The organism is Flavobacterium hydrophilum, from assembly GCF_003202405.1.
Classification (GTDB): Bacteria; Bacteroidota; Bacteroidia; order Flavobacteriales; family Flavobacteriaceae; genus Flavobacterium; species Flavobacterium hydrophilum.
In genome coordinates, this window is the sequence record NZ_QJHL01000001.1 from 691,914 (window position 1) to 922,599 (window position 230,686).

General features: G+C 34.8%; 157 protein-coding genes, 3 tRNA genes, 1 other RNA gene and 1 pseudogene (2 of these 162 only partly in view). 88 read left to right on the top strand and 74 right to left on the bottom strand.

Annotated features, from left to right (window positions below; genetic code table 11):
- From DMB68_RS02905 to DMB68_RS02935, 7 genes are all read right to left on the bottom strand, one after another.
- A protein-coding gene (locus DMB68_RS02905; protein WP_110345163.1) for an arylsulfatase crosses the window boundary here: on the bottom strand, positions 1-565 show its start. Its footprint begins 1,331 nt before the window's first position; 565 of the gene's 1,896 nt are visible here — the first part of the coding sequence; its start codon is at positions 563-565; its stop codon lies beyond the left edge, outside the window.
- Positions 566-706: 141 nt separating this feature from the next.
- A complete protein-coding gene (locus tag DMB68_RS02910) occupies positions 707-1,300 on the bottom strand; it encodes a DUF1214 domain-containing protein (protein ID WP_110345164.1) in 594 nt (197 codons plus the stop codon).
- A 25-nt stretch (positions 1,301-1,325) separates the two neighbouring features.
- On the bottom strand, positions 1,326-1,877 hold the full coding sequence (locus DMB68_RS02915) for a DUF1254 domain-containing protein (protein WP_110345165.1): 552 nt from the start codon (positions 1,875-1,877) through the stop codon (positions 1,326-1,328).
- Positions 1,878-1,943: 66 nt separating this feature from the next.
- Entirely contained in the window at positions 1,944-3,860 is a 1,917-nt protein-coding gene (locus DMB68_RS02920; protein ID WP_110345166.1) for an arylsulfatase, read from the bottom strand.
- 64 nt (positions 3,861-3,924) lie between these two features.
- Positions 3,925-5,841, bottom strand: a complete 1,917-nt coding sequence (locus tag DMB68_RS02925) for an arylsulfatase (protein WP_110345167.1) — start codon at positions 5,839-5,841, stop codon at positions 3,925-3,927.
- A 27-nt stretch (positions 5,842-5,868) separates the two neighbouring features.
- Positions 5,869-7,341: a RagB/SusD family nutrient uptake outer membrane protein gene (locus DMB68_RS02930; RefSeq protein ID WP_110345168.1), complete on the bottom strand. Its 1,473-nt coding sequence runs from the start codon at positions 7,339-7,341 to the stop codon at positions 5,869-5,871.
- A 19-nt stretch (positions 7,342-7,360) separates the two neighbouring features.
- Entirely contained in the window at positions 7,361-10,513 is a 3,153-nt protein-coding gene (locus DMB68_RS02935) for a SusC/RagA family TonB-linked outer membrane protein (protein WP_110345169.1), read from the bottom strand.
- 926 nt (positions 10,514-11,439) lie between these two features.
- On the opposite strand from DMB68_RS02935, the gene DMB68_RS02945 reads away from it, so the two are divergent.
- The 9 genes from DMB68_RS02945 to moaA all read left to right on the top strand — a co-directional run bounded on the left by DMB68_RS02945 (position 11,440) and on the right by moaA (position 18,845).
- On the top strand, positions 11,440-12,612 hold the full coding sequence (locus DMB68_RS02945) for a molybdopterin molybdotransferase MoeA (RefSeq protein WP_110345171.1): 1,173 nt from the start codon (positions 11,440-11,442) through the stop codon (positions 12,610-12,612).
- Between the two features lie 203 nt (positions 12,613-12,815).
- Positions 12,816-13,562 (top strand): sulfite exporter TauE/SafE family protein, encoded by a 747-nt coding sequence (locus DMB68_RS02955; protein WP_110345173.1) that lies wholly within the window; start codon positions 12,816-12,818, stop codon positions 13,560-13,562.
- A gap of 107 nt (positions 13,563-13,669) precedes the next feature.
- On the top strand, positions 13,670-14,242 hold the full coding sequence (locus DMB68_RS02960; protein ID WP_110345174.1) for a molybdenum cofactor guanylyltransferase: 573 nt from the start codon (positions 13,670-13,672) through the stop codon (positions 14,240-14,242).
- A gap of 6 nt (positions 14,243-14,248) precedes the next feature.
- Positions 14,249-15,037, top strand: a complete 789-nt coding sequence (gene cobA / locus DMB68_RS02965; RefSeq protein ID WP_110345175.1) for a uroporphyrinogen-III C-methyltransferase — start codon at positions 14,249-14,251, stop codon at positions 15,035-15,037.
- Positions 15,038-15,039: 2 nt separating this feature from the next.
- A complete protein-coding gene (locus DMB68_RS02970) occupies positions 15,040-15,276 on the top strand; it encodes a MoaD/ThiS family protein (protein WP_110345176.1) in 237 nt (78 codons plus the stop codon).
- A 10-nt stretch (positions 15,277-15,286) separates the two neighbouring features.
- Complete coding sequence (gene moeB, locus DMB68_RS02975) at positions 15,287-16,369, top strand: HesA/MoeB/ThiF family protein (RefSeq protein WP_110345177.1); 1,083 nt, start codon at positions 15,287-15,289, stop codon at positions 16,367-16,369.
- A 123-nt stretch (positions 16,370-16,492) separates the two neighbouring features.
- The gene (locus DMB68_RS02980) at positions 16,493-16,924 is read left to right on the top strand and encodes a molybdenum cofactor biosynthesis protein MoaE (RefSeq protein WP_110345178.1); all 432 of its coding nucleotides are present in this window, start codon (positions 16,493-16,495) and stop codon (positions 16,922-16,924) included.
- Positions 16,925-16,936: 12 nt separating this feature from the next.
- Positions 16,937-17,851, top strand: a complete 915-nt coding sequence (gene moaCB / locus DMB68_RS02985; RefSeq protein WP_110345179.1) for a bifunctional molybdenum cofactor biosynthesis protein MoaC/MoaB — start codon at positions 16,937-16,939, stop codon at positions 17,849-17,851.
- The gene (moaA, locus tag DMB68_RS02990; protein WP_110345180.1) at positions 17,838-18,845 is read left to right on the top strand and encodes a GTP 3',8-cyclase MoaA; all 1,008 of its coding nucleotides are present in this window, start codon (positions 17,838-17,840) and stop codon (positions 18,843-18,845) included. Before moaCB ends, moaA begins: the two co-directional genes overlap by 14 nt.
- Before the next feature lie 192 nt (positions 18,846-19,037).
- Here the strand turns inward: moaA and DMB68_RS02995 are convergent, their stop codons facing one another.
- The 3 genes from DMB68_RS02995 to DMB68_RS03005 form a co-directional block, all read right to left on the bottom strand.
- Positions 19,038-19,637, bottom strand: a complete 600-nt coding sequence (locus DMB68_RS02995; RefSeq protein ID WP_110345181.1) for a hypothetical protein — start codon at positions 19,635-19,637, stop codon at positions 19,038-19,040.
- 362 nt (positions 19,638-19,999) lie between these two features.
- Positions 20,000-21,277: a DUF2130 domain-containing protein gene (locus DMB68_RS03000; protein ID WP_110345182.1), complete on the bottom strand. Its 1,278-nt coding sequence runs from the start codon at positions 21,275-21,277 to the stop codon at positions 20,000-20,002.
- Between the two features lie 351 nt (positions 21,278-21,628).
- A complete protein-coding gene (locus tag DMB68_RS03005) occupies positions 21,629-22,507 on the bottom strand; it encodes a LysR family transcriptional regulator (RefSeq protein ID WP_110345183.1) in 879 nt (292 codons plus the stop codon).
- Positions 22,508-22,727: 220 nt separating this feature from the next.
- On the opposite strand from DMB68_RS03005, the gene DMB68_RS03010 reads away from it, so the two are divergent.
- Positions 22,728-23,435: a class I SAM-dependent methyltransferase gene (locus DMB68_RS03010; RefSeq protein WP_110345184.1), complete on the top strand. Its 708-nt coding sequence runs from the start codon at positions 22,728-22,730 to the stop codon at positions 23,433-23,435.
- Positions 23,436-23,606: 171 nt separating this feature from the next.
- Here DMB68_RS03010 and DMB68_RS03015 read toward each other — a convergent pair whose 3' ends face one another.
- From DMB68_RS03015 to DMB68_RS03025, 3 genes and pseudogenes are all read right to left on the bottom strand, one after another.
- A complete protein-coding gene (locus DMB68_RS03015; RefSeq protein WP_110345185.1) occupies positions 23,607-23,885 on the bottom strand; it encodes a putative quinol monooxygenase in 279 nt (92 codons plus the stop codon).
- Positions 23,882-24,493 (bottom strand): annotated as a pseudogene (locus tag DMB68_RS03020) (NAD(P)H-dependent oxidoreductase). Before DMB68_RS03020 ends, DMB68_RS03015 begins: the two are co-directional and overlap by 4 nt.
- Positions 24,494-24,639: 146 nt before the next feature.
- On the bottom strand, positions 24,640-25,626 hold the full coding sequence (locus DMB68_RS03025) for an aldo/keto reductase (protein WP_110345186.1): 987 nt from the start codon (positions 25,624-25,626) through the stop codon (positions 24,640-24,642).
- Positions 25,627-25,739: 113 nt separating this feature from the next.
- Between DMB68_RS03025 and DMB68_RS03030 the strand changes: the two genes are divergently transcribed.
- Positions 25,740-26,585 carry an AraC family transcriptional regulator gene (locus DMB68_RS03030; RefSeq protein WP_110345187.1) on the top strand — a complete coding sequence of 282 codons (846 nt, stop codon included), beginning with the start codon at positions 25,740-25,742 and terminating at the stop codon, positions 26,583-26,585.
- Positions 26,586-26,732: 147 nt separating this feature from the next.
- Here DMB68_RS03030 and DMB68_RS03035 read toward each other — a convergent pair whose 3' ends face one another.
- The 3 genes from DMB68_RS03035 to DMB68_RS03045 form a co-directional block, all read right to left on the bottom strand.
- The gene (locus DMB68_RS03035; RefSeq protein WP_110345188.1) at positions 26,733-27,794 is read right to left on the bottom strand and encodes an SMI1/KNR4 family protein; all 1,062 of its coding nucleotides are present in this window, start codon (positions 27,792-27,794) and stop codon (positions 26,733-26,735) included.
- A 39-nt stretch (positions 27,795-27,833) separates the two neighbouring features.
- Positions 27,834-28,595, bottom strand: coding sequence for a C40 family peptidase (locus DMB68_RS03040; protein ID WP_110345189.1), 762 nt, complete (start codon positions 28,593-28,595; stop codon positions 27,834-27,836).
- Positions 28,596-28,661: 66 nt separating this feature from the next.
- Positions 28,662-29,840 carry an acetyl-CoA C-acyltransferase gene (locus tag DMB68_RS03045; RefSeq protein WP_110345190.1) on the bottom strand — a complete coding sequence of 393 codons (1,179 nt, stop codon included), beginning with the start codon at positions 29,838-29,840 and terminating at the stop codon, positions 28,662-28,664.
- Between the two features lie 240 nt (positions 29,841-30,080).
- Between DMB68_RS03045 and DMB68_RS03050 the strand changes: the two genes are divergently transcribed.
- The 5 genes from DMB68_RS03050 (at position 30,081) to nagB (DMB68_RS03070) (ending at position 34,749) form a co-directional block, all read left to right on the top strand.
- Positions 30,081-30,164 (top strand) — tRNA-Ser (locus DMB68_RS03050).
- 14 nt (positions 30,165-30,178) lie between these two features.
- Positions 30,179-30,253: transfer RNA gene (locus DMB68_RS03055), tRNA-Pro, on the top strand.
- A 30-nt stretch (positions 30,254-30,283) separates the two neighbouring features.
- Positions 30,284-30,357, top strand: a tRNA-Arg gene (locus tag DMB68_RS03060).
- Between the two features lie 245 nt (positions 30,358-30,602).
- Positions 30,603-32,693: an alpha-L-fucosidase gene (locus DMB68_RS03065; RefSeq protein ID WP_110345191.1), complete on the top strand. Its 2,091-nt coding sequence runs from the start codon at positions 30,603-30,605 to the stop codon at positions 32,691-32,693.
- Positions 32,694-32,835: 142 nt separating this feature from the next.
- The gene (gene nagB / locus DMB68_RS03070; RefSeq protein ID WP_110345192.1) at positions 32,836-34,749 is read left to right on the top strand and encodes a glucosamine-6-phosphate deaminase; all 1,914 of its coding nucleotides are present in this window, start codon (positions 32,836-32,838) and stop codon (positions 34,747-34,749) included.
- A gap of 153 nt (positions 34,750-34,902) precedes the next feature.
- On the opposite strand, the gene DMB68_RS03075 is transcribed toward nagB (DMB68_RS03070), so the two are convergent.
- On the bottom strand, positions 34,903-35,616 hold the full coding sequence (locus tag DMB68_RS03075) for a LytR/AlgR family response regulator transcription factor (protein WP_110345193.1): 714 nt from the start codon (positions 35,614-35,616) through the stop codon (positions 34,903-34,905).
- A 66-nt stretch (positions 35,617-35,682) separates the two neighbouring features.
- The gene (locus DMB68_RS03080; RefSeq protein ID WP_110345194.1) at positions 35,683-36,741 is read right to left on the bottom strand and encodes a sensor histidine kinase; all 1,059 of its coding nucleotides are present in this window, start codon (positions 36,739-36,741) and stop codon (positions 35,683-35,685) included.
- Positions 36,742-36,864: 123 nt separating this feature from the next.
- On the opposite strand from DMB68_RS03080, the gene DMB68_RS03085 reads away from it, so the two are divergent.
- The 18 genes from DMB68_RS03085 to DMB68_RS03170 all read left to right on the top strand — a co-directional run bounded on the left by DMB68_RS03085 (position 36,865) and on the right by DMB68_RS03170 (position 67,127).
- Entirely contained in the window at positions 36,865-39,108 is a 2,244-nt protein-coding gene (locus tag DMB68_RS03085) for a GH92 family glycosyl hydrolase (protein WP_110345195.1), read from the top strand.
- Positions 39,109-39,142: 34 nt separating this feature from the next.
- The gene (locus tag DMB68_RS03090) at positions 39,143-41,020 is read left to right on the top strand and encodes a sodium:solute symporter family protein (protein ID WP_110345196.1); all 1,878 of its coding nucleotides are present in this window, start codon (positions 39,143-39,145) and stop codon (positions 41,018-41,020) included.
- A gap of 277 nt (positions 41,021-41,297) precedes the next feature.
- A complete protein-coding gene (locus DMB68_RS03095; protein ID WP_110345197.1) occupies positions 41,298-42,263 on the top strand; it encodes a glycoside hydrolase family 130 protein in 966 nt (321 codons plus the stop codon).
- A 9-nt stretch (positions 42,264-42,272) separates the two neighbouring features.
- Entirely contained in the window at positions 42,273-43,340 is a 1,068-nt protein-coding gene (locus DMB68_RS03100; protein ID WP_110345198.1) for a carbohydrate-binding family 9-like protein, read from the top strand.
- A gap of 49 nt (positions 43,341-43,389) precedes the next feature.
- Complete coding sequence (locus DMB68_RS03105; RefSeq protein WP_231131566.1) at positions 43,390-44,535, top strand: glycoside hydrolase family 18 protein; 1,146 nt, start codon at positions 43,390-43,392, stop codon at positions 44,533-44,535.
- A gap of 2 nt (positions 44,536-44,537) precedes the next feature.
- Entirely contained in the window at positions 44,538-45,617 is a 1,080-nt protein-coding gene (locus tag DMB68_RS03110; protein ID WP_110345200.1) for a putative glycoside hydrolase, read from the top strand.
- Positions 45,618-45,649: 32 nt separating this feature from the next.
- A complete protein-coding gene (locus DMB68_RS03115; RefSeq protein ID WP_110345201.1) occupies positions 45,650-46,678 on the top strand; it encodes an isoaspartyl peptidase/L-asparaginase family protein in 1,029 nt (342 codons plus the stop codon).
- 257 nt (positions 46,679-46,935) lie between these two features.
- Positions 46,936-49,248, top strand: a complete 2,313-nt coding sequence (locus tag DMB68_RS03120) for a beta-N-acetylhexosaminidase (protein WP_110345202.1) — start codon at positions 46,936-46,938, stop codon at positions 49,246-49,248.
- A gap of 164 nt (positions 49,249-49,412) precedes the next feature.
- Positions 49,413-51,266, top strand: a complete 1,854-nt coding sequence (locus DMB68_RS03125) for a glycoside hydrolase family 35 protein (RefSeq protein ID WP_110345203.1) — start codon at positions 49,413-49,415, stop codon at positions 51,264-51,266.
- A 29-nt stretch (positions 51,267-51,295) separates the two neighbouring features.
- Positions 51,296-52,774: an alpha-L-fucosidase gene (locus DMB68_RS03130; RefSeq protein WP_110345204.1), complete on the top strand. Its 1,479-nt coding sequence runs from the start codon at positions 51,296-51,298 to the stop codon at positions 52,772-52,774.
- An 11-nt stretch (positions 52,775-52,785) separates the two neighbouring features.
- A complete protein-coding gene (locus DMB68_RS03135; protein ID WP_110345205.1) occupies positions 52,786-55,032 on the top strand; it encodes a GH92 family glycosyl hydrolase in 2,247 nt (748 codons plus the stop codon).
- Between the two features lie 12 nt (positions 55,033-55,044).
- Positions 55,045-57,705: a glycoside hydrolase family 3 N-terminal domain-containing protein gene (locus DMB68_RS03140; RefSeq protein ID WP_110345206.1), complete on the top strand. Its 2,661-nt coding sequence runs from the start codon at positions 55,045-55,047 to the stop codon at positions 57,703-57,705.
- Positions 57,706-57,961: 256 nt separating this feature from the next.
- On the top strand, positions 57,962-61,291 hold the full coding sequence (locus tag DMB68_RS03145) for a SusC/RagA family TonB-linked outer membrane protein (protein ID WP_110345207.1): 3,330 nt from the start codon (positions 57,962-57,964) through the stop codon (positions 61,289-61,291).
- Between the two features lie 30 nt (positions 61,292-61,321).
- Positions 61,322-62,911, top strand: a complete 1,590-nt coding sequence (locus tag DMB68_RS03150; RefSeq protein ID WP_110345208.1) for a SusD/RagB family nutrient-binding outer membrane lipoprotein — start codon at positions 61,322-61,324, stop codon at positions 62,909-62,911.
- 133 nt (positions 62,912-63,044) lie between these two features.
- Positions 63,045-64,733 carry a PNGase F N-terminal domain-containing protein gene (locus DMB68_RS03155; protein WP_110345209.1) on the top strand — a complete coding sequence of 563 codons (1,689 nt, stop codon included), beginning with the start codon at positions 63,045-63,047 and terminating at the stop codon, positions 64,731-64,733.
- Between the two features lie 7 nt (positions 64,734-64,740).
- Positions 64,741-65,796 carry a sialidase family protein gene (locus tag DMB68_RS03160; RefSeq protein WP_231131567.1) on the top strand — a complete coding sequence of 352 codons (1,056 nt, stop codon included), beginning with the start codon at positions 64,741-64,743 and terminating at the stop codon, positions 65,794-65,796.
- A 5-nt stretch (positions 65,797-65,801) separates the two neighbouring features.
- Positions 65,802-66,134 (top strand): L-rhamnose mutarotase, encoded by a 333-nt coding sequence (locus tag DMB68_RS03165; protein WP_110345210.1) that lies wholly within the window; start codon positions 65,802-65,804, stop codon positions 66,132-66,134.
- A 9-nt stretch (positions 66,135-66,143) separates the two neighbouring features.
- The gene (locus DMB68_RS03170) at positions 66,144-67,127 is read left to right on the top strand and encodes a M20/M25/M40 family metallo-hydrolase (protein ID WP_231131568.1); all 984 of its coding nucleotides are present in this window, start codon (positions 66,144-66,146) and stop codon (positions 67,125-67,127) included.
- 392 nt (positions 67,128-67,519) lie between these two features.
- Here the strand turns inward: DMB68_RS03170 and DMB68_RS03175 are convergent, their stop codons facing one another.
- Complete coding sequence (locus DMB68_RS03175) at positions 67,520-67,837, bottom strand: carbonic anhydrase (protein WP_110345211.1); 318 nt, start codon at positions 67,835-67,837, stop codon at positions 67,520-67,522.
- A 146-nt stretch (positions 67,838-67,983) separates the two neighbouring features.
- Positions 67,984-68,880, bottom strand: a complete 897-nt coding sequence (locus DMB68_RS03180; RefSeq protein WP_110345212.1) for an SDR family oxidoreductase — start codon at positions 68,878-68,880, stop codon at positions 67,984-67,986.
- A 118-nt stretch (positions 68,881-68,998) separates the two neighbouring features.
- Between DMB68_RS03180 and DMB68_RS03185 the strand changes: the two genes are divergently transcribed.
- The 3 genes from DMB68_RS03185 to DMB68_RS03195 all read left to right on the top strand — a co-directional run bounded on the left by DMB68_RS03185 (position 68,999) and on the right by DMB68_RS03195 (position 74,547).
- Complete coding sequence (locus tag DMB68_RS03185; RefSeq protein ID WP_110345213.1) at positions 68,999-69,331, top strand: winged helix-turn-helix transcriptional regulator; 333 nt, start codon at positions 68,999-69,001, stop codon at positions 69,329-69,331.
- Between the two features lie 192 nt (positions 69,332-69,523).
- Positions 69,524-72,112, top strand: a complete 2,589-nt coding sequence (locus DMB68_RS03190) for a helix-turn-helix domain-containing protein (protein WP_110346330.1) — start codon at positions 69,524-69,526, stop codon at positions 72,110-72,112.
- A gap of 86 nt (positions 72,113-72,198) precedes the next feature.
- Positions 72,199-74,547 (top strand): glycoside hydrolase family 31 protein, encoded by a 2,349-nt coding sequence (locus DMB68_RS03195; protein ID WP_110345214.1) that lies wholly within the window; start codon positions 72,199-72,201, stop codon positions 74,545-74,547.
- Positions 74,548-74,676: 129 nt separating this feature from the next.
- Here the strand turns inward: DMB68_RS03195 and DMB68_RS03200 are convergent, their stop codons facing one another.
- The 6 genes from DMB68_RS03200 to DMB68_RS03225 form a co-directional block, all read right to left on the bottom strand.
- Positions 74,677-75,162, bottom strand: a complete 486-nt coding sequence (locus DMB68_RS03200) for a porin family protein (protein WP_110345215.1) — start codon at positions 75,160-75,162, stop codon at positions 74,677-74,679.
- 77 nt (positions 75,163-75,239) lie between these two features.
- Positions 75,240-77,051 (bottom strand): T9SS type A sorting domain-containing protein, encoded by a 1,812-nt coding sequence (locus DMB68_RS03205; protein WP_110345216.1) that lies wholly within the window; start codon positions 77,049-77,051, stop codon positions 75,240-75,242.
- A 153-nt stretch (positions 77,052-77,204) separates the two neighbouring features.
- Positions 77,205-77,969 (bottom strand): hypothetical protein, encoded by a 765-nt coding sequence (locus DMB68_RS03210; protein WP_110345217.1) that lies wholly within the window; start codon positions 77,967-77,969, stop codon positions 77,205-77,207.
- A 61-nt stretch (positions 77,970-78,030) separates the two neighbouring features.
- Entirely contained in the window at positions 78,031-79,149 is a 1,119-nt protein-coding gene (locus DMB68_RS03215) for a helix-turn-helix domain-containing protein (RefSeq protein ID WP_110345218.1), read from the bottom strand.
- Between the two features lie 320 nt (positions 79,150-79,469).
- Positions 79,470-80,435, bottom strand: a complete 966-nt coding sequence (locus DMB68_RS03220) for an alpha/beta fold hydrolase (protein WP_110345219.1) — start codon at positions 80,433-80,435, stop codon at positions 79,470-79,472.
- A gap of 81 nt (positions 80,436-80,516) precedes the next feature.
- Positions 80,517-81,206 carry a helix-turn-helix transcriptional regulator gene (locus DMB68_RS03225; RefSeq protein WP_110345220.1) on the bottom strand — a complete coding sequence of 230 codons (690 nt, stop codon included), beginning with the start codon at positions 81,204-81,206 and terminating at the stop codon, positions 80,517-80,519.
- A gap of 667 nt (positions 81,207-81,873) precedes the next feature.
- On the opposite strand from DMB68_RS03225, the gene DMB68_RS23295 reads away from it, so the two are divergent.
- Positions 81,874-82,050 carry a C2 domain-containing protein gene (locus tag DMB68_RS23295; protein WP_165830085.1) on the top strand — a complete coding sequence of 59 codons (177 nt, stop codon included), beginning with the start codon at positions 81,874-81,876 and terminating at the stop codon, positions 82,048-82,050.
- A gap of 315 nt (positions 82,051-82,365) precedes the next feature.
- On the opposite strand, the gene DMB68_RS03230 is transcribed toward DMB68_RS23295, so the two are convergent.
- Positions 82,366-82,827, bottom strand: a complete 462-nt coding sequence (locus DMB68_RS03230; RefSeq protein ID WP_110345221.1) for an Lrp/AsnC family transcriptional regulator — start codon at positions 82,825-82,827, stop codon at positions 82,366-82,368.
- A gap of 188 nt (positions 82,828-83,015) precedes the next feature.
- Here DMB68_RS03230 and DMB68_RS03235 point away from each other — a divergent pair, with 188 nt between their 5' ends.
- Positions 83,016-84,008 carry a bile acid:sodium symporter family protein gene (locus DMB68_RS03235; protein ID WP_110345222.1) on the top strand — a complete coding sequence of 331 codons (993 nt, stop codon included), beginning with the start codon at positions 83,016-83,018 and terminating at the stop codon, positions 84,006-84,008.
- A 244-nt stretch (positions 84,009-84,252) separates the two neighbouring features.
- On the opposite strand, the gene DMB68_RS03240 is transcribed toward DMB68_RS03235, so the two are convergent.
- Positions 84,253-85,281 (bottom strand): methionine synthase, encoded by a 1,029-nt coding sequence (locus tag DMB68_RS03240; RefSeq protein ID WP_110345223.1) that lies wholly within the window; start codon positions 85,279-85,281, stop codon positions 84,253-84,255.
- A 24-nt stretch (positions 85,282-85,305) separates the two neighbouring features.
- On the bottom strand, positions 85,306-86,313 hold the full coding sequence (locus DMB68_RS03245; RefSeq protein ID WP_110345224.1) for a DUF1852 domain-containing protein: 1,008 nt from the start codon (positions 86,311-86,313) through the stop codon (positions 85,306-85,308).
- 839 nt (positions 86,314-87,152) lie between these two features.
- On the opposite strand from DMB68_RS03245, the gene DMB68_RS03250 reads away from it, so the two are divergent.
- Positions 87,153-87,917 carry a phosphatase PAP2 family protein gene (locus DMB68_RS03250; RefSeq protein WP_110345225.1) on the top strand — a complete coding sequence of 255 codons (765 nt, stop codon included), beginning with the start codon at positions 87,153-87,155 and terminating at the stop codon, positions 87,915-87,917.
- A gap of 73 nt (positions 87,918-87,990) precedes the next feature.
- Here the strand turns inward: DMB68_RS03250 and DMB68_RS03255 are convergent, their stop codons facing one another.
- From DMB68_RS03255 to DMB68_RS03300, 10 genes are all read right to left on the bottom strand, one after another.
- The gene (locus DMB68_RS03255; RefSeq protein WP_110345226.1) at positions 87,991-88,872 is read right to left on the bottom strand and encodes a diacylglycerol/lipid kinase family protein; all 882 of its coding nucleotides are present in this window, start codon (positions 88,870-88,872) and stop codon (positions 87,991-87,993) included.
- Between the two features lie 4 nt (positions 88,873-88,876).
- On the bottom strand, positions 88,877-90,835 hold the full coding sequence (locus DMB68_RS03260; protein WP_110345227.1) for an LTA synthase family protein: 1,959 nt from the start codon (positions 90,833-90,835) through the stop codon (positions 88,877-88,879).
- A 213-nt stretch (positions 90,836-91,048) separates the two neighbouring features.
- Entirely contained in the window at positions 91,049-93,460 is a 2,412-nt protein-coding gene (locus tag DMB68_RS03265) for a TonB-dependent receptor domain-containing protein (protein ID WP_110345228.1), read from the bottom strand.
- Positions 93,461-93,523: 63 nt separating this feature from the next.
- Complete coding sequence (locus tag DMB68_RS03270; protein WP_110345229.1) at positions 93,524-94,789, bottom strand: sensor histidine kinase; 1,266 nt, start codon at positions 94,787-94,789, stop codon at positions 93,524-93,526.
- Complete coding sequence (locus DMB68_RS03275; RefSeq protein WP_110345230.1) at positions 94,782-95,459, bottom strand: response regulator transcription factor; 678 nt, start codon at positions 95,457-95,459, stop codon at positions 94,782-94,784. The genes DMB68_RS03270 and DMB68_RS03275 overlap by 8 nt, the downstream gene beginning before the upstream one ends.
- A gap of 69 nt (positions 95,460-95,528) precedes the next feature.
- A complete protein-coding gene (locus DMB68_RS03280) occupies positions 95,529-96,962 on the bottom strand; it encodes an FAD-dependent oxidoreductase (protein ID WP_110345231.1) in 1,434 nt (477 codons plus the stop codon).
- 112 nt (positions 96,963-97,074) lie between these two features.
- Positions 97,075-99,192: a cation:proton antiporter gene (locus DMB68_RS03285; protein ID WP_110345232.1), complete on the bottom strand. Its 2,118-nt coding sequence runs from the start codon at positions 99,190-99,192 to the stop codon at positions 97,075-97,077.
- Positions 99,193-99,194: 2 nt separating this feature from the next.
- Positions 99,195-99,770 carry a hypothetical protein gene (locus tag DMB68_RS03290; protein ID WP_110345233.1) on the bottom strand — a complete coding sequence of 192 codons (576 nt, stop codon included), beginning with the start codon at positions 99,768-99,770 and terminating at the stop codon, positions 99,195-99,197.
- A gap of 305 nt (positions 99,771-100,075) precedes the next feature.
- Complete coding sequence (locus DMB68_RS03295) at positions 100,076-102,121, bottom strand: transketolase family protein (RefSeq protein ID WP_110345234.1); 2,046 nt, start codon at positions 102,119-102,121, stop codon at positions 100,076-100,078.
- Positions 102,122-102,171: 50 nt separating this feature from the next.
- On the bottom strand, positions 102,172-104,799 hold the full coding sequence (locus DMB68_RS03300; RefSeq protein ID WP_110345235.1) for a glycoside hydrolase family 3 protein: 2,628 nt from the start codon (positions 104,797-104,799) through the stop codon (positions 102,172-102,174).
- Positions 104,800-105,042: 243 nt separating this feature from the next.
- On the opposite strand from DMB68_RS03300, the gene DMB68_RS03305 reads away from it, so the two are divergent.
- The 14 genes from DMB68_RS03305 to xyl3A all read left to right on the top strand — a co-directional run bounded on the left by DMB68_RS03305 (position 105,043) and on the right by xyl3A (position 134,407).
- Positions 105,043-106,074 carry a LacI family DNA-binding transcriptional regulator gene (locus tag DMB68_RS03305; RefSeq protein WP_110345236.1) on the top strand — a complete coding sequence of 344 codons (1,032 nt, stop codon included), beginning with the start codon at positions 105,043-105,045 and terminating at the stop codon, positions 106,072-106,074.
- 296 nt (positions 106,075-106,370) lie between these two features.
- The gene (locus DMB68_RS03315) at positions 106,371-108,536 is read left to right on the top strand and encodes an alpha-glucuronidase family glycosyl hydrolase (RefSeq protein ID WP_394335916.1); all 2,166 of its coding nucleotides are present in this window, start codon (positions 106,371-106,373) and stop codon (positions 108,534-108,536) included.
- A 10-nt stretch (positions 108,537-108,546) separates the two neighbouring features.
- Positions 108,547-109,284 (top strand): SDR family NAD(P)-dependent oxidoreductase, encoded by a 738-nt coding sequence (locus DMB68_RS03320; protein ID WP_110345238.1) that lies wholly within the window; start codon positions 108,547-108,549, stop codon positions 109,282-109,284.
- A 194-nt stretch (positions 109,285-109,478) separates the two neighbouring features.
- Positions 109,479-110,639: a mannonate dehydratase gene (gene uxuA, locus DMB68_RS03325; protein WP_110346332.1), complete on the top strand. Its 1,161-nt coding sequence runs from the start codon at positions 109,479-109,481 to the stop codon at positions 110,637-110,639.
- 76 nt (positions 110,640-110,715) lie between these two features.
- The gene (locus tag DMB68_RS03330; protein WP_110345239.1) at positions 110,716-111,831 is read left to right on the top strand and encodes an endo-1,4-beta-xylanase; all 1,116 of its coding nucleotides are present in this window, start codon (positions 110,716-110,718) and stop codon (positions 111,829-111,831) included.
- A 742-nt stretch (positions 111,832-112,573) separates the two neighbouring features.
- Complete coding sequence (locus DMB68_RS03335; protein WP_110345240.1) at positions 112,574-115,663, top strand: SusC/RagA family TonB-linked outer membrane protein; 3,090 nt, start codon at positions 112,574-112,576, stop codon at positions 115,661-115,663.
- A gap of 12 nt (positions 115,664-115,675) precedes the next feature.
- Positions 115,676-117,616: a RagB/SusD family nutrient uptake outer membrane protein gene (locus DMB68_RS03340; protein WP_110345241.1), complete on the top strand. Its 1,941-nt coding sequence runs from the start codon at positions 115,676-115,678 to the stop codon at positions 117,614-117,616.
- 265 nt (positions 117,617-117,881) lie between these two features.
- Positions 117,882-119,624, top strand: coding sequence for a glycoside hydrolase family 43 protein (locus DMB68_RS03345; protein WP_110345242.1), 1,743 nt, complete (start codon positions 117,882-117,884; stop codon positions 119,622-119,624).
- 106 nt (positions 119,625-119,730) lie between these two features.
- On the top strand, positions 119,731-120,966 hold the full coding sequence (locus DMB68_RS03350) for an SGNH/GDSL hydrolase family protein (protein WP_110345243.1): 1,236 nt from the start codon (positions 119,731-119,733) through the stop codon (positions 120,964-120,966).
- A gap of 33 nt (positions 120,967-120,999) precedes the next feature.
- Positions 121,000-123,708, top strand: coding sequence for an alpha/beta hydrolase-fold protein (locus DMB68_RS03355; RefSeq protein WP_110345244.1), 2,709 nt, complete (start codon positions 121,000-121,002; stop codon positions 123,706-123,708).
- 37 nt (positions 123,709-123,745) lie between these two features.
- Positions 123,746-126,283 carry a glycosyl hydrolase 115 family protein gene (locus DMB68_RS03360; RefSeq protein WP_110345245.1) on the top strand — a complete coding sequence of 846 codons (2,538 nt, stop codon included), beginning with the start codon at positions 123,746-123,748 and terminating at the stop codon, positions 126,281-126,283.
- 45 nt (positions 126,284-126,328) lie between these two features.
- Positions 126,329-129,040 carry a T9SS type A sorting domain-containing protein gene (locus DMB68_RS03365; protein ID WP_110345246.1) on the top strand — a complete coding sequence of 904 codons (2,712 nt, stop codon included), beginning with the start codon at positions 126,329-126,331 and terminating at the stop codon, positions 129,038-129,040.
- Between the two features lie 262 nt (positions 129,041-129,302).
- Positions 129,303-131,765, top strand: coding sequence for a glycoside hydrolase family 95 protein (locus DMB68_RS03370; protein ID WP_110345247.1), 2,463 nt, complete (start codon positions 129,303-129,305; stop codon positions 131,763-131,765).
- Between the two features lie 47 nt (positions 131,766-131,812).
- Positions 131,813-134,407, top strand: a complete 2,595-nt coding sequence (xyl3A, locus tag DMB68_RS03375) for a xylan 1,4-beta-xylosidase (protein ID WP_110345248.1) — start codon at positions 131,813-131,815, stop codon at positions 134,405-134,407.
- Between the two features lie 106 nt (positions 134,408-134,513).
- Here the strand turns inward: xyl3A and DMB68_RS03380 are convergent, their stop codons facing one another.
- The 16 genes from DMB68_RS03380 to DMB68_RS03455 form a co-directional block, all read right to left on the bottom strand.
- Positions 134,514-136,679 (bottom strand): beta-glucosidase, encoded by a 2,166-nt coding sequence (locus tag DMB68_RS03380; protein ID WP_110345249.1) that lies wholly within the window; start codon positions 136,677-136,679, stop codon positions 134,514-134,516.
- Between the two features lie 410 nt (positions 136,680-137,089).
- Entirely contained in the window at positions 137,090-138,652 is a 1,563-nt protein-coding gene (locus DMB68_RS03385; protein ID WP_110345250.1) for a phosphatase PAP2 family protein, read from the bottom strand.
- Positions 138,642-139,520, bottom strand: coding sequence for a hypothetical protein (locus tag DMB68_RS03390; RefSeq protein ID WP_231131569.1), 879 nt, complete (start codon positions 139,518-139,520; stop codon positions 138,642-138,644). Before DMB68_RS03390 ends, DMB68_RS03385 begins: the two co-directional genes overlap by 11 nt.
- 89 nt (positions 139,521-139,609) lie before the next feature.
- On the bottom strand, positions 139,610-141,058 hold the full coding sequence (locus DMB68_RS03395) for a RagB/SusD family nutrient uptake outer membrane protein (protein WP_110345252.1): 1,449 nt from the start codon (positions 141,056-141,058) through the stop codon (positions 139,610-139,612).
- Between the two features lie 15 nt (positions 141,059-141,073).
- The gene (locus DMB68_RS03400; RefSeq protein ID WP_110345253.1) at positions 141,074-144,223 is read right to left on the bottom strand and encodes a SusC/RagA family TonB-linked outer membrane protein; all 3,150 of its coding nucleotides are present in this window, start codon (positions 144,221-144,223) and stop codon (positions 141,074-141,076) included.
- 100 nt (positions 144,224-144,323) lie between these two features.
- Entirely contained in the window at positions 144,324-144,842 is a 519-nt protein-coding gene (locus tag DMB68_RS03405; protein WP_110345254.1) for a hypothetical protein, read from the bottom strand.
- A gap of 7 nt (positions 144,843-144,849) precedes the next feature.
- A complete protein-coding gene (locus DMB68_RS03410) occupies positions 144,850-145,482 on the bottom strand; it encodes a hypothetical protein (RefSeq protein WP_124019384.1) in 633 nt (210 codons plus the stop codon).
- A complete protein-coding gene (locus DMB68_RS03415; protein WP_110345256.1) occupies positions 145,466-146,014 on the bottom strand; it encodes a hypothetical protein in 549 nt (182 codons plus the stop codon). The genes DMB68_RS03410 and DMB68_RS03415 overlap by 17 nt, the downstream gene beginning before the upstream one ends.
- A 506-nt stretch (positions 146,015-146,520) precedes the next feature.
- Positions 146,521-149,817 (bottom strand): VCBS repeat-containing protein, encoded by a 3,297-nt coding sequence (locus DMB68_RS03420; protein WP_231131570.1) that lies wholly within the window; start codon positions 149,815-149,817, stop codon positions 146,521-146,523.
- 97 nt (positions 149,818-149,914) lie between these two features.
- Entirely contained in the window at positions 149,915-152,125 is a 2,211-nt protein-coding gene (locus DMB68_RS03425; RefSeq protein ID WP_110345258.1) for an FG-GAP-like repeat-containing protein, read from the bottom strand.
- A gap of 34 nt (positions 152,126-152,159) precedes the next feature.
- The gene (locus tag DMB68_RS03430) at positions 152,160-153,635 is read right to left on the bottom strand and encodes a vanadium-dependent haloperoxidase (protein ID WP_110346333.1); all 1,476 of its coding nucleotides are present in this window, start codon (positions 153,633-153,635) and stop codon (positions 152,160-152,162) included.
- A 175-nt stretch (positions 153,636-153,810) separates the two neighbouring features.
- Entirely contained in the window at positions 153,811-154,353 is a 543-nt protein-coding gene (locus tag DMB68_RS03435; protein WP_110345259.1) for a hypothetical protein, read from the bottom strand.
- A 260-nt stretch (positions 154,354-154,613) separates the two neighbouring features.
- Positions 154,614-156,101 (bottom strand): RagB/SusD family nutrient uptake outer membrane protein, encoded by a 1,488-nt coding sequence (locus tag DMB68_RS03440; RefSeq protein ID WP_231131571.1) that lies wholly within the window; start codon positions 156,099-156,101, stop codon positions 154,614-154,616.
- A gap of 10 nt (positions 156,102-156,111) precedes the next feature.
- Positions 156,112-159,117, bottom strand: a complete 3,006-nt coding sequence (locus DMB68_RS03445) for a SusC/RagA family TonB-linked outer membrane protein (RefSeq protein WP_110345261.1) — start codon at positions 159,115-159,117, stop codon at positions 156,112-156,114.
- A 621-nt stretch (positions 159,118-159,738) separates the two neighbouring features.
- The gene (locus tag DMB68_RS03450) at positions 159,739-163,872 is read right to left on the bottom strand and encodes a hybrid sensor histidine kinase/response regulator transcription factor (RefSeq protein WP_110345262.1); all 4,134 of its coding nucleotides are present in this window, start codon (positions 163,870-163,872) and stop codon (positions 159,739-159,741) included.
- Between the two features lie 182 nt (positions 163,873-164,054).
- Entirely contained in the window at positions 164,055-165,521 is a 1,467-nt protein-coding gene (locus DMB68_RS03455) for an MFS transporter (protein ID WP_110346334.1), read from the bottom strand.
- Between the two features lie 329 nt (positions 165,522-165,850).
- Between DMB68_RS03455 and DMB68_RS03460 the strand changes: the two genes are divergently transcribed.
- From DMB68_RS03460 to DMB68_RS03505, 11 genes are all read left to right on the top strand, one after another.
- A complete protein-coding gene (locus DMB68_RS03460) occupies positions 165,851-167,923 on the top strand; it encodes a thioredoxin domain-containing protein (protein WP_231131572.1) in 2,073 nt (690 codons plus the stop codon).
- Between the two features lie 626 nt (positions 167,924-168,549).
- Entirely contained in the window at positions 168,550-171,147 is a 2,598-nt protein-coding gene (locus DMB68_RS03465; protein WP_110345264.1) for a glycoside hydrolase family 31 protein, read from the top strand.
- 52 nt (positions 171,148-171,199) lie between these two features.
- Entirely contained in the window at positions 171,200-172,159 is a 960-nt protein-coding gene (locus DMB68_RS03470; protein ID WP_110345265.1) for a glycoside hydrolase family 43 protein, read from the top strand.
- Positions 172,160-172,256: 97 nt separating this feature from the next.
- Positions 172,257-173,549 (top strand): glycosyl hydrolase family 8, encoded by a 1,293-nt coding sequence (locus DMB68_RS03475; RefSeq protein ID WP_110345266.1) that lies wholly within the window; start codon positions 172,257-172,259, stop codon positions 173,547-173,549.
- 24 nt (positions 173,550-173,573) lie between these two features.
- Entirely contained in the window at positions 173,574-174,698 is a 1,125-nt protein-coding gene (locus DMB68_RS03480; RefSeq protein ID WP_110345267.1) for an alpha/beta hydrolase-fold protein, read from the top strand.
- Positions 174,699-174,840: 142 nt separating this feature from the next.
- Positions 174,841-177,420 carry a glycoside hydrolase family 9 protein gene (locus tag DMB68_RS03485; protein ID WP_110345268.1) on the top strand — a complete coding sequence of 860 codons (2,580 nt, stop codon included), beginning with the start codon at positions 174,841-174,843 and terminating at the stop codon, positions 177,418-177,420.
- A gap of 16 nt (positions 177,421-177,436) precedes the next feature.
- Positions 177,437-178,600, top strand: a complete 1,164-nt coding sequence (locus DMB68_RS03490) for an alpha/beta hydrolase-fold protein (protein ID WP_110345269.1) — start codon at positions 177,437-177,439, stop codon at positions 178,598-178,600.
- A 71-nt stretch (positions 178,601-178,671) separates the two neighbouring features.
- On the top strand, positions 178,672-180,855 hold the full coding sequence (locus DMB68_RS03495) for a TonB-dependent receptor family protein (protein ID WP_110345270.1): 2,184 nt from the start codon (positions 178,672-178,674) through the stop codon (positions 180,853-180,855).
- A gap of 312 nt (positions 180,856-181,167) precedes the next feature.
- Entirely contained in the window at positions 181,168-181,608 is a 441-nt protein-coding gene (locus DMB68_RS23600) for a fatty acid desaturase (protein ID WP_231131573.1), read from the top strand.
- Positions 181,553-181,930 carry a hypothetical protein gene (locus DMB68_RS23605; RefSeq protein ID WP_231131574.1) on the top strand — a complete coding sequence of 126 codons (378 nt, stop codon included), beginning with the start codon at positions 181,553-181,555 and terminating at the stop codon, positions 181,928-181,930. The genes DMB68_RS23600 and DMB68_RS23605 overlap by 56 nt, the downstream gene beginning before the upstream one ends.
- Positions 181,931-182,078: 148 nt before the next feature.
- Complete coding sequence (locus DMB68_RS03505) at positions 182,079-182,747, top strand: M15 family metallopeptidase (RefSeq protein WP_231131575.1); 669 nt, start codon at positions 182,079-182,081, stop codon at positions 182,745-182,747.
- On the opposite strand, the gene DMB68_RS03510 is transcribed toward DMB68_RS03505, so the two are convergent.
- The 8 genes from DMB68_RS03510 to tsaD form a co-directional block, all read right to left on the bottom strand.
- A complete protein-coding gene (locus DMB68_RS03510; RefSeq protein WP_110345272.1) occupies positions 182,748-183,311 on the bottom strand; it encodes a hypothetical protein in 564 nt (187 codons plus the stop codon).
- A 2-nt stretch (positions 183,312-183,313) separates the two neighbouring features.
- Positions 183,314-184,492 (bottom strand): THUMP-like domain-containing protein, encoded by a 1,179-nt coding sequence (locus tag DMB68_RS03515; protein WP_110345273.1) that lies wholly within the window; start codon positions 184,490-184,492, stop codon positions 183,314-183,316.
- 2 nt (positions 184,493-184,494) lie between these two features.
- Positions 184,495-185,586: an AI-2E family transporter gene (locus tag DMB68_RS03520; RefSeq protein ID WP_110345274.1), complete on the bottom strand. Its 1,092-nt coding sequence runs from the start codon at positions 185,584-185,586 to the stop codon at positions 184,495-184,497.
- A 107-nt stretch (positions 185,587-185,693) separates the two neighbouring features.
- Entirely contained in the window at positions 185,694-186,650 is a 957-nt protein-coding gene (locus DMB68_RS03525; RefSeq protein ID WP_110345275.1) for a zinc metalloprotease, read from the bottom strand.
- Between the two features lie 154 nt (positions 186,651-186,804).
- Positions 186,805-187,302, bottom strand: a complete 498-nt coding sequence (locus DMB68_RS03530) for a TrmH family RNA methyltransferase (protein WP_110345276.1) — start codon at positions 187,300-187,302, stop codon at positions 186,805-186,807.
- Between the two features lie 11 nt (positions 187,303-187,313).
- Complete coding sequence (locus tag DMB68_RS03535) at positions 187,314-187,952, bottom strand: DUF4159 domain-containing protein (protein WP_110345277.1); 639 nt, start codon at positions 187,950-187,952, stop codon at positions 187,314-187,316.
- A gap of 18 nt (positions 187,953-187,970) precedes the next feature.
- A complete protein-coding gene (locus tag DMB68_RS03540; protein ID WP_110345278.1) occupies positions 187,971-188,684 on the bottom strand; it encodes a 16S rRNA (uracil(1498)-N(3))-methyltransferase in 714 nt (237 codons plus the stop codon).
- A gap of 2 nt (positions 188,685-188,686) precedes the next feature.
- The gene (gene tsaD, locus DMB68_RS03545) at positions 188,687-189,709 is read right to left on the bottom strand and encodes a tRNA (adenosine(37)-N6)-threonylcarbamoyltransferase complex transferase subunit TsaD (protein ID WP_110345279.1); all 1,023 of its coding nucleotides are present in this window, start codon (positions 189,707-189,709) and stop codon (positions 188,687-188,689) included.
- Positions 189,710-189,938: 229 nt separating this feature from the next.
- Between tsaD and DMB68_RS03550 the strand changes: the two genes are divergently transcribed.
- From DMB68_RS03550 to DMB68_RS03570, 5 genes are all read left to right on the top strand, one after another.
- A complete protein-coding gene (locus tag DMB68_RS03550) occupies positions 189,939-194,399 on the top strand; it encodes a translocation/assembly module TamB domain-containing protein (protein WP_110345280.1) in 4,461 nt (1,486 codons plus the stop codon).
- Between the two features lie 273 nt (positions 194,400-194,672).
- Positions 194,673-195,659 (top strand): 6-phosphofructokinase, encoded by a 987-nt coding sequence (pfkA, locus tag DMB68_RS03555; protein ID WP_110345281.1) that lies wholly within the window; start codon positions 194,673-194,675, stop codon positions 195,657-195,659.
- Between the two features lie 75 nt (positions 195,660-195,734).
- The gene (gap, locus tag DMB68_RS03560; RefSeq protein ID WP_110345282.1) at positions 195,735-196,739 is read left to right on the top strand and encodes a type I glyceraldehyde-3-phosphate dehydrogenase; all 1,005 of its coding nucleotides are present in this window, start codon (positions 195,735-195,737) and stop codon (positions 196,737-196,739) included.
- A 126-nt stretch (positions 196,740-196,865) separates the two neighbouring features.
- Positions 196,866-197,717 carry an N-acetylglucosamine kinase gene (locus DMB68_RS03565; protein WP_110345283.1) on the top strand — a complete coding sequence of 284 codons (852 nt, stop codon included), beginning with the start codon at positions 196,866-196,868 and terminating at the stop codon, positions 197,715-197,717.
- Positions 197,718-197,726: 9 nt separating this feature from the next.
- Complete coding sequence (locus DMB68_RS03570; RefSeq protein ID WP_110345284.1) at positions 197,727-198,101, top strand: methylglyoxal synthase; 375 nt, start codon at positions 197,727-197,729, stop codon at positions 198,099-198,101.
- Here the strand turns inward: DMB68_RS03570 and DMB68_RS03575 are convergent.
- Positions 198,082-198,462: a RidA family protein gene (locus tag DMB68_RS03575; RefSeq protein WP_110345285.1), complete on the bottom strand. Its 381-nt coding sequence runs from the start codon at positions 198,460-198,462 to the stop codon at positions 198,082-198,084. The two genes, DMB68_RS03570 and DMB68_RS03575, sit on opposite strands and share 20 nt — an antisense overlap.
- A gap of 35 nt (positions 198,463-198,497) precedes the next feature.
- Positions 198,498-201,233: a putative LPS assembly protein LptD gene (locus DMB68_RS03580; RefSeq protein WP_165830087.1), complete on the bottom strand. Its 2,736-nt coding sequence runs from the start codon at positions 201,231-201,233 to the stop codon at positions 198,498-198,500.
- Positions 201,234-201,314: 81 nt separating this feature from the next.
- Here DMB68_RS03580 and DMB68_RS03585 point away from each other — a divergent pair, with 81 nt between their 5' ends.
- The 7 genes from DMB68_RS03585 (at position 201,315) to DMB68_RS03620 (ending at position 208,358) form a co-directional block, all read left to right on the top strand.
- Positions 201,315-202,448 (top strand): N-acetylmuramoyl-L-alanine amidase family protein, encoded by a 1,134-nt coding sequence (locus DMB68_RS03585; protein WP_110345287.1) that lies wholly within the window; start codon positions 201,315-201,317, stop codon positions 202,446-202,448.
- 50 nt (positions 202,449-202,498) lie between these two features.
- The gene (locus DMB68_RS03590; protein WP_110345288.1) at positions 202,499-203,464 is read left to right on the top strand and encodes an MlaD family protein; all 966 of its coding nucleotides are present in this window, start codon (positions 202,499-202,501) and stop codon (positions 203,462-203,464) included.
- Between the two features lie 5 nt (positions 203,465-203,469).
- The gene (locus tag DMB68_RS03595) at positions 203,470-204,801 is read left to right on the top strand and encodes a (Fe-S)-binding protein (protein ID WP_110345289.1); all 1,332 of its coding nucleotides are present in this window, start codon (positions 203,470-203,472) and stop codon (positions 204,799-204,801) included.
- 67 nt (positions 204,802-204,868) lie between these two features.
- Positions 204,869-205,660, top strand: a complete 792-nt coding sequence (locus DMB68_RS03600; protein ID WP_110345290.1) for a (Fe-S)-binding protein — start codon at positions 204,869-204,871, stop codon at positions 205,658-205,660.
- 83 nt (positions 205,661-205,743) lie between these two features.
- Positions 205,744-206,226, top strand: coding sequence for an ABC transporter ATPase (locus DMB68_RS03605; RefSeq protein WP_110345291.1), 483 nt, complete (start codon positions 205,744-205,746; stop codon positions 206,224-206,226).
- 543 nt (positions 206,227-206,769) lie between these two features.
- On the top strand, positions 206,770-207,906 hold the full coding sequence (gene bshA, locus DMB68_RS03615) for an N-acetyl-alpha-D-glucosaminyl L-malate synthase BshA (RefSeq protein WP_110345293.1): 1,137 nt from the start codon (positions 206,770-206,772) through the stop codon (positions 207,904-207,906).
- Between the two features lie 26 nt (positions 207,907-207,932).
- Positions 207,933-208,358 carry a protease complex subunit PrcB family protein gene (locus DMB68_RS03620; RefSeq protein ID WP_110345294.1) on the top strand — a complete coding sequence of 142 codons (426 nt, stop codon included), beginning with the start codon at positions 207,933-207,935 and terminating at the stop codon, positions 208,356-208,358.
- Between the two features lie 66 nt (positions 208,359-208,424).
- Here DMB68_RS03620 and DMB68_RS03625 read toward each other — a convergent pair whose 3' ends face one another.
- Both DMB68_RS03625 and DMB68_RS03630 read right to left on the bottom strand, forming a co-directional pair.
- A complete protein-coding gene (locus DMB68_RS03625) occupies positions 208,425-208,922 on the bottom strand; it encodes a hypothetical protein (RefSeq protein WP_110345295.1) in 498 nt (165 codons plus the stop codon).
- A 153-nt stretch (positions 208,923-209,075) separates the two neighbouring features.
- Positions 209,076-209,903, bottom strand: a complete 828-nt coding sequence (locus DMB68_RS03630) for a UDP-2,3-diacylglucosamine diphosphatase (RefSeq protein WP_110345296.1) — start codon at positions 209,901-209,903, stop codon at positions 209,076-209,078.
- 186 nt (positions 209,904-210,089) lie between these two features.
- Between DMB68_RS03630 and aroC the strand changes: the two genes are divergently transcribed.
- Together aroC and DMB68_RS03640 are read left to right on the top strand one after the other, a co-directional pair.
- Positions 210,090-211,148 (top strand): chorismate synthase, encoded by a 1,059-nt coding sequence (gene aroC / locus DMB68_RS03635; RefSeq protein ID WP_110345297.1) that lies wholly within the window; start codon positions 210,090-210,092, stop codon positions 211,146-211,148.
- Between the two features lie 50 nt (positions 211,149-211,198).
- Positions 211,199-212,479 carry a dicarboxylate/amino acid:cation symporter gene (locus DMB68_RS03640; protein ID WP_110345298.1) on the top strand — a complete coding sequence of 427 codons (1,281 nt, stop codon included), beginning with the start codon at positions 211,199-211,201 and terminating at the stop codon, positions 212,477-212,479.
- Positions 212,480-212,516: 37 nt separating this feature from the next.
- Here DMB68_RS03640 and DMB68_RS03645 read toward each other — a convergent pair whose 3' ends face one another.
- The gene (locus tag DMB68_RS03645) at positions 212,517-213,767 is read right to left on the bottom strand and encodes a DEAD/DEAH box helicase (protein WP_110345299.1); all 1,251 of its coding nucleotides are present in this window, start codon (positions 213,765-213,767) and stop codon (positions 212,517-212,519) included.
- A 124-nt stretch (positions 213,768-213,891) separates the two neighbouring features.
- A complete protein-coding gene (locus DMB68_RS03650) occupies positions 213,892-214,938 on the bottom strand; it encodes a formimidoylglutamase (protein WP_110345300.1) in 1,047 nt (348 codons plus the stop codon).
- A 95-nt stretch (positions 214,939-215,033) separates the two neighbouring features.
- Here DMB68_RS03650 and DMB68_RS03655 point away from each other — a divergent pair, with 95 nt between their 5' ends.
- Positions 215,034-215,912, top strand: coding sequence for a hypothetical protein (locus DMB68_RS03655; protein WP_110345301.1), 879 nt, complete (start codon positions 215,034-215,036; stop codon positions 215,910-215,912).
- A 50-nt stretch (positions 215,913-215,962) separates the two neighbouring features.
- Here the strand turns inward: DMB68_RS03655 and hutI are convergent, their stop codons facing one another.
- A complete protein-coding gene (gene hutI, locus DMB68_RS03660; protein ID WP_110345302.1) occupies positions 215,963-217,201 on the bottom strand; it encodes an imidazolonepropionase in 1,239 nt (412 codons plus the stop codon).
- Positions 217,202-217,301: 100 nt separating this feature from the next.
- Positions 217,302-218,357, bottom strand: coding sequence for a glutaminyl-peptide cyclotransferase (locus DMB68_RS03665; RefSeq protein ID WP_110345303.1), 1,056 nt, complete (start codon positions 218,355-218,357; stop codon positions 217,302-217,304).
- An 88-nt stretch (positions 218,358-218,445) separates the two neighbouring features.
- Here DMB68_RS03665 and ffs point away from each other — a divergent pair.
- The 4 genes from ffs to fsa all read left to right on the top strand — a co-directional run bounded on the left by ffs (position 218,446) and on the right by fsa (position 220,525).
- Positions 218,446-218,543: signal recognition particle sRNA small type (gene ffs / locus DMB68_RS03670), an RNA gene on the top strand.
- Positions 218,544-218,717: 174 nt separating this feature from the next.
- Positions 218,718-219,521, top strand: a complete 804-nt coding sequence (locus DMB68_RS03675) for an SDR family oxidoreductase (RefSeq protein WP_110345304.1) — start codon at positions 218,718-218,720, stop codon at positions 219,519-219,521.
- Positions 219,522-219,524: 3 nt separating this feature from the next.
- Positions 219,525-219,725, top strand: a complete 201-nt coding sequence (locus DMB68_RS03680) for a hypothetical protein (protein ID WP_110345305.1) — start codon at positions 219,525-219,527, stop codon at positions 219,723-219,725.
- 143 nt (positions 219,726-219,868) lie between these two features.
- A complete protein-coding gene (fsa, locus tag DMB68_RS03685; protein WP_110345306.1) occupies positions 219,869-220,525 on the top strand; it encodes a fructose-6-phosphate aldolase in 657 nt (218 codons plus the stop codon).
- A gap of 146 nt (positions 220,526-220,671) precedes the next feature.
- Here fsa and DMB68_RS03690 read toward each other — a convergent pair whose 3' ends face one another.
- From DMB68_RS03690 to DMB68_RS03700, 3 genes are all read right to left on the bottom strand, one after another.
- On the bottom strand, positions 220,672-222,141 hold the full coding sequence (locus DMB68_RS03690) for an MFS transporter (protein ID WP_110346335.1): 1,470 nt from the start codon (positions 222,139-222,141) through the stop codon (positions 220,672-220,674).
- A 169-nt stretch (positions 222,142-222,310) separates the two neighbouring features.
- Entirely contained in the window at positions 222,311-223,012 is a 702-nt protein-coding gene (locus tag DMB68_RS03695) for a LytR/AlgR family response regulator transcription factor (RefSeq protein WP_110345307.1), read from the bottom strand.
- Positions 223,002-224,054, bottom strand: a complete 1,053-nt coding sequence (locus DMB68_RS03700) for a sensor histidine kinase (RefSeq protein ID WP_110345308.1) — start codon at positions 224,052-224,054, stop codon at positions 223,002-223,004. The genes DMB68_RS03695 and DMB68_RS03700 overlap by 11 nt, the downstream gene beginning before the upstream one ends.
- Before the next feature lie 262 nt (positions 224,055-224,316).
- On the opposite strand from DMB68_RS03700, the gene DMB68_RS03705 reads away from it, so the two are divergent.
- The 4 genes from DMB68_RS03705 to nagB (DMB68_RS03720) all read left to right on the top strand — a co-directional run.
- The gene (locus tag DMB68_RS03705) at positions 224,317-227,517 is read left to right on the top strand and encodes a SusC/RagA family TonB-linked outer membrane protein (protein ID WP_110345309.1); all 3,201 of its coding nucleotides are present in this window, start codon (positions 224,317-224,319) and stop codon (positions 227,515-227,517) included.
- A 13-nt stretch (positions 227,518-227,530) separates the two neighbouring features.
- Positions 227,531-229,063 carry a SusD/RagB family nutrient-binding outer membrane lipoprotein gene (locus DMB68_RS03710; protein ID WP_165830088.1) on the top strand — a complete coding sequence of 511 codons (1,533 nt, stop codon included), beginning with the start codon at positions 227,531-227,533 and terminating at the stop codon, positions 229,061-229,063.
- Between the two features lie 79 nt (positions 229,064-229,142).
- Positions 229,143-230,168, top strand: coding sequence for a glycosyl hydrolase family 18 protein (locus tag DMB68_RS03715; protein ID WP_110345311.1), 1,026 nt, complete (start codon positions 229,143-229,145; stop codon positions 230,166-230,168).
- A gap of 254 nt (positions 230,169-230,422) precedes the next feature.
- Positions 230,423-230,686: the start of a glucosamine-6-phosphate deaminase gene (gene nagB, locus DMB68_RS03720; protein ID WP_110345312.1), read on the top strand. 1,674 nt of this gene lie beyond the right edge of the window; 264 of the gene's 1,938 nt are visible here — the first part of the coding sequence; its start codon is at positions 230,423-230,425; the stop codon falls past the right edge of the window.

Below are 230,686 nucleotides of genomic sequence, written 5' to 3' on the forward strand. Positions count from 1 at the left end.
TTCCTAAAGGCCAACGGTCAAATGGTCCTAGATCAGTAGTTTCTTCATCTGGAGTCAAATGCCATTTCCCTATTGCATAAGTACTGTAACCGTTTTCTCTGAGTACTTCGGCAGCTGTTCCTTTTGATGATGGGATTTTAGCATCATAACCAGGGAAACCGGCTCTCATAAATTTATGAGGAAAAAGTCCCATATGTGCGGTATGATGATTACGACCTGTAAGCAAGGCTGCACGGGTAGGAGCACAAACCCCTGTCGTATGAAAGTTGGTAAAACGAAGTCCGTTATTAGCCAAATCATCAAAAGTTGGTGTGTTTACCAAGCCTCCAAAGACGCTGGATGCTCCAAACCCAACATCATCAAGCAAGATCCAGATGATATTTGGAGCACCTTTTGGAGCTTTTACAGGTTCCGGCCAGTATTCTTTAGACTCCGCTAATGTTTTTCCGATTACTCCTTTGTATTTTGGATCTGGCTGAGTTTGTGCTGAAACAGAATTTAATCCTAATTGGAATACCAATAAAAAAGTAACTTTTATGATGGAAGTGTTCTTTAAATTTTTCATTTTATATATTTTTAAATAGTATAACCTGAATTCGTTAATACCTTTCAGGATTAAAGTTCTTGTTTTAATATTTATTTCTTTAGTTATATGGGTTTAGTAGAATTTTGATATCCAAAATTTTAAGGTTTTATTACTAATTGATTATTTTACTTTTTCAATGCCAGGAAGTGTGAGAACAGTTAAATTCTCACGAAGTTTATCAGATGGCAAATACAAACGAATAATTAAACTTGTTTTTTTAACATTGCTGATCGGCAGCCAGTTTTCGGTTTTTTCTGTGCCGGATAAATTGATTTTATACGAAGTGCTGTCAGCCTGATATTTCACATCTTCGAGATTGTAACTGTATTTGTTGATTGGATTTTTAATTAGAAAACCATTTTCATCGTAAGCCGTAATGCTCCAGTACTTTACGTCTAATTTTTTACCGGTAATTACATAGTCAGCTTTAGGATCTAATTCATTTCCTTCGCTGTCTGTACTGGTGCTTAAATAGATTACTTCTTTTTTGGTTAGCGCATAAGGTCCGTAAACGGCAACCTGTGCTATGGTTAACAAATCGGCTGTATTCAGGTCTTTGTCTTTATCCACTGTTTTCCAGTTTCCAATCGTGCGTTGTGAATCGCTTTTTCCTGATGCAATATTGTAAATTCCGATTCCGCTTCCTAAAACGATAGCCAGAAGGATCAATCCCAATCCAATTGCTATTTTCTTTACTTTTTGATTTAAAGCCATGTTGATTTGATTTTAAGTTGAACAATTATTTCACTAATTTTTCTACAGTCACACCATGCTGCAATTCGGATAGTTTTTGAACCGGATACGCTTTTGAAACCAAATAACGAAACAGAATTAATCCTTTTGTAGTTGGACTGTAAATGATTTTTTCCTTTGGAATATTTTTCAGTGCTTCTGATGTACTTCCTTCGGGAGCTAAATAATATTCGAATTTTGCTTTTACTTTTTCTTCGTTTTCAACAAAATAATTCGTCGTGTTTTCCTGATAAGCAGAAATCGACCAGTAAGTAGAATCCGGAACAATACCCGAAATTTTCAAAACATTCTCTTTCAAATCATAATTAATTGTAGAATACAAAAAATCAGGATTCGGTAACGGAATTACCCTGCTGTTTTCGGCGTTGGGCTGATTTCCGAAACGGGGAGTGTTTACATAATCTGCACTTTTTGAGGCAAACTTGTTTTGTACATAATAAGGAGTGACCCAAATCGTCAAATAGTAAAAACTTACTGCAATTACTACAAGAACAAGGGCAAAAATCCCTTTTTTGATAATTGGTTTTGTTGCTGCCATAATTTACTTTTTTAAATCAGAGCTATTAAACACTCTTTTTAGAATGCTCAATAGCTCTGAATAGTTTTAATTTTTTTTATGAATACGTTGTTTCAAAGCGTCTATCCAGTCAATAAATGGATAGACATTGTTTATCTTCGCCTGATTATCAAATTCAGCCTGAAGTTCTTTTAGTTTTTCCGGATTCTTTTTAGCCAGATCTACTCTTTCGTTAAAGTCAGTATTTAGATTGTATAATTCCCAAACATCATTTTCATACGTACTCGGACCTGTACTTTTAGCCAAAGCGCCATTATCAATAACATCAATGAAATCCGGATGATGTGCAGCTCCTGCTTTCCAGCCGTCTTTATAAATGGCTCTTGATCCAAAAATATAGTAGTACTGAACGGTATGTCTTGAAGGCGCTTTTGCATCAGCATAAGAATAAGCCAATGAAGTTCCCTGAATCGGGTCCTGAGCAATTCCTTTGATGGTTTCAGGTGCTTTGATTCCGATAGTTTCCAGTGTCGTAGGCAAAATGTCATTCACATGACCGTATTGATTACGAATTCCCGGAGTTTTAATTCCTTTTGGATAGTACACAATCAGCGGATTACGTGTTCCGCCTTCAGAATGTGCGTCTTGTTTTAAGTTTTTGAAAGGTGTGTTTGAGGCCAAAGCCCATCCGTAAGGGTAGTTTCCTTCAATAGCGTCCGGGGTTCCCAAAATATCAACTTTAGAAAGGTTTTGTTTCAGGTCATCTGACTTGGTACCTCCAAAAAGTTTTGACGTCAAAGGCTGATCGATAGTTCCAAAAGCAGTTCCTTCTTTACTGGCTCCGTTATCTCCCAAAACAATATAGAAAATTGTATTGTCTAACTGATTGATTGATTTTAGATGATTTACTATTCGGCCTACTTCATAATCAGTATACTCGAGATATCCGGCATAAATTTCCATGAATTTGGCATATAATTTCTTTTCTTCCGGAGTTAGTGCATTCCACGCTTTTACATACGAATCGCGCGTAGGCAATTTAGCATCAGAAGGAATCAGTCCTAATTTTTTCTGGTTTGCCAGTACTTTATCACGGTACACATCCCAGCCTTCATCAAATTTTCCTTTGTACTTATCGCTCCATTCTTTGGCTACCTGATGCGGTGAATGCGTTGCTCCCGGTGCGTAATACAGGAAGAAAGGTTTGTTTGGCGCCGCATTTTTCTGACGGTCTATGTATGTAATCGCTTTATCGGTAATCAGTTCGCTTAAATGTTTTCCTTTTAAGTCGGCTGTAAATTCGTTTTTAGATTTATCTTTTCCGGAATTATTCAGTCTTGTATTTCCGTTTAACCAGGTTTGATCTTCTACTAAATCCGGATTATACTGATCCGTTTCAGAACCTAAGAATCCGTAAAAATGGTCGAATCCTTTTCCGGTAGGCCATCTGTCAAAAGGTCCGGCATCTGTTGCATCTTCATCCGGAGTAACGCCATATTTTCCAACCGCAAAAGTATTGTATCCGTTGTCACGTAAAATTTCGGCAATTGTTCCTGCAGATGACGGAATTCTTCCATCCCAACCCGGAAAACCGGCAGACATAGCTGTATGCGAAAATCCCCCAACGTGTACCGCATGTGCATTACGGCCAGTTAATAATGCTGCACGGGTAGGGGCGCAAATAGCTGTCGTATGAAAGTTGGTGTAACGCAAACCGTCATTGGCCAGTTTTTCGAAAGTGGGTGTATTGATCAAACCTCCAAAAGCACTTGTGGCTCCAAATCCAACATCATCTAATAGAATCCAGACCACATTGGGAGCACCTTCAGGCGCTTTTACAGGTTCCGGCCAGTATTCTTTTGATTCTGCTAAGGTTTTGCCCACAACTCCTTTGTAATTAGGATCAGGTTTTGATTGCCCGATGCTGAATTGGGTAACGAGCAGCGTTGTAATCAAAAGTGAATTTTGTGAATTTATAATGCTGTTATATTTAAAATTTTTCATTGTTTATTCATTGATAAATTCAGGTCTTTTAATTGCTTTCAAAGACCTGAATTTTGTGTATTTATTAGTTATTGCTTCCTCCTTTGGTTGCTTCTTTTATCAGTTCCTGAAGATTTTTACCTTTATCCGGACCATTATTATGGATTTTTCTGCCCAATACATCCTGCCAGTCAATCAACGGATAAACATTGTTTTCTTTGGCCTGCTCATCAAACAGTTTTTTAAGTTCGACAAGTTTTTCAGGATATTTTTTAGCCAGATTATTACGTTCGTTAAAATCTTCATTCAGGTTGTATAATTCCCAAACATCATTATCAAAGCTGCTTTCAGTTGGTGTTCCGTTTTTACCCGCAGACTTCAACAAAGTAAAAGGATCCGGATGTGCAGCAGCAGCTTTCCAGCCATCTTTATAAATCGCTCTGTTTCCAAAAATGTAGTAGTATTGTACTTTGTGAAGCGATTCAGCTTTTGCATCATTTAAAGAAGTGTACAAAGAAGACCCCTGAATAACATCCTGTTTGATTCCCTTGATGTATTCCGGAGCTTTGATTCCGGCAATATCTAAAGTGGTAGGAAGAATATCGTTTACATGGCTGTATTGATTTCTGATTCCGCCTTTATCTTTAATTCCTTTTGGATAATGAATAATTAATGGATTACGTGTTCCACCTTCTGACTGGGCATCCTGTTTCCAGTTTTTGAAAGGAGCATTGGACGCCTGAGCCCAGCCTAAAGGATAATTGGTATTAAGTCCCTGAGGGGTTCCGATTTCTCCAATATTAGCTAAATTATCCTGAAGGTTTTTTTCATCAGAAACGCCCTGAGCAAAAAGATTTTGGTTAATTGTACCTACCAGACTACCTTCTTTACTGGCTCCGTTATCACCAATGGCAACAAAAATTACCGTATTGTCAAACTGATTGGTTTCTTTTAAATAATTGACAACCCTTCCGATTTCCGCATCGGTATAAGTCAAGAATCCGGCATATACTTCCATGAATCTTGCATACACTTTCTTTTGGTCCGGAGATAATTTTTTCCATTCTCCAATCAGCGGATTGCGTTCCGGCAATACAGCATTTGCAGGAATTACACCCAGTTTCTTTTGGTTAGCCAATACTTTTTCACGATACACATCCCAGCCTTCATCAAATTTGCCTTTGTATTTATCGCTCCATTCTGTAGTCACCTGATGCGGTGCATGAGCTGCTCCCGGTGCATAATATAAAAAGAATGGTTTTCCGGGTGCTGCTTTTTGTTGTTTTTGAATGTAACTGATGGCTTTATCCGTAATCAGTTCGTTCAAATGGCGTCCGTCAGGTTTTATATGTACCTGATCTTCTACTAAATCAGGATTGTACTGATCGGTTTGCGAACCTAAGAAACCGTAAAAATGGTCAAAGCCTTTTCCGGTTGGCCATCTGTCAAAAGGGCCTGCATCTGTAGCATCTTCATCAGGAGTTACACCGTATTTACCAACTGCAAAAGTGTTGTAGCCGTTCTCGCGTAAAATTTCTGCAATTGTTCCTTTATCAGATGGAATTCTTCCATCCCATCCTGGGAAACCTGCTGATAAAATAGTGTGAGAGAAACCGCTAACGTGAACTCTTCCTGAATTTCTTCCGGTTAATAAAGCGGCACGGGTAGGAGCGCAAATTGCTGTTGTATGAAAATTGGTATATCGCAAACCATTATTTGCCAAAGCATCAAAAGTTGGTGTTTCGATTAGTCCGCCAAAAGCAGTCGAAGCTCCAAATCCTACATCATCCAGCAAAATCCAGATAACATTTGGTGCTCCTGCAGGGGCTTTTACAGGCTCTGGCCAGTATTCTTTTGATTCTGCTAATGTTTTACCGACAGTTCCTTTAAAATCGGCATTTGGCTGATTTTGAGCAGAACCCAATTGAGCAACAAGCAATGCAGTAATCAAAAGCCCTTTCTGTGGGCTTTTGACTGTAAAGTTATTTTTAAAGTTTTTCATGGTTTATAATTTTTTATGGTTGGTTTTTTAATATCCAAGGTTTTGTGGTAATCCGTCCGGATTTTGGTCTCTTTCGCTTTGTGGAATCGGGTATAAATTATTCCTTTCTGAAACGGCTGATTTTCCGGGAACTTTTTTTACTTCAGAAACTAATCTTCCCCAGCGAACCAGATCAAACCATCGCTGTCCTTCCTGAGCAAATTCTTTTGTACGCTGTTCGAAAATGGCTTCTTTAAATTGTTCTTTTGTCAATCCGGCCAAATCTACAGTTGCATCCGGGGTATCAATTGGTTTTCCGTAAGCTCTTCGGATCACTTTATTGATGGCTTCGTAAGCTTCTGCTGTTGGTGCGTTTTCCTGTTCGTTTATAGCTTCTGCTAATGTTACCAAAATATCAGCATAACGAATGATCGGAAAGTTGATAGCCACATTCGCGCCATTAGATAAAGCGGTAACATCCAGGTATTTTCTAAAAATAGGTTTCGGGAAAGTGTATAATAACCCTGTTGCAGGATTTAGCAATTGCTTGGCATAAGTTGCATCCCTGCGTGTGTCGCCCGGAGCGTAGATGTCATAAAACAAACTTACATCTGAGATAATATCTGCTGGTTCTACAGGCGCAAAACCTGCAAAAGAAGTTCTCATAAAAGTACTTCCGCTGCTTCCGTTTCCAGCCTGATTGGGTTCAAACTGAACAGAAAATATATGTTCTTTACCGTTTTTAGTAGTCTTATTAAAAATATCCGAAAAGTTCGTAAAAAGGCCATATCCGAAACCTCCGTTGATTACTTCTTTGGCTTTTAAGATTGCATTTGGCCAGTCTTTTCTTGTCAGATATACTTTTGCTAAAATCGCCTTTGCTGCTCCTGATGTGGCACGCCCCGCATTGTTAGCCGGGTATGTTGCTGGAAGCGCTTCGGCATCTGTCAAATCTTTAATAATTTGAGTATATACTTCATCTACAGTGGCTCTGCTCTGTTTTAAATCTTCAATAGCCAAAGATGTCGGTTCATGTAAAACTAACGGAACGCCTCCCCACAAACGAACAGCCTGAAAATAAAGCAACGCTCTTATAAACTTGGCTTCGTTTATCAATCTTGTTTTCAAAGTTTCTGTTCCCTGTACTTTCGGGATATTGTCAATCGCTACATTGGCTCTGTTGATACCGCTGTAAATTTGTCTCCAGGCTACCTGAACCCTGTCTGTATTGGCATCATAAGATAAAGCACTAATGGCACGTACATTTTGGTTAATGGCTGATGCTCCTGCTGCTGCATAATCAGTTCCCATATCGGTCAGGAAGTAAAGGTTTCTCCCAAAGAGACTTTGCTCTGTTCCGTCATAACTTAAGGAAGCATATACGGCGGTCACACTCGCAATGGCATCATCATCAGTATTGTAAAAATTCTCTTTGGTAACAAATGATGTTGGTGCAACATCTAAATCTGTGCACGAAACCAACAGACTTGCACTAATCATGAGTAGGAATATTTTTTTCATCTTAAATAGTATTTTTTAATTAAAAAGTGACGTTAACACCACTTATAAATGTTCTTGAAGTTGGATAAGCTCCGTAATCGATTCCTGGCAATAAATTGCTTTGGCTGTATGAGCTTATCTCAGGATCAAAACCGCTGTATTTGGTCCAGGTAACTAAATTTTGTGCAGATACATAAAATTTGATGGCTTTGGTTTTGATTTTTGAAGCGATATTTTTTGGTAAAGTATATCCTAGTGTAACTGTTTTTAAACGGATGAATGAACCATCTTCAATGTAACGGTCAGAAACTACGGTTGCAGGAGAGTTCGCTGCCCTTGGAATTTCTTCGCTTGGGTTTGTTGTAGTCCAGTGATCTCTTAAAGCTCCTGCTGCGTTGTTTCCTAAAGTCGGAATCTCTAACTGTTGGTTGATTGCGTTGTAGATTTTACCTCCAAAAGCACCCTGAAAAAAGAAATTTAAATCCCAGTCTCTGTAAACCAGCGTGTTGTTTAAACTCGCAACAAATTTTGGCTGTGCACTTCCTAAGTTTACTTTATCGTAAGCCGCAGTAATTTTTCCGTCAGGCACACCATTTGGACCGCTGATATCTTTGTATCTTCTGTCTCCCAGTTTTGTATTTGCAATACTGTTTAGGGTTGGCTGTGTATTGATTTCATTCTGATTCTGGAAAATCCCATCTGTTTTGTACCCCCAGAATGTTCCTAATGGCTGACCTACTTTTACAATCACAGGCTGTTGTAAATTCAATACACCGCTTGGTGCTGTCGGAAAAAACTGTTGTATGCCATTTCCAATTTTTAATACTTTGTTTTTATTAAGGGAGTAGTTAAAATTGGTGTTCCAGCTAAAACTATCTGTTTTAATGTTTTCGGTAATCAGACCAATTTCAAATCCTTTGTTTTCAACTGCTCCAATATTTTGTAAAACCGATGTTTGACCAGTAATCAAGGGAATAGGCACATTTACCAGTAAGTCGCTTGTTTTTTTGTAATAAGCATCAAGAACAAGATTGATTTTTTTGTTTAAAAAATCAAAGTCAAGACCCACATTGTATTGTGTCGTTTTTTCCCATTTCAAATCTTCGTTTGATAAGCGGGTAGGGGCAAAACCAGTTTGAACAGTTCCCCCAAATGCATAATTTACAGATCCTAAAGCAGCTAATGAAAGATAATCTCCAATTTCCTGATTTCCTGTTGTTCCCGCGCTCAGTCTCAATTTAATGTTATCTATACCCTTTATGTTTTTAGCAAAATTTTCTTCGGTAATATTCCATGAGAATCCAGCCGAAGGGAAGAATCCCCATTTGTATTCAGAACCAAATCTTGAAGATCCGTCTGCACGGGCAGAAACAGAGAAATTATAACGGCTTAACAAAGAATAATTAACTCTTCCTAACCAGGATTCTAAAACACTTTCGTAAGCATCGCTGGTTGGTTTTATAGGTATTCCGTCTTGTAAAGCGTTATGTTCAATCAAATCATTCACAAAATTTGTAGCACCCGATGTTGCTACTTCTCCTTGAGAATATTGAATTGTATATCCGACCAAAGCAGATAATTGATGTTTATCTTCTCCAAAGGAAGTATTGTAATTTAAGGTGTTTTCATTTAAAACAGAACCCACTAATTTATTCCCAACAGAAGCATACCCTTTTGTTTCAACTCCATTTGTCGTGTTTGATGGGGCATAATAGTTTTGTTTGGTACTAATTACATCTGCATTTACAGTTGATTTAAATGCGAGGTTTTTAACTATTTTATATTCACCCCATAAACTACTAAGCGTTCTGTTGATTTTGGTTTCATTGGTAATGTTTTCTAAATCGTTAATCGGATTTGTAATGTAACCATTGATAGAAGCAACATACGGATTGGTTTTAACATTAAATGAGCCGTCTGCATTTCTGATAGGTACAACCGGTGCAATTAAAAGTGCACTTGCCAGTGTATTAGGAGCAGTTAAGGCAACACTTCCGCTGTTCGAACCCATGCCGTTGTATAAAGAATTCGTAAGAGTAGAGGTTACTCCAAATCGAAATAAATCACTTACATCTTTTTCATAATTTATTCTTAGTGATAATCTTCTAAAATCAGATCCAATGATAATCCCTTCTTGTTTAAAATAGTTGGTCGATACCGAATATCTTGAAGTTTCATCTCCGCCTGAAAAACTCAATTGGTGATTCTGGATTGGAGCTGCTTTTCTAAATGCTGCGTCCTGCCAGTCATAGTTACCGGTTGTCTTAAAATCTTCAATTTGCTGAGGGGTGAAAGTAGGAGTTTGTCCAAGACCAGTCTGAATGTCATTACGCAAAGTAGCCCATTCACTTGCATTTAAAATATCCAGCTTTTTCGTGACATCCTGAAATCCAAAATAGCCTTGGTATGTTATATTATTCTGGCCTTTTTTACCTTTTTTGGTTGTAATTAAAATCACACCATTTGCACCACGTGAACCATAAATTGCAGTAGCAGAAGCATCTTTTAAAACTTCAATGGATTCAATGTCAGATGGGTTAAGAGTAGCTAAAACATTGAGACTGGCTCCTGCAAATGATAGGCCGGTAGAGCTGTTATTGTTGTCATTATAAACTAAAATACCGTCAATAACATATAAAGGTTCGTTACCTCCGGTGATAGAGTTTCCTCCACGAATTCTGATACTTGATGAAGCTCCAGGCTGTCCTGAACTTTGCGTTACCACAACTCCGGCAACAGCACCACGAAGTAAATTATCAGCTGATGAGGTTACCTGATTTAAACTTGCTTTTGGAATAGAAGAAACAGATCCGGTTATGTTTTTTTTGTTTTGAGTACCGTATCCTACAACTACTAATTCTTTAAGTTGCTGGACATCTTCTTCTAATTCAATTTTTATTGGGCTGCCATCAGCTACAACTTGTAATCTCTTGTAACCTATAATACTAACTATTAATGTGTACGGAAATTTTTGTCCCGTTTCAAAAAAGAATTTTCCGTCAATATCGGTTGTTACACCGTGCGTAGTCCCTTTAATCTGAACGTTAACTCCCGGTAATGGCTGTTGTGTTATTTTGTCTAAGACAGTTCCGTTGAGCGTGGAATTTATTATAAATTGGGTATTTTGTGCCTGAAATTTCAGAGATATTAATAAAATTGTCACCCATAAAATGAGATTTATATTTTTTTTCATTTCTTTGTATTGGTTTAAGTAATTAACAAGGAGCCCTGAAAGTTGATTTTTCAACTCTCTATTTTCCTTTATTTAGCGATAAATTTTCTTTAAGCCTCGCCATTTCTGTTGCCGCAGAAATGGCTTTTTTGTTTATTTACAGCAGCAGTTGCGCATATTTTTCATTTCGATGTTTTTTAGTTTTTAATTGGACTTGTTTGATTAATAGGTATTGTTTGAATATTCTTTTTGATACAATTGATTGTGCCAAACAGAATTTGCAATGATTAATAAGAATGTTTTTTTGGATTTTGAAAGGCTCCTTTTTTAATTTGGATATTAAAATCAGAATCAAAATTTGGGATTGCTTTTTAGAATTAACAACAGAAGCACATACAACAACAAGACGTGTTATAAGTATTTTTTTTAGAAAGAATGGAATACGATATGCTTTCGGTTGTTTTCAAAATATAGTTTTTTATGGTTTTAAATATTTATTTAAACTCTACTAATCCTATAGACAAAGTTAATTTTAATATAATAAAAACCAAAAATTTGCTGTGTTTTTTTTGAATAAAAAGAAATAAGTAAGTCTTTATATTACTTTTTATATTGATAAGTTGCTTATTATGAGTAATTTAATTATTATGATTTACTTCCGATAAATGTTAAAAATATTTTTTAAACAATGATGAAATGTAGTATTTTATACTTAATTATATAATTTTTGAATCTCAATTAAGAGTCGAAAATTATGTAATTTAATCAGTTTTAACCATAGTCCAGGAAATTTTATAGCAAAACCATATGCGAATTTAAGCAGTGATTTTAAATAAATTAGAGTAATTTTATAGTTTGAAAAATAAATTAAATTTTTTTAACCACACTAGTAATAAATACTTATATTTGTAATAAGTATTTGTACTTAGTTTTATGTTTTAATAAAGATGATACAAGTTAATGAAGCTTTAACATTCGTAGCCGAAAACAGTTCGAAAATGCCATCGCAAAAAATAGCAGTTGGCAAAGCGCTCGGATATATATTGGCAGAAACGGTTTATTCGCCAATTGCAATGCCGCCATTTCGTCAGTCAGCAATGGATGGTTATGCTTTCATTCATAGTGAGAGACACCAATACGATGTTGTCAGCGTTTCTCAGGCGGGAGATCATTCTAATGTAAAACTGAAAGAAAACGAAGCAATCCGAATTTTTACCGGAGCTTTTGTTCCTGATGATGCGGATACTGTTGTGATGCAGGAGCACGTAATGGCAAATGAAAATTCGATTTTGATTGCTAGAATGCCTGAAAAATTGGCAAATGTTCGTGCAAAAGGAGAACAGATTAATAAAAATGAAGTTGTTTTTGAAGTCAATACTTTAATTACACCGGCTGCAATTGGTTTTCTGGCCTGTTTGGGAATTACAGAAATTATGGTCTACAAAAAGCCTAAAGTGGCTATTTTGGTTACCGGAAACGAATTGGTAAAGCCGGGAAAAAAATTACCAAAAGGAAAAATTTACGAAAGTAATTCGGTAATGCTACAGGCAGCGCTTCAAACAATTGGGATAAAGAAAACAAAGGTTTTTAAAGTAAAAGATAATCTTAAAGCGACTAAAAAAGCTTTAAAAGACATACTGGAAAAATATGATATAGTTTTAATTTCCGGTGGAATTTCAGTTGGGGATTATGATTTTGTAAAAGAAGCATTACTTAAAAACGGAGTCAAAGAACTTTTTTATAAAATCAATCAGAAGCCAGGTAAACCGATGTTTTTTGGTTTTAAAAATGAAACTTTAGTTTTTGCTTTACCCGGAAATCCGGCTTCGTCGCTGACTAATTTTTATGTGTATGTGTATCCGGCAATCCGAAACCGAATGGGATTTTCAGATATTCATTTACCGAAAGTAATCCGAAAATTAAATACGGATATTAAAAATACTTCCGGAAAAACATTGTTTTTAAAAGCGTTATATGATGAAACCCATGTAACGGTTTTAGACGGCCAGAGTTCGGCAATGCTCAATACTTTTGCAACAGCAAATAGCTTATTGATTGTTCCGAATGATGTAGAAATAATTGAAAAAGAACAATTTGTGACCTTGTTGCCGATTGATTAGAATAAAGAATAAAGAATAAAGAATAAAGAATAAAGAATAAAGAATAAAGAATAAAGAATAAAGAATAAAGAATAAAGAATAAAGAATAAAGAATAAAGAATAAAGAATAAAGAATAAAGAATTTCAGCTTTAATATGCAGTGTGTAAAATTAAACATACAGCATAACCTGAAACAAAGAAAACCTGAAACCTGAAACAAAATTATGCAGTTACTTACTTCCGAAAATATAATCTTATTCAGCTTCGCATTAATCGTGATTGCGTTTTTGTACTCAAGTGTAGGGCATGGCGGAGCATCAGGTTATTTGGCTTTAATGACGATTTTTGCTTTTCCGGTGGCGATTATGAAACCTTCGGCTTTATTGCTGAATTTGTTTGTTTCAAGTATTTCGTTTTTGTTTTATTACAGAATGAATTATTTCAAACCAAAACTCTTTTATCCGTTTGCGATAGCTTCTGTTCCGGCAGCTTTTATTGGCGGTTTTATTACGCTGGACAATACAATTTATAAAGTTATTTTAGGAATTGTTCTGGTATTTGCGGCTTTAAGACTGTTCGGAATATTCAATTTTAAGGAAAAAGAAGCTGTACAGATAAAATTGCCTTTTGCTTTAGCGATTGGATTCGTAATTGGTCTGTTATCTGGAATGCTGGGCATTGGCGGTGGCATTATCTTAAGTCCGATTTTATTGTTTCTGGGATGGGCTTCAGTAAAAGAATCAGCGGCTATTTCGAGTCTGTTCATATTTGTCAATTCATTTGCCGGAATGTTAGGATTTCTTTTGGGAGGAAAAATTATTCCGATAGAGAGTTTTTATCTGGTTCCGATTGCAGTGATAGGCGGAATGTTAGGCGGATTTTACGGAAGTGGTTATTTTTCGAACAAAACCTTAAAAATTGTATTAGGGACAGTGATTTTGATGGCAAGTATAAAATTGATTTTTCCGTAAATAGAAGAATTAAACACTCAGAAACAATGGTTTTCTATTTTTAGAAAAGGAAAGATTGGCAAAACATGAAACTTTAAACCTGAAACCTCAAACAAAATAAATTAAAGATGAAAACATTAACAGCATTTATTCTTTGCGGAGGAAAAAGCTCCCGAATGAAGTCTGAGAAAGGATTGGTTCTGTTTCAGGGAAAACCATTTATTGAACATATTATTCAGGCTGTTTTGCCTATTACAGGAAACATTGAGTTCATAACGAATACAAAAGAATACGATTATCTCCCGTATCAAAAAACGGCTGATATTGTTAAAGATAAAGGGCCTTTGGGAGGAATTTATACCGCACTGGAGAATTCTGAAACTGAGTTTAACCTGATCCTGAGTTGTGACATTCCGTTGATTTCTTCAGAATTGTTGACTGAATTGATATCAAAACACAATCAGGAAGCCCAGATCACCATATTTGCGACAGAAAGCAGGATACATCCGTTAATCGGAATCTATTCGAAAAAATTGCTTCCGATTATAAAAGAAGCGATTGATGAAAATGAACTGAAAATGATGGATTTTCTATCAAAAGTGCCTCATCAGATTATAAAAATAGAAGAAAGTGAAAACTTTCCTTTAACCAATATTAATTCGGTTGACGAATTAAACGACCTGAATATCAATTTAAGTTAATAGATTATGCAAAACTCAAGAACACCAAAGTTAACAGTAGTAGGCGCAGGCCCGGGAGATGTTGAATTGATTACGCTGAAAGCAATTAAAGCGTTAGAAAATGCCGATGTAGTTTTGTATGATGCTTTGGTTAACGAAGAATTATTGCAATATGCGACTAAGGCAGAGATTGTTTTTGTGGGGAAACGCTTAGGATGCCATGCTTACACACAGGATCAAATTAACGAGTTGATTGTTTCGATGGCCAACCGTTACGGACATGTGGTTCGTTTGAAAGGTGGGGATCCGTTTATTTTTGGACGCGGAAGCGAAGAAATCGAATATTCAGAAAAATTTGGTTTGGAAACGGCTGTTGTTCCCGGAATTTCATCAGCTTTAGGCGTTCCTGCTTCAGTGGGAATAAGCCTTACGCAGCGAAAAGTAGCAGAGAGTTTCTGGGTAATTACAGGTACAACTTCCAGTCATGAATTGTCTAAAGATGTACATTTGGCTTCCAAATCGGCTGCGACGGTTGTTATTTTAATGGGAATGCATAAATTAAACGAAATCGTTGGTATTTATAAAACCAATCGTACCGATGATTTACCGATTGCCATTATACAAAACGGAACTAAAAATTCAGAACAAAAAGTAGTGGGTAACATCAGTTCAATTACTAAATTAGTTGCCGAAAAAAACATTTCATCACCAGCGATTATTGTAATTGGAGAAGTGGTAAAAAATACTTCAAAACTGACCTCGTATTTTCAGGAACATTTTGAAGACGAATTTATATTTCAGAATTTAAATCTATAATAATGATTGAAGTTAAGTATTTCGGAGCTATCGCCGAAAAAACGCAATGCTCATTCGAAAATGTGGTTTCTTCGAATATTTCCCTGCAGAATTTATTGAAGGATTTAGAAGCAAAATACAAATTCGAATCAATTTCTTTCAGCGTTGCCGTCAATCAGAAAATAGTTTCCAAAACAACAGATTATACTTTGAAAACAAGCGATATTGTTGCTTTATTGCCTCCTTTTGCCGGAGGATAATTTACAATTTATGAATGCATCTTCCCGTTATAACCGACAAATAATTCTTCCTGAAATTGGAGAAACAGGCCAGTACAAATTATTAAAATCCAAAGTTTTAATTATTGGTGCAGGAGGCCTGGGTGCTGTGATATTGCCTTACCTGGCAGCTGCCGGAGTTGGTGAAATCGGAATTGTGGATGATGATGTTGTGGAACTTTCAAATTTGCAGCGTCAGGTAATTTACAAAAGTTCATCTGTCGGGAAATATAAAGTTGAGGAAGCTAAAGCCATGATAGCAGCATTAAATCCCGATGTTAAAGTAAACGCTATTGCTAAAAAACTTTCTGGTAAAAATGCCATTAGTTTATTCGAAAAATATGATATTGTTGTGGATGCAACAGATAATCTTCAAATAAAATACCTGATAAATGATGCCTGCCTGATTACGGATAAACCAATGGTTTACGGATCAATTTTCAGGTTTCAGGGACAGGTTTCGGTTTTTAATTATCAAAATGGACCGACTTACAGATGCTTATATCCTGATGAAAACAGTTCGTCTGTAAATTGTACGGATGCGGGAGTTATCGGAATCTCGGTTGGAATCATTGGAATGCTGCAGGCCAATGAAGTCATAAAAATGATTCTGGAAACAGGAGAAATTTTAAGTGGAAAAATATTGGTTTATAATGTTCTGAATAACGAACAGCAGAAATATGATTTTGAAAAAAGTGATTCTTTTGTAATTGACAGAAGCACTTTTGAAGAAAAATATTCTCAAAAAGAAAACCGTGTCGAAGAGATTTCAGCTGAAGCAGTTTTAGATCAAATAGATAATGAAGCAGTCTTGTTTTTAGATGTTCGTAATGAAGATGAGCTTCCAAAAATAACATTCAGGAACAGTCTTCAGATTCCGTTAATAAATCTGGAAAATGAAATTGAAAAACTAGATTCAAATCAAACGATTTATGTTTTCTGCCAATCCGCCATCAGAAGTAAAATAGCTGTTGAATTGCTTCAGAAAATGAATTTTAAAAATCTAAAAAGTGTTGAAGGCGGTGCTTTGGCATTGAAACCATTATTAGAAGAAAAAGTTATAGTTAGAGATTGATTCTTTTATCTCTCGCAGATTTTACAGATTAAGCAGATTCAACTTGGATAAATTTGAAAGAGCACGAATAAAATCTCCTAAATCTGCAAAATCTGCGAGAGAGATGATAAAAAAACAAAGAAAATGAGTAAAAATGTATTTGTAGAAGGACCAATTTCTCCTGAATTTATTGCGGAGTCGATTGCCAAACATCAATCCAAACATACGATTGGGGCACATAATATTTTTCTGGGACAGGTTCGTGCCGATGTGATTCATGATAATACGGTTGTGGCCATTGATTATTCGGCTTATACCGATATGGCAAACGAAGCCTTGCATACAATTCGTGAAAAAGCTTTTGCTAAATTCGACTTGACCTGTATGCATATTTATCACAGTTTAGGAGTTGTAAAAGCTGGTGAAATATGCTTGTTTGTATTTGTATCGGCAACACGCAGAAAGCAAGTTTACGCGGCCACAGAAGCCATCGTCAACTGGATTAAAACCGATGTACCAATTTTTGGCAAAGAAATATTTGAAAACGATACTTTCACATGGAAACAGAATACCTAACAAAAATTATCAATGGTAGATATTACGCATAAAATAAGCACATTAAGAGTCGCAACAGCTACAGCAATTGTCAAAGTCAGCAAACAGGAAACAATTGATGCAGTTGTTAACAATCTGGTTCCAAAAGGGAATGTACTCGAAATGGCAAAAACGGCCGGATTATTTGCGGTAAAAAACACACATTTATCGATTCCGGATTGCCATCCGCTGCCAATTGAATTTACTTCGGTTGAATATAACATTGAAGGTTTAGATATTCAGATTATCTTTAAAGTAAAAACCGTTTATAAAACAGGAGTAGAGGTAGAGGCGATGCACGGAGCTTCAATTGTGGCGCTTACGATGTACGATATGCTGAAACCAATTGATAAAGAAATCGAAATCTCAACCATCAAATTAATCAACAAAGAAGGCGGAAAATCGTCTTTCAAAAATAAATTTCCGTACACTATAAAAGCAGCAGTTTTTGTTTGTTCCGACTCTATTTTTGCAGGTGATAAAGAAGACCGATCCGGAAAAATCATTGTAGAAAAGTTAGAATCTTACGGAGTTGAAACGTCTCATTACGAAGTTATTCCGGATGAGTTAGAAATTATTCAGGAAAAAACGAAGGCTTTCGCCAAAGAGAATCATCTGGTTATTTTTACCGGAGGAACAGGATTGTCTCCAAGGGATGTAACACCCGAAGCTTTATCGCCATTATTGGAAAGCAGAATTCCGGGAATCGAAGAAGCCATTCGCGATTACGGGCAGCAACGTATGCCATATGCGATGTTATCCAGAACAGTTGCAGGAACATTAGGAAAAAGTCTGGTTTTGGCCTTGCCGGGATCAACAAATGGAGCAAGAGAATCTATGGATGCTGTTTTTCCGCATGTGATGCACGTTTTTCATATTTTAAAAGGAAAAAATCATGATACCCTCTAAAACCATTTTAACGGATGATTTTGGGCGAAAACACAATTATTTGCGTATTTCGTTGCTGGAGAAATGCAATTTGCGTTGTACGTATTGCATGCCTGCTGACGGGATTGCGCTGTCTCCAAAAGCAAGCTTAATGACTTCCGAAGAGATTTTTGCAATTGCCCAGACTTTCGTAGAAAATGGTGTGGATAAAATCAGACTGACGGGGGGAGAACCTTTGTTGAGAAAGGATTTTGCTGAGATTGTTTCGAAATTATCAACTTTAGAAGTTTCACTTTCAATCACGACCAACGGTATTTTAATCGACCGTCATATTGACGTTTTGAAACAGGCCGAAATCAAAAAAATCAACCTGAGTTTAGATACGCTGATTGCATCAAAATTTCATTCGATAACACTTCGAAATCAGTTTGAGAAAGTGATTGATAATCTGCATTTATTGCTGAATCATGATTTTCAGGTAAAAGTAAATGTGGTTTTGATGAAAGGTTTTAATGATAATGAAATTATTGATTTCGTCAATTTAACCGAGTCACTGCCAATTGCTGTCCGTTTTATTGAGTTTATGCCTTTCGCGGGAAATGAGTGGGACAGGAGCAAAATGGTTTCGCAAAAGGAAATTTTATCACAAGTAGAGGAAAATTTTTCTCTGGATGAAATTCAAAAACTGGAAGACGAGAAAAACTTCACGGCCAGAACCTACAAAATCAAAGGTTTTCAGGGCGATTTCGGAATCATAAGCTCAATTACAAATCCGTTTTGTGATGGCTGCAACAGAATCCGCCTGACGGCAAACGGAAAAATCAAAAATTGCCTTTTCTCTAATTCCGAAACCGATTTACTGACTGCTTTTAGAAATGGCGAATCGATTACCGAATTGATTTCGGCTTCTGTCAAAAGCAAGAAAAAAGTCAGATCAGGTATGGTTACAATTTCTGAAATGGATGATCCAAATCTGCATTTCGATAATCGGAGTATGATTGCGATTGGGGGGTAAATCAATATTTTTGTTAACCCATTATAAGGAATTTTGTCATTTCGACCGGAGGGAGAAATCACACTCGGGATTCAACAAAGATTGGAACCACACTTTATGGAGTTTCTAGTGTGATTTCTCCCTCCGGTCGAAATGACAAGCATGACAATAAAAAAAAGGTTCAACTTTACTCAAGTCAAACCTTTCTTCATATTATTTTTTCTTTTTAGCTTTTGCCTTCTTTTTAGACTTCGCTTTCTTTTTTGCTATTTTTTTAGCTTTCGCTTTTTCCTTAGCTTTTTTGGCTTTTTCCTTTTTCTTGGCAGCCGCTTTTAGTTTTGCTTTTTTAGCTTTTTCTTTCTTTTTGTCTTTTTTAGCGTCCTCTTTTTTCTTTGCTAATTTCTTTTTTGCTTTGTCTTTTTCTTTGTCTTTCACTTTTTTCTTCTTTTTATCTGATTTATCTTTTGAAGGTTCTGCGGCAGCAGTTTCATTGGTAGTTTGTTCTGTTGATTCAGCAACAGCAGTTTCTGCAACCGTTTCTTCTGGTTTTACAGTAGGTGATACTATATTTTTTGCAGGAGTTTTTTTTATTGCTGCTGGTTTAGCAGGTGCTGTAGGTTTTACAGGAGTTTTTACTGCTGCCGGTTTTGCTGTACCCGCTACAGCAGGTTTAGCAGGAGTTGCTTTAGTCGGAGCTCTGCGGACAGGTTTTTTTATTTCCGGTGTATTTTCGTTTTCTGTTGCAAGCTGAATATTTTCTGTTTTTGGAGAATCAATTTTCTCAGGATTTGTTTCTTCGGTCTTGTTTTCCATAGTTATAAATGCATTTATGTGAGAATTATCTTTTAAATGTAACTAAATTGTTAATTTACAGTTAAGTAAAGATAATTATAAAACAAGCTTTCCAATGTTAAGTTTTTAGTGAAAAAAAAGTGATAAGGCGTTGAAAAAGAATCGCTTGAGTTTTTACCTAAAAATAAAAAGCAAAATTTCTTAACAATTCTACATGAAAAATGAGGTAAATTACTTTATAAAGAATACTTCTGAGATTTTCTGAATACCTTAAAAGTAATGATTGCCGTAGCCCAGATGGGAACGGCATCCTTTTATGGCAGGGTTTGCCATAAAAGATATAGTGTACAGCTGGAATAAGCTCCTGATATTTATACCGAAAACTATTCTAATTCTTTAGGACCTTCATTGTCATCTTCGATAAAATCGAGTTCTAAAGCTCTCACGGTCTGAACCGCATTTCCTGCAATACCGCGAATTGACCCGTACATTCCTAAGGTATTATGCACTACTTTTTCGATTTGTTTTTCGCGCTGTTTCCAGATTCTTTGCATGGCTCTTTTTTCAGCATCCAGATCGCCCTGCATTTGGGTGAAGCCTTCGACAATTCCTTCAATCTGTAAACGAAATTCATTGCTGGTTAAAAAATCATACAACATAGACATTTTATCGCCTTTGTTTTCCTGCGCCTGAACTGCCTGGCTAACCTGAATCAAAGATTGACGAAGCACGGCACTTAAACCTTTAAATTCTTCGTAGGTACAAATCCAGATGCCGTCTCGCATGCCCATTCTTTCCATTCCGGCAGGCATTACTTCTGTAACCAAAACGCCGATGTTGGCTCTTTTTGTTCGGATATCATTTTTGAATTTCTCAATCCATGCCGGCTGAAACGATTTGGTTCGTTTGCTTTCGTAGTAAATCGATCCGCAATTTTGCAGTTCCCGGGTATTTACAATTTGAAGACAATCGGCTCCGTTTGCGCCTTTTTTAACTTCATCGATGCTATCTAAAGGAAAATTATTAGCAAGCCATTCCTCAATTGCTAATTCCATTACTTCGCCCTGTAATTGCATAGAGCCTTGTTCCTGTTTGCGTTTCATTTCTTCAATCAGCTTTTTTTGGTCGTCTGATTGTTTTTGGTATTCTTTTATTTTTAGTTCATTTTTTTCTTCTTCCTGCTTACGGATTTTATCTCTTTCCAGGACCAAAGTGGCGTTAAGCTGTTTTTGAGCTTCGGCTTCGATTGCGTCCTTCATTTCCAGTTTTTCACGCTGTAATTTGGCAATTTCGCCCTGCATTTTATTCAGTTCACGAATTTTATCCGACTTTTCAGAAAGTTCTTTTTCCATTAATAATAAACGGTCTTTGTTTTCTTCTTCCAGTTTGGTTTTTAGCTTTTCACCAATTTCTTTTTCAGCAGCCTTTTTTTCACGTTCCAATCGTTCAGCAAATAATTCGTTTTCCTGCTTTTTCTTGGCTTCAAATTCGGCCTTGGCTTTTTCGAATTGTTCGTTTTTTAGCTCTAATTCACGGTTTTGAATAGTAGCTTTTTGCTGAAATTCTTTACGGATGCTATCTTCTAACTGATGTTTTAAAACATCATTTACATCGATAGGTGTTCCGCAGTTTGGGCACTGAATTGAAGATTGTTCAGCCATTTTGTATTTGATTTTATTGAGTAGAATTATAATTTGCTAAGGTATTTAAAAGTTCTCTTTTTATGATGCGGATTACTGTACTAAATTGTAACGAATTTTTTGTATGGATATGAATTTTTATGCACAGATTAAGATGGGTTTATGGATTTTGTTTCGAAGGAATCTCGCAAAGTCGCGAAGGCGTAAAGTTTTATTAATTAATAGCTCTGTTTGTTCATTTCGAGCGAAGAGAGAAATCACACTAGAAGCTCGACAACAGTACGTTGCTCTCCCTCAGTGATTTGCTTTCGCCTGTTCGCTATCGCTCCGGTCTCCTTCGTCGAAATGACAAAAAATGAGAAAGACTTTGAACTATCTTTTATTCAACAAAAAAGCAACAGCTAATTGCGTGATTTCAGAATGATCTTCTTTCGAAGTAATTAATGAAACATCCGTAAATAAATTAACTTTTTTGAGTTCAACAAAGCCCAGGTCTGAATCTTGATTATTTTTAGCAATGTTAGAAGGTACAATTGAAATTCCTAAACCGTTTTTTACTAATTGTACTATCGAATTAATATTGTTAGACTCGTGAACGACTTTTGGCGTAAAGCCATAAAAAGCGCACAATTCTAATAAAACTTCGTGATAGTGAGGTGCATAATCTTTATTGAAGAAAACAAAAGTTTCATTTTCAAGGTTTGGAATATCTTTTTCTGAACCAATGTTGATGAAATTTTTATTGAAAACAACCGAAAATCCGTCCTTAAACCATAACTGTGATTTTATTTTGGGAGATTTTACAGGTGAACGGATAATGCCTAAATCAATTTTTCCTTTCTCTAAAGCTTCAATTTGCTTGGTTGTGGAGATTTCGAATAATTTGAAATTCACATAGGGAAACTGCTCTTTTAAATGTTGAATCAATTCTGAAATCACAGAGGAATAAATGGAACTGATGTAAGCGATTCTGAATTCTCCCGAAACATTCTCTGCAATCTTTTTTGTTTTTACCGAAATGCGTTCCAAATGCTGAAACAGGTCTTTGACTTCTTTTTCAAAATATTTGCCCGCTTCGGTAAGTTCTACTTTTTTATTATTTCTAATGAAAAGCTTTGCCTGAAGTTCATCCTCCAGTTCCATAATCTGACGGCTCAACGGAGGCTGAGATATGTATAGTTTTTCTGCTGCTTTGGTAAAGTTCAGTTCTTCGGCAACAGCCAGGAAATATTTTAAGTGACGCAATTCCATGATACTTTTAAAGTATTGTTAGTTGATAAAAATAGTATTTTTAAAGTATATGACAATGAAGTAGTTTTGAAAAAGCAAAATATTTCTCTCGCAGATTGTGCAGATATAGCAGATTATTAATTTTAGATAAATCATCTTAATCATAATAATATCCCAATCAATAATAGCAAAAGATTCGCTCAATCTGCCAAGACCTGCGAGAGATTAAAAAACAAAAACTATGAAAAAATCAACTATTGAAGAAATCAAAGAACGATTTGACAATGATGTCGAGCGATTTTCAAATTTAGATACAGGACAAGTGGCAACAATCGACGCCACAATTTCATTAGAATTAATTACGGAAGCAGCAAAGAGAATTGTTCCGAATGCTGCAACTGTTTTGGATATTGGCTCTGGTGCAGGGAATTATACTTTGAAAATGTTGTCGAAATTGCCTAATTTAAATTGCATTTTGGTTGATTTGAGTTTGCCAATGTTGAATAAAGCTTTTGAAAGAGTTTCGGCTGAAACAAATGGTGGAGTAGAAGTAAGACAAGGTGATATTCGGGAAGTCAATTTACCTGAAAACCATTTTGATATTATTTTAGCAGGAGCGGTTTTACATCACTTGAGAGATGATCAGGATTGGGAAACTACTTTTACAAAATTGTTTAAATTATTGAAACCAGGAGGCTGTTTGATGATTTCAGATTTAATTACACAGGATACAGAAATATTAAATGAATACACATGGAAAATCTACGGGGATTATTTAGAAGGAATTGGCGGGGCGGAATACCGACAAAAAGTGTTGGATTATATTGAAATTGAAGATTCTCCGAGATCTATGAATTATCAATTGGATTTGATGAAAAAAGTGGGTTTCAATAAAGTAGAAATTTTACATAAGAATATGTGTTTCGGGGCTTTTGGAGGGATAAAGTGATTTTTTTAGCCACAAATTTCACAAATTTTCACAATTTTTTTGTTAGCGAATTTGAATTGCCGTTGGTTTTAACCAACGGATTAGTTTGAATTTTAAAAGGCTTTAGCCAAATCTAATGTGATTTGGCTAAAGCCTTTTCTTACATTTCTTTGTTCGGCAATTCATTAAAGATTATAGAATCTGTACAGTTTTATAAACCTGAACAGGAGCAGCTAATAAAGTTTCACTTTTTGAAATAAAATCGATTAAATAAGGCTGATTGTTGTGTATATCAAGTCCGATTTGATCTTTCCATTCTTCCCAGATGATGAAAACAGTATCATTTGTGTGAAGGTCGTAACGAATGCATGCAGCTTCTTTTCTGGTTTCGGTAACCAGATGCGTGATCATATTCTGAACTTCAATTAAGTTTTCGTGTTTGCTTTTTATAATCGCAGTAATCGAAATCATGATTGTAAATTTTTAAAAGTTTGCTCTAAATGATTGGTGTAATCTTGTTTAAAGATAACAATATTTTCCGGTGTTGCGCCTTTTTCAACATCATGAAAATGAAATCCGTTTATTTTTTCCATTCAGGTAAATTTGTTCATTTTATGAAAGCCGAACATTACACCATCGTCTACAGAAGTTTCGTCGAAGAATTCGCCAGGAAGTGTAAAAGCGGTTGCAGGCGCGTTCCAGCTTGTGGTAAGCATGTATTTTCGTCCGTGCAAAAGTCCGCCTGTTCCGTAGTTGATGTCGGGATTTACGCGACTTCTTCCGTCACTTTTGTAGATTCCTTTGTTATGACCTTCTGTGAAAACGTCGTCGATGTATTTTTTGAAAAGGTTTGGTAACTGAAACCACCAAACCGGTGTGTGGTAAATGATTAAATCTGCCCAGACGAATTTTTCTACTTCTTCCTGAAGATTGATTTCGTCTTCAATATGAGTTGTTTTGATTTCGTAATTGTTATTTTTGGAAAGGAATTCAACTGTCCAGTCCTGAACGGTTTGATTGAACTTTCCTCCTGAATGGGCAAATTTCTGCCCGCCGTTGATTATAAATATTTTTTTCATTTTATTGCCTGCTTCTTATAAAATGTTTTGTGTGAGGGGCAGGAGCGGCATCCTTTTGCTTTTTTCTTTAAAAAGCAAAAGATACAGCAGATGACCCGACCCGCTTTTTCTGCGGGTCACACCCAAATTATTTTTATGTTTAAATGTTATTTGACTTTTGAAATCGCCAGATTGATGAATTCTAATTCGGAAGAGGAAAGGTCAAAATCCATTGTTTTTGCGTTTGATATTGCCTGCTCTGCATTTCTTGCTCCGGCCAAAACGATGGAGATTCCTTTTTGTAATGTGGTCCAGCGTAAAACCAATTGCGAAATCGAAATGTGTTTAGAATGCGCAAGAGAACTCAATTCTTCGATTAAGGTTTTTACTTGCTGAAGATCGAATTTTCCGAAATAACCGTTTCTGTGATCGTTTTCTTTTAATTTACTGTCTAAGAAATATTTTCCGGTCAGTAAACCTCTTTCCATTGGGCTGTAAGCAATGATTCCGATGTTTTCTGCAAGTGTAAACGGAATTAGTTCTTCTTCAATTTTACGGTTTAGCATACTGTACGCAACCTGATTTGAAGTGATCTGAACTTTTTTTTGAGCTTCCTGAATTTGGGCAACGTTGTAATTACTTACCCCAAATGCTCTGATTTTCCCCTGCTGAATTAGAGTTTCAACAGCTTCCATGGTTTCAGAAATTGGTGTTGTAACGTCTGGCCAGTGAATTTGCAGTAAATCAATATAATCGGTTTGAAGGCGTTTTAGGCTTTCTTCGATTTCTTTAATTACGTTTTGTTTGGATGAATATTTGTAAATCGGCACTTTTTTACCATTGTCATCAGCGTCGAAGAAGTAATCTCCTTTTCCGTTGTTGCTTCCGTCCCAAACCAAACCGAATTTAGTCAATAACTGTACTTTTGAACGATCCTGGCTTTTAATAGCTTCGCCAATCATTTCTTCGCTCAAACCAAATCCGTAAAAAGGAGCGGTGTCGATTGTGGTAACACCATGATCGATTGAAGCGTGAATGGAGTTGATTGAATCTTTCTTATCTGTTCCTGCCCACATGGTTCCGCCAATCGCAAAAGCGCCATAAGTAATGGTTGATAATTCAAGTTCTGAGTTGCCTAATTTTCTATATTCCATGATTGTGATTTTTTGTTTTAAATTGACAAGGCAAAATTATACTGTTTTTAGGATTCTTATTTGGTATAATTTTGTCTTTTTTAGGTATATTTGCACCTTCAAATCATTTAGACATGAAAAAAGAAAACTTATACGAGCCTTTTACGGTTTCCTTTGAGACGTTCAAGGAATATCCTGATGTTGGATACCGTCATAATTTTTTTGAGCTGGTTTATATTTTGGAAGGTACAGGTTCGCAGTGTATCAACAAAAATATATTTAGGTATGATCCGGGACATTTGTTTTTATTGACGCCTGAGGACTGTCATAATTTTACGATTGAAACCGAAACGAAATTTTTCTTTTTGAGATTTAATGATATTTATTTGAAAAATTCGAGTCTGCAGAATGAAAGTATTCAGCGATTGGAATATATTCTTCAAAATGCAAACCATCAGCCGGGCTGTATTTTAAAAAATGATCCTGATAAATGTCTGGTAAAAGTGATGATTGAAGCCATTTGCAGAGAAAAGAAAGATAAGGATATTTACAATCAGGAACTGATACAGCAATTGGTCAATACGCTGATTATTATTGTGGCCAGAAATATTGCAAAATATCTTCCGGAGCAGGTTAATATTGATACTGAGGCGAAAGCGATGGATATTCTGCAATATATTCAGAACAATATTTACTATCCTGAAAAAATCAAAGCAGAATCAATCAGCGATTATTTCGGGATTTCGAATACGTATTTAGGACGTTATTTTAAAAAGCATGCAAGTGAAACGATGCAGCAATACATCAGTAATTATAAAACGAAACTGATTGAACATCGGCTTCAGTTCAGCGATAAACGTATTAATGAAATTGCTTATGAATTTGGTTTTACGGATGAAAGCCATTTTAATAAGTTCTTTAGGAAGCAGAAAGGATATAGTCCTTCTGAGTTTAGAAAGACAATTCGGTTGAGTGCTTAAACACGGATTGCACTAATTATCACTAATTTTTTTGAAAAAGAATTAGAAAGATTTTCTTTTGCTGCTTATTATTTGCTCTCGCAGATTTTACTGATTTAAAGAGATAAAAAAATCTGCCCGATCTGCAAAATCTGCGAGAGAAAAAATTTAACTCTCTTTTCTAATAATAAAATCAAAATGTTCCGTTTTGCCTGCTTTTAAATTATTGATTTCGTTTTCAATCAATTCTTCTAATGAATCGGCGACAATGTTTCGTTCCCAGGATTCATTTTGAAGTTCTATTATTTGTCCAAATTTTCCTTTTGAAGCCGGATCTGTGTCGAAGAGTAAATAATCGCCGTTTCTTCCTGTGGCAAAAGGAATCCATTTTGGATTGGCGTAGTTGTCAGTCTGGATTTTATCGAAATCTATTTCTTCTTGTTCCGGGAGATCGTCTTCATCAAATTGTAACTCTTGTATAGATTCCCATTCTTGTTTAATATCCTGAAATGGAATAAGATCGTAACTGAAATTATTTACGCCAAACTGAAAAGCAGAAGTTACAGGGGCATAATCTACGTTTTGAACTTTATAGAAGTTTAATAGAGCAGGAGGAATGGTTATATCGTCTTCAAGAATTGTATGTTTTTTTATGTCTTCTTCGGTAATTCCGTCTGTAAGATTGTAGTAATCATTGTCTGTTGAAATAATTTTGTTGATTTCTGAAATCCATTCCTTCCATAGAGATTCGAATATTCTGAATTCTTCATCAACGGACAACTGTGTTTTGGGTAGTTTTACTTTTTCTTCGTATGATGAAATATCCAGAGCTGTTATTTTACCATTTTCTTTGTCAAACCAAACACTGATTCCGTTAAGAATGAAAGCGCCGCTTCTGTCACCTTTAAAAAGTTTTACGGGTTTATTTTTACCGGATTTGTATAATTCGAATAACTCCTGACCATCAAAAATAAATTCTCCGGTAAAGATGCTTTTTGCACAATAATCATATTCCCTAAGCTCAAGTTCAACGGCAAGACTTTCTGCTTTATTTCCTTCTTTAGAAAAAGCGATAATTCCCAGATTGTCCCAGGTATAAGTGTGATTGTATTTTTTTTTGTTGTATCGGTAATCTCCTAAAGCTTGTTGTAAAATTGTAATGTCAATTGGAAATTCAAGAGTTATATTATTAATCTGAAAGCCTGTTTTGGATAATTCAATTTTGGTCATTTTGCTCTTTTAGAAGTTGCTATGTGAAAAAACGGAAATCTAGATAATCTTTTTTATTACTCTAAGGTTATGCGTATGTTTTTTTAATTCGGGATTGTAAATTCCTAAGTGGTCTAAGCGGTCAATGCGAACTTTTCCACTTGCGTGAATGATGTAGTTGTTTTCCATTATGATTCCGACGTGAATGATATTTCCTTCTTCATTATCAAAAAAGGCTAAATCGCCCGGTTCACTTTCTTCAATAAAGCTTAAAGGTTCTCCATCACGGGCCTGCTGAGAGGCATCACGATGAATTTTATAACCGTTTAATTTGTAAACCATTTGTGTAAAACCTGAACAATCAATGCCAAAAGGAGTTTTTCCGCCCCAAAGATACGGAGCATTCAAATACATAAAAGCTGTATTTATTATGGCATTTTTAGGTTTTATCCCACTTGTTTTTGTCCCTTCAAAGTCAAAATTTGCAGTGTTGATTTCACTGTTGTTTAAAAATGATAATGAAGCTCCAAGCGGAATTGGGAGCAATAAATTATCAGGTGCCGTGATGTAATCAATTAAATCTGCGTTTAAGATAATAGCTTCTTTGCTTAACTGATCAAATTGCTCTTTTGAAATTACCTGATACTGCTTAGAGTCGACCCAACCTTCGTAATCATCAAACTGAATCCTGATTCTTGCCCATTGATTTTTGCGTTCTAAAATTTCGATATGTTCACCAAACAAAAGTTGTGTAACGATTTCACTTCTGTCGCTGGCTTCAGCTCGAACGGGTACTATAGCTAAATTGCAGATTCCGAACATTTATGGTAATTTATAAGTTTAAAATTAGGAGTTATTTTAATGTAATAACTCCTAATGTGATTTTATTTAAGCTCTTTCGATAACAATAGCTGATGCTCCGCCGCCGCCATTGCAGATTGCAGCAGCTCCGGTTTTAGCATTGTTTTGTTCTAAAACATTTAGCAATGTAACGATGATACGTGCTCCAGAAGCTCCAAGAGGATGTCCTAAAGAAACCGCCCCTCCGTTTACATTTACTTTGTCATTATCGAGATTTAAGATTTTTGCATTGGCTAAGCCAACAACAGAAAATGCTTCGTTGAATTCGAAATAATCTACATCTGAAATTGAAATTCCGGCTTTGTCTAATGCTTTAGGTAATGCTTTTGCAGGACTTGTAGTAAACCATTTCGGTTCCTGCGCCGCATCAGCATATCCTTTTATGTAGGCTAAAGGTTTTAAACCTAATGCATTTGCTTTTTCTTCAGACATTAAAATTAAAGCAGCAGCTCCGTCATTGATTGTGGATGCATTTGCAGCAGTTACCGTTCCGTCTTTGGTGAAAACGGCACTTAGTGAAGGTATTTTATCTAATTTTACATTAGTGTATTCTTCGTCTTTTGAAAATATAATCGGTTCACCGCGTCTTTGCGGTACTTCAACTGGAATTACTTCATTATCAAATTTTCCGGCATCCCATGCTTTTGCACTTCTTTCATAAGACTGAATAGCAAAAGCGTCCTGTTCTTCACGGCTGATGCTGTATTCAGTGGCACATAAATCAGCACAAACTCCCATTGCGTTGTTATCGTAAGCATCTGTCAAACCATCTTTCTGCATTCCGTCGAGCATAGTTGCAGGACCAAATTTATTTCCGGCACGCATTTGTACGTAATGTGGAATCAAACTCATGCTTTCCATTCCGCCCGCTACTACAATTTCAGCATCTCCAAGAGCAATTGCCTGGGCAGCAAACATAACGGCTTTCATTCCGGAGGCACACACTTTGTTTACAGTTGTAGCAGCAACTTCTTCAGATAAACCGGCAAATAATGCTGCCTGACGAGCCGGAGCCTGTCCAACACCGGCCTGAATTACATTACCCATGAAAACTTCATCGACCAATTTTGGGTCAAGATTAATTTTTTGGAGAGCACCTTTTATGGCAGCAGCTCCTAATTTTGGTGCGGGTACGGTAGATAAACCTCCCATGAAACTTCCGATAGGTGTTCTAACGGCAGAAACGATAACAACTCTTTTGTTCATGTTCTGTTTAATATTAGTTAGTAAAGCAAATTTACGGTTTATTTGAATAAATTCAAATTTTGTGTGGAATAGGGCAAATTTTAAATTTAGATGAATTTTTTGTTAATTCTATTTGTTTGATTGTGAAGTGTTTTAAAAAAAAGATTGAAAAAAGATTGAAAAAAGCGTAAAAATAGTTGTGAGATATCGAATGTTGTCTTACATTTGCAACCGCAAAACGGGAAGCAATTCCTTGAGCATGGAGAGGTGCCAGAGCGGTAATGGAGCAGATTGCTAATCTGTCGACGGGTAACCGTCGCCAGGGTTCGAGTCCCTGTCTCTCCGCTTAAATTTTGCCTCGGGGTGTAGCGTAGCCCGGTTATCGCGCCTGCTTTGGGAGCAGGAGGCCGCAGGTTCGAATCCTGCCACCCCGACAGAAACTTTACCATAAGTTTTAAAAAAATGGTTCCATAGCTCAGCTGGATAGAGCAACGCACTTCTAATGCGTAGGTCGAAGGTTCGAATCCTTCTGGGATCACATCAAAAGCCACTCAAATCGAGTGGCTTTTTTGTTTTAGCATTTTTTTTACTACAGAAAAAAAGGATCAACACGAAAACCTGTGGAGAATGAAAATTTACGCATAAATATTAGTTAACCTAAACCGGATCATCCCAATACTCTTTTAAAAACGTTGTTGGTCGAAATAGTATGAAACAGAATATTGATTTATCTTAAATTTATATTTTAATTATCTTACTAACAAAATATTAATTAGAGCACTAATGAAAAATACTTTTTTGTTGATTAGTTTTTTTTTAATAATTGCACCGATTTCTTCTCAGAAATTGGTAAAATCCCCTGAGCCATTTGGTCCATTGCCAACACAAAAACAAATAGATTGGCATGAAATGGAATTTTATGCTTTTGTTCACTTTTCATTAAATACATTTACAAATAAAGAATGGGGTTATGGAGATGAATCACCGGAGTTATTTAATCCAACAGCTTTAGATACACGACAATGGGCCCGCATAGCAAAGGAAGCCGGTATGAAAGGAATTATACTAGTAGCCAAACATCACGACGGCTTTTGTTTATGGCCATCAGCTTATACAAACCGTTCTGTGAAAAACTCTCCATGGAAGAATGGAAATGGAGATGTTGTAAAAGAATTAGCCGCAGCCTGCAAAGAATATGATTTAAAATTAGGACTCTATCTTTCTCCATGGGATAGAAATCATGCTGAATACGGCAAACCGGAATATATTACGTATTTCAGAAATCAGCTGAAAGAATTGCTTACTAATTATGGAGAAGTTTTCGAAATGTGGTTTGATGGTGCCAATGGTGGTGATGGCTATTATGGCGGAGCGAATGAAACCCGAAAAATAAATACCCTTCAATATTACAATTGGGATGAAACCTATAAACTAATTTACCAAACAGCTCCCAAAACTTTAGTATGGGGAGTTGGTCCCTCAGAAGCCAGATGGATTGGAAATGAAGAAGGACGTGCCGGAAAAACCAATTGGAGCCTTTTACGACAGAAAGACGAATTAGCTGGAAAAGTACATTATTCCGAGTTCATGTCCGGACATGAAGACGGCGAAAAATGGGTTCCAGGAGAAGCAGATGTGTCCATTAGACCAGGATGGTTTTACCATGCTGTTGAAGATGATAAAGTGCGCTCACTCGATGAAATGGTCGATATTTATTATGAGTCAATTGGCCGTAATGCTAATTTATTGCTTAATCTTCCTGTAGACAAAAGAGGTCTGGTTCATGAAAATGACGAAACCAGACTAAAAGAACTTGTTGCAACCATAAAAGAAGATTTTAAAACCGAATTATTAGCATCAAGTAAAGTAACAGCAGATAATAACAGAGGTGATGAATTCGCAGCAAAAAATGTAGCTGACGGAAATAAAGAAACTTATTGGGCGACAGGTGATAATGTAAAAACTGCTTCAATTGTATTTGATTTTGAAAAGCCTATAGCTATCAATCGGATTCTGCTTCAGGAATATATAAAATTAGGACAACGCATCAAAGCTTTTACTGTTGAAGCGAAAGTTGACGGACAATGGAAAACTATTGCCAACGAAACTACTATTGGCTATAAAAGAATTTTAAGGATAGACAGAATTACAGCTTCGGCGCTTAAAATAAATATTACCGACTCAAAAGCGAGTATTGTAATTTCGAATATTCAGGCTTATAATGCACCCACTTTTGTGCGGGCTCCGGAAATTCAGCGTGATAAAAATGGAAATGTCACTTTAAAATCGGAAATGGAAAATAGTATATATTATACTATTGATGGTTCTAAGCCGTCTGCAAAAAGTACATTGTATAAAGGTGTTTTTAAATATAATAAAGCAGTTCAGATTAAAGCGATAGCGATCAATAAAAATGAAAATAGCAGCAGTGCAGTTGCAACAGCAAAGTATGGAATTTCAAAAGAAAAATGGAAAGTTATTACCGCTTCAAGTGGTGATATGAATTCGGTAAATAGAATTATAGACGGAAATCAGGATACAGACTGGAGTTTTAAAAGTGACAGCAATAACCTATCGCAAGAAGTAGTAATTGATATGGGAGCCATTTTAAAAATAAATGGTTTTACTTATGTTCCGCAACAAGTGGGTAATAACCTTAATTTAATATCCAGATATGAATTCTATACCAGTTTAGATAATGTCAAATGGAAAATACAATCTCAGGGAGAATTTTCAAACATTAAAAACAATCCCATAGAACAAGTAAAAACATTTGCAGAAACTAAAGCAAGGTATATACGCTTTGTTGCTAAATCAACTGAAGAAAAAGGTCAGACATTTTCTATTGGTGAAATAAATGTAATCGAAAAGTAAATATAAACGAACCTTAAATGAGGATTCTTTTTTAAGTTTCTGATTCTGTCTTTTGCCGAAGTTAACAGGTTATTAGTCGAATTTTTAATTTTACAGATAGACTAATTGTTAATTTTATACTATATAATTAAAGGAAAGGCAAATGATTAAAGAAGGTATAAATTTTAAAGAAGCTGGAAAATTTGAAGAAACACGTTTTGAGAAGATTCATAATGTAATTTTCGAATCCTCTCAGGAAGCTTCTGTATTAGTTGCACAAGAAATAGCAAACATAATTCAGAGGAAAGAAGAATTAAATGAACCTTGCGTTTTAGGATTAGCAACAGGATCTTCTCCGGTAAAAGTTTATGAAGAGCTTGTAAGACTGCATAAAGAAGAAGGTTTAAGTTTTGCCAATGTGGTAACCTTTAATCTGGATGAATATTATCCAATGGACAGAAATAATATTCAGAGTTATTGGTATTTCATGCATGAACATCTTTTTGATCATGTTGATATCCATCCCGAAAATGTTAATATCCCTGACGGAAATATCAGTAATGAAGATCTACAGCAATATTGCATCGATTATGAAATGAAAATCAAATCATACGGTGGTTTGGATTTCCAGCTTTTAGGAATTGGAAGAACAGGTCATATCGGGTTCAATGAGCCGGGATCTCACGTTAATTCAGGAACCAGAAGCATTACGCTGGATCATTTGACACGTATTGATGCAGCATCTTCATTTTTAGGAATTGATAATGTACCCCGAAAAGCCATTACAATGGGAATTGGTACTGTAAAAACTGCCAAAAGAATCGTACTTCTGGGATGGGGAATCAGTAAAGCTGAAATCATCAAAAAAACGATAGAAGGAGAAATTTCTCCACGTGTACCTGCGACCTATCTGCAGCAACATAGTAACACAACATTTGTTTTAGATAGCGAGGCTTCATCAGAGTTAACCAGAGTAAAAACACCCTGGCTGGTAAAATCAGTGGTTTGGGACGAAGAGTTAAAACTGAAAGCTGTAGCCTGGTTAAGTGAACTGACTAAAAAACCTTTTCTTAAACTTACAGACAAAGATTATAATGATAACGGAATGTCAAGTGTATTGAGTGAAGAGGGAACTGCTTATCATTTAAATATTAAGATGTTTAATAAAATGCAGCAGACTATTACGGGCTGGCCCGGAGGAAAACCCAATGCAGATGATACTTACAGACCGGAACGGGCAACTCCGGAAAGAAAGAGAATTATCATTTTTAGTCCGCATCCTGATGATGATGTGATTTCAATGGGAGGAACTTTCGATAGATTGGTAGAGCAGGGACATGATGTTCATATTGCCTACCAGACCTCCGGAAATATTGCTGTTTCTAATGAAGAGGCATTAAAATTTGCAGAAATTTCGATGGCATTAAATAAAAATTCCAACGAATCTGAAAACATAATCAACTTTTTAAAGAATAAAAAAGCGAATGATATCGATTCATTAGAAGTTAGAAAATTAAAAGGATTAATTAGAAGAAGTGAGTCCCTGGCCGCTACCAGATATTTAGGTTTGCAGGATTCAAATGTTAACTTTCTGGATTTGCCTTTTTATGAAACAGGCACAGTTAAGAAAAATAATCTGGGTGAAGCCGATATAGAAATCATGTGCGATATTATTGAAAGAATAAAACCACATCAAATTTATGCAGCAGGAGATTTAGCAGACCCGCATGGAACCCATAAAGTTTGTTTAGATAGTTTGTTTGAAGCTTTAAAAAGGTTAAAGTATAAAGGTTTTATGAACGATTGCTGGGTGTGGTTGTATAGAGGAGCCTGGCATGAATGGGAATCGTATCAAATCGAAATGGCGGTTCCAATGAGTCCTGATCAGGTGCTGAAAAAACGTCATGCTATTTTCTATCACCAGTCTCAAAAAGACGGAGTAATGTTTCAGGGAGATGACAGCCGTGAATTCTGGGTAAGAGTTGAAGACAGAAACAGATTGACAGCAGAAAAATACCATGCTTTAGGATTGGCAGATTATTCGGCTATTGAAGCATTTAAGCGATATCATTTCTAGATTGTAAAATATTTTAAAATATAATAAACTATTTCATGTGGTTTATTTGGTTAGTTACCAAGTTGAAAATGCAGCCCCGGTTAGGCTGCATTTTTTGTTATATACCGCAAGGACAGAAAGATTGGGTTATAATAAATTTTTAAAGAAAACTTTTTATATAGAGGAATTTAAAATTCTTTGTTTTACATGATCGATATAAGATCGTCCAATTACGTATCTAAGACCTTCAATTTCGATACTGTTTCCTTCAACAGCATCAATCTTATCAATAGCGATAGTGTAGGATCGGTGTATTCTTAAAAAATTCCTTTCGGGTAATAAATCCGTAAAGTCGGATAAGGTACTGTGAATTATGTATTTACCTGTTAAGGTGTTTATTTTTAGATAATCTTTAAGGCTTTCAATGACTAAAATTTCATTAAAGAATATTTTTTTCATTCTCTTCTTGTCGATCTTAACAAAAATAAAAGGGCTTTCCGGATTATTTTCCTGCGGAAGATTATTACTATTGTTAAGTCTTTTGCTAATCTTGTTCAGGGTTTTCATTAACCTGGGAAATTCGATTGGCTTTACCAGATAGTCTAAAACATCCAATTCGTAAGTTTCTATCGCAAACTGACTATATGCACTTGTAATAATAAGTATTGGAGGGTTTTCCAGGCTTTTGATAAAATTAATCCCATCAAGAACAGGCATGTTAATATCAAGAAAAATTACATCAACTTTATTGTTTTTTAAAAAATTTAAACCTTCAATAGGATTGCTGAAAGTATTTATTATCTCAAAATTTTCAACAGGTTCCAGGTAATTTTTAATAACATTAATCGCTAATGGCTCATCATCTATGATCAAACAATTTATTTTCATTTACTATATGTTTTTTTGAGAGAAATAAACTTAGTAGGCTTAGTTGTAAAAAAGTGAAAATTTCTTCTAAGCCACTTTAATTACAAGCTTTACAGCAAAAATATTCTTTTTATTTTTAAATGAAAGTTTATAGTCATTTTTATTATAACCCAACTCAAGTCTTTTTTTGACATTTTCTAAACCTATGCCGCTTGATTTATTAAAATTGTCTTTATGCTTTGTAATTTCGGGCATTGGGTTAGTAATTGTGAAATGCAAAAAATCATCTTTAATCTTAAAATTAATATTAATTATAACGGATCCCGTATTTTTGTTTACGCCATGTTTAAAAGCATTTTCAACAAAAGTCAGCAGTATAATAGGACTAATTTCTTTATCATGAATGTCACCAGAAATAGACATATTGACTTCTAAGCGGTCATCATTTCTAATTCTTTCCAGGTCCAGATAATTTTGAATGCAAAGTATTTCGTTCTCTAAAGTTTGTTTTTTAGTTTTTGTATCGTACAGCATATACCGCATCAGTTCAGAAAGTTTGAGAACAATCTTTGGTGTTTTATTTGATTTTTCTACTGATAAGGAATAAATATTGTTCAGCGTATTGAAAAAAAAGTGAGGAGAAATTTGAGATTTCAGGAACAGCAATTCTGTTTCTAATTGAGACTTTTCGAGATCGGTCACTCTTTTTTGCTCTTGCAAAAAATCAAATGTAATCTTGATTGCTGTTACAAAAGTGATTACATAGAGTTCTCCCATCATCATGTCGATCGTATAATTGAGTGTTAATTTATCGATAGTTTCAGGTCCTTCCGGCCAGACGTTATGCGTTATTAATAAGTAGGTAAGATTGAATTTTATAAACACCATTATAAATATGGAGGATAAAATTGCAAGTACATACAGAAGATATCTTTTTCGATAAACCAGATAAGGCATAAAAATTAAAATATTCAGATAACATAATGTCATATGAATAGGAAAACCTAGCAAGTTTGTCTTTAATGAATACAGATAATCATTAAAATAGCTTCCCCAGCGAAATGTGTTAAATAAAAAATAAGTAAGCCAAAAAAAGAAATGATAATGCAGTGGTAAGCGATAAAATTTGCTTGAATTTAAATCCATAATAATGATATGTTTTTATGATTTTTTATGATGTTTATCTTAGTTTATGTGTCGTCCGTCTAAATAACTTTTCATGAAAGTTGAATTTGTTTAAATTTAAAGTAAAATTAATATTGTTTTTATATGAAGAATTTTACCCTGCTGGTTTTGTTTGTTATTTTAGTTGCAAGTTGCAAAATAAATGTAAACAAAAACGATCATCACGAAACACTTTTTGTTGACTATGTTGATCCTTTTATTGGTACTGGCGGTCACGGGCATAGTTATCCGGGAGCAACAGTTCCATTTGGGATGCTCCAGGTAAGTCCGGACAATGGTGTTTCAGGTTGGGATTGGTGCTCGGGGTATCATCATTCAGATTCTATTGTGTCCGGTTTCAGTCATTTACATTTAAGCGGAACGGGAATTGGAGATTTGGCAGATATCTTATTTATGCCAACCAATAGAAAACTGGATTTAACTACAAAAACAACTTCACGAGATCAATTACCTTATAAATCAAAATATACTCATGTTAACGAAAAAGCAGCACCAGGCTCTTACCAGGTTTTTCTTGAAGATCCTAAAATCAATGTAGAATTAACTTCATCACAAAGAACAGCTCATCACAAGTATACTTTTACAAAAAACGACAAACAATCTGTTGTGATTGATTTAGGTTTTGCCATTAATTGGGACAAAGCCCTAAAAACCGGAATCATAATTGAAGACGAATTTACTATAAGCGGTTACCGTTACAGTACAGGCTGGGCAAAAAATCAAAAAGTTTTTTTTGTGGCTAAGTTTTCAAAACCCATTACAGAATCAGTTTTAACGGCTGATAAACAAATTGTTAATTCGAAAAAAGCAGAAGCTGAAAATACATCGGCACAATTATTTTTTGATCCAAAAAACTCAGATGAATTATTTGTAAAGGTCGCGCTGTCATCTGTTAGTGTGGCCAATGCGAAAGATAATTTAGATGGAGAAAAAGTGAATTTTGACCATACAAAATCGCAGGCAGTTTCAATCTGGAATACTGCTTTAAACAAAATCAAGGTTGAAACACCAGTAGATTCATTAAAAACAATGTTTTATACTGCAATGTATCACACACAAGTTGCCCCTGTAACCTATAGTGATAAAAACGGTCAGTTTAGAAAAGAGGATGATCAGATTGTTACAGCAAAAGATTACACCGCCTATTCTACTTTATCACTATGGGATACTTTTAGAGCCGAAAATCCTTTATTGACTTTATTGGCTCCAAAGCAAACATCAGATATCGTGAACTCAATGTTAACGTATTACGATACTAAAAAAATATTACCGGTTTGGACTCTATACGCAAACGAAACCAACACAATGACAGGATATCACTCCATTCCTGTAATTGTAGATGCTTATTTAAAAGGGATAAAAGGTTTTGATGCCGAAAAAGCATTCGAGGCAATGAAAACGACCATGATGCAGGACGAACGCGGTTTAAACTTCTACAAAAAATACGGTTATATTCCGTATAACGTATTAGACGAATCAGTTACCATTACTTTAGAATATGCGTATGATGATTATTGTGTGGCGCAAATGGCGAAAGCTTTAGGTAAAAATGATGATTATCAATTTTTTCTGAACAGATCAAAAGCATATCAGCACTTATTTGATCCGGAGACCGGATTTATGAGAGGCAAATCTGAAGATGGAAAATCATGGAATGAACCTTTCGATCCCAAACATTCCAACCACAGAGAACGCACCGATTATACCGAAGGAAATGCATGGCAGCACAGTTGGTTTGTGCCTCAAAATGTTGATAATTTAATCTCTCTTCACGGAAGTGATGCTATTTTCGCAAAACGTTTAGAGCAATTGTTTACAGAGAGTTCAGAAATAACAGGAAGCAATGTTTCTGCAGATATCTCAGGATTAATTGGGCAATATGCACACGGAAATGAACCAAGTCACCACATTGCCTACATGTTTAATCACGCGAATCAGCCTTGGAGAACACAATATTGGGTACGTCATATTTTAGATACACAATACAATACAACACCAAATGGATTAAGCGGAAACGAGGACTGCGGGCAAATGTCTGCCTGGTATGTTTTCAGCTCCATGGGATTATATCCAATGAATCCGGCTTCCGGAGAATACGAAATTGGAAGTCCTATTTTCGAAAAAGCAACCATCAATCTTGAAGGAGGAAAATCGTTTGTAATTGAAGCAGAAAATGTTTCAGACAAAAATTTCTATATCCAATCAGCAACACTTAATGGTGCTACATTCAATAAAACAGCAATATCACATCAACAAATAGTGCAGGGCGGAATTTTACATTTTGTAATGGGAGCACAGCCAAATAAAAATTGGGGAATAAAAAACTAAACCAGATAAAACTAACCTAACAAACAAAAAATTAATGGATATTATTGACGTATCGATCATCGTGGCCTACATTCTGCTCTCGGTCGGAATAGGAATTTGGATTTCAAGAAAAGCATCAAAGGGATTAGATGATTATTTCCTGGGTGGGAAAACAATCAAATGGTATTTTTTAGGTCTGAGCAACGGATCAGGAATGTTTGATGTTTCAGGAACTTCCTGGATGATTGGCGTTTTGTTTTTATATGGAGTAAAAAGTTTTATGTTCATGTGGCTTTGGCCGATATGGAATCAGATTTTCGTCATGATGTTCCTTGCCGTCTGGATCAGAAGATCAAAAGTCATGACAGGTTCTGAGTGGATTTTAACTCGTTTCGGAAGCGACAGAGCCGGAAAAGCATCTCACATTATTGTAGCCATTTTTGCGATCATTTCGACCATTGGTTTTATCGCGTACTTTTTTGAAGGAATCGGGAAATTTATCACCATTATTCTTCCCTGGGATTTAACGCTTCACTACGGAGATTTAATTGTACTGACTTCAGAGCGTTCTTATGCTTTGATCATTATATTTTTAACTACAATTTACACTGTAAAAGGGGGAATGTTTTCGGTAGTAGCCACAGAGGTTGTGCAATATTTAATCATGATTATTGCCGGTGTCCTAATTGCCGGTTACGCTTTTTTCAATTACACCGAGATCCAGATAAATTCAGTTATTACCGAAGAGTGGAAAAATGTCTTTTTTGGATGGCAGTTTGAAACCCAATGGACTGATAAATTTCAGACCTTTAATAATTTAATTGATTCTGAAGGCTATAAAATGTTTGGCGCTTTCATCGGAATGACATTGTTTAAAGGTTTTTTTGCAAGTGTTGCAGGGCCAACTCCAAGTTACGACTTACAAAGAGTTCTTTCGACCAAATCGGTAAAAGAAGCAGCTTATATGAGTGGTTTTACGAACTTGATTTTATTCATCCCAAGATATTTATTAATTACCGGAATTGTGGTAATTGCGTTAGTAAACTTAGCACCTGAGTTAAATGCCAATACAGGTTTAACCGGAGCTGACCTGGAATTATTGATGCCAAAAGTGGTGAATTTGTATATTCCGGTTGGAATTAAGGGAATTTTACTGGCGGGTTTATTAGCAGCTTTTATGTCAGGATTTTCAGCATTTGTAAATGCAGGACCAGCGTATATCGTAAATGATATTTACAAAAAATACTTCAAACCGGTAGCATCCAATGCACATTATATCAAAGTAAGTCAAATTTCGTCTTTCCTGGTTGTTGGTTTAGGCGTTTTTATGGGATTCTTTGCAGACTCCATCAACTCATTAACGCTTTGGATAACAAGCGCTTTGTATGGTGGTTATGTCGCAGCAAATTTCCTAAAATGGATTTGGTGGCGTTTTAACGGCTGGGGTTATTTCTGGGGAATGTTTGCAGGATTAGTTGTAGCTTCTTTACAATTTGCTTTAGGTCAGGCCAAAGGAAGTTTAACCGAAGGATCGTTTTTATACGATTTAGCGAAAGTACAGGCAATTTATCTGTTTCCTCTAATATTTGGTTTCTCTATTCTAGGTTGTCTTTTAGGAACTTTTTTAAGCAAACCAACAGATATGGAAGTGTTGAGGTCTTTCTACACGAATGTAAGACCTTGGGGTTGGTGGAATCCCGTTTACAAAACACTAAAATTGGAGGATCAAAGTTTCGAAAAAAATAAAGATTTCTGGACAGATATGCTTAATTGCGCCATCGGAATTGTGTGGCAGTCAAGTATGATTTTATTGCCGATATTTTTCATCATCAGAGATTATCCAAAAGCGATTATAGCATTAATTGTGTTTTTAACAACAACAACAATATTGAAATTTACATGGTTGGATAAAGTTCGTAGAATAGAAGATTAGAGAATTAGAGAATTAGAGAATTAGAAAATATAAAACACAGGACAGCTTTGTCAAAGTCTTAAACGTTCATTTTGTCATTTCGACAGAGGAGAAATCACACGCGTAACTCGACAAAGATTGACGTCACAGTTTGTCATTCTGAGGAACTAAGAATCTTCACTAGAAACTCTACAAAGATTGGCGAATTTCTGAGTGGAGTCACTTACGAAGAGCCTTCCTTCGTCAGGATGACAAAACAGAGAGAATAAAAATAAAAAACAATAAAAAAACAAAAAAAATGAGCAGTATTCCATGGCAAGACAGACCCGAAAGCAGTAACGATGTAATGTGGAGATATTCTGAAAATCCAATTATTGACCGATACGCAATACCGTCATCTAACAGTATCTTTAATAGTGCCGTTGTTCCTTTTGGAGATGGTTATGCGGGAGTTTTCAGATGTGATAATAAAGCGGTTCAAATGAATATTTTTGCCGGATTCAGTAAAAACGGAATCGATTGGGATATTAATCATGAACCAATTGTAATGCAGTCCGGTAATACGGAAATGATCGAATCTGCTTATAAATACGATCCGCGTGTGGTTTTTATAGAAGACCGGTACTGGATTACCTGGTGTAATGGCTATAATGGCCCAACAATTGGTATTGGCTACACGTTCGATTTTAAAGAATTTTTTCAGTGCGAAAATGCCTTTCTGCCATTCAACAGAAATGGCGTTTTATTTCCACAAAAAATAAACGGAAAATATGCGATGTTAAGCCGCCCGAGTGATAACGGACATACGCCTTTTGGAGATATCTGGATCAGTTACAGCCCGGATATGAAATACTGGGGAGAACATCGTTTGATAATGAAACCAACTCCTTTTGAAGACAGCGCGTGGCAATGTACGAAAGTTGGAGCAGGACCAATCCCTATTCTTACTAACGAAGGCTGGCTCATGATTTATCATGGCGTTATCAATACTTGCAATGGTTTTCGTTATGCAATGGGATCAGCTCTTTTAGATGTTGATGCACCAGATAAAGTAAAATACAGAACACAGCCTTATTTGTTAGGACCGGCAGAGATTTATGAAATGGTTGGAGATGTTCCAAATGTAGTTTTCCCATGTGCAGCTTTGCATGATACTGAAGAGGATAAATTAACCGTTTATTATGGTGCAGCAGATACGGCAGTAGCAATAGCTTTTGGAAAATTGAGTGAAGTGATTCAGTTTACAAAAGATAATAGTTTATAAAAAATAAGCATGCTTTTAAAAAATCAATGGTTAAAAATTGTTTTAGTTTTTTCTTCGATTGCTGTGTTTTCACAATCAAAGAAAAATACTATTGTGCCTAAAACGTATACAGCGAATAAAATTACAAAACCAATTGTGATTGACGGAGATGAATCAGATCCGGCTTGGAAAAATGCAGACTGGACTGATCTTTTCGAAGATATAGAAAACAATATTAAACCTAAATATGCAACAAAAGTTAAAATGATCTGGGATGAAACCAATTTTTATATTTTAGCAAAAATTGAGGAGCCGCATGTTTGGGCAAATTTAAAACAACGTGATACCATTATTTTTTACAACAACGATTTTGAAGTTTTTATTAATCCCGACGGCGACACTTTTAATTATTATGAATTAGAGATAAATGCATTAAATACAGCCTGGGACCTGTTTTTATCAAAACCTTACAGAGAAAATGATAATGTTGTTTTAAATGACTGGAATATTCCGGGTCTGAAATCAGCTGTAAAAATCAGCGGAACGCTTAATAACCCAAATGATACTGATGAAGGATGGATTTTAGAAATGGCAATTCCCTGGGCATCTTATAAAAAATCTTACAACGAAAATAATGTGCCGGCAGATAAATTCTGGCGTGTTAATTTCTCAAGAGTAAACTGGCAGCATTCACTGGTTGATGGTAAATACGAACGTAAAAAAGATGCTGACGGAAAATTTCTGCCTGAGTATAACTGGGTCTGGTCGCCAATGGGCGTAATTAATATGCATGAACCTGAAAAGTGGGGATATGTTTATTTTTCTTCGAAAGAGGAAAAAGACACTTTTACAATTCCGCAGGACGAAAAAGTAAAATGGGAGCTCTATAATTTATATCGGGCTCAAAAAGAATATTATCAAAAAAATAAAGTCTGGGCAAAAACATTAACGGATTTAACGAAAGAAACGATCAAAGTCGATGGTAAAGTTTTAAAACCTATCTTAGAAAACCATTCTTCGGGATATAATATTTTGGTAAAAAGCCCATTTTCAAATCAAACTTTTATTATCAAAGAAGATGGTGAGTTTTTAAAATAAAAAATAATTAGATAATTTATCAGGAATGGTTCATTTTAAGCAATATACTATGGCAATTAAATCAGTTTTTTCAATCCTGATTATCAGTTTGTTTTTTGCTTGTTCTTCATTAGAAAGAAAACAAAATCAATCAAAAGAGGATTTTAAAATAATTGGATATGTTGCAGGATATGAGAATTTTGACCCTGCAAAAATTGATGCGGGTAAGCTGACTCACCTTAATTATGCCTTTGCTAATATTGTTGACGGAAATGTTCAGTTTGAGCTGGCAACAGATAAAGCTAAAATAGAAAGTGTAATGGCGCTTAAAAAGCAAAATCCCGGTTTAAAAATAGTGTATTCTATTGGAGGATGGGTTTGGTCAGATCAGTTTTCAAATATAGCTGCTTATGCTCAATCAAGAGAAAAATTTGCTAAAAGTGCTGTTAAACTAATAAAAACGTATGGTTTTGACGGAATTGATATCGATTGGGAATTTCCAGGACAACGCGCAGAGGATAATGCTTTCAGACCTTCAGACAAAGAAAATTTTACTTTACTATTAGGCGAATTGCGTAAACAATTAGAAATTGAAACTAAGATAGATAATAAACATTATTTACTCTCTATTGCAGCAGCAACAGATCAGGAATATATCAATCATACTGATTTAAAAAAAGCACATCAATATCTGGATTTTATAAATCTGATGTGCTACGATTTTTGTAATGGTTGGTTTTATCAAACAGGGCATCACGCTAATTTATATCCTTCAAAAGAAGAAAAGTTTGGAGGAAACAGTATTAGTGAGTCGGTAGATAGATTCTTCAAAGAAGGTGTGCCTGCTCACAAGCTTATTTTAGGAATCCCTTTTTATGGAAGAAAGTGGGAAAAAGTAACACCCGAAAATAATGGGTTATACCAGTCGGCCTTAACAGGAAGTGCTATTGTGGCATCCTGGGAAATTGCTGCAGCATTAAAATCAGGAAAATTTCAGGAATTATATGATGATTCGGCAAAAGCATCTTATTTATGGAATGCCCAGGACAATATTTTTATTTCTTATGAAACTCCAAAAGAAATTGCTTTAAAAGTAACGTTTATTAAACAGAAAAAATTAGGCGGTGCTATGTTTTGGGAATATAGTTTAGACAATAATCAGGAATTATTAAACAAATTGTACCAAAGTGCAGGTCAAACAAAACAAAGAAATTAAATATGAAACTAACAAAACTATTATTTTTTTTACTGGCAATTAGTGTTCTTTCATGTGGTAACAAAGAAGAACAAACTACTTTTAAATTCGGAGTCTGGACAACGGCAGATGTTAAAAAATCTGATGCAGACTATACAAAAGAATTTAAAAAATATAAAGATGGAGGAATCGATGAAGTATTAATTAATACAGGAACAGATCCAAAACTTTTAAAAAGAATAGTGCCTTTAGCTACAAAAGAAGGTCTAAAAGTTCACGCCTGGATTATGGCGATGAACAGACCCGGAGATTCAGTTGCATTGCAGCATCCGGAATGGTATCAGGTTAGCAAAGAAGGAAAATCCTGTTTTGATAACCGCCCTTATGTTGATTACTACCAATGGCTTTGTCCTACAAGAAAAGAATCTAGAAACCACGTTTTACATTTAGTCGAAGAACTGGCAAAAGTAGAAGGAATCGAAAGCGTTCACCTGGATTATATTCGTTTTCCGGATATCTTTTTACCAATCAGTTTATTGCCAAAATACAACCTGGTTCAGGATGTAGAACTGCCTCAATTTGATTTTTGTTATTGTGACGAATGTGTAAAAGCATTTGAAAAAATACATCATAAAAATCCAAAAGAGAGCCATAATACTTCCATCGATATGGAGTGGAAAAACTTCAGACTCAATGCGATTAAAGCCGTTGTAGGCGATGCATATAAAATTGCACACCAACACAACAAACAATTAACGGCAGCCGTTTTTCCTTATCCTGAAATGGCAGATCACATGGTGCGCCAGCGTTGGGATAAATGGAATATTGACGAAGTTTACCCAATGATTTACCATAGTTTTTACGATGAAGAAATTGACTGGGTGGGTTATGCTACAAAACAAGGTGTCGAAGATCTAGAAGATAAGAAAACGAAAATCAATACAGGAATTTATATTCCGGGCTTGAAAAACGATGCAGAATTAAAACAAGCTATTTTGTTAGCAAAAGAAAATGGAGCGATTGGTGTTTCATTTTTCGACGGAAACGCATTATCTGAAAGTAATTTAAAGACAATCAAAGAAACAAAAGCAAGTTTAAAATAATATTTTCCAGGATTTCATTAAAAATAAACAGCATGTCGAATAGAAGAGATTTTATCAAAAAAGCCACTTTAGGCGCAGCAGCAATAACTTCAGTTGTAGGGCTTAGTGCATTTGCGGGAGAAAAGGAAGATGAAAAAGAAGAGGCTTTGAAATTTACTTCAAAAAAAGTAAAAAAGCCAATTGTTATTTCGACATGGAATCATGGCTTGCCTGCAAACAAGGAAACATGGAAACAGTTAAAAACGGGAAAATCCGCCTTAGATGCACTTGAAGCCGGTATGAAAATTCCTGAAGCCGATCCAACTGTTCGCAGTGTTGGTTATGGTGGATACCCGGATCGTGAAGGAAAAGTAACGTTGGATGCCTGTATTATGGACCACAACAGCAATTGCGGTTCAGTTAGTTTTTTACAAGGAATAATGCATCCTATCTCTGTAGCAAAAAGAGTATTGCAAAATACGCCACATGTAATGTTATCAGGACAAGGAGCATTGCAATTTGCTTTATCAGAAGGTTTTAAAGAAGAAAATTTGCTTACTGCCGAATCAGAAAAAGACTGGAAAAAGTGGCTGGAAGACTCAAAATATAAGCCCGTAATAAATATAGAAAACCATGATACGATAAGCATGCTAATGTTGGATCAGGACGGCAATCTTGCCGGGGGCTGTACAACAAGTGGTGCCGCCTGGAAAATGCACGGGCGTGTTGGTGACTCACCAATAATCGGTGCGGGTCTTTTCCTAGATAACGAAGTAGGCGCAGCAGCGGCAACTGGCCTGGGCGAAGCCGTGATCAGAACTGCCGGAAGCGCAATGGTGGTCGAATTAATGCGTCAGGGAAAATCGCCTTATGATGCCTGTAAAGAGATTACAGAACGTATTTACAATAAACATAAAAACCACAAAGACATGGAATACCTGCAGGTTGGTTTTATTGCTTTGAATAAAAATGGTGAATACGCAGGTTACAGTTTAAGATCAGGATTTAATTTTGCTGTTTCTGATGATGAAAAAGGTCACAGAATGGAGGATGCAAAATTTAAAATGTCGTGGGATAAATAGTTAGTGCCTGAACTTTGTCAAAATTTTTCTCATGCAGTTTGTCATTCCGAGGAACGAGGAATCTCCGTGAGAAACTCTACAAAGATTGGCGAGCTACTATGAGGAGCTACTTTTGGAGATTTCTCCTTCGTCGAAATGACAAAAAAAGTGGCTGCTATGTGCATTTATACAAGTAAAACGCCTTTTCAATACAACAAAAAAACTATGTCTCTATGTGTTAAAAAAAATAACCACGCAGAGAAACCAAAACACAAAGAATGAAAAAAGTACTATTCCTATTAACCTTAATCACTTCAATTTTCTCGGCTAACGCGCAGAAAGTTTACACGGAAAATGATATTCGTATCATTCCAAAACCGAGTCAGACTCTTATTAAAACAGGTGTTTTTGAATTTACAAAAGATACAAAGTTTGTAGTAAACGGTGATTTCCAAAAAGATGCTGCAAATGCTTTGGCTTCTAAATTTGAAGTTGCTGCAGGATGGAAACCAGAAACGACAACAAAAGCGCCAATAAGTAATTTTGTTCAGTTTAAAGTTGATCCGAACTTAAAAAATGAAGCTTACGTTTTAGATGTAAATCCGACGAGCATTGTTATTGCTGCTAAAGGAAATGTGGGTTTTATGTATGGTTTAGAAAGTATAAGACAATTACTTCCTGAAGCAATTGAAAGTAAATTTGCGATTTCTACTGTAAAATGGGAAATTCCAAGTTTGACCATAACAGACGAACCTCGTTTTAAATGGAGAGGTTTAATGCTGGATTTATCACGTCATTTCTTTGATAAAAATTACATTCTGGCTACAATCGATCGTTTGGCAATGCACAAAATGAATGTTTTGCATTTGCATTTGGTTGATGACCAAGGTTGGAGAATTGAAATTAAAAAATATCCAAAACTAACTGAAGTTGGCGCTTGGAGAGTAGATCAGGAAAACTTATCCTGGAATGCAAGACTTCCGGTAACAGCAGATCAAAAAGGAACTTACGGAGGCTTTTTTACTCAGGAAGAGTTAAAAGAAATTGTAAAATATGCCGCATCAAAAAACATTGAAGTAATCCCGGAAATCGAAATGCCGGCACACGTAAGCAGTGCCATTGCAGCGTATCCTGAACTGGCATGTTTTGATCAGAAAATTGGTGTTCCGTCAGGCGGATTATGGCCAATTACAGATATTTATTGTGCAGGAAAAGAATCGACTTTTGAGTTTTTACAAAATGTAATTGACGAAGTAATAACTATTTTTCCTTTAAAATATATTCATATTGGAGGCGACGAAGCGACGAAAACCAATTGGGCAAAATGTCCCCACTGCCAGAAAAGAATCAAAGACGAGCGTTTAAAAAATGTTGACGAATTACAAAGCTATTTTGTAAAACGAATGGAAAAATACATCAATTCAAAAGGTAAAAGAGTTATCGGTTGGGATGAAATTTTAGAAGGCGGTTTGGCTCCAGATGCAACGGTAATGAGTTGGAGAGGAATGAAAGGCGGCATCGAAGCAGCAGATCAAGGCCACGATGTGATTATGACTCCAGAAACACCTTGTTATTTCAACTTTTACCAAGGACCGCAAAACGAAGAACCTTTAGCTTTTGATGCTTATAATCCGTTAAGCGAAGTGTACAAATTTGATCCTGTAGTTGCAACCATGACGCCTCAGGAAGCAGCACATGTTTTAGGAGGACAAGCGAATTTATGGGCAGAACATTTAGCATTACCAAAAGATTCTGAGTATATGATTTTTCCAAGATTGGCTGCATTATCAGAGACTTTATGGAGTCCGAAAGAAAAACGCAACTGGAATGATTTTACAACAAGATTATTTTCATTATTCAAACGTTACGATTATTTAGGAATCAATTATGCGAAAAGTGCTTATTTGGTTACTGCTTCTTCTACAGCAGATTTGGCTAATAAACAAATCAAAGTAGAATTGAAAAACGAGTTTCCTAATCCAGATATCCGTTACGTTTTAGGAGATAAAAGCATCGATCATCATGCTGTAAAATATACTGCTCCAATTGAAATCAAAGAAACGACTGTTTTAAAAGCTTCTTTATTTCAAGATGACAAACCAGTAGGAAAAACGTATACTGATACTCTTGTTTTTCATAAAGGATTTGCGAAAAAAGTGAAATACTTAACACCTTACAATTCGAATTACAAAGGAGATGCGAACACAATGGTCAACACGATTCGCGGAAGCAAAAATTTCCATGACGGACAATGGCAAGCCTGGTTGGTTAACGATATGGAATTGGTAATTGACCTTGAAAAAGTAGAAAGTATTGAACAAGTCACTGTTGGAGCTTTAGAAAGCCAAGGCGCAGGAGTTAATTTTCCAATTCAAGTCAAAGTGTTGATTTCTACAGACGGAATTAAATATACACAAGTTGGAAAAATAACACGCTCGTATGCGGTAAATGCAGTTCCAGAATTGAAAGATTTCAAAATCAATTTCCAAAAGCAAAATGCACGTTTTGTAAAAGTAATTGGAGGTAACTTGAAGAAAAGTCCGAAAGGAGAAAGCTCTTGGTTGTTTGTGGATGAGATTTTGGTGAATTAAATATTTTTAAACACATAGAAACATAGATTTTTTGACTTTTTGAAAAGAGTTTAGAAAGAAACTAGTTTCTAACACATAGTTTAACGTGAAATGCTTGTGACAGCTTTGTCAAAGTTTCAAACTTTGACAAAGTTTAAAGTCATAAATGTATAATCTGAAAAAAAATGAATAAGATATTATTTAAGCTCGGAGTATTATTGATTTGCTTTATGCCGTTTTTTACTATGGCACAAAGCAAAGGATTTTCTATATCTAATGGAGAATTTCAAAAAGATGGGAAAATTATAAAAATACATTCAGGAGAAATGCACTATGAGCGTATTCCTAAAGAGTATTGGAGACATAGGCTGCAAATGATTAAAGCTATGGGATTGAATACTGTAGCAACCTATGTGTTTTGGAATTATCACGAAATAGAGCCAGGTGTATGGGATTTTAAAACAGGAAATAGAGATTTAGGAGAGTTTTTACGTATTGCTAAAAGTGAAGGATTATATGTGATTCTTAGACCAGGTCCGTATGCATGTGGGGAATGGGAATTTGGAGGCTACCCCTGGTGGCTGCAAAATAATAAAGATTTAGTAATTCGTACCAATAACAAAGCATTTTTAGACGCTTGCAAAACGTATCTAGAACATTTGTATGCAGTGGTAAAAGGAAATTTTGCTAATCAGGGAGGACCAATTATTATGGTTCAGGCCGAAAATGAATTTGGTTCTTATGTTTCTCAAAGAACGGATATTAGTGCCGATGATCATAAAGCATACAAAACTGCAATTTACAATATGCTTAAAGAAACTGGGTTTCCAGAGCCTTTTTTTACTTCTGACGGTACTTGGTTGTTTGAAGGAGGCGCTGTTGAAGGCGTGTTGCCAACTGCAAATGGCGAATCAAATATAGAAAATTTAAAAAAACAGGTTGATAAATACCATAAAGGTCAGGGGCCTTACATGGTCGCAGAGTTTTATTCTGGCTGGTTAGATCATTGGGCAGAACCATTTATTAAAATTGGGTCTGAGGAGATTGCAAGTCAAACTAAAAAGTACCTGGATGCAGGCGTTTCTTTTAATTATTATATGGTGCACGGTGGTACTAATTTTGGATTTACCTCTGGAGCAAATTATAATGAAGAAAGTGATATTCAGCCGGATATTACAAGCTATGATTATGATGCGCCTATTAGCGAAGCAGGTTGGGCAACACCAAAATTCATGGCTATACGTGAAGTCATGCAAAAGTATTCTAAAGCAAAATTAGCATCGATTCCAGAGAAAATACCAGTTGCAAAATATCCTAATCAGCTTATCAAATCGAGTATGGATGTTTTAAGTTGGATCAAAAAAGAAAAAGCTATTGTAAATGACCAGCCGTTAACATTTGAAAAATTAGGTCAGGGACATGGATATGTTTTATATCGTAAACGATTTACGCAGCCAATTTCTTCTGGCAAATTAAAGATTGAGGGATTGAGAGACTTTGCTACAGTTTACGTAAATGGAGTTAAGGTGGGTGAATTGAATAGAGTTTTCAAAAATTACGAGTTGACAGTTTCTATTCCTTTTAACGGTATTTTAGAAATTCTTGTTGAAAATATGGGACGTATTAATTATGGAGCGGAAATAGTACATAATACTAAAGGAATTATTTCTCCAGTATTTATTAATGAATATGAAATTAGTGGTGGATGGGAAATGTATAAAATGCCAATGAATGAAGTTCCAGTTCTTAAAAATGAAATGATAAAACCTGGACGTCCAGTTTTATATGAATCTACATTAAACATAGAGAAACCTGCCGATACTTTTCTTGATATGACCAATTGGGGAAAGGGAATTGTATTTGTCAACGGACACAATCTTGGACGCTACTGGAAAGTAGGACCGCAGCAAACGCTTTATGTGCCAGGCTGTTGGTTGAAAACTGGTGCAAATAATTTTGTTGTATTCGAGCAGCTTAATGAAAATGCCCAAAAAGAATTAATTTTTACAGATCAACCGATACTTGATAAACTAAACTAAAAAACAAAGAATAATAAATTAGATTAAAGATGAAAAAAGGAATATTCATAATCGCCCTTTTATTTTCAGCTCAGATTTTCGCACAGGCGATCTATGAAGATGAAAGATACGTACCGGAAACAGATCCGCTGGTGTTAAAAAACTTAGACGAATGGCAAGGCAAAAAATTTGGTCTGCTAATGCACTGGGGGACTTACAGCCAATGGGGAATTGTAGAATCATGGTCTATCTGCCCGGAAGATTACGGATGGTGTGAGCGTAAAAAAGGCAGTAATCCTGCTAATTACAATCAGTACATTGCAGATTATGAAGGGTTAAGAAAAACGTTTAATCCTGTAAAATTTGATCCTGCTAAATGGGCAAAAGCAGCTAAATATGCGGGAATGAAATACATGGTTTTCACCACAAAACACCATGACGGATTTAATATGTATGATACTAAATATTCTGATTATAAAATTACGAGTAAAGACGTTCCTTTTCATACAAACCCAAAAGCAGATGTTTTAAAAGAGATCTTCAACTCTTTTAGAGGTGAAGGTATTTCAACTGGAGCTTATTTCTCTAAACCTGACTGGCATAATGAAAACTACTGGGATCCCTATTTTCCTCCATTCGACAGAAACGTAAACTACGATCCGTCTTTATACCCTGAAAAATGGCAGAAATATGTTGATTTCACGCACAACCAAATCTTAGAAATCTTAACCAACTATGGAAAAGTAGACATTTTATGGTTAGATGGAGGATGGGTTAGAAAAAGAGATCAGGTGAACATCAAAGAAAACTACGATGAGAAGTTTACAGAAAACGAATCCAAAAATGGTTTCATCAAACACAGAGTAGTAAATCAGGATCCTAAAATGGATGAATTGGTTGTAAAAGCACGTCAAAAACAACCAGGATTAATTGTTGTTGACAGAGCCGTTCATGGTAAAAACCAAAACTACTTAACTCCAGAAGGTCGTGTTCCTGCTAAAACGTTGCCTTATCCTTGGGAATCTTGTATTCCTGCTGGCGGTGGATGGTCTTATTCTCCAGGTGCTGAATATATGACTGGAAGACAAGGTATTCATATGTTAGTCGATATTGTAGCAAAAGGCGGTAACTTATTATTGAATATTGCGCCTGGTCCGGAAGGAGAATGGGACAAAGGGGCTTACGATTTATTACAAGCTTACGGAGACTGGATGAAAGTAAACAGCACAGCGATTTACAACACCAAACCAATCGAACCTTACAAAGAAGATAACATCTGTTTTACACAAAATAAGGCAGGAAATGTATTTGCGTTTTACTTAGCTAAAGATGGAGAAGATAAAATTCCTGCTGCAGTTACTGTAAAATCGATCAGTCCTAAAAAAGGAACAAAAATTACGATGTTAGGTTCTAAAATTTCTTTAAAATGGACAAAAGAAGGAAACGGATTTAAAGTAGTTATTCCGGAAAAATTAAGAAATAATTTACCATGTAAAGAAGCCTGGACTTTAAAAATTGAAGCTATTTAACAGATAAAAGTATGTTTTCAATATCAAAAAAAATAATATCAAAAACAGCATGTATTTTGTATATGCTGTTTTTTAGCATCCCTATTTTTGCACAGAAAGAACCTGCAGATTTTGTAAATCCGTTTATTGGAACTTCCAACTACGGAGCCACTTTTCCAGGGCCAATTGCACCAAGAGGAATGGCGAGTATTAGTCCGTTTAATGTTGCCGGGAAACAAAATAAATTAGAAAAAGACAGTCAGTGGCTTTCGAATCCGTATGTAAATGAAAATACTTTTTTAACCGGATTTAGTCAGGTTAATATAAGCGGTGTGGGATGTCCCGAATTAGGTATTTTATTATTAATGCCAACAACGGGACCTGTAGAAACAGATCATTTAAAATACGGTTCAACTTATAAAAATGAAGTTGCAAAGACAGCATATTACAGTGTCGACATTGACAAATACAATATAAAAGCAGAGTTTACAGCATCTAAAAGAGTGGGCGTAAGTAAATTTACTTTCCCGAAAGGGCAATCGAATGTTTTACTAAATCTTGGTCTTGGTTTAACAAATGAAGAAGGGGCGATGGTAAAAGTGGTGTCTTCGACAGAAATTGAAGGAATGCGAAGCGTTGGATCATTTTGTTACAACAGTCCGGAAGATGCTTATCCGGTTTATTTCGTTGCCAAATTTTCTAAACCAGCAAACAAATTCGGTGTTTGGAAAAAGCCATCAAAATACCAAGGCACAGAGGCACAGTGGATGACCTACAACGGCAAAACCAGAATGATGGATAATACCATTAAAACGGTTGTTGGTGACAGCATTGGGACTTATTTTACCTATAAATTTGATAAGCAGGAAACTGTTGAGGTTAAAATTGGAATTTCGTATGTAAGCATTGCAAATGCCCGTGAAAACTTAGAAAAAGAAACCGGAAGTAAATCGTTCGAAACCGTTTATAATGACACTTATAAGGAGTGGAACGAAGAACTTTCGAAGATTTTAGTTGAAGGAGGATCAAATGACGACAATACGATTTTTTACACGGCATTATACCACACTTTAATTCACCCAAATACTTTAAACGATGTCAATGGAGAATATCCGGTGATAAAAAGAAGTAAGATTGCAAAAACCGAAGGCACTCGTTATACCACGTTTTCATTGTGGGATACCTATCGAAATATGCATCCGTTAACGTCTTTGGTTTATCCTAAGCAACAATCGGATATGATAAAAAGTATGTTGGAAATGTATGATGAAAACGGCTGGCTGCCCAAATGGGAATTAAATTCAACAGAAACCTTTACAATGGTAGGAGATCCCGCAAGTATCGTGATAGTTGACGCCTGCTTAAAAGGAATTCAGGATTTTGATTTTTACAAAGCCTACTATGCCATGTTAAAAGGTGCTGATCAAATTGAAAATAATCCGCTGCGTCCGGGACTTAAAGAATATATCGAAAAAGGATATTTATCAACAAATTATCGCGGTCCCGTTTCTACAACACTGGAATACAATACTTCAGATTATGCGATTTCGCTTTTAGCAAAAGCTTTTGGTGAAAAAGAAGATTATAAGCGTTTTACGAAACGTTCGCTATCCTACCGAAAATTATTTGACAAAGATTTAAAATTACTTCGTCCAAAAACGGCTAACGGAAAATGGTATGAACCTTTTGATCCTGAATCCGGAGCTAATTTTCAGGAAAATGTTGGTTTTATAGAAGGCAATGCGTGGCAATATGCTTTTATGGTGCCGCATGACATCAAAGGATTGATGAAACTGATGGGCGGCGAGAAATCTTTTTCAGATCAGTTGCAAAAGGTTTTTGACAGCAAACAATTTGATATGGCAAACGAGCCGGATATTGCTTATCCTTATTTATTCAATTATATAAAAGGTGAAGAATGGAAAAGTCAGGAAATGGTGAAAAAATTAGTGAAAGAATATTTCCAAAACAAACCAAAAGGGTTACCCGGAAATGATGATACAGGAACAATGTCGGCCTGGCTGGTATATTCGATGATGGGAATTTACCCAATTTCTCCGGCTGACCCAATTTACACCATCACAGCACCAATGTTTCATAGAATAACAATCAAATTAGATCCAAGATATTATAAAAAGGAAAGCATTGTAATTGAAAGACAAATCAATAATGACGGAAAAATCAATTCGATTGAACTAAACGGAAAATCACTTAACAGCTTTTTTATTTCGCATGACGATTTTGTGAATGGAACAATGCTAAAAGTGATTCAAAATTAAAAACACACTACTATGTTACAAGTAAGAATTAAAAAGACAGCCATTATCCTCGTAATGGCTGTAGGTTTTTTTAACCAGAACTATGCACAAAAAAAATACCCGTATCAGGATTCAAAAATGCCGGTAGAAGACAGGGTAAAAGATTTGTTAAGCAGAATGACACTTGAAGAAAAAGTGCGTCAGATGGATATGTACAGAGGTGACTTTTTTAAAAATAAAGAAGATTTTGCAAAATCTAAATCGGCAGAAAAAATCGGCAAATTAGGAATTGGAGCGATTCATGATCTTTATCCGCGTTCGGCAAAAATGATTAATGATTTGCAAACCAATGTAATCAAAGGAAACCGTTGGGGAATTCCGGCTTTGATTATGTGTGAAATGCTTCACGGTTATTTAGACGAAGGAAGTACGGCTTTTCCAATGAACATCGGACTTGGTGCAACCTGGGATGTGAATGTATTAGATAAAGTGGGAAAAGTTATTGGTATGGAAGCCCGAGCTCATGGCGTTCACTTTGGTTTTGGTCCAAACTTAGATTTAGGACGCGAACCAAGATGGGGAAGGGTTGCTGAAACTTTCGGAGAAGATGCTTTCTTAAACAGCGAAATTGGTTTGGCTTTTATTAAAGGATTGCAGGGAGACGATTTAAAATCAGATCGTTCGATTATTGCTGAACCAAAACATTTTGCGGTTCACGGTATTCCACAGGCGGGAGGAAATTCTTCTCCGATTTTAGTAGGAGAACGTTCGGCTCGCGAAGATCACTTACCTTCTTTTAGAAAAGCATTTACAAAAGGCGGTGCATTAGGAACCATGTGTGCGTATTCTGAGTTGGACGGAATTCCTTGTGCTGCAAATCATTGGTTATTGACTGATGTTTTGAGAAAGGAATGGGGTTTTAAAGGACTTGTAGTTTCTGATTTAGGAGCGATTAAATACATTCAGACGACACACAAAGTTTCTGATTCTCCAAAAGAAAGTATTAGAGAAGCAGTTTCTGCAGGAGTTGATATGCAGTTTTATGATTTTACAAATGAATTCTGGCAAAACACCATTATTGAATTAGTAAATGAGAAAAAATTAACTCAAGAAAATATTGATCGTGCAGCAGGAGCAGTTTTACGTTTAAAATTTTTATTAGGATTATTTGAAAATCCGTACACAGATAAAAATCTGATTAAAGAGCGTTTTCATACCAAAGAAAACCAGGCTGTTGCTTTAGAAGCAGCTCAAAAATCGATGGTTTTACTTAAAAATGAGAACAATATTTTGCCATTAAATAAAAATCTTAAAAGCATTGCTGTTATCGGGCCAAACGCAAATGCCTCAAGACTTGGAGGTTATTCTCCCAAAAATAGTGTTGGAGTTACAGTTTTCGAAGGTGTTCAACAGTTAGTTGGTAAAACAGCGAATGTGGTTTACGAAGAAGGTGTACCGCTGATTGTTAAAGGACAGGCTATTCCATCAAAATATTTATTTACTTCAGACGCATCTCAAAATGGATTAAAAGGAGAATATTTCAATAATAGAAATCTTGAAGGAACTCCAGCTTTAACTCGTATTGACAGCCAATTAGAATTTGACTGGCCTTGGGCTCCTGGTGATGGTGTTAATGTGGATGATTTCTCTATTCGCTGGACAGGTTACATTCAATCAGACAAATCATTTGACGGCTGGTTAGGTTTGAGTTCTGATGACGGAATCAGAATGTGGGTTGACGATCAATTGGTCATCGACAATTGGACAAAAGGTGCTACAAGTATCGTAACAACTCCAAAAAATATTGAAGCAGGAAAAAAATACAAAGTCCGAATTGAAATGTGGGAAGGCGGCTGGGGGGCCAGAGCGCACTTGCGTTGGAACTTAGAAAAAGTAAACATGCAGCCAGCAATCGATGCCGCTAAAAAAGCAGATGTTGCGATTGTAGTTTTAGGAGAATCTAACGAATTAGTAGAAGAAAACAGAGACGTTGCTGATTTGAATTTACACGGAATACAACAAGAATTAATAGAAGCTATTCAAAAAACAGGAACTCCGGTTGTTTGTGTATTATTAAACGGACGTCCGTTATCAACAAACTGGATTGCAGATAATATTCCAGCGATTATTGAAGGATGGTTTCCAGGTGAAAATGGAGGTAGAGCAGTTGCAGATGTTTTATTTGGAGATTACAATCCGGCGGGAAGATTACCAATTACGGTTCCGAAATCCGTTGGACAGTTACCTATATATTATAATCAAAAACCTTCTGCTATTCATAGATATGTTGCAGAGAGCGAAAATCCGTTATTCAATTTTGGTTTCGGATTAAGTTATACGAAGTTTGAGTATTCGAATTTGGCCATCAGTTCAACTGAAATAACAAAAGACGGTGAATTGAAAGTTAGTGTTGATGTGAAAAACGTTGGGAATTTTGATGGAGACGAAGTTGTACAGCTTTATATTAATGATGTTTACAGCAGTGTTACAACTCCTGAAAAAACGCTTAAAGGTTTCAAAAGAGTTTTTATTAAAAAAGGCGAAACCAAACGTGTCGAATTTATGCTTACAAAGAATGAGCTATCCCTTTGTAACAGAGAGATGAAGGAGGTTGTAGAGCCTGGAGATTTCGAAGTTATGGTCGGCGGAAATTCTACAGAAGTTAAGAAAGTGAATTTTAAGGTTATAGATTAGTCTTTAGATAGAGGTCAAAGTAAAATATTTAGTGATTTGCTTGTTTTGATTAGAATTGTTTTGCGAATTTAACAAATCACCAAGATTAATTAAATGCAGGACAATAAAACGTAAGGATTTTAATAGTAGAATTGAAGGTTTTTGACGAAATTTTACCCAACACCTTTTCAAAGATGTCATTTGTCGAAATAATCATTTAGTTAACAAAACAGATTCATAAATTTAACATGTTATTAACTCAATAAACAATTAAACTATGGATCAAAAAGTATTAAAATTACTGTTTTTGTTTTTCCTGTTCGGGTTTCAAAATCTTCAGGCTCAAACAACTACAGTAACAGGAACAGTCACAGATGCTCAGGGAATGCCAATTCCGGGAGTTAATGTGAATGTTAAAGGAACTAAAACGAATACATCATCGGATTTTGATGGTAAGTACAGCATTGCTGTTTCCAATCAATCTGCAATTTTGATATTTTCTTATGTAGGCTCAGCTACAAAAGAAGTTTCTGTTGCAGGATTGTCTACTGTTAATGTAGCTTTAAGTGCAGGCAGCGAGCAATTAGGTGAAGTTGTAGTAACAGCACTTGGTCAGTCTAAAGAGAAAAAGGCTTTAGGATATGCTACCAGTGTGATTAAGTCTGAAGCAATCGTTAAGACAGGTTCGCCTACTGTTGCTAATGCTCTGTATGGTAAAGCCCCAGGGGTGCGTATTACTTCCACTCCTGGAGGAGCCGGAAATATCAATATTAATATTCGTGGTGTCAACTCTATTACGGGTAAAAACCAACCGCTTATTATTATGGATGGTGTGCCAATTCGCGATGGAGCGGCTACAAATAATGATTATTGGGGTGATCAGCGTATTAGAAGTAATGGTCTGGCGGATATCAATCCGGAAGATATTGAGAGTATCTCCATTCTTAAAGGAGCTTCTGCAGCTGCATTATATGGTTCTGAAGCTGTAAACGGAGTTGTATTAATTACATCTAAATCAGGTAAAGGAAAAAAAGGGTTTGGTGTAGATTTCAGTACCAGTTACTCACAAAACCAAATTGCATACTTACCAAGATTTCAATATGAAAGAGGTCCGGGGTGGACAAATGCAAATTATTCTACGGGATACTTAGCTCCTGATGGTTTTGCCTACTATGATACAGATGGAGATAATATTAATGAGACTAGAGGGGTTTCAGCAAGTACTAATAACTTTGGTCCGTGGTTCGATGGTAAGCCTATTATGTCATGGGACGGTGTTATTCGTCCATATTCAGCTCAAAAAGACGGCTATAAAAATATGTTCCAAAATTCATGGGATGGAGTAACAAACATTGCACTTTCTAATAATACGGATAATAGCAGTATTCGTTTTTCTTACACACACAATGAATCAAAAGGGTTGAGTATGGGTAACATGAATAAAAAAAATACCCTTAACCTGAATGCATCGTTCAAAACAAGTGAAAAATTAAAAACAGATGTCATCGTGAGTTATATGAACCAGAATGTTCACAACCGTGCTGTTGGTACAGATCGATTGATAAACAACTTTACTGGTATGATAAGCCCGTTTGATAATGGGGATTGGTATAAGGCTAAATATCAAACCAGTTTAGGATACAAATATGTTACTGGTGGAAATAATAGTTTGACTCCGGATGAAAATATTATCCGTAATGGTTTCAAGGCAGATGTAGGTGATTATTTCTGGAATACGAATGCAAATCAGCAGGATGAAATTACAAACCGTTTGATTGCCAGTGTTACTGAAACCTATACTATTTACCCAGATTTGAAGCTGCGTGGTCGTGCTTCTACAGATTTAACTTCGATAAATGTAGAAACTAAAAATCCGGTTGAAAGACCTCTGGTTTACGGATTTGGTACCGGTTCTTTTCAAATAGATTCTAAAGATTATAATATTCTTTATGGGGATTTAATGTTAATTTATAACAAAAAAATTAATGATAAGTTTGACATTGGAGCTACAGTTGGTTATACAGCATCAAAAGAAACTGGTTTGAGTTTGTCACAATTTACAGATGGAGGGTTGAGTGTTGAAGGCTGGTATGATTTAAATTCTTCAGTAAACAATCTAAAAGTTACCAATAAAAGAGAAAAAGTTGTAAAAGACGCAGTATTTGGAACTCTGACTGGAAACTATAAAAACTATTTGTTCCTCGAAGGAACAATAAGAAGGGATCGCACTTCAACTATGCATCCTGATAACAATGCTTTTACGTATCCTTCAGTCAATTCCTCTTTCATAGTATCTGATGCGTTTACATTACCGGAAGTAATCAGTTATGCAAAACTTCGTGCTTCCTGGGGAATTGTGGGTAACTATGCAGAGATGTACAGAGGTAACGTAGCTTTCAACCAAACAACATTAGGAAATCAAGGAACAGCTACTCCTGTATTAATTACAACTTCTATGGATAAGTATGGTAATGAAAGTTTAAAACCTGAGATGAAAAACGAATATGAGCTTGGTTTTGAAACTAAATTCTTTAGCAATAGGTTAGGACTAGATGTTTCGTACTACAATGCAAAGGTCTATGATCAAATTTTAGATTTGACACTGGCACCAACAACAGGGGCATCAGCAATAATAGCGAATGTTGGAGAATTGAGTAACCAGGGTATTGAAATAGCTTTGACTGCGACTCCGGTAAAAACAGCATCATTCTCTTGGGACCTTACTTTGAACTGGTCTAAAAACGCAAACAAAGTGGTAAAATTAGCTAACGGTGCAAAAGAATTACTACACGCAGATTATGATGGCTCAGCAGCTCAATTAAAATCAGTAGTAGGTGATCCGATGGGAGGTATTTATGCACATCCTGTTAAGACAGATGCTAATGGAAATAAAATGGTTGATTCTGATGGATTTTATATGATTGATGGCGATAAATGGGAAAAATACGGTACGGCTATACCTAAAGGTATTGGAGGTTTATTGAATACATTTAATTATAAAAATTTTACTTTAGATGTTAATATTGATTATTCTTATGGAGGGTATTTAATGCCTACAGGTATTAACTGGATGACTTCTAGAGGATTGACAGAAGAAAGTTTGAACTATAGTACTAATGAGCGTGGCGGTTTAACCTATTATATGGATGCTAATGGTAAAGGGGTTCAGGTTCCTAACAGTGCTACTTCCGGACCAACTGGTCAAACATTATATCGCGATGGTATGCTGATGACTGGTGTAACAGCAGATGGTGCACCAAATACAAATGTAATCTCTCAGGCTGGTTATTATAATATGACTTATAACTGGGGAGGACCTCAATATAGCAGCTCACGTTATGAATTGTATATTAAGGAAAACAACTATGTAAAATTGAGAGAAGTCTCATTAACTTATAGTTTACCAACTAACTGGGCTGCTAAAATTGGTGCTTCTAAATTAAATTTTTCAGCTTATGGACGTAATCTATTCTTTATCTACAGGTCAATTAAGGATATGGACCCAGAAGCAACTACTGCAGGCTCTAAATGGTCTCAAAACATTAACAATGCGGGAACCAATCCGGCTACCAGAAGTATTGGATGTATGTTAAGAGCCTCTTTTTAATTTGATATTTCATAATTTAAAAAATATAACATGAGAAAATTATTATATATATCGCTAACAACTGCAACTGTCTTTTTTAGCTCTTGTTCAAAAGATGATTTTGCAGATGCGTATCCAAATCCGTCTACGGTTGAAATAACTACTGTGCCTAAACAGTTTGCCGGATTCATGAAAATTAACTTTGAGGATGTAATTCCTTCTTATTGGAATTACTATACCGTTCTAAAATCTACATCTCTTAGCTATACGCAGGCACATGGATTTATAAACTCATCCGGTCGCTATGTTTCAGGAGCTGCACCAGTTAACAGATGGGATAGATTTTATAAGTTTATGGCTCAATATAGAGAGTTGGAAAAAATGATGGCTTCTTTGCCTGCTGCTATGCAGACTGAAAATAGAATTTATACCATTACTTCAACTATTTATTTATACGATCATACTCAAAAAATGATTGATAACTATGGAGATATTCCTTTTTCTCAGGCAGGTAAAATTAGTTTAACAGGAGGTAATTATGGTGCTGCATTAGCAAAGTATGATAACCAAACAGAACTATATACCCTTATGTTGGATCAATTGAAAGCTTTTTCTACTGAATTGAATTCGATTACTTTGTCTGCTGGTGTGGCAACAGAATTCAAAAATCAGGATTTGATCAACAAAGGAGACCTGGTAAGCTGGAAAAACTATTGTAATTCCTTGCGCTTAAAAATCTTGAATAGAGTTTCTGCCGTTCCTGCTTTTACAACAAGAGCAAATACTGAAATGGCAGCAATCATTGCTGAAGGGCAAATTGTTGATGAAAATTCTGAAAATATTGCTTTTAGGGTTTATACTCAGGATACTGATTTAGATACTTCAGGTTTTATTAATGCTTTAGAAGATGATTTAAATAATCTTGCTCCAAAAGCAATGATTGATCACATGAATGCGAATAACGATCCTCGTAAACCCTGGCTGTTTGAAAAGGGATCACGTGTAGTAAACAACGTAGTGGTAGTGGCTCCTACTTATGAAGGACTGGATCCAACGTTGGCATCCGGGGCTCAGACACAATTAATAACTGATGGTAAGATTGCTGTTTACAATCGTTCGGTTCTCAGTAGAAATAAATGGTTGCCGGGGACATTAATAAATGCTCCTGAAGTAAACCTTATTCTTGCGGAATACTATTCAAGAAATGGAAATGCCGGAACAGCTAGAACACATTTCGAAAAAGCAATCAGACAATCTGTAGAGTATTATGTAAGATTAGGTGATAAAGCAGATGTTTTGACCTGGAAACCAACTACAGAACCAACAACGGCTGAAATTGACGCTTATATTACTGCTATAAACTTTGCCGGAGCTGCAACACCAGCAGCTCAATTGGAATTAATTGCTTTTCAAAAGTACATTCATTACAACATCATGCAGGCAGATGAATCCTGGGCTGAACAAAGAAGATTAAAACTTCCTGCTCTTACATTCCGTGAGGATGAAACAAGCAGTATTAGAAAAACACCGCCAACACGTTGGACCTATCCAACCTCAGAGAGTGTTTATAATCCGGATAATTATAATGCTGTTAAAGCAAATGATAATTTAAGCACCAAAATATTCTGGGATATAAAATAAAATTTTGAATAATTACGTGCGATTAAGCACCTATAAGTTTAAACAGAGGTAAGATGTAATTCTTGCCTCTGTTTTTTAAATCTTTTTCTACTTTAATTTTTTAAAAATCAGATAATAAATTATTGGTAAATACATGATAAATTTTTTCAATACCATATTGTTATTTTTCTCTTTAGGACTCGTTGCTCAAACCAAATCAGAGGTATATAAGATTACGTATGATAAATTTGAAAACGGAAAAAAAACAGACGGAAATACCACAATATATGTATACAATCAAATGGTTTTTTTATCTAAACCCACTGATAAAATACAACAATACATCGATTTAAAAAGCAATTATAATGTTAGTACCATTAAGATTGGAAATACTGTTTTCAAAAAAATAACACCTTTCGACAGCTTACCTGTTCCTAAAAAAGAAAACGACGCCCGTGTCGTACTGGGATATAATTGTCAGCATGTTTCTTTTTCTTATTTTTCAAACAGAATTGATATCTGGTATACTGAAAAAGCTGCCGTAAAAGGAACACCTAATAGTAATTATTTGCCGAATAAAAATGCGCTTGTACTGCAAATGGTTTATAATGGAAATCAGACTTTGACAGCCAATTCGATAACTAAAGTTAAAAATTATGAGCCATTTATTAATTATGATGACAAGACAGTAGCAGTTAATAAGTCAGAATTTGAAGAAATTCTGATTAATTCCAGATACACCAAATTACATATTTTTGAAAATGAAAATATAAACTACGATCCAAAGTCAGTAATTCCAAATGAAAAAGACCTTATTGCAGACAAGGTTTATCATTTTTCTAAAGGGAGTGTAGTTTTGAAAAAGATAAAAATTACTCCAGAACTAAGAAATAGTAGTGCCATTTTTGCAAAATTAACCTGTAAGTCTAATGGAGATGCGTATGACAGGACTGGTTCAGTATTTATTATTCCCACAAAAAGTAACGGAAACACGACTACATTATTAGATGCTTATTTACATGGATTAGAAAGATTACCAATTTATACAGATAAACAAAAAAATAAATATCAGGGAATTATAAAAGAGAAAAGTTATTTACCTCCTATTGAAATACTACGGTTTTTTACACCATTTGGGGTTAGTTATTTTAATGAGAAACGAAAAATAAATAATTATAACTGGGCAAAAGAAGTTGTTTATAAAGAAGACGTCACTTCTCTTATTCCTACCGATGAAGATGAAATCTGGATTGGTGTTTTTATTGGTAATTATGATGCTGGAGGCCATACCATAAGTCTCGAACTTGATGCTTATCCATTAATGAACATTAACGAAGGCAAACCAAATAAGAAAAAATATGTAGTACCCTTATTTTCAACAGTAAATACAATGGAAATGTCAGGTCAAAATTACGGAGGTCTTTTTGCGAATGATACTTTAAAAGTAAATTTCGAAATTAAGGAAGATATACAAAATTTACAGCTTTTGTATACCACAACCGGTCATGGTGGCTGGGAAAATGGAGATGAGTTTGTCCCAAGAATGAATAAAGTATTTGTTGATGGTCAGGAGGTTTTTAAAATTATTCCCTGGCGAACTGATTGTGCAACATACCGATTATCTAATCCTGCTTCAGGGAACTTTCCTGATGGTTTGTCATCCAGTGATTTAAGTCGGTCAAATTGGTGTCCGGGAACATTAACTCCTCCTTATATTATTCCGCTGAAGCTGCCAAAGGGTAATCATGTTATAGAAGTGCTTATAGAGCAAGGCCCAAATGAAGGTCCGAGTACAAACCATTGGAATGTTTCAGGAGTTTTGGTGGGTGAATTAAAAGATTAATTGTGAAATGAAAATGATTTTAAAATTTAAATCTTTAATCCTGCTATTAGTTCTAACTGTTCTTTCCTGCAGTTCATTACAAACTAATCCGGAAGCTGTTAATATCACTCAAAATTACATTGCCGAAAATCCTGTAACTACAGTGAGCCATGCCTCAACATTGGTTGAAATAGAGCATAACGTTCTTTTGGCTGCTTGGTTTGGCGGAAAACATGAAGGTGCAAAAGATGTGAGTATTTATATTTCTTCCTATAAAGAAAAAAAATGGTCAGCGCCTAAAAAAATTATTGAGCCATTAATTAAAGATGGAGATGCCCTGCCTTGTTGGAATCCGGTTTTATTTAAAAGTAAGGCTCAAAATTTATATTTGTTTTATAAAGTCGGCAAAAACCCGAGAGAATGGTTTGGTGCTATGATAGTTTCTAAAGATAACGGAAACACCTGGAGTGAGGCAAAATATCTTCCAAAAGGAATATTAGGGCCAATTCGAAATAAACCAATTGAAACTACCCCCGGAGTTATTTTGTGCGGAAGCAGCACCGAAAGTATCGATGATAATAAATGGAGAGTATTCATAGAAACGTATACCGAAGCAACAGACAGCTGGACAATAACGGATATTAATGACAGGAAAAATTTCGACATCATCCAGCCCACTTTTTTAGTTCATTCGGCTAAAGAGATTCAGATTTTATCACGAAGCAGACATAATAAATTAATTTCAAGCAGGTCGGAAGATAATGGTAAAACCTGGCAGAAAACAGACAGTATAAGCGTTGTTAATTCGAATTCGGGAGTAGATGCAGTGACTCTTTCGGATAAATCATTTCTGTTAGTTAATAATCCTTTAAAGATGGGAAAAGACTGGTTTAACGGAAGAAATATTCTTGATGTAGAATATTCTAATGATGGACTGTCATGGCTCAAATTATTTGATTTAGAAAATCAAAAAGAAGGTGAATTCAGTTACCCGGCCATTATCCGGACCTCAGATAAAAAAGTACATGTTTTATATACTTATAATCGTAAATTTATTAAACACACCACTTTTGATTTAAAATAAATAAGATGCAAAAATTTTGCCTAGCCTTAGACTTAAAAAATGATTCGGATTTAATTGCCGAATATATAGAATTTCATAAAAATGTCTGGCCGGAAATACAGCATAGCATTTTAGATTCAGGAATTATCAATCTTGAAATTTATAATGTTGCCGACCGTTTGTTTATGATTATTGAAGCCAATTCTGATTTCTCTTTCGAAGAAAAAACAAAACGGGATGCAGAAAATCCCAAAGTTCAGGAATGGGAAACTTTGATGTGGCAATTTCAAAAAGTACTTCCTCAGGCAAAAACCGGAGAAAAATGGCTTTTAATGGATAAAATTTTTGAACTTAAGTAATTAATATAAATGATGCTATTTTTAACAAATTTAAAATATCAACTCTTTTTCATTAGTGTATTATTTTTTAATAGCACTATAAATGCCCAGAACGGTATCAATGCCAAAATATTTTACAAACATGATAAATATCTTTCTTCAGATAAGTTGGAAGGTCGTTTTCCGGGAACCAAAGGCAATAATGAAGCGGCTGCTTATATCAAAAAGTATTATAAGAAATACGGTTTAAAAAAATTTGATAACAACTTTTATCAGCCTTTTACACTTTTTGTGAAAGAAGGAATAAACAAAATGAAATCAGATAGTGTTTCGACTCAAAATGTTGTAGGATACCTTGTAGGTTCTGATGAAAAACTTAAAAATGAATATATAGTAATAGGAGCTCATTATGATCATTGGGGATGGGGAGGGCAAAACTCAGGCAGTAAAAAGAAAGAAGCTTTCGCCATTCATAACGGAGCAGATGACAATGCTTCAGGAGTTTCGGCCTTGCTGTGCATATTGCAGGAATTATCAAATGCTAAAGTCAAACCCAAAAGAAGTATCATTTTTATTTCTTTTAGCGGAGAAGAGGAAGGATTGTTAGGCTCTAAATATTTTGTCTCACATTTACCGGTTCAAAAAGACGCTGTAAGAGTAATGTTGAATATGGATATGGTGGGAAGGCTAAATGAAGAGAAGCAAATTTATATGGGAGGCGCAGGAACTTTTCCAAATGGAGTAGAACTGATGAAGAAATTAGATGAAATAAGCACCCTTAATCCTGTTATTCACGCCGGAGAAGTGGGAGGATCGGATCATGTGTCATTTTATAAAGCTGGTATATCTGCTGTGGGATTTCATACAGGAGGCCACCCGCAATATCATACACCAGAAGATGATATTGATTTGATAAATATTCAGGGAGGTGCTTTGGTAGCTCAATATATTTACAATGCTTTAGTGGCAATTGCAAATGATCCGCAACAATTGTATTTTATTAATCAGGATTAGGGAATAATAATAATACTTCTGGCTTTTTTTAAGCCCTTGCCAAAATAAGCCTTTATATTTTGCTGCTTTTTAATCACATTATATTTTTAAAAGAATCGGCTAAAAGTTTCAAATTTTACAATAAAAGGCTGGAATTCACTTCTGCTAAGGTTACCAAAATTGGTTTTATTGGATTGTAAATTAATTAGATGCTGGAATCTAATGTTTTACAGATATACGGTTTTTAAAGATGATTTTATTAAAAAAACGGATGAATACCTGGCAAAAATCAGAAGTAACTGTATATATACTTAATGGTGCACAAAAGGCAGGGAAGTCAAACTTTCCAGCCTTTTTTAATTTAAGTATGCTTATTTAGATTAAAAGATACCTTGAAATAATTTTAAAGTTTCTTATTTTAAAAACTCAAGTGTTCCGTCGGTTAAATTATAAAACACCCCCACAATTTTTATCTCTCCTTTCTCTTCCATTTCTTTCAGAATAGGGCTCTTTTTACGAATTTGATCCATAGTATACAGGACGTTGTTTTCAGAAACATGTTTTACAAATTCTTCATTTTTAGAGGTTTTCTTCCCTGTGAAACCCTGACTCATTTTGACAGCAGGTTCGATTTTTGAAAGCATGGCGGTAATATTTCCAAGTTTTACATTATCAATGGCGCCTTTTATAGCTCCGCAATGCTGGAGTAAGGCTGTATAAATGGATTTCAATAAATACTACGATTGACTCTGGTGTTATTAATATATCTGTCTTACTGTATTTAAGATTCCGATATGTAATAAATAAAGTCTTCTTAGCATCTAAGTATATTTAAAAAACAGCAAAAATAGCCTGCTATTCTTGCTGTTTTTTAAAATTAATTAATAAAAATATCTTTATGGATTTTAACCCATTCTTCCATTGGAGTCATTTTTATCGGCAATTCTTCTAATACCTCCTGCAAATTAGGATTGAATTTTGTTGGGTATACCGGAAGGCTTGCAAGCATTTCATAATACCCTTGCACACCTCTGGCACTTTCTTCTCCAACAAGAATACTTAATTTATCTCCAAATTCTTGTGGAGGCATTGCGTAGAAATCAATTTTTTCTCCCAAACCAATAGAGAACTTTTCAGCAAGGTCATTTCCTTTGAGGTCCTCCAGACCGCTGACCATAAAGGATCGTCCTGAAAGTTCGGGTTTGTATAAAGCTTCTGCCACAAAGGCACTGACATCTCTTGATGTGATAAATCCAATAGGCATATCTTCAGGAGTTGGGTAAGCTACTTTTCTTTCACTTTTCAAATAATCGGTTGTATAAGGAGCCAGCAAATTTTCGGCATAAATGGATGGTTCAATAATTACATAAGGTACTCCGCAATTTTTAAGATATTCCTTTGTATCGATCTTTACATCTTCCATAGGAATACCAGTTTTTTGTGATGCTAAAAAGCCACTGGTATTCCAAACGATCATTTTAACATCATTTGTCTTAGCTGCATCTATTACATTTTTGGCAAATTGAAATCCATCTGCCGGATTAGGTAAAGAAACTGGAATCAGCAAAGCGATAGCATCCATTCCTTTAGTGATTTCTTTCATTTTTTCAGCATCAGACATATCGCCTATTACCGGGATTGCCCCCGCTTTTTCTAATTTTTCTAATTTTTTTTCTGAACTGGTTGCGGCGTAAACAACTGCTCCCTTATTTTTTGCTTCGTTAATCACATGAAATTGTTGCGAACCTGTGGCTCCAAATACTAATACTTTCATTTTATTTTTTTTTTTAATTGCTTTAATTTTTTGGTAAAATTAATTAATAACTTACTTTTGAACAAGTACTTACATTTTAGTTAGGTACTTACTAAATGGTTAGAAATATTGAAAATCAATGGAAAAAAATCTAAAAATAATTAATGCCTGCGATACAAACTGTCCTGTAAAAAAATCATTGGACATTTTGAGCGGTAAATGGACCATGATGATTTTGTATCAGATTAATACGAGAACTATCCGATATGGGGAACTTAAAAGAGCGGTAGTGGGTATTAGTGAAAAAATGCTGATACAGGAATTGAATTCTTTGGTGGAGCGCAAATTGGTCAGTAAAAAAGCATATCCGGAAATTCCGCCCAGAGTCGAATATAAACTGACAGAACTTGGGGTGAAAACTTTACCAATCATAGATCAGATAGCAGCTTTTGGACTTGAAAATTTAGTTTAGTTTCACTTTTTAAAGCTCTTAAAAAAAAAAGAGTTGATCTGGCGCCATTGTCGATTTTAGATGATTAATGATGATGAATATATACGAAACACTTTTTTTTTATACTTTAGTTCATAAAATATTACTTTGAGTAGGCGTCATTATTTGCAAAAGCAGGTCTAAATATAGACAAAAACAAAATAAATGAGTAGAATGAATCATATAGTTAAGGTTATAATAGTCTTCTTCATTTTTTTTTGCACTGCTTCCGGCCAAACCAGTGATTTGGTGTTTTCTCCAATTAATGTTTCAGATGGACTAAGTGACAATCAAATACGTTTTATTCTACAACTTTCTGATGGAAGGATGGTTTTTAAAACCAGCGGTAATATAAACCTTTATGATGGACAACACTTTAAGTATATCCATCATACTGCACGTCACATTTATCCTCTTAAAGGCTATAATGGCTTCTATCGTATTTATCAGGGAAAAGATTCTCTTCTATGGATTAAGGATTCCCACAAATTAATGTGCGTTGATCTTCGTACAGAAAAATATTTACCTGACCTTGATATTTATTTTAATAAAAAAGGATTCAGAAAATCTGTTGAAGATCTTTTTCTGGATTCAGACAAACGGCTATGGTTTCTGTCTTCCGGAAGATTATGGAAATATAATTCTTCTGATTTTATAGATATAAAAGCGAATCATGGTCAACTGCAGGATCTCGATACTCAAAATAACATCTTATATCTGTTTTTTAGCACTGGCGAAGTAGTTTGTTATGATTTAAAAACAGGAAGAAAACGGTACAGTAGTGCCGCTTATCCTGACTCACAGCATGATTTTTTCAATTACACTTCGATGGTGGTAAAAGGGAAAAACGGCTTTTATCAATTGCGAAACGGATCTAAAGGCGGTTTTTTCTATTTTGATATTCAGAAAAAAGTCTGGAAAAAAGTCCTTGAGACTTCCTATACTCTAAATACGCTCGCAGTTACTAAAGATGATATTGCCTATATCAGCTGTACCAACGGAATCTGGATAATTAACTGTCACAGCGGACAAAAACAATATTTTCCAACACTTAAAAAAGTAGATGGAAGTATTTTGAAGACAGAGGTAAGCACGCTTTTTTATGATAAACAGGGTGGGCTGTGGCTGGGTACTTTAAATCAGGGACTTCTCTATTATCATCCTTCCCGATACAAGTTTAAAAATATCGGACGATCCAGTTTCCAGTCAGCGGAAAACGGAGATGTTACAGTGCAGTCATTTGCAGAAGACAAAAACGGAAATATTTATATAAAAGCAGGAGGTGTTATTTATCGTTATTCTCCGTTGCGTCAAAATGATAACACTTTAACTATCATACAACCGTCGTCAGTACCAGTAGAAATAGTAAAAAAGCTCCATAAAGCAAGTACTTTTACCGGGATCAATAACGAGACTGCATTTCTTAAGGATATACGCGGCTGGGAATGGATAGGAACGCAGGACGGATTAAAACTTTTTGACCCAAAAAAGAAGAAAGAAAGGATTTTTTATACAAAAGACGGGTTGTCCAATAATTTTGTACATGCCATATTACAAGATAGGCATCATAATGTTTGGATAACAACAAGTTATGGAATAACAAAACTGCAAATAGATCCTGCAAACAGTAAAATTAGTTTCACCACTTTCGGTCCAGATGAAGGAACATTATCGGGAGAGTATTCTAATGGAGCCGCATTCGAGGCTGTGGGCGGAACATTATATTTTGGAGGCATTGACGGTTTTAATATATTAAAAACAAATCCTGTATCATCGGAAAAACTACCTTTTAAACCGGTTTTTACAAATTTATTCTTAAAAGGAGAAAAAATCGAACCAGGTGCCCGATACGATGGCCGAATTATCATGCCTGTAGCTGCGCCATACACAAAAGAAATAGAACTTTCATATGGTCAGAATTTCCTGACCTTAGAGTTTTCAGCGTTAAATTATCAAAACCCGGCACAAACTTATTACAGGTATCAACTCAAAGGTATAGACAATGAATGGCGGGAAACGTCAACGGGAGGACAAAATGAAAATAGAAATAACGGTGTTCTTAAAACTTCATACACTAATCTTCCTCACGGCAACTATACATTTCAGGTGATGTCATCCGGCAATGACCGAAAATGGAATGGTTTGGTTTCTGAGTTAAGGATTGATATTAAACCGCCCTGGTGGAAAACTACTACGGCATATGTGCTATTTATACTGCTTTTTACAGGATTAATTGGTGCAGGAATTTATTTCTATCTCTATTATAGCCGTAAAAAATTAGAACAAAATCACAGAGAGGATATCTTGTTAGTCCGCATACGGAACCTAATAGAGCAATGCAAATATCTGGAGACAGAAAAGGAGAATTATCTTGCTCAGACAAACTTACAAACTATAGAATCGGGTGAAAGCAGGAATGAAAACAGAGCTGATGAAATGTTTTTAGCGAAAGCTTTAGAACTGGTCGAAAAAAATCTGAATGTACCAGACTATTCTGTTGAAAATCTAAGCCGTGATCTTTGTATGGACCGTACGGGACTTTATCGTAAATTGATAGCATTGCTGGACAAGCCGCCATCTTTGTTTATTCGGAATATTCGACTACAGAAAGCGGCAGTATTAATTTTGGAAGGCGAACTTAGTATTTCAGAAATAGCAGAAAGAGTGGGTTTCAGCAGCTCCAGCTATCTTAGTAAATGCTTCCAGGAAATGTACGGCTGCCGACCTTCTGAATATGCTCAAATGATCAGGAAATCAACATGATTGTTATTTATTTCAACATGATTGCTGTTTAAATTCGGCAGTTCTGGGATACTTTTGGTGTTCTGGAAACCAAAATATAAACAACCATGAAATTTTCTAAAATAACCAGTTGTATGCTGACTCTTGCAGTCTTCATAGCAGTAAATTTAAATGCTCAATCTGTGGAGGGAACAAGACAGGGAGTAAAATTTGCCACACAGAATATGGATATTCAGATCGAATTCTATTCGAACAATATTGTACGTGTGTTCAAAACTCCACAAGGCTTTCCCTACAATAAAAAAAGTCTTTCTGTAGTTAAATCGCCCGAAATGATATCGGTTAAATCCACACAAAAGGGAAATAAAACCGTATTAGAGAGCAGTTCCATACAAGTTGAAGTTAACCCTGAAACAGGCGGTATAAGTTTATATGACTCTAATGGAAAACTACTTCTTAAAGATAAGGATTTCGGCACGCAGTTTTCAGCTACAGACGATGCAGGAACGCCTTCGTACACTGTAAGGGAAGGTTTTTTGCTTGACAGCGATGAAGCCATCTATGGTGTAGGGCAGATCATGGATAATAAATTCAGTCGCCGCAATTCGTCACATCATATGCAGAATGAAAACATGTCGACTTATTCACCTTATTTTATGTCCGTGAAAGGATACGCTGTTTTCTGGGATAATTATTCTATTTCTAAGTTCAACGATAATGCGCAGGAACTTTCTTTCGAAGGGCTGGGCCATTGTGTCGATTACTATTTCATGTATGGTAAAAACGCTGACGGTGTTATAGCGCAAGTTCGTGATCTTACGGGTAAAGCACCAATGCTTCCTTTATGGGCTTATGGTTTTTTTCAAAGTAAGGAACGTTATCACACAGAAGATGAAAGCCTGGAAGTTTTAAAAAAATACCGCAATCTCAAAGTTCCTATAGATGTGGTTATCCAGGACTGGAGATACTGGCCTGAATTCAACAAGAGCGACAGCTTATGGAATTCGCAAAGTTTTGACAGGCAGAGATTTCCAAATCCGAAGAAATGGGTAGACGAAATTCACAAGCTAAATGCAAAATTATTAATTGTCACCTGGCCCGGATTTGGCCCTAAAACAGAACAGCGTAAGGAATTTGACAGTAAAAAAATGATTATCAATTTTGATACCTGGCCTCCAAAAAGTGGTGCAAGACCTTATGATGTATACAATCCTGAAGCATTGAATATTTACTGGCGTTATCTTAACAAAGGAATATTCAGCTATATTGGGAACGATGGCTGGTGGCTGGATTCAACAGAACCGGACCACATCAATCGAAAAGATTCCGATTATGACCTTCCAACCCACCTGGGCAGTTATCGTAGTGTGAAAAACGCATACAGTCTTATGCATAATAAAGGAATTGCGGTCAATCAGCGTAAATCCAACGACAGCAAGAGAGCTGTAATTCTAACGCGTTCCGGATTTATAGGACAACAGCTTTATGGTTCAAATACATGGAGCGGGGACGTAGTTTCGTCCTGGGAAATGCTGGAGAAACAGATTCCTGCAGCACTGAATTATACTTTGATGGGGATTCCGAACTGGAATAGCGATATTGGTGGATTCTTTGCCGGAGGATGGAAAAAAGACGGTGGAAATAAAAACCCGGAATTTCAGGAGTTGTATGTTCGTTGGATGCAGTTTGGTGCTTTTTGTCCAATGATGCGTTCTCATGGGACTGATCTTCCTCGTGAAATTTGGAATTTCGGTGAAAGAGGGACATGGTGTTTTGATGCACAGGAAAAATCAATTAAGCTGCGATACAGTTTGCTGCCCTATATTTACAGTACATCGTGGGATGTCAGCAGCAATAACGGAACATTTATGCGTCCGCTCATAATGGATTTTGTATCTGATAAAAATACACACAACATCGGAAATGAGTATTTATTCGGACGTTCAATTCTAGTGGCTCCGGTAACAAAATATAAAGCAAAAGAATGGTCTGTATACCTGCCTAATGGAATTGACTGGTACGATTTCTGGACTAATGCCTATATCAAAGGAGGACAGACAATTGTAACAGAGTCGGCTGTTGATGAAATTCCACTTTACATAAAAGCAGGTACAATTCTTCCTTTTGGACCTAACGTTCAATATGCCACTGAAAAAAAATGGGACAACCTTGAAATACGTATTTATCCTGGTGCCGATGGTGAATTTACATTATATGAAGATGAAAACGATAATTACAATTATGAGAAAAACATATATTCCATTATCAAATTCAAATGGACTGATAAAACAAAAATGCTTACTATAGAAAACAGGGAAGGTAGTTTTCCAGGAATGTTAAAATCCCGGGTTTTCAAAATTATGGTTGCCGGTCCAAATACGGCAGTAGGTGATAGTTCAGGCCAGCCGGGTAAGAATATTTCTTATAAAGGAAAAAAAATAGTATTGAAACTTTAGAAATCATCCACTCAGTTAGAGAACTATATTTTTTAATCTATTTGAAATAAATGCCATTTACTAAGAGCTTTAAAAATTAAAAAATTCTGTCGTTTTATGCGACAGAATTTTTTTAATATGTTGATTTATTTAGAACTTGAATTTAACACCTATGCCTACATCAAATCCAAAATTGTCATCATCATAGTTTCCTGATCCAATTTCAGGCCTTGCATCAAATGACAATAAGAGTGGAACTTCCTTAAAACCGTACTCTATACCAATATTTCCTGCTGCAAAAACAGAAGTCCCGCTATCATCATCTTCTTTACCGTCATAATCCCAACTTGCAATACCGGCTCCGGCGCCCACATACCAATTAAAGCCTCCATCAAGATTCCAAACCCATTGGTAGAGAGCTAAACCTTTAATAGCATCATAATCTCTGATGTCTCTCCATCCTAAATCGAATTCTAATCTATTGTTATTTGATAATCCTCTTTGATAAGAAGTTTCTCCTCCAAACCCGTTATTGTCTCCGATACGTATTCCCAGAGCATTTTTAGCAATTTCTTGTGATTGGGCCATAGAAACCAATCCGACTAGCATAATGGCAGATAAAATTATTTTTTTCATAAATGGTTATTAGTTTTTTTTATATAAATAATTCATGTGAAAATCAGTGTTTTTATAAATTATATTGTTGCTGTTTTTTATTCTTTAAGAATTTGTTTTGTATATACTTTTCCTGAGTCTGTCCTAACTTTTACAATATATATTCCCTTTGTTAAGTTTTTAATATTCATTTGCTTAATTTCAGACTGAGATAAAACCAACTTACCAGTTATATCAAATAAATACAACTGTTCAATATTCAGAAAACTATTTATGTAAAGAATATCGCTTGTTGGATTAGGGAAAATCTCTATTTCTTCAGCACTTTCAGTTACCGGAGTTACGGTACCTAAAAATCCGTCAAATAGTGCCTCGCCCATGAAAAGAGCTTTTACATCTAAATTACGCAAGCCACTATAGTTCGTGCCTCCAATCACGTAACCTAAAAAATGAATTGTGCCATCTGGAGCTATTTTTACTTTTGAAATAGCAGAAGATTTTTGCTGATCAACTTTTTTTGCCGTTTCCCAGTTTCCATCTGTGTCAATAACAGCAATGAAAGGATTTGTTTCATTTGAATTTAAGGATAAGTTACCCAATGATATGTTTCCCTGAAACTGCCCGCCAATAACAATCTTATCTCCTTTAATAAACATAGTAAGCGCTTCGGAACCATTTCCTCCTTCTATGGTTTTCAGCCACACCAACTTTCCGTTAACAGGTTCATATTTGGCAATGAAAGCAGTTCCTCCGGAGGCAGATGTCTTTGTATCATAGGCAAGGGTATTGTCCAAATCGAAATCGACACCATTTCCCCTAAAACATCCGGTAACATATACATTTTCGTTTTTATCGGTCAGTATTTCAGTAGCTCTGTCATACAACATACTATTAATAGTCTTTGCCCACTGCACTTTGCTCGAGCTATTGTATTTTGCAATAAAAATGTCTTCTTTCTCGCCAGAACAATCCTGTATAGTCATACTTTTTGGGGTTTTGTATGGAATAGCATCATTTATAAACAATTCAAGTCCAAAACCAGAATGATAATTTCCGGTAATGTAAAAGTTCCCTGAAGTTGCTGAATGCACATTCTGTTCTCTGACTACTCCACCCCCAATACCTTTAACATCAATAAATTCTCCATCGTGACTAAATCTGGCAATAAAAGAAGTAGTACAGTCATTAGAAATAATGAGATCATCATTGTTTGGATACGTTTTGGTTTTGTCAAAATCAAGAGTAATATTAAAGTCACCTAAGCTTCCTGTTACAAGAATATTGCTGTTTTGATCAAAACCGAGCCTACATCCCGAGTTAAGAAGTCCTTCTCCATTTATTTCTTTATAAAAAAGTAATGCCCCTTCAGGAGAATATTTGGCTAGTATAATATCGTTGTTAAATCTCCATGCGTGATCCCAGGGATCGAATTTTTCATTTTTAATAATTGAATTGGTGGCTGGGTGTTCCGGATCCAGGTCTATCACATCGCTTACAAACAAATCTACATTCGCTAATATGTAGATGTTATTTTCACTGTCAACCAATACATCTGTCACTTCATCGATATACGAATGTGTGTCTACATGTTTGCTACCACCAATACTTTTTATCCATATTATTTCATTTTTGTTATTATACTTTGCAATAAAGCCATTGGCTTCAACGCCTGTACTCAACACGTTTGAAGCATCAAAGGCTACATTTTTGCCCGAAAAACTGCCCACTACAATTTTGTTCCCTTCTGAGTCAAAGGCGATACCAGATTTAAATCCGTCCCTGGCAATTATATAATTATTATTGAATGGAATGCTGAGCTGATTAGTAAGAGTTAATTCCTGAGCATTGGCATAATGAAATCCAAAGAGAATTCCAGTTAATAATAGCAATTTATACATTTTATTTTTCATTTAAGTTTGTTTAAAACAATAGGTAATTAACTATCTGGTTACTGGTTTCTCTATTTGGTGGGGAAGCAATAGAAAAAGTAAATTAAAATCGTTGCAAAAAGTTCCTTTTATTGTTACTATATGGGTTTGATAAATTGACCGCTTTTAATCGTTTTATTTTACTATATGTGATTTATGTTCACTAATTTTTCCGCTATATGCGTTGCTTGAAAATTTTATGATGCCCACATTTTTTGCAATCCAATAATCACTTGAATAATCCCATGCTGGCCAAACATTAAGAGTTACGTCATCAATACTTTGTGTAAACCTGAATTTTATAACATCCTTAAAAACGGTTCCGTTTACAGTTAAAGAAATTCCTTTTTCTAAAATCTCACCTGTATATGTTCCCTCTGTGAGTTGAATAGGTAAAAAGGAGGCCTTATTACTTTTTATATAATTATAAGTTCCGGTCCAGGTTTGATTAACGTCTAAATAGTCTTTGAAAAAAAGAAATTCATATTCGGTAATTTTAGTAGTAACACCTCCTACGTTAGTATTCTTTTCGCCTACTTTAATATAATAATCGCCTTTATTTTTCTTAATTGAGAAAGGCTGACCATTATGAACTGCATCTCCAGTTGCATTTCCAAATATATCTAATTGATTAAATCCGTAATATTTAGATCCATTAACATCCTCAGTTCCTATTATTTTAATAGAAATTTCGTCGGTATCTTGAGTATAAACCCAGTTATTATCCACGCTTGTAGGCCAATAATCACCTGTTGAATTTTGATTTTCATTATCCGTTGAGTCGTCACTGCATCCTGTAAGAGAAATTACTGTAAGAAGAGATAATAAAAATGAAGCTATATTGTTTTTTGATATCATTGCTACTGTTTTTAAGTTGATTTTTTTTTCTGCTGTTTCCATTGGTAAATATTTTAATATATTCAGCAAAAATCAGTAACAATAAAGGTTTGAATGTTCTAAATTATAAATCGGAACCCCTTTTTCTAAATTCAGAAGGTGTTTTTCCTATCATTTTTTTGAATGTAGTATTGAAAACGGTCTTTGAATTAAAACCAACTTCAAATGCGATTCCTACTAAACTTAGATGATTCATCTGCGGGTTCATCAAGACTATTTTGGCTTCTTCAATGCGATACCGGTTCACGAACTGATAAAAATTTTCATTAAAACCAGTGTTGATTGTATAAGAAAGTTGATGAGATGAGATATTTAATTTTGTAGCGAGCTTTATTAAACTCAATTCGCAATCCAGGAAAGGTTTTTCCACTTGCATCAATAGTAATAATTCTACCTTGATAGATTCCAATTTTTCATCCTCGATGATTTTTTTACTATTTTCATTTGGAATCAAAGATTCGGAAATAATTTCTTTTAATTCTTTTTTGTCTTTTTTGGAATAAGGGTAAATTTCCTTTTGTTTCAAAGAATAATAGGTAATATAAAAGACAAGAAAAATGTTTATGATTTCAAGAAAAGCATAGTAATAGACATTTTCGTTTTGAACTTGAAATATAATACCGCTTGCCCAATATAATGCTAGTAAGATTACAACGAGTGTGATGTTTTTTAGCCATTTTAAATCAACGTTTTCTATTGCAGATGAAAATAAACGGATGCTTTGTTGGTGTCTTTTAATTTTTTTATAACACAAATAACAATAGCCAATCACTTGAATTCCAATAATGCAATTGAAAATTAGAGAAATTAATCCCAAAACGTTTGGGTTACTATTGGTTGGTAGTTTTAGAAATGAGACAAAAAGAGTAAAAACTATAAAAAGAAATGCTAAACCAAAATGTAAAAAATACTTTGGTTTCCATTTTTTTGTTGGATTTATAAAGGAAGAAACACTTAAATAAAATAGAGGAGAAATAAAGAAATTAGAGATTTCAATAATCTTATACAGAGCATTATTCTTCAATTGAAATAAAACACTGTTGCTATTTTGTATAAATAAACAAAGAACAAACAGAGCTAACCATTTATTAGCCTTGACATTCACTTTATGAATATTGACCAATAAGATAAATAACAACATCAAACAAGCACCCGGTATTATTATAGCTAATATGTTGTTCATATTATTTTAGTGTTTAATGAATTACCTTTCGGCTTTGCTTCGGGGTAATTCATTTTACTTTTCTTATTTCGTTTTCCTGCAAATATAGAAACTTGTATTCAGATTATACTTACATTCGATCCTGAAGATACCGTATGCTTTAAGTTGTAGACTGTAAAGGTTTGTCCACTTGCTAAAGTAGTCATTAGTGTCACTAATAAACTCAATGATTTAATGCTTAGTGTTTTTTTCATAAAAGGTTATTAATTTTTACAAAATTAGAAGTATTGAATTGCTAAAAAATCATTATAAATAGTGGTTTTTTATTTCGCATATTTATCTTATAAAGAATTCTTTTGTTCCAGCCACTTTAAAATGGATTGGGTTGTTTCCTCCGGCTTTTCTTGCTGAATCCAATGACCACAATCCAGACTAATAATATCCAAATCAGGAACGATATTTTTTAAGTTTTCAGACTTTGGAATCGTATCCTGTTCACCATATATCATAAGAGTCGGCTGATGAATGATTGGAGTTACATCCGCCATTAAGTGCCAGTTTCTGTCAAGGTTTCTGTACCAGTTTATACTTCCTGTAAACCCTGATGATTCGAAGGCAGAAATGAAGACAGACAGTTCGTTGTCGTCCATTAAAGGATCCCCAAGTGGTTTTTCTGCTCTTGCAAGATTAATCATTAGCATTCCTGGCTCAGGCGGTGTAGGAGGTAAGTTTTTGCGGAATATGTTACGTAAGAAACGAGATGTGTTTTCGTTCATTATAGCATCTGCTACTCCTGATTGTCGATTGAAGTGAACAAAATAGAAATCTCCTCCAAATATGGCTTCCATAAACTCAATCCATGGCTTTTCTCCACGCTCCTGATAAGGCAAAGCCAGGTTTATTATTTTATTAACCCGTTCAGGATGTAATAGTGCCAGATTCCAAATGACATTTGCGCCCCAGTCGTGGCCAACAAAGGTAGCGTCCTTGTAACCAAAATGGTCGAGTAGTGCAATAAGGTCACCAGTCAGGTGTTGAATGTCATAATTTGTTACTTCGTTCGGACGAGATGAGTTACCATAGCCACGTTGATTCGGTACAATAACATGATAGCCAGCATCAGCAAGAGCCTGTATCTGATAACGCCAGGAAAATGCGTGCTCCGGAAAACCGTGGCAGAGAATGATAGGTTTTCCTGAATTTTGCTGACCTGCTTCAAATACTTCCAGCACTACATTATTAACTGAAATCAGGGTAGCCTTTTGAAATGCAATTGGATTTAATTTTGTCTTAATTACGTTTGTCATTTTTATTCTTTATAAAGATTACTTAATGATGCAAACTTAAAACCGGTAAGTGACAGCCTTATGTCAGGGGTGAAAAATAAATTAGTAATAGTGGTTAAAATATTCTTCCAGTGTCATTTCGTGCGGTTCAAATTGGTCGGTAAGTATTTCTAATTTATTTATTCTGTCCAAACGAAAAAAACGAAATTCACTTCTCAACCGACAATAGGCAACCAACAACCAATTTTCTGTGTTTAACAATGCAAATGGTTCAATGTTTCGGCTTGTAGTTTTGTTTTGTTCGTTGGTGTATTCCATTTTTACAAGGCGGTAATTGCTCAAAGCAAATTGTAAGTCAGATAAACTATTACTGTTTCTTTCCCGATTGTTATTTTGGTCAAAACGTACTCTTTCTGAAAGTAAGTTCGCTTTGTCTTGTATGCTGTATTTTAAGACCGCTTTTACTTTTTCAATGGCTTCGGTGTAATCTTTAATGAATGATGTGTCTTTGTTTTGAAGAACCAATTGTTCTGCAGTAATTAACGCATTTGCCTGTGCTTCAGTAAACATTATAGGTGGCACTCTGTAACCTTCCATCAGGGAATAGCCTTTTCCCTCCTCTGTAACGATTGGAACTCCTGCTTGTTCCAAAGCTCTTATGTCCCGATAAATGGTTCTGATACTTACATTGAATTTTTCTGCAAGTGTTGTTGCTGTCAAAAGACGTTTTGTTTGCAATTGCGTTACTATTGCAATAAGTCGTGAAAGTCGCTTAGTGTCATTGTCGTTCATTTTTATCTAACGGTTTATGGTTGCAAGGTGGTTCGTGGAATTGTGGCTAAAGTTCTGTAACTTGCCGAGGAGGAATATTAAGTAGGTCTTTTTTTCAGCTTTACATTCAATACTTCTGAATAGAAATTCATTGTTCTTGAGAAATCTTTTGTTTTGATTTACACCAGTTAATTACGTTTGTCATTTATATCTTTTAAAATATTAATTAATGTATCAAACTTATACCTTACAACTGACAACCCTATGTCAGGGGTTAGTAAAATAATCGTATTGATCAAAATATTCTTACCTGATGTAATTGATAATCATAACATTCTTTATAATACATTAATACTTTTTCAAAAGAGTCAGCTAAAGCTTTAATTCTTCCAGTAAAAGGTTTGTATTCGCTCTTTCTTGGATCACTAAGAGAGATTTTTAAAATCGGTCAAAATGTTGAAACCCTTATCGTTACTGAGATGCGGTTTTTTTATTCTCTTTCATATTTTGAAAAACGCTCAAAAGTGACCTAATTTTTGTGGATTATTTGTGTCATTTTACCCTTTCAAAAACAGCTGCCACCAAAAAACTATTTAACTTGTTGTTAAATCAATATGTAAGGATAGTTAACGACTTGATTTAGAGATATTATAATTCGAGCTTTATTAACTTATTAAATTGTTGAATTATGTTAGAAAGCAGTTTTGGAATTATCTTCTTTTTGAAGAGCTCCAAAAAAAGCACAAGTGAAAGATATATTTATATCAGAATTACTGTCAATGGTGTTCCAGAAGAAACCTCTACTAAGAGAAAATGGAATGTGTACAGATGGGATCAGAAAGCCGGACAATTTACAACCATTTAATACAAGATTTAAAGAATTTGACTTGTTTTCAAGTGAATTTGTAAGATTATTATTGGTGTTTGTTATAAGGCGGTTTGATTGTATCGTAGAGGTTTAATGTTAAAAATAATTTGCTTATTAGAAGGATATGTATGAAATAATGATATTGAAGTTAAAGAAAGAAAATCAAGTACAACAGAAGTAAATTTATTTAATTATTTTAAAAAGAGAATATCAATTATAAAAGTAAAAGTTGTCCACCTTTGTTTTTTTTAATTTTGATGGTTCGAAACCCTGTTTATGCTGATATACGGGGCTTTTTATCGAGGCAGTACATTATAGATTTATATTATGCAGATTTTTTATTTCTGACATTACAAAAGTGCTCTGTGTACTGCCGATACTTTTGACGGATCCTAATTTATTAAAGACGAAATTCTGATAATTTTTCATGTCCTTTGCGAATACTTTTAGGATAAAATCATAATCTCCGGAAATGTTATAACACTCAACTACTTCGTCAATTTTCATGATGTCCTCAACAAAACTGTTTCCGATATTGCGGTCATGCTGTTTGAGTTTTATGTTGCAGAAAACGATAAAACCATGTCCGAACTTTTCATGGTCAATTAGTGCAATATACTTTTTGATGTATCCATTATTTTCAAGTCTTTTTACACGCTGTAAAACAGGAGTAGGAGACAGGTTTACCTGTGCAGCCAGTTCCTTTATGGTATAGCTGGAATTGTTTCCCAGTATCTTTAGCAAAAGCAGATCGGTAGTATCGAGTTCTTCCATAGCAAAAAAATCTTTTTAAGTTTCAAAAATACATTTTTAAAAGTAAATAACACTTGTTTTATGTTGTGAAACAGTTGAATTCTCTTAAGTGAGAACATCGGCCAGCTTTTTTGGTTATATAAGGTAACTTTGCATAGAAAATTAAGCTGAATAAAATTTCAGTAATTAAGTAATATAGTAAGAGCACATTGAAAAAGTTATTAAAAGTATTAAGCAAAGCAGGTTTCGACGGTTTCCTGTTAATGATAGCCACCATGATTCTGCTGGCTTATTTTTTGCCGAAGCCAGGGATGGTCAAAGAACCTGTTTCGCTGGAAGAGATTGCCAATGCAGGCGTGTCGTTGATTTTCTTGTTTTATGGCGTACGGCTGAGTGTTGAGAAACTAAAAGCCGGGCTTGCCAACTGGAAAATGCACATTGTCGTGCAATTGACAACCTTTTTGTTTTTTCCGCTCATCGTTTTGGCATTTCGCCCCTTGTTCGTTAACGCCGGCTTTGAACTGCTTTGGTTAGGGGTGTTTTTTTTGGCAGCTTTACCTTCCACAGTTTCCTCTTCCGTGGTCATGGTTTCCATCGCCAAGGGCAATATTTCCGCAGCCATTTTCAATGCGAGTATTTCCAGTTTGATCGGAGTAGTGGTAACGCCGCTTTGGGTTGGGCTGTTCATCGCTTCTGCAACAGGCGATTTTGATGTTACTGATATTTTCATAAAGTTGATTCTTCAAGTCTTGCTGCCTGTCATCATCGGCATCAGTCTCAACTCCCGTTTTGGCGCCATTGCTGAAAAATATAAGAAACAACTCAAATATTTCGATCAGGCAATTATCCTTACCATCATTTACACGTCATTTTGTAAGTCATTCTCCGAACATCTTTTTGAAGGCTTCACTGTCCTTGAACTTGTCGGACTCGCCACCGGGATGATGGTCTTGTTTTTTGCTGTATTCTTTTGTGTCGGACTACTCAGCCGCTTGTTTGGCTTTTCAGATGAAGATCGTATTACAGTCTTATTTTGCGGATCTAAAAAGTCATTGGTACACGGCACCGTCATGTCGAAAGTGCTCTTTCAGCACAGCACCATCACTGGTATCATATTGCTGCCACTCATGCTTTACCATGCCTTGCAATTGATTGCCGCCAGTATCATAGCTCAGCGTATGGCTCGACGAAAAGAAGTATAATTTTTATTTATGGCCAGTGCCTCTTTATCCTTTTCGGTAAAGAATCCCAATGTGGAGGCTTAACATTTTGGCACTTTTATCTGTCTTGTGATCACAGAATAGAGATTTGTTGACACTTGATGAAGTTTATTGTCTGAATGTGTTGAAGGAGCAATAGTCTCTAAATTATTTGACCGTTTGTAGAGTTGCTTAAACTCTACAAACGGTCAAATAAGTATACTATTTACCAATTACTATATTGGAACTAAATCTCAAATTCTTTACGTATAATTTCTGCTCCTGCGCTTAAAGCACTTAACTTACCTCTTGCAACGTTTCGGGCCAAAGGAGCCATGCCACAGTTTGTACTAGGGTAAAGATTTTCGATATCTACAAACTCAAGTGTTCTACGTAAGGTGTTCGCTACTTCTTCGGGTGTTTCGATAGTCTTGGTTGCCACATCAATTGCCCCAACCATTACTTTTTTGCCGCGAACAAGTTCAATTAAATTAAAAGGTACATGTGAGTTGTGGCATTCTAAAGACACAATATCAATATTAGATTTTTGAATTTTCGGGAAAATTTCTTCGTATTGACGCCACTCTGAGCCCAATGTCTTTTTCCAGTCATTATTGGCTTGTATTCCATAACCGTAGCATATATGTACAGCAGTTTGGCACTTTAAACCTTCAATGGCTTTTTCTAATACTGCCATTCCCCAATCGTTAACTTCATCAAAGAACACATTAAATGCAGGTTCATCAAACTGGATAATATCTACCCCTGCATCTTGCAGTTCTCTTGCTTCTTCATTCAATGCTTTCGCAAATTCCCACGCCAATTTTTCACGGCTTTTATAATGGTTATCGTACAACGTATCTACCATTGTCATTGGTCCCGGTAAAGCCCATTTTATTGGTTTATCAGTCAGTTTACGTAAAAATTTAGCATCATCAACAAAAACTGATTTTTGACGTGCAACCTGATCTACAACAACGGGAACACTTGCATCATAACGGTTACGGATTTTTACGATTTTACGATTTTCAAAATCTACACCGCTTAAATGCTCTATAAAAGTGGTTACGAAATGCTGGCGTGTCTGCTCACCATCACTAATTATATCCACACCTGCCAATTGCTGCTCATGCAAAGAAATGCGCAAAGCATCTTGTTTTCCTTCGACTAAATGATCTCCTTCTAATTTCCAGGGTGACCAAAGTTTTTCGGGTGGTGCAAGCCAGGCAGGTTTGGGTAAACTTCCAACGATTGAAGTTGGTAATAATTTCTTCATATAAAATAATTTTAATGTGTTATATTAATTAAGATCAAAATTGGCTGACCATTGTTCTAAGACACTTTTGTAAGGATTAATGAAATGCTCTTCTGCATATTTACCCTGTTCAACAGACAGTCGGCTGCGCTCTTCGCGGTCATAAACAACGCGAGTCATTGAATAATCTTCGTGTTTAAGACTAGGTTGATAGATTTTTCCAGCCACTGAATTTGCATTGTAAATTTCAGGACGATAAATCTTCTGGAAAGTCTCCATCGTGCTGATTGAGCTGATTAGCCCAAGATCAGTATAATCAGCAAGTAGATCTCCGGAATGATAAAAAGCCATCGGTGCCACACTGTTCGGAGGCATGAAAAAACGAACTTTCAAGCCCATTTTAGAGAAATATTCATCAGTGATGGAATACTGATCCTGCAGATATTCAAAACCCAGAACCGGGTGCTGATACTCAGTGCGAGTATAAGTTTTGTTGCTCGATACACTTAGACAAATGATTGGTGACATCTTAAAGTGTTCTTTATAAGTAGCTGAACTCACAAAGCACTTATAAAGTTTTCCGTGCAAATCACCAAAATTTTCAGGAATGCAAAAATCAGATTTATTTTTATTGTACTCGATCAATAAAATACTGAAATCGTAATCGCGTACGTAAGAAGAAAAATTATTCCCAGCAATACCTTCTATACGCTGGCTGGTTTTGCGGTCAAAAATATTCGTTTTTAAAACTTCAATCAACGGCAGATTGTTAATACCATTCTTGTCATCAATACTCATCGTTACTGTGATGATTTCAAGTTCTACAAGATAACGATCTGCTTTTGGATTATCCAAATGAGCCAATGTATTAAATCGATTGTTAATCATATTTAAGGCATTACGTAAGTTTTGCTGGCGATTAGCTCCTCTAGCCAGGTTTGCAAAATTGGTTGTTAGACGCGTTTCAATTGAGGGATAGTAGTTTTCATCTAAACAAGTGCTATTTAACGTGAACACAAAATCATAATTGATGGTATTCTGGGTGGTTTCCATATTTCTTTCCTTTTATTGTTGAATCTTTTTAATATGATCGCTTTTGTTTAATTGTGTGTAGTTATTTTGTGTTGCAAATTTTAAAATAAAAGATTTATAAATCAAAACTTTGGATTAAATAAGGTAATTTTGCTATTTATATGTTATTTTAAAGTTAATTAAACTTTTTGGAGATATTGTGGTATAAAAAACAGATAATTTATCTTTACAGAACTTAGATAGGATTGATTTGAGGTTGCTTTGAGTACTTCAAAAAGATGAAAATTCAGTAGAGAAATAAATTGAGTTATAGACTCTGTTCAAAAAACAAACAAATAAGTAATAATAAAGAGTACGTTTCTCAAAAAAAAATAATTGAAAAAGAAAAATAAAAGCAAGAGCTTCAGGGAAGTCTGAAGCTCTTGCTTTTGTAAAAAAGATTCGAAGCTAGTAGCTTGAGTCCTTTAATTTAAAGTCCTTTAAAAATTTGCATTTCAAATTTAGTTACTTAAATCTTGTGAATAATATTTCAAATTCGAAACAAAATCATGTTTTTCCTATAAGGGATGGAATCGAAAACTTCTGGGATCACACCAAAAGCCACTCATTTGAGTGGCTTTTTTGTTTTTATGACCAACTTTACTTAATATTTTTATTCTTACTATATAAATACAGAATTTCTTCAAAATTGATATGCAACTTTGTCTTTAAATAATCAGTTTTAGAGGCAGTATTTCTTTTACTTCTTATTTTCTCTGATCTCACATTAAACGAAATTTTGAACTTAATAATCAGTTTCCATGGGGAAAAACTACTTTTTTTATTCACAAGTGTATTATTAATTTCTAAATTTATTTAAAATGCTAAAAACGTTCCTTTTATTCATTTTTGGTATGATCTCCATTTGTATTTGTGCACAGAACACAAAAAGTGATACAATAGCGGTACAAGATACCATACACAACTTAAAGTTTAATTACAAACAATTAATCATTCCCGGAGTTCTTATAGGTTATGGTTTTATTGGTTTAGAAAGTGATCAGCTAAAGGGATATAATACAGAAATTAAAGAGGAAGTAAATGAGGATATTGATCATAAAATATCTATTGATGATTTCTCTCAATGGGCGCCTGCCGCTTCTGTTTATGGTTTAAATGCTTTTGGTATTAAAGGGAAAAACAACTTAAAAGATCGCTCTATTATTTTAGCCAGTTCTTATTTAATGATGAGCGCTTCGGTTTTTGCTTTAAAAAGTATTACCAAGGTTGAAAGACCAGATGGATCTTCTAATAATTCTTTTCCTTCAGGGCATACTGCTACTGCTTTTGCCGGTGCCGAATTTATGTACCAGGAATACAAAGACCAGTCAATCTGGTATGGTGTGGCAGGATATGCAGTAGCAGCTGCAACCGGAATGTTTCGAATGTACAATGACAGGCATTGGCTTACAGATGTTGTTGCGGGTGCCGGTATAGGAATACTATCTACGAAAACCGCTTATTGGATTTATCCTTACCTGCAGAACAAGGTTTTTAAATCTTCTAAAGAGAATAAAACGACTTCGATGATTATGCCATTTTATAACGGAAAAGAGTTAGGATGCAGTTTTGTCAGACGATTTTAGATTGATATAAAATTAAAAAATAAATTCCCCACAGATAAAAATAATCTTTATCTGTGGGAATACTGTTAATTTTCTAATCTGCCAAAACGTGAAGTGCTGACGGAAGTATAGTAACGTTTAACTTATTAGTCTTTAAATTGTATTGTTCTCCGTCAATCTGGGCATCAATAAAAATTTTAGAAGGCATTTCAATTTGAATTTCTTTTACGGGATAATGTTTAGCCTTTTTAAATTTTTCAATTGAATTTCTGAGCACATTATAGCCCAGTATTGATTTTTCAAAAAATGATAATTCAGGAATTATAATCATATCCAGTAATCCATCATGAAGACTGGCTTTTGGGGTCAGACTCATATTGTAACCCATTTCGTTAGAGTTGGATATAAACAATATTAAAGGATCTGTTTCTATAATTTGATTATTAAAAGAGATGAAAGTCTTTTGCGGTTTAAATTGTAAACTGGCAGATAATGAAGCTTTAATGTAAGCCGGAAGTGTTCTTTTTCCGGCACGCTCATACTTTTTGATAATAAGAGCATCAATGCCAATTCCCATATTACTAAAAAAATATTTATGATTTAATTGCCCCACATCGATGGCAGTTGAATGTCCTTTTTTGATGACAGCAATTGCTTTGTCAAAATTTCTCGGAATCTTTAAGTTGGATGCAAGCCCATTTCCTGAACCTACCGGAATAATTCCTAATTTTATTGAGGTTCCAACTAGGCATGAGGCTACTTCATTAATAGTTCCGTCACCACCGCACGCAATAATGTAATCCGGTTTTTTTGCAATTGCCGTTTTTGTGAGTTCGAGAGCATGTTTCTTTTGTTTTGTATAATCTACCTGAATCTGATATTTTTCTTTCGGAAACTGATTTAGAATATAAGAAGCGGAAAGATTATGCTTTCCGCTCCCGGAAATTGGATTTATGATAAAATGAATATAAGTCATTAATTTATTTTAAAAGCTTATTGGTGAAAAGGTAATCGGCAGTCTGGTACCACGAAATCGTTTCTTCCAGAAAAGAATGATTCATTGGGATCTTAGTCAGACTGTTATCCTGTTTGTTCCAGGAGTAAAATGCCTGCTTTTTCTGGTCGGAAAGAATCATTACTTTTTCTTTTTTCATCAATACCAATTTTCGGTAAGTTCCCATTAAGGCACGCTCTTCGAATTTTGGTGCCAATACATTTTTTCCAAAAAAATCAGACTCGTAATTCCATTGAAAAAGTGAAAACAGTGTCGGCCATAAATCAATCTGAGAACATTGTCTGGTGATTTTTTGATTCTGTTCCTGAGGAAGATTGACAATAAATGCCGGAATATGATAATTGGCTACGTCAATTTCATCTTTTCCTGCACTGCTGGCACAATGGTCTGCAATGATTACAAATACGGTGTTTTTAAACCAGGGTTTTGTTTTGGCTTTTTTAAACAATGCTTTCAGTGCAAAATCGGTATATTTTACAGCACCTTCACGGCTTGTGCCCGAAGGAATATCAATTTTTCCGGAAGGATAAGTATAAGGTCTGTGATTGGAGGTGGTCATCACAAAATTGAAAAATGGCTTCTTGTTTTTGTATTGTACATCGGCAACTTTTAGCATTTTATTAAAAATATCTTCATCACAAACTCCCCATGCATTTTCAAAAGTTACTTCATCATCGTTTATATTATTGCGGACCGTTTTGATTTCGTCACTTAAAACACTGCCACGGCCACGATCGTAAATGTTAAAACCATTACCGCCAAAATAAGCGTTCATGTTGTCAAAATAGCCATCTCCGCCATAGAAAAAATCACAGTCATATTTTCTGGATTTAAATACGCTGCATACTGTATACAAATTTTGGTTATTGGGTCTTTTTACAATACTTTGCCCCGGTGTAGGAGGAATACATAAAGTTACGGCTTCCATACCTCTGACGGTCCTGGTTCCGGTGGCATATAAATTTTCAAAAAAGACACTCTTCTGAGCAAGGCTATCCAAAAATGGCGTGATGTTTTCTTTGTTTCCAAATTCTTTTAGGAAGCTTCCGCTAAGACTTTCTACAAGGATAAAAACAACATTTTTATTTTTAAGAGAAGGCAGGCTGTCCGTAATTTTTCTGTGGATGGAGTAATTTTTTTTAGAATAAACAGAATTTGGAGCTGCCAGTTTCTTTTTGATAATACCAAATGCTTTATTATTGTCAATTGAAGTATAAAAATCAACATATTTCATCTGATTGTTTCTGAAAGCAGCAAAAAAAGAATAAATCCCTGATTTTGAAATTTCAGAATTATATCGGTTCGAAGACCATTCTGCCTGATTGTTAGTAATAAAAAAGGCAAAAAACAGGGCTGTAAAAACGGTGGGTAATAAAACCGAAAGTCTGGTTTTTAAACTGGCTTTAGCATTAAAAGTTGTTGTGAAAGCTTTGTTTTTATAAAAAAGAAATAAAAATGCCAAAGTAAGCAGTAAGACACCGCCAATTAAAACCGGAAGCGGGTAAGACTGTTTAATATTCGCGACAACTTCATGTGTATAAATCAGATAATCAACGGCTATGAAATTAAATCGTGTTTTGAATTCATCCCAAAATGTCAATTCGGCAAAAAAAGTAAAAACAAGTACAAAGACTGTGAGTGATGTAAAAAAATAAATCAGGATTTTATCCAAAACAGAACCAATCCATTTATTGGGTATAATGCTGTAATATAAAATGCCAAAAATAGTGATGAAAACAACGGTTCCCAAATCAAAGAAGAGCCCTGTTATAAGTGTTCTTAAAAAGTCAATTACATTCAGAGAAACTTCGTTATACTGCCAGACAAAAAAACAGATTCTTAAACATTGCGAAAGGATTAAAAACCAGATGGCGAAATGCAGTAATAGTGAATATCTGCCGTACTTAGGAGATAATTTTTTCATATGTCGGTGTTTATTGTTTTTTTATTGGTCATATGTAATTCGCATGTCATATTAGTGTTTGTTTCGTCAGTTACTATTTTATTTGACATGCAGGATGATTATCAATTACGATCAATTTTTGAGTCATGCTCATTTCATAATTAGTTATTAGAGAAAGGCAAATTTTATAACCCAATTCTGAATTTATTTTGAATTTTAGTTTTTATTATGAAATCAGAATTTATAGCTGTACCCAAAACGGATTACTTGTGTTTCATAATAATCTTTAATTTTATAGTTAAAATCTTCTCCTTTTATTTTTTTTTGTAAGACTAATGTATTTAAAATATCTGTAGCATTTAAAAATATTTCACCTTTACCTTTCTGAACTGTCTTTTTTACACCAAGATCTGCAGAAAACCGGGAATCTATTTTTCCTTGTGGAATAATATCCGGCGCCAAATAAATCATTGAAACCTGTCCTGAAAGTGTTTTACTGAAAAGGAAAGTATTGTTCCATTTTAAATTCCCGGAAGTTACTTCCTGAAGATCGTCGTGATGGGTGGATGGAACAGGATACAAATTGGTGACTGTAAAAGCATCTATTGTATTTTTATAAAGATTTCCATTCAGATTAAAAGAATACCAGGAGGTGAGTTCTTTTGCGTAAACCAGTTCTACACCAAAAGAAGAACTTTCCTTAGCATTTTGAAAAACATTATAAATAATCGGACTTCCCGGAACTGTTGTAGCAATTCGGGTAATAGCATCATTTATAACTCTGTAATAAAATGAGCTTAAAAAATATCCCTTTTGAAAATCGGTTTTATAGCCCACTTCAAAAGCAGTTGTAAATTGAGGACGCAGGCCGGGGTTTCCTACCTTGATAATTTCAGCATCATCGTATTTAGGAAAAATTCGGATATCAACTTCATTTGGTCTGTCAACACGTCGGTTGTAAAAAGCGGTGATTTTATTGCTATTATTGATTTTGTATGCAAGTTTTACACTCGGAAAAGGTTCTGTATAGCTGTAGCCGTCACTTTTATAAGTGGGATGATCACGATTTACATCGTATTTAAGATGAACATATTCATAACGCAGTCCAAGTTCTGCTTCAATCTTTTCGGTTTCGTAAATATAGCTTCCGTAAAGTGCCGGAATAATTTCTTTATAAGTAGCCCAGCCTCCAGCATCAGCATCAATAGGCGAATTTTCTCCCGGAAAAAATTGCATATTCGTAGGGATTTCACGGCTTCTGAATTTTACTCCGGTCTCAAAACGTCCGTATTTTAAGGGCTGAACATAATCAAAGTTGAGGTCGATTACCTTTTCATCCGAAAGCAGTTTAAAAGCATCGTGGCCTGTAAAAGAAGGCATTATATTATCAAAGAAATACTTTTCATCTTCTCTGTGATACGTATAATTAATGCCTGTATTTAATTTGCGTCCTGCCTGGCTGAATTTATGCTGATAAGAAGCACTGGCCATGATAGTGGTTTTGAGTTCATCTTCTAAAAACTGCCACAAACGTAAACGCTCGGAATAATCCTTGTTGAAGAAAGGCTGGTCGCCGTGATCTGTAATTTTTTCGCTCCCAAAAAGAGCGGAAAAGGAAAAAGTATTCAGGTCGTCGTAATTCCAGTCGATTCCGCTTTTAATAGTGGTGAAGTGCGTATTTCTGTTTCGTTTGGTCTGCTGGTTGATTACAGTTCCATCATCGTAGGTACGGGTAACAAACTCATTTTTATTGAGTGTTTCGGTATAAAGATAATCGGCCTGTAAATATGTATTGAGTTTGTTTTTTCTGTAATTTAGCGAAAGGCTCGGGTTGATTTTAGGTGTCATTTGATATTGAGGCCTGATGGAAGGAAGATTTTTCTGGCGCTCCCATAATGCCCCATACCCTGAGCCGATGCCTATTTTTCCGTTTAACCCCTCCTGTTTATTTTTTTTATAGATGATGTTGATAATTCCGGCATTCCCGTTTGCATCATATTTAGAAGATGGATTATTTATGATTTCAATTTTTTCGATTGCAGAAGCAGGAATATTATCCAGTCCGGATTGGTTTCCAAAGCCTGTTAGAGCAGTTTGTTTGCCATCAATTAAAACCATTACTTTATCATTTCCCCTAAGCAGAATTTTACCATTATTGACGGTAACGCCCGGAAGGTTTTGCATAGATTGCAGCACCGAACCTCCGCTTTGGGTAATATTATCAGCAACCGCAAATACTTTTTTATCCATGGATACGGGCGGCTGTTTTGTCGTTCCGCTCACAATTACCTCTGATAAAGCATTAATATCTTCTTCAATTTCGATATTTCCGAGGTCTAAATGATCAGAAAGTGTACCGATGAATAAGGTTTCCGATTTGATTTTAAAACCGATAACGCTTATTTCCAAAATATAATTTCCCGAACTCATAGCTGCAAGTGCAAACCGCCCGTCATCGCCGCTTACCGTACCAAAGAAAATCTTCGGATCTTTTGGAGATTTCAAAACGATATTAGCATACGGAACACCAATTTTAGAACTGCTGTCTTTTAGGATTCCGGAAATGGTTACAGATTTTTTTTGAGCGGCTGCCTGCAGTATTGTTATCAGTAAAAAAGATAACAAAAGAAAAGTTTTTAGTTTCATTCGTACTATTTAAAAAAAAGAATAGTACAAAGCTCAGAACCGATTCTGTAGGAAGTTTGAATTTTAGAAGGTAACCTCGAAAATATGCAGATTATCATTAAATGAGTAATGAATATCCCAATGGCTGATGTCGCATATTTTTTTTATAATAGCCAGACCAAGCCCATTGCCCTGTGAAGAAGGATTTACTTTTGAGAAACGATTAAAGATAGTCTGTTCTGTCAGCGGTATTTCAGGACCGGTATTGATAAACTTAAGGATATTATTTTCTGTTACAATCTCAATTACACCGTTTTTTACATTATGACGAATAGCGTTCAGAAATAAGTTATTAAGCAATACTTCTGCAAGGGCTTTGTTTCCCTTTATGCTTAAGGTATTGTCAAGGTTTGTACTAATCGTCAAATTTTTTGCCTGAGCCTGTTCGGTAAAGAAGTCGAGATGTTTCTCGATATATTCATTTAAAATTATAGTTTCCTGCTCCGGATAAATTTCATTGTCAATTTTAGAAAGCAATAATAAGTTTTTGTTGAGTCTGTTGAGTCTTGAAACGTCTTTGTTTAGGGAAGCGACTAATTCAGATTGTTCTCTGGTTAAATCTAATTGCTGGAGCGTATCAATTTTGGTTTGAAATAGGGCCAAAGGAGTCTGGAGTTCATGAGCGGCATTTTCTACAAATTCCCTCTGGCTTTTGTATATGGCCGTATTTTTTTCAATTAAGCGTTCCAGACTTTTGTTAAGGCGGTCAAATTCGTCTATATCGGTCGGGATAAAATGCGGCGGATTGTTTTTGTCAATTTCAAAATCCTGTATCTGGCCAAGTGTGTTGTAAAAAGGTTTCCAGATTTTTTCGGCTAATCGTTTTGAAATCCAGATAATTCCAATTAACAGAATCATAATGATAAACAAGAACATGGCTGCGACGCTAAAAACCATTCCTTCCATTTCCACCAGATTGCGTTTTTCTATGTAGGTATATTTTTTTCCGTTGATTTCAACAGGGGCGTACAAAATTCTGAAGGGTTCTTTTTCATTGGCAACAGGTTCAAATAGCATTTCGCCTACGATCGAGTCTTTTTTCACCCCCATATCAGCAACAATCCTGACATTTTGGTTGTATTTATTCCATGCCGCGATATCATTGGCTGTATAATTTTGATGGCTTTGGTTAACAAAATCGCCCTTATGAAAAAGCAATACTTCGTCGGTTTCATAAATATAAAGCCACTGACAGATATAATAAAATACCGGCGCCGCTGTCAGCAATATGATAACAGCATAAATAAGAAAGCTGTTGGTGGTTTTATGAAGTAGTTTTTTATTATTCATTTTCCCATTTATATCCTAAACCATATACAGTTTTGATATAATCTCCGCTGCCGGCTTGTGTTAGTTTCTTTTTAAGATTTTTAATATGCGCGTATATAAAATCATGATTGTCGAGCATATCGGCCATGTCGCCTGAAAGATGTTCTGCAATAGCCGATTTAGATAATACTTTATTTTCGTTGCCTATTAAAAAGAGCAGTAAATCCAGTTCTTTTTTAGTGAGGTCAAGTTTGGTATCATTTACAGTTACCGTTTTTGAGAAAATATCGACCACAATTTCATTAAAGATAATACTGTTACTGCCTTTAAAATTTTTCCGGCGTATAAGAGCCTGCATCCGAACCAGTAATTCAGCAAGATGAAAAGGTTTGGTGAGGTAATCATCTGCCCCGAGGTTGAAGCCTTCTAAGCGTGTTTCCAGATTTTCTTTTGCCGAAATAATAATAACACCCTCCGTTTTATTTTTTGATTTTAATTCTTTTAGTATCTCAAACCCGTCTCCGTCAGGAAGCATAAGGTCTAATAATATACAATCATAATCATAGCTGTCAATTTTAGTCACGGCCAAATTATAATTTTCGGCTGTTTCACACTGAATGCCGTTCGTTTTAAAGTAGTCTTTGATGCTTTGCGCAATCTCGCGCTCATCTTCTATTATTAAAATCTTCATGTCGCAATTTACGAATGAATTTTGAAGAAAAACTGAATAAAAGTGTTCTGAATGACTGATTTTTGCATTTTATTTCTTAAACCATCTTCTCGGCGCATCACTTTCGTGAAGTACAATTTCAGAATGCAGAAACTGTGCGGCTTCTGCGGAATCTTGTACTTTAACAGCACTGCGTTGTAACATTTCTGATTCAAACTCCATGAGTGCATTTTTTCGTATTCCTGCTTTTCTCCAGTCAGATAAAGGTCTGCATCCTTTAAAGATGATTCGTGCCAGTGTAAGCGCATCAAGCAAAGCCTGATTGGCACCTTGTCCTTTAAACGGACTCATGGGGTGTGCCGCATCTCCGATCAGAGTGACTGGTCCTGATTTTTCCAATACTTCGGGTTTAAGTAATTCACGGTCATAAACGGGATAACCGGAAATCAGATTTTCATCTGTTGACGATAAAATCTGTGGAATAGGTGCGTGCCATTGGGTTCTTCGACATGCTTCTTCTTTGAGTGCTCCAGGTCCTTTATTACTTAATAATTTAGCCTCTTCTTCAGACATCGGAAAACTAAGCTGCCACATCACTGAACCGGATGAATAGGGCATAATATAGATGCGTTCGTTGCCATTGGCAGTCTGAAATATAGTCGCAGAGTCTAATAAGGCATTATTAAGATGTTGAAGAGCACTTAACGGACAAATACCTAAAATCACTATACAGCCCAAGTAACGTAATGAGGTAGCGTTTTCGCCAATTAACTGCCTTCGAACAGAACTGCGAATACCATCGGCTCCAACCACAAGATCTGCTTTGGCTTTCTTAATTTTTCCGTCGACTTGAAAACTGAGATCAATACCTTCATCATCATGTTCCTTAAAATCCAGTAACTGGTGTCCCCACTGTATTTTATTATTTCCTCCGAGCTGCTCAAGTAAAGCTAATCGTAAAGATTGTCGTGCGATATGCACATTTGTACGTTTCGAAGATGTTTTTATATCTGATTGAATCCACTTCCTGGTTCCCCACTCTGCAATCACTTTTCCTTCCGGAGTATGAACCAGATGTCTTGTTGAAATCACTCCTTCTTTCAAAGAGAAAATACCTAATCCCTGAATTGCTTTGCTGGCTTGCTGTAAAGTAAGTCCGTAGCCCTGAGATCGGGCATTGAAATCTTTGTCGCGTTCATAAAGTGTAAAAGGGATTCCCCGGTGCAAACAGGCAACAGCCAGAGCCATTCCGCCAATTCCGCCACCAATAATAGCAATGTGCGGATATTCTTCATTAGCTTCAGGAGGATTGGCAGTAGCGAGTAACCCGGATCCTGAACAGTCTGGACATGAATATAGGTTTCCTTTCGGCGGAAGCGGTGCCGTACCTTTGCCTAGCGTTTTTTCAAATTCATCCAATGCAATCTGGTAAAGAAGCCGTGTTTTTTTGCTTATTCTTCGGCTTTTTTTTCCGCGTCCCAGGCATTCCTGACAGATAGTCCAGTTTAAGGGTTCTTTTTCCACTTTTTCTACTTCTACTTTTTTACTTGATGATTATTACCGGTATTTTAAAAATGCAAAGTTAAGATAAAAGAGAAGGGATTATTAGTTGACAGAAGTTATAAATCTTATTGTTTTACTTGAAAATCCTTCCAATAATTTTTCCAATGTCGGCAAAATCATCAAGATTACTCACTGCCCTTTTTTCGGTAACGGTATTATCAATTTTTGAAAAAGGATAAATAAGGATGTAATTATTGTTGCTGAGGTTTTTATTTAAGATTTCCGGAACGTTTTGCATTTGCGAAAAATAAGACTCCATCCCTCTGTCTGCCATTAACAGTATCAAACCTTCATCCTGTTCTAAGCTGAAAGCAGCTTCCTGACCTTCCTGCCATGTCGAAATAGTATTAAAACTGGCTTCAATATTGGCTTTTTTAATAATGCTTTTTAAAATTTGGTTCGTTTTTTCATTGGCATAAAAACTCATTTTCGCTCCTGAATTTTTGCCAATATTCCAGACTTTTAGAAGAGAAAGAAAAAATCCCGGCTCACGTTCTGCATTTGCAGGAATGAGAACTACATATTTTTTTATAGTGGCTACGGGCTGTATGGCGTGATAGATAATTACGTTAATTTGTTTGTTGCGTAAATAGCCATTGTAGAGATTGTAAAGAAAGGAAGATGAAAAGCCTTTTTCTTCCAATCCAATAATCAAATCGGTAATATTTTGCTCTTTGACTACATTATTTATACCGGATACCACATCATTGTCATACCGCGTAATCGGATTGATTTTTACATCTGCCCCGGCGGCCATATGTACTGCTGCGCCCAGTAATTTTTCAGCATTTTTTGAGGAAGATTCGCTTTTCTCTTCATTGATGATGTTTAGTGCAAAAAGCCCGTCTTTATTAGTTTGTGTTTTGATCAGAAGTCCAAGATTGACTAATTTCTCCACTGTATTTTCCTGATTTAGTGCCATAAGGATATTTTCTTTTTCATGACTTGCTCCTGCAACAGTTTCTTCTTTGTCAGAATCAGCTATCCTTTGAGCACTTGCCATTGAAACAAATGATGAAATGGTACATGATACCAGGATCAGTAAAATACTTCCGTTAAGTACATGCTCGTTCAACAGTCGAATAGGTTCTCCGGCTTCATTTTCAGACAAAATGATATTGTAGCCCACCATTACAGCCGCCAATGTAGCAGCCGCAGAAGCAGAGCTCATTCCAAAAATAAGAGTTCCCTCATCATTGGTAAGGCGGAATGTCTTTTTTGTAAAAAAAGCTGCCACATACTTTCCGCCAATAGAGGCAACAAGCATAATCGAAGCCACGCCCAAAGTTTCCCAGCTCTGGATAAAAGCATTAAAATCAATCAGCATTCCTACACTGATCAGGAAAAAGGGAATAAAAATAGCATTTCCAACAAATTCAACCCGATTCATTAGGGAAGAGGTATGCGGTATAAGTCGGTTTAGTGCAAGACCGGCAAAAAAGGCTCCGATAATTGCTTCAATTCCTGCCAATTCTGCCAATAAAGAGGCCAGGTAAATCATTACAATAACAAAAATATACTGTGAAATTTTATCTTCTACATTTTTGAAAAACCATCTTGCAATGATTGGAAATACAAGTAAAACAATTAAAGCAAAAAGCAGCATGGAAACAGACAATTTAACCCAGAAAGAAGTCCCGACTTCACCTTGTGACATGCCTACCACTACAGCCAATACAACTAGCGAAAGCACATCTGTAATCATGGTTCCGCCCACAGTAATATTGACAGCGAGTTTTTTTGCAATTCCCAGTTTACTGACCATCGGATATACGATAAGCGTATGTGATGAAAAAAGGCTGGCAAAAAGTACAGACGTTAAAAGTGAAAAATGCAATACATAATAACCACCAATGAGTCCAAGAACAAAAGGGAATGTAAAGGTGTAAAGTGAAAAAGTAATGCTCTTCCATTTATTCTTCTTAAAATCGCCCATATCAATCTCAAGTCCTGCCAAGAACATAATGTAAAGCAGCCCGGTTGTTCCTGTTACTACAATACTGCTGTCGCGGGCAAGGATGTTAAATCCGTTTGGGCCTATTACCGCACCGGCTATGATAAGACCTAAAAGATGCGGTACTTTTATTTTATTCAATAAAAGTGGAATGCATAAAATTATGATAAGTTCTATGAGGAATTTTAGTAATGGATCTTCTACAGGAAGACTGACGTGTTGGATACTTAATAACATAATTATTTTTTTTGAGGCAGGGTAAGTTCTACTGAAAATCTTGCTGTACAGTTACCTTGCCTCGTTATTGTCTGAGTGCCTTTAATGACATTATCTTTTACGTCATCAAGCACTACATTTATTTTTGTTTTATTTTTTGAAATACTGTCACTGTTGAATTCGAGCTGTATTTTATCTTCAATATACCTGGCTTTAAATACACGGACAAGTTTTTTGTTGTTTAAAACATTAGTATAAATACCTGTAGAATCAGATGAAAATTGCCAGGTTTCATTTCGCTGATCTCCAATCACATACTGGTTGCAATTGGAATCCCTGCAAAGCATTTTACTGTTCCAGATGCCCTGAATGGTTTTTGGCCATTCTTTTAGTGATTCGGCAGGATTATTTACACTATCTTTTAAGGCTGTAACGCTGTCGCGGAATATAAGCAGCGACTGGTAATCTGCTTCCTTGTCAGCTAATTGTTCCTCCCTTAAGGTCAAAGCTTTTTCTCTGTTTTGCAGTTCTAGTTCTTTTTTGTTTTCACATGAAATAAACAGGAATGCAAAAAATAGTAGTAGAAGATTTTTTTTCATGAAACAGGTTTTGTGATTTATATTTATTCAAATAAAAAATTACACAATAACAGTGTAAAATAAAACTTAGGTACTACAAGTTACTAAATTAATTGCGAAAGCACCAGCTTTTTGGCTCCTAAGATTTATCCTCGTTTGATTTTTGGGTTATTCAGATATTTAATTTCAAAAGATTTTATCAAAAATTTGATGTGATTTATAGCAACAAAATAGTGCTATAAAAAAACCTCCAAATCGATGAATTTGGAGGCTCATTACTAAAATAGAATAACTGTTTTTCTATCAAATCATTTTTAAATTTTCATTCAGTTTTGCTTACTCGCTTCTAAATATTTTATGATTTCTATGCAGGCATTTTTACTGGTAAAACCAAATTTTTCATCCAAAATATTGGCAGGAGCGGAGTAACCAAAGTGATCCAGTCCGAAAACTTTTCCGCGGCTTCCGGCAAGATTTTCCAGGTTAACAGGAAGCCCGGCTGTCAAACCGAAAACCAGTCCGTTTGCTGGAATAACACTTTCCTGATATTCTTTTGGCTGTGACCTGAAAAGGCCTTCAGAAATTATAGAAGCTACGTTTATTTTTATTTTAATGCTGCTTTCTAATTCGGCTGCTGCTTCAATAAGAGTAGCTACTTCAGATCCATTGGCGATTAAGGTGATATCTGGATTTTCAGTAGTTTTTACAAGATAACCGCCTTTTTTTGCATTAGATGCTTCTTCGAATCTTGAAGTTCCTAAAGTTGGAATGTCTGTAATATTTTGTCTGGAAAGAATTAATGCGGTTGGTGTTTTTTTGTTTTCCAATGCCATTTGCCAGGCAACCGAAGTTTCAATTGCATCTGCTGGTCGTAAAGCTAATAAACTTTGATCTCCGGAGTGATTTTTTATTTTTTCTAATAATCGAATCTGAGCTTCCTGTTCAATTGGCTGATGCGTTGGTCCGTCTTCTCCTACGCGGAAGGAATCATGTGTCCAGACATATTTAACCGGCAGTTCCTGAATAGCTGCAAGACGAATAGCAGGTTTCATATAATCAGAAAACACAAAAAAGGTTGCTACAACGGGAATGACGCCACCATGAAGGGCTATTCCGTTAGCAATTGCCGCCATGGTAAGTTCTGCAACTCCAGCCTGAAGGAATCCACCACTAAAATCATCTTTTTTCAGTACCGATGATTTTTTTAAGAAACCATCTGTTTTGTCACTATTGGATAAATCAGCAGAAGAAACGATCATGTTTTCTACATTTTCAGCTAGATATCCCAAAACTGCTGCCGAAGCATCACGTGTAGCTGAATTGGCCTTTTGCGCTATCGAACCGAAATCCAGTTCCGGCAGATCACCATTAAAAAACTGTTGGATTTTTTTTGCCAATGCAGGGTTTTGCTTTTCCCAGGCAGTAATTTTTGTTTTTCTCTCTGCTGCTTCTGCTGTTTTTCTTGCTAAGACATTTTTGTAATGCGCAGCAACGTCTTCGTAAACAGCAAATGAATCATCCGGGTTTGCTCCTAAATTGAGTAATGTTGATTTAAAACATGCTTTTGTTGCTCCAATCGGTTTTCCGTGCAGTTCACATTGTCCTTCGTACATTGCTCCATCAGCGGTTACACATCCTTTACCCATAATAGTTCTTCCGATAATCAGTGTCGGTCTTTCCAATTCTGCATGAGCAGCATTCAGGGCAGAACGAATATGAGTATGACTATGGCCATCGATGGTGATAACTTTCCATCCCCAGGATTCATATTTCATAGCGGTATTTTCAGTCGTAACTTCATCGGTCATTGATGAAAGCTGTACATCATTTGAATCATAAAACATGATAAAATTATTCAGTCCCAAATGTCCGGCAATACGTCCTGCACCCTGAGAGATTTCTTCCTGAACACCTCCGTCTGTTATGAATCCGTAAATTTTATGATTGAATAAATTATCAAATCTGGCCGATAGAAACTTTGCTGCAATGGCTGCACCCACACCCATTACATGCCCCTGACCCAAAGGGCCTGACGTATTTTCTATACCTCTTTTTACATCAATTTCCGGATGTCCGGGGGTTACGGATCCCCATTGCCTGAAATTCTCCAGATCTGTTTTTTCATAATTTCCCAACAAATGATACTGGGCATACATCAAAGCCGAAAGATGTCCCGCATCCATAAAAAAACGATCCCTGAAAATCCACTGCATGTCCGTTGGATCGTATTTTAAATATTCGGTATAAAGAATATGCATAAAATCGGCTCCTCCCATAGATCCGCCGGGATGGCCTGAATTCGCTTTTTCTACCATTGAAATGGCTAATGCTCTAATATTATCTGCTGATAATTGGTCTATTGTCTTGTTCATTTTTTTGTTAATTAATTGTAATCCTGAGTTATTATGAAATAGTAGGTTTGTTATTTGTCTATTTGGATAATCTGGGTTACTATATTGTTTTTTATTTCATTTTTTTCATCCGGCTGGCAGCCTCCAATAGCAAGTTTAATTTTGCCGGAAAATTGTTTTAGGTTTCCTTCTGCAGTAATTGAGGAGAGATCTTCAGGAGAAAGTATAAAGGTGATCGTTTTGCTTTCACCGGATTTTAAATGAAGTCTTTCAAATCCTTTTAGGCTTTTTAAAGGTGATTTTATGGATTGATTTTGGTTGACGATATACAATTGAGCCACTTCTTCACCTTCCATTTTTCCGGTATTGGTTATTCTTACTGAAACAGAAACAGGCTGTCCTTTTTTTATTTTTGAAGCAACTTTTAACTGGTCGTATTTAAATGAAGTATAACTAAGTCCATACCCGAAGCCATAAAGAGGTTCGCCTTTAAAATAACGATACGTTTTATTATCCATGCTGTAATCCACAAAAGAAGGCAAGTCTGAATCGCTCTTATAAAAAGTAACAGGAAGTCTTCCGGCAGGATTATAATCTCCGAAAAGTATATCTGAGACAGCACTTCCTGAGGCCTGACCTCCATACCAGGCGTTGAGTATTGCCGGAATATTTTCTGCTTCCCACGGGATGGCTATCGCGCTCCCGGTCATCATGACAAAAACTACCGGTTTTCCGGAAACTTTTAAAGCTTTCATAAGCTCGGTCTGGATTTTTGGAAGAAGTATAGAAGTACGGTCACCACCGGTAAAGCCCGGAAAGTTAACAGGCATTTCTTCGCCTTCCAGCTGAGGGGATATTCCACCAACATAAATAAAGGCATCGGCATCTTTATTGTTATCGACTATTTTTTTGAAATCAGTTTTTTCAAAATTACCGGTATTTAATGCTACGTTTGCTTTTCCTTCACCCTGCCAGTATTCTAAAACTAACTTATAAACGGTATTTTTTTTAGTAATTAGTTTAAAAGTTTTTTCTCCCCATCTGTTCTTGTCCCATGCATTTATAACTTCTTTTCCGTCTATTAAAAAGCGATATCCATCATCTGCACTGATTTCAAAAGTAATGGAGCCATCCTGTTCTGCTGTAAAGTTGGTGGTATAACGTGCAGAAAAACGGTTTGCTTTAATAGTTTTAACAACTACTTCGCCTTCCTGCCAGAAGTTATTGACCTCTGATTCTGTCCTTATAGCTTCAGGCTTTCCGGACAGGTCTTTATTGTTGTAATACTCTGCTTTAAAACCTTCTTTCCCTTCATAAGCATATTGATTTTTAAGATTCTGATATACTAATAAAGTATCATTGGTAAAGTTGATTGCTTTTTCATAGAAAACTTCAGTATTGGCACCTACTTTTTCTTTAATGCCTTGTAAAACTGTTGTTAGCTTACTGGGAGTTCCGTTGTAATTTCCTAAAATGGATATGGAGTTATCTGCGTTAGGACCAAGAACTACAATCTTTTTCAGGTTTTTGTTCAGGGGCAGTATATTTTTTTCATTCCGAAGCAAAACCATGGATTGCCTTGCCATTTTTAAGGCATGTTGTTGATGTTGAGTGCTTTCTAAAACTGAGTCAGGAGTTTGTGCATATTTTACCATTTCAACAGGATCAAACATCCCAAGTCTGAAACGAATCATAAAAAGACGTTTTACTGAAATATCAATCTGTTCCTCGCTGATTTTTCCATTTTTTACAGCCTGAACCAAAGCTTTGTATGCATCAGTACCACAGTCAATATCTGTTCCGTGAAAAACAGCATCTGCCGAAGCAGATTCAGCATCTGGATGTGTTTTATGATTTTTGAAAAAATCATCGATTGCCCAGCAGTCAGAGGTGACATAACCATTAAATTTCCATTGATTTCGTAAAATATCCGTCATTAAAATATCACTTGCACAACACGGCTGTGTTCTAAAGGCATTATAAGCACACATAACGCCGGCTACTTTAGACTCGGTTATTAGTTTTTTAAATGCAGGAAGATAGGTATCCCAAAGTTCATAAGGGGTGACATCAACATCAAAAGTATGTCTCAAAGATTCAGGTCCGCTGTGTACGGCATAATGTTTGGCACATGCAGCAGCTTTTAAATATTTAGAGTCATCTCCCTGTAAGCCTTTAACAAAGGAATCTCCCAAAACGCTCGTCAAATACGGATCTTCTCCATAAGTTTCCTGTCCGCGTCCCCAGCGTGGGTCACGAAAAATATTAATGTTTGGTGTCCAGTAGGTGAGTCCTAAATAGCGTTCATTGGTGCGGCCTGATTCAACAGCTTTATTATAAATGGCTCTTCCTTCAAGTGCTGAATAATCGGCCATTTTAAAAAGTGAATTTTTATCAAATGTTGCCGCCATGGCTATTGCCTGAGGATAAACTGTCGTTTTAAAAGGAGTTCTGGCAACACCATGTAAAGTTTCATTCCACCAGTCATAGGCGGGTATTGCGAGTCTGGGAATTGCTGGTGATGAATTTAGCATCTGTGATACTTTTTCTTCCAATGTTAATTGGCCAACCAGATCATTTACCCGTTCTTCAAAGGTTAATTTGGTATTTTGAAAAAGGAATCTATCTGCTTTTTCTTGTCCTGAACAATAACATGAAATGATCATTACAATTATATGTATGATTTTTTTTGTTTTCATTATGCTTAAGTTTTAGTAAATGCTTTAATTTTATTTTAGCTCATATTAGACAACCGATTGTGTAAAGAAATAACTTTTTTTTATAATAAAAAAATTATGTTGAATCAGATGTTTTGAAAAATAATAATTTACTATGTAGATGAGTTGTATTTTCAGAATAATTCTTATAATATCCTAAATAGATGCAGAATCGGTTGTTATATCATTAAAATAAGTACTTTTACAGATTTAGTACTTTAATTCATGGAAGAACACAGACACGTAACGATTTATGATATTGCAGAAAAACTGAATCTCGCGGCATCAACAATTTCACGGGCTCTAAAAGATCATCACAGTATCAGTGACAAGACAATAAAAAAAGTAAAGCAGACAGCGAAAGAAATGGGTTTTGTTCCTAACACTTTGGCAGCAGGTCTTCGTGGTAATGTTACAAAAACCATTGGAATTTTGATTCCAACAGTCACACAGCCATTTTTATCATCTCTGATCAGTGGTATTGAGATTGCTGCTCAAAAATCTGATTATTCAGTCATTATTATGCAGTCCCATGATTCATATCAGATGGAGGTTGATTTGGCTAAATCTTTATACAGTAACCGTGTAAGCGGGGTTATCTGCTCTCTGGCAATGGAAACCAGAGATACTTCACATTTTAAACAATTTTCCAATAATAACATTCCATTAGTATTTGTTGACAGGGTTCCTAAAGATTACGATACTTTTCGGGTGGTAATCAATAATTATTTAGCGGGTTATAAAGCCACTAAACACCTTATAGAACAGGGGTGTAAAAGAATTGCACATTTGACTGCGGTGTCAGAATTTGGTAATCTTTACAATGAGAGAAAAAGAGGTTATATAGACGCTTTAATAGAGCATGACATTCCAGTACAGGATAATTTGATTATTAGTTTAAAAGAAATGACTTATGAAGCAGGAGTAAAGGCTTGTAATCAATTATTTGATTTGAAAACTGCCCCTGACGGGCTTTTTGCTCCAGGTGATATTCTTGCGGTAAGTGCTGTGCAGACTGCCAAAAAGAGAGGAATTAAAGTCCCTGATCAGTTTGCCGTAATAGGCTTTAATAATGATCCTATCTCAGAAATAATTGAACCTAATATTTCTACTATAACCCATCCCGCTGAGAAAATGGGTAAAGCTGCTGCAGAATTAATTATCAAAAATTTAAAATCTGTTAAGGAAGAAGATGCTAAAGAAATTACATTTTTAAATACACAAGTACTAATACGGGAATCATCGAGGAAGATATAGTACTTTTTTGAATATTTATTAACCTGCTAATGACTTTGTATTAGCAGGTTTTTTTATTATAATTAACATGCTCTTTATGATATCAACAGTGAGTTTTTTTATGGTTAATATTTGCCATTAATGATAAAAAAAACGATTTTTATTTTTTTATTACCTATTTTTTGTATTTTAGCACAACCGATTGCGAATTTAAAAATATTTTTAATAATGTATTTTTTTGGCAATTATTTTATTAAAAATACTGTTTTTGATAAAATTAGTATCTGTATTGACTTAAAATATAAAACAAGAAGAAAATGCCACATATAAAAAAGACTTTTTTCAGATTTATCATTTTATTTTTTGGAGTTATGTGTCCGGCATTAGCTCAAAAGGATTACAAATTATGGCTGCAATATGAAAAGAAAACCGATTTGAAAATGATTTCAGGTTATCTGTCAAATATTAAAGGAATAGTAGTGTTAGAAAACACAGAAACATTGAAAATTGCTAAAAATGAATTACAGACGGCTTTGATCAATATGTTAGGCAGCAAAATTCAGACTGTAACAAAATTAGAAGGAGACAATAAAATAATTGTAGGTTCAAAATTGGCATTAAGTCCTGAAATTATAAAATTAATTGGTTCTGATTTCGAAAAGATAAATGAAGAAGGTTTTATTATAAAATCAGTTTCTATAAAGAGTAAAAATCATATTGTCATTACAGGAAAAAAAGATGTTGGAGTTTTATATGGCGTTTATGGCTTTTTGAGATTGATTCAGATAAATCAATCAATACAGAATCTAAACATTATTGATACGCCTAAAACCAATATCAGAATTTTAAATCACTGGGATAATTTAGATCGTACTGTCGAACGTGGTTATGCCGGTTTCTCTTTGTGGAACTGGCAAAAACTGCCTGATTTTATTGATCAGCGATATATAGATTATGCGAGGGCAAATGCATCGATTGGAATAAACGGAACAGTTTTGACGAATGTAAATGCAAATGCCTTAATCTTAACACCACAATATTTAGAGAAAGTTGAAGCTTTAGCTAACGTATTCAGGCCATACGGAATAAAAGTGTATTTAACAGCCCGTTTTTCAGCACCTATTGAAATTGGAGGTTTAAAAACGGCTGATCCAAAAGATGCTGATGTAGTGAATTGGTGGAAAAATAAGGCGAAAGAAATCTATAAAAGAATTCCGGATTTTGGTGGATTTTTGGTAAAAGCAAACTCGGAAGGACAGCCCGGGCCACAGAATTATGGAAGAGATCATGTTGATGGAGCAAATATGCTGGCCGATGCAGTAGCACCTTTTGGAGGTGTAATTATGTGGAGAGCATTTGTATATTCAGAACATGATGCCAATGACAGAGCTAAACAAGCTTATGCCGAATTTGTTCCCTATGATGGAAAATTTAAAGATAATGTGATTGTTCAGGTAAAAAATGGAGCGATCGATTTTCAGCCCCGTGAACCTTTTCATCCTATGTTTGGTGCTATGCCTAAAACGCCTTTGATGATGGAGTTTCAAATTACGCAGGAATATTTAGGTTTTAGTACACATTTGGTTTTTCTTCCTAAATTATTTCAGGAAGTTTTAGAAGCTGATACTTATCAAAAAGGAAAAGGAACAACGGTTGCTAAAGTGATTGATGGGACTTTAACTAAAACAAAACTGACGGGAATTGCCGGAGTTTCCAATATTGGAAATGATTTGAACTGGACCGGACATCCCTTTGCGCAGGCGAATTGGTATGGCTTTGGAAGACTGGCATGGAACCCAGGTTTAGATTCAGAAGTTATTGCTGATGAATGGTTAAGATGTACATTTTCGAACGATGAAAATTTCATTAAACCGATTACAGCAATGATGATTGAATCACGTGAAGCTGTTGTCAATTATATGACGCCTCTTGGTTTACATCATATTATGGATACAGGACACCATTACGGTCCGGGTCCATGGGTTTCTAATTTGTCAAGGCCGGAATGGAATCCGGTATATTATCACAAAGCAGATAAAAACGGAATTGGCTTTGACCGCTCTAAAACCGGAACAAATGCTACAGCGCAATATGCTCCGGAAATAGAAAAGCTATTTGATAATGTAGAAACCTGTCCTGAAAAAGATTTATTGTGGTTTCATCATCTTGACTGGAATTATAAATTAAAGAATGGTCAAACGCTTTGGAATGGCTTGGCTTTAAAGTATCAGGAGGGAGTTGATCAGGTAAAAAATATGCAAAATACCTGGAATAAAACCGAAAAATATGTTGATGAGGAGCGTTTCAAAGAAGTTCAGATGTTATTAGAAATTCAATATAAAGAAGCAAAATGGTGGCGGGATGCGTGTTTGCTTTATTTTCAACAATATTCAGGTAAAGAATTGCCGGTTGGAGTGGAGAAGGCTACTCAATCTTTAGATTATTTTAAATCACTAAAATTCCCTTTTGCACCGGGAAATTAAATTAAAAAATATGAGTTCAAAAACAGCGATCGTAACCGGAGGGAACTCTGGATTAGGTTTTGCAACAGCAAAGAAATTATGTGATAACGGAATTAAAACCTATATAATTGGAAGATCAAAAGATAAAACAGAAGATGCCTGCAAAGAGATTGGACCAAATGCATTTCCGGTTATTTATGATTTAAATGATCTTGCAGGAATTCCGGCTATGATTGCCGAATTAATTAAAGAGAATCCAATCGATATTTTGGTAAATAATGCGGGAATCAATCTTAAAAAAGAGTTTTGGGATGTGACCGATGAAGATTTTTTATCTGTAATTCATACCAATCTTTTAAGTGTTTTTGCAGTAAGTAAAGCTGTTGTAAAAAACATGAAAGAAAACAATGGCGGAAGTATCATCAATATTAGTTCTATGGCTTCACAATACGGCATTCCAAAAGTAATAGCCTATTCTGCAAGTAAAGGTGCAATCGAATCGATGACAAGGGCAATGGCGGTAGAATTAGCCTCTTTCGGAATTCGTGTTAATTGTATTGCGCCCGGATTCATCAAAACAAAAATGTCTTCTACAGCGCTTGATAATGATCTCGAAAGAAAAAATAAAGTGCTGGGGAGAACGCCAATGGGATTTCTGGGAGAACCATCGGATATTGCTGATGCGGTTTACTATTTCGCTTTAAGCGAATCAAAATATACAACCGGAACTATTTTGCCTGTTGATGGCGGAAATAGTATTGGTTTTTAATAGTTCGCAAAGTAACAAAGTGACAAAGCAGTAAGTAAAAAAGTAGTAAGTAAAAAAGTAGTAAGTAAAAAAGTAGTGAAGTTTTTGTTTTAAAACCATAGATTAAAGGATTAAAATCTGCTGGATCTGCAAAATCTGCGTGAAACAAAAAAAATAACATATTTGCGAGATTAAAAGAATACACTATGATAAAAATGAAACAAACCATGCGTTGGTTTGGTCCTCAGGATACTGTTACTTTAATTGATATAAAACAGGCTGGTGCAACCGGAATTGTAACGGCTTTGCATCAAATTCCGGTTGGGGAAATCTGGACAATAGAAAATATTAAAGAAAGGAAGCAAATTATCAGAGAGGCAGGATTAGAATGGGTTGTTGTAGAAAGTCTGCCGGTTCATGAAGAGATAAAACGCGCATCTGGAAATTATTTACAATACATTGAAAACTATAAAATCAGTTTAAAAAATTTGGCTGATTGTGGGATTAAAATAATCACTTATAATTTTATGCCCATTTTAGACTGGGTTCGCACAGATCATAATTTTATTAATGAAGACGGTAGCAGGGCGCTGTTATACAATCAGCTGGCTTTTACTTATTTCGATGTCTTTCTGCTGAAAAGGCCCAATGCTGAAAATGATTATTCTGATGATGAAAAAGCAAATGCGCTGCAATTCGGAAATAAACTTTCTGAAGAAGAGCAAGCATTACTTTTTAAAAATGTTCTATTAGGATTGCCGGGCAGTAAAATCAATTTTACTGCAGAACAGATTCTATCGCTTTTAAATAATTATGCTGAAATTGATAATAATAAACTAAGAAAAAACCTGATTTATTTTTTATCAGAAATAACTCCGGTTGCGGATGAATGTGGTTCTAAATTGGCAATACATCCCGATGATCCGCCGTTTTCGGTTTTAGGTTTGCCCCGAATTGTTTCGACAGAAAAAGATATTAAAACGATTTTTGAAGCCGTGCCTTCACATGCAAATGGGCTTTGTTATTGCACAGGATCACTCGGTGTAGATTCAAAAAATAATCTGGAAAAAATCATTGATGATTTCGGAGACCGAATCCATTTTTTGCATCTTCGGAATACTTTCCACGAAAGTGAGAATATTTTTAGAGAATCCGCACATTTAGAAGGTGATACTAAGATGGAAGTCATTGTAGAAAAACTGCTTTTATTGATGAATAAAAGAAATGTGAGTTTGCCAATGCGTCCGGATCATGGTTTTTTGCATGCTGTGGATGAAAAAAAAGAAACGTATCCTGGCTATTCTTTGACAGGAAGACTAAAAGGCCTGTCTGAACTCAGGGGACTTGAAATGGGGATTGCCTATAAATTAAAGTAATTGCTGTAAATTTAAATATAAGTAATAAAATCAATCGGAGAACTTAAAAATAACTATCAACTTTAAACCAATAAGAATGAAATTAATTAATCACTATTTACTGCTTTTGCCTCTGATAATTTTGAGCAGCTGTAATGCAAAAAAAGAAACAACTGCTATTTCATTGAAAGACAGTTATAAAAAAGATTTTTATATCGGAACTGCTTTAGATGCGAATCAAATTGAAGAAAAAAATGCCAAAGAAGATTCTTTAATCAAAAAAGAGTTTAATGCTATAACGGCAGAAAATATCATGAAGTCAATGTTTGTGCATCCTGCAAAAGACAAATATGATTTTGCGTTGTCTGATAAGTTTGTTGCCTATGGCGAGAAGAATAAAATGTTTATTCATGGTCATACTTTAATATGGCATAGTCAGCTGGCTCCCTGGATGACTGAAATTAAAGATAGTACAGAAATGAAAGCTTTTATGAAAGACCATATTACGACAATTGTTTCTAAATATAAAGGAAGAATTGATTCGTGGGATGTTGTAAATGAGGCTTTGAATGAAGATGGAACCTTAAGAAAATCGGTCTTTTTTAATACACTTGGAGAGCAATATCTCGTTGACGCTTTTAAATTTGCTGCTGCCGCTGATCCAAAAGTTGATTTGTATTATAATGATTACAATAATGAAGAGCCTTCCAAAAGAGAAGGAAATATTAATTTGATCAAAAAAATCAAAGCCGGGGGAGGGAAGATCGATGGAGTAGGAATTCAGGCCCACTGGCGATTAGAGAGTCCTTCTATTGAGACGATTGAAGAAAGTATTTTGGCCTATTCTGCGTTGGGTTTAAAAGTTGCCTTTACAGAATTAGATATTACCGTTTTACCAAATCCCTGGGATTTAAAAGGTGCCGATGTCAACCAAAATTTTGAAGGGAGTGCTAAAATGAATCCGTATCCGGAAAAACTTCCCGATTCTGTTCAGGTGAAACTGGCTGAACGTTATGCTTCTATTTTTAAACTGTTTGTGAAACATAAAGATAAAATCAGCCGCGTAACATTTTGGGGAGTTCATGACGGACAGTCCTGGTTAAATGACTGGCCAATAAGAGGAAGGACAAATTACCCGTTATTATTTGATAAAGACTTAAAACCTAAAAAAGCATACCAAAGTGTAATGAAGTTAAAAGAAACAAAAGAATAATTTTTCGATAGATTTTTAATAATTACATACAGATTATGATGTCTAAGATAAATTTTAAAAATAAATTTTGAGCTTAAAAAAGGAAGCACTATTATATATGATAGCCATAGAAGGTTAGCATTTGCAGCATTTTTTAAAATATTTTTGAAAGTGAATTTAGCATAATATAGTTATTATAATTTGATTTTTTATATCTTGATTTGTGAAGAATCTTTACTATTATTTATCCGCAATTAATAATAGTAAAGATTGCATATTTATTAAGCAATTTATAACAAAAAAACTCCTTTATATGTAAAATATAAAGGAGTTTTTTTGTTTGGTATAAAAGCAACCGATTGTATTTGTTTTTATTTACTTAAAATTTGAATTTAAAGACATTTTCTGCAATTTTATTACTATGCAACCAATTGTCTTAGCTTTGAACTCTAAATTTTAACAATATTTTACCTTTTAATTTTGTTGTTTTTAGAAAAAAGTAAATATTTATGGTTTGTTTAGTTAATCAATAAATTCTACTACAAATTATTATTTTTGAAAGAGGATTTGTATATATAAATGAATATTTTTCATTTATTTAATATTTATATTGCGTACAATGTTTTTTATTTGTGAATTATTATTAATTATCTAAAAAAAAAATTAAACAACCGATTGTGTGTTAATTGTTTTTTTCTACATTTGTTTCAAATACACTTATTGACTCAACCAAAATCAATTTTAATTATTTAAATCAATTTTTATGACTAACTATTTTGTTGCAATTAAATCGAAGCATTTGAAATGCTTTTGTTTTTTGATCTTAATGTTTGGCTTATCACTCAGTGCGGGTGCGCAAACGAAAGTCAAAGGAACGGTATCGGATTCAAATGGTCCTATTCCCGGAGCTAATGTAAATTTAAAAGGTACTAAAACGGGTGTAAGTACCGGTTTTGATGGTACTTACTCTATTGATGTTCCCTCAAACGGAGTACTAGTTTTTAGCTTTATCGGGCTAAAAAGCAAAGAGGTAGCGGTAAATGGGCAAACCCAAATTAATGTGAAGCTTGAAGAAGAATCAGGCGTTTTAAAAGAAGTTGTTGTTATTGGATATGGTACGCAAAGAAAAGAAGCGGTAACCGGATCTGTAGCTTCTCTTGGAGGAAAAGAACTTAATGAAGTACAATCTGCTAACGTAACACAAGCGTTACAGGGTAGACTGGCGGGTGTTGAACTAACACAGACTTCAACAAAACCAGGTGCGTCTATGCAAATTCGTATACGTGGAACCAGATCGCTTACAGGGGATAATAATCCGTTAATTGTACTTGATGGAGTTCCTTTTGGAGGAGAGATAGGAGACATTAATCCGGTTGATATCAAATCTGTTGATGTTTTAAAGGATGCTTCTGCAACGGCTATTTACGGTTCAAGAGGTGCAAATGGTGTTATATTGATTACAACGAACAAAGGACGTAAAAATCAAAAAGCAACATTTACTTACAATGGATTTACTGGTATCAAGCAGGTTTTCGGTAAATATGATATGATGGATAGTGCTAAGTTTGCAGCTCTTCGTGATTATTCAACTTTATATACAGATGGTGTTGATGAATCCAGAGATACCAATACAGACTGGCAGGATTTGCTCTATGGTTCTGGTGAAATGATTAGTCATGATGTGAGTGTTTCAGGAGGTACTGAGCGTGGTTCATACAATGCAGGTTTGGGGTATTATAAGGAAGAGTCTGTTTTGCCTGGTCAAAAATATGAGCGTTTCAGCCTTAGAGGAGGTTTAGATCAGCAGATTGGAAAAATTTTCCGTATGGGATTTACCACTAATAGTAATTATGCTGTTACAAATGGCGATAATATTGGTACAGGAACTATTTTAGGAACGTCACCTTTAGCAAATCCATATAATGCAGACGGATCTCTGAAAAGAACAGTTAGAATGGGAGCTGACGAAAATTGGGTGTATACAAGAAATACTATTGAAGGCTTAGGAGAATCTTATGTAAACCAAACCAGAGCTTTTAGTTCTTATAATAATATTTTTGCAGAGGTAAAAATACCAGGAGTTGAAGGTTTAAAATATCGCATGAACGGCGGATTGAATTTTCGTACTTCTAACAGTGGCTATTATGAAGGATATGGTGTATTTGATGTAAATCCAACAACGATTTCAAATGCAGCTATTGGCAACTCATTGTCAACTCAATGGCTTATTGAAAATTTATTGACTTATGATAAAACTTTCGCTGATAAACACACCATCAATTTTGTTGGATTGTATTCAAATGAACAGCGTACAAGTAACAGTTCTCGTATAACAAGAAACGGAATTACTTCTGATGCATTTCAGTTTTACAATTTAGGGCAGAGTGAAGAAGAGGCAGTTATTAGACCTGAGGAGCAGGATTATACGCAATGGGGACTTACTTCCTATATGGCCAGATTGATGTATTCATATGATAATAAATATTTTATTTCCGGAACAGTTCGTTCAGATGGTTCTTCAAGACTTGCACCAGGTAATAAATGGTTTACTTATCCAGCAATATCTGCAGGTTGGACAGTTTCAAATGAATCTTTTATGAAAAAGCTTTCCTGGGTTAATTTGGTAAAATTACGTGCCGGTTATGGTACAACTTCTAATCAGGCTGTAGCTCCGTATTCTACTTTAGGCGCATTGGGTACAAGACCTTATAATTTTGGAAGTACAAACTCAACGGGGGTGTATGTTACACAAGCTCCTAATCCGAATTTAGGGTGGGAATTCTCTACAACCTGGAATTATGGATTAGACTTTGGATTCTTTAATAATCGTTTATCTGGTACAATTGAATATTACACAACACATACAACCGATGTTCTGCAAAGTGTTAATCTACCGCCAACAGGAGGTGTGAGCAGTTATATTGGAAATGTTGGAGAGACTGAGAATAAAGGTTTTGAAATAGCATTAAACGGAGTAATTCTTGATAACCCAAAAGGACTTACCTGGACAGTTGGTTTTAACTTATATGCCAATGATAATAAGTTAGTAAAACTTGCTTCAGGAGCTCAAAGAGATGAAGGGAACTCTTGGTTTGTAGGTCATAATATCAATTCTATCTATGATTATCAAAAAGTGGGTATCTGGCAGGAGGGTGATCCTTACATGTCCATATATGAGCCTGGACCAACAGGTATTAACCAACAAGGAACTGTAGTAGGATCTATTAAAGTGAAATATACAGGCGATTTTAATCCGGATGGTTCGCCAACACGTGCAATTAATGCAAGTGACAGACAAATTATAGATACTGACCCTGATTTTCAGGGAGGTTTCAATACAAATTTAACTTATAAAGGTTTCGATTTTTCTGCTGTTGGTGCATTTAAAAGCGGAGGTGTGTTAATAAGTACACTTTATGGAGGTGCAAGTTATCTTAATCTTCTAAACGGCCGTAGAAGTAATGTTGACGTAGATTACTGGACACCGGACAACAGAGATGCTGAATTTCCTAATCCAAGAGGTATCAGAAGCGGGGATAACCCAAAATATATGTCAACAATGGGATATTTTGATGCATCGTATGTAAAAATCAGAGCGCTAACATTAGGTTACACATTAGATCAGCAATTTATGAGAGATTTAGGGATTGAAAAGCTTAGACTTTATGTTACGGCACAAAATCCTTTTGTATTATTTTCTCCATACCATAAAAAATCTGGAATGGATCCGGAAACAAATTCATTAGGAGATGAAAATCAGGCTGTAGCTTCATACAACAGAAGATTTTTGGTTATTGGAACAAACACACCTTCAACCAGAAATTATTTATTCGGACTTAATTTAACATTTTAATCAGGAACAACCATGAAACGATATATTTATAAAAAATTAATTATAGGATCAGTAGTTTTGTTCTCCTTTGCAGGCTGCTCTGATATTTTAGAAGAAAAACCACATGATTTTTATGAACCTGGTTATTTTAAAACAGAAGCGGGTGTAAAACAGGGATTAACTTCACATTATGCTCATTTACGCTGGATATACGGGCAGGCATATTATTATAATTCTGTTCAGACCGGTACAGATGAAAATACATATGGACAACAGGCCGACGGAAACTTCAAAGATCATGATTTATCGGGTGTTGGAGTAATTAATCCTAATTCGAGCAGAGCAGACGTAGTTTGGAACAACTCTTATAATGATATCAATACTGCCAGCGGAATTATTGAAAATGGAGCAGCAGTGGGTGTGGCAAGTAGTTTAATTGCTGAGTCAAGGTTCTTTAGAGCTTTTGATTACTTTTTATTGGTACAGAATTTTGGTGGTGTGCCTTTAGATTTAGGAGCAGGTGAACTGAAATTCAACACCAAACCGTCAAGATCTTCTAAACGAAATACCGTTACTGAGGTTTATACTAAAGCTATTTTCCCGGATTTGGTAACAGCTGTAAATGATTTACCTGATGCACCAAGATTAACAGGTACAGCCACTAAAACATTAGCCCGTTTATTTTTGGCGAAAGCCTACCTGACATATGCTTGGTGGTTGGAAAATCCAAATAATATTCCAACTTATCCTGATACACCAAGAGTAGATCCTGATGGACATAATGCACAATGGTATTTTCAGAAAGCATACGATTTGGCTTTAGAAGGAATTAACAATCCGGGTTCATATGGATTGTTGGATTATTATTATGATGTTAACTTAGGTTCTAATGACCGTAATAAAGAAATGATGCTTTATGCTGATCATACGGAGGAAAGCGAATATTACAATGGTGCCAGTCTAACTTACGGAAGCGGAGGCTCACCTGATAATTTTGCCGGATGGATGGGGACATTCAATTACACTGCTATAAGAAGTAAAAATGGAGGAGCTTCAGTTTCTTCTGTACAAAGAGCTGCTGATCAATTCTTAGGACGTCCATGGGTAAGAATGGTACCGCCTATTGAAGTTTTTACAAATACATTTGCTGATAAAACTAATGATTCCAGATATGATGGAACATTTACTTCTGTTTATCGCGGAAATTGGAATTTACTCGGAACAGGATTAACAAATGTAGCTACGCTTAACAATGCTAATGGATTGCCTGTAGCACCAAATGGAGCAATTTTAACTTTCTTAAATGATGAACCGGCTACACCAATTACATATCCTTCAGGAGCAGGAGACAGCGGTGTTGGAGCAGGAGTTTTACCCGGCAGAGCTGATTATGTTATTTCACCATCCGGAATAAGCAGAATAGTTTATCCAGGTCTATGGAAATTAGGGCCATATCGTACTGATAATGCCGGAGGATTAGGACAGCCGAATGCTGGTAGTACAAGACCATTCCCGGTAGCTAAATTTTCAGAACTTTATTTTGTTGCAGCAGAAGCTGCAGTAAAAGGGGCAACTGGTTCTATGACAGCCAGAAGCCTTATAAACGTAATACGTGCACGTGCTGGAAAATGGCGTTGGGATAACAATGGTCATGTAGCTAAGAGTGCAGACAACAGTACTGTATTAACCAGTGCAACTCCGGCTGTAATTACTATTAATTATATTCTGGCTGAGCGTTCACGTGAGTACTATGGAGAAGGATACCGTTGGTATGACTTAGTAAGAACTCAAAAATGGAATGAAATTGCGGGCACTTACTCAATCAGTGGGTCGAATTATGGTCAGCATACACCACAGATTGTTACCAGAACTATTCAACCATATCATTATTTACGCCCAATTCCTCAAGGTCAGATAGATTTAATGGAAATGAGCGCTGCTGAAAAAGCAGAATACCAAAATCCAGGATATTAATCCTAATATTATAAGCAAATGTAGCCGTAATTATAGGCGTTGATTTTACAGAATAACTTTATAAGAAGGTTTTTTTAAGTTTGCTTAGTTTGAAGCCGAGGGGTAATTCCCTCGGCTTTTAAATTCTGAATTCAACTCGTAAAGGTCAGGTTTTACAGCTATTATATATTAAGACGTGATGACAAATACTAATACAGTTGATATAAAATGAAATACTTTTAAATATAGGACATTTCAAAGAGATGTTAATAATAAACCAGTACAAATGAAGCAGAAACCAATATTTTTCTTATTATCAATATCATTATTATTTCTTTTTTCTTTTAATGAAGCAACGGTTAAAGATACTCTTCCAAAAAAGAAGATTGAGAGAGGCCCGATTTTTTCCAATGTTGTTTACCAGGGAGATGATGATATTTATAAAAATAATCCACTGAAACCGGATGAGTTTTATTCTCCAGTTTTGCAAGGGTGTTATCCGGATCCTGCTATTACGAGAAAAGGAGATGACTATTACATGGTTTGTTCTTCATTTGCCATGTTTCCCGGAGTGCCGGTTTTCCATTCTAAAGATTTAGTGAACTGGACTGATCTGGGGGGCGTATTAAACAATGTCTCTGAATTTAATCCGCATAATACTGGTATCAGCCAAGGAGTATATGCTCCAGGTATAACTTATAACCCTCATAATGATACTTTCTATATGATTGTAACAGCATTTTCAGGAGGTTTGGGCAATATTATAGTAAAAACAAAAGATCCTATGAAAGGATGGGGAAGTCCTGTAAAATTAGCTTTTGAAGGAATTGATCCTTGTATATTCTTTGACGATAACGGAAAAAAAGGTTACATTGTTCATAATGATGCTCCTGATAAAGGAAAAGAATTATATCAGGGACATCGTGTAATAAAAGTTTGGGAATATGACCTTGAAAATGATAAAGTAATTCCGGGTACTGATAAAATTATAGTAGACGGAGGCGTCGATCTTTCTAAAAAACCAATATGGATCGAAGCACCCCATTTGTATAAAAAAGACGGGCGTTACTATTTAATGTGCGCCGAAGGAGGAACCGGAGGAAATCATAGCGAAGTTATTTTTGTTAGTGATAGTCCAAAAGGACCTTTTAAACCAGCATCAAATAACCCAATTCTTACCCAAAGATATTTTCCAAAAGACAGGGCAGATAAAGTAGATTGGGCCGGTCATGCAGATTTGGTACTTGGTCCGGATAATAAATATTATGGTGTATTTTTAGGTGTTCGTCCTAATGACAAGGACAGAGTTAATACAGGACGCGAAACTTTTATGCTGCCTGTAGACTGGTCGGGCGTTTTTCCGGTTTTTGAAAACGGATTAGTACCTCTGGAGCCCAAAATAAAAATGCCTGAAGGAGTTACTGAAAACAAAACAGGCAAAGGTGGATTTTTCCCAAATGGGAATTTTACGTTTACCGAAAATTTTACTTCTGAAAAATTAGATTACAGATGGATTGGACTTAGAGGTCCTCGTGAAAATTTCATTTCAGTAACTAAAAAAGGATTACAGATTACTCCTTTTGAAGTAAATATCAAGGAAGTAAAACCAACTTCTACACTTTTTTACAGACAAATGCACAACACTTTTTCTTTTGCAACAACAATAGATTATAAACCGGCATCTGAAAAGGATCTTGCAGGAATTGTATGTTTACAAAATGAGCGTTTTAATTATGTTTTTGGAATCACAAAAAAAGGAAAAGACACCTATATCTTATTGGAAAGAACAGAAAAAGGTCAGTCAAAAATTATTGCCAGTACCAAAATTGAAATTAAAAAGCCACTTCGTCTTCAGGTAAAAGCAAAGGGAGATAATTATGAATTTAGCTATTCTTTAAATGGTACCGATTTTGAAAACTTAGGAGGAAGTGTTTCCGGAGATATACTTTCAACAAATGTGGCCGGAGGTTTTACAGGAGCATTAGTAGGATTACATGCCACAGCTGCAAACGACACCAAGGCAGAATAAATATTGAATTTTACAAATTAATAAGTATGTAGTATTTAAAAAGAAAGAAACTACATACTTATTAATTTAAGTATTAAAAATGATAATAATCAATAAATAGCTACACATGAAAAGAGAATATTTCAAATGGTTATTGTTTATACCTCTCTTGCTTTTGATTTTGGGATGTAAGCCCAGTCAATCACCTATTAAAAAAGCAGGAAAGTCAGGTAATGAGAATTGGGTGGGTACCTGGGCAACGGCACAAATGCTGGTAGAACCAAATAACATGCCTCCTGAACCGGGTCTGGCAGAAAATACCATTCGACAAATTATTAGAGTTTCAATAGGAGGGAAGCAGCTGCGCCTCCGTTTTTCCAATATATTCAGTGATCAGCCAACCGTCTTGAAATCGGTAAGTGTAGCAAATGTAACTGCTGCTCCGGGGATTGATCCTGCAACACAAAAAATACTAAGTTTCAACGGAAATCCTGAAATAACAATGAATCCGGAACAGGAAGTATTTTCAGATGCCTTTGATTTTGATTTAAAGGCAGGCCAGCTATTAGCCATTACCATTCATTACGGAGCTGCATCGCATAAAACATCAGGACATCCGGGTTCCAGAACGACTTCTTACATTTTGCAAGGGGATAACATTTCTGATGCTGCTTTTTCCGGTGCGGTAAAAACAGATCACTGGTATTCCATTATGGGAGTAGATGTTAATAACGACCAATCTGCCAATATCGTTTGCCTTGGAAATTCTATTACTGATGGCCGTGGATCCGGAACCAATAAACAAAACAGATGGACAGATATCTTATCTGCCAGATTACTTGCCAATAAAAAAACAGATCATATAGGAGTTTTGAATTTAGGAATAGGAGGGAATTGTGTGGTTAAAGGCGGATTAGGCCCAACAGCACTGAATCGTTTTGACAGGGATGTATTATCTCAAAAAGGCACAAAATGGTTAGTGATTCTTGAAGGGGTTAATGATATTGGAGGAATTAAAAATCCGCAAGATGCACCTCTTAAAGCTCAGGAATTGATTGAGGCTTACAAAGTCATGATTGATAAAGCACATGCTAAAGGAATCAAAGTCTATGGCTGTACCATTTTACCTTTTCAGAAATCGTTTTATGATGCGCCCTACAGACAGGAAGCAAGAGATATCGTAAACACATGGATTCGAAATAGTAACGCCTTTGATGCTGTAATTGATTTTGATAAGGCAATGGTTTCAGAAATAGGCTCAAAAACTATTTTATCAGACATGCATGACGGCGACTTTTTGCATCCAAACGAATCAGGTTATCTCAGAATGGGAGAAGCTGTAGATCTGGATTTATTTAAATAAAACTTAAATGATTTTTGATAATAAAAATACCTTATGAAACTAATAACTAAATTTTTCGCATTTGCTCTCCTTTTTTCAATTGTACAAAAAGGATACTCTCAAGACTCTGATTTTCACGTTTATTTAAGTTTTGGCCAGTCTAACATGGAAGGGTATGCGAAAATAGAAGCTCAGGACAAGGTAGAGATTGACGACAGGTTTCAGGTTCTGGCAGCAGTAAACTGTCCCGAGACAGGACGTAAAATGGGGAATTGGTATACTGCTGTTCCACCTTTATGCCGTTGTAATACCGGACTAACACCTGTTGATTATTTTGGAAGAAACATGGTTGCCAATCTTCCTAAAAAAGTAAAAGTGGGCGTCATCAATGTAGCCGTTGGAGGCTGTAAAATTGAACTCTTTGATAAAGATAAGTCAGCAGAATATGTTGCAACTGCACCCGACTGGATGAAAGGTATGCTTAAGGAATACGACGGAAATCCTTATGGGAGGCTGGTTGAAATGGCAAAAATAGCACAGAAAAAAGGAGTTATTAAAGGTATTTTAATCCATCAGGGAGAATCTAATACCGGTGATACACTTTGGACTAAAAAGGTAAAAATTGTCTACGATAATTTGATGAAAGATCTGAATCTGGATCCGAAAAGAGTACCACTTCTTTCTGGTGAGACAGTTAATGAAGACCAGAACGGTAAATGTGGAAGCATGAATAAAATTATTGCGACACTGCCAAAAACAATAGCAAATTCTTATGTGATCTCATCTAAAGGATGTACAGCTGAGCCTGATTTTTTACATTTTAATGCCTCGGGTTACAGAGAATTAGGAAAACGCTATGCACAGAGAATGCTTTCTTTATTGGGATATAAATTCTCAGATAACGAAGTGCCTTTAAGGGTACAGGCTCCTGTTGGTTTTGATCAGTTAAATGCAAACATTCCGTCCGGAAAAGTAGAGACTATTAATTATGAATCCAAAACGGTAGGTTCTGTCCGAAAAGCTACTGTATACACACCTCCGGGATTTAATAAAAAGAAAAGATATCCTGTATTATATCTTTTACATGGAATAGGAGGAGATGAAAAAGAATGGCTCAACGGAGGTAATCCGCAGGTTATTCTGGATAACCTTTACGCGGAAGGAACAATAGAACCTATGATTGTGGTGATGCCAAATGGCAGGGCAATGAAAGATGACAGTGCCACTGGTAATATAATGGCTCCGGATAAAGTACAGGCATTTTCTACTTTCGAAAAAGACTTATTAAATGATCTAATTCCTTTTATCGAAAAAAAATACCCGGTTCTGAAAGATAGAGAACACCGCGCTATTGCAGGTTTATCTATGGGTGGAGGGCAGTCTCTGAATTTCGGATTAGGTAATTTAGATAAATTTGCATGGGTTGGTGCATTTTCTGCAGCTCCAAATACTAAAATCCCAAAAGAACTCCTTCCTAATCCTGAAGAAGCAAAAAAGAAATTAAAACTGCTCTGGATTTCCTGTGGTGATAACGACTGGCTTATCGATAACAGCAAACGTACCCACGATTATTTATATAAAAATGATGTTCCGCATGTCTATTACATAGAACCGGGAGTTCATGATTTTAAGGTATGGAAAAACGGTTTGTACATGTTCTCACAGTTTTTGTTTAAAAATGTAGATACTTCAAATTTTGCAAAATATACTATTTTAGGATCTCAGGCAGAAACTAATATCCGCAATGCAAAATATCCTCAAATATTGCCGGACAATCGGGTAGTTTTTAAAGTTAAGGCACCGGAAGCAACAAAAGTGCAAATTGATTTAGGGAGAAAATACGACATGGTAAAAGATGGAGAGGGAACATGGAATGTAACTACTGATATCATTAATAAAGGTTTTAATTATTACTCGTTACTTATTGATGGTGTTGCTGTTGCCGATCCGTCAAGTAAAAGTTTTTATGGTATGGGACGTATGGCCAGCGGAATAGAAATCCCAAATAAAGAAGGAGATTTTTATGCTTTAAAAGATATCCCTCATGGAGACATAAGAATTAAAAAATACTTTTCAAAAGCTACTAATTCATGGCGCGAAATGTATGTTTACACACCACCGGCCTATGAGAATGCTACAGAAAAATATCCTGTTTTATATTTATTGCATGGAGGCGGTGAAGATCAGAGCGGATGGGCAACTCAGGGTAAGGCTAATTTAATTTTAGACAATCTTATAGCTGAAAATAAAGCAAAGCCAATGGTCATAGCAATGATTGACGGCAATATGGGAGGAACTGAAGGTTTCAATGAAAATGCCCTGAAAGCTTTTGAAAATGAATTAAAATCGGGAGCAATACCATTTGTAGAAAGTAATTTTAAAGTAGCAGCTGATGCTAAAAACAGAGCTTTAGCCGGATTGTCAATGGGCGGATTACAGACACTTTATACAGGTGTTAAAAACTCAGATATGTTTTCTTATATAGGCGTATTTAGTTCAGGCTGGTGGGCCAATAATCAAACGCTGTCAGAACCTCAATATGAATTTATGAAAAACAATACCGCCACTATTAATTCAAATATTAAAGAATTTTGGATTTCGATGGGAGGCAAAGAAGATATTGCTTTTGAAAATTGTAAAATAATGATGCGCAGGTTTGACCAAATTGGTATTAAATATAAATACAGCGAATATCCGGGAGGACATACCTGGCCGGTATGGAGTCACGATTTATTTATGTTCGCACCAGTCTTGTTCAAATAGGAGGAGTGATATATAATTGATTTTTTAATAAAACACAATGAATAGATTTTCAGTATTTATCATAACTCTGCTCGCCATCTGCATATCGTGTACATTAAAAGCAGCACAACCTTTTATAACAGCTAAAAAAGGCAGTGACGTTCTTGTTTTGAAAGAGAAATCAATACCTCTTTCTTTTTTTGTTAATACCGGAATAGATCCGGGTATTGGGCGTGCACTAAGCAATCTGCAGTCTGATTTTGAAAAGGTAACAGGTCAAAAGCCAACGGTTTTTAACCAGAATCCAAATTCGTCTTCGCCACTGATCATCATAGGGGTAATCGGGACCAATTCTATCATTGACGATTTAGTAAAACAGAAAAAAATAGACGAAAAGCTCCTTAAAGGAAAGAATGAAAAATTTATTATACAAAGTGTTAAAAATCCATTCAATGGAGTGGAGGAAGCTCTTGTAATTGCAGGTAGTGATAAACGAGGCACGATATACGGAATCTATGAATTGTCCCGACAAATTGGTGTTTCTCCTTGGTATTACTGGGCTGATGTACCTGTTGAGCAAAAAGATAATATTTATTTTGTAAAAGGCATATACACTGATGGAGAACCAGCCGTAAAATACAGGGGGATTTTTATCAATGACGAAGCCCCCGCATTAAGTGGCTGGTCTAAAGCTACATTTGGAGGCTTTAACAGTCAGTTCTATGAAAAAGTTTTTGAATTGTTGCTTCGTCTTAAAGCCAATTATATCTGGCCCGCGATGTGGGGTAACGCTTTTTATGATGATGATGCAGCTAGCGGACCTCTTGCCAATGAAATGGGAATTATCGTTGGGACCTCACATCATGAACCAATGGCTTTGGCTCAGACCGACTGGCATCGATATATTAAAAAAAACAATCTTCCAAATGTTTGGGATTATGCTAAAAATAAAACAGTTTTAGACGAATTCTGGAAAGGCGGAATAGAGCGCAGTAAGAATTGGGAAAAACTGGTGACAGTTGGAATGCGCGGAGACGGGGATGAAGCGATGAGCGAAGGAACCAATATAAGCCTGCTGGAGAATATTGTAAAAGAACAGCGTAAAATTATTGCACAGGTTACCCATAAAAAAGCCGAAAAAACACCTCAGGTATGGGCATTGTATAAGGAAGTACAGGATTATTATGATCAGGGGATGAGAGTTCCTGACGATGTTATTTTATTATTCTGTGATGATAACTGGGGAAATGTCCGCAAACTCCCAGACCTGACAAAGTCCATGCACAAAGGCGGTTACGGAATGTATTATCACTTTGATTATGTAGGAGGACCAAGAAATTCGAAGTGGATAAATATAAGTCCGATACAAAGAGTCTGGGAACAAATGAATCTTACCTACGAACACGGTGTCGATAAAATCTGGATCGTCAATGTAGGAGATTTGAAACCAATGGAATTTCCCATCAGTTTCTTTTTGGAGATGGCATGGAATCCTAAGAATTTTAATTCTCAGAATCTTTTCGAATTTACCGAAAAATGGGCAACTGATCAGTTCGGAAAAGAACATGCCAAAGAAATTGCAAGACTATTAAATACCTATCCAAAATTCAACAGAAGAGTTACTCCTGAAATGTTGGACAGCAAAACCTACAGTCTTGAAAATTATAATGAATTTCAAACCGTTGTTACTGATTATAAGAATCTGTCACTTGATGCTTATCGAATTTACAATGATATTCCACAGCAATACAAAGATGCTTATTTTCAGCTTGTACTATATCCTATAGATGCCTGCAGTAATCTTTACGAAATGTATTTTGCACAGGCAAATAACAGAAAACTGGCGTCAGAAAAAAACATTTTAGCGAACACTTTTGCGGAGCAGGTGAAAAGTAATTTTGCAAGAGATTCTATTCTTCAAAACAAATACAACAATGAAATTTCAGGTGGGAAATGGACTCATATAATGGATCAGATGAGAATTGGATATAAAGCCTGGCATGATGCTCCAAAAAATATCCTTCCCGAAGTTACTTATGTAACTGAAGAAAAAGTTTCTAAAAGAGCTGTTTTCCAGGAAAAAAACGGGTACATCTCTATAGAAGCCGAAAATTATTCAGCTTTGAATAATTCTAAAAATATTCACTGGGAAGTGATTCCTGACTTTGGCAAAACAAAATCAGGGATTACTACATTCCCTCAAAATACGTATCCCAAAAAGGATGAAAATGTTTTTCTGGAATATGATGTCAATTTTGAATCTAAAGGTGAATTGAGTGTTCAGCTTTGGTTAGCTCCAACACTCAATTTTAATGGTAATAAAGGACTGAAATACGAAATTTCTTTTGATGGAAATGAGCCTCAAACTATAAATTTTAATGGTCACTACAGAGGTGAATTAGGAAAATGGCAGGCTGAACATATTATTAAATCCGTTACCAAACACAGCATTTTAAATTCCGGGAAACACACATTGCGTATTCGTGTATTAGACCCTGGAATTGTCCTGCAAAAAATCCTTATCGATTGCGGCGGTTTAAAGCCAGCTTACCTGGGAGCTCCGGAAAGCGAAATTATTTATCAGGATAAATTCTAAATTATTTAATTGATTAAATTTTAGTAACCAATAATAGTAAAAAATATGAAAAAAGTATACCAATTAAGTTTAATATTGTTTGCCGTTTTATTTGCTTTATCTTTCAGTTTGCATGCACAGAATGCAAAAGTTCAAATTGATAAAAATAAAACATATCAGAAAGTCACCGGTTTTGGAGGTTTTGTATGCAGTCCTCAGTTTGGCTATAATTACATGTCAACTGACGAAATCAAAAAAATGTGGGGAACAAATAGTGATGCCGGTTACAATATTATGCGCCTTTATATTCCGGGAGAGAGTAACTGGCCTTCAACGCTTGCAACTGCAAAATTAGCCAAAAATGACCTGGGATTAAAGATTTTTGCAAGTCCCTGGACAATGCCTGCTGAATGGAAAACAAACAATAGTGAAGTTGCAGTTTTTACCGATGAAAACGGAGTTAAGCAAATTGGCTATCTGAAAGAAGAACATTATGAGGATTATGCTTTGTATCTTAATCGTTATGTAACGTATCTTCGTGATAATGGTGTAGAACTCGATTATATTTCAATTCAAAATGAGCCTGATGAAATGGCAACTTATCAAGGTTGTATATGGACACCTGTACAAATAGCTACTTTTGTTAAAAATTTCGGTCATCTTATTAATTGTAAGGTTATTGCGCCTGAAAGTGTTGGTTATTCAGATTCTTTTGCAAATGCTTTTCTGGATGCCAGTGTCATGCAAAATTTTGAAGTTTACGGCGTTCATCAGTATGGTGGTATTCAGTCCAAATACAAACAATTTCAGAATTATAACAAAGAAATATGGATGACAGAATATCTTATTAACTGGAATTCAGGAAGTACGGTTCGCGATTTTAATTGGGGAATTGATGCTTTTAGTTTCGCAAACAGTGTCAATGATGCGATGCTGGGAAATGTGAATGCCTGGATTCACTACGCCACTAAGCGATATTATGCTCTGATGGGTGATGGATCAAACGGAACAGTTGCCGGAGAAATTACCAAAAGGGGGCATATACTTTCGCAATATGCAAAATTCACTACCGGTACAACACGTATCGAATCAACATGGAGTGATGCTACTGCACAGCTTAAAGGCTCTTCGTACATCAATGATGCTGGTGATAAAATTGTTCTTACTATTATTAATCCATCGCAAAACACTTATAATCTGACTGTAGATTTACCATTTTATTCCGTAAAAGGAACTAAAACAATTACTACTCAGAGTATTGACATACAAAACACTGCGGTTAGTTTTACGGAAACATTTCGTCCCGTAGTGAGTATTGATGCTTCGAGTTTTATTACTTTGACTTTTGAAAAGAGTAAGGAAAGAGTACCATCACAAATGACCAGTAAAGAAGTTCATTATGCAAAAATTGAAAATCAGTCTGTTACAAATCCTGCATTTGGAACAACATACCAGATTAGCGGCAAAACTGTGACATTTGCAAACGCAAATCCACTGATAAGTACTAATATGACCGATTCTAACGGGTATTTAAAATTAGACAACCGTTATAATAAGTTTATAATGCATGTTAAAAGTTTTACTACTGCAAATCAGGCTAATACTGATAATACAACACTGTATTATATCAATGACAATGGCGAAGTTAAGTCTAAAAATTATGGAAAATTCAATTTTCCTACCGGCGTTGAATTTGATTTGACATTTGATATTTCTAAAGCAGTTCTTACAGATGGATGTACCGGTATTATTGGCCTGCGAAATTCTAATTACAGTTCAGTACTTACTTTAAATTTAGGTGATGTATATTTTAATATTGCTGACGAAAAAGCAGCCGAATTTGGAGGTACATATTCAGATGATGACAGTCTTTTGATGGATGCACTGGAAAGTACGAAATATGTGTCATTAGATTTTAGAAATGCCACAGGTATAAGTTCATCTCAGGACTGGCATGCCAAATCAGCCAATAAAAATAGTATTTTTTATGTAACGGCGAATAATACTGCTATGAATGTTGTATCCGGAACTGTGAGCAATAATTTAAACCTTATGGATCTGGGTGGTGATTTTAATGTTCCTTTTGGTTTTTCAGCTACAGCTGCATCTTTTACCAAAACGATTACAGATTACGATGTTTTAGTGCTTCCATTTGAAGCCACTATACCTCAGGGCATTACAGCTTATACGATGCAACCTTCATCTGCTAAAATAATATGTACTAAAATTGAAGGTGTAATTCCGGCCAATACGCCTGTTTTATTAAATGGTTCAGGTACATTTGCTTTTAGTGGTACCGGAAATGTTTCAACACCAAAAGCGTTGACTGTTAATCAGATGAATCCGGTTTACATTGGCGTTAAAGCTCCGGCAGGAAGTTACACATTGAAGACAGTAAATAATGTTACTGCATTTTATCCTGTAACTGTCGGAAGTGAACCCTTAATTTCATCCTTTCGCTTCTACTTAAGTGAAAAAAGCGGATATAATGCTGCAGTTCTTCCTTTTGAATTTAATACATTAAGTACGAATCAGAATGAATTCAGCAAGGCAGATTTCACATTATATCCAAATCCTGCAGTGGAGGAAATTTTTGTAGATATGTTGTCTTCTGATTTTGATTATAGAATTTTCAATATTCAGGGCAATTTAATGAATTCAGGGACTTTGAAAAATGGAAATACCAGAATAAGAATAGAGTCACTGCCTGCCGGAGTATATTTTATTAATGGAACAAACGGTAAATCTAAAATAACCAGGAAGTTTATAAAAAGATAAAATTTCAGGTTGAGAATGATTGAAAAAGGCTTTAAATTAATTAGTACATTTTAAAGCAGAATCTATTAGAATATTTTACCCTGCGACATTAAATTATCGCGGGGTTTTGTTCTAAAACCGCTGAGAGGAAAAAAAATAGATAATTGAAAGATTAAAGCTTTCTTATCTTGAGTCACCAGGCAATAAAATGATTAAAAAGATAATTTTGAATCTAATGCCTGATTTTATATCACTGATAAGAATCATACGAAACTAAATACTTATGAAAATATATTTAATTAACCTATTATTGTTTTTTGGATTTGCATTATCTGCGCAGGAAATAGATGAATTAAAACTTTGGTATAAAAGTAGTTCGGGCAAAGTTTGGGAAAATGCCCTGCCGATAGGTAATGGTTTTCAGGGCGCGATGGTGTATGGGAATGTAGAGAAAGAAATTTTTCAATTAAATGAAGCTACTGTTTGGAGCGGCAGCCCTAACAGAAATGACAATCCTAATGCGAAACAGGCTCTTAATGAAATTAGAAAACTTCTTTTCCAGAAAGAATACAAAAAAGCCGAAAAGTTAATAAATGAGAACATAATTACTAAAAAATCCCATGGCCAGATGTTTCAGCCAGTAGGAAATTTAGAATTGAGTTTTTCAGCTCATGAGGATTTTAAAGACTATTACCGTGAACTGGATATTGAAAAAGCGGTTACAAAAACCTCATACAAAGTAGCGGGTGTCACCTACATTCGGGAAGCATTCATGTCTTTTCCTGATCGGGTGTTAGTTGTGAAAATAACTGCCGATAAACCCGGAAAATTGTCATTTACTGCAGCTTTTACTTCTCAGCATAAAAACCAGGAAATAGCTGTTAGCAGCAATAATGAACTTTCGCTCTCCGGTAGGACAAGTGATCATGAAGGTATAGAAGGAAAGGTACAATTTAACGCACTGGCAAAGTTTAAAGTTAATGGCGGAAGTGTTAATACTGTTGGTAATTCAATAAAAATTGAAGGTGCAGATTCAGTTCTGATTTATGTTTCAATTGGGACTAACTTCATAAATTATAATGATATTAGTGGTAAAGAAAATGAAATTGCAAAGTCATTTTTAGATAAGGCATTCGGTAAGAATTATGATAAAATGAAGACAGATCATATTGCTTATTATCAAAAATATTTTAAAAGGGTTAAACTTGATTTAGGGGCAACAGAATCATCAAAATTACCAACAGATGAAAGACTGGCTAATTTCAGAAATGTATCAGATCCTTCTTTTGTTACTTTATATTATCAGTATGGACGATATTTACTGATTTCTTCTTCGCAGCCTGGCGGACAGCCGGCAAATCTTCAGGGTATTTGGAATCATAGTATGTCACCTGCATGGGATAGTAAGTATACCATCAATATTAATACAGAAATGAATTATTGGCCCGCTGAGAAAACAAATTTATCAGAAATGCATGAGCCACTCTTAAAAATGGTTCAGGAATTAGCCCAAACCGGCAAAGAAACGGCCAGCGTAATGTATGGCGCGAGAGGCTGGATGGCACATCATAATACTGATATTTGGAGAATTAACGGTGCTGTTGATGGTGCTACCTGGGGAGTCTGGAATGCAGGAGGTGGCTGGTTGAGTCAGCATTTATGGGAGCATTATCTCTATACCGGGGATAAGAAATATTTGGAATCGGTATATGAAGTACTAAAAGGTGCAGCCGATTTTTATGCTGATTTTTTAATAAAAGATCCAACAAACGGCTGGCTGGTTGTAGCTCCCGGAAATTCACCCGAAAATTCGCCGGCAGCCCATCAGGGTTCAGCAGTTACAGCTGGTTCAACAATGGATAATCAAATCGTTTTCGATGTTTTTAGCTCAGTAATTCAAGCATCAGAAATATTAGGAAAAAATAAACAATATGCAGATAGTTTGAAAACATTAAGAGAAATGCTGCCTCCCATGCAGATTGGAAAATACAATCAGCTTCAGGAATGGCTCGATGATGTGGATGATCCCAAAGATAACCACAGACATATTTCGCATTTATATGGATTGTATCCTTCTAATCAAATTTCTGCATACAGAACTCCGGAACTTTTTGCAGCAGCAAAAAATACTTTACTACAAAGGGGTGACGTATCTACAGGATGGAGTATGGGATGGAAAGTGAACTGGTGGGCAAAAATGCAGGATGGAAACCACGCTTACAGTTTAATTCAAAATCAATTAACTCCTCTTGGTGTAAACAAGGAAGGAGGCGGAACTTATAATAATCTTTTTGATGCACATCCGCCCTTTCAAATTGATGGAAATTTTGGATGTACATCAGGAATAACTGAAATGCTAATGCAGAGTTCAGATGAGGCAGTTCATTTGCTTCCTGCTTTACCGGATGCTTTAAAAGAGTCCGGTGAGATAACGGGTCTAAAAGCACGTGGAGGCTTTGAAATTAAAAATATGAAATGGAAACAGGGAAAATTAATTGCAGTAACTATTCAGTCAAATCTTGGAGGAAACCTTAGATTGAGAACCCCGAATGAACTGACTTTAAAAGGAAAGCCGAATTTTAAAACAGCTTCAGGAAAAAATTCAAATGTGTTTTATCAGACAAATGATGTCAAAAAGCCTGTTATAGCTAAAGAATCAAAAATAGAATCTTTAAATATTGCTCCAACTTATCTCTATGATATTGAGACTGAAAAAGGCAAGAGATACGACTTTTCAATTAAATAATTAATTAAAAATTTAAAAAGCTACACATTAATTTCAATACTAAAATCATGAAAATTAATTATCTATATCTCATAAGTTTACTATGTGTTTTTAGTGTAAACGCACAGCAATATCGATTTAAAGATGCCTCTCTGAGTTCACAAGAACGTGCAAAAGATTTAATTTCAAGATTAACTCTTGAAGAAAAAGCATCTTTAATGTGTGATCAGAGTGATGCGATACCAAGACTTGGAATTAAAAAATTTAATTGGTGGAGTGAAGCTCTGCATGGTTTTGCAAATAATGATAATGTCACAGTTTTTCCTGAACCTATTGGTATGGCAGCTTCATTTGACGATTTGTTAGTATACAATATTTTTAACGCCGTATCAGATGAAGCCCGTGCAAAATATAACCAATGGATTCAAAACGGTAATGAGAATAAGAGGTTTTTAAGTCTTTCGGTTTGGACTCCTAATGTAAATATTTTCAGAGATCCCCGCTGGGGGCGAGGTCAGGAGACCTATGGAGAAGATCCATATCTAACCTCGAGAATGGGAGTTTCAGTAGTTAAGGGACTTCAAGGGCCGGCAGATGCTAAATACCGTAAGCTTTTAGCCTGTGCAAAACATTTCGCCGTTCATTCGGGACCAGAGTGGAGCAGGCATGAATTGAATTTAAACAATGTAAATCCCAGAGAATTGTACGAAACTTATCTTCCGGCATTTAAATCGCTGGTGCAGGATGCTGATGTGCGACAGGTCATGTGTGCATACCAGCGCTTAGACGACGAACCATGTTGCAGTAATACCCGTTTGTTGCAGCGTATTCTTCGTGATGAATGGGGATTTAAATATCTGGTGGTTTCAGATTGTGGAGCAGTTACAGATTTTTATACTACCCATAAAGTTTCATCAGATGCAGTACATGCTGCCTCTAAAGCAGTACTTGCAGGTACTGATGTTGAATGTGTTTGGGAAAAATATCCATTTAAAAATTTACCGGAAGCGGTTGATAAGGATTTAATAAAGGAAGCAGATATTAATAAAAGCCTGCTTCGTGTATTAATTGGACGTTTTGACTTAGGAGAAATGGATGATGATGCAATAGTTCCTTGGGCTCAAATTCCCGCATCTGTGCTTAATAGCAAAGAACATCAGCAATTAGCACTTGAAATGGCTCAAAAATCAATGACGCTTTTGCAAAATAAAAATAACATTCTTCCTTTAAATAAAGCGATAAGTAAAGTGGCAGTTATAGGTCCGAATGCTGATAATGAACCAATGTTATGGGGGAATTATAATGGAACGCCAGTTAAAACGATTACCATCAGGAACGGTATACAATCAAAAATTGCCGAAAATAAAATGGTTTATGATAAAGCCTGCGATTTAGTGGAAGACAAAGTAAATCAAAGTTATTTTGATCAGATTTCATTTGAAGGAAAAAAAGGGATGAAAGCTACTTATTGGAATAATCCCAACAGGGAAGGAAATAGTGTTATATCGCAGCAAATTTTAAATCCGATAAAAATGACAACTGCGGGACAGCATGAATTTGCTTCGGGAGTGAAATTAGAAGGATTTTCAGCAAAATATGAAACAGAATTTTCAGCTAAAGCAAATGATACTCTTGTTTTTAAAACAGGGGCAACCGGTGTTTTCGAATTATTAGTTGACGGTAAATCGATAGCAAAATATACCAACTGGCGCACTGTTCCCGGCAATATTCCATTTCCGGTTGAAGCGGGTAAAAAATATAAAATCGAAATTCTTTTTGCCCAGTCAAACAATTGGCAGGCTAATCTGGAATTCGATTTTGGAAAAGAATTTGATATAGATTTCGGGGCATTAATTCAAAAATTAAAAGGTGTCGAAACCGTAATTTTTGTAGGTGGACTTTCCACACTGCTTGAAGGAGAAGAAATGCCTGTTTCTTATCCGGGTTTTAAAGGCGGAGACCGAACAAATATAGAACTTCCTGCTGTTCAGAGAAAATGTTTGCAAGAGCTTAAAGCTGCAGGCAAAAAAGTAGTTTTTGTAAACTGCTCCGGTTCTGCAATCGCTCTTATGCCCGAAACAATAAGCTGTGATGCAATTTTACAGGCATGGTATCCAGGTGAATCAGGAGGCCAGGCTGTTGCGGATGTTATCTTTGGAGACTACAATCCTGCCGGCAAGCTGCCTGTCTCATTTTATAAAAATTCAGACATACTTGGAGATTTTGAAGACTATTCAATGAAAGGACGTACTTACAGATATACAACAGATGTTTTGTTCCCTTTTGGTTTTGGTTTAAGTTATTCTAAATTTAATATTGGTACAGCAAATCTTAGTAAGACAAAAATAAAGCCGAATGAAAATACGCAATTAAGGTTACAAATAAAGAACAATAGTAAACGTGACGGAACAGAAATTGTACAAGTGTATGTTCGAAAAGCAAACGATACAGATGGTCCTTTAAAAACATTGAAGGGCTTTAAACGAATCAATTTAAAAGCTGGTGAAACTCAAAATATGACCATTGATTTACCGCCTTCTTCGTTTGAATTTTATGATTCCAATAGTAGAGGAATGAATGTAACTTCCGGTGAATATATCGTATACTATGGTACTAGTTCAGATGATAAAGATTTAAAAATGACTAAGCTGTTTGTTCAGTAAATTAGATTGTTTTTATAAAGTATTAATATGTTTTAATAATGAAAAAAGCTGCGAATGAGCAGCTTTTTTCATTATTAAGAATATTTTTAATCGTTTTGAAAACTTGTTATTGGATAGTTACAGCCAGACTGCTCACGATATTTTTGGCTGATGTAGCGGTATAAAGCATAAATTCTCCCGATTCAATTTTCCAGCTGGAAGTTTTCTCATCGTAAAAAGCCAGATCTTTTACTTTTACTTTTAAGTCAACTGTTTTTTCTTCTCCCGGTGCCAGGAATATTTTATCGAATGCTTTTAATTCCTTTTTAGGTCTTAAAACAGAGGAGGCAGTTTGACCTGCATACAATTGAACTACTTCAGCACCATTAGCTTTTCCTGTATTTTTAATGTTGAATTTAACTGTTATCTCATCATTGATTCCATAGACTTTTTTGTCAGTGGCAACATTAGAAATTTCAAAAGAAGTATATGACAGACCATAACCAAAAGGATATTGAGGCTCAATTTCTTTCGTATCAAACCAGCGATAACCTACCAGAATATCTTCATCATAATTCACTTTCAAATCACGTCCCGGATAAGCACCTAACGAATGAGCAGGCGACTGGCTCAAAGTAACCGGAATAGTAAAAGGCAGTTTTCCCGAAGGAAATTCTTTGCCGCTCAAAACATCAACAACAGCATTACCGGCTTCCATTCCGCCGTACCATCCCCAGACTAAGGCTGGAACACGGGATTCAATACCTGCTAATTCAAGTGGAGAGCCTGCAATAATTACGACAATCGTTTTAGGATTTGCTTTGGCTACTTCCTGAATTAAAGTCTCTTGTCCATAAGGCAGGCGCATATGTAGTCTGTCAAATGATTCTGAATCAAAATCATGGTTCAGACCTGCAAAAACGATTGCTACATCAGATTTTTTGGCTTGGGCCACTGCTTCATCGATTAATTTCCAATCTACTTTATCCGTATTTAATTGACCGGCGCTGCTTCTCTCCACAACATGAGACTGCTTTTCATACCCTTGTGCAAAATTGATCTGCATCGACTTTCCGTATTTATTAGTCATAGCCTGAATAGGCGTTACCTCGTACAAAGCTTTGATTTCTGAACTAAATCCACCGCCACAATGCGTTCGTGTTGCATTATCACCAATAATGGCTATTGATTTTAAGGTACTCATATTTAAGGGTAGGGTTCCCTTTTCGTTTTTTAACAGAACAACAGCTTCCACTGCAGAACGATAGGCAGCCTGCTGATGTTCTTTTGTATTTATAGCACCTTTTATACGAGTTTGAGGATCTAAAACTTTGGTTTTGATCATGACTCTCAGAATGTTTGCCACTTTTTCATTCACTATGCTTTCTTTTACACGTCCTTCCTGTACCGCTTTAATCAAAGGATCAGCAAAATACCAGTCATTATAATTTTCTTTTTCAGTTCCCATTTCTAAATCCAAACCAGCCAAAGCCGCTTTTTCGGTACTGTGAACAGCGTCCCAATCAGACATGTAGACCCCTTTAAAATTAAACTCATTTCGCAAAAGTGTTCGTCCCAAATAATCATTTTCGGTACAATATTCGCCTCTGAATTTATTGTAAGCACCCATAACTCCTAATGCTCCGGCATCAACAACTGAGGACCTGAAGCCCGGTAAATAAATTTCGCGTAAAGCCCTTTCGCTCATATTTACATCTACTACAAAACGATTTTCTTCCTGATTATTGGCTACAAAATGCTTCACACAGGCAGCAACATCCTTCGTTTGCAAGGCCTCAATATAACTTATGGAAAGTTGGGAAATAAGAAAAGGGTCTTCGCTCAAATACTCAAAGTTTCGCCCGCAAAGCGGAGAACGAATAATGTTGATTCCTGGGCCAAGCAAAACATCTTTTTTACGGAAACGGGCTTCTTCACCCAAAACAAATCCACGCTGTTTAGCCAGATTTAGATTCCAGCTCGCAGCCATAGCAGTTCCAGGAGGAAAGCTGGTAGAGAAATCATCAGTTTGCCCGGTGTACTTCCAGTCATGACGATTCATTTCTGCCCGGACTCCGTGCGGACCATCAGACAAGGCCCATTCAGGAATACCAAGATGTTTTATTGCTGAGGTGTAAAATTTAGAATTACCATGCAGCATACCGACTTTTTCTTTCAAAGTCATTTTCTTAATTAACTGTTGAATTCTTTTTTCAGTAGCATTATTTGTTTGTGAAAAAGAACTCTGAAAAAATGCTGAAAACAAAACAATAGCCATAACTCGTACCCTCATTTTATATGTTTTAGAAAACCTTTTTGGTTAAATTAAATAATTTTATTTTAGTGATAAATTCGGAAATAAACCCGTTAAAAGTTTTCAAAAGTAGCCGAATGACGGGTATTGGAATCATACAAATCGAGCATTTTATATAATAAATGAAGCAGACTTGAATAAAAAAAAGCTAAATTTTTAAACCTTAATAAAAAATGCGTCATGCCTGTTATACAGGATCAAAATATTAGATGATTTAATAAGCTGATGGATGTAAAAACCTTTGTTTTTAGGTTTAGAAGAATTGAACAATGTTTACTGTTTTTTTAGATCGGACTAAATATTAAAGGCAATTTTAAATATAAAAACCTGGCAGGTCTTAACGCTTGCCAGGTTTAATTTGATAAATTATTGGTAATAATTCAATGCTTCTATTCCGCTCCGTCCGTAACTGCCCTCGCAACAGCAAAACCGCCCACTTTTTTACCTAATTCTAATCCTTTTTCGCAATCACTTCTGTAATGGATAGCGCCATACATTCTTGAGTTTGATGCTTCTGTTGCCATTGCCTCATATTCATCTTTTTTAGCCGGAATGAAATGCGACAAAACAGCACAGGCAGCAGCACTAAAGGTAGAATGGCCGGAAACATAGGCCGGAAAATTTGGAACCCCTGTAGTTGTTTTAATGGAAGGATCCATTTGACATGGACGTGGGTTAAAATAAGTGTATTTGGCATCCCAGCAGCTAATCGCAGCATCCATCATCGCAATATTTAACAGCGCCATATTTCTTGCCCATCGAACTTCACTATACTGTTGCTGTACGAAAGATTCGGCGGCAATAGCATTCCAGTGTCCGGGAGGGGTAGAAGTATCTACTCCGTCAGCCCAAAAACTGACAATTTCCAGGTGTTTTCTGGAGTTGTCCTGGCTATATTTTTTTATTTCAGCTAATTCTTTAGCAAAAGCATCAGATTTTGTAGTAGGTGGCGCAGGAGGACGATTTGCTACAATATCCGCTTCTGACATCAAAAACGATTTTACTTTTCCGAATAAGGGAAGCATAGGTGGTCTGGCTGGTTTTTCTAATGATTTCCATGGAATTTCTCCTTTTGCAGCAGTCTGAGATTCTAATTGTGCCCAGATTGCCGGTGTTCCAATAGCAGCTCCAGCACCATCAGTTGAAGCACGGGCTATAAATTTTGCAGCAACTTTTCTGCCCAAAATTATCCCGGCGTCAATATCTGAACGAACATTTGCACCACTAATGATACGGTATAACTTTTCTTCTTCGGCTTTTTTGTTTACATAAGCAATTTCAGTTGGAAATAATAATTTTAATAATTCAATAGTAACTCCTGTAACAACAGCATCTTCTGAAGGATAGGATGGCAAAGTGCTTTTAGGGATTAACACTTGCAGCGTTGGATCAACAGTATAAGGAGCAGCTCTGTTATAAAGTTTTTTATAATGCCATGCAGCAATCAATGCATCATATTGAGCGGCACTCACATAGGCATATGCTCTTGCTGCATAAGGAGGATTGGAAAATGGGAATTGAGGATACGCAAACGGATTGGCTGGTGAAGGAGCCGGATATGTTCCGTCTTCATTTTGATAAGGAGGACGATTGTGTCTTGCTACCAATGTTCGCATAATTTCATTCCAACGCAATATACTGCCAACGCTCCAATAGTTTATAATGTTTCTTTGTTCATCAGTAATACTAACCTGAAAACTCTTGATTTCGTTAATTTCCCTTGTGTAGGCAGGCGTATTTGTAGCAACAGGTACGTCTATTGAAAATTCGTCAGGCGCAGTTAAAAGATAAGGTTTCCAGGTACCTGCCAAAGCATCGGTGTTTGTTGGATTTAACTTCGGAAACTGATCATTGCGTTCAGTTATCTCATCATTACAGGAATGTATAAGTCCAAGTCCGACCAATAAGAGTAAAAGACTTTTAAAGACAATTTTTTTGATATTATTTTTCATCTTGGTTGTTTTTGTTTTTAAAATTAATCAGATAGAATAAACCTCCGTAGAAAGAAGTAGCCTCTCCAACATTTCTGCCTTCAGTTACTACATTATAACCACCCACAATAGCTAACTCGGGAATTTTCTTCAGCGTATATTTCGCATTTAAGCCTAATTTGAAAGCATTCATCGTATTACTCGGGAAAGGCATATTATTTTTTGTAATGTCAAAACCTCCGGACTGTGTAATCGTATGGTCAATTATGGCTTCGGCAATTAACCAGTTGGATCTATAGCCTAATCTTAAATTAAAGTTCATGACATCCGGCATATTTACTTCATTGGTGTAATGAATCTCATCTGTTAAATATGAATTTCGATCAATTTTGATATTCGATCTTTTAATGTAGGCAGCAGACAATGTGGTGAAAAAATTTCTGACCTGAACGTCTCCCATCAATCTTAAGGTTCCGGTTTTGCTGCGAAGACCGATGCTTAAAGGTAAATAATCAGCTGTATAATCACTTGTAGGCATGGAATAACTTCCTAAAACAAATAAAGAATAAGTGGTATTGTCTACGGTCTTTTCAAAAGGAATGTATTTTACAGTCAACACTAAATCCTGCATCCCTTTTTGGCCTTTCATCGTTCCTGCAGTAGCATTAGTTTCAAGATACGGAATGCTAAAAAGGAAATTAAGTTTATCTGTTATTCCATATGCGCACATAGCAGCAACGCCTTTAGTAGATACGGTTCCCAGATTAAGATTTTCTCTTTTAAAAGTACCTTCCCAGTACTTTTCCCAGCTGCTGTATTGGTAAACTGCACCGAAACAAAAATTATTTTTGTTCATCATCAGAGCATCAATATCGGTCTGTGCGCTCATCATAATGGAAATTAGTAAGAGACAACACGTGTATAATTTTCTCATTTCAATATTCTTTTTTGGTTAATTTATTAGTTTGTTAATACTGGTTAAGGATTAGGAACCATCAAATTGTTGGTTGCTATTTCACCGCTCGGGATTGGCCAGATATAATTACTACTGGTTGGCAATACCAAAGGAGCGGTACCGATTGACCCTTTTTTGGCAGGTAAGGTTTGTACTTTTCTTTGTAAATCCATCAATCGGAAACCTTCGCCTAAAAGTTCGATATCCCTTTCTTTTTGTATTGTCGCAATCAGGGACTCTTTTGTTGCAATGTCGATTTCCGGAAAAACATAATTAGGGTCTGATCGGTTTCTTACCGCTTTCAATAAAGCCTTTGATGTCTCTAAATCATTTGTATTAGCAGCTGCTTCTGCATAATTTAATAGTATTTCTGCATAGCGAATTACAGGTACATAATCTCTAAAAGGTGCTGTTGTTACACTGAATTTTTTTAATACTTTTTGATTTGCCGCACTAATGCCAATAAGTCCCGAACGGGCATCAGTACCTGAATTCAATGCAGGATCGCTGACAATTCCTGCGGCAGCTAAAAAGATAATAGGCTGTGCTAAATAATTATACGCTAAAGAATATTGTGCCGAAGGTGTTTCTGTTGTAGAGTTTGCAAAAGGAATAGAAAAAACGGCTTCAGTTCCGGTGTAGCTTCCTCCAAAAATAGCAGTATAATTAGCTTCTAATTTTTGGGTTAAATTTCCTTCCGTATATTGAAAAGGCAGGGTAGAAGAAACAATTTTTTTAGATTCTGTAATGACCTTCTCAAAATTGTTCTGAACCAATAAAACCCTTGTTTTTAATGCAATTGCCGTACACTTTTTGGCTCTGGATGTATTCAGTAATGGAGTAGTGTAACTAACAGGTAAATCTGTTTCGGCTTCATCTAAATCTTTCAGAATTTGCGTGTACACCATTTCGACAGAACTTCGGGCCAAATCATTATGTCCGGAAGTTGTAATTGGAGTTAATCGCAAAGGCAGACCTAAAGAAATTTTGTCCTGATTATAGGGTTTTGCATAGGTTTGAATCAAACTGAAATAACAAAAAGCACGAATAAATTTGGCTTCGGCAATATAGTTCTTGGCCAGCTCTTTTGAAATTATCGTAGTTTCATTCATTTTACTGATTAAAATATTTGATGCATTAATAGCAGTATATCCAATTGCCCAGACATTGTTTACAAAATCATTTGTTGATGCCACATTTTGATTCCATACAGCAGAACCAGTTGCTGCATTTCCGTCATTCTGACCAAATTGATCTGCCCGCTGTTCATTAAAAACAATGAATCGGCCACCGTAAAAGTTTTGATTTTGTAACTGCTTGTATAAATTATTGGTCTGTGCCAAAATCTTAGCCGGAGTGCTAAATGCAATTGATTCGGGAATACTGGTTTCTGGTTCAGTGTCTAATAAATCGTCGTTACAGGCTGAGCTAAACATCAGAATAAAACAGCTTATTAAAATATATTTTTTCATTGTTTTTGCTTTTAATTAAAATCCAATATTTAAACCCAAAGTATACACCTGAGCGTTGGGAGGAACATTTTGATCTTTTCCTGAATTAATAGAGTTTCCGTTAATAGAAACTTCGGGGTCAGAACCTCTGTATTTGGTAAAAGTGTACAAGTTGTTGCCTTGTAAATACACATAAACAGAGCTAAATGTATTTTTTAGAAAAGAAGCTTCCAGAGGGACATTATATCCCAAAGAAACATTCTTAAGTTTTACAAAAGAACCATCTTCTACTTTTGAAGTGCTTGAAAAGGAAAAACCAGCCGAAACATTATCACCATAATACAATTTTTGAATATCGGTAATTTGACCAGGGGTTGTCCATCTGTTTTTTATAAATTCCCCATTGTTAAAATAACGCTGATCTGAATTCGTGGCACGTGTTCCGTTATACAGTTTGTTACCTTGTGAGAAAGTCAGATTTACGGCTAAAACAAAATTCTTATAATTAAAAGTGTTGTTTAATCCTCCAAATAGTTTTGGTAATGATGGTCCTTGTATCACACCATCTTTATAATTGTCTATCGCCGTAGCGGCGCTGCCATCGAGATACGTCCATTTTGGAGAACCAATATGATTGTACTGCACTTCTTTGCCTTCGCTGTTGATAAAAATCATTTGGCCGTTTTCAGGATTTACACCTTTGTTAGGAACCGCAAAAACAGACCCTATCGAATAGCCTACTCTGGTCATATTTTGTACTCCAAATACACTTGGTACAAATACATCGCTTGCTAATGAAGTCACTTTGTTTTTAAGTGTGGAAAGGTTTAAACTTACATTCCAATTGAAATTTCTGGCAGTAACAGCGAGTGCATTAATCCCGATTTCAAAACCTGTATTGTACATTCCGCCAACATTTTCGTTAATATAACTATTCGGAATTCCTGCAGAAAGTGATTGGGGTGTTTTTAGGATCAAATCCCTGATTTTATTATTGTAATAATCAAACTCTACCGAAATGCGATTGTTTAGCATTGCGAAATTGAGTCCCAAATCAAGTTTTGAACTGGTTTCCCATTTTAGGTTCGGATTCGCAGTTTGCGAATAACCCAATGTTGGTGCGCCACCATAAGTAGATGAATTATAGGTGCCAATTGAAGGATAGTTTCCTATTTCGCTATTTCCTACAATTCCATAACTGGCCCTGAGTTTTAAGTTATCGAGAAATCCCTTTAGTTTTGAATCATTTAAAAAGGATTCTTCCAGCAGGTTCCAGCTTACAGAACCACCTCCAAAATTGCCGTATTTATTTCCTTCTGATAATGCCGATAAACCATCAATTCTATAATTTAAAGTCAGGAAATATTTGTTTTTATAATTGTAGTTCAAGTTCGTAAAATAAGACACTAAGGCATTTTCTGAAAGGTCATTTCCAATCGGTGAAATATTGGCATAACTTCCCTGATAATTTTTATAATAGGTGTCGGTTACATTACTTTGGGTCGCTCCCCAGCTTTCTAAAGTTGTTTTAATTCTTTCATAACCTGCCAGAATCATGAAATTATGTTCCTCATTAAAAGAATCCTTATACATAATGGTATTCGCCCAGTCAGTTCTTGACAGATCAGTAGCAATGTTGGTTGCTACACCGTTGTAAGATGCTCCTCCTCCGTGAATTGGATTTAAAAATAATTTGTTCTCCAGCCCAATAGTATTCAATCCAAAACTGGTTCTAAAAGTTAGTTTTTTGGTGATATCAAACTCTCCATACACATTTCCTAAAAGGGATTTACTAATTGATGTAGTCAGATCAAGCTCCTGAACCATAGCTAAATTGTAGGCATTGATTGTACCAATAATAGCCGGAATATTAGCTCCATAGCCTACACTTATACCGTTTTGAATGCTATAAGACCCATCCGGATTATAAACCGGTACGTTGGGAGGCAAAACATACGTCATTCTGCCTAAAGGTTCATTCGTAATATATTCGGTGTTATAGGTTGATGAAGATAAAGTGTTACCTGCAACGGCACCCGTATTTGGACCTACGTTTTTTGCCCTGCTGTAAGAAAGATTTACACCAGCCCTAATAAACTTATTCAGCTCATGACTAATATTTAATCGTGTCATGTAATTTTGAAAGGTGTTGTTTTTTATAAAACTATTTTGGTTGGTATAGTCTAATGAAAAATAATATTGAGTCGTTTCATTGCCTCCGGAAACATTAATATTGTGATTGCTTGAATAACCCGGTTCATAAGCCACATCATACCAATTTGTGTCTACGGTACTTCCGTCAGCATTTTGAGAAAGAAAAAAACCGGGTGCTTTGCCTGCATTGACAAGTGCTTCATTTTTTATCATGGTATAATCTTCAGCATTTAATAATTTAGGCAAATTATAAGGTGTGCTTCGGCTGAACCAGCTGTTGTAATTGAATTTAGTTTTACCGTTTTTACCTTTTTTAGTAGTAATTACCATAACGCCATTTGCTGCTCTGGAGCCATATATAGCAGAAGCAGAGGCGTCTTTCAGTACATTAACAGAGGCAATATCATTGGGATTAATCCCTGATAGCGGATTGTTTCCAATAAATCCCCCCAATGATCCGGTAAAAACAGCGACTCCATCTACTACAATTAAAGGAAAAAGCCCGGAAGTAATGGTGTTTAAGCCCCGGACCCGAATTACAGGCGTGTTGTTCAATACGCTTGTAGACTGAATTACATCGATTCCGGTTGCCTGCCCGCCTAACAACTGATCGAAGCTGGTAGAAGGCCTGTTCTGCAATTGCCTTGCTGAAATTGTGGAAACGGAGCCTGAGAACTCATATTTTTTTTGAGACAAATACCCGCTCGAAATCAGGACTTCATCTAATTGGTTAGAATCTTTAAGCAGTTTGACTGTTAATAAATCAAAAGAGCTTACCACAATTTCCTGTGTAGTATATCCGATGTAACTTATTTTTAATGTAAGTGGTAATTTTTGATTTGGAATTACAAATTCCCCATCCTGATTGGTAGTAATTTCTTCAGTTTCTGACTGAACTGTTGCACCAATTAATGGCATATTGTCTTTAGTATCCACAATTTTCCCTTTCAGGTTTTGCTGTTGCCCATAAACCTGTGCAGTAAGCAAAAAGAAAAAAGGGAGTAGTAATTTTAAATGTTTTTCTAATAACATATTATAAATATTGATTTTAATATTAAAATTAAATTAGGGAGTAGCCCTTAATGATCACTCTTATTACATCATTTCGTACTAATATACTTTGAGGAAATATTCATATATGTTCGTTCAAAATTTGATTATCTGTTGGAGTATTTGCCGCAAATTTTTCTTGCTCTTTCTTCAAATTCATTTCGGCATAATAATCCTCATTATATTTTCCGGAGATAACAAGCGCTCCCGCAACCAGAACAAGATTTTTGATAATGTATTGGCCTGCCAGCGTAGGTTCGTAAGGGAAAATCTCAAAACAGCTGGATTGCAGTATAAAAATAGGAGTGAGGGTTGCTGTCATGTGCGCTAAAAGCAACAGTATCGTTTGCGGAATCCATTTCCTGATAAGTAAACCTGTTCCAATACAGACTTCACAAATTCCAAGTATTGGAATAAATAATTCCGGTTTAAACCAAAAAACGGTTTTCTCTACTAAATCACCAGCCGGGCTCACTCCGAAGATTTTTAAAACTCCAAACCAAATGTAAATTGTAGCGAGTGCGATGCGCATCAAATTCACACCATGCTTTCCTATTTTTTCACTTAATAAGAAATAGAAAAAGTTAAAAGTTGTTTTCATGTGATGCTTAATTAGGCATTGTTACTTTTACTTTTTTTCCTAAGCTAAAGCGGTAAGAATATCCTATATTAACAGAATAATCTGCGAAAGCTGCATCTCCTTGTACATGAACTTTTTTGGAAGGATCGGTAATAACCGAATTTTGTAAATTTTCGCTGGCAATATCTGCGGCACTCTGGATACGGTTTTTTACAATATTATAGGGAATAAACAAGCTGAAATTATGTTTTCCGACATGATAAGAAAAACCATATTCTACTGCTATAACATACCCGGGGCGACGATAGGCGACTTGTCCTCCAAATGCATCATAAGCAGGGATTCCTTCAATTCGTCCGGCCAGCGAAACATTAAAATTTTCTTTTTTGTCTATTGCTGCAGATACACCCGCCCTTGCAAAATATTGATCCGGAGAGGCATAAATTTCATAACCCTCTAAACCTGCTTTTGGAGCCGATTTAAATGTGCCATTTGATTCTTTAGGGTTAAATAAGTAATATCCGTTTGCAAATCCATACAAACGCCCCGTTAATTGTCTGAATACTTGTGCCTCTACTGAAACTCCAACTCCGCCATCACCTGGCTGAATGGCCTGATCCATTACGACACTTTTTGTTGTACCATCAGTTTGCGGCGCCAAGTCCCAGCATTAAATTTCCTTTATGAGCTGTTTTTGGGTCAAAAAACCAGTAATTGACACTTACTCTTGCATCTGCAAAGCCTTGTGCATAAACGCTGTATCTAAGTGTGTCTTTTACTGGAGTTGATTGCCTTAGAACCTGAGAACGCTCATTCTGCACATAAGGCAAAGTGGCATTTATCTGGATTCTGCTGGTTATTCCGTATGAAAAATTAAAATCTACCGCATGCGAATAGATGTTTACGGCATTTCCTCTCTCCACACCGTTTTCGTCATGACCACCGCCAGAAGTCTGACGCTCTAATTGCTCTTCTTTGCCAACAAAATGCCTCCAGGAATGAAAATAACGGTAATTTGCCCCTACCTGAAATTCGCCTTCGTTTAAATTATAAGAACTTGCAGAATTTAAATACAGACCGCCCATTTGACGAACAGCTACACAACCCTGGGCAGTAATTTTTTGTGTTGCAAAAGCGATTAGAACAAATGTTATAAAAGCAAATTCTGGATATAATGATGGTATTTTTTTCATGATTTGATTGCTTTAAATGCGATATATTGACCTCTGATTTGTAGTATAGAAATCGCTACAATAAAATGTTGTTAATACAGACTAATATTCATTAGGTTGACAATCAGTTTTTTATAAATCTGATTGCATATAATGAACAAACGTGATGGATTATTTTTTAACCCTCAAAATGAAGTATTCCTATTGGTTTTGTTTCCTAAAAGAAGATTAAATGATTAGAATAGTTTAGCCTTTAAATTAGAAGAGCAGATTTATTTAGCTTAAAAAACATGACGTAATGTTATAAAACAAGGTCTTACTTAAATACAATTGGCTACACACAATTTTAAGACGTCTGAATATCAAGTTTTAGAAAAAACAATTCCTTACAAGATCAAAAAGATCTTGTAAGTACTGTTTTAACGATACATCTGAAAGTGAAATATACTTGCAGTATTCCAGTTCATACGAAATCAGCAAATCAATTTTTTACTGGACGAACTATAACACATGTTTTTATGAAGCGTTTAATTAATTCTGATACTTTGTAAATATGAATTATTATTGGTTACCAGAAAGTAATTTTTGTCTTTTACTTTAATTTTTTCCATGTTTTTCACATCTCCGGGAGTAAAGAATCCACTTTTAATTGCTGAAACCGGCAAGAATGAACCTTTGCCATTTCCTTTTAAAAACAATCCATGACCTGCATCATTTCTTGGTGTTTCCACTTCAGAATTAAACATATTGCCTGTAATTAAAGCATCAAGTTTACCATCTTTATCATAGTCATCAACTGCTATTTGATTGATACAGCTAATCTGTGCTTCAACAGGTAATTTATGAATGACAAATTTTCCATTTCTGTTTTCCAGATAGATACTTGCAAAAGATTTTACTTTATAGTGTAAGGCTTCTTTAAGTGATTTTTCTGTATAAACGTCAACGAGTGTAGCTTGTGAAAAACTTTCGTAGTTTTTGAATTTTTTCTTGATATTTGGGATTTGTTGAGAGGAACAGCCACGCCCGCGTACTGGATATTGCTTGCCGTCATTGTAATAACTCAATACAATATCTTTGTGGTTATTGTTATCAAAATCTTTTACAAAAATATCAAAGGTTTCATTGGGAGTAGCCTGATATTTATAATTCAAACCATTATTTCCAACTATGTAATCCATGTCGCCATCCTTGTCAAAATCACCTTGCTGAATGCTCCACCACCAGCCTGTAGTGTCATCAGTAAGCCCCGTGTTTTTTGTAACTTCTTTGAAACCTGTCTTCGTATTTTGAAAAACACGGATTGGCATCCATTCGCCAACGATAATGATGTCATCTGATTTATCATTATCAAAGTCCGTAATTACAGCACTTGTTGCCATTCCCAGATTAATGAATTCTTTAGGCGCTTTTTTAGAAATTTCAAATTTTGGTTGACTTGCAGTACTAATATTGTGTAGCAAATAAGTTGTTGCAGGTGACGGATATTGTCCGGGAACTTGTCTTCCTAATACCAAAAGATCGTTTTTTCCATCTTTATCATAATCGATTGGATATACTTTTGAGCCGCTGGCTAATATTGTTGGCAATACTCCTTTTGGCGCTTTGGCGAAATCACCTTTTCCGTTGTTGAGGTATAATCTGTCTTGTAATTTTGGATCGTTTATTAAAAATTCATATCCCCCGCTTACTACATATAAGTCATTATCACCGTCATTGTCAGCGTCAAAAATCAATGATCCTGTATCTTCACTAAATTTGTCTTCCTCAAGTGCCTGAACTTTTTTTTCTGTAAAGCCTTTTTGAGTTTGTAAAAATATTTTTCCGGTATAGCCTGCGGAGCCTCCAATGAAATAATCATCAAGGCCGTCTTTATTTAGATCACCAACAGAAATAGTGGGTCCAAAAGTAGACATTTTATGAGGCAGTAAGACCTGATCTTTAAAATCATCGTATTTGTTTTCTTCGTGTTTAAAAACAGGGAATACATTATTTTCGGATTTAAAAAGAGCATTTTTAGCAATTGTTTTCGGAGTTGTTTCTTCTTTGGCATCCTGTTCTTTGAAGTGTAGCGTTTGGTTCGCGTCAACATTATATAACTTTTGGATTTTGCCATTAGTCCAGACTACTTTTACTTCGTCAATAGTTTTGTCTTTTGCTAATCCAAAATGCAATTCAGGAGCTACTGATGACTGAAAACCCCTTGTTAAAGTAAGCTCTTGCATTTGGGTTCCTTTTTTTGTTTTTATGTAAACGCGGTTTCCCAAACCAAAAGTGTTTTTTGAACTTCCTTTGAAATTAATCTTGATATAATTATTGATTTTGGAGCTTGAATTTTCAAAAACAGAGGCGTAATCATCGATATTGTTTACAACTAAATCTAAATCGCCATCATTATCTAAATCGCTATAAGCTACACCATTTGAAAAGCCTTTATATTCAATTCCCCACTTTTTATTTACCTGTTCAAAATTTAAATTTCCTTTATTCTGAAACATAAAATTATCGATTTTCTCAGATGGAATTTCCTGAGATTTTTTAAGGAGGTCCTTAGGTTGTAAATCCAAAGCCTCTAAACTATTAAAGAAATCATTATTGTTGATTTCTCTTCTGGTTCCGTTACTTACAAACAAATCCTTGTTCCCGTCATTGTCAAAATCTGCGAATAAAGGTCCCCAACTCCAGTCGGTAGAGGAGGTTCCTGTAATACGCGATATATTTCCAAAATGAGGTATTCCGTTTTCATTAACTCCTGTATTGAGCTGCATACAATTGTGCATATATTGGTAATTAAAACCTGCATCAACTACATCCCAAAAGAGTTTTGGATTCATGCTGGACATATTTGCTTTTTTACGGCGATTGTCTTTGGCATCCATATCTACCTGAAAAACATCTAGGTTACCGTCGTTGTTAAAATCAGAAATATCAACTCCCATTCCATAGAAAGAATTATGAGACATTGCTTCTTTTACAACTTCCTTAAAAGTACCATCCTGATTATTGATGTACATGAAATCAGGTGAGTTGAAATCATTTGAAACGTATATGTCAGGCCAGTTATCATTGTTTAAATCACCAATTGTTGCACTTAATGATAAACCATACGCTTTTACTCCGGCTTCCTGGGTAACATTGGCAAAATGATTACCGTCATTTCGGTATAAATGCCCGGATTCATTGTCTTTAACATGAAGCATCATCTGTACATAATCTCCGGTTGCAGAATTGAACTTGGTAGGAGGGTAGTTGGCTACGAATAAATCTAAATCGCCATCTTTGTCATAATCAAAAAATGTTCCCTGAACACTATTTCCTATATCATCAATGCCGTATTCTTTAGCTTTTTCTGTGAATGTACCATTACCATTATTGATATACAATTCATTGTTTTTTGGTCCAAATTTTCCCCCTACACTGCAATAGATATCTAAAAAGCCATCAGCATTTACATCTGCCATAGTAACTCCAGTGTACCAACGGCTGTCGCCTTCAACACCTGCTTTTTTAGTGATATCTTCAAATTTTAGATTTCCTTTGTTCAAATATAGTTTATTGGGTACCTGATTTCCCGTAAAATAGATATCTACAAGGCCATCATTATTAATATCTCCTGTAGCAACTCCTCCTCCTAAATAAATATAATTATAGGTAAAGTAGTTAAGAGAATCGTTTTCTGTCAGATTATTACTGAAATCAATTCCTGTATCAGCACGGTCTAATGTAGAAAATATCACTTCATCTGATTCTTTCGTAGAACAGCTGGCAAGTAATACTAGGCTTAACAGACTAAAAAAAGCTGTTTTTATTTTTATATTTTTCATTTTTATAAATAATAATTTTGTCATTTGTCTATTAATGTTTTAAGTAACATTCAGGAAGTCTAAGTTTTATGTTTCTTATCTTCAGATGTCTACTTGTTTAAATACATATAGAAGATTTCGCTCCAACGGTTGGAAAAACTGTTTTTTTGATATTTATTTTTGAAAAGTTTTTTTCTCCCTCTATAATTTTAATGAATTGATTTGGCTGAATGTTTTTAAACACTTGCTTCTTTTGGTTTTTAGGCCAGGTAATTTCAATTTGGTCAATAACAGTTGCCTGTCCAATTCCAATTTCCATTCTTAAGGCTGATGCCCCAAAACTTCCGCCTGAATTTACTATCCTGTATACAGATCTGGAAACACCCTTTTCTTTGAAACTGACTTTTATTTTTGTTCCAATAGCAGAACGATTGCTGTCTGTACCTTCTAACAGTAATTTTATCCAGCGATTGTTGTTCTGGCCGGGATTCAGGTATAAAGAATTATTGAAAAAATCTCCGTTATAAGCACCTCCAACTTCAATAAAAATATCGGTATCGCCATCATTATCCAGATCGTTAAAAGCTATACCATGGCCTTTTTGCAAATTTCCTACCCGAGCCGAAACCGTAACATCAGCAAATTTGCCATCGCCCATATTTCTAAATAACCTGTTTGGTGTTAAAGATGCGTAATCCGGATTTCCTGTTCCAAGATACATGTCTAAAAAGCCATCATTATCAATATCCCCAAAATTTGAGCCCATTGCAAATACAGTTTTACTTAATCCGGATACTTTTGATACATCTGAGAAAGTCCCGTCATGATTGTTGCGGTATAGATACATTTTACTGCTTTTATTTGGGATATTCAATGCTTCCATTGCCGTTTCGCCAGCGACAGAACCCAGAAATTGATAGCCACAAACAAAAATATCCTGCCAGCCATCATTATCATAATCCCAAAACCAGGTTGGAAAGGTCATTACATTGATTCCGGCTAAACCGGCCTGATCAGTGACATCTATAAAGTGTGGAATACCATTTTTGATTCCTGTATTTTTTAATAATATTTTCTTTTTATTCATTCCAGAAAGAAACAAATCAATGTCGCCATCATTGTCATAATCTGCAGAAGTGGATCCTTTTATGTAGCCTATAACATCGCATTTTGCTGCGTGGGCTACATTAGTAAATGTGCCGTCCTGATTATTCAGATACAATTCAGAAGGGTAGGACTCGCTATCTGATGATTCGTTACCAATGAATAAGTCTAAATAGCCATCATTATTAAAATCATTCCAATTGCCTCCCTGAGTAGGAAATTCTGAATATAACCCGCTTTTAATGGTTACATCAGTAAAAGTACCATCACCATTGTTACGCAACAACGAGTTGGGCTGTCTGCCGAATTTACGCATCCAGGCTCCTCTCATAACAAAAATATCAGCATCCCCATCATTGTCATAGTCGGCTTGTATCATACTCAAACCTCCCTTAAAACGTCCTATTTCCGATGCTTTGGAATAATCAATATATTTCCCTTTCTGATCATTTTGATAATAATGCATCACTCCGTTCAAACTCCAGTCAGAAGTTACAATATCTAAATAATTATCATTATTGAAATCATCAACAATAACACCGCCTGACATATTTTTACTTATTATTCCAACATTTGCGGCAACATCCACAAATGGTTTTATGCTATAGCCTGAATTATCTTTATTCAGATTGGGTATCAGCCATTTTTTTGGAACATCTGAAGGATAAGCGCCTATAGTCATATACGCAATATTAAGCAGCCATCTTGATTCATAATCATTCGGATTTATATCCAGTAGTTTTTTATAAATTTCGATTGCTTTTTGAGAACCTTGCCGAATAATATGGACTCCATTTTTTTGTATGGGAATAATACACGATTCAGGATTGTGGTAATTGACACAGTTTTGTTTTTCGCCCAGCCTCATATAGGCAATTGCTAAAAATTTTAAGGATTGAGGGTTGTCTTTCCCATCAATCTTTTTCATCCTGTTGATGGCATTTTCCAGAGTGGACACAGACTCAGCTTCTTTTCCAAGTTTTAATAATGCATTCCCTTTATTTAATTCATTATGTAATTTAAAGAAACCTTCATCGGAACTTTTAATTATTGAATCGTAATAAATCACTTCTGCTTTTGAGGCAAATGGGTTGTTTTTTACATTATACATCATTTTTCTGGACTCCAAAATCTTAATCATTTTGTCATTCGGATTAGAAAAATATTCGCAGGACTGTATCAAAACACAGGTTATGAATAGCAGTATTAATTGTTTAATTTTCATAATTAAAACTTTTTAGATTATATTAATCCTGCTATTATTTATCGAAATTTTTATTTCCTATATGAAGATTATAAAATTTCCAGACTTCATGAGCCACATTTCTGCCTAGTTTAAGCCCCTCAACATTATCAGATTGAATATGATAGCCTCCCATGACTCTGGAAATTCCCGCCATGTTAGCTGTTTCGGTGAAGGTTGGGAATTTAAGAACTACAGGTTTTCCGATATTATTTGGTTCAGTCATTGACCCAGGTTCATTCCACGTAGCAGATTCTCCGAAAGTGTCACTACCGGTCCATAATTTTAATGCTTCTCCACAGCCGCCACTAATTGTACTGTGTCCTGAAACATAACCCGGAAAAGCGGGACATAAAAATATATCTGGTGAATAAGGTCTCCAGTCTTGTCCTTTCATTTCTATATTTCCAAAACCGGGACCGCCCCAGGCTTTTATATTTTGATCTTTATAATAATGATGAACTAAAGCATAAGGACGGGCAAAATCATAAAACATTTTTGTGTCCCAACATGCTATAAAACAATCCATTGCTGTCACCTGATTGTAAAAAAACATTTTGACATCCTGATCTAAAGTATGATGATCACGTCTGGAAACATCCTGAGCAAATTTTAGCCAGTGTCCGGCCTGTTGCACAGATTTTGGTCCGTCACGCATAAATTCTACCAATGCTTTTTGTTCATTAGTAAGATTATATTGCAAATCAAGTAGTTCCTTGACTTCACTTTTAAGTTGTTCAGAGTCTAATGAAGGTGGCGGTACAGGACGAAACTGATCGCCGGATTGTAATCCGACAGGCTTTACTTTGTTCCAAAACGGAGTTGCACAACCCGGTGCAAACTTACCGCCTTTTCCATCTGAAAAATATTTTGGCTGCCAATGAATTACATCAATCATTTCGTCAGGAGAATTGATTGGTTTATAATTTACATAGTTAAAATATGGAGTTCCATTTGAACCGTCTTCTTCCCCATATTGATTTGCCCCGTCATGTTTTCTCGCTTCAATTACTGCTTTCGCTGCTAAATTACCTATTCCTACAGGCGTTTTAGGGTCTAATGATTTATCATTAGGATCCAGTCCTAATTTGGCCATAAAGTCTACAAACAATTGTTTGTCCGAAAAGTAATATTCACATAATGCATTAAAGGCAGCATAACTAATAGCAATCTCCTTATTTTTGAGAGTCTGTTCTTTATTAGGTCTTCTTTCAGTATCTTTTAAATATACAGGAATTGCTTTTTTATCGTAACGGCTCCAGGCATCAAAAACAGCAACAAATGTCAGCCCTAAATAACGGGAAGTAACTGTTGGCCTTGGTTTAAACCTATCGGTGTCGTTACCGGTGGCAAGAACAGCTATTTGCGACCATTTATAGGCTATATTATTTTCTCCTGTTGGTTCTTTAATTTTATCTTTAGTTTGAGCAAATAAAGATGTGGTTAAAATACTAAATAGTAGTATTTTATATAGTAGTTTATAAATTTTCATTTTGGTGGTTTTATATGGTTTTTTGATAGTTTTTCTTTTCAATTAGTATTCATAATTGAAAGCTGGATGTTAAATTTGGAATAAACATATTCAATCTTAAGTCAAGGACTAAGATTCAATTTCAAAACATGATTTATTAAATCAGGCCTGTTTATATTTTTAACATCAGAGAATACTATACCATATCAGGAGGAGGGTAGTTGGTAGTAAAATACCCGGAAAGAAGTTTTCCTTTTGGATTGTATGAATTTAAAGTAACGGTGTAAATTAATTTAGTTGAAGTAATTGCTAGATTAATTTTATCATTAGGAATGTAATCCTGAATAAAGGATTTCATTAATTTTTTACTTGGATTTTCTTTATTTGAATCGGTATCAAATATTTGACTGTCTACAATTTTTTTTAAATCATTACTCAGCATCTGACGATGGGAGTTCTTGAGGCAATATAATTTTAAAACGTTGTTTATAATTCTTTTCTTAAAGACATGGTAGGTTTTGTTTTCTACTACAAAATCTTCATTAGCTGTCTCAAAGCCAGAATCTACGATATATGCATAAGGATCAATTTTAATTTCAATTACTTCAAAATTGGAGTTGTCAGTTTTCTCCATAGCATTCACCCATACTTGCTGTTGTTGTTCAGCAAACATGATATAAAATCCTAAAACATTGTAAAACAACGTTACGATTAAAAAAAGTGATGCAATTTTTTTCATATGGAATAAAAACGGGTCAGTGTTCTTATATTATTTAGGAATTTGCATTCTGTTTACTGCAATGATCAATCAATACAATTAAAAAGAAAAGCATAATTATAGCCGTTGCGGCTGTTCCTAATGGAACTAAAAATAGAATAGAGGTATGGGTTTAAATCTCCTTTTTAAGAGGTCATTATTTTATGAGTATAGTAAATAAACAGCGCATTCACATGCGCTGTTTATCAAAACACTAACTCAACCTAACCAACTTCAATCATTTAATAACCAGGATTATTATCACTTGGTTTTATATTTGGATTAGAAGATGTTTCTCTGTTAGGGATTGGCCATAACTCACTTTTACCAGTTTGAAAACCAGTTCCGGCAAGCTCAGTACTCGCAATGCCCCATCTTATAATATCATCAAAACGAACTTGTTCACCAGCTAATTCTACCTTGCGTTCATGAACAAGGGCAGTAAAAACCTGATCTTTTGTAAGTGTAGTTGCTAACAATGGTACATCTGCTCTAAATCGAACTTCATTAATGTAGCCAATAGCAGTTGACTGTACACCTCCGGCTCTTAGGCTTTCGCACTCAGCTTTCATAAGTAAAACATCTGAGTAACGCATAACTTTAAAGTTAATACTTGAATCCAGATTTTCATCAGTACGCTTATAGTAGTTTTGATATTTTTTCCAGCCTGCTCTTCTAATTCCTGCTGAAGAGGTAAAATTAGCAGCTGTCATTGTGCTATTCCCCTTATTGTATTTTGATCCGGGAACATAAAAAGTTTCTCCAAAACGTTTGTCTCCAGTCTCATACTCATCTAATAAATCATCTGACGGATACACATTAAACCATCCCAGATTGCCGTATTCCTGGCCTCTAAGAGTCGATTCTGCAACACCGTCTCCTGCTGTATCACTACCCCATTTATCACCTACTCCCAGAGTTTCATCGTATTCAATCTCAAAAATAGATTCAGGACCATGCTCCGTTTCATCCATAAAGTTGTTGTAAAAATTAGACTCCAGACTAAATCCTGTTACTTTATTAAAAGCAGTCAGGGCTTCATCATACTTTTTTTGATATAACAGTACTTTCCCTAAGTAAGCAAAAGCAGCTTCTTTTGTTGCTCTTCCTTTATCTTCTACAGTTTTGCTTAACAGATTTTTGGAAGCAAAATCAAAATCAGCTTCAATCAATTTATACACATCTTCTTTGGAACTTCTGGCAAGACCTTCAGTGGTCTGCGTAGTGTAAATAGGTAAATCACCAAAACGAGGAACTAAAAGAAAATAATAATAGGCTCTTAAAAAATGAGCTTCTCCTAAAAATTTATTTTTTTGCTCTTGTGTTAAAATTGAATTAGGTAAAGCCTGGATTTTTGCTTCATTATCCAATACAAAATTAGATTTTGATATTCCCAAAAAACACGTTTCCCAATAGTACTGAATAATATCGCTACTTGCATCGAAAGTAAAATTGGTAAAAGGAACTTTATTACCTTCTAATTGCGGATTTCCTTTAGCTTCCTGAGCCATAAGATCTAATGCGAAGAAAATATGACGCGCATACAGCCCTCTTGTCTGCAGGTTCGCATAACACGCATTTACCGCAGACTGCACCTGATTTTTCGTTTTAAAGAAAGTTTCCGGAGACAAGGCATTTGGATTAGTTAATTCTAAATCCTTAGTGTCACATGAATTTATTGCCAAAATTCCAGACAATACTACAACTATATATTTTATTTTTTTCATCATCTTTTATATGTTAAAATGTAACTTCAAGACCAAAAATTACTGATTTTGGCTGTGGATATCTTCCTATATCAATACCTGCCGAATTTGAATTTGCATCAACACGGGCAATTTCAGGATCCAGGCCAGAATAATTTGTAATAGTGATAAGATTTTGCCCGCTTACATAAAATCTTATGTTAGAAAAATATTTAGCAAATGCATCTCCTGAGAATGTATATCCTATAGTGACATTTTTTAATCTTGTGTAAGATCCGTCTTCAACATATCGCTGGCTGGCTGATGACCAGTTTTGGCTTGCACCAAGTGCTCTTGGCAATGTAGCAGATGGATTAGTAACACTACCATTTACAACAACCGCTCTGTCTAAAACCTGTGTGCCAGAGTTAAACAAACGCTGCATTGCTTCTAAGTCGAATTTATTTGAGTTAAAAACATCATTTCCGGATACTCCAGAAATAAAGCAGTTAAAATCGAATTTTTTATATGCTGCTGTAAGGTTTAAACCGTATGTAAAATCAGGATATGGATTCCCAATATTTGTTTTATCTTCTGAATTGATTACTTTATCCCCATTACGGTCAACAAATCTAATATCACCTGGCTGGAAAGTAGTTTGACCCGGTGCTAAAACCGCATCTACTTCTGCCTGGTTTTGATAAATTCCATCAGTTTGATAACCCCAGAAATAGAATAACGGCTGACCTACTTCTAATCTTGAGAATTGCTCTAAACCAGCTCTTCCTGATGGTCCCCCTAATACACTGGTTACGCCTGGAGCTAAATTTGTAACTTCATTTTTGCTTGTACCTAAATTCGCTGTTGCAGACCACGTGAAATCACCTTTTCTGTCATTGTACCCCAATGTTACTTCATATCCGGTTACTTTTACATCGGCAATATTTCGTATTTGTGTTCCTCCCGGAGAACCAGTAGAAGCAGCAAGTGGTACTGCAAAAAGGATATCACTACTTTTATTGTTAAAATATTCGATAGATCCCGTGAATTTGTCATCGAATAAACCAAAATCTAAACCGATGTTTCTGTCCAGTTTAGACTCCCATTGCAAATCCGGATTAGCAGCACTACCTGAAGTTGTACCTATTCCTGCCTGTCCATTAAATGGATAGGTATAATTAGTAGCTAAACTAGAGCTGTAGCGATAATCTTCAATTTTATCATTTCCTGTTGTTCCCGTAGATGCTCTAAGTTTTAAGGTACTGAAAATAGAATTATCCATAAAAGTTTCTTTGGCAATATTCCATCCTAAAGCCACAGAATAGAAATTACCATAACGTTTATTAGCTCCAAATCGGGAAGAACCATCTCTACGTCCTGAAATGGCAAAGAGATATTTATCATCGTAATCGTAATTAATACGGGCGATGTAACCTAAATTGTTTGTTTCAAAATTATTTGAACTTAAGTTAGCATTCTGAAGACTTAACTGATCGATTTCGTCAGAAATTAAGTTACGGCTTCCTGCTGTCACGTTTCGGCTTTTATTTTCAATTTTGGTTATAACCCCTAATACTTCAATATTATGTTTATCGGCAATAGTAGTTTTGTAGGTTAAACCATTATCAAAAACGATTGTCTGGCCTTGAGAATTTATTTCTGCAGTTGAGGAGTAATCCTGAAAATGGGCTGAACCATCACGGAAACTAGGCACAAATGTATGATCTCTGGTTGTGTAATAATCTAAAGAAACTTGTGATCTGAATTTTAACCCTTTATAGATTTCTAATTCAGCGAAGATGTTCCCAATTATAGATACTCCGTTAACTTTTTGATATCCATGCTTGGCCACACGTACCGGGTTTTCAGCATCCTGCCCATCAGCAGCTGAAGGACCCTGATATCCGCCTAAATTACTTGCGTTGTAAACCGGTAAATAGGGAGCCATTTTGATAGCATGTTCCAGTAAAGTTCTGCCTCCGGCACTACGTTCCGGATTTGTAGTACTAAAAGATACTCCTATATTACTTCCAACGCTTAATTTACCTATATTTTGTGTGTTATTAGCACGGAAAGAATAGCGTTCAAAACCTGTCCCAATTAGAGTACCTTCTTGTTTTAAATATCCGGCAGAATATCGGCTGGAAGAATTCTCAGAACCATTTGAGAAACTCAAGTTATAATCCTGCATCAATCCAGTCTGAAATATTTCGTCCTGCCAATCGGTATTTGTATTGCCAAACTCCGCAGCTCTTGCAGTTAAATTGCTTCCTAAATCGTTCGCATACTGAAGATATTGTTGCGTATTTAAAACATTATATCTTTTAGTAACAGTTTGAGCACCTACATAAGAACTAAAAGTTAATTGGCCAGGACCTTTTTTCCCTTTTTTGGTAGTTACCATAATTACACCATTAAAGGCTTTAGAACCATACAAGGCAGTTGTCGAGGCATCTTTTAATACAGACATAGATTCTATATCATTTGGATTTAATCCAGATAAGTTACCTACTAAAACTCCATCCACAACATATAAAGGATCACTATTATTCATTGTAGCTAATCCACGAATTTTAACTGTAGGGCTTGAGCCTGGTGCGCCATTAACCACGGTAACACCGGCAGCTCTACCTTGCAAAGCCGATTCTGCATTGGTGATTGGTACGGCTACAATATCCTTTGCGTTTACTACTGAAACTGCTCCGGTTACCTTAGTTCTTTTTTGAGTACCATACGCAACTACAACTTCATTTAAGGTTTGTGTTGATTCAGCTAATTTAATATTGATGACTGTCTGATCTCCTACAGTGATCGTTTGAGAAGTTAATCCAACGTAAGAAAATGTTATTTTGTCTGTAGCATTAACTCCTTGTAAAGCGTAGTTTCCATCAAAATCTGTTGATGCGCTATTTTTAGATCCTTGTACATTAATACTGGCACCCGGTAATGGAACCCCTGATGGATCCGTAACCACACCCTTTATGGTTTTTAATTGTGCCATCACATCCTGAGTGCTAACTATAAGCAATGCGATTATTGCAAATTTCAATTTTAACATCATAGTTAATTGGTTTTTTTGTTTAGTTAAATAATTGTTTGGTTGTAAAATTTGTTATTATATATTGAATTGTATTTTTCATTTCTGAAATCACTAATAATATGTTTTCTTAATTATATTTTCAATCATATTCTTATTGTTTAATTTTTGATTCAAAATGGTATTCAATAAATAAATTGGTTTTCATTTCATGCTGTAAATTGGTTTTTAATTTGTTAGTAATTATTTTTAGTTATTTGATAATTGTTTAATCCAAAAATATCACCTTAACATAAATTTCACATATCACAAATGATGCAAAAACTATCAAATTTGTAGCATAACATGTACAAAACCAATGAATTCAATGTTTTACAAGCAATAGAGAGATGAAATACCGATCAGAAATTATCAATTATGATGCTTTATTTTTTTAGTATTAAAAAAAATAAAAGGCTATTTTTTTGTATTTGATAATGATGAAAAATGAAAATGTAAGAGAAAAATGAAGAAATTTTTTAGGTCAGACTGGCTTTTTATTATGATGAATATTTCAGCCGGACATTCCACAAGGAACCGATAATTGATTGTTACGAAGCAAAAAAAAGACAGTATAAAACTGTCTTTTTAAATGCTTTTTGAAACTTATTGTTTGTTATTATGGGTGGGAAGGTATCCGTATTTTTCTTTATAGCATTTTGTAAAATAGGAAGGAGAACTAAACCCCACTTTATAACTGATTTCAGTTATATTATCATTCCCCAGTTCAATTAATTCTTTTGCTTTTTCTAAACGCACGTTACGTATAAATTCATTTACAGATACACCTGTGAGCGTTTTAATTTTTCGATACAGCTGGCTTCTGCTTAAAAATACCTTTGATGCCAAAACCTCCACACTTAATTCAGGTTCACTTATATTTTCATTAATGTAATTCAGGGTGTTTTTTATAAACTCATTATCTAAAGTGGTTGTTTTTTCTTTTGCTTTTGGCGTAATTCCGTTATAGAATTTGTTAAACATAATTTGCCTGCTGTTAATTAATTGCACAAGACTGGATCTTAAAATGGCCATATCAAAAGGTTTACTCAAATACATATCTGCTCCAGAATCAATACCTTCTAATTTATCTTTAATTAAGGCCTTTGCAGACAGCATCATTAAAGGAATATGACTGGTTTTTAAATCGGCCTTAATATTTTTGCACAATTCTAAACCGCTCATAACAGGCATAATTACATCAGTCAAAATCAGGTCCGGTAATTTTTGTAAAGCTAATTCCAAACCAACCTGGCCATTTTCAGCGACTAAAACTTTATATTCTTTTTTGAGTTCATTTTTTAAATAATTTCGCAGCTCTACATTGTCTTCAACAATTAAAATGGTATAAATTCGATCTTGTTTTTCCTGATCATCTTGTAATTGTTCGTCTGTTTTTTCAATTATTGGTGTATAGCTTATTTTTTTCTCCTTTTTAAATTCCTCAAGTGATATTTCGTTCTCATTAAAAAAATCTTTTCCAATAGGAAATACTAGTTTAAAAGTGGTGCCAATTCCCAATTCACTTTCTACTTCGATTATCCCTTTATGTAATTCCACAAAACCGCGAACAACTTCCAATCCTATTCCGGTACTTCCATAATACGCTTTGTTTAAATTGTTTACCTGATAAAAGCGATCAAATATTCTCTTAATATCTTTTTTATCCAGTCCTGCACCGGTATCTTCAACGATAATCTCAAAAGACGGATAAGTATTGGTCGAATTTATCATCGGAAAATTTATAAATTCCTCATTCACTACTATTTTTACCTTTATTTTTCCATTGTCAGGAGTAACCTTAAAAGCATTTGATACGACATTAAAAATAATTTTTTCGAACATTTTAGGGTCTATCCAGTCTTTTAAAGATGTTTTGTTAGACTCAAACTCCAGCTGAATGCCACGGCTTAATGCTTCTTCATCAAAATAACTGACAATTTCTTTCGTAAAGTTTACAACTTCAATCAGTTGTAGTTTAATGGTCATTTGGTTAAACTGCAATTGATTAAAATCCATTAGCTCATTAATTAATCTGGAGAGCCTGTCTGAACTTTTTTGAATGGTTTTCAGTTTGTTCAGCACACCATTTGGTAATTCCTGAGCGCTATTCCGGATTATATCTCCTAATGGATTTAAAATTAAAGTAAGGGGAGTCCTGAACTCATGTGATATATTAGTAAAGAATTGTAATTTTTTATTATTTAATTTTTCAATTTGGATGGCTTTTTTCTGTTCAAACTCTATCATTTGTTTTTGTTTGAAACGATTTTGATAGTATTGATTGGCAAAGTGAACCGCTGCAAATAGTAATAAAGAATAAAACAGGTAAGCAAAAGATGTTTTCCACCAGGGTGGTAAAATTTCAATTTTTAATTCTAATGGTTTTTGGCTCCAAATTCCATTTTTTTCTGATGCTTTAACCTTGAAAATATAATTGCCTGGAGCTAAGTTAGTGTAAGTTGCCGAACGTTTATTGCCAACATAATTCCAGGAATCTTCAAATCCTTCTAAATAATAAGCAAATTCATTTCGGGCAGGAAAAGAATAATTAATAGCGATAAAATCAATTGTAAATACAGACTGATCATGTTTAAGTATTATTTTTTTGGTTTCAGATAATACTTTAATTAGTGGTGAGTTTTTTTCGAGTGGTGCTACTGACTTATTAAAAAGTTTCAAATCAGTTAAGTAAATTGGAAGTTGTTTTTTACTTTTAACTAAACTCGCGGGATTAAAGTAATTTAGACCTTCGTAACTTCCAAAATAAAGCAACCCATTTTTATCTTTTAATACAGAGTTGTTATTAAAGTCATTCCCCAGCAGACCATCATATGTAGAATAGTTGAGGTTAATTTTGTTTTTTAAATCCAGTTTGGTGATTCCTTTTTTTCCACTTATCCAAATACATCCATCATTAGATTCTGAAATTGATGAAATTGATTTTTCATTCAGCCCTTTGAAATTTATATACCATTTTAATAAGTCTGTTTTTTTATTGTAGCTAAATAATCCTGCGCCATCTGTACCAATCCAGATTTCTTTATTTTTGGCTTGATATAACGTATTGATAGTATGTGTACTTTTATGATTTTTAAGCTTTTCAGACATTTTATTCCGAAAAGAAGTTACTGAAAAAGTGACAAAATCATCTGTATTAACTTTGTAAAGGCCAGTTGTTGAACCAACCCAGACAGCATTGTCCGAATCAGTAATCACCTTTCGGATATCTAAATTGATTAATCCATTTGTATAAAACGGTTTAGAGTCACAATGGTGAAACTGGCGATCTGAAGGAGTATAATAGTGCAGTCCTTTTGCAAAAGTTCCTATCCAGATTACACCTCTGGAATCCTGAGCAATACTCATAATATTGTCTGAAGTCAAACCTGGAGTATTTTTTGTGTTGTAATTAATAAAGTTTCGACTCCCTTTTTTTAAAACAAAAATGCCTTCATTCCAGCTTGATAACCAAATATTCTGATTTGTATCTATAAATACATTCGTGATGTTATCATTGGTTAATCCGGAATACAGGCTGGTGTCAGATTTGGTAATATGTCTGAAAAGTTTAGTTTTCGGATTATAGACATCAACTCCTCCGCCTTCCATAGAAATCCATAACTGGCCTTCATTATCTTTGGCGATACCGGTGACACAACTGGTTTGTAATGATTGAGGATTTCCCGGGATGCTTTCTATAATATTTACTTTGCTGTTTATTTTATCAAAAATGCCTAAACCTTTATTATAATAACCCAGCCAGATTCTTTTTTCTTTATCTAAAAATAAGGACCAAACAGAGTTAGAGCTTAAGCTTCGGATACTGAATTTACTGTTTACATATTTTTTTTGAACAATACCCTGATTGTTTACAATGATTAACCCATCATTTTCGGTTGCACAAAGAATTGTTTTCGGGTCTGTTGCCAGTATCGACATAATTCTTTTTCTGGTGATGGGGTACAAAACAGCCTGTTTAATCTTAGCATTTAAATCTAATTTTACCAGCCCCTTATAGCCATTCCCAATCCATAAATTTTGTTTGCTGTCAATACACATCGATACTATAGTACCTGTAAGTAGATCTTTTTGGTTAATCGTCACTTTTTTGACTTCATTTTTTTTAGGGTCAACTACTTTTAGGCCAAAATTAGTGCCTAAATAAATAGTACCATTTTTATCTTTTGCCAAACAATTGATAAGGCAATTTGTTGAATTTGGGATGTCGAGTTTTATAGTAGTAATTTTTCGGGACTCTGTATTGAGTTTCAATAAACCGCCATTAAATGTACCTAAAAAAAGATTTCCTTTATTGTCTTCAATTATGCTTTTAACAGAAATTACAGTTTCTTTTACATTCTTCTTTTGAATATTAATATTTTCAAAAGTATTCAAATCTCTGTTATACAGGCATAATCCCTCATCTGTCCCTATCCACAATCGGTTGCGTACATCTACATAAACAACATAAATCAGATTGCTGTTAATAGAATTGTTTACCTTGGAGTTTTGCTCGTAAGCAATATAATTTACTCCATCGAATTTATATAGACCTGCTCCGTTTGTTCCAATCCAAATGACTCCGGATTGATCCTGCGTAATGGTATAAATGCCACTTTTGGAAGTTTCTTTACTTACGAGCCTAAATTGATAGTTTTCAAATGTATTTTGAGAAAACAAACAATTTATCGTAAAGAATAAGATGACACAGATTCTAAAACATTTTTTTGGGGACATTTATATAATGATTAGTGAAATTAGAATTAAATATATACTATTTTAGTTGAAAACCAACTATTTGTTTTTTAACACATTAATTTTGATTACATTTTGAGTGTAATATTTATTGTATGCTTTTTATTATATGATAGAGATTAGTTTAAGATGTAACCTACTTTTTATAATATCCGGAACGAGTATTAGTTCTCTCTTCTTTCTCTTAAATCTTTTTCAATCTCAATTTCCATGTTTTTGTCAATTACATAAAAACACAATAAAACAGCACTTATAATGAATATAAAACCAGGATAAATACTTATTGATAATTTAATCCCTTCAAGAGCTGCTGATACTTGATGAACTTCTTCAGCGATATAACCATATTTAGATAAAAAAGCTGCTCCCAGTGCGCCTCCAATACTTATACCGATTTTTAGTCCGAAAATCATTGCCGAAAAAACAGTCGCTGTCGCTCTTCGGTTGTTTTTCCATTCGCTGTAATCCGCTACATCAGCAATCATAGCCCACAATAGTGGAATCGTTACTCCATATATAAATCCGTGTGCTAATTGGGTAGCGAAAACCATTGTAATAGCTGTTTTGCTGTAAAAGTTAAAAAGCAGTAAGCTTATAGCGGATAAAAATATGAAAGTGATATAAATGTTTCTTTTGCCAAAGGAATCTGCGAGTGACTTTGAAAACATAATTCCAAAAATCATAAAAAGAATTCCACCAGCATTAAAAAGACTAAATGCAGAAGTGGGAACATCTTTCGGCCACTGAAGATCTGTTAATCCTATCGTTATTAAAAAATTATTTAGAGATCCAATAAATTTAGTAAATCCAATATCTTTCAAAAAGACAGTTTGTGCAGCCGGATCTAAATAATATTTAAAGTAAAAAACATACATCCCGCCCTTTAAGGATAAGGTTATAAACACCAAAATGGTAACCAGTAACATAACAAACCAGGGACCGTTTTTAGATAAATCTATAAAATCCTGCTTAACGGAAGATTCCTGACTTTTTTTAGGGATGATTCTTTCTTTGGTAGTAAAAAAAGTTATAAGCAAACAAATTACACCTATAACGGCGAATAATATCATAGTATTTTTAAAACCAACAGCTTTATCGCCATGCCCCAAAATTAAAACTAATGGCAATAGAAGTGATTGAATTATAAACTGAGCTATCATTACCGCTACAAAACGGTAGGAAGAAAGGCTGTTTCTTTCTCTCATATCGCCTGTTAAGACGCCGCTTAAAGCCACATACGGTAAATTGTTTGCTGCATAAATTAATACCAGAAAAAAGTAAGTGAGTAATGTGTAGGCTATTTTGCCTCTTAATCCAAAATCAGGAGTCAAAAAAGAGAGTACGGCGGCCACCCCAAAAGGCAAAGCAGTCCATAGTATCCAGGGTCTGAATTTTCCCCATCGGGTTCTGGTACGGTCTGCAATAATTCCCATAATGATATTAAAAAAAGCACCTATAAAACCACCAATAAAAATAATAACACTTGCTGTTCCGGCAGGAATTTTATAAACATCCGTGTAAAAGAAAGCTAAAAAGGTCAGCAAAGTCTGAAAAATCAAATTTGCTGCAAAATCACCTAAACCATAACCTATTTTTTCTATTACTGAAAGTTTTTGTGATGTATTACTCATAGAAATGCTGTTTTTTATTTCATTAATCATTTATACCGATTTGAAAATTATTTTAATAGATTTTACCAGAAAATGAATGTCTTTTTTTATTCATTTTAATAAAAACTAAACGTAAAAATAGCTTGAAAGTTGAAATAAGATTGTCAATTTTGAAGCGTTTAATAGCATATTTGAAGCATAATTTGCTTACAGTAAATCTATTAAATATAAATTATTATTTTAGCCTCTTAGTTAAAAAATACACACTCATTTTCACTTAGTTAATATCTCATTTTCATTTTATTTATATGCGTCTTTTATACCTTTTATCAATCATTTCCTGTTTGATCATGAGCTGCAACAGCAAACAGAATAATCAGGAATATCATAAATATACTAATGATTTAATCAACGAAACGAGTCCGTATCTTTTGCAGCATGCTCATAATCCGGTAGACTGGAAAGCATGGAATAAAGAAGTTTTAGACAAAGCAAAGGCAGAGAATAAGCTTATTATCATTTCGGTAGGTTATTCTGCGTGTCATTGGTGTCATGTTATGGAAGAAGAGAGTTTTGAAAACGAGGCTGTAGCAAAATTAATGAACGATAATTTTATCAGCATAAAAGTAGACAGGGAAGAGCGACCTGATATTGACCAGATCTATATGAATGCAGTACAACTGATGACTGGTAAAGGCGGATGGCCTTTAAATTGTATTGCGCTTCCTGATGGTCGTCCTGTTTTTGGAGGTACATATTTTACAAAAGAAGAATGGACAAAAGCGCTGACTGAACTTTCTGAATTATATAGAAATAATCCAAAAAAAGCAAATGAATACGCAGATAAGTTAGTAAAGGGAATCAGGGAATTACAATTAATTACAGTCAATAATAATGAAGCCAATTTTAAAAATTTAGATATTTTTACTGCTGTAAAATCATGGCAAAAAGATTTAGATTATAAAGAAGGAGGATTAGTTGGTGAAACGAAATTTCCAATGCCGGGGACATTGAATTTTTTGCTTAGGTACAGTATTCAAAATAATGATGAATCGATTCAAAAATATGTAGAAACGACACTTACCAAAATGGCTGACGGAGGAATCTATGACGCAATTGGTGGTGGCTTTTCAAGATATTCGGTAGATGCAAAATGGCATATTCCTCATTTTGAAAAAATGCTGTATGATAATGCACAGTTAGTAAGTTTATACTCTGATGCATTTCTGGTTACAAAAAAGGAATCATATAATGAAGCTGTTCATGAAACACTGGATTTTGTAGAGAGGGAGCTTATGGCTTCTAACGGGGCTTTTTATTCTTCTTTAGATGCAGACAGTAAAAATAAGGAAGGAAAACTGGAAGAAGGGGCTTACTATATCTGGACTAAAGAGGAGTTACAATCTTTACTAAAATCTGATTACGCTCTTTTTCAAAAATATTTTAATATTAATGAAAACGGTTTATGGGAAAATCAGAAATATGTTTTGTTTAAAAACCAATCAAATAAAGATTTTGCGATAAAAAATAAATTGAATCTGAAAGAACTGGAAGCCAAAGTAAAAAGTTGGAAGCAAATAGTATTAAAAGCCAGAAATAAAAGACCCCGGCCTCATTTGGATAACAAAACCCTTACTTCATGGAATGCTTTAATGATAAAAGGTTATGTTAGTGCTTATCGTGCATTCAGAAATCCACATTACAAGGAAATCGCATTAAAAAACGCCAGTTTTATTGTAAATAACCAGCTTAAAAAAGACGGTAGCTTAAATCACAGTTACAAAGATAGTAAGAGTACTATCACTGGCTTTTCAGAAGATTATGCAACTGTTGCAGATGCATTTATTGCAATTTATCAAATTACACTAGATGAGCAATGGTTACGAAAAGCCAGGCAATTAACAGATTATGCGATGAAACATTTTTGGGATAAAAAATCAAATATGTTTTACTTTACATCTGAAAGTTCGGCAAATCTAATTGCCAGAAAGATGGAAATTACTGATAACGTAATTCCAGGCTCAAATTCAATTTTTGCAAATAATTTATTTCACTTGGGGCATTATTATTCTGATGATGTATATGTTAAAACAGCCGAGAGAATGCTAAATAATATAAAAGATGATGTATTACAATCACCAGCAGAGTATTATAACTGGTTGAATTTAATGCTGAATTATACCGATAATTATTTTGAAGTTGCCATTTCGGGAAAAGCTGCTATGACTAAAGCAGTTCAGTTTCAAAATTACTATTTACCTAATATTCTTATAGCGGGCTCTACAAAAGAAAGTACTCTCCCAATTTTAAAGGATCGTTTTGTAGATAATGAAACCTATATTTATGTTTGTGTAAATAAAGCTTGTAAGAAACCCGAAAAAGAGGTTGCAACAGCTGTTTCTAAAATAAAAAATAGTTTATAAGGATTTAGTATCTATGATGAACGCTATTAATAATGAATATTGTTTTTTTTTAACTATATAAATACATACAATGTTTTTTAACTGTTGTATTTGTTTAAAATTAACAATTAAAATATAAAACAACCGATTGTTTTATTAAATGTTTTTATATATTTGTAATAAATACACTTATTGTCTACGATAGTTTATTTTTTATTCGACATAGATTATTTTTAAGTTTCTCATAATAGAATCATAATATAAAGTTTGTGTATCATTTGATAGGAATTTGCATGCAGTTTAAAAAGAGGATACATCTTTTTTATTAGTATTCTATATAAAAATATAGTTGACGTCAGAAATAAGTAAAATTATTTTGAGCAGGATTTAAAAGTTTAATATTTGGTTATATTCCTAGTTGTATAGATAGTTTATAACTAATGTTAGTTAGTGTTAGTTTTTTAAATTAAAGCCGGAAGTTCAAATCCCTTTCGGCTTTTTTATTCCAAAATTATAAATGAATTACCAAACGAAGCCAGGAGTTTTCAATTGTATGGGATGATACAAAACTCATTACTTCTTAGGTGAGTTTTTTTAGTTTCATTAATACCAATCGAATAAATGATAATTTAATATATAAAATAAAAATGCAAAAAACAGTTTACATTTTAATTTTAGGCTTTTTATTCACTTCAATTAGTGCACAACAATATAAAAAGCATAGACTGAGTAAAGATAAATTGGCTATTGAATTATCTGAAGGTGTATTAAATATAATTCCTCTTACCGAAAAATCAATACGGATACAATATGAAACAGGAACGTTAAAAGAAAAACAAGAGTTCGTCCTGATAAACAAACCAAACGTTCCTAATTTTAAATTTAAAGAATTCTTAGAAAATTTACAACTGGCTACAAAAGAGTTAACTGTTTCATTTAATAAAAAAACAGGGGTTATTACATATAGTGATACATCAGGTAAAATTTTTCTAACTGAAAAAGCAAATTCACGAATATTAAAACCTGCTACTATTATGGGGGAATCCTGTTTTGTAGCTGAACAGGGTTTTGAATCTCCTAATGATGAATATTTATTTGGATTAGGGCAGTTTCAGGATGGTTTTTACAATCTAAAGAATGTAACCAGAAAGTTAATACAGGTCAATACACAGATTGCTATCCCGTTTTTGGTATCCAATAAGGGATATGGTTTATTGTGGCATCAGTATGGTCTGACTTATTTTAATCCAACCAATCAAAATATCGACTTAATTAGAAATACAATAAATGAAGGTGAAAAACGTGAAGTTGAAGTAACTACAACTTCAGGCACACAAAAAGTTTCGCAACAACAATCTGTTTACTCCGGAACTTTTTCGATCGCTAAAGAAGGAAAATATTCACTAATGCTGGATCTTGGAGATATGGATAGCCGCCATTTAGTTTTGATTGATGGGATAGATGTGATCAATCAATCTAATTTATGGCTGCCACCAGCAGTGAGTAAATTAGTCGAATTAAAAGCAGGTGAGCATACTGTAAAAGTGGTTTGCAAATCTAGTAATACACCATCTCTTAGTTTAAAACGAACTAATGATGAAACTGTTTTCAATTCACCCAATGCCAAATCGCTTGATTATATTGTTTTTGCAGGAAAGAATACAGACGAAATCATAGCAAATTATCGTAACCTTACGGGAAATGTACCAATGCTTCCTAAATGGGCATTTGGATTTTGGCAGTGTCGCGAACGATATACCTCTGGAGAACATTTGGTTTCAACAATAAAAGAATTCAGGAAACGTAACCTCCCTGTAGATGTAATTGTACAAGACTGGCAATATTGGGGAAAGTATGGCTGGGGTGTTCCTAAATTTGATGAAACACATTATCCGGAACCTGAAAAATTTATAAAAGAAATTCATGATTTAAATGCCCACTTTTCTATTTCTGTTTGGGAGAATTTAAATAAAGAATCAGAAATTGGTAAAGAATATGTATCAAAAAACTTATTCATTCCCAATAGTCCGTGGATAGACATTTATAATACGGAAACCCAAAAAACACATTGGAACGCACTTAATAAAAATTTATTTGCACTTGGTGTTGACTCTTGGTGGATGGATGCAACTGAGCCCGAAAATGATGCGTTAAGAGGTAAACAAACTTATTTTGGACTGGGTGATTTTTACCGGTTAACATATCCATTATTTGTTAGCAAGGCTGTATTTGAAGGTCAGAAAAATACTAATCCTGAAAAAAGGGTAACAATTCTAACCCGTTCAGCATTTTTAGGACAGCAGAGATATGGTACAATTAATTGGTCAGGCGATATAGGATGGGACTGGGATGCTTACAAACGACAAATCGTTGCAGGTTTAAATTATAATGTAACAGGGATGCCTTATTGGACAACCGATATTGGTGGTTTTTTCCGTCCAGGATCAGAACAGTATAAAAATGAAAAGTATCATGAGATTCTGACTCGCTGGTTTCAATGGGCAGTTTTTAATCCGATATTCCGTATGCATGGTTATCAAACTGAAACTGAACCGTGGAAGTATGGAGAAAAGGTGGAAAATAACATGCGTTCTATGCTCAATCTTAGATATCAGCTAATGCCCTACATCTATTCAGAGGCCTGGCAAATATCTAAGTATAACTCAACTTTAATGAGACCATTGATAATGGATTTTAGTTATGATACAGCTGCTCTAAGTCAGGCATATCAGTATATGTTTGGAAAATCATTATTAATAGCGCCAGTTACAGCACCTGAAGTGACGAAATGGGATGTTTATTTACCAAAACAAAACACATGGTATGATTTCTGGACCGGCAAAAGATTCGAAGGCGGACAAACAATAGAATCCCCAGCTACTTTAGACAAAATACCGGTTTTTGTAAAAGAAGGTTCGATCGTTCCTATGGGAAATGTGATTCAGAATACGCAAGTCAAGCAGGATGAAATTGAAATTCGTATTTACACAGGTAAGGATGCAAGTTTCACTTATTATAATGATGAAGGCGATAACTACAATTATGAAAAAGGAAAATATATCGAAATTCCAATAACCTGGAATGAAAAGAATCAAACTTTAACTATAGGAAAACAAATTGGCAGTTATAATGGTCAGACAAAAACATACACAATGAATATTGTATGGATATCTGCAAAACAAAATGGAAACGTTCCTAAAAAAGTAAAATATAGCGGCAAGCAGATTCTGATAAAAAGTAATTAATCTGAAAATAAGAAAACCACATAATTATCTATAACCAAAAAAAACTATAAACATGAAATTAAATATTAGGATTTTATTGATGTTTTGTTGTGTTTCAACATTTGAAATAACAGCACAAAACCCTATCATTAAGCACATTTTTACTGCCGATCCTTCGCCTATTGTTCACAAAGACACTTTGTTTTTGTACACAGGACATGACGTAGCGACCGAAGCAGATACTAATTATAAAATGGCCGATTGGCATGTGTTTTCCACAACCGATATGGTAACATGGAAAGATCATGGGGCGCCACTTTCACCAGATACTTTTTCATGGGCTACAGGAGATGCCTATGCCGCTCAGTGCATTGAAAGAAATGGTAAATTTTATTGGTTTGTTTCCACATTTCATAAAAAAGATGAGGTGAGCGGAGGCGGAGCTGCTATAGGTGTTGCAGTTTCAGACAGACCAACTGGCCCTTTTAAGGATGCAATAGGTAAAGCTCTTGTAATTAATGAAATGACAACTGATATGAAACATTCGTGGGATGATATTGATCCTACAGTTATGATTGATGACGACGGGCAGGCCTATATGTATTGGGGAAATGCTAGCTGTAAATGGGTAAAGCTTAAAGAAAACATGATTGAGATTGATGGTCAAATTAATTATTTGAAACCAAAAAACTTCATAGAAGGACCCTGGATATATAAAAGAAAAGAAATGTATTATTTAGTATATGCCAGTAAAGGAGAAAAGGCAGAAACAATAGAATATTGTACATCAGATAGTCCAACCGGGCCCTGGAAACATCAGGGTTTAATACAAGAAAATGTAACAAACAGTTTTACAACCCATCCAGGTATTGTTGATTATAAAGGTAAATCTTATTTCTTTTACCACAACGGAAGCTTGCCAACAGGTGGAAGTTACAGACGTTCTGTATGTGTAGATTATATGTATTATAATCCAGATGGAACTATTCAAAAAATAGTACAGACTACGAAAGGGGTAAGTAAAATCAAATAATGCTTTTTAGTTTCAATTAAGCAAAGAAATAATCATTCTCTTTTTTATTTGAATGATAAGGTTCTGCAGATTAATATTAAGATAAAAAAATATAAAAATGAATGAAAAATATAAAAGAAGTCCGCAAGCTAAAATTCGTATTTTAATACTGATTTTCGGATTGTTTGTACCGGTTTTAGCCATCTGCCAGAATAAAAAGAAAGCAGAAAAATCAGAGTCTAAAATACCGAATTATCGTAATCTGTTTAAAGAAGCAGGATATAGCCAGGACGAAATAGATAAAAAAGTCTCCAAAGCTTATTATGATGTATTTGAAGGGCCAAATAAAGTTTATTTTGAAGAAGGTGATTCTTTAGGATATGTTTCTGATGTAAAAAATAAAGACGCACGTACCGAAGGAATGTCGTACGGAATGATGGTTGCAGTTCAGCTCAATAAAAAAGATGTTTTTGATCGTATCTGGCGATGGTCAGTAAAATACATGCAGCATCAGGATGGCCCAAGAGAAGGCTATTTTGCATGGAGCGTAAATCCTGAAACCAAAAAACAAAATTCGCCTGGCTCTGCATCAGACGGAGAGTTATATTACATTACCAGTTTGCTTTTTGCTTCGAACAAATGGGGGAATGATACTGGGATTCATTACTACAATGAAGCAAGAAGAATATTAGATGCCATGTGGAAAAAAGATGGTACTGGTAATATCCATAATATCATTAATACAGAGCATAAACAAATATCATTTGTGCCGGAAGGACGCGGATACGAATGGACTGACCCATCCTATCATGTTCCGGCATTCTATGAAATATGGGCTTTGTACGCCAAAGACGGACATGAACAGTTTTATAAAGAATGTGCTGAAGTTTCCCGTAATTTTCTGCATAAGGCATGTCATCCAGTAACAGGCTTAAATTCGGATTATACAGAGTTTAGCGGAGAACCACACCCTACACCATGGATGCCTCCCGCATTTCGTTATGATTCCTGGCGTGTTCCTATGAATATCGCTATGGATTATACCTGGTATGGAAAAGATAAAAAGTGGCAGGAAGAATATGCTATAAAATTTCAAAACTTCCTTAGGTCGAAAGGAATAGAAACGTTTGTAGACCAATACAATCTTGATGGTTCCACACCAGATTTTATTCTACAGGCCGGACCAGTCAAAAAACTCAGACACTCAATAGGATTAGTAGGAACTTCGGCAACAGCATCATTGGTCAATCCAGATAAAAAGAGCATGGATTTTGTCCATGCGCTTTGGAAGGCTAAACTTGAACCTTATGAAGATGGTTATTTTGACCCCTATTATGATGGGTTAATGTATCTCTTCAGCCTGATGCATCTTAGTGGTAACTACCAAATTATAAATCCAACAGTTAAATAATTTTTTAATCGAAAAAATAAAAATATGAAACAATATGCAGTCGTAATGCTATATGCATTTATTCTATCAGGTTTTGCAGGTATTTCACAAACAAGTCAGGTTTCAATTGTTGAGGATTTCAAACCTTCATCAGTTAATCAGCCAGGTCAGGAATATCCTCAGGTTAATTCTCAGGGTTATGCGCGCTTTCAAATTTTGGCTCCTGAAGCCAAATCTGTTGTTGTAAGTCTTGGTTTAGGAGGAGCAAAAGGGGGCACTGCTCTCACCAAAAGCGAAGATGGCTACTGGAGAGGCACCACAGCCAATATAATGGATGAAGGTTTTCATTATTACCATGTGACTGTCGACGGAGGTGTTTTTAATGATCCGGGGGCACTCAATTTTTATGGCTCTACACGCTGGGAAAGCGGTATCGAAATTCCGGCACACGATCAGGATTTTTATGCTCTAAAAGATGTTCTACACGGAAATATACAGCAAATCCTTTTCCCTTCAAAAAGCACTAATACATCCCGCAGGGCTTTTGTTTATACTCCGCCTGGTTACCATAAAGACAAAGCTAAACAATATCCGGTTTTGTATTTGCAGCATGGCTGGGGAGAAGATGAAACGGCCTGGAGCAATCAGGGACGTGTAAATTTAATCATGGATAATTTGATTGCAGAAGGAAAAATTAAACCATTTATTATTGTAATGACTTACGGAATGACAAATGAAGTGAAATTTGGTGGTTTGTCAAGTTTCAAAATAGAGCCTTTTCAAACGGTTCTTGTAGATGAATTAATTCCTTATGTTGATTCCAATTTTCGTACAGTTGCAAATCATAGTAATCGTGCAATGGCAGGTTTATCAATGGGAGGCATGGAAACAAAAAGTATAACACTTAATAAACCTGAAGTTTTCTCCCACTATGCACTCCTTAGTGGCGGAACTTACAAACCTGAAGATATTAAGGATAAATCAAAAGTAAAACTTATCTTTTTAAGTTGTGGAAGCAAAGAACGTCCTGATGGTGTTAAAAGCGCTGTGTCAGGTCTTAAAAATGCCGGTTTTAATGCAGTTTCCTACATTTCTGATAATACCGGACATGAATTTCAGACCTGGCGCCGAAGTTTCAAAGAATTAGCTCCACTTTTATTTAAAGAGTAGATTTTCAATAGCATCACCCATTAATCTAAAAGTAAGTACAATAGGCACCTTCTGATGAATTATTTAGCCAAAAACATTAATAAAGCTAAAATTCATCAGCTGAAATCAGCTTATTTGGATTAATAAATTAAAACCTAAAACTATGTATAAACTTAATAGCATTTCAGGAATTCTTTTTAATTCGAAGAGAATTTTATGGAAAGAAGCATTCCTTTTTTTTTGTTTTTTCAGTCTGACAAACATTTCCTTTTCTCAGAATTTAGTATTAAATGAAAAAGAATATTTTGAAACTCCAGGACTGAATGTCTGGGTTTTTAATAATGAATACAACGGAATGTTTTTCGACGAAAAAACGGCCGGAATAGAATTTATTCATCATGGTGTCAGAACAGTAACAGGAGGAGCAATAAGGCTTCAAAACACACCTGAACAATGGGATTTAATTCCAAAAATGATCAGTCGAAAAGTTGATAAGGCGAAAAATACAATTGAGGTTACACTGAGATATGAGGAATTTAATTTTGATTCCAAAATCATCATTTCGCCAAAAGATAAAGGTTTTGTCATGGATGTTGTATTAGACAAACCAGTGCCCAAAAAATTAGAAGGCAGGGCAGGCTTTAATTTGGAGTTTATACCAACATCTTATTTTGAAAGTAATTATTTAGTAGATGGGAAAGCAGGAACATTTCCCAGATATCCTGCAAGCAACACTGAAATTTGGCCTGCATCTCAAAAAATCCCACAGTTTGCTGGTCATACCACATTTGATGATCGTGGAAAAAATGAATTCATCGCTACACAGCCTTTAGAATCCGGGAAGAACTTAGTTTTTGCACCTGAAAATCCTGAGCGAACTGTAAAGATTCAGTCCTTAGATCAGGATGTAATGCTCTTTGACGGAAGGAATTTAGGGCAGAATGGCTGGTTCATAGCACGAAGTATTCTTCCTGCAAACAAAAAAGGTAAAGTGCTTACCTGGTATATAGAACCCAATGCGATACCAAATTGGATAAGAAAGCCTGTGATAGGATTTTCTCAGGTAGGGTACCTGCCCGGTCAGAAGAAAATAGCTGTTATTGAACTTGACAAAAACGACAAAGCATTAAATACTGCATCAATTTTTAAACTTAATGAGGATGGTAGATTTGTTGAGAAACTTAAAGCAGATGTCAAAGTTTGGGGGAATTATTTAAGATATAATTATGCTCAGATTGATTTTAGTACAATTAAAGAAAAAGGACTTTATTATATTCAGTATGGAGAGGAAAAAACAAATACCTTTCAGATTGAGGATGATGTATATTCAAAAATATGGCATCCAACGATGGACGTATGGTTTCCTGTACAAATGGATCACATGGAAGTGAACGAAGCATATCGGGTTTGGCATGGAAAACCATTTTTAGACGATTGCCTTCAGGCACCATTGAATCATGAACACTTTGATGGATATAAACAAGGCCCTGCTACAGATACCAAATATAAACCATTAGAGCGTATTCCCGGAATGTCAGTGGGAGGCTGGTTCGATGCCGGCGACTTTGATATACAGACTTTTTCACATGTTAGCGTAATTAATAGTTTTGTAGAATCGTGGGAGGCATTCAAAGTCACCAGAGATGAAACTTATATTGATCAGACTACGCAGTTTGTAGATATTCACCGTCCTGATGGTCAACCTGATTTATTACAACAAATTGAGCATGGAGTATTAAATCTTGTTGCACAAGTTGAAAATATTGGTCATCCGGTAAGAGGAATAATTGTGCCAAACCTCCATCAGTATCATCATTTGGGGGATGCTTCTACAGAAACAGATAATCTACCTTATAATCCGTCTCTTAAACCGTATGAATCGAATGGGATATCAAGCGGAACACCTGATGACAGATGGGCATTTACAAACCGAACTTCATTTCTTGATTACAGAACTGCAGGAGCATTAGCATCAGCAAGCAGGGCTCTGAAAGGATATAATAATGCGCTTTCTGCTAAATGTCTCACTCTTGCTATAAAGTTGACCAGCGAGGCAGCCGAATTGGACAAAAAAGCAAAACCTGATGACAGTCCAATGTCAAGATGGGGTAAAGGAAGCGATATGGTTGCAATATTACAGCTTTATTTAAGTACAAAAGACAAGCAATACAAAACGGCTTTTTTAGATAAAATATGGAAATCATTAGATGAAAATCTAGAGTTTAATATCAATTCAGCTCTTCTTGCCTTACCGGCTATGGATGATAATTATAAAGTAAAATTACGCGGTTATGTCATTAAGTATAAGGAAAAAATAGACAAAGAAAACGCTGATAATCCTTATGGTCTTCCTTTAGTAAAAAGAGGTTGGGGAGGCACTTCTCAGGTTATTAATTGGGCAAGTACAAATTATTATATTCATAAAAGTTATCCTGACATTTTAGATAAGGAATATGTTTATCAGGGATTAAATTATATTTTTGGATGTCATCCTTATTCTAATTTGTCTTTTGTAAATGCAGTTGGAAACAGATCTAAAAAAGTGGCTTACGGAGGTAATAGAGCTGACTTTACAACAATTGCGGGAGGAGTAGTTCCGGGACTTATTTTTCTAAAGCCGGACTATTTAGAGAATAAAGATGACTGGCCTTTTTTTTGGGGAGAAAATGAATGTATTATAGATGGAGGAGCCTGGTATGTTTTTCTTGCGAATGCTGTAAATGATTTAGCCGTAGAAAAATAATAAAAAAAAACTAAAAATGAAACAAGTACTTACTATAATTACTATGATTTCCTGTATATATACTCAATCAGTTTTGAGCCAGGAAACAAAAATAGTGGAAGATTTTAAACCTTCATCAGTCAATCAGCCCGAAAGGAAATTTCCTCAGGTTAACTCCCAGGGTCGGGTACGTGCCAGTATTTCTGCGCCAAATGCAAATAAAGTTCAGCTTGATATAGGTGGTGTTAAATATGATATGATAAAGGATGCCAATGGTATATGGTCAGGAGAATCAAATCCTCAGGATGAAGGATTTCATTATTATCAGTTAAACATAGATGGAGCTTCGGTACCGGATCCGGGAACTTTATATTTCTATGGTGCCGGCCGATTAGGAAGCGGAATAGAAATTCCTTCGAAAGATCAGGACTTTTTTGCGCTGAAAGATGTACCCCACGGTTTGGTAAGTGAAAATATTTATTTCTCAAAGCTAACAAATTCATTTAGACGCTGTTTTATCTATACACCACCTGATTATAATGAAAACATAAAAACACATTACCCTGTACTTTATTTACAGCACGGAAGTTTTGAAGATGAAACAGGATGGCCATCCCAGGGGAAAGCAAATTTGATTTTAGATAATCTGATTGCTGCAAAAGAAGCAACTCCTATGATTATAGTAATGGATAATGGATATGCTTATAAACCACAAAATAATCAGGGGAACAAAAAAGAGCAACCGGCATCTGTTTTTGAAGAGGTATTAATTGCAGAAGTTATTCCAATGATTGACGCTAAGTTTCGTACGATCACTAATCGTGAACACAGAGCAATTGCCGGTCTTTCTATGGGAGCAAATCAAACCATGAGAATTATGATGAATCATCTCGAGACTTTTTCCCAGTATGGCGGATTTAGTGGTACATCAAATTATCCCAGTACAGATGTGATTGACGCCTCTGTATTTTTAGACGGAAAATATAAAGATGGTGATGCTCTTAATAAAAAAATTAAACTTTTTTGGTTAGGCTTAGGTACTAAAGAACCTAGTCCTTTTCCTAAATCAATTGGGGCATTTCGAGCGATGTTAGATCAACAGAAAATAAAATATGTATATTACGAATCGCCTGAAACTGCTCATGAGTGGCTTACATGGCGACGATGTTTATACCAATTTGCTTCAAAGTTGTTCAGGTAGCATTCGAAAGGATATCAAATAATCAAACAATTTTAGTTTGTGTTACTGAAAAATAAATCCGCATTATAATTATGAAGAGATTTTTATTCATTACGGCAATTTTAGCTAATGTAACGGTTACGTTTGGACAAACAACGACTGATACAATAAAACCTCACCATCTTTCTCCTGTGACAATTGAAGGCAGTAAAATAGCACCAGACATTCAGAGGCTGGAACCCATAAAGGGAACTTATATTTTTTCGGGAAAAAAGACAGAAGTAATTAATATAGCGCAAAAAAATGCTGCAGTTACGGAGAAATATGGACGACAGATTTTTGCAAAAATACCAGGAGTATTTGTTTATGACATGGACGGGACAGGCAATCAGGTAAATATTTCTACCCGCGGACTTGATCCACACAGGAGTTGGGAATTCAATATGCGTAAAGACGGAATTATTACCAACTCTGATATGTATGGTTATCCTGCCAGCCATTATAATATTCCTATGGAAGCGGTTGAACGTATTGAATTAGTCAGGGGAACTGGTTCACTGCAATACGGTGCACAGTTTGGCGGTATGTTTAACTATGTCAGTAAACAACCGGACACGACTAAAAAAATTACTTTTGAAACCATCAACACACTTGGTTCATACGGACTGGTAAGTACATATAACAGTATATCCGGTAAAATAGGCAGGTTTAGCTATTCGGCCTGGATAAATGGGAAATGGATAACAGGTTACAGAAAAAACAGCGATTCGAGTTTTGATGCTCAGGGAATATCCCTTTATTATGATGCTACAAAAGATCTAAGCTTTAAATTAGAGTGGACACATTCTAATTATATTACTCACATACCAGGGCCATTAACTGATAGTATGTTTCAGGACGACCCTAAAATGTCAACACGTTCACGAAATTATTATCAGCCAAATATTCACGTTCCCTCGTTAACAGCTGATTGGAATATCGCTTCTTCAACAAAATTGCGATTGACAACTTCGGCAGTTATTGGAGAAAGAAATAGTGTGATGTTTGACAAGCCTGCCAACGTTGCTGATGACATTGTACCTGCTACACTTCAATACAATAACCGACAAGTGGATATTGACCACTTTAATAGTTACACAACAGAGCTGAGAGCTTTACAGACTTATAAACTGCTAAATCAAACCAGTACACTTGCAGCAGGTGTACAATATATGAATAACGACTTAAACCGCCAGCAACAGGGAAAAGGAACAACCGGAACTGATTTTGATTTATCTCTTGTAACACCCGGTTGGGGCAGAGACCTGCATTTCAAAACTAGCAATATTGCATTTTTTGCAGAGAATAGATGGCTATTGACCAGGCAATTTTCAGTCAATATAGGAGTTAGAATGGAAACCGGCGAAACCAATATGACAGGTGTTATTACTTATTATTCAGACACTGAACTTCCAAACAAAATAAAGCACAACTTTCCTTTGTTTGGCGTAAGTACACAATATGACGTAACAGACGATATCAATATTTATGCAGGCTGGTCGCAGGCATACCGACCTGTTATTTTCAAAGACATCATTCCACAATCTGTTTATGAAATAAGTGATAAAAACTTAAAAGATGCTCACGGATACAATGCAGAACTTGGTTTTAGAGGGAAATATAAATTTTTAAAATGGGATGTCACAGGCTTTATCCTGCAATATAACAACCGTATGGGAACACTTGCCCAAACCGACACTGATGGTAATCTGATTATTTTCAGGACCAATATCGGTGACTCACGAACCACAGGGCTTGAATTGTTTTTGCAGGGAGATTTCTCTTTAGGAAAGAAAGCTGGTTTGTCTCTTTTTACCTCTACCTCTTTCATGGATGCACACTATCAGGATGCTACAATAAGGTCAGGCAATAGTAATGTAAGCGTGAGTGGAAACAAAGTTGAAAGTGTTCCCAAATGGATTACACGAAACGGAATTACTATTAATTATGACTTAGTTAGTTTATCGGCATTATACAGTTATACTTCTGAGAGTTTTGCTGATGCACTTAATACAACCACCCCGTCTGCAAGCGGCGCGGTAGGGCTGGTTCCAGCATATCAACTGCTTGACTTAAACCTGGCAATCCGCATTACAGAAAAAATAAAGCTGCAGTTAAACGCAAGTAATGTTTTAGATGAACACTATTTTACAAAGCGGCCACAATTTTATCCGGGCCCGGGTATATGGCCATCAGACGGAAGAACATTTTCAGGAACTTTATCCATAAAAATATGAAGATTATACTTGATAAATGATAATACCAAACCTAAAAAAATAAACGACAGAATTGTAGATTCTCTTTAGTGAAACAAAAATTACTTTTTTTTTATTTCAAATCATAATGATTAAGATGTTTTTTTTTTAAAATATAAAATACTGTATAAGTGTGTTTTAATTTTTTTTTTTTCATTAAACTTGATGTAAGAATTTATATCGATAATCATTATGGAAAAGTTAAAACGACCGGTTTACCTAAAACCAGAAACTGATGATTTTTTTTAAAAGATTCGCAAAGAAGTTAATGAAACTGTTTTACAAAATTCATCCTTGTACCAATTCAATATTATTAAGTCTATAGGACTTGTCATTTTCTTCTTTTTATTTTATGGCTGTATTCTGTTATTTGGAAACAGTACTCCTTTATTATTTTTATTTTATATTCTGTGTGGAATTACGATGATTGTTCTGTTTATTAATGCATTTCATGATGCTGCACACGGAGCATTATTTAAAAAGCCAAAATATAATCAATGGTTTATGTATGTTTCGGAACTTTTTGGCAGTAATCACTGGCTTTGGACGCGTCGCCATATTAATCTTCATCATGCTTATCCAAATATTCCGGATTGGGATGTTGACATAAAGCAAAGCGATATCATCAGAAGTTTTCGTAACAGCCCGCTGTTTGATTATCATAAATATCAGCATATATATGTGGCTTATTTATCCATTGTACAGCCTCAACTGGATTTACATCAGGGATTTTAAAGACTTCTTTGGCAAAAAAGATAATTATGTAAAAAAAGTGGTAGATAAAATTCCATCGAAAGAAGTTTACAGATTGTTTGCTGCAAAGGCAATTAATCTTTTTTATTTGCTTTTTGTCCCCATGTTGTTGTTGAACCAGCCCTGGTATATAGTTTTATTTGCATGGATTACGATGCACATGTGCGGGAGTGCACTTGGTGTAGTAGCACTTGTTTCCACACATGTTGATGAGGATGCCCATTTTCCGGTGGCAGATAAAGAGGGAAATCTTTCAGCGACCTGGGCCTTATCCTATAATAAAACGCTACGCAGAAGAATATGACCTTCCATATACTTCTTACCCGTTTTATCATGCTGTACGCTCCCATTTTCGGATGCTTAAGAGTAAAGGGATAAAGGAAAATATTATGATGACCGGGGAGATATAGAAAATTGTTTTGTTTATATTTACCTAAATACAGTTAATCTTTATGATGAAAGCAAAAACACAGGTAATTTTATATTCAAAATTTTTATTTTTTCTGATTTCTTTTTTTTGGATAACTCCTTCTAATTCTCAAAATGAAGTATATACATCTGATGACTCTCTTGCAGATACTACTTTTGTAAACTTAAAAGATTACAGCAAAGATTTTGTCTACGATATGAAATATGCAACAGAAGATAATTTTTTAAAAGCTAAAGTCTATGATTGTGCCGAATGTTTTTTGCGTTTAAAGACCGTTAAAGCTTTAGTAGAAGCTAATAAAGATTTTATAAAGAAAGGATATAAAATAAAATTGTATGACTGTTACAGGCCCTTATCAATCCAGAAAAAAATGTGGGAGATTGTTTCGAATCCCGAGTATGTGGCAGATCCAAAAAAAGGCTCCATCCATAACAGGGGAGGAGCCGTTGATATTTCGATAGTAGATGCCAAAGGCAAAGAAGTTGATATGGGAACTCCCTTTGATTTCTTTGGAATTCAGGCCAGCCATAATTATACAAAACTTTCCAAAGAAGTAATATCGAACAGAAAATTTCTTAAAAAAATTATGATTAAAAATGGCTTTAATTTTTTTGAATCAGAATGGTGGCATTATAATTTAAAAACAGGTTTAAAAGATAAGGTTGCCAATCAAAAATGGGAGTGTGATTAATTATTCAACGCATCTGATGTTTTCCATAAAATAAGTATCCGGATGGTATACTTTTCCATTCATTTCAGAAGTTAGTTCTCCCCTTACAATGTAATCCTGAGTATCGGTTAAATATTTAATACGCATAATGGTTACAGGCGATTTTTTTAATTCTTCATAATTATCTTTCATAAACATAAAAATTCCTGTATTGATCCTGTTGTTATATTCTTTATCGCGAAGAAGCGTTCCACAGCTCTCCTGATTAATGTGAAGTAAAGTAACAACTTTGCCATTTTGCAATTGTAAAAACACTTTTGAGTTTTTGTCAAAACAATCTGCTTTTATAAAATCTTTACTTTTTTGGATTAACTGTAAATTTAAAGTTGGCAGACCATCAGTTTGTGCCAAAGAAAAAAAGATATAATTGAATGTATTACCAAAATTTTTCTCACTGATTAAATATTCATTAGTAACTTTATAAGTACCAATTGAATCCGTTACATTGGTACTATATTCACAAGGTTTTTGGGCAAATGCGGTAAAGGTTAACAGAAAAAAAGTTAGTGTAATTAGTTGTTTCATTTTTAAGTTATTTTTCTGCAAATTAAAACTATTTTGTTATCATTTTTATCAGTTGTAAAAAAACAATATAAATTTCCTCCGTTTTTTATTTTCCATTTTTTTCGAATGGTTTCTACAGTGTCAGGAAAATTCCGTGTTGTAATATTTGCCTGTTGATTTAAAAGTTCCGCTTTCATGTCACTTTTGCTGTATGAAATCACTTTTTCTATTTCAAAACGTCTTCCCGGAAAAGAAATCAATTCATCCGAAGTATACAAATGAGAATGTTTATGAAGCTTGTTTATTTGGAAGGAAGTACTAACTTCATCAAAACCACCGGATTTCATGATTGCTGAATTGGGTTCATAAAGAAATTTTTGCGGCAAATGAAATGATGGATATTCTAATTCGCCCAAAATAAATTCGAAAGTCTCTGTTTTATCCTTTAAAAGATTAGCGGTTTTTATCGTTATTTCACCTGAATAATGATTTTGTATTTCAAAAAGTAATTCTTTTACTTCGTTTTCTAAAGCAATAATATGAATGTTTTTTACGAATTTCAATTCAGATAAACCAGCTGATATGTCTAATAATGGTGCTGTTTTAATTAAAACTGAATCTGTTTTTTCGAAGTAAAAATCCAGGGATTCAGGAACATTTGGCAGGCAGTCTTTTAGCATAAAAACTTTGCCTTTTGCATCATTTCTGCGCGAAGGATCAATATAAATCCAATCCCATTTCTGATTTAATTCATTTAATACATTTGTAGAATCATCAGCATAAAAAGAACAATTTGTAATTTGAAGTTGTTCAAAATTGTGTTTTACAATTGCAGATAATTCCTTATTTATTTCGCAATGTGCAACAGCATTAAATTTTTTAGAGAAATAATAATCATCAACTCCAAAGCCTCCGGTTAAGTCGATCAAAGTTTTTCCAGAAATTAAAGTAGCCTTATAAGCTGCAGTTTTTTCAGAAGAAGTTTGCTCTACAGATATTTTACCTGGATATATTATATTTTCGGTTAAAAACCAGGTTGGTAATTTCTCTTTTGCTTTTCCTTTTGCTTCAATTTGATTCAGAATTACAATCCAGTCAACTTCGGAAAAAGGATTTTTCTGAAGCGCTAATTTTGTAGTTGAGGCACCACTATTTTGAGTTATAAAGTCCTGAATGTTTTTGTTTAAAATAGAAGTATTCAATGCTAAATTCTTTCAGTTAATACGGAGACAATTTTGTTGTCTGGAAAAAATTCTTTCAAAATTACCTTGATCATGGTAAAAATAGGAATCGCAATAATCATCCCGACAATTCCAAAAGTAATTCCGCTGATTAATATAATCAGGAATATTTCCAGCGGGTGCGAATTTACACTTTTTGATGAAATTATAGGCTGGCTAACATTATTGTCTATTGCCTGAACAACCAGAAAACCAATAATTATATAGATTGTTTTAGGTAAAATCTCTGATTGAAAATCACTTCCAATCATACTGATCATTGTTAGAATTCCGGCCAGTACTGTCCCGATAATTGGCCCCACATAAGGAATAATGTTCAAAATGGCACATAAAAAAGCAATAACAAAGGCATTTTCATTTCCAAAAATAATTAAAACAATAAAATATAAAATAAACACAACTGTTAATTGAAGTAATAAACCAATGAAGTAGCGTGTTAAAAAGTGGTTTATTTTAATAATTGAGTTAATAATTTTGTCTTCATTGTTATCAGGCAAAATCCTTCTGACTCCTGACTTAAAATCATCCTGATCTTTTACAAAGAAAAAAGTAATAAAAAATACAGATACTAATCCCATTCCCATATCGGCAACAAACCCTAAAATGGAGTTTATGAAACGGGTAAAATAACTAAAATCAAAAATTGAAGTTATTCCTGATTCTTTGAGCACTTGATTTAAATCTATATGCTGTATATTAAAATAATTTTCTATACTTTTTTCAGTTTCCATAAATTGCAATTGCAGCTTATTGGTATCTAATAAAGCTAAATTATTTGCCTGAGAAATGATTAACGGGACAAACAAAAAGATAAAACCAACAATCATCAATATAAAAAATACAATGGCAGTTGTAGCCGCTAATGAATTACTGAATTTTAATTTATTTTTTAAAAACTGGACCAATGGATTTGCAATCAAACATAATATCAGCGAGATACACAGATATACAATTACGGTTTGTATTTCGTATAAAAAATATAAAATTGCCCCAATAACCAGTATTGTTGTTAAAGCTCTTAAAATTCCATTTGAAATAATTCTTGATGTTATCATGATTTGATTTTAGACTATAAATATAGGAAAAGCTTTTTAGATTTCATGACAACAAAAAAAGCGAGATTCTTATATCTCGCTTTGATTATTTATAATTTTAAACTTTTTTAAATTCCAAAAGCTGCTCTTGGTCCTCCGGAAGTAAAAATGGCTGCCATTCTGCTTTTTTGCCCATTGGTAAACATATACATAGCATTATCATTAGTGTAATCCATGTAGTTCATCGTCATTTCTACAGGATTTCCGGAACATGTGCTGTAATGAGGATAAGCCGGTACACCATAATTTTCTTCATTATGGGTTGGAGTATCAGAAACCAAATCGCTTCCACAGGTTGCATCTCCCCAAATATGGCGTAAATTCATCCAGTGACCCACTTCGTGAGTTCCGGTTCTTCCTAAATTGAAAGGAGCATTTGCAGCACCGGATAATCCAAAAAATCTGTAGTCAATAACAACGCCATCAGTTGAAGATGGTCCTCCGGGAAATTGTGCGTATCCCAATATATCATTACCAATAACACAGGACCATAAATTAAGTTTTGTTGTTGGTGATGTTGGGGCAATACCGCCCTGAGCTGTTTTTTTCATGGCGTCATTTGTTCCCCATTGGGTTTTGGTAGTCGATTTTCTAATTACCTGTTCTAAAACAAATGTAATTCCAACATTCGCTTTAACACCGGAAAAAAGAGCAGGAACACTGCCGTAATCTGAATTTAAGGCATTGAAATCTTTGTTTAAAACATCAATTTGTGATTGAATTTGCGCATTTGAAATGTTCTGCGCAGCAGTTCTGTATAAAACATTTACAATAACCGGAATTTCGATCTTACCATTTACTAAACGGTTTGTCAAAATACTTTTTTTTGTAAAGCTTTCAATTTCATTCATTCTGAGAGCCAGTGTAGGATCAGCTTTTAACTGAGCCTCGAAAACTTGTTGGGATGCACATCCACGTCTGGAAGCTACATTTAAACTTGAATTTGAATCAGATGATTCTGTCTGGTCATTTTGACAAGAAAACAGCATTAAGGCTGTAATTGCGGAAAAAAGAATTTTTTTCATGATAAAAGGGGTTTTTGTTATAAAATTGTTATTAGGTTAAATATTAACGCAATTTTATAACAAAAAACGTATTTACCAAAATTTTCATAACAATTTGTTTGCCAGAAATTTACAAACCCTTATGTAGTCTACCTCTTACGAAAAGTTAAAATTTTTATTTAGAAGTTAATTCGTACAAAATTATACTTGTAGCTTGTACAACATTCATGCTGCTATTTTTCCCAAACATGTTAATATGAACAATTTGATCAGCAATTTTTAAAAGGTCATCAGAAATTCCGTCAATTTCGCTTCCTATTAAAACTGCAATTTTTTTATTTTCAGGAATTACAACTTCTTTAAGTGGTTTGCTGTTGCTTGCAATTTCTAAAGCAATAATTTCAAAATCATTTTCGATCAAATGATCAATTAATTCAGCTGTTTCTTTTACGATAGTATGAGGAACATGAAGATGGGTACTTCTTGAAGTTTTGTTTATTTTTCGGGGAGTTAATGGAATATCTTTTCCTAAAAAGATGATCTTTTCGACTCCAAAAGCTTCACTAATCCTGAAAAGAGAACCAATATTTTGCTGAAAGTAAATATGATCACAAACAAGGGTTATCGGAAATGTTTTTCTTTCAAATTGATTTTCTTCGTGAGTAAGCTGCACTTTTTAGGAAATTAATTGGTAAAAATGTAATTGATAATGTTAGCACCCATTTTTAATGCTTTTTGGCGTACTTCTGTCGGATCATTATTGACTTCGGGATCTTCCCAGCCATCACCAAGATCACATTCGTAAGTGTAAAGCAAAACAAGTTTGTTTTCTACAAAAATTCCGAAAGCCTGTGGTCTTTTAGCATCGTGTTCGTGAATTTTTGGCAATCCGTTCGGAAAAGGAAAAGGTTTTTGAAAAATTGGATGGTTAGCCGGAATTTCGACTAAATTATTATTTGGAAATATTTTTTTGATTTCTTTTCGAATATACTGATCCATGCCGTAATTGTCGTCAATATGGAGGAAACCGCCGCCATTTAGATAATTTCTAAGATTGCTTATATCATTATCACTAAAAACAACATTTCCATGTCCGGTCATGTGTACAAAAGGATAGGAAAGCAAATCGGGATTACCTGGTTCAACCGTTGAGGGTTTTGTTTTTATCTGAGTCTGAATATTCGAATTACAAAACCGGATTAAATTGGGCAATGAGGTTGGATTTGCGTACCAATCTCCACCACCATTATATTTTAGTAAAGCAATTTCTTGTGAAAAGCAGGAAATGGAAATCAATAAAAATAAACAGAATAATTTTTTCATACCAATTTTATGGTTTGGTTAATTTGAAATTTCATTAAAAAAGACAACACTATGACAGGCTACAAGAGCAGCAGTTTCTGTTCTTAAACGTGTATTTCCCAGAGTAACGGGTTGAAATTTATTTTCAAGAGCTAATGCAATTTCTTTTTCAGAAAAATCGCCCTCGGGACCAATTAAAAGTGTTACATTTTCGTTTGGTTTCAAGACTTCTTTCAGTGATTTTTTATCTGTTTCCTCGCAATGTGCAATCAGATTAAGACCTTCATTTTTTTGTTTGATGAATTCTTTAAATGAAATGGCAGGATTTAATTTTGGTAAAAAGGTTTCGTTTGATTGTTTCATTGCTGAAAGGATTATTTTCTCAAAACGCTCGGGATTAATTGATTTTCTTTCAGAGCGGTCACAAAAAACGGGCGTAATTTCCTGTATGCCTATTTCGGTTGCTTTTTCTAAAAACCATTCATAACGATCATTCATTTTTGTAGGAGCCACCGCTAAATGCAAGTGAAACTTAGGTTCGGGAGATTTTTTTACAGAAAGTACTTCAACAATACATTTGTTGTCTGAAGCCAGCGTAATTTTGGTTTCAAACAATAATCCAAAGCCATTTGTAACATGTAAAATGTCTGAATCTTTTTTTCGTAAAACCTTTATTATATGACGGCTTTCTTCTTTATCAAAAGAAAAAGTTTCAGTCGTTTCATCGATATTCGGATTGTAAAATAATTGCATAATTAAAATTGAATTCGCGCTTTAGAAACAACAGCTGAGGTTTCAAAACGACCTGATAAATATTTCTGATACCCGACAATTCCGATCATCGCAGCATTGTCTGTAGTATATTCAAATTTTGGAATAAAAGTTTTCCAGCCGTATTTTTTTTCAGTTTCCTTCAGTGTCGTTCTGATTCCTGAATTTGCCGAAACTCCGCCGCCAATGGCAATTTGTTTAATTCCCGTTTCCTTTACTGCTAATTTGATCTTGTCCATCAAAATTTCGATAATCGTATGTTGTATAGAAGCGCAAATATCATTTAGGTTTTCTTCAATGAAATTTGGGTTCTCAATTTTTTTCTTCTGAATAAAATATAAAATGGCTGTTTTTAATCCGGAAAAACTAAAATCTAATCCGGGAACTTTTGGCTTCGTAAAAACAAAAGCTTTCGGATTTCCTGACTTAGCATATTTATCGATTAAAGGCCCACCCGGATAAGGAAGTCCAAGGATTTTGGCACTTTTATCAAAAGCTTCTCCCACAGCATCATCTGTGGTTTCACCAATAATTTCCATGTCAAAAAAGCCATTTACTTTTACAATTTGAGTATGGCCGCCACTGATTGTTAAAGCTAAAAATGGAAACTCCGGTTTATCAAAGCCTTCTTCATCTATAAAATGAGCCAATATATGAGCATGCATGTGATTTACAGCAATAAGCGGGATTTTTAATGCCAGTGACAATGATTTGCCAAAAGAACTTCCAACCAGCAACGAGCCCATTAAACCAGGACCCTGCGTAAAGGCAATAGCTGTTAATTGCTCTTTTTGCACATTTGCCTTTCGTAATGCAGCATCAATTACCGGTACAATATTTTGCTGATGTGCTCTTGAAGCCAATTCAGGAACTACACCGCCATATTGGTTATGAATTAACTGATTTGCTACAACATTTGATAATACTTTGTCGTTATGTAGAACTGCGGCGGCAGTATCATCGCAGGAACTTTCGATGGCAAGAATAAAAACCTCTGAATTTTGCATATAAAGGCACAAATTTTGAATTATATTTGACAAATCAAATTTTTAACTTTCTTTGATTGTAAAGGAGGAGCCAAAATTAAAGAATTTTTATCAAAAACAGTCGTTCTTTGTCTGTTCAAAATAAATTTAAAAGACAACTAAAATAAAAGCAGCTATTAAAAAAGTAAAGAAAATAATATCCAGAACCCTAATTGGGTTAGTTTTACTTGTACTGGTAATTGCTATTACTTTGTCTTTGCCTTTCGTGCAAACTAAAATCGCACATTATATAGCAGATACTCTTAATACTGATTTTAAAACTAATATTAGTATTGAAAAAGTAGCAATAAATGCTTTTGGCGGTGTCAAACTTAAAAAAGTATTGATTCTGGATCATCACAAAAAGACTTTAATTTACTCGGATATTATTACCACTGATATTTTGAGTGTGACAAGACTGATTGATGGCGATTTGATTTTTGGGGATGTTCGTTTGACGGGTTTGATTTTTAATTTGAAAACCTACAAAGGAGAAGGCGAAAATAATATCAATGTTTTTATAAGATTATTTGAATCAGGAAAACCAACTAAATCAAAAAAACATTTTTTGCTGACAGCTAAAAATGCCTATATTTCTCAAGGCTCATTTTCTGCAATTGACGAAAATAAAAAAACTCCAAAAATTATAGACTTTAAAAAGCTGAATACTTATATCAGCGATTTTAAAATATATGGATCTGAAATAAATACCAATATTCACCGATTTTCTTTCCTAGATCACAGAGGATTATATGTATCGAATCTGAGTTCTAAGTTCAGTTATTCCAAAAAACAAATTAAACTTGAAAATTTAGCTATAACAACCAAAAGATCTAATATTTACGGAAAGGCAATTTTAAATTATAAAGTTAAAGATTTTTTAGAGTTTACAGATAAAGTGAGGTTTGATGTTGCATTAGATTCGGCTTCGCTGGCTTCTAATGATATACGTTATTTTTATAATGGATTAGGAAAAAATCAGCATTTTAAGCTTAAAGCAAAAATAGACGGACCGTTGAATAACCTTAATCTGAAAAAGTTAAGATTAAGTGATACAAACGGAACAAGAATTATTGGAAATATCAATTTTCAAAATCTTTTAGGAAGCAAAACTCAAAAGTTTTCTATGAGTGGAAAATTTGATAAGCTAATTACAAGTTATGATAACTTAGTTGTTTTGCTGCCAAATGTTTTAGGAAAAAAACTTCCAAAGGAACTCAAAAGAATTGGAAAGGTTAATATTGTCGGAACTGTAAAGGTATCAACGACAGATTTAGAATCAAAATTCAAAATGGCTACAGATCTTGGAAATGGAGAGGTAGATCTGCATATGAACAACATGGATTTTATTGATAAAGCTTCATATTCAGGGAATATTGTTTTAGATAATTTTAATATAGGTGCTCTGTTAAACAGAAAAGATATTGGCAAAACAACCTTAAATTTAAATGTTGACGGAATTGGCTTTTCTAAGAAATATCTAAACACTATTGTAAAAGGAGATATTGCTAAGCTGGATTATAATAAATACACTTATAATAATATTGTTGTAAACGGTAATTTTAAACTGCCTTATTACAAAGGGCAGGTTGCTATCAATGACCCTAATTTGAATTTAACTTTTGATGGTCTGGTTGATTTGAGCAAACGTGAAAATAAATATGACTTTCATGTTAATGTAGAAAATTCGGATTTACGAAAATTGAAATTCGTAAATGATTCAATTTCTACTTTTACCGGGGATGCAATTGTTCAGGTCAGCGGAAATTCTATTCAAACTTTACAGGGAAATATTTATATAAAAGATGCTGTATATCAAAACCCGAAGTCTACTTATGTATTTGATGAAGTAACCATAAATTCAAGTTTTGATTCGGATAGATTACGCACGATTACTGTTAATTCGACAGATGTTGTAAATGGAAAAATAGTCGGTAAATTTCAATTTGATCAGTTAGATAAATTGGTAATGAATTCTGTTGGAAGCCTTTATACTAATTACAAGCCTCACAAAGTTAAAAAAGGGCAGTTTTTACGTTTCAATTTTCATGTTTACAATAAAGTGGTCGAAATGCTCTATCCGGATATCAAAATTGATTCTAGTACGGTTATGCGTGGTAAGATAGATTCTGATAAACAGGAGTTTAAGTTTAGATTTAATTCGCAAAAAATAACGGCTTCAAAAAGTACATTCGATAATATCCGAATCAATATTGATAATAAAAATCCGTTGTATAATGCCTTTATAGAACTGGACAGCATTAAAACTCCATATTATAAAATCCGTGATTTTAACTTGATTAATGTAACATCAAAAGATACATTGTTTGTTCGCTCTGAGTTTAAAGGAGGAAATAAAGGAGAGGATTATTACAATTTGAACTTGTATCATACTATAGATAAAAATAAAAATAATATAGTTGGAATTCATAAATCAGAAATGAAATTTAAAGACTATTTATGGTATTTGAATGAAGATGAAGAAGATGATAATCAGGTGGTTTTTGATAAAAATTTTAAAAACTTCAATATTGACAATATCATATTGTCTCATGAAAATCAAAAAATCGATTTGAATGGAGTTATAAAAGGAACTGATTATAAAGATCTGGTGCTGAATTTTAAAGATGTTGATATCAATAAGATAACACCTTTAAATAATAAATTTGTCTTTAATGGTAATTTGAACGGCAGCATAAATTATAAGCAGAATAAAAACATCTATCAGCCTACAGCTTCTATAGAAATTGATCATTTAAATTTAAATAAAATTGATTTAGGAACTTTAAAGTTTGACATTTCGGGAGATGAAACGTTCAAAAAATTTACTATAAATTCGTCTATTGAAAACAAATTTACTGAATCTTTCAAGGCAGAAGGAAGTTTTGCTATTCAGAATAAAGAAACAATTTTAGATTTAAAATTAAAGCTTGATGGGTTTAATTTAGCCACTTTAGGAACAATTGGCGGGGATGTTTTGTCGAATATAAGAGGAAGTGTGTCAGGAAATGCTGCAATAGCAGGGAATTTGAAAAAGCCGGAAATTAATGGAAGGCTTTATGTAGAAAAAGCAGGTATGACTGTCACTTATCTTAATACAGATTATGAATTAAACAATCGTACAGTTGTAGACTTAACCGACGAAAAATTCTTGTTTAGAAACAATCAGTTAACCGATACCAAATTTGGAACAAAAGGTTTATTAAACGGAAGTATTGAACATAAGAATTTTGGAGACTGGAAATTAGATTTAACCATAACTTCAAAACGATTATTGGCATTAGATACGAAAGATAGCGATGATGCTGCTTATTTTGGAACGGCTTTTATTAATGGAACTGCAAGTATAAAAGGCCCAACGGAATCATTGTTTATTAAAGTAGATGCAAAATCTGACAAAGATACACAGATAAAAATACCAATCAGTAATGTTCAGAGTGTTGGTGAAAAAAGTTTTATTCACTTTGTAACAGCTAAGGAAAAATATAATTTAGCCAATGGTATTGTTGAGAGAGCAAAAAACTATAATGGCCTGGAATTAGAATTTGATTTTGATATTACACCAGATGCTGAAGTAGAGGTGATTCTGGATAGAGATTCCGGGCATGGTATGAAAGGGAGAGGACATGGATCATTATTATTTAAAATAAATACGCTTGGCAAGTTTAATATGTGGGGAGATTTTCAAGCTTACGAAGGAACTTATAACTTTAAATACGGAGGATTAATAGATAAAAAATTCGCTGTTAGAAAAGGAGGTTCTATTATCTGGGAAGGAAATCCTATGAAGGCTCAATTAAATTTAGAAGCGGTATACAGAACAATTGCAAATCCTGCAGTATTATTAGAAAATTCCTCGTTTAATAAAAAAGTCCCTGTAGAGGTCGTTATTGGTTTAAGAGGAGATTTAACAAGTCCCGAGCCCAATTTTGATATTCAGTTTCCTTCGGTAAGCAGTGTTTTAAAATCAGAGATACAATATAAACTGGATGATAAAGACATTCGTCAGACTCAAGCTTTATATTTATTATCTACGGGTTCTTTTATGAGTACAGATGGTTTTAGCCAGGGAGATTTATCAGGAACATTTGCTGAAACAGCTTCAAGTTTGTTAGGAGACATAATTAAATCAGATAATGATAAAATTAATGTTGGGTTTAATTATGTTTCTGCAGACAGGCGAATAGGACAAGAAGCTGATGGACAGGTTGTGGCAACTGTATCGTCACAAATTAATGAACGTATTACGATTAATGGAAAAGTAGGAGTTCCGGTAGGAGGAATTAATGAATCAGCAATTGTAGGAGATATTGAAGTACAATACCGTATTAACGAAGATGGAACTGCAAACCTGCGTCTGTTTAATAAGGAAAACGATATTAGTTACGTAGGTCAGGGAATTGGTTACACACAGGGTGTTGGTATTAGCTATGAAGTAGATTTTGATACTTTTAGTGAATTAGTCAATAAAATTTTTAAAAAGCATAAGTTAGAGAGAGTAGTTAAAAATTCTAATGATGTACAGGATTCTAATCTGAACCCTGATTATATAAATTTTATGAACGCAAAAAAAGAAGCTGAAAAGGATAAAAACAAGTCTGATAAAAAAGAAGAAAAGAAAGAACAGCCAAATAATAATAATCAGGGACTGATTCCTGATAATGATATTTAATGAAAATTATAAAGAGATTCTTCAATTTTTGATAGTTTGGAAAAAGCTTTACGGAATTATTAAAAAGGCATAATTTTGTAACACTTCATTTATGGATTGTTAATTTTACATATTTAATTAAAAAAGGATACTTTTATTATTTTAAATGAATTTTTTGGTATAGAAAAACTTATTAACCGAAAACGTTTGAATTTGATGTATTTACTAATTTATTATAATCATCGACTGAAAAGTGATGAATGTTTGCTAATTTTACACTTTAATACTTAAATAATGCCAAAAACAATAAAAAAAGTAGGTGTTCTTACTTCAGGAGGAGACTCACCAGGAATGAATGCCGCAATACGATCCGTTGTTCGAACATGCGCTTATCATAATATAGAATGTTTGGGAATTTATAGAGGTTATCAGGGAATGATTGAAGGAGACTTCAAAGAAATGGGACCTCGAAGTGTAAATAATATTGTAAACAAAGGAGGAACGATTTTAAAATCGGCTCGCTCACTTGAATTCAGAACGCCAGAAGGTAGAAAAAAAGCTTATGATAATCTTGTAAAAGCAGGAGTTGATGCTCTCGTTGTTATAGGTGGAGACGGAAGTTTTACCGGAGGATTAATTTTTAATTCTGAATATGGTTTTCCTGTAATGGGAATTCCGGGTACAATTGATAATGATATTTTTGGAACAAGTCATACTTTAGGTTATGATACGGCCTTAAATACAGTTGTAGATTGTATTGATAAAATTAGGGATACTGCGAGTTCACATAACCGTTTGTTTTTTGTAGAGGTTATGGGGAGAGATGCAGGTCACATTGCTCTTAATGCAGGTATCGGTGCAGGAGCCGAAGAAATTCTTATTCCTGAAGAAGATTTAGGTCTTGACAGACTTTTAGATTCTCTTCAAAAAAGTAAAGCTTCAGGAAAATCATCAAGTATAGTAGTTATTGCAGAAGGTGATAAAATTGGTAAAAATGTATTCGAATTAAAAGATTATGTTGAAGCTAATTTGCCTGAGTATGATGTGCGAGTATCTGTTTTGGGACACATGCAGCGTGGAGGTTCTCCGTCATGTTTCGACCGTGTTTTAGCAAGTCGTTTGGGAGTAAAAGCGGTAGAATCATTATTAGATGGTAAGTCAAATTATATGGTTGGTCTGCAACAGGATAAAGTAGCCTTAACTCCATTGGAACAAGCAATTAAAGGGAAATCTGAGATTGACAGAGAATTATTAAGGGTATCTGATATCATGTCAACATAAAAAGAAACGAAGTTTATAGTGGAGAACATTAAGCTTTAAAATTAGTAAAATAAAACAAAAACAAAATCGAGTAAAATGTCAAAAGTAAAATTAGGAATAAACGGATTTGGACGTATTGGAAGAATCGTTTTCAGAGAATCTTTCAACAGAGATAATGTAGAAGTAGTAGCAATCAACGATTTATTAGATGTAGATCACTTAGCTTACTTATTAAAATATGATTCAGTTCACGGTCGTTTCGACGGAGATGTAGAAGTAAAAGAAGGAAAATTATATGTAAACGGAAGAAACATCCGTATTACTGCTGAAAGAAATCCAGCTGACTTAAAATGGAATGAAGTTGATGTAGATGTTGTTGCTGAGTGTACAGGTATCTTTACAACTATCGAAACTGCAAATGAGCACATTAAAGGTGGTGCTAAAAAAGTAATTATTTCTGCTCCTTCTGCAGATGCTCCAATGTTTGTAATGGGTGTAAACCACGAAACTGCAAAAGCTTCTGACTTAATTGTTTCTAATGCTTCTTGTACTACAAACTGTTTAGCTCCTTTAGCTAAAGTGATTAATGATAATTTCGGAATCGTTGAAGCTTTAATGACTACAGTTCACGCAACTACTTCAACTCAAATGACATCTGATGGACCTTCAAGAAAAGACTGGAGAGGTGGACGTGCAGCTGCAATTAATATTATTCCTTCATCTACAGGTGCTGCAAAAGCAGTTGGAAAAGTTATTCCTGAATTGAATGGAAAATTAACAGGTATGGCTTTCCGTGTTCCTACAGCAGACGTTTCTACAGTAGATTTAACTGTAAAAGTGGCTAAAGAGACTTCTTACGAAGAAATTATGGCTGTGTTGAAAAAAGCTTCTGAAAATGAATTGAAAGGTATTCTTGGATATACTGAAGATGCTGTTGTTTCTCAGGATTTTATTTCTGACAAAAGAACATCAATCATTGATGCTACTGCAGGAATTGGTTTAAATTCAACTTTCTTTAAATTGGTATCATGGTACGATAATGAGTACGGATACTCTAGTAAATTAATTGATTTATCTGTGCATATTGCAGGTTTAAAATAATATTTTATTAAGTGAGAAAATCCCGTTATTTCAAAATGACGGGATTTCTTATTTTTGTTATGTCTTTAATTAATGTAAAAAACACACTTTTAATTAAGGGGAACTAATTAAAAAAACTAAACTAAAATGAAATTAATAGTTGATAGTGGATCTACTAAAGCAGACTGGATTGCGATTGATGATACTGGGAAAGTATTGTTCACAACACAAACTTTAGGTTTAAATCCCGAAATTCTCGATGGTCCTGAAATTATCGAAAGGGTAAATGACCGTTTTGATATTTCACAAAACAAAAAAGAAGCTACTCATTTGTTCTTTTACGGGGCAGGTTGTGGTACTGACAGAATGAAACAATCTTTATCTCAGGTGTTTCAGGAATATTTTGAAAATGCTATTGTAGAGGTTCACGAAGATACTTATGCTGCAGTATATGCAACGACTCCAAAAGGAGAAGAAGCTATTGTTAGTATTTTAGGAACAGGTTCTAATTGTAGTTATTTTGATGGCAAAGTTTTACATCAGAAAGTGCAATCATTAGGTTATATTGCAATGGATGATTGCAGCGGAAACGTTTTTGGAAAAGAATTGATCAGAAAGTATTATTTCAATAAAATGCCTAAAGAACTTGCGGTTGAATTTGAAAAAGAATACGATTTGGATCCGGATTACATAAAAAACAAATTGTACAAGGAACCAAACCCGAATGCATATTTGGCAACTTTTGCTAAGTTTTTGATTCAGCATAAAGATTCTGAGTTTTGCAGAAAAATCATCTTTAAAGGAATGAAATCATTCATTAAAAACTATATTAAGCAGTATGATAATTGCCAGGAAGTTCCGGTTCATTTTGTCGGCTCGATAGCTTTTTATTTAAAAGATGAATTGCAAGAGATATTTGATAAATACGAACTTAAATTAGGAAATGTTCTAAGACGTCCAATTGATGGATTAATTGCTTATCACGTTGCTAATAAATAAATAATCAGAATGGAAATTGCAATTATTGCGCATGATGGTAAAAAAGCAGATTTGATTAATTTTTTAATTAAAAATACAACAGTTCTGCAAAATGAAGATATTAATTTGATTGGTACAGGTACAACTGGAGGAAAAGCGGAAGCAGCAGGTTTTAAAACAAGACGAATGCTTTCAGGACCTTTAGGAGGGGATGCTCAGATAGCCGGAAGAGTAGCAGAAGGCTTAACGCACATGGTTTTCTTTTTTAAAGATCCTTTGTCAAGTCATCCACATGAGGCAGATATTAATATGCTTATCAGGGTTTGTGATGTGCATAATGTACCGCTGGCAACTAATGAAGCAACGGCACAATTATTATTAGATGCTATTGCACAGCAATTATAGAAATCTCAACATTTACATTTTTTGGCAAACAAGCCACCTGAACCGTTTCACGTGCTGGAGCGGTTTTTTCATTAAAATAGGAACCATAAACTGTATTTATTGCGGCAAAGTTGTTCATATCCATTATGAAAATAGAAGCTTTTACTACGTTTTCAAAGGTCATATCGGCAGCTTCTAAAATAGCTGCAATGTTTTGCATTACCTGATTTGTCTCGTCATTTATATTTTCGGTAACAAGTTCTCCTGTTTTAGGATTTATACCTATTTGACCGGAAGCATACAGTGTATTTCCTGATAAAACAGCCTGATTATAAGGTCCGATAGGAGCTGGGGCTTTTTCGGTAAAGATTATTTTTTTCATATCAAAAATATTAGTAATTTGATTTGTTTAGAGATTTATCTGTTAGGGTTGTTTCGTTTTTCCCATTTGATATCACTCAGCATTCCTGATTTTATTCCAATAAAGAAATTCCAGTTCGCATAAGTACCAAGAGGTGTCCAGTTAAACGACATTCTCCAGCTTAATAAATCTCTTTCAAAACGCAGTTGGGTAAAAGTAACACCTTTTTGTACAAAATCATAACCGGTTGAGATTCCGCCTTTCCATTTGGGAGTAATATCCATATTTGCAGAAACCATGATAGAATTCCCTGTTATCTTATTTTCTCTGTTTGTATTCGAATAAGTTAATGAATAAGCCATAGTCATATCCCAGGGAAGTTTTGAATTAAAAAATTCAGTAATTACGTTCTCAGAGTCTTCTTCAGAAAACTGACTTTTCCTTGTGTCATTCAGGTCGGTATTAGTTCCAAATAAATCGTCACTACGACCTCCGTTTCGCTCACTTTGTTTATTTTCATCCTTCTTATCGTTTTTATTTGAAAACGAATAATTCAAAGTCATATTAGCACTGGTCATTCTAAACAGACTTCCTCCATTATTAATATTGAAGACATTAATCTGTTGTCCTGAATTATCAATTGCATAAGGATTTAAAGTTGCTGCAAAATTAACATTCATTTTGTTCTCAAACAATTGAGTTCCTCCACTGACACGAACAGGTTCAAGAGCAAATGTTGTTATCCCGTCAGCATTAAAATTATAACTGGTACTAAAATTTAGATTGTTTAAAAGCATTACTTTTTTAGGCTCTGTTTTAGTGCTGTCTTTATCTGTTACCTTCGCTTCAAAAGTATTGCTTAAATCAAAGCCTATTATGTTTGAATTTGATTTTCCGGGTTGTCCATAAACACCATTTTCAAATCGGGTGTAATCTTTGTAAGTCGTGCCGGTTGCATCAATAGCGTAAGTGTCATAATATTTTTCAAAACTAGGAGTGTAAGAATAGGAGAAAGACGGACGCATGACATGACGTATGGCTTGTATCTTTTTCGTATCACCAAATTTAAAAGTACCATAAATAGTGGTTCCTAAGCTTGAACTAAAGTTGTAAGTTCTAAAAGCATCAAAGCCATTAATTGTTTTATCTTCAACCTTATTTGTTTCTTCGTTATAAAATTTGTTAATCGTTTTTGTCACCCAGGTTTCCTGATAGTTTGTTGATGCACTTGCACTGAAATATTTGAATATTTTAAAATTGGTACTAAGAGGTATACTGTGCTGCATTCCTATTTGTGCATTTTCAAACATTTGAGGTTTAAAAAATAAAGAGTCAGTAGTTACAAAACTGTTTTTACCACTCACATTGTATTGTAGATTAATGTTTTTAATCAATCCTTTTTTAACACCATCTTTTCCAACAAAAGGGTAAATACGATCAATACTTCCCTGTAAGGATGGTAGGGTCATATTGATTTGTTCTGTTTGTGTGTTTTGGGAGTGTGTTGCTGTTAAGGCTATTCGGGCTTGTGGAATTGTATTAAAAGTTTTATTCCAGGAAATAGAGGAGCTAAGTGTGTTATTCAGGCTTGAACCAACGTTAGCCTGATTAATGGATTGTTTAAAATATTTACTACTACCCATATTCACAGAAGCAGAAAAACTGGAATTAGGATTCGATTTAGAATCTTTTGAATGTGACCACTGGATGTTGTAAATGTTTTGTTTTGAGTAATCCGGATAGCCTCTTTCACTCGATATTAAATTCTCAAATCGAAAATTAACATTGCCTCTATACTTATATCTGGTGGCATAAGAAGATTCGAAACGCATCGCATAGCTTCCATTTGTATAATAATCTGCTAAAGCCGTTAAATCATAATTATCGCTTAAAGCAAAATAATAACCCCCATTTTGTAAAGAAAAACCTCTGGTATTGGAATCATTATAACTAGGGATAATAATACCTGAAACGCTTTTTTCCTGACTCATCGGGAAATAAGCATAGGGCAGCGCAAGAGGAGTTGGTACATCTGCAATAACCATATTGGTTAATCCTGTAATTACTTTTTTTCCAGGAACAAATTTAACCCTGCTTGTTCTGAAATAGTATTCTGGATTATCAACATCGGTAGACGTAGTAAAACGCGCTCCTTTTAAATAGTAAACCGAGTCGTTTTCTTTTTTGGTAACCTGAGCTTTTATTTTGAATTCCCCCTGTTCGGTTCTTGAATTATAAATTAAAGCTTTTTTTGTTTTAAAATTAAATCGAATTGAATCCGGCTGAACCTCATTTGATCCTTGTTTGAAATTTGGGTATTGTACTAATACCCCGGCAGAATCTTTTATTCTCCCGGCATAAACTTCATCTTTATCATAATTAAGTACAATAATTCCTGACTTTAGTTCTATATCCTTATAATATAATTCCGCTTCATCATAAAGAGTTAATGTTTTATTTTTTTGGTCAATTTTTTGGTAACCTTTTGCGGTACGTTTTACGATTCCGTCCAGAAAAGCCTTTTTAGGCTTAACACTGTCAAGTTTGATTGTATCTGTTACAGCTTTTGTGGTATCTGCAGTATTTTTTTTAGCATCTTTAGTAGCCTTTTTATCTTTATCAGTTTGTCTTGCAGCTGGTAACGGATTTTTTTTAGGCTTTATTTCTTGTGAATATAAATTACCACATCCTACAGTTAGGAAAAATGATAATAAAACGATATTAAATAAGTTTGTGTGCAAAGGTTTAAATGCTATTTTTGTAAAAGTATGGCTTGTTTTTTGACATGTCAAACTTACATATAATTTTTTGGCAAAAATAATCAATTGTAAAAATTATAGCTTTGCATTTTATTAAAATTAACTTTTAGATTTATGAACATTTTTAGCAAAACTAAATTAATATTTATTTTTTTTCTAACTATAACGTCTTTTTTTGCTTACTCCCAGTCTAATGTTTTTAAGGTGACACTTGATGCAGGACATGGTGATCACGATTTTGGGGCTGTTTATAGTGGTCGTATTGAAAAGAATATTGCTTTAGCAATTGTTTTGAAAGTAGGTAAGATTTTAGAACTTAATCCAAACGTTCACGTTATTTATACCCGTAAAACGGATGTTTTTATCGATTTAGTAGAAAGGGCCAATATTGCCAACAGAGCCAACTCTAATATTTTTGTTTCGATACACTGTAATGCCAATAAAAATACCGCTGCAGACGGAACAGAAACTTATGTAATGGGTTTGAGTAAAGTGGCATCGAATCTTGAAGCCGCAAAAAAAGAGAACTCGGTTATTACTTTAGAAAAAGATTATAAACGTAAATATGAAGGTTATGATCCCAATTCGCCGGAATCAATGATAGGTATGACGTTGATGCAGGAAGAATATCTTGATAATAGTATTTCATTAGCCAGTAAAATTGAAGATAATTTTGAAAAATTAGGAAAAAAACTTCGTCAGGGGGGAGTAAAACAAGCTCCTTTTATGGTGCTTCACAAGGCTTATATGCCAAGAGTTTTAGTAGAAACAGGATTTGTGTCTAATCCTGCTGAAGGAGATATTTTAAATTCAGAAGCAGGACAGGATGATATCGCTCAGGCAATTGCACAAGCGATTTTAAGTTATAAAAGAGAATACTTTGGAACAGGCGCTCCTGAAGTAAATGAAGTAAAACCTGCAAAAGATACTTCTGTTCCTGCAAAGCCAAAAACAGTAGAAACTACTCCAAAAGCGGTGGTTAAGGATGCTCCTAAAGGAACTTTCTTTAAGGTACAGCTTATTGCCAGCATAAAAAAAACACCATTAGAGCCTAAAAACTTTAAAGGCTTAAAAAACGTAACGATGATTTATGAAAACAATATTTATAAATATTTCTATCAGGAAACTTCAGATTACGAAATCGCTAAAAAATATTTGCAAGAAGCTAAAAATAAAGGATATGGTGCTTCCTTTTTAGTAGCTACTAAAAATGGTGAAAAAATCAATATTCAGGACGCCATCAAATAATACTGGTCAGTTCGAATATTTATATTAATTTTGTACAAACACTTACAATTTTGAAACTAACAAGAGAAATTAAAACGGCTATTTTAGTCATCGCGTCAATTTTATTATTTATTTGGGGCTATAGTTTTTTAAAAGGCAAAGACCTTTTTACCAATTACAAAACATTATATGTGGAATATGATAATGTTGAAGACTTGGCACAATCAGCTCCCGTAACTTTAAACGGACTTGGAATTGGTAAAGTAAATAAAATTACGATCAATGAAACAACAGGTAAATTATTAGTAGAACTTCAGTTGAAAACTGATTTTCCTATCTCCAAAACCAGCAAAGCTGCATTGTATTCGCCAAGTTTAATTGGAGGAAAACAAATCAAAATTATTCCAAATCTGGCAGATAAAAATCTTCTTGATGATGGGCAAACTCTCGAATCGACTGTGGAATTAGGATTGACAGAATCTTTAGGAGGTAAAATTGAGCCAATTCAACAAAAATTAGATTTAATGCTTGCGAATATTAATACGCTGGTTTCAGGATTAAACAATGTTTTGGATAAAAAAGGTCAGGAAGATCTAAAGAAATCATTGTCAGAGTTAAGTCAGACAATGGAGCAGTTTCACAGAGCTTCGGGAAGCCTTAATTCAATTTTGGATACAAATAAAGGTCAGATTAACGGAGTTGTGACGAATTTTAATAAAATGTCAAGTAACTTCAATAAGATATCAGATTCTTTAAACAAGGCTGATTTAGGTAAAACGGTTAGAAACCTAAACCAGACATTGGCGAAAGTTGATGGTATTATGAGTAATTTAAACTCAGGAAAAGGAACTGCGGGGAAATTATTAAATGATGATGCGTTGTATAATAATTTGTCTAAAACTTCAAAAGAGTTAGAATTATTATTGCAGGATGTACGCCTTAATCCAACACGTTACGTAAATGTTTCTGTTTTTGGAAAGAAAAACAAACCTTATGTAGCTCCAACAGAAGATGAAAATCCGACGACTAAAAAATAAAAAAAATGAGCTATCTAGATAATATTTTGTTTGCTATAGTTCTGATAGCTGGTTTTGTTTTTTTTGCTTCAGGTGTAAAAAAAATCATTCGAAATATCAATTTAGGTATTGATGTTGACAGAAAGGATAATCCTAAAGCACGCTGGGCAAATATGGCGATGATTGCATTAGGGCAATCTAAAATGGTAAAACGACCTATTGCAGGAATACTTCATATTTTTGTATATGTTGGATTTGTAATTATCAATATTGAATTGCTCGAAATTATTATTGATGGCTTGTTTGGAACTCATAGAATTTTTGCCCCTTATTTAGGGGGAGTTTATGATGTTTTAATCGCTTCCTTTGAAATATTAGCGATACTTGTAATTTTTTCTGTAACCGTTTTCTGGATCAGAAGAAATCTGATTAGGCTGAAGCGTTTTATACATTCGGATTTAACTGGGTTTCCTAAAAGTGATGCCAATTATATTTTGTATTTCGAAACCGTTCTGATGATCTTATTTTTATTGATGAACGCCTCTGATTTGCATTTACAAAATGTTCCGGGAGGAGTTTTTCATAAAGCAGGAAGTTTCCCGATAAGTCAGTTTATAGCGCCAATTTTTAATGGTCTGTCAAATGAATTGGTAATTGTATTATTCGAAGCTTTTTGGTGGTTGCATATCGTTGGTATTTTGTGTTTTATGAATTACTTATATTTTTCAAAGCACCTGCATATTCTTTTAGCATTCCCAAATACTTATTTTGCCGATTTGAAACCAAAAGGGCAATTTGATAATTTGGCATCTGTTACCAAAGAAGTGAAATTGATGATGGATCCAAATGCTGACCCCTTTGCAGCTACTCCCGTTGATGAAAATGCTGTTCCTGCAAAATTCGGAGCAAGTGATATTCAGGATTTAAACTGGGTTCAATTATTAAATGCTTATACGTGTACAGAATGTGGACGTTGTACTTCTGCATGTCCGGCAAATCAGACAGGTAAAAAATTGTCTCCCCGTAAGATTATGATGGATACGAGAGACCGTTTGCAGGAAGTTGGGAAAAATATCGATGCCAATAAAGGTGTTTTTGTTCCGGATAATAAAACATTATTGAATGATTACATAACACCTGAAGAATTATGGGCTTGTACGTCTTGTAATGCCTGTGTAGAAGAATGTCCGGTAAATATTAGTCCGTTGTCAATTATTATGGATATGCGACGTTATCTGGTAATGGAACAAAGTGCCGCTCCAATGTCTTTAAATGCAATGATGACTAATATCGAAAACAATGGAGCGCCTTGGCAATACAGTCAGCAAGATCGATTGAATTGGAAAAACGAAAATTAAAAATAGTAGGTTATTTCTAAGTGTCTAGCCGAATTAAAAATATCGATTAATAAATCAACAAAAGAAAATGTCTGAAAGTTTAGTAGTACCAACAATGGCAGAAATGCTGGCCGAAGGAAAACAGCCTGAAGTGTTGTTTTGGGTTGGTTGTGCAGGAAGTTTTGATGATAGGGCAAAAAAAATTACAAAAGCTTTTGTGCGAATTCTAAATCGTACAAACGTTTCTTTTGCTGTACTTGGTACAGAAGAAAGTTGCACCGGAGATCCTGCAAAAAGAGCCGGAAACGAGTTCTTGTTTCAAATGCAGGCTATGATGAATATCGAAGTTTTAAATGCATATGAAGCTAAAAAAATAGTTACTGCCTGTCCGCATTGTTTTAATACTTTGAAAAATGAATATCCTGAATTGGGAGGTCAATATGACGTTATTCATCATACTGAATTTTTAAAGTCATTGATTGATGATGGAAGACTGACTGTTGAAGGAGGTCAGTTTAAAGGAAAGAAAATCACTTTTCATGACCCTTGCTATTTAGGAAGAGCTAACAAAGTTTATGAAGCACCCAGAGATTTGATTCAGAAGCTGGATGTTGAATTAGTTGAAATGAAGCGCTCGAAGGCAAATGGGTTATGTTGCGGAGCCGGAGGTGCACAAATGTTTAAAGATGCTGAGCCGGGAAACAAAGAGGTAAATATCGAAAGAACCGAAGATGCATTAGAAACCCAACCCGATATTATTGCGGCTGGTTGTCCGTTTTGCAATACTATGTTAACGGATGGTATCAAAAACAAAGAAAAAGAAGGTTCTGTAAAGGTGATGGATATTGCAGAATTGATTGCTAATGCACAGGATTTATAATAAAGGTTTTGAGATTCAAAGCTTACAAGTTTTTTAACTTGGAACCTTAAACCTGAAGCAAATTAAACTAAAGAAAAATTAAAATGTATATACCTTTTGAAAATTTACCTGGTGAATCCAGAGTTTGGATTTATCAATCGAACAGAAAATTTTCTGAGGAGGAATTTTCTGAAATAGAAGCTGACTTAAGATCTTTTATCGAAGGTTGGGCGGCGCACGGAACAAGTCTGGAGGCTTCATATCAACTGAAATACAACCGATTCATTATTTTGGCTGTAAATCAGGATGTGCAGGCGGCGACGGGTTGTTCAATCGATAGTTCTGTTGAATTTATTCAGAGTTTAGAGAAGAAATATAATGTTGATTTACTGGATAAAATGAATGTTACTTTTAAGCTTGGTGAACATATTGCACACAAACCATTAATAGATTTTAAGAAAATGGTTAAAGACAAATCGGTTTCTGAGAATACGATTGTTTTTAATAATCTGGTAAACAATATCGAAGAATATAACGAATCCTGGGAAGTTCCTGCTGCTGATAGCTGGCATAGTCGATTTTTCTAAGTGAAATATATAAGATATTTGAAAGGCATGAAATTTAAGTTTTATGCCTTTTTCCGTTTGTTTATATGCTAATAAAAAAATAGATGTGAAAATAAAAAAGATAAAAATAATTATATTACTTTTCATTCTGATCATGATTGTATATTTAGTGGTGGATTATTATACAGGTAGAATTTTTTATGATTTGCACCCACCTGATTAAAAAAGTATTTAGTGAATTTTAAAATTTTAAGTTCTTATAAAACCAAAACCTCTAATTTAGCCCCGCTGTCCGTTATATCTTTTATGGCGGGGTTCGCCATAAAAGATATAACGGACAGCGGGACTGGTGTTCTTTTGAATATAAATGTTCAGCTGCTGATAAAATTATTAGTAAAAGCTTTTCAACTGTGTTCAGGATGAAAGTAAGTTCTAATTCTCTAAAAATTTAAATAATCTAACTATCTATTAATCTGGTATCTCTAAGATTTACAAAAAATGTAACATTCTAATCCTTCAATTAAAAGCTATTTTTGAATACTTTTGTAGTACTAAATTTAATACATGAAAATAGCAATAGTTTGTTATCCGACCTTTGGCGGCAGTGGGGTAGTAGCCACAGAATTAGGCCTTGAATTAGCCAGACGCGGACACGAAATCCATTTTATTACTTATAGCCAGCCCGTACGATTGGCGCTTTTAAATCCTAATGTTCATTATCACGAAGTAAACGTTCCTGAATATCCTCTGTTTCATTATCAGCCTTACGAATTGGCTTTATCGAGCAAATTAGTGGATATGGTGAAATTATATAAGATTGAGCTGCTGCATGTGCATTATGCTATTCCTCATGCTTATGCGGGCTATATGGCGAAGCAAATGCTGAAAAATGAAGGAATCAACCTTCCGATGGTTACAACGCTTCACGGTACAGATATTACGTTGGTTGGAAATCATCCTTTTTATAAACCGGCTGTGACTTTCAGCATAAATAAATCAGATTATGTAACTTCGGTTTCACAAAGTTTGAAGGATGATACGTTGAAATTATTCAAAATCAAGAATAAAATTAAGGTGATTCCAAATTTCATTGAACTGGATAAGGTTGTTAAAGACCCCACTGCACCTTGTCACCGCAGTGTTATGGCAAAGGAAAATGAACGAATTATTACGCATATCAGTAATTTTAGAAAGGTAAAAAGAATTCCGGATATTATTAAAATATTCTATCATATCCAGAAAGAAATGCCTGCAAAGTTAATGATGGTTGGTGATGGTCCCGAAAAAGAAAATGCAGAGCTATTGTGTCAGGAATTAGGAATTCTGGATAAGGTAATTTTCTTTGGGAACAGTAATGAAATTGATAAAATTTTGCTTTTGACCGATTTGTTTTTACTGCCGTCAGAAACTGAAAGTTTTGGTTTGGCAGCTTTAGAAGCGATGGCCTGTGGAGTGCCTGTAATTTCGAGTAATTCAGGAGGTTTGCCGGAAGTGAATTTTGATGGAATTTCAGGATATTTAAGCGATGTTGGGAATATTGAAGAAATGGCTTCCAATGCTATAAAAATCCTTAAAGACGACAAAGTTTTAAAAGAGTTTAAAGACAATGCTTTAGAGGTTGCAAAAAAATTCGATATTAAAAACATATTACCTATATATGAAGCGTTATATCAAAAAGCAATAGACGATTATAAAGAATAGAATTTAACCTATAAAATAAACGGTAAATGAAAAAAGTAATTTCGGTTTTAGCAGTTTTTGTCTTAATTTCCTGTGGAGCAAAAAAAACATCAGATTCAAATAGCGTATTGTATGAAATTTTAACAGAACAATCTAATGGTGGAGGAAATATTAAATTTTTTGAAATTCTAACTGAACCAAATGAAATCATAATGCTTCAGAATGATCCGCTTTTAAAGGATAAAATGAAACACGATGATATTAATAATTCAAATTATGTGATTCTGAATATGGGTGAAAAAAATAGCGGAGGCTACTCAATAGGGGTTGAAAAGGTAGAAGAAACTGATAAAAACATAATTATTACTGTCAAAGAAAATGCTCCCGCCAAAGATGCTATGGTGATGCAGGTAATTAGTTATCCTTATACGGTTGTGAAAATACATTCTAAAAAAGAAATTATTATTAAGTAAAAAAAAATCCTGTCGCATTTAAACGACAGGATTTTTTTATAAAGTAAGTTGATTTTATTTAGAAATTTAGAATCTGAATCTTGCTCCTAGACCTACATCGAAACCAAAGTTGTCATCATCATAATATCCTGATCCAATTTCAGGTCTGGCATCTAATGATAGCGTAAGAGGGAACTCTTTAAATCTGTATTCTATACCGATATCTCCGGCTGCAAAAACATAGGTTCCGCTGTCATCAAAATCGCCTCCAGGGCCATTATAATCGTAATCCCAGGCAGCAATACCACCACCAACACCGGCATACCAGTTAAAACCTCCTTCAATATTCCATACCCATTGATAAAGAGCTACTCCTTTTATGGCATCAACATGTCTATCATCTCTCCATCCTAAATCGAATTCAAGTCTGTTTTTCTGGTTCAAGCCTAATTGGTATGATATTTCTCCTCCAAATCCGTTGTTGTCTCCCAGACGTAATCCCAATGCGTGTTTAGAAATTTCTTGTGATTGTGCCGTAAATGCTAATCCTAATAGCATAATGGCAGATAAAATGATTTTTTTCATAAAATAAAAGGTTATTAATTTTTTTTCAAAATTACAATTACTGTTCAACTCAAACGTATAAAATTGTTTAAAATTGTTATGTAATTCCCATATTTTATCAAAAAAATCCTTGATTTAGGCTAAGTGCTGAGTAAGTTGCTAGTAGTGAAAAAGTTACTTTTTGTTTATGATGGAAGTAAATAATTGTGTGGTTAAAATATCTTCCATTTCAAAAAGATTCTCTTCGGATTCCGTAAAGTCAACATTAGAATAAGAGAATAATTTCCAGCGTTTTTTGTGGTATTCTAAAGCTGTTAAATTTTCAATCCAGTCTCCCGAATTTAAATATAAGGTTGAACCATGTTTGTTTTCTTTTTCAATAATTTTAGGCTCATGAATATGTCCGCAAATAACATAGTCATAATTTTTTTCTATTGCCAGATCGGTAGCAGTCGTTTCAAAATCAGAGATAAATTTAACTGCTTTTTTTACACTGGCTTTTATTTTTTTGGAAAAAGAATAAGGTTCTCTTCCTAATTTGGCTAAGCACCAGTTTACAAATCGATTGCACAGAATCAAATAGTCATAACCTAAGCCGCCTAGTTTTGCAATCCATTTTGAATGTTGTACGGATGCATCAAAAACATCTCCATGAAAAATCCATGCTTTTTTATCGTCTAATTCTAAAACCAATTTATCTACCAAAGAAAAGTTACCCATGTTCATGTCGCTAAACTTTCTAAGTATTTCATCATGATTTCCGGTGATATAATACACTTTTGTGCCTTTTGAAGCCATTCCGATTATGCGTTGAATGACTTTTAAATGTGATTTTGGGAAGTATGATTTTCTAAATTGCCATGCATCAATAATATCTCCGTTTAAAACTAATGTTTTAGGTTTAATGCTTGAAAGGTAGTTGTTTAACTCTTTGGCGTGGCTGCCGTAAGTTCCTAAATGCACATCGGAAATGATGACTAATTCGACATTTCTTTTTTTCAATTTTTCTTAATTTGAAGTTTAACAAATTAAGTAAACCAAAATGGGTTTTATTTTATCAAAAGGTTATCAATTTAGCTTCAATTTTAATAAATTATGATTTTTTAAAAGAGATTAATACAGGTTAATACTAATTTAAAATTTTTTAATTTAATTCATAAAACTTACATTTGCTCAAAACTAATTATAATGGCAGGAAATAGCTACGGCACACTATATAAAGTTACCACATTTGGAGAATCTCATGGGGAAGCTTTAGGCGGAATCATAGACGGTTGTCCATCAGGAATTCAGCTTGATTTTGAAGCAATTGAATTGGATATGGCCCGAAGAAAACCAGGACAATCAGCAATTGTTACACAAAGAAAAGAACCGGATGCGGTTCAGTTTTTATCTGGTATTTTTGAAGGTAAAACTACCGGAACTCCAATTGGGTTTATTATTCCGAATACGAATCAAAAATCAGATGATTATTCACATATAAAAGACAATTACAGACCAAGTCATGCTGATTATGTGTATGATCAGAAATATGGTTTCAGAGATTATCGCGGAGGAGGAAGAAGTTCTGCACGTGAAACAGCCAGTAGAGTAGTAGCAGGAGCAATTGCGAAACAAATGCTGCCTGAAATTAAGATTAATGCCTACGTTTCATCGGTAGGTCCAATTCACTTAGATACACCGTATCAGGAATTGGATTTCTCTAAAATAGAAAGTAATCCTGTGCGTTGTCCTGACGAAAAATCAGCAGCAATTATGGAAGAATACATTCGCGATATCCGTAAACAAGGAGATACTGTTGGTGGAGTAGTTTCATGCGTGATTCAAAACGTACCAGTTGGTTTAGGTGAGCCAGTTTTTGATAAACTGCATGCCGAATTAGGAAAAGCAATGCTTTCAATCAATGCCGTAAAGGGGTTTGAATACGGAAGCGGTTTTTCAGGTTCAGAAATGAAAGGAAGTGAGCATAACGATTTATACAATCCTGACGGTACTACAAAAACGAATCTTTCCGGTGGAATACAGGGAGGAATCAGCAATGGAATGGATATTTATTTCAGGGTAGCTTTTAAGCCTGTTGCGACTATCATGCAGACTCAGGATTCATTAGATAATAAAGGAAATATTACACCCATGACCGGAAAAGGACGTCATGATCCATGTGTGGTACCAAGAGCCGTACCTATTGTTGAGGCTATGGCGGCTATTGTTTTGGCTGATTTTTATTTAATCAACAAAACATATTAATTTAAAAGCAGGCAGTGAGGGTCTTTTTTTAATTATAAATTCAAATAATAATGGATACAATCCAAAAGCAAAAAAAATCTTTTTTTTCCGGACTTACAGGTCAAATTTTAATTGCAATGATTCTTGGAGCAACTTTAGGAATTATATTGCACAATACGATTTCATCTGAGGCCGCCCAATCATTCAGTACAAAAATAAAAATGCTTGCTACTATTTTTATTCGATTGGTACAAATGATTATTTCACCGTTAGTTTTTACCACTTTGGTCGTAGGAATTGCAAAGCTGGGAGATATTAAAACTGTAGGGAGAATAGGGGGGAAAGCGCTAGGATGGTTTTTTACGGCTTCATTTATATCTTTGTTAATTGGATTGTTTTATGTAAATATTTTAGAGCCTGGTGTAGGTTTAAAACTTGATAACGTTGATATGGCAACTGCTTCTGAAGTTACAGGCAAAACCCAAAACCTGTCTTTTGATAATTTTGTTGAACATATTGTACCTAAGAGTATAATTGAAGCTATGGCAACCAATGAAATCCTGCAGATTGTAGTTTTTTCTATATTCTTTGGATTAGCAGCGGCGTCATTAGGTTCTACTGTTAAGCCTATTATTGGAGCTTTTGATAAATTGTCTCACATCGTTTTAAAGATGGTGAATTATGTGATGAATTTTGCTCCAATTGGTGTTTTTGGTGCTATTACAGCAGTGTTCGCAGTAAGAGATGCTGAGGAATTGGTAATTACTTATTTCAAGTTTTTCGGATCGTTTTTAATCGGAATAAGCACATTATGGGTTTTGTTAATTGCGATAGGATATATTTTTCTGAAAGGAAGAATGACAGAATTGTTAAAACGCATTACCGGACCATTAGCAATTGCCTTTGGTACTACGAGCAGTGAGGCTGTTTTTCCTAAATTGACAGAAGAATTAGAGAGTTTTGGAGTAAAAGACAAGATAGTTTCTTTTATGCTTCCGTTGGGTTATTCTTTCAATCTTGACGGGAGTATGATGTATATGACTTTTGCCAGTATTTTTATTGCTCAGTTTTATAATGTACATTTAGATTTAGGAACTCAAATGGCAATGCTTTTAGTTTTGATGTTAACTAGTAAAGGAATAGCAGGTGTTCCAAGAGCAAGCTTGGTAGTAGTTGCTGCTACTTGTGGTATGTTTGATATTCCGGTTGAAGGAATTGCTTTAATTTTACCAATTGATCATTTTTGTGATATGTTCAGAAGCGCAACCAATGTTTTAGGAAATGCTCTGGCAACTTCAGTAGTTGGACAATGGGAGGCTAATAAAGATCTAGAATCAGTTTCAGAAAATTAATATAAAATTATTTTAGTCAATAAAAACAAAACGCTGGTTAATACCAGCGTTTCTTATTTTGTTTTGAAGCATTTGATTTTCTTGATTTATGAGCACCACCGCTTCTGTTTGAATTTTTAGGTTTTTCAGCAGTTGCTTCAGGGCTTCCGGCATGCCATTGGTATTGATGATCACTGATTGTTTTTACATCAACTTTTATTAATTTTTGAATGTCTTTCCAGTATGGATGTTCGTCCTTACCGCAGAATGAAATTGCAATTCCGCCATTTCCTGCACGACCGGTTCTTCCTATTCTGTGTACGTAGGTTTCTGGAATATTAGGCAAATCAAAGTTAATTACAAATGGTAGCTGATCAATATCGATTCCTCTCGCAGCAATATCAGTTGCAACTAATACACCAACTTCTTTGTTTTTAAAAGCATCTAAAACACGTTGTCTGGCATTTTGAGATTTATCGCCATGAATTGCCTCTGCAGGAATATCTTTTTTGCGCAGTGCTTTAACAACATTGTCAGCTCCATGCTTGGTTCTTGCAAAAACCAGTACGTTTGATAATCCTTCTGTTTTTATTAAGTGATAGAGTAAATTTCTCTTCTCAGTTTTATCTACAAAATAAACGCGCTGTTCTACATTTTCAGCAGTTGATGATACAGGAGATACTGTTACTGTTTCCGGATCTGTCAAAAACATTTCAGCCAGTTCCCGGATTGCTATTGGCATAGTTGCAGAAAAGAAAAGCGTTTGCCTGTTTTTTGGTGTTAGTTTTACGATTTTTTTTACATCGTTTACAAATCCCATATCCAGCATTTGATCTGCTTCATCAAGAACTAAAACATGCAAATGATCTAAATCCAGAAAACCTTGTTTTTGTAAATCTAAAAGCCTGCCTGGTGTCGCTACCAAAATATCTACACCTTTTTTTAAAGTATCAACCTGAGGATTCTGAGAAACTCCGCCAAAAATAGTCAATTGAGTCAAATTGGTATATTTGGCATAAGTGTCAAAACTTTGTCCAATCTGAACAGCTAATTCACGTGTGGGGGTAACTATAAGGGCACGGATTTGTTTTGCTTTTTTTGATGAGCCTACAATTCGGTGTAACTGATGTATAATTGGAATAGCAAATGCAGCTGTTTTTCCGGTACCGGTTTGCGCACAGCCAATCAAATCCCTGCCAGCCAAAACAATTGGAATAGCTTGTTCCTGAATTGGTGTGGGATTTAGGTAGCCTTCTTCAAATACGGCTTTTTGTATACTTTTTGAAAGTGATAAATCTTCGAATAACATATCTTGTGTATTAAGAACTTAGTTTTAAGTACTAAAATTCTGTGCAAAGATAGTTTTATTCGGTCAATCGTTTAATTGAATCTTGGTTTATTTGATGAATGTGTAATGTTAAGTTTTAAATTAACTAAGAAATTGTGTTTTTTTCATTATTTGCTTTAATGAAATCGGTTACAAGATAACCTATAAGTTTGCCAATTAAATGATTATTAGGAGAGTTGTCTAAATCAGGGGCTCCCTCACAAATATGTAAATAGGCAGCATTTTTGTGTTGTCCGAAATAAGAAATGAACTGTCTCAATTGTTCAATTGAAAAGCCACTTATTGTCATGGCACTGCTGGCAACATTTGGAATGGCATCGAGATCGATTTCTATTCCAAATGGATCAGTTTTTATGAATTCCAAAGCAGAGATCATTTCACTGTTAAAATCTTTTTCCTCACGTATGTTTATGCTGTCGTAAGTATTATAACGAACGCGATCTTCAAGTTTTTTAATAATATCCAAAACACTTTTTGAGGTGTAATTTTCATGAAGACCGAAAATAAAGTATTTTTTCAGGAAGCCTTCTTCATACGCATAAGAAAAACCGTTTCCGCTATGGCGTCCTTCGAGAATTCTGAAATCAGAGTGTGCATCAAAATTAATTGCATTTATTGATTTTCCTTTGGCTAAAGCCGTACCTTTTATATTTCCATAAGAGTTGTTATGTCCGCCTCCAATTATAATTGGGGTTTTTCCGGCTTTGATTATATTGAAAATAATATGCGAGACTTCCTTGTCTATTTTTTCAACCAGCTGACTCAGTTTTGAGCGGTCGTCAATATCGTTGAAATCAAGATTTTCAACATCGCGCATTTGTTCTGATACATTTATATTGCCTAACACAATAATCTGATTCCCTTTACAAAAACGATTATGCTGGATATTTGCAATACTTTTTATGGCAGATTCCCATGCAGACGCAGCTCCCGGTCTCCCGTAATTAGCCCGTACACCAATATCTTCAGGAATACCCAAAAGCACGTATTTAGCATCACTTTCTTTTAGAAAATTAAGTATTTCTACTCCTTTCGGAATAGTAATCATTTTTTCTCCAAATTTTATTTCACCGCTACGGTGATTTGTAACTTTTGCTAAATCATTAACAGTAAAAGGGATTAATTTATCCATATAAAAAAATATTATCCAAAAATAATATAATTGTGGTAACTTACGTTATTACCTTATATTAATTATTAAATTTGTTTTTAAGAAAATTATTAAATATGGAAAACCCAAACAAAAACAACTCAAGTCTAAAGGCGGTAATCGCTGTTTTAGCAGTCCTACTAATTGGTAGTTTAGTGTATATTTTTAAACTTTCTTCTGATTCAGATGTTGTAAAAACGGAACTTACATCAACATTGACAGAAAAAGAATCTGTAATGAAAGACCTTCAGGAATTAAAAGCAACTTATGATGCTGCTATTGCTGAAAATACTTCTATGTCAGATGAATTAATTCAGGAAAGAGATAAGGTTGTGGCTTTAATGGATGATCTGAATAAATCAAAAGGAGATGTTTCTAAATTCAAATCACAAGTTCAGGGATTGCAGACTAAAATGAAAACTTTGGTTGCTGAAAATGATGAATTAAAAAAACAAAATGGTGTTTTAACGGTTCAAAGAGACAGTACAATTGTTGTATTGGGAGAGTCTAAAAAATTCAATGAAGTTTTAGTTGGTCAAAACGAGGCTTTGTCTAAAACTGTTGAAAAAGGTTCTAAATTATCTGTTTTAAATACAAAAACAGCAGCTTACAAATTAAGAAGTTCAGGTAAACAAATTGAAACAGATAAGGCAAGTCGTGCTGATGTTTTGAAAGTTAGTTTTACTATTGCTGAAAATCAAATTGCAAAGTCGGGAGATAAAACGTATTATGTACAGGTTATCGACGCTAAAAACAATGTATTAGGAGATAAGAAAACAGAAAGTTTTGGCGATAAGTCATTAACTTATAGTTTTAAAACGACTGTACAATACGAGAACAAAACAGTGAATGTTTCTGAGGATTTACCTGGTAAAGATTTTGAAAAAGGAACTTACTTTATCAATGTTTTTGATAATGATGAGTTGGTTTCTAAAACTAGCTTTTCTCTAAGATAAAAAGAGAAATTTAGAAGATAAAAAAAGAGGAGTGTAAAGCTCCTCTTTTTTTATGCTAAAAGTTTACCTTCAATTATTACGCTTTCGATTAAGTTGCTTCCAAAAGCGTATGGAATCTGATAATAGGACGAAATAGGTTTTGAGATAATTAAATTAGCTTTTTTTCCTTTTGTAATGCTCCCGTGAGTTTTTGAAACTCCCATAGCATATGCACCGTTTATCGTAGCTGCGTTAATGGCTTCTTCAGGAGTCATTTTCATTTTGATACAAGCTGTTGCCACAACAAAATTCATATTTCCGGATGGTGTAGAGCCGGGGTTAAAATCTGTAGCTAATGCAAGTGGAAGACCTGCTTTGATCATTTCGCGTGCAGGTGTGTACGGAATGCTTAAAAAATAGGAGCATGATGGCAAAGCGACCGGCATCGTTTCGGAGTCTTTTAAGGCTTCAATATCTTCAATATTCATGATTTCAAGATGATCGACAGAAAGGGCTTTAAATTTAACGCCAGACTGGATTCCGCCAATAGAATTAAACTGATTCACATGAATTTTTGGCTTTAAGCCGAATTGAATTCCGGCTTCCATAATTTTCTCAGTTTCTTCGACTGAGAAATAACCGCTTTCGCAAAATACATCGATATAATCTGCCAGTTTGTTTTTTGAAATCTCAGGAAGCATTTTGGTAATAATTTCCTCGATATAACCTGCTTTGTTTTCTTTATAATGCAGCGGAAAAGCATGTGCGCCTAAAAAAGTAGCTTTTATGGCAACCGGATAATTTTCTGCTAATTTTTTAATGACACGAAGCATTTTTAATTCTCCTTCGACAGTAAGTCCGTAACCTGATTTTATTTCAATTGCTCCGGTTCCCAAATTCATCACTTCTTCTAAACGTAACCTCGACTGCTCGTAGATTTCTTCTTCTGAAGTTTCGTTTAATTTTTTAGCAGAATTTAAAATTCCACCGCCACGATTCGCAATTTCTTCATATGAAAATCCATTAATTCGGTCTACGAATTCCTGCTCGCGATTTCCTGCGTAAACAATATGTGTGTGACTGTCACACCAGGTAGGTAAAACGATTCTTCCGCTTGCGTCGATAATTTTATCAGCCGTAATTTCAGGAAGATTTTCCATAGCACCAAAATCTGCAATCAAATTGTCTTTTAAGATTAAAAAAGCATTTTTTATGGTGGGAAGAATAGCCATTTCGGGTCCGGAAACTTTATAAACAGGAGTTTCCCGAACCTGAAGCAGTTCTTTTATGTTGATGATAAGAGTTGTCATTGTATAAATTTAATGAAATTAAAAACACGAATTTCACAAACGTCACTTTGTAATTAGTGAAATCTGTGAAATTCGTGTTTTAGATTATTTTTTGTCTGATTTATTCAGAAACTGTTATTTCAAATATTTTCTCCCAGTTTTTTCCTGTAACAAAAATAGTTTTGGTTTTTGGGTTATAAGCAATTCCGTTTAAAACATCATCAGTAGTGATTTTACTGCTCATGTTCTTGCGCAGATCAGTCATGTTTAAAATGCCTTCAACAGCTCCAGAAGTTGGATTTACAACCGCTATTGCATCTTTTTGCCATACGTTTACATAAAATTTCCCGTTTATCAATTCTAATTCGTTAATGGCTTTTATTTTTGAAGTTCCCGAATAAACATTGATGTAATCAATCAGTTTTTGAGTAACCGGATCCATTTTCCAGATTTTTTCAGTTCCGTCAGAACGGTAAATATATTTTCCGTCATTAGTCATTCCCCAACCTTCAATTTCTTTGTCATATGTGAATGATTTTTCTAATTTTAAAGTTTTGGCATCATAAATAAAACCTGTCTTTTCCTGCCACGTTAATTGATATAATTTTCCGTCTAGAATCGTAATTCCTTCCCCAAAATATTTTTTATCAAGATCAACCTGTTTAAAAACTTTTCCTGTTTTGTAGTCGTATTTTCTGATGTAAGAAGTGCCTTTTTGTCCGGTACTTTCATATAAAGTATCGTTGTGAAATTCCAAACCTTCATTAAATGAAGCCACGTCATGAGGAAAAGTATTGATAATTTTGTACTTTAATAATTTAGGATTCACATTTGAAACCAGTTCAACTCTTTTTGTAGCATCAGATGAATCACTGCCAAAATAAACAGTTGCTTTTAGGTATTGATATCCTAATTTTTGTTCTTTTAATTCAAATTTGAATTTTTCTGCACCTTTCGTACTTCCGACTTTTTTATCGTTTACAAAGTAGGCAATGCTGTCGATTTCTTTCGATTTTGGATTTAAAACACTGATAGAAATGGCTTCCTGTGGCAAAAAATGGGCAGGAAAAGCGGAATCATCTATAGTAAATAAAGAATTTTCACCTTTATTTTTATCTCCGCAGCCAATTAATGTGATTCCTAATAAAATGGCAGTTAGGAAGTTATGTTTTTTCATAGTTTAAAATTTGAATAGTCCAATATACAACGATATTTTTATAGCAACAAAGCTCTTGCAAAAATATAAAAAGATTGTATATTTGCATCGGCAAGTCCTACACGACCAGCTCCTGCAGACTCCCCCAGGATGGGAACATAGCAAGGGTACGTGGTTGAGCGGTGCGATGTAGGTCGCTTGCCATTTTTTTTATTTTTAGAATTTATACAAAAGTAGTCTTCCTTCGGGAGGATTTTTTTATTTTTGGACCTTTCAGGAGTTAGAAGTTATAGGTGAGAGGTTAGAAGCTTTTAATCCATACATCAATTCTGCTCATTGATAGCCACGTTCAACTTATAACATTTAACATCTAACTTCAAAATGAGTAAAGTCGTTTTAATTACAGGAGGATCCTCAGGGATTGGAAAATCAATTGGAGAATTTTTACATCAAAAAGGTTTCGTTGTTTACGGAACAAGCCGGAATCCTGAAAAAGTTTTAAATTCTGTTTTTCCGCTTGTGGCTTTGGATGTTCGAAATGCAGAATCAATTAAAACTGCTGTTGCTAAAATCATAGAAACTTCAGGAAGGTTAGACGTTGTAATTAACAATGCAGGTGTAGGAATTACGGGGCCTTTGGAAGAAATTCCGATGGAGGAAATCAAGAATAATTTTGAGACCAATTTTTTTGGACCTATTGAAGTGATGAAAGCAGTTTTACCACAAATGCGTGTACAAAAATCAGGTTTGATTATCAATATCACTTCGATAGCAGCTTATATGGGCTTGCCTTATCGAAGCGTTTACTCAGCGTCAAAAGGAGCTTTGGAATTGATTACGGAAGCATTGCGTATGGAAGTAAAGCAATTTGGTATTGAAATTACTAATGTTGCGCCAGGAGATTTCGCTACGAATATTGCTTCAGGACGTTTTCATGCTCCGGTTATTAAAGGATCGGCTTATGAAAAAGTATATGGTGACACGCTTGCGACAATGAATGAGCATGTTGATTCCGGAAGTAATCCAAATGAAATGGCCGAAGCTGTTTATAAAATCATGCAGCAAAAAAGTCCAAAAGTGCATTATAAAGTGGGCATTTTTATGCAGAAATTTTCAATTGTTTTAAAACGTGTGCTTCCAGATAAGGTGTATGAAAAAATGCTGATGAATCATTATAAATTATAAATTATGCAGAAGGTTACAGAATTATTACCTGCTATTTTTGCCATTTTAGTTTTTGTTGTTATTTGGTTTGTAATTCGAAGAATATTAGGTTCCATAAGTGATAAAATCAATAATTCTGAAGTTTATAAAGAAGATACTTTAAGGGTTTTAGAAGAAATTAGAGATGAATTGAAAGAATTGAACAAAAACAATTCTTCTAAGTAATTTTAAATTGTAATTTTGCACCGGTTTTGCGTGAGGGATAGAGGTGATATCCTTTTGTGGAGTGAAACGGAGCAAAAGATAAAGCCGAAAGCCCGACCCTTGGGGCACGCCCAGATTATGAACACAATTAAATAAATATAATTATGAAATTTTTTATTGATACAGCTAATTTAGCTCAGATTAAAGAAGCACAGGCATTAGGTGTTTTGGATGGTGTAACAACAAACCCGTCTTTGATGGCAAAAGAAGGAATTACAGGGAAAAACAATATTTTGAAACATTATGTTGATATCTGTAATCTTGTTGATGGTGATGTAAGTGCTGAAGTAAATGCGCTGGATTTTGAAGGAATGGTGAAAGAAGGTGAGGAATTAGCTGAATTACATGATCAAATAGTAGTAAAATTGCCTATGACAAAAGAAGGGGTGATGGCTGCAAAATATTTTTCTGATAAAGGAATTAAAACAAACGTAACACTTGTGTTTTCTGCAGGTCAGGCTTTATTGGCTGCAAAAGCGGGAGCGACTTATGTTTCGCCTTTTATTGGTCGTTTGGATGATGTTTCTACAGACGGATTGAACCTAATTCAGGAAATTAGAGAAATCTATGATAACTACGGATACGAAACTCAAATTTTGGCAGCTTCTGTTCGCCATACGATGCATATCGTAAACTGTGCTAAAATTGGTGCTGATGTTATGACCGGACCTCTTTCTGCGATTTACGGTTTATTGAAACACCCTTTGACAGATATTGGATTGGCTCAGTTTGTAGCTGATTTTGAAAAAGGTAACAAATAGTTTACTTTAAAAATAAATAGTTAAAAATCGTTATTTTCATTAGAAGATGACGATTTTTTTATTTGATAACTTTTAAACGAATAAAAAAATCCGTTTTACTTTTGTGGAAGTAAAACGGATTTTTTTATGTTTCGAAGAACGGATTTTTAGTGTCCTCCGCCTTCACTTATTACATGGCTAATACCTTGTTTTTTTAGTATTTTAGGGCAGTAAAAGCCGTAAAACGCCAGATAAGCAAAACCAATAAGCGGTACTATATAAGAAAAATGTGTATACGTGATTCCTAATATTCCTTCCGGATGTGTTGCGTCTAAATCACAGATGCTTCCCTGAACCAATGGGATAACTCCTCCTCCAAGAATCATCATAATTAAGAAAGAAGAAGCTTTTCCTGTATTTTTTCCTAATCCTGCGATCGCTAAATCGAAGATTGAAGGCCACATGATAGATAAGAATAATCCGCCTGAGATGAAGAAGAATTTAGCAATTTCTGGGTTTGGCCAAAATAAACCTAATACCATCATTAATAAACCTGAAACTCCGAAAAGCATTAATGTTTTTCCGGCATTTTTTCCTCCAATAAAACTTACTCCAATGAATAATAAAATCCAGATTGGGTAAATGTAGAATGAAGAAACATCGTGTGCCGCAAAAATATTAGCGCCAATAATTACACCAAAAGCAAGTGCCGGCACTATAAATTTAAGAGCTGTGTTTACTAGGTTTGATGTGTTGAAAACGTTTACACCACCATTCCAACGACCAATCATTAAACTTCCCCAGTATAATGCGATAAATGGAGCGATAGCATCTTCTAATACGTTTCCGAATTCTGCTGTGTGAAGCAATGCAGGTAAGTTACTGATAATGGTAACCTCTGTTCCAACATAAATAAAGATTCCTAACATTCCTAAGTATAATTGAGGATAGTCAAGGATATTGAATTTTGAATGCGCCACTTTTACTTCTTCTTCATCTACTTTTGCCGGGTCTTCGATTTTAGAAAAATTCATAAAAACGGCCACGATGATAAAGGCAAGACCTAATATAATAAATGGTAATTTGATATCTTCAAGAGAAAGGTTTGTTTTTTTATTGTCTCCCATTCCAAATAAGGCGATTCCTAATAAGATTGCCCCAATTGTTGTTCCGAAAGAATTTATACCTCCTGCTAATGTTAAACGGTGAGCTCCGGTGTCAGGGCTTCCCATTTTAATTGCTAGGGGATTGGCAACAATTTGTTGGATAGAAAAACCTAATCCTACAGTAAATAAAGCTGTTAAGAAGAAAGGAAAGCTAGCCATTGTAGCTGCTGGAACAAATAAAAATGAACCAGCTGCAGATAGAAGTAAGCCGGCAGAAAGTGTTTTTTTGTATCCGAATTTTTGTAAAACATCTGATTTTAGAGAAACCAAAAAGAAGATAATTGATCCTACAAAATAGGCGGCATAAAATGCCCAGGCTACTAATTGTGACTGAACCTGTGATAAAGTAAATACTTTTTTGAATACGGGAATCAGGATATCATTGGCAGAACCAACAAAACCCCAAAAGAAAAAGACAATTATCAAAGAAATAAATTGTCCCCACTTGGTTTGTACATTTTCTGAATTCATGGGTAATAAAGTTTTTTTTAGTTTTTTTAGTGGTTTTAAAGTGGTAAATATATTTGTTACAACTTTTAAAAAAAAATAAAAAAGCATAAAAAATGCAGAAATTATACAAACAACATAATTTATTCAACAATGTGTTGTTATTTTGGAAATAACGATATCGATTTAGTGATTATTCCAAAATTTTGTTTTTCACATCTTTGCTATAATTTCTTCCTATTGGAATAGTGTAAGATAGAATCTGAATTCTGTTACCTTCAATTGATTTAACTTTGTTAAGCGCAATAACATAGGATTTATGAATACGCATAAATTTATCATTAGGCAATTCTTCGGATTGGGATGTTAGTGATTTATGGGTGATGTAAGTTTTATCGGGAGTAACAATTTTGATGTATTCTTTCATTCCTTCGACAAACAGAATTTCTTCAATATTAATTTTTACCATTTTTTTATCGACTTTGATAAAAATATGCGAATCGCCTTTCGCAGCTTCTGTTTTAATATTGTTCTTTAAATTGTATTCGGTAGTAATTTTGTTAATGCATTTAATGAATCTTGGTAACGGAATTGGTTTTACCAGATAATCTAAAACATCAAGATCGTAGCTTTCGGCGGCAAATTCCCTAAAAGCGGTTGTGATGATGACTTTTGTTTTGTTTTCTATTAGACTAATTAATTCAAAACCGGTCATCATGGGCATGTTAATGTCTAAAAAAACTGCATCAACAGGTGTACTGTTTATAAAATCTAATGCTTCTAAAGAATTATTGAATGTACCAATAACCTCAAAGTCGGTAAAATTGGTAAAGTAATTTTGTAAAACTTTAATCGCTAAAGGTTCATCGTCGATTAATAAGCATTTAATCTTCATTATGAATAGGTATTTGCAAACTTATTATATAGTAATTTAGCTTTGTTTTGTATTCCAGGCTAAAATTATTCTTGTAAATTAATTTTAATCTTTTCTTGGTATTAATTAGTCCGATACCGCCTTTAGGATTATTTTTTTGTGAAATTACAAAATTATTAAGGATTTCAAAATGCAGCATTTTATTGTCAATAATTTTGCAGTTTATTTTAATCTTCAGGTTCTTGTTATTTAGTCCTCCGTGTTTAAAAGCATTTTCGACCAACGAAATAAAAATCAATGGAGGTACTTTGATATCTTCTATATTAGACTCAAGATTAATGGTTACTTCCACGTTCTCAAAACGAAGTTTTTCAATTTCGATATAATTCTGGATATAATCAATTTCTTTTATCAAAGGTACAAGCTTGGTTCCTTTTACATCATATAAGACATATTCCATCAGGTTTGATAATTTAATAATTACATCCGGAACTTTATCAGAAGATTCTAATGATAGTGCATATAAATTATTTAACGTATTAAAGAAAAAGTGAGGCTGAATCTGATTTTCGAGATATTTAAGCTTTATTTTAAATTGATTTTCCCTCAATGCTCTGTTTCTTTCTCTTTCGCGTAGCCAGGTTAAGGTCAGATAAACAGAAGACGCCATTGCCAATACATATAATTCACCAATACATACTGCAAGAATGTGATTGATGTCAAAAGGATGATATTCTCTGTTTGCCTCTGGCCAGATATTTTCAGAAATGATATAATAGGTAAGGGCAGTTTTTAGCAAATAGACTGCAAACAGACTAATTAGTAATGCAATAGTATACTTTATATATTGCTGTTTGAGTACGTAGCGACGAACTAAAATAAAAAGATTAAAATAAACTAAAGGTATATGCAGGGAGAATTCAATCAAATTTGATTTAAATGAATAATCATAATCGTTAAAATAGGCTCCCCATCTTAAAAAATTAAGTGTAAAATAACTCCCCCAAAACCAGATATGATTTCGAAGTTTAATATCAAAGTTTAATTTCTGAATTTCACTCAATTTTAATATAGTATTAAGTATATTGTGGATGTTTAAATTATATGCAACTTTAAACAATTACTTGGTGAAACACAATTTTTTTGAATAAAATTTCATAAAATTCGACAAACGGTATATTATTTTGTTTAGATAACGTTTTCGTAAAACGCATTATTGATTGTTTTATGTCGTTGGTTTAAAATTTGAAGCTGTTGGTATAAATTATTTTTTTTAACAATACCTTAAGAATAAATTTACCCCATAACTAACAAAATAAATAAACATGAAAAAATTTTTATTAATCTTTATGATTGTTTTTACAGCGCAGGTTTCGCTTGCTCAGGTAAAAAATGTCAAGGGTTTGATTACAGATTCTGATGGGATGCCGTTACCAGGGGCAACTGTTTCTGTACAAGGAGGGCAAAAAGGTACTACTACCGATTTTGACGGTTTGTATACTATTGACGTACAAAGCGGACAAACATTAGTTTTTACCTATGTAGGTCTTGAAACACAAAAGATTGTTGTAGGAGATGCAGCTGCAATTAATGTGAAAATGAAACTAGCGGCTTCAAATGCTTTAAATGAAGTTGTTGTAACTGCATTAGGTATTAAAAGACAAAAGAAAGAACTGGGGTATGCAGTTCAGGATCTTAAAGGAGACCAATTAAACAAAGTTATTACTACGAATGTGGCTACTGCGCTTTCAGGAAAAGTTGCGGGCGTTGATGTTTCTATTCCGGCCACGGGAGTTGGAGGGTCAACAAGGGTTATTATTAGAGGTATTTCAAGTATTGGTGAAAGCAATCAGCCACTTTATATTGTAGATGGAGTTCCTATTGATAACTCAGGTTTGAGCAATGACACTGCTGCTACAAGTAAATGGTTTGACGGAAGAGATAACGGAGACGGGATTTCAAGTATCAACCCTAACAACATTGAAAGTTTAACAGTATTAAAAGGAGCTGCAGCAGCTGCATTATACGGATCGCGAGCCTTAAATGGTGTTATTTTGATTACAACTAAAAAAGGAAGCAAAGGCAAATTGCAGGTTGAACTTACAAGTGGTGTAAGTTTTGACAGGGTAGATGCAAAGTATGCTGATTATCAGACTGAATATGGTTCTGGAACAAATGGTACTTTACCGGATCCTACAAAAGGACCTAATGAAATATATAATTATACTACTAGTGCCTGGGGACCTAAGTTCTCTGAAAGTGTTGGGCAGCAAATAAAAATATTTGATGGTTCTATGAAACCTTATGCTAAAGTAGATAATAATATTCAGGATTTTTTCCAAACAGGAGTAACACTTTCTAACGGAATCTCATTATCAGCAGGAAGCGACAATGCTTCTGTTCGTTTCGGATATAACAACCTGACAAATGATGACGTTATTCCGGAATCTGGTTTAGAAAGAAATGATGCAAGTTTAAATGGAACTATAAAATCAGATAAATTTACTTTGGCTGCAAACGTAAATTACATGGTTGAAAATACACAGAACAGACCTGGATTAGGAGATTCACCAAATAATGTTGGTTATTCATTAAGTTCATTAGCTCCAAGTTTTGATCAGGCCTGGTTAAAAAATTATAAAAACGAGGAAACCGGTCAAATTTATCCTTGGAATACTAATGTGTATCAACTGAATCCATATTTTACTACACAGGCAAATCATAACTCATCTGTGAAAAACCGTTTTATAGGAAATGTTACAGGAACTTATCAATTTAAAAATTGGCTAGCATTAACTTTTAGAACTGGTTTAGACAGCTATGCTTTCAGTTCAAAAGATTTTATGGCGGCAGGGAGTACATGGCCTGGAAGAGATCAAGGATATTTAGGATTGGATAATATAAATGTTTCAGAGATGAATACAGATATTATAGCCACTTTCAGTGATATTAAATTAGCTACAGACTTTACTTTTTCAGGAATTTTAGGTACATCAAGAAGAGATTTTAAAAGAGATTTCAATTCTAGTTTTGGAACAAATATTATTGAGCCGGGAATTGAATACATAAGTAATTTTTCTTCTACTACAATTAATGCACCAGTAGTAACCAGAACAAGAACAAATTCAGTGTATGGTTCAGCAAAGTTTGATTATAAAGGGTATTTGTATGCTGAGTTTACAGGAAGAAATGATTGGTTTAGTGTAATATACAGCGGGGATAACAACGCATTTTATCCTGCGGCTTCGTTAGGTTTTGTATTTTCTGATGCTTTTGGTATTCAGAATGATACATTTAGCTATGGAAAATTCAGAGCTTCATGGGCACAGGTTTCAAATGCACCGGGAGCTTATAAAAATGCATTAAATTATACTACTTTTTCATCTTATGACGGACAGAGTGTTGTTAATATTAAAAACTCTGCAGCACCAAATGCTAATTTGACTTATCAGTCTAAAACAGGAGTGGAGTTTGGAGTTGAAACGGCATTCTTTAAAAATAGATTAAAAGCTGATATTACAGTATACCGTGAAGACACTGCTGATCAAACACTTGATTTAGCATCATCTGCAACATCAGGATATGAATTCCTTTCTGTAAATGCAGGACAATTAAGAAACGAAGGTATTGAGGTTTTCTTATCAGGAACTCCAATTAAAACAAATAGTTTCGAATGGGGAATTGATTTGAACTTCTCAAAAAACAAAAACTCAATTATTTCTTTACATCCGGATATTAATACGTATGCTATTTCTGAGGCTCGTTGGGCTGGAGCAGCTATCGTAGCTCAGGTTGGGGGTCAGTACGGAACTATCATCGGAAAAGATTTTCTAAGAACTACTTCAGGAGAGAAGATTGTAGACGCAAATGGTATGCCTTTGTTCACAGATTCTAAAGTAAATTTAGGAAAAGGACTTCCTGACTGGTCTGCCGGTTTAACCAACAGATTTTCTTATAAAGGGATAACACTTCAGTTTTTAATTGATATGAAATTTGGAATGGATGTATATTCTATGACAAATTCATTAGCAGCGCAAAAAGGACTTTTAGATATCACTACAGAGGGTAGAGATGCATACAATGAAGCAAGAGCAGAGGCTGTGGCAAACGATCCTAATTTTAGTCAGTCAACATGGATTCCTACTGCGGGTTATATAGCAGAAGGTGTTGTGAATACCGGAACTGTTGCTAATCCTGTATACGAGCAAAATACTAAGCCTGTAAATCCTCAGGATTATTGGACTACTGTTTTCAATAATACACCGGCACCTTTTATTTATGATGCTTCTTATGTGAAATTAAGAGAGGTAAGTTTAGGTTATACTATACCAAAAAGTGTTTTTAGCGGAGCAAAAATTAGCTCAATTTATGTGTCTGCATTCGCAAGAAATTTATTGACTTTTAATAAAGATTTACCAAACGTTGACCCGGAATCTATGTATACTTCTGGAAATGGACAAGGATTTGAATATGGTTCACTGCCATTCAGACAATCGTATGGTTTTAATATTAAAGTTGCATTCTAAAAAAAAAGAAATTATGAAATTCAAAAAAATAATACTAGCCATAGCCATATTGTTAACCACAGTTGGCTGTACCGAAAATTTTGATGAACTGGAAAAAGATCCGGTTGCATTGTCAGCAAATCCTGCAGGACAGCTTACATTCACTCAATTGTGTATGTCTGGTGACGGTTATTACCAATGGAGAGCAAACCTAATTTATTCAGGCGGATTTGTACAGCATTATTCAGGTGCGTGGAATCAAACAGAATATGGCAACAAATTCAAGAAAAATGATGATTATGCAACAGCAATCTGGAGAAACGGTTATGCAAATGAGCTGAAAAATGTTGTGGATATCATTGATAAAACCAGTGGTAATCCGGCTATGGTAAACATGAATGCTGTAGCAAAAATCATGAAAGTGATGGTGGCACAGCGTTTAACGGATCTTTATGGAGATATTCCTTATTCTCAGGCAGGAAAAGGATTCTCACAAGGAATTGTAACACCTAAATATGACACTCAGGAAGAAGTTTATACTGCTTTTTTTAGTGAATTAGACGAAGCTTATAACCAGTTAAATGCTGGAGGAGGCACTGTTAAAGGAGATTTGTTCTATAAAGGAGATATTTCAAAATGGAAGAAACTGGCTAATACGCTAAGACTACGTTTAGGAATGAGACTTTCTGAAATTAAACCTGCAGAAGCTGAGAAACAAGTGAAAGCCGCATTACAAAATGGTGTTTTCGAAAGTAATCTGGACAACTGTATTATGCGTCATTTAGATGCAACTTTTAGTGATAATCCTGCTGCTATTGATTTTAGAGGAAATGGTTTGGCATATGCCTTTGTTGGTAATGAGCACGGAGATCATTTCAGTACATTAGTAATAGACTTTTTGAAAAACAATGGTGATCCAAGATTAACTATGCTGGCTACTGCCAAAACAACATCTGCTTTGCCTGGGAAAAGTGGGCAACCTGTTCAGCCAGGAGAAGATTTGTATGCAGGAGTTAAACCAGGATCTTTTCAGTATGAAGCTCCGGGAGGTGCTACTGCAACTTCAGGAATCCAGTCTTATTACAAACAAAAAACAACACCTTATCTGCATGTAAGTTATTCAGAAACACAATTATTATTAGCTGAGGCTGCTTACAGAGGATGGGTAACAGGAACATCGGCTGCTGAATATTATAAAAAAGGGGTTGAAGCCGGTATCAAACAATTAGCAATTTATAACGCGCCTCTACCATCTCAGACTGATATTGATGCATATTTAAATGCTAAGCCATTAGTTGCAGGAACAGAAAAACAGCAAATTGGGACACAGCTTTGGATTACATACATATTCAACAGTATAGAAGCTTATTCAAACCAGAGAAGAACTGGATTCCCTCAATTGATTCCAATAACAAACCCTGATTCAGAAACAGGTGGAGTTACGCCAAAACGTTTGTACTATCCAAATGATGAAATGCAGAAAAATGAAGTGAATTATTTAGCTGCATTGGAAAGAATGGGAGGAACAAATGACTGGCTGAATAAAGTTTGGTGGGATGCAAACTAAAAAATAATTCCAAAGTTATGCCTAATAAGGTGTTATTTTCATTCTAATTAAATTAAAAAACAATTTTAAATTAAAAATAATGATAAAAAATAAAGCCTTATTAGGCATCCTTTTTTTTATTGGTTCACTTTTTACATCTTACAGCTGTTCTAAGGACAACGAGACAGAAATTGATAATTCAAAAACTAAAACAGCCAGGGTTGTAGGCTATTTATCTTCGGATAATTTTAGTAAAATCAGCTCCATACAATTTTGTAAGCTGACGCATCTTAATCTGTCATTCGCAAATCCGGATAACACAGGTAATTTAATTTTTGATGGTGATATTGATGCCGTTATTAAACATGTAAAAGGTGTAAATCCCAATATTAAAATATGTGTTTCTATTGCGGGAGGAGTTATTTCGGCAGAACAAGCCGCTAACTGGTCATTGCTTATCGATAAGCCGGAAAATAGGCCAGATTTTATAAAGAAAATTATAAATTTTATTGAAATCCATAAACTGGATGGTGTCGATGTAGATCTTGAATGGGATGCGGTAACTACAGGTTACAGTGGTTTTGTTATTGAATTAAAAAATGCCATAAAAAGTAAAAACAAGCTCATAACTTCAGCTTTACCCATTAATACCCGTTTTGTTAATATAAACAATGAGGCTCTGAATGCTTTTGACTTTATTAATATTATGGCTTATGATGTGACAGGACCGTGGGCACCGGATAAGCCGGGTCAGCACAGCTCTTTTAATGATGCTAAATTAGGAATCGAATTTTGGAATAAAATGCAAAATGTCCCAAAAGAAAAGCTAACACTTGGTGTTCCGTTTTATGGCTATAATTTTACAGATCCCGTTGCTACCAGTGCAACTTACGCACAAATTATTGCCGTAGGCAGTCAATTTGCTGAGCTGGATGAATTGGGTAAAATTTATTATAACGGAAGACCAACTATTGAGCAAAAAGTGCAATTGGCTTCAGAAACGACTGGCGGAATCATGATTTGGGAAATTGCCCAGGATTCATTTGATCAATATTCCTTATTGGATGTCATTCATAAAAAATATACAAAACTGGGGTTTGTCACTTCTGATTTATGTGGTAACTAAAAGTATTGTAAAACAGGTGAATTTTTAAGGGGTAGAAGTTCCTTTTATTGTACAAAAACGTGTTATTGACTGAATAGTGCTGTTCGTTTAAAAGTTTAAGCAGTTTGTATAAATAATTTTTTTGAGGAGTCCTTTAAAAATAAATTTGCAGAAAAGAATATAAGTTGGGATTAGTAATTTGTTAAGTTTTTATGAATTAATTAATTACGTGTAGGTCTTACTTTTATATATAATATTATCAAAAAAGAAAAAAAATGAAAAGTGCTTTAGAAATAAAACCTGATATCAGCTATAAAAGTGCAGGAAAATTTGAAGAAACCAGATTTGAGAAAATTCACAATGAAATCTTCAAAAGTTCAGCAGAAGCTTCATTAATTGTAGCGCAGGAAATCGCTCAGTTAATTAGATCTAAACAAGAAAAAAATAAATCTTGTGTTTTAGGTCTGGCAACAGGTTCTTCTCCTATAAAAGTATATGAAGAGTTAGTGAGAATGCACAGAGAAGAAGGATTAAGTTTT

Bases quoted from the DNA above. Each gene is read 5' to 3' on its own strand.
- DMB68_RS03385 (WP_110345250.1), bottom strand. From the start codon at position 138,652: ATGAAAAATAATATCAAAAAAATTGTCTTTAAAAGTCTTTTACTCTTA.
- DMB68_RS03420 (WP_231131570.1), bottom strand. From the start codon at position 149,817: ATGAAAAATATAAAAATAAAAACAGCTTTTTTTAGTCTGTTAAGCCTA.
- DMB68_RS02915 (WP_110345165.1), bottom strand. From the start codon at position 1,877: ATGGCAGCAACAAAACCAATTATCAAAAAAGGGATTTTTGCCCTTGTT.
- DMB68_RS02935 (WP_110345169.1), bottom strand. From the start codon at position 10,513: ATGAAAAAAAATATAAATCTCATTTTATGGGTGACAATTTTATTAATA.
- DMB68_RS03315 (WP_394335916.1), top strand. From the start codon at position 106,371: ATGCCACATATAAAAAAGACTTTTTTCAGATTTATCATTTTATTTTTT.
- DMB68_RS03205 (WP_110345216.1), bottom strand. From the start codon at position 77,051: ATGAAAAATAAAATGTATAAATTGCTATTATTAACTGGAATTCTCTTT.
- DMB68_RS03510 (WP_110345272.1), bottom strand. From the start codon at position 183,311: ATGAAACAACTAATTACACTAACTTTTTTTCTGTTAACCTTTACCGCA.
- DMB68_RS02980 (WP_110345178.1), top strand. From the start codon at position 16,493: ATGAGTAAAAATGTATTTGTAGAAGGACCAATTTCTCCTGAATTTATT.
- DMB68_RS23295 (WP_165830085.1), top strand. From the start codon at position 81,874: ATGTTAGAAAGCAGTTTTGGAATTATCTTCTTTTTGAAGAGCTCCAAA.
- DMB68_RS03475 (WP_110345266.1), top strand. From the start codon at position 172,257: ATGAATGAAAAATATAAAAGAAGTCCGCAAGCTAAAATTCGTATTTTA.
- DMB68_RS03225 (WP_110345220.1), bottom strand. From the start codon at position 81,206: ATGAACGACAATGACACTAAGCGACTTTCACGACTTATTGCAATAGTA.
- DMB68_RS03435 (WP_110345259.1), bottom strand. From the start codon at position 154,353: ATGAAAAAAATTGCATCACTTTTTTTAATCGTAACGTTGTTTTACAAT.
- DMB68_RS03625 (WP_110345295.1), bottom strand. From the start codon at position 208,922: ATGAAAAAAATCATTTTATCTGCCATTATGCTATTAGGATTAGCATTT.
- DMB68_RS03250 (WP_110345225.1), top strand. From the start codon at position 87,153: ATGCTAAAAACGTTCCTTTTATTCATTTTTGGTATGATCTCCATTTGT.
- DMB68_RS03360 (WP_110345245.1), top strand. From the start codon at position 123,746: ATGAATAGATTTTCAGTATTTATCATAACTCTGCTCGCCATCTGCATA.
- DMB68_RS03480 (WP_110345267.1), top strand. From the start codon at position 173,574: ATGAAACAATATGCAGTCGTAATGCTATATGCATTTATTCTATCAGGT.
- DMB68_RS02970 (WP_110345176.1), top strand. From the start codon at position 15,040: ATGATTGAAGTTAAGTATTTCGGAGCTATCGCCGAAAAAACGCAATGC.
- DMB68_RS02920 (WP_110345166.1), bottom strand. From the start codon at position 3,860: ATGAAAAATTTTAAATATAACAGCATTATAAATTCACAAAATTCACTT.
- DMB68_RS03155 (WP_110345209.1), top strand. From the start codon at position 63,045: ATGATAAATTTTTTCAATACCATATTGTTATTTTTCTCTTTAGGACTC.
- DMB68_RS03715 (WP_110345311.1), top strand. From the start codon at position 229,143: ATGATAAAAAATAAAGCCTTATTAGGCATCCTTTTTTTTATTGGTTCA.
- DMB68_RS03690 (WP_110346335.1), bottom strand. From the start codon at position 222,141: ATGAATTCAGAAAATGTACAAACCAAGTGGGGACAATTTATTTCTTTG.
- aroC (WP_110345297.1), top strand. From the start codon at position 210,090: ATGGCAGGAAATAGCTACGGCACACTATATAAAGTTACCACATTTGGA.
- DMB68_RS03495 (WP_110345270.1), top strand. From the start codon at position 178,672: ATGAAGAGATTTTTATTCATTACGGCAATTTTAGCTAATGTAACGGTT.
- DMB68_RS03285 (WP_110345232.1), bottom strand. From the start codon at position 99,192: ATGTTATTAAGTATCCAACACGTCAGTCTTCCTGTAGAAGATCCATTA.
- DMB68_RS03505 (WP_231131575.1), top strand. From the start codon at position 182,079: ATGATGAAAGCAAAAACACAGGTAATTTTATATTCAAAATTTTTATTT.
- DMB68_RS03005 (WP_110345183.1), bottom strand. From the start codon at position 22,507: ATGGAATTGCGTCACTTAAAATATTTCCTGGCTGTTGCCGAAGAACTG.
- DMB68_RS03165 (WP_110345210.1), top strand. From the start codon at position 65,802: ATGCAAAAATTTTGCCTAGCCTTAGACTTAAAAAATGATTCGGATTTA.
- DMB68_RS03015 (WP_110345185.1), bottom strand. From the start codon at position 23,885: ATGATTTCGATTACTGCGATTATAAAAAGCAAACACGAAAACTTAATT.
- DMB68_RS03185 (WP_110345213.1), top strand. From the start codon at position 68,999: ATGGAAAAAAATCTAAAAATAATTAATGCCTGCGATACAAACTGTCCT.
- DMB68_RS03330 (WP_110345239.1), top strand. From the start codon at position 110,716: ATGAAATTAATTAATCACTATTTACTGCTTTTGCCTCTGATAATTTTG.
- DMB68_RS02955 (WP_110345173.1), top strand. From the start codon at position 12,816: ATGCAGTTACTTACTTCCGAAAATATAATCTTATTCAGCTTCGCATTA.
- DMB68_RS03320 (WP_110345238.1), top strand. From the start codon at position 108,547: ATGAGTTCAAAAACAGCGATCGTAACCGGAGGGAACTCTGGATTAGGT.
- DMB68_RS03355 (WP_110345244.1), top strand. From the start codon at position 121,000: ATGAAACTAATAACTAAATTTTTCGCATTTGCTCTCCTTTTTTCAATT.
- DMB68_RS03095 (WP_110345197.1), top strand. From the start codon at position 41,298: ATGAGCAGTATTCCATGGCAAGACAGACCCGAAAGCAGTAACGATGTA.
- DMB68_RS03490 (WP_110345269.1), top strand. From the start codon at position 177,437: ATGAAACAAGTACTTACTATAATTACTATGATTTCCTGTATATATACT.
- DMB68_RS03145 (WP_110345207.1), top strand. From the start codon at position 57,962: ATGGATCAAAAAGTATTAAAATTACTGTTTTTGTTTTTCCTGTTCGGG.
- DMB68_RS03125 (WP_110345203.1), top strand. From the start codon at position 49,413: ATGAATAAGATATTATTTAAGCTCGGAGTATTATTGATTTGCTTTATG.
- DMB68_RS03300 (WP_110345235.1), bottom strand. From the start codon at position 104,799: ATGAAAACAAAAAAAATCATACATATAATTGTAATGATCATTTCATGT.
- DMB68_RS03135 (WP_110345205.1), top strand. From the start codon at position 52,786: ATGTTTTCAATATCAAAAAAAATAATATCAAAAACAGCATGTATTTTG.
- DMB68_RS02925 (WP_110345167.1), bottom strand. From the start codon at position 5,841: ATGAAAAACTTTAAAAATAACTTTACAGTCAAAAGCCCACAGAAAGGG.
- DMB68_RS03025 (WP_110345186.1), bottom strand. From the start codon at position 25,626: ATGGAATATAGAAAATTAGGCAACTCAGAACTTGAATTATCAACCATT.
- DMB68_RS03525 (WP_110345275.1), bottom strand. From the start codon at position 186,650: ATGAAAAAAATTCTTTTTTCCGCAATTACAGCCTTAATGCTGTTTTCT.
- hutI (WP_110345302.1), bottom strand. From the start codon at position 217,201: ATGACAACTCTTATCATCAACATAAAAGAACTGCTTCAGGTTCGGGAA.
- DMB68_RS03270 (WP_110345229.1), bottom strand. From the start codon at position 94,789: ATGAATAATAAAAAACTACTTCATAAAACCACCAACAGCTTTCTTATT.
- DMB68_RS03090 (WP_110345196.1), top strand. From the start codon at position 39,143: ATGGATATTATTGACGTATCGATCATCGTGGCCTACATTCTGCTCTCG.
- DMB68_RS03115 (WP_110345201.1), top strand. From the start codon at position 45,650: ATGTCGAATAGAAGAGATTTTATCAAAAAAGCCACTTTAGGCGCAGCA.
- DMB68_RS03265 (WP_110345228.1), bottom strand. From the start codon at position 93,460: ATGAAACTAAAAACTTTTCTTTTGTTATCTTTTTTACTGATAACAATA.
- DMB68_RS03565 (WP_110345283.1), top strand. From the start codon at position 196,866: ATGAAATTAATAGTTGATAGTGGATCTACTAAAGCAGACTGGATTGCG.
- DMB68_RS03440 (WP_231131571.1), bottom strand. From the start codon at position 156,101: ATGATGAAAAAAATAAAATATATAGTTGTAGTATTGTCTGGAATTTTG.
- DMB68_RS03195 (WP_110345214.1), top strand. From the start codon at position 72,199: ATGAAATTTTCTAAAATAACCAGTTGTATGCTGACTCTTGCAGTCTTC.
- uxuA (WP_110346332.1), top strand. From the start codon at position 109,479: ATGAAACAAACCATGCGTTGGTTTGGTCCTCAGGATACTGTTACTTTA.
- bshA (WP_110345293.1), top strand. From the start codon at position 206,770: ATGAAAATAGCAATAGTTTGTTATCCGACCTTTGGCGGCAGTGGGGTA.
- DMB68_RS03335 (WP_110345240.1), top strand. From the start codon at position 112,574: ATGACTAACTATTTTGTTGCAATTAAATCGAAGCATTTGAAATGCTTT.
- DMB68_RS03305 (WP_110345236.1), top strand. From the start codon at position 105,043: ATGGAAGAACACAGACACGTAACGATTTATGATATTGCAGAAAAACTG.
- DMB68_RS03390 (WP_231131569.1), bottom strand. From the start codon at position 139,520: ATGAGCGCACAGACCGATATTGATGCTCTGATGATGAACAAAAATAAT.
- DMB68_RS03575 (WP_110345285.1), bottom strand. From the start codon at position 198,462: ATGAAAAAAATAATCTTTACCGAAAAAGCCCCAGCTCCTATCGGACCT.
- DMB68_RS03405 (WP_110345254.1), bottom strand. From the start codon at position 144,842: ATGAAAACAACTTTTAACTTTTTCTATTTCTTATTAAGTGAAAAAATA.
- DMB68_RS03340 (WP_110345241.1), top strand. From the start codon at position 115,676: ATGAAACGATATATTTATAAAAAATTAATTATAGGATCAGTAGTTTTG.
- DMB68_RS03100 (WP_110345198.1), top strand. From the start codon at position 42,273: ATGCTTTTAAAAAATCAATGGTTAAAAATTGTTTTAGTTTTTTCTTCG.
- DMB68_RS03365 (WP_110345246.1), top strand. From the start codon at position 126,329: ATGAAAAAAGTATACCAATTAAGTTTAATATTGTTTGCCGTTTTATTT.
- fsa (WP_110345306.1), top strand. From the start codon at position 219,869: ATGAAATTTTTTATTGATACAGCTAATTTAGCTCAGATTAAAGAAGCA.
- DMB68_RS02910 (WP_110345164.1), bottom strand. From the start codon at position 1,300: ATGGCTTTAAATCAAAAAGTAAAGAAAATAGCAATTGGATTGGGATTG.
- DMB68_RS03445 (WP_110345261.1), bottom strand. From the start codon at position 159,117: ATGATGTTAAAATTGAAATTTGCAATAATCGCATTGCTTATAGTTAGC.
- DMB68_RS03255 (WP_110345226.1), bottom strand. From the start codon at position 88,872: ATGACTTATATTCATTTTATCATAAATCCAATTTCCGGGAGCGGAAAG.
- DMB68_RS03160 (WP_231131567.1), top strand. From the start codon at position 64,741: ATGAAAATGATTTTAAAATTTAAATCTTTAATCCTGCTATTAGTTCTA.
- DMB68_RS03045 (WP_110345190.1), bottom strand. From the start codon at position 29,840: ATGAACAAAAGAGTTGTTATCGTTTCTGCCGTTAGAACACCTATCGGA.
- DMB68_RS03460 (WP_231131572.1), top strand. From the start codon at position 165,851: ATGAGCTGCAACAGCAAACAGAATAATCAGGAATATCATAAATATACT.
- DMB68_RS03395 (WP_110345252.1), bottom strand. From the start codon at position 141,058: ATGAAAAAATATATTTTAATAAGCTGTTTTATTCTGATGTTTAGCTCA.
- DMB68_RS03075 (WP_110345193.1), bottom strand. From the start codon at position 35,616: ATGAAAATAAATTGTTTGATCATAGATGATGAGCCATTAGCGATTAAT.
- DMB68_RS03275 (WP_110345230.1), bottom strand. From the start codon at position 95,459: ATGAAGATTTTAATAATAGAAGATGAGCGCGAGATTGCGCAAAGCATC.
- DMB68_RS02960 (WP_110345174.1), top strand. From the start codon at position 13,670: ATGAAAACATTAACAGCATTTATTCTTTGCGGAGGAAAAAGCTCCCGA.
- DMB68_RS03430 (WP_110346333.1), bottom strand. From the start codon at position 153,635: ATGAAAATTTATAAACTACTATATAAAATACTACTATTTAGTATTTTA.
- DMB68_RS03035 (WP_110345188.1), bottom strand. From the start codon at position 27,794: ATGACCAAAATTGAATTATCCAAAACAGGCTTTCAGATTAATAATATA.
- DMB68_RS03585 (WP_110345287.1), top strand. From the start codon at position 201,315: ATGAACATTTTTAGCAAAACTAAATTAATATTTATTTTTTTTCTAACT.
- DMB68_RS03470 (WP_110345265.1), top strand. From the start codon at position 171,200: ATGAAATTAAATATTAGGATTTTATTGATGTTTTGTTGTGTTTCAACA.
- DMB68_RS03215 (WP_110345218.1), bottom strand. From the start codon at position 79,149: ATGAACAACATATTAGCTATAATAATACCGGGTGCTTGTTTGATGTTG.
- DMB68_RS03290 (WP_110345233.1), bottom strand. From the start codon at position 99,770: ATGAAAAAAAATCTTCTACTACTATTTTTTGCATTCCTGTTTATTTCA.
- DMB68_RS03040 (WP_110345189.1), bottom strand. From the start codon at position 28,595: ATGTTCGGAATCTGCAATTTAGCTATAGTACCCGTTCGAGCTGAAGCC.
- moaCB (WP_110345179.1), top strand. From the start codon at position 16,937: ATGGTAGATATTACGCATAAAATAAGCACATTAAGAGTCGCAACAGCT.
- DMB68_RS03065 (WP_110345191.1), top strand. From the start codon at position 30,603: ATGAAAAATACTTTTTTGTTGATTAGTTTTTTTTTAATAATTGCACCG.
- tsaD (WP_110345279.1), bottom strand. From the start codon at position 189,709: ATGCAAAATTCAGAGGTTTTTATTCTTGCCATCGAAAGTTCCTGCGAT.
- DMB68_RS03170 (WP_231131568.1), top strand. From the start codon at position 66,144: ATGATGCTATTTTTAACAAATTTAAAATATCAACTCTTTTTCATTAGT.
- DMB68_RS03450 (WP_110345262.1), bottom strand. From the start codon at position 163,872: ATGTCCCCAAAAAAATGTTTTAGAATCTGTGTCATCTTATTCTTTACG.
- DMB68_RS03655 (WP_110345301.1), top strand. From the start codon at position 215,034: ATGGAAAACCCAAACAAAAACAACTCAAGTCTAAAGGCGGTAATCGCT.
- DMB68_RS03620 (WP_110345294.1), top strand. From the start codon at position 207,933: ATGAAAAAAGTAATTTCGGTTTTAGCAGTTTTTGTCTTAATTTCCTGT.
- DMB68_RS03210 (WP_110345217.1), bottom strand. From the start codon at position 77,969: ATGGAAACAGCAGAAAAAAAAATCAACTTAAAAACAGTAGCAATGATA.
- DMB68_RS03425 (WP_110345258.1), bottom strand. From the start codon at position 152,125: ATGAAAATTAAACAATTAATACTGCTATTCATAACCTGTGTTTTGATA.
- DMB68_RS03415 (WP_110345256.1), bottom strand. From the start codon at position 146,014: ATGAAAAAAATACCATCATTATATCCAGAATTTGCTTTTATAACATTT.
- DMB68_RS03665 (WP_110345303.1), bottom strand. From the start codon at position 218,357: ATGAAAAAACATAACTTCCTAACTGCCATTTTATTAGGAATCACATTA.
- DMB68_RS03640 (WP_110345298.1), top strand. From the start codon at position 211,199: ATGGATACAATCCAAAAGCAAAAAAAATCTTTTTTTTCCGGACTTACA.
- DMB68_RS02945 (WP_110345171.1), top strand. From the start codon at position 11,440: ATGATACAAGTTAATGAAGCTTTAACATTCGTAGCCGAAAACAGTTCG.
- DMB68_RS03455 (WP_110346334.1), bottom strand. From the start codon at position 165,521: ATGAGTAATACATCACAAAAACTTTCAGTAATAGAAAAAATAGGTTAT.
- DMB68_RS03650 (WP_110345300.1), bottom strand. From the start codon at position 214,938: ATGGATAAATTAATCCCTTTTACTGTTAATGATTTAGCAAAAGTTACA.
- DMB68_RS03600 (WP_110345290.1), top strand. From the start codon at position 204,869: ATGTCTGAAAGTTTAGTAGTACCAACAATGGCAGAAATGCTGGCCGAA.
- moaA (WP_110345180.1), top strand. From the start codon at position 17,838: ATGATACCCTCTAAAACCATTTTAACGGATGATTTTGGGCGAAAACAC.
- DMB68_RS03105 (WP_231131566.1), top strand. From the start codon at position 43,390: ATGGCAATTAAATCAGTTTTTTCAATCCTGATTATCAGTTTGTTTTTT.
- DMB68_RS03570 (WP_110345284.1), top strand. From the start codon at position 197,727: ATGGAAATTGCAATTATTGCGCATGATGGTAAAAAAGCAGATTTGATT.
- DMB68_RS03190 (WP_110346330.1), top strand. From the start codon at position 69,524: ATGAATCATATAGTTAAGGTTATAATAGTCTTCTTCATTTTTTTTTGC.
- pfkA (WP_110345281.1), top strand. From the start codon at position 194,673: ATGCCAAAAACAATAAAAAAAGTAGGTGTTCTTACTTCAGGAGGAGAC.
- DMB68_RS03240 (WP_110345223.1), bottom strand. From the start codon at position 85,281: ATGAAGAAATTATTACCAACTTCAATCGTTGGAAGTTTACCCAAACCT.
- DMB68_RS03140 (WP_110345206.1), top strand. From the start codon at position 55,045: ATGTTACAAGTAAGAATTAAAAAGACAGCCATTATCCTCGTAATGGCT.
- DMB68_RS03350 (WP_110345243.1), top strand. From the start codon at position 119,731: ATGAAAAGAGAATATTTCAAATGGTTATTGTTTATACCTCTCTTGCTT.
- DMB68_RS03345 (WP_110345242.1), top strand. From the start codon at position 117,882: ATGAAGCAGAAACCAATATTTTTCTTATTATCAATATCATTATTATTT.
- DMB68_RS03535 (WP_110345277.1), bottom strand. From the start codon at position 187,952: ATGAAAAAATTATTCTGTTTATTTTTATTGATTTCCATTTCCTGCTTT.
- DMB68_RS03695 (WP_110345307.1), bottom strand. From the start codon at position 223,012: ATGAAGATTAAATGCTTATTAATCGACGATGAACCTTTAGCGATTAAA.
- DMB68_RS03080 (WP_110345194.1), bottom strand. From the start codon at position 36,741: ATGGATTTAAATTCAAGCAAATTTTATCGCTTACCACTGCATTATCAT.
- DMB68_RS03030 (WP_110345187.1), top strand. From the start codon at position 25,740: ATGAAAAAAGAAAACTTATACGAGCCTTTTACGGTTTCCTTTGAGACG.
- DMB68_RS03540 (WP_110345278.1), bottom strand. From the start codon at position 188,684: ATGCAATTATTTTACAATCCGAATATCGATGAAACGACTGAAACTTTT.
- DMB68_RS03260 (WP_110345227.1), bottom strand. From the start codon at position 90,835: ATGAAAAAATTATCTCCTAAGTACGGCAGATATTCACTATTACTGCAT.
- DMB68_RS03200 (WP_110345215.1), bottom strand. From the start codon at position 75,162: ATGAAAAAAATAATTTTATCTGCCATTATGCTAGTCGGATTGGTTTCT.
- DMB68_RS03605 (WP_110345291.1), top strand. From the start codon at position 205,744: ATGTATATACCTTTTGAAAATTTACCTGGTGAATCCAGAGTTTGGATT.
- DMB68_RS03295 (WP_110345234.1), bottom strand. From the start codon at position 102,121: ATGAACAAGACAATAGACCAATTATCAGCAGATAATATTAGAGCATTA.
- DMB68_RS02995 (WP_110345181.1), bottom strand. From the start codon at position 19,637: ATGGAAAACAAGACCGAAGAAACAAATCCTGAGAAAATTGATTCTCCA.
- xyl3A (WP_110345248.1), top strand. From the start codon at position 131,813: ATGAAAATTAATTATCTATATCTCATAAGTTTACTATGTGTTTTTAGT.
- DMB68_RS03120 (WP_110345202.1), top strand. From the start codon at position 46,936: ATGAAAAAAGTACTATTCCTATTAACCTTAATCACTTCAATTTTCTCG.
- DMB68_RS03370 (WP_110345247.1), top strand. From the start codon at position 129,303: ATGAAAATATATTTAATTAACCTATTATTGTTTTTTGGATTTGCATTA.
- gap (WP_110345282.1), top strand. From the start codon at position 195,735: ATGTCAAAAGTAAAATTAGGAATAAACGGATTTGGACGTATTGGAAGA.
- DMB68_RS03010 (WP_110345184.1), top strand. From the start codon at position 22,728: ATGAAAAAATCAACTATTGAAGAAATCAAAGAACGATTTGACAATGAT.
- DMB68_RS03000 (WP_110345182.1), bottom strand. From the start codon at position 21,277: ATGGCTGAACAATCTTCAATTCAGTGCCCAAACTGCGGAACACCTATC.
- DMB68_RS03150 (WP_110345208.1), top strand. From the start codon at position 61,322: ATGAGAAAATTATTATATATATCGCTAACAACTGCAACTGTCTTTTTT.
- DMB68_RS03400 (WP_110345253.1), bottom strand. From the start codon at position 144,223: ATGTTATTAGAAAAACATTTAAAATTACTACTCCCTTTTTTCTTTTTG.
- DMB68_RS03245 (WP_110345224.1), bottom strand. From the start codon at position 86,313: ATGGAAACCACCCAGAATACCATCAATTATGATTTTGTGTTCACGTTA.
- moeB (WP_110345177.1), top strand. From the start codon at position 15,287: ATGAATGCATCTTCCCGTTATAACCGACAAATAATTCTTCCTGAAATT.
- DMB68_RS03705 (WP_110345309.1), top strand. From the start codon at position 224,317: ATGAAAAAATTTTTATTAATCTTTATGATTGTTTTTACAGCGCAGGTT.
- DMB68_RS02930 (WP_110345168.1), bottom strand. From the start codon at position 7,341: ATGAAAAAAATATTCCTACTCATGATTAGTGCAAGTCTGTTGGTTTCG.
- nagB (WP_110345192.1), top strand. From the start codon at position 32,836: ATGATTAAAGAAGGTATAAATTTTAAAGAAGCTGGAAAATTTGAAGAA.
- DMB68_RS03595 (WP_110345289.1), top strand. From the start codon at position 203,470: ATGAGCTATCTAGATAATATTTTGTTTGCTATAGTTCTGATAGCTGGT.
- DMB68_RS03675 (WP_110345304.1), top strand. From the start codon at position 218,718: ATGAGTAAAGTCGTTTTAATTACAGGAGGATCCTCAGGGATTGGAAAA.
- DMB68_RS03710 (WP_165830088.1), top strand. From the start codon at position 227,531: ATGAAATTCAAAAAAATAATACTAGCCATAGCCATATTGTTAACCACA.
- DMB68_RS03465 (WP_110345264.1), top strand. From the start codon at position 168,550: ATGCAAAAAACAGTTTACATTTTAATTTTAGGCTTTTTATTCACTTCA.
- cobA (WP_110345175.1), top strand. From the start codon at position 14,249: ATGCAAAACTCAAGAACACCAAAGTTAACAGTAGTAGGCGCAGGCCCG.
- DMB68_RS03110 (WP_110345200.1), top strand. From the start codon at position 44,538: ATGAAACTAACAAAACTATTATTTTTTTTACTGGCAATTAGTGTTCTT.
- DMB68_RS03645 (WP_110345299.1), bottom strand. From the start codon at position 213,767: ATGTTATTCGAAGATTTATCACTTTCAAAAAGTATACAAAAAGCCGTA.
- DMB68_RS03680 (WP_110345305.1), top strand. From the start codon at position 219,525: ATGCAGAAGGTTACAGAATTATTACCTGCTATTTTTGCCATTTTAGTT.
- DMB68_RS03085 (WP_110345195.1), top strand. From the start codon at position 36,865: ATGAAGAATTTTACCCTGCTGGTTTTGTTTGTTATTTTAGTTGCAAGT.
- DMB68_RS23605 (WP_231131574.1), top strand. From the start codon at position 181,553: ATGTGGCTTATTTATCCATTGTACAGCCTCAACTGGATTTACATCAGG.
- DMB68_RS03380 (WP_110345249.1), bottom strand. From the start codon at position 136,679: ATGAGGGTACGAGTTATGGCTATTGTTTTGTTTTCAGCATTTTTTCAG.
- DMB68_RS03220 (WP_110345219.1), bottom strand. From the start codon at position 80,435: ATGACAAACGTAATTAAGACAAAATTAAATCCAATTGCATTTCAAAAG.
- DMB68_RS03485 (WP_110345268.1), top strand. From the start codon at position 174,841: ATGTATAAACTTAATAGCATTTCAGGAATTCTTTTTAATTCGAAGAGA.
- DMB68_RS03230 (WP_110345221.1), bottom strand. From the start codon at position 82,827: ATGGAAGAACTCGATACTACCGATCTGCTTTTGCTAAAGATACTGGGA.
- DMB68_RS03180 (WP_110345212.1), bottom strand. From the start codon at position 68,880: ATGAAAGTATTAGTATTTGGAGCCACAGGTTCGCAACAATTTCATGTG.
- DMB68_RS03130 (WP_110345204.1), top strand. From the start codon at position 51,296: ATGAAAAAAGGAATATTCATAATCGCCCTTTTATTTTCAGCTCAGATT.
- DMB68_RS03520 (WP_110345274.1), bottom strand. From the start codon at position 185,586: ATGATAACATCAAGAATTATTTCAAATGGAATTTTAAGAGCTTTAACA.